We start from the raw sequence: 230,686 nt of genomic DNA, 5'->3' as shown, positions 1-230,686 counted from the left end.
TGAACTTCTATCAGCACTTGAGTTGGGGTATCGTTCAATCGATGCAGCCATCATGTATCGAAACGAAGAACTTGTCGGAAGAGTTTTAGCAGAAAGCACAGTGCCTCGGGAAGAGTTATTTATTACGACAAAAGTTCCAGCCAATGAAGAATATATTTCTTCGAAGGAAGCTACCCGGGCAGCCATCGATAACAGTCTACAAAATTTTCAAACAGACTATCTGGATCTACTTCTTATTCACTTTCCTATCGAAGACAAAGGTCAACTTCAAAACACGTGGGAAGTCTTTGAAGAATACTACGAAGCGGGCAAACTAAAAGCAATCGGCGTTTCAAACTTTAAAAAAGAGCATCTAGAGGAATTGAAAGAATTCGCTAAAGTGAAGCCAGCCGTTAATCAAATTCAAATTAACCTAAAAGAACCTAACAAAGATCTCCTTGAAGTTTTAAAAGAAGAGGGCATTACACCCGTTGCATGGGGACCTATGAAAGCAGAAGCCCAGCAAAAAGAAGTGTTGGATGAAATCGGGGAGTCCTATAAAAAATCTGGCGCACAAGTACTATTAAAATACCAAATCCAACGTGGTGTGATCGTGATCCCTAAATCTCACAACCGTGAAAATCAAGCATCTAATCTAGATCTTTTTGATTTCGAATTGTCTGAAGAAGATATGAAGAGAATTGAAAACTTATAATTCGTTTGTTCTTGATCCTAGTGATATTGATCGTATCGCTAGGATTTTGATTTGTTAAAAGTAATGAGATTGAAGTAGTACCGATATTTGTAAAAACATTCTTCTTTTAGAGGGAGGTGAAGTTAATGAATATTAGGCTTGCTGTAGAAAAAGACATTACTCAATTAATAAAAATGAGATGGGATAATACCATTGAATTTGATAAGAGCAAAAAAAACGAGTCCTATGAAGAGTTTGAAAGGGAATGTCGTACATTTTTAGAAAGTGCCATAAAAAGTAACCAATGGTTTATTTGGGTTGCTGAGGATAAAGGGCAAATTGTTTCTCATATATACATAGAATTAATACATAAAGTACCCAGGCTAGGGAGAGTCACTCATCCATTTGCATATATGACCAACGTGTACACTATTCAAGAGTACCGAAATAGGGGTGTTGGTAGTAAAGTATTAAGGACAATAAACATCTGGGTGAAAGAGAATAAATATGAATTTGTAATTGTGTGGCCGAGTGATGAAGCGGTTCATTATTACAAGAAAAATGGTTACGTTCATTGTACTGAGCCAATGGAGTACTTTCCTTCTTGAGCGAGGGTAAAAACTCTTTTTGTTCAAGTAAAGAGCAGGTTTGAGGAATCAAACATTATAAATAAGGAATTTGAAGTTCTGAACTTTTATGAAGGAGCTGTAAAATGAAAGGACTAATCATAAAATCTCCCTGGATTGAACTTATATTGGAAGGGAAAAAGACATGGGAAATCAGGGGTTCCAATACAAAAATACGAGGACCTATCGCTCTTATAAAGAGTGGTTCAGGTATGGTTTACGGTGAAGTGAATGTAAGTGATAGTAAAGAGTTGACCTTAAAAGATTACCAAGAAAGCAACGAATTTCATCGTGTTCAAAGTGAGAGCTTACAAGCATTACCTTATAAGAAGACGTATGCTTGGGTCCTTGAAAAACCTCGAATGTATATAGAGCCGATACCTTATAAGCATCCTATGGGGGCAGTTATCTGGGTTAACCTGAAAGAAAGGAATTTGTATGATGAAAAATAGGGAAAACAGAAAGCGTAATATTCAGTGGATTGCTTATGCAATTGTAATGCTTACTCTTCTAATTAAAATAGTATTATTTATTTTAGGAGTATCCCAGAGGTTAGCGGACAGTAGACTTGATTTAATATCTTGCACAGGACTTGGCTTAGGAGTTATCTTATTACTAATTTCGTTCTTGTTACCAAAGAACGCCTAATAATCATCACGCATAGTTTAATTAAAAATGGCTTTCCTCCATTGGTATTAAGGTAAAGGGGCAGAATACTTGAATAGAAGGGAGGTTTATTTATGTTTTCAGTTGATAATTATATTGGTTCAATTAAATCTAACATTGAAAAACAATCGGATTTGTTAGTAAGAAATCTAGAAAAAATCATTGCATACAATTTCTCTTCTTATATAGATTTGTTAGATTTCTCCACATTCATCGAACATACAAGATTCGAATTATCAATAAGAATGTTCGCAATGGATAAAGAAGCTAACGAAGTTTTCTATGAAGGAAATGACACAACAGTTTTTGCAGGTAGTGTGGAGGTAATTCCAGATGTAAAATATTATCAGTTAAACGACAACATATTAGATGATTTTATTGATAACTTTTACGAAAAAAACTATCCGGAAATAGAACAACTAGAACAAAAAGTGTTTACAGATTGGTTTAGTCAATGTTGGAAAAAAGCAGGTGGAGATACACTGGATTTACCATCGTACTTTGTTTTCCACGATGATTATAAATCATTTGATTTAAAGAAAAACCAATGGATTGACGATGAAGAAAAATGGTCATAAGTATTAACAATGTTAATGATTACCATCTTCAACTAACGGGGGCAATAACTGAAGATCAGCTAGTTGATCACCGGCTAGTGCCTTATTCAATTATACGGCAGGTTAAAAGAAGAAGTTATCAGGTTCCACTCAATAAAATTACATCAGTTAAACTAATTAATTTATAAAACATTATGTAAATAAGTGGGTGCACTAATGTCAGAAATTGAAAAAGTAGATCAGCTGTTACAACAATTTATTAAAGAAGTTCCAACTTTGGATAATGGATTTAGTATGATTGAGAAGTATACAAAAAGTGTAGACGTATCCGTGGAATTAAGATCCTTTAGAAACCTCTTAACTGATGGCTATAAAGAATTTGAGGTATGGCTTAACGGTTTGTTTGAAAAAGAGAATGTACCAGATGAAATTATTGCCCTTAATTTCGGTCTATTTGAAAGGGAAGACGGTATTCAACTTTATATTACAGGTTCGAGTGAATGGGAAATAGATGATGAAGATTGGGCAAGTAATAATGATTATTTTCCTGAAGGAAGATACCCTAGTATTAAATTGTATAACGAATTGTATAATCTCTATGAAGATAATTTCTCTTTAAGATTATTTACAACAATTTCATCAACTATCATTCTTGCAAATAACTATTTGCTTTCGCACCCTGAAAGATTACCTAAAGATGTGGTGTTTGCAACAGGATTTGACGATGGCGTTTTATATCTTTTTGCTAGAAAAACGGAGGACAACGTAACAAGTTTATTCTATTAATGGGGCAGTTTAGTGGAACAAATAAAGCTGATTTTTTGCTACAGTAAAATCATATTTTTTAAAAGGACGAGGTAAATGAATGAGATAAGCTTTGAAAGTGATACTCTATATTCCCAATTAGCTGTATTTCAGTTTGGATTAGAAAACCCGTTTAACGATTGGAGTGAGACCCATTTTAATCAGGGCTTCTCTTGGAGAGAAGGTTCTGTATCTTTTGGAACTATTTCTGAAAATGAAAAATGCAATATCACTGTAAGAGTTACGGATAACCTAGAAGTTAATCGCAATGTTATTAGGGCAATTACAGTTCCTTTTACTATCAATTGTAAAGGCATTGAGGTTGGCAATGTAATGGAGACAAAAGCTATTGATATTGAAGAAGGAATGTTTGAACTGCTTTTTACTATCCAAGTAGAAAATAGAATGGAACATTACATATTTAATTACATATTTAATTTCTTAAGAAATAATAATCCCAAAGCAAACATTATTATAGCAGATGAAGAATTAAAACCATCGACCACGTTATTGATGAAAGCTGAACCAGCAATATAAGATAAAGTCATCTTTAACTAACGGGGGCAACACCTAAAGATCAGCTAACGTTCCCCTGCTAATGTCCTGGAGTTATTCGAGAAAGAAAAATCACTGAATGAAGAGGCATAACCATAAGCAGGGTTATGCCTCTTAAAATGGAATAGATAGATATGGAGTGAATTCTTAGAAAAATAGAAATGAGTGAAAAAGTTGACTGTAGAAGCTGAACAAAGATCATTTCAAGATCTCACTAAATACACGGAAGAAATAAAAGAGAAGATGCACGCTTCTGGAGCAGCGTTAGTCATTATGAAGGATAACGAGGTCGTACACGAATGGTATTCCGGTACCCATCATTTTGAATCTGGCGCAAGGAAAATAGATCACCATTCACAATTTAATGTGTATTCAACCAGGGTTACCTATGTTGGTTTAGCAGCAGCACTGGCGATCTATGAAGGTTACTTCAATCTTGATGATAAGCTCAGTGACTATTTTAAACAATTTGATAAAAGAATCTTGGGTGAGACGACTGTAAGACATTTGGTTACAAGGTGCACTGGATTAAAGATTAAGAACGATTCAGTCCAAAGGGTTTTCGATTCAGCAACCAGCATTGAAGGAAAGCGTCCTGATTTATTAGCTGAAATTGTCGGGCAAGCTACTGGAAGAACGGTTAACGAAATACTTTCCGAGAGGGTATTTGAACCCCTAGGTTTGAAAAGTACAGAATGGGCGACAGAGGGGAAAAGCACATTAGTATGTGACATCGACTCTCCAGAAAGTCATCCTTCTATAAGGATAGGGTCGAATATAGGGGATGAAAGAAACCTATTTGTTAGTAGTAGAGAGTTGGCACTATGGGGTAGCCTACATTTGAATAAAGGTTTAATGGATGGAAAACAAATCTTGCCAGAAGGTGTATTTAATCTTGCTACAAGCATACAAAGTCCCAAATGGCTTGACCAAACTCTGCCTAGATTCGGATTCTTCTGGTGGTTAAAAGATCATCAAGTGTCGTGGGAATATAATGAATTAGGAACAGAATTACCTGAAGGGAGTTACCAAATTCTCGGGGCATCAGGTTGTTCTTGTCTGGTCATTCCCCGATATAACGCTGTTGCTGTGAGGATGTACAATAGTTTATATACATATGAGAATAAGAATTTCGATTATATACAGGATATACAAACATTTGGAAATCTGGTTGTGAAAGAGCTCAATTTGAATTGACGAAAGAATAATAGGATTGGAGGTAAAAAAGGTGTGAAAGGGTTTAGGTTAATTTATCTATAACTCACCCTATTTTTTGTCTTATGTGGTTGCCAACAACAACAAGTGTTGAACGATAAGGAAGAGCAATACGTGAAGGAAACAAAGAGTGATCTAACCCAGGCATTAGATGTCAGGGAGGCTGTTTGGGAGCAACTTACAGAAAAGCAAAAAGAACATATCGCAGGATCTTGGAAGGATGCAAGTGTTCAAAAAATAACACTTCGGGAGTCGATGGGGCAAATTAAAGATAAAACGTTTATTGGAAAAGAAGTTTATCTTGTGGATTATCCTTCAGAGGATAATCCATCATTAGGTGGGATTGGGGTATATGCAGATATAAAATCCCATCGTATAGTTGGATTTGGTTACAGAGATTAAACAAGTAACTAATTCCAAAGGAAATAAAAAAGGGAACTTTCAGATAAACAAACGCCTCGTGTTTAGGTCACGGGACGTTTTTTTGTATGGAAATTATTGAAGTGAAGAACCAGACTATACCTCAATTAATACGTTCCATTTCACCGGTAAATGATTTCATACCTTCTACGCTTTTCACATGTCCCATCTGTAAACAAAAGTTGATATTAAGTTTATCTTGGGGTTTTACAATGAATAGCGAAGACTAGAAGGAGGTTACATGATGAAAAAATGGTTGTATCCCATTACAGACTAGGTATCGACAAAGAGGGGGATGTGGATAAAACCGATTCATGCACACATTTTGCTGGTCGGCTGGCTTTCCGTTTTCGCCTGGGGAATTTTCTACAAGGTCTATACGATTAAATACAAAAAGCTGGTCGCGATTCATAGTATTTTCGGGATGGCGGGAGCGCTGGGGCTGACAGTAGGCATGTGGATGTACAACTTGAATCCATTTCAACTGAATGAATCCTTCGTCACCGTGTTTTTTATCGTGGGGGGAACCCTACTGCTGCTGGCATTTTTATTGTTTGTGGTTATTACGTTCATGGTAGAAAGAAGGACAGCATAGGGTTTCTTTCCTCTAGGGGGATGGGCTGGCAATCTGACGATTGCAGAGAATCACTCTTAAACATTTGTGGGACCGAGTATGGACAATAATACATACTCGGTTTTTTCTTTTTCAAGTTAAATCGTACACATGAACCTCAAGTTTCCTTAATATGATACGTAGTAAATACGTCTCAGAGGAGGTCCCATGGAGAGCACGATCATCAGAAACGTCAGAGTATTTATCGCAAGCCCCTTCTTCAGCGAGGAACAAGTCGACCGGGTACAAAGGCTGGAACAATCACTCATGCAGAATCCGTATGTGTCGGAAATCTTCTCCGCACGGTTTCATCAATACGAGCATCTTGAATTTGGGTCAAAAGAGTGGAGGCGGAAAGTGTTCCGCAATGACTTGAGAAACTTAAGACGTTCAGATGTGCTGGTGGGCATCCGTGATTATGAAGGCAAGTATGTGGACAGCGGAACCGCATTTGAAATCGGGTACGCAAACTCAATGCGGAAGCCCATTCTGTTAATCAATGAGAAAAATTCAGTCATGAATCTCATGATGGCTGAAAGCTTGCACGCCTACTTCACGAAAGTGGAAGAACTGGCGACGTACGATTTTCACCGGATGCCGAAAGCTCCGTATGAGGGGCCGGTGATATGATGGCTGAATGGCAAGTTGCCGGACAGAGGAATACAAAAGATATCGCCTTCTTTCATTTTTGAAAGGAGGCGATTTATTATTTTGTTGGGTATTCCGTTATAGGACCCGTTTTTAATAGAAGGTTTACCCGCAAAGAATAATCCCTCCTCTTAAAATCACAAACTTTTTCTCTACTCATATACTAGTTAGTAGTGGTGGTATTTTAAGGAGGAGTACGATGAGAAAGAATAGGAAGAAGCACGTCCATCATAAAAAGCTTTTTGCTTACGTAACGAACTTTGGGGAAGATACAATTTCGATGATAGATACCAAAAACGATAAAGTGACGAGTACGATTCCTGCTGGAAGTCAACCAGATGGGATTACGATTTCCCCTCTAGTTAAACATGCATATGTGTCCAATACTGAGAATAACTCTGTTTCCGTTATAGATCTTTCCAGACATAAAGTGGTCAATGAAATCCCCGTAGGTGAGGGGCCGGTTGGCCTAGCTGCGACACCTGATGAAAGAAAAGTGTATGTAGCGAATTTCGGTGGTACAACCGTCTCCATCATTGATGTCTGTAAGGAAACTGTGAAACATATAGAAGTAGGAGATAACCCATTTGATGTGGCCTTTAGTCCAGATGGAAGAAAGGCATATGTTGCTGTAACTATAAGTAACTTCATTGCCGTCATCGATACAAAAAAAGAATCAGTGATCGATAGGATCCCTATTACAAATGGAGAATTCCCACGAGATCTTGCGGTAACTCCAGATGGAAAAAAGCTATACGTGGCCAATCGTGGGAGAGGTGAGCCCAGCACAGTTTCTGTTATTGATCTAAAGGAAAATGTCGTAACGAATGCGGTCAATGTAGGGATTAGACCGAATGGTGTAGCCATTACTCCAGATGGGAAGAAGGTTTATATCACGAATATTAGTAGTGACGATGTAACAGTCGTGAATGTATGGGATGATTCCATTATTACAACGATACCTGTTGGAGATGGTCCAACGGATGTTTGTATTACCCCCGATGGGAAAAAGGCTTATGTCACTAACTATAATGCAGGGACAGTTTCGGTTATTTGTATTAAAAATGATATAGTCATGACTACGATTACGACAGGAAAGCAAACAAGCGATTGTGCTATTGGTCCTTCATGTTATCCTCTCTGAGCCATGGGGACAGGTCCATTGGCTCTTTAAAGGAGAAGAGGTGCCTGTCCATGTTGTGCTTTTGCCACTTACGTATAAAGAAAATTCGACACCTTGGCATGATTATCGTCATTCTCGCATGAATCTTCTATATATATCTTTTCAAATGTATTGAATAAGAATTTTTATAGGAAAAACTTTCAAAAAGCGTCCCTTGGTCCGGCCACGTGACGCTTTTTTATTTTGCACTATACCTTTTTTAAGTTATTGATAAGGCTGGGTAAGACAAAACCTAATAAACTAACCCCATAGACAAGTAATATACTCAATACGATGGACAATAACGAAGGAGCGTCCGTAATATAATATGTTATGCCATATAGCGGTCCTATATAGATAATAAAGAATAATATGGTTGGGAACAGGAGCTCAAGTAAATATCCTATTACACAGGCAGCTAACCCTATTCCAAAATAACCGCTAATGAAGGGGAGAAATTGCTTTTCTTTTTTAAACCCCATAAATACACCTAGAAAACCCCAAAGCGCTAATAATAAGATGGATAATAATGTCTTAAAATGAGTTGGAGGAAAACTTTTCAAAAACTCCGAAAAACCTACGAAATTAATGGTAATGGAAATAACAATAATAATAATAAAGGGCTTAATCATTTTCATAAAGAAACCACCGTTTGTTAGTGTAATTTTACACTAAAAGTTACATTATGGATATAGGGTTGTTGTATTATCCTTCAGTAAATTCATTTTAGAAATAACCTTCCCCATCAAGATATGAAACTGACAAGAAAACACTTCTTACAATGAAAGTGAAGTATTGCTCAGAATCACAAAATTTGAAATAATTGGCATTAGGAGTTGCGAAAGGATTGAGAGCTATTAACCAACTAATCAAAATCAACGACCATAAAGTGGAAGTTCTTCTTAAAGGGAATAAAGGTCCGCTGGTAATTATCCTTACAGGGATGGGCTGCTCATTTGAGGAGTGGTATGAGGTAACACAAACGTTAAGTAAAACGTGTAGAGTCCTAACGTTTCACCGGCAGGGACTGGGGCAAAGTGAGATCGGGAGTGGTGTTCAAAATACAGCATCCACCGTTCGTGATTTAGAAGAAATACTCCATCACCTTCAAATCGACGAGCCATTTTATTTAATGGGACACTCGTATGGCGGCCTATGTGTTCAACACTTCGCTAAAGTTCATCCTGAAATGGTGGCCGGAGTGATATTAGTAGATTCGACTTCTGTTGACTTAAAAGAATTAGAAAAGCTTGATCTACCTGTTTTAAATCAAGACTCAGATCAATCGTGGATTAAAAAAAGCTTGGAGTATTCAAACAAAGGTGAGCGTGAACTAATGGACATACTGAAGCCTTCACTTAATGAAAAGCAAAGTCAATTTCCAAAGACTATTCAGCAAAAACTATTGGTTTTTCAGGTGAAGCCATTACTCTATAAAGCGATGGCTTCAGAGATAAAGGAATGGACGAAAGATGCAGAAGTTATTAAAAGTTTAGGAGATTTTCCTGATGTTCCATTGATTGTAATTGGACGGGACAAGGAATACACGATTGAATCTGAATTGGACAATGGCATACCCCAATGGGAGTTGCGAGTATTTGAAGAGAAATGGGAAGAGCTTATCATCAACCAGAGTAAATTGTCATCGCAGGGTGAATTAGTGTTTGCGGGCCATTCGGGGCATTCTGTGTTTCTCGATCGACCGGATCTGATTATTGAGAGTGTACATAAAATGGTACAACGTGTGAATAGAGGATGAAGTGTGTCGAACCTACGCTTATTCAAGGGGGAAAATAATGAAAAATGCACTACTAGTTATAGACGTTCAGAATGGGATGTTTCAGGAAGGTAATGTTGTGTACAAAGGAGAAAGATTACTTCAAACTTTGAAAAATTTAATAGAAAAAGCACGCTCAAACGAGGCAGCGATATTCTTTATACAACATAATGCTCCTGCTGGAAAACCATTAGAGTATGGTACAAAGGGTTGGGAGATTCATCCTGAAATCACTCTAGCTCCTCAAGATATCAACATTCAAAAAACGACTCCAGATTCATTTTATAATACTTTTTTAGATGATGAACTGAAAAAACAAGGGATTGAACATTTGATCATTGCGGGAATTCAAACAGAAGCATGTGTGGATACAACGTGTAGAAGAGCCTTTAGTTTGGATTACAAGGTCACTTTAGTTTCAGATGCACACAGCACTTGGGATTCGCAAGATATCACGGCCCAACAAATTATTAACCATCATAATGGAGTGTTGCGTTGGTTTGCAGATGTCTACCCAAGTAACGATATTACGTTTGATAGTTGATTGTAGAACTATACATATTGTTTAAACAATAAAGGACGGTGGCTTCCATGAATAACTTAAACCCAGGTGACAAAGTGGGGATCTTCACTCCATCCTCACCAGCAACAGTTACAGCAAGGAAACGATATGAAAGGGCAAAATCTTTCCTGGAAAGCAAAGGTTTATGCATAGTCGAAGGGAACTTGACAGGAAAGGCTGAAGGGTATCGCTCAGGTACCCCTAAAGAGCGCGCAAATGAATTAAATGAGTTATTGCGAGATCCAGAAATAAAAATGGTGATGTCCACGATAGGCGGTACCAACTCTAATAGCCTTTTACCTTACATAGATTACGAAGCGTTCATAAGAAATCCGAAGATCGTAGTAGGTTACTCAGATGCAACGGCTATCCTTCTTGCTCTTTATCATAAGACAAATATCACTACTTATTATGGTCCCGCATTCATTCCTTCCTTTGGTGAATTTGAACCATTAGTGAATGATACGTACCAATACTTTGTTAACTACTTTATGACAGAAAGCAGTCTTCCTTATGAAGTTCCCATGCCTACATATTGGTCTGATGAACCTGTAAATTGGTTAGACAAAACAAAAGAAAAAACTTTATATCGAAATGAATGGATAACAAGAAACACCGGAGTCGCGGAAGGTCGATTAATAGGTGGAAATGTAAATACGATGTATGGTTTTATTGGTACGGACTATTTCCCTCCTATAAAAAAGGGGGATGTCTTGCTGATAGAGGATTGTGCGAAAGATGCGTCGATAGTGGAAAAGAACTTTGCTATGTTAAAACTGCACGGAATCTTTGAAAAGGTGTCAGGAATCATTTTGGGGAAACATGAGGGATATGATGATTTAGGAACGGGCAAGAAGCCAATCGATATTCTTATGGAACAACTAGACGACAAAGAGATTCCTATTTTAGCTGAGTTTGATACATGCCATACTCATCCCATGCACCCTTTGGCTATAGGAAAGAAAGTGAAAGTAGATACAAAGACAAAGTCAGTCCATTGTATTGAAGCGTGGATCTAGATTATCTCGATTCATAAACTTTAATTCGTTATCTGGAATTCAAGTTATCATCGGAGGACTTATCCTGAATAAGGATGAGCTCCTTTTTTATTGAAAAATTTTCTTGAGTAAGATGCTTGGATTTGAAATAATTGGAATTGGGTTTAAGTGATAATATACCGTAGGAAAATCATTCTCTAGGAACGATAAGTATTTATATTATTAATTTCAAATTAGATTACAACTATAGCGAGGGATTCAAATATGTTTTTCATTCAGATGTCCGGTTTTCCAGGCTCAGGAAAGTCTACACTTTCTAGACAAATTGCCAAGCGCACAGGAGCTGTACTCATTGATCACGATATTGTTAAATCAGCTTTATTAGAATCCATTGAAGCCGAAATCGATAACAGCTTAGCTGGGAAAATTTCTTACAATATTGATTGGTCATTAATTGAGTTTCATTTATCCCAAGGTCACAATGTCATTTTTGATAGTCCTTGCTTATATGATGAATTAGTTCGTAAGGGCACGAACTTATCTGCTAAATATAATGCTACGTACAAATATGTTGAATGTTATATCGATGATGTAAAGGAAGTTAATTTTCGATTAAAAAATCGAGATAGGATGACTAGTCAAATAAAAGAAATCACTTCAGAAGAAGCATTTAGATATACCATCAATAACAGTAAAAAACCAACCGATATCAAATGCCTGTTAGTAGATACAAGTAAACCTCTGGAAAGCTATGTTGAGGATGTTTTAGAGTATGTGAAGGAGTGAGTTTTCTTACTGTAATTAAATAACTAAAGGTCCGTTAACCGATCTGACAATAGAAGAGGCTTATCCGTAAAAGGATTAGCCTTTTTCTAGTTTCAATTTTTTCTTGAGAATGCCTCTTTATTTTGAAATAATTGGTATAAAGATGAAAGTACAGGTTAATGGGAAGGGGTGACGCGAAGATGATGAAAAAAGCTTTTAGCCCAGATTTAATGGCAAGAATAAAAATGATAAAAGGAGAAAACTTTGTAACGGTTGAAAATACAAAAAATCTGACGAACCACGAACTAATCCAACTCATCCCATATTTATTGAGGAATTCATCTATTAAAACTTGCAAAAATGTAAATATCCTCGTGGATAGTCAATGTAGCAAAGAGGTTGTCTCCCTTTTGAAAGAGTATGAGTTTACGCTACATGACGAAACCGTTACTGTTCAAAAAGTACTTGATGAATCATCCAACATGCAAGGTGGCTTCACATTAAAGGACTTACACGAACTTCCGACAGCTGAGTTTAAAAAGGTCTGGGAAGCTTCGATGGAGGGATCACTAAATTCACCATCTTCATTAAATATCGATGAACAAATGCGAAGCGTAGAGGTGGAACTGGGTCCTAACTATAAGAAGTCTTGTATGGTTGCTTATGAAAATGGAACTCCAATCGGAGTCACGATGCCTCATATAGAACCTGGAACGTTAGAAGAGGGAAGGATTTTTTATTTCGGGATCCTTCCAAGCGAAAGAGGGAAAGGGAAAAGCAAACTTCTCCACCAACAATCGCTAGAAATCTTAAAAAAAGACTTTAACGCTTCTTATTACATTGGCTCAACTGGACACAACAACCTCCCGATGCTTAAGACATTCCAGAATAACGGTTGTACGGTGTTAGAACGGAATAAAGTGTTTAAAAGGAAGAATTGAAACATAGTGTTGAGTAGTTCTTAATGTAGCGGGGACAAATACATAAGGTGAGCTTCAATCAAGTATTGTCTTGTATTGGGGAGGTTAATGAAAAAAGGAGAATAGTAGATGAGCTTAATGGAGTCGTTCTCAGCTGAAGTTGAAAGTATTATTGCAAGTATACAAGAAGAACTTACTACTATATTAAACGATAACCTTGCTGGATTGTATATTCACGGTTCCTTAGCAATGGGGGGATTTAATCCAGACAAAAGCGATATTGATTTATTAGTCGTCACGAAAAAATCTATTACAGTTGAAACGAAAAGGAAGTTGGCTAAATTCTTTTTGACTTGTTCCAATTCCCCATACCCAGTCGAAATCAGTTTTATTAATACAAAACAATTAAAAGATTGGCAGCACCCTTGTCCATTTGATTTCCATTATAGTGAGTTCTGGAGAGAGCGGTATGAACATGATTTAGTAAGGAACACACACGAGTTTTTAAGTGAAGGTAGTAGCACTGATCCGGATTTAGCAGCCCATATCACAATTTTACATAATAGGGGGATTTGTGTGACAGGTAAACCTATTGCAGAAATCTTTCCCATAGTTCCGCGTTCAGATTATCTATCGTCAATAGTCGGAGATTTTCAAGAATGTCTAGATCGCATTCAAGAAGACCCCGTTTATTGCACGCTAAATATGATTAGAGTGTTCTGGTATGTAAAAGAGGGAGTCATCTCTTCAAAGGAAGAAGCTGGATGTTGGGGGTTAGCGAACTTGCCGAAAGAATTGAGTAGCCCCGTTAATAAAATAATTGAATGTTATTCGAGTGAAAAAGATGATTGCGAATTTGAGAATGATGAACTATTAAGGTTTAGGAATTATGTTGCTAATAATGTTCAGATCATTTTAAGCTAAGCCTTTAATGACTTAGGATCAGCTAATTGCCCCGTTACTTCGAATTGAGATACCGATTTTGAAAGCACATAGAACAATGATTTTCTTACTTAAACAGGAGGCTTTATGACTTATAAATTTAATGTTATGACACAAGAACAGGCAGAAAATATTGCATTTAAATGGCACTATGATGGCGATTATTCATTTTACGATATGGAAGCGGATGCAGAAGACTTAGATGAATTTCTAATACCGGAAGAACGAGGGAATACAACGTTTGCTGTTTCAAAAGATAAGGAACTGGTTGCCTTCTTCAGTGTTAGTAAAATAGCTGACAGAATTTTTGATATTGGGTTAGGGATGAGACCGGATTTAACTGGAAAAGGCAATGGGATCGAATTTCTAAAGGCAGGTATGAACTATGTACAATCAGAATTTAAATCTGAAAAAATCACATTATCAGTAGCAACCTTTAATCAAAGAGCGATAAAACTATACAGAAAAGTTGGATTTAAAGATGTAGAGACTTTTATGCAAGATACAAATGGTAGCACATTTGAGTTTCTGAAGATGGAATATACATGTTATTAACTCTTCATAATGTAACTGGGGAGAGGGCTGAAGATGATTTTTTGTTGCTTCCTTTTTAACGAAAAGGAAGCACAAGAACCGTCCCTGTGCTTCCCTAGCTAACAGTGAAGGTGGATGAATAATAGTATAAACAATGATGATTAAGAGGCGATTAAAATGAGAATAGTTAAGATTATTTTTGGGACTATTGGAAGTGTAATCTTAGGCTTCCTATTTATGGGGGGATTAGACTTAGACGATATAAAATTTCAAAAGAATATACGGAAGTTAAAAAAAGAGGGGTGGTTCAAGGAGCTTAGTGATAATGGTATGTATTATGAACGGATATTTCATAATGAATCAGTGCGAGAATACTTACTTCAGGAAAATATTGTTGTAAAACTAAAGAATGATGAGGAAGAAAGATATAAGTTAATATCGCTAATCAAGTCATCATCCTGAATTAATTAGTTGAACATTCAAACCTCGGGATGCTTGGTGCTTCCTTATAATCATAAGGAAGCACAAGAACCGTCCCTGTGCTTCCCCTATGCTTCCTGGTGGACTATGCTAGAAACTCAAGAACCCGCTTGATCACTAACTTCGTCGCATCGGTATCGTATGTAGGTATACTGCTGTCAGTAAAGAGGTGTTCCTTGCCCTCATACAGAAAAAGCTCAGCGTGATTTGCAGATTTCACAAGTTCCCTTGCTGCATCGATGTCGCCGTCTTCAACGAAGAAAGGATCTTCATTCATGGCATGAATTTGCACGGGCAAGTCGACTGGCCATGGAGATTCGAACTCGGAGGTCGGTAGGCAGGCATGAAAAAACAGTGCGCCTTTTGATCCTTCACGTGTTTGAGCGAGCTGCTGTGCTGCCGGGACACCTAGTGAAAATCCAGCATAGACGACGTCTTGAGAAAGGTCGTCGGCTGCCCGAATGCCACGCGCAGTCACTTCTCCAAATCCTATTTCCTTCACAAATCCTAAGCCCTCCTCCAGTGAGGAAAACGTGCGGCCATCAAATAAATCCGGTACATGTACAATATGCCCCGCATCTCTCAATTGATCGGCGAATGCTTCAATTCCCTTTGTTTTGCCTAAAACATGGTGGAACAATAAAACTTCTGCCATCATTTTCTCCCCCATTCAAATATGTCTTCAGTATAAATTTCGACAAAGATACTGTTTGACCTGCCAGAACCTTACTTTCTTACATAAGGTCTAGCTTTGAAAAGAATTGTTAAAATTTTCTTGCTTTATATCAGCCTCATTTGAAATAATTGGGATTGAAGGTTTCGACTATATTAAACGAAGTTATGCCGAACAAGAATATTAGGAGGCGCAATCATGAAAGGAAAAGAATTAGTAGAGGCGGTAGACTTTAAAAAACTGACGATCGTAGAATTACAAATTAAATTCGAGGAACTAAAAGATAAATACCCAGAAAAGAAGATGATCTTTCTTACCCAATCTGCCACCATCGAGGCTGATTTCCAGATGCAGCTAGCAGATCATGTAGAAGAGGAACCTATACTAGGTCGAGCTCTGCAAGAATATGAGCTTAGTCCAGAAATAGACATTACAGACAAAACAATCGTAAATTCTTCTGCTTGTATTTATTTAACGGATGTGAAGCTAACTCCTTTAGCATCACCGAATTCACCTATTTATCTAGAAGAGTTTATTTTGTTTTCAGACCATTTATTAGGGTTAACAACTACATAAGTTGTTCTATTGAAGGCGCCTACCAAACCTGGAGAATATATTTGTGAAAGGAGGCTTTAAATTGGGCGTTAAGAATTATCTAATTGAAGGGGTTTCTTGCACCGGTAAAACTACCGTCTGCAATGAATTGCAGCGGCGGGGGTATCAAGCCATTCATGGTGACCGGGAATTGGCTTATCAGGGCAATCCTGAAACGGGTGAAAAGACCGATACTGCCTCTCACGAGAACCATATATGGGATGTGGATAAGGTAAAAGAATTGGTCGATAACAAGAATGAGCCAGTAACATTTTTCTGCGGCGGGTCCCGTAACTTCTCGAAATTTATTGATCTATTTGATGGGGTGTTTGTTCTCGAAGTAGATAGTGAAACATTACGGCGACGACTGGACGAGCGACCAGAGAATGAATTTGGAGGGAAGAAGTCGGAACGGGAGCTCATAGTTCGTTTACATAAGACGAAAGAAGACATTCCAAGAACTGGGATGATCATTGACGCAACTAAACCAATTGAACACATAGTCGATGAGATCGTTCTTCATAGCGAAGGAAATTAGCTAAGGTAAAGCATTGCTAAACCAACTGAATGGTGGTCAATTTATCTCAGGCGATGTTGATCAAATTAGAAAGAAATAATCTTCTTTCAATAGAATGTCTGTAACAAGGAATGAGTATGGAATAGGTCCAAGCTGGGGGCAGAAAATTTGAATGTAGCAGTACATAAAACAGTAGAACAACTGATTAAGAAAAATAAAAGAAAAGGCACAGAAATAGAGATAAAGAATTTACAAACAAATAATGATGGGTTTAATAATAACATTGCAATGTTTCATCTTACTTATTTCCATGATGAGGGGGTATTTAGTGAGGGTGTTGTCCTAAAAGAATTTAGCGAAATTCGGAAGCTTACTAAAGAATTAAAACTTCTTAGGAGTAATTCTGTAAATTCCTTTATCAGTACTCCAACTGTCTATTTTGTAGATATTGAAAAGGGAATAATGCTGATGGAATTCGTTGAAGGGGATACTTTGGACAGATATATCACATCCGATTCAGCAGATAAGGAATTAGCGTTTGGGAAATTTGGTGCAACCCTTGCACAAATTCATTCCATTTGCACTGAAGAGGTTCATAACGATATCGATTTCCGACAAAAAAAGGATATCCACTTTTATATAGAAAGTTTAAAAAATAGAGTCTCAAAGTTTGAAAACTCTATTTACGTTAATTCCCTTCAAAACATATCGAAGCAGTTTAGGGATGTTGCATTTACTGAAGCCTTAAATCACGGAGATTATCACTTTGGGAATACCATCCTAACGAATGAAAATATATTATATATTTTAGATTGGGAAAAAGCTTTTATAGGAGATCCTCGTTTCGATATAGCGAAAAGCCTTACATTCGGATATTCGTGGTATGGAGTGTGCTTCAAAGAAATGATACTAGATGCTTATCAGAGCATCATTAATAAGAAAATTGAACATTTGGAGTGCTTTGAAGCTTTATCAAGTTTTGACTCATTTACTAAAGTGGTGCCCCTAATACAAGGTGCAGATGACTCGCATATTCGTGACAGGTCTTTTGAGTGGTTAAAGCGACGTTATGAATTGTTTGTAAAACATAACGGAACAAGAATCAAAGAAGCGGAAGAATACTTACTATCTAAAGGTTTATCATCGAGTATTTTGTAATATCTAACGGGGGCAATCACTGAAGAACAGCTAATTGATCCGGCTATTGCCATAATCGCAGGATAGATAAAAATTGAATTTGTTTTTAGGGGGATTATTTTGTGTTTGTAGTCAATGTAGAAGGTGCTATTCACCGAGATGGAAAGTGGCTATTAATTCTTAGAAGTGAAAAGGAGGAACACGCTGGAGGCACTCTTTCACTCGTAGGCGGGAAATGTGAAGTTGAAGGAGTTTCATCAGATATTCTAGAAAGAACTTTGATCCGAGAGATTTTTGAGGAAGTAGGTTGCGAGGTTACAGGGCTTAAATATGTAAATAGTTCTTCCTTTGATACTGACTCAGGGATCCATGTAATTGATATCGTTTTTCTGTGTCATCACAAAACTGGAGAACCTTTCGCTAAAAGTACTGAAGAAGTTGATGATGTCATTTGGATGACGACCTTAGAAATTCTTGCCCTTCCGGAACTACCTGTATATCTAAAGGAGAATATTAAACTGGCGGACAAGATGCTATAAGATCATTTGTATGTTAATTGTTAGCAATGCATAAGAACATAGGAGGACTAACATGAAAATCAACAGAATGGATCATATCAGTATCAACGTAAACGACCTTTCAAAGGCTAAAGAGTTCTTTGTTGATTTAGGACTTGAGGTTAAAGCCGAATGGGAGATGGATGGAGAGCTGCTAGACACGGTCGTCGGCATGAAAGGTGTGAAAACGTCATGCGTAGGAATGGGATTACCGGACGGTCTCACATGGTTAGAGCTCGTCAAGTATCTTACACCGTCAGATGAAAAAGGTATTCAGCAAACCTTCCCCAACACATTAGGTATCCGGCATATTTGCTTTGCTGTTGAGGATCTTGAAACCATGGTTGCCCATCTGAAAAGAAAGGGTACGGAAACCTTTAGTGAGATCCAGCAATATGAAGAACGTTATAGACTGTGCTACGTACGTGGTCCGGAGGGGATTATTTTAGAGCTGGCGGAGGAAATCAAATAATAGAGGGATGTAGAAATGGAAAAGAGTATAGCACAATCGATGAAAATAAGTGCAGAGGCACTAGTTGAGACTGAAGATGTAAAGGACATTTTTCTTATAGAAAACGGAAAAGAAAAAAAGGTTGGTTCCACCACGGAGAAGGTAAAGTTTGTTCGTATCAACGGCCGGGAAGCAATTGAGAGAGTGCAAACATTGAATTCCGGCATTATAGGCAATAGAAAAAGTATCACTGTAATGGAAAAAGCAACGTGTAAACCTATTTCATTCACTGATTACGTAAATGGCAGTCAACTTGTAAAAGCCGAATATAGTGATGGAGAAGTACATATCGCAATTAAAGATAATGAAAAAACCATCAAGCTAAATGAATACTATGTTGACACATTTTCTGTGGAGCTTATATTGCGTGTGCTTCCTTTGAAGCCTGGTTTCTCCCTGCAAATGAATGGTTTCAATGCAATTCTTGAGTCAGAAGTTGATATTCACATTCAAGTAGTCGAGGAAGAGTATATCAAAAGAGGGTTTGAGGAATTTGTTGATGCTTGGAAGGTGAAAACGTATTTTGGAGAGATCTTTCAATACTATTGGATTGATCCAGTCAACAAGGAGCTGCTGAAACAGTCTTCTCAGATTGGAGATGGACTTATATTGGAATTCCGCAGAGAATGACGACAGAGGTGAATAAAAATGAAAAGAAAGCTCCAGCCAACACAAGACATATTAAAAGAATGGATAAAGGCATATGTACCAGATAAAGACCTCTTTTTCCTCCCAGAGACCAACCTTGCCAGTTTTAAAGAATATCTAAGTAATATCTTAGTGGTGCCCCACGAAGAGTTCAAAAACCATTCCACTTATAAACAGGTTCAACTTGCAAACAGCTATGAATATTGGAATCTATCAACGGAAGTTAAGTATGTACTGGTGACACCTCCAGGTTGGATGAATCATCTACCAGCTGAGAAGATAAACGAACTCTTTCAGATTCAAGTGGAAGTGAACAGGGGATTGATTCATCCGATCTCTGACTTCTCTGTAGACACATCATCCATTGGTAACAATGTTGTTGAAGTGAATGGAGAGAAGTATCTAGTCCTTCATAAAGCGATGTGGGAAGAACTCTCTTATGGTTATAAAGAAGAACTCATAACAGATATTGCCCAAGAATGGGGGGAATGGACTTGCTATGATGTTCCGACCAAAACGCCTCCACACTTAATTAAGTTTGCGAACACCTTCCCATCCACAGCAGGTAGTAATTGTTTATCGGCCACACTCTTCGCTATCACTAAACAGGAATGGATCATACATGAATGGGTCCATCCTCAAACGTTTCTTCAAAGCTTGGAAAATGAGGATTATCACTTAATCTCTTCTGAAGGTAGTAGAGCAGGTGATGTGCTTACATGGGAGAATTCAGACGGAATCATACAGCACGCCTCTTACTGCATAGACGGACATTTCTTCTTTAACAAAAGTGGACAGACCTTTTTTAATGCCTGGAGTATTGTGCATTTTGATGATCTTAAAGAAGATTGGGGTCACTATCATATGAAGATCTTCCGGAACCATTCATAGGGAGGAGCGTACCATGAATACATTCAAAGAACTGTCCTCAAGTTTTTTACTGATCATTAGCTGGTTTCTGTTTGCCATAAGTGCGTATCTCCTTTATTGGACGGTCATAATGCCTGAATATGTCATCATTCCGTTCCTTCTTTTTGTAGCTGCTGGTCTGCTGTGTTTTTACAGTTCAAGAAAGCTTGATGGTAGAAAGAAAGTTCATAATTAAATTTATATAAATCTTCTTGGATTCCAACGGTTAGGAAGGAAGTGAAGGGGAAAATGGAAGTATTTAAAAAGATCGTCAATCTCCTTAATCGATTGAAGCAAGTATTTTACTCCTATGATGATGAAGGTTTCTCGACTGCTGAAAAAGAATACATTGATCGTATCAAGAATGCCAATCCCTATGGCATTTTTGTCCTGATTTTTGGTGGGATCTCCTTCGCATTCGGACCCCAATATGTCATTTTCCCGATCATCACTTTGACGGTAGCCTTCTTTACAATCTGGACCTTTGATAAAGAAACAGAGGACAACCCGTGGACATTTCTTCTGGGGACCGTTCTATCTCTCACAGGATTGTATATGCATATGGTGGGAGCGGTTCATGTTCTCATTCTTTAAGGGGGGAAGGGGCGATGGAAATCATTAATCGCATTCAAGAAATTGTATCAATGGGACTTGCATTTGTTGTTTATCTTGCCATACCGGCGTTTATTATCATTAGAGCCATCCGAAAAAAGAAACTGCCCAACAATCAATACACTCCCCTGGACGATATCCTGGACGGGAAAGTGAGAGATCCTGAGGAAGAGAATGATGGCGCAAAGAATGGACTAAGAAATGAATGATATGGAATTTTATAGAAAATTAGAGGAGAAGGGAATACAGAAAGCGAACTACTTGATAGATCAGTATAAAGGAGAGAAGGATTTGAATAAATCATTCATTGAACAAGTGCATTATATTAGAATCCCCGTCAAGAATGTCGAGCAGTCAGCACATTGGTACAGAGATATGTTGGGTCTAGAGCTATTAAACGTTAACGAGGAACTGGCCGCCATTAAGGTAAATGAAGGACCGTTCTTACTGATCCTCATCCCAACAGAAGATGAAACGTTTGCCCATTTTACAGTGAATCAGGAACAGGAATTCAGCATTGGCTTTACAAGCCCGAAGCTGGGTGAATTTCATCAACACTTAACGGATCACGGGGTAAAGGTCGATGAGATAAAAGAAGATAGCGGTCATGCCTTTTTCAATTTTTACGATCCAGATGGCAATAAGCTGCAAGCCCACTGGTAAGATCAAGCCGATTTCCGAACGTAGCGGAAATCGGCTTTTTTTAATGGAATTTCAAAAATATGGTTGACTATTCAGTTGAACTGTATTATCTTGTTAGTAAGCTGAACTATATAGTTGAACTGAATAAAAGGGTGAGAACATGAAACATAAATTATTGCCATTATCAGAAACGATGCATTACATTTTATTAGCTCTCCGTGAGCCACTGCACGGTTATGCAGCCATGCAGAAAATCGAAGAAATGAGTAATGGGACCGTTGTGTTAGCGGCCGGTACATTATACGGTGCGATTGAGAACCTGAATAAACACGGTTGGATCGAACCTGTTGGACATTCAGGCAGGAGAAAGATTTACAGTATAACTTCAGAAGGAAGCGCCATTTTGAAAATGGAGCAAGAAAGGCTCCTGCACATTGTATCCTTGTATGAAGGAAGTGAAGCGATTGAAGAAGTTTAAATGGTTCATCAATATTGAAAAGGAAGAACGCTGGCTGAATGAACAGTTGCAAAAAGGCTATCGGTGCACGAACATCAGTGGACTGGGAGTCTACACCTTTGAAAAAACCGATAAGAGCTATGTGATGAGACTGGACTATCAGGATTATTTATCCAAGAAAAAGCTGGAGGAATATAGAGCGATCTATGAGGATTTCGGTTGGAGCTACCTGAAGGGGTACTGGCTGAGTGGGATACGGTATTGGCAGAAAGAAAGCGATGATCAAAATGAAATCTTCTCAGACCGAGAATCAAAGAGTCAATACTATAAACGGCTCATGGGCTATTCCTTTTGGTTTGGCATGATCTTTCTCATCTATTCGTTTGGCTATTACAAGGATCCGGAAATATATCATGAAGGTCTTTGGAATATGGAAAATGATTTGTTTTGGAAAGCGTTTCTCTTTGAAACGCCATTTGCCCTGTTGAAACTGTTTCCTGCTTTTATGGTGGTTTTATTGGCAGGGAGTTATTATAAGGCTTATCGGAAGTATACAGTGTTAAAAGAACAATAGATGGAACAGGGCTTATCCGGGGAGGATAAGCCCTTTTTATTGAAGTTTTCCTTGAGTAAGCTGTGCGATTTTGGAATAATTGGTAGTAAGTTACATAATTTCATCTTAACTTTTCTGTCACTCATTGTACCTTGTCGTTCCTAATTAGTGGGGGAATGAGATGGTAGTGATGAATAGAATACAAGAAGTACTAACGAGTGTGAAGGATCACTTCTTTGGGAGGACAAATAAGTATGTCAGATAAAAAGTATCATAGAGCTTTCGGTGTATATGGCATCTATATAGAAAATGGCAAACTCTTAGTAATACATAAAGGTGGGGGCCCTTATATTAATCGGTTTGACTTACCTGGAGGTAGTTTGGAAGAAGGTGAGAGTTTAGCTGAAGCGATGAGGAGAGAGTTTCTAGAAGAAACAGGCATAGAAATTGAAATTGGGGAACAAATCGGGGTTTGTGATTTCAAATTTCCCTCAGTGTGGAGAGATTTTACCAATGTTCATCATATTGCCGTCTATTATTCTGTAAGAAAAATCGGTGGGGAAATAAGCATACCGGAACAGTTTGAAGGACAAGATTCATTAGGAGCTGTGTGGGTATCCGAACATGAGGTAACTCCGGAAAACGCATCCCCTTTAGTGATAAAAGCTTTTGAGTGGTTAAAAACCAATGAGCTGGGGCTAAACGCAGAGGTTTATGAAGAGTGGGAAGTTTTGAAATGACGGGTTTTCATAATAAAAATACTGAAGCACTGTTAGAATTTTTAAATGAAAGACAAATCAAGAGCTGATTTGTTTTTCGTTATAGGGGGCAAACCAAACCAATGAACATTGAAGCCGTTTTCGTTGACCGTGATGGAACGATTGGTGGTACCGGACACTTTATTCATCCGAATGATTTCTCCCCATATTCTTTCAGTCTAGATGCATTGCAATTGTTAAAGGATCATTCTATTAAAACCTTTGCCTGTACGAATCAGCATAGAATTAGCAGAGGTGAAGCTACTTTCGATGATTTCTATAAGGAATTTCAATCATATGGATTCGATGATGCCTTTATTTGTCCTCATCGGTCAGGTGATGACTGCCATTGTCATAAGCCAAAACCGGGAATGCTTTTAGAAGCATCACAAAAATACAACCTGGATTTAACCAGAACCGTATTGATCGGAGACGTTGGTTCAACGGATATGTTGGCAGCTCATTCTGTTGGAACTATGAAGGTCTTAGTGCTTACGGGATGGGGACAAGGTTCTTTAAATCAATACAGGGACAGCTGGGCAGAAGTTGAAGCGGATTATGTAGCTGAAAACCTTTTAGATGCTGTGCAATGGGTCATAAGTAAGAGTAAAGAATAATATATGAATGCACATTAGGGGAGAATATCTGGTTGATCCCCTTTTCACCCTTCAGCGGGCAAACAGGAGTTGTTTGTAATTTGAGTTTCAAGATGATCTTTTTATACCTCTAATCGTTTATTGGATTGTACGTTGGCTTTATCCTGTTGGTTCCCCTTGCAGAAATCTACGACATCTCATACTTGTATGTTGTAAATGTAAAAGAGGAAGGCGTAGATGTTTTTTCAACAATAAACCTTTTCATTATAATGTTCCTATATGTATTGGGCTCTCATAAATTGATTTCTAGAATGAAAAGGAAAGCTTGAAAATCGTAATTTTTTAAACGTTGACGGAAGGGGAAAGATACTATGAATTCCGCCAAGCAAGATAAAAATCAGCGGCTTCGAATTGCGCAGAGTATATATAGAAAAAAGAAGCATAGAAATATTAAATATAAAGAAAGTAAATTGTGGTCAGCGGTTCTTATTATCTTTGTCATGCTGGCACTTTGTATACTTATTATTACTGAGTCGTACTATATTGATAGTGGTGGATCATTGCCTGGGTTTTTGAAGCGGATGGCTGAAGCATTCAACCTTATTGTCTGATAGATATCATGAACCCACATAACCAGATTGAAATTCTTTACCCCATTTCTACTCCCCTTAGTGTAGGTGTTTCCAGTAAATGAGAGAAAAAAGAATATCATCAATCAAAGGTTCACTACATCATTGATAATATAAGAAACCGAGTCTGAAATTAGATTAGACTCGATTTTTTTGTGTGAATTTTTAAGTTAGTTAGGCGATTTACCAAAGTATTTGGATGTGAGCTTGTAACTAGGGATGTTTCTTCCATTAAAGGGCCATTTAATGGAATAAAGGATTGTGTAAATTTGAATGTTTTGAAATAATTGGTATTAGGTGGAAGGTGCATACAAAAATAATTATTTCATAGTGAGTAAATAGTGGTAGGAGTCTTAGTTTTTCATTAAAACTATAAAATTATAAACGTATATAAAGGAGATTGTTATGAATATTAGAATTGCTACCTTAGATGATGTTAAATCAATAGCTAAAGTACATGTTGATAGTTGGAGGACAACATATAGAAAAACTTTTCCGGAAGCGTATTTAAAAAGCTTATCCTATAAGAAAAGGGAGCAACTTTGGGAAAAAGTAATACCTAAGGGTGGGGTCTATTTAGCAGAAAATGAACTTGGCGAAGTAATTGGTTTTGCTTCTGGGGGGCTTGAGAGAACAGAAAGCTATGATAAATATCAGGGGGAATTATATGCAATTTATATACTTGAAAATTATCAGAAACAAGGAACAGGAAAAGAATTGGTAAACACAATATTGCAATACCTAAAGAGAAAACAAATAAATTCAATGCTCGTTTGGGTAATTGAAAAAAATAACTCATGTATGTTTTATGAATCGCTTGGTGGAGGATTAATTGATAAAACTGAAGTAGAAATTGATGGTCGCAAATATATTGAAGTTGCTTATGGTTGGGATAACTTGAGTGCAGATTAATTTTCATGAAAACTGGAAATCGAAGGTAGGTGTGATTTATCCAGGTATGCCATTAAAGGGCATGTTTATGGAATAGGAGTATTACTACGATTATAGAGGATGTGTAAACATGACAGTTGTAGGTATTTTAGGAATGACCCATGATGAAGAAATGCAAAAGCAGTATGATTTTCCGTTGTCACGATTGGAAGAATTAATAGAAGAATTTAATCCTGATGTCATTTGTGGAGAGGTTCACCCTTTAAGCTGGGAGCTCTACTTAAATGAAGGTGAACCATTCGGTATCCTGGATGAGACGCAAAATGAGTATCCTCATTTGATCTTCCCTTTATGTCATGAAAAGGGTATTACGTTTGTTCCAGTGAATTGGTTTGAAGAGGATGTATTTGAGGGAGGTCCTTTTGATAAATATGACGCAGAAACGAGAAGTAGGTTAGAGCAGGAGTTAGAGAGTTGGAATGATAAAAAACTTTCAGCATGGAACGAAGGGGCGATCCCATTTAATTCATTCGAATACGATGCGATTACAAATGAAATGTATGATTGGTTACATTCAGTTAATCCTGACGTTCAAAATATTGTATGGAATACCCGACACTATATTATGGCGGCACGGGTGAAAAATGCTGCGAAGAAGTACCCGAATAAACGAATCCTTTGCATCCATGGAGCGGACCATAATTACTGGTATCATCAATCGCTAAAGGCGGAGGAAGGTATAGAGTTGGTATATCCTTTAAAATAAAACTATTCAACAAAGTGGGTAATACCTAGAGGTCAGCTAATTGATCGGGGCTATTGCCCTTATTCAATTAAAGGGCAGTATAGTTGAACAAGGATTGGTGTTAAAATAAGTTAAAAATGGATTGGTATGGGGGAGAGTAAATGTCAATAAATAAAGCAGTGGAAATTATAGAAGCTAACCAAGAAGAAGCCGATTTTATTGGTGAAATTGATGAACAAACAATAATTGATGCAGAAAATAAATTAAATGTGAAACTTCCTAAAAGTTATAGGGTGTTTTTAAAGAATTATGGTTTGGGAGATATTTTCGGACAAGAAATTTATGGTCTAGGGACAGATGAAACAGGAATTCCGAATATGATTTGGATTACCAAAGAATTAAGGGAATTAGATGGTTTGCCTAATAATCTAATTTGCTTTCATTTCGTGGATGATGGCGAGTATTTCTGCTTGGATTGTTCCAAAGTACAAAATAATAATGATGACAATGCACCCGTTGTTTCGTTTATCAGTGGACTTCCGCTAAAGGAACAATCATTTGAAATGATTGCAGAGAATTTTGGAGACTTTTTATCAGAGTTATTAAATAATTCTCTAGAAGATTAACTGCTGAGTTCTCCAAAGCTTTATTCAAAAGTGCTTTGCTTCAACAGGGAAGCAAGGCATTTTTCTTATCCAAGTAAAGGCGGCAATAACTAAAGATCAGTGAATTGATCCAGCTATTGTCCTTATTCAATTATCGGGCAGTTTAATTGAATGGAAACGATTTTTCTGTTTCTTTTTACCATATAATCTAATTGAGAGGAGGATAATATGAAGAAAATTTTCATTGTATTCTTTGTTTTAATGATTGGGGCTTGTTCCAATCATAAGGCTTATGAATTACCAATAAAAGAGTATCCTCAATCATTCCACCAAGAAGTCAGCAAGTTGCCAAAAGATATTCAAGATAAGACAAAAGTACCAACGGAGTTTCCTTTTGAGGTCGAGTTTTTTAGATTTTCGACTACGCCTGAAGTAAAGAATATTGTTTATACATCAGTAGAGTATGAACCTGTAGATAGTGAACTAAGTAATAAGTTAAATCTTAGTTTTACCACATATTATAATGACAAAGTGGAGTCGTCAAATAGTTATGAATCCATCAAGTTAAATAATGGGGAAAAAGCAATTCTGAAAAAAGATGAAGAGGAATTAAAAGTCTTAGAATGGACAGACAGTAATGGAGATGTCCAAGAATTGGCAGTAATGTTCAGTGATACCCAAATTACTAATGAAGACCTTAAAATGATGGCTGATTCATTGAATTCAATAAAATAAACGTTGTTCCCTTAAAGGGGGAAATAACTGAAAATTAGCTAATTGATCCGGCTATTGCACTTCTTCAATTATCGGAGCAGGTTAATTAAATACAACTCTGATGCAATTTGTGTAATTCATTATAAACAAAATAAAGAAGCACTCTAAGATTCGGCCTTTAACTTTATCAAGTACGAATAATCTTGTAATGAAGCCAGTTCCCAAAACTATGTTAGGATGATTAAATGAAAAATTTAATAATTATGGGATTTCTTTTTATTGGTTCACTGTTGTTAATGGGGTGCGGTAACCAATTTGAGGATCCAGAAGAAGTGACTTTATCTTTTCTTAAGGAAAACTTTGTATTAAGAAATTTTGAAGAAGCTCAAAAGTATACAGATGTGAAAAAAGAAACAAATATTAATGAGGCAAAAAAGATCAATAATGAACTTAGAAAGAATAACATGAATAAACTCACTGTCTTTTATTCAGAAAAAGATTCAACTAATGACAAGAAAGAATATCAGGTGTTTATTCCAGAATTCACGGAATCAATTGATTTCACTTTAGAACAAGAGAGTGGTGAGTGGAAAATCACTGACTACAAGACTAAAATCTTCATGGATCCTGAAGAAACTGTAGATTTTGTAAACTCAAAGGACTGGGAAGAAAAGTTTATTTATGGAAAAGAAAAGGAGTAAGAGCATAGATGCTTGTTTTTTACTTTTTTCCGTATCCCTTTACTATTTACTATTCCACCTCAACTATAGGATGCGTTTATTGCACAAGCAGCAGTCATTATTCAATTGAACGGGGCAGGATAGTTGAATAAATCGAAACTTAAATAATTCGGCTTCGTCTAATTAGTAAAGGGTTATTTTAAGAAAAAGGCAAGAGGTGGGATTTAATGAGTGTCTTGAGAGTAGGAATAAATATACTAATTCCTTTTCTAATACTATTCTTGGTTTTTGCTACTTGGATGGGTTATATCGCTGAAAATATTAGGGATTATTATAATTTTAAATGGGGTGCAATTTTACTACTGTTAGCAGGATATATTCTTCAATTATATAAGAAAACAATAGGGCTTATTCTTGTAGGGTTAAGTATTGTAAGTTGGTTCTTGTTTTAAACCAAGAGTAATTTTCTTCTATTAAAGGGGGTTTATCAGTAGCAAGGATAAGTGCCTTTTATTTTGTAAAAGGATTGATTCTCTAGGTGCATTTTGAAATGATTGGTAGGAATAAGCTAAAAAGGGAGAATCTATGTGAAAAAGATTGAAGCAGTGTTTATAGACCGAGATGGAACCATTGGTGGTGATGATATTGTCCATTATCCAGGGGAATTTGAACTTTTTTCTTATACAGCTACCGAAATGAATAGATTAAAAAATGATGGAATAAGGATTTTTTCTTTTACAAATCAGCCGGGAATCTCTAGAGGGTTAGCTAAAGCGAAAGACTTTGAAGAGGAGTTACTGGCATTTGGATTTGATGGTGTCTATTTGTGTCCACATGATCATAATGAGGGGTGCTCGTGTAGGAAACCCAATACGGGTATGCTAACTAAAGCGCAGAAAGATCATGAGTTACATCTTGAGAACTGTGTTGTGATAGGAGACCGTTGGAGTGATATGGTTGCCGCTGCAAGAGTCGGAAGCATAAATATCTTAGTTAGAACCGGAGCTGGTGAATCCACTCTTTCTGCACACTCCGATAAAATACAAGATGTAAAAGTAGATTACATAGCAAATAATCTTCTAGATGCAATAGATTGGTTGTATGAAGAAGATTTAATCAGGAGTAATACTTAGTCTTTATCCCTGATAACGGGGCATTAGCTAAAGATCAGGCAGCAGATCGCCGGATTTTTTCTTTCTTCCGTTATCGGGCAAGTTAGTTGAAGAGTAAAGAGAAAATATATTCAGTATGAGGTGGTTATAATTGGTGAGTTAACCCAAAAACAATTGACTGATTGCTTGAAATCTGAACTTAAAAAGCAGGGTTTTAATAATAGCAAAACAACTTGGCGGAAAACAACAGATGATTTGATATATGTCCTTAATATTCAGGGTTCACAGTGGAGTGAACGGGACTATTATATAAATGTAGGGGTGTATATAAAGGATCTTGGAGAAGAAGTAAATCCACCTGAATTTCGTTGTCATATTAGAAGTCGGATTGAGAAAGAGATAAACGTGTGTTCTTCAATTTGCGAAGAAGTTTGGTATTGGTTTGCAAAGTATGGTGACATTGAAAGGCTTAGAATACTTTGGAAAAGAAGTGAATTACCCATAATGGTTACTGTTGAAGCTCAGAATTATCTTAATGCAAGAAACCAATAAGAGCGCCAACCAAAACTCAGTTAAATGATTTGTGGCACATCTTTATTCCATAATAGGAAGCTTATCCGGAACAGGATGAGCTTCTTTTTTGTTTGAAGTTTTTCTTGAGTAAGCTCCTTGATTTTGAAATAATTGGTATTAAGTTATAGTCTACATGTTAATAAACTACTCACTGGATAGTTTATTAATGGACGAAAATAATTTATGGGGGAAGTATAAATGAAAACGAACCTTTTAAAGATACTTGAAATAATTAAACTGGGAGAAAAATTAAAATCTGAGATGAGGCACAGTTGGCTATCTAACGGTAGACAAGAAAGTGTAGCGGAGCATACCTGGAGGGTCACCTTAATGGCTATATTAATAGAACCATATTTAAAACAGAAGGTAGATACCTCCAAATTACTAAAAATGATTACTATCCACGATTTGGTTGAGGCAGAAGCCGGGGACATTCCTGCATTTCATACGATGGATAATCATGCAGTTAAGGAACAAAAAGCATCAAATGAGATTAAATCAATAGAAAGGATAAGGGATACTTTAGGAAATTCATTAGGGAACGATTTATATGATCTATGGTTCGAGTTTGAAAATAAAGAGACATACGAAGCAAAAGTGGCAAATGCTTTAGATAAATTAGAAGCGCAAATTCAACATAATGAAGCTGATTTATCAACATGGTTAGAAATTGAGCACAGTATGAGCTTTATGATGGGAAAGCATGTAGAGTTTGACCAAACTCTACAACTATTAAAGGATTTAATTGAAAGTGAAGCTGAAATGAAATTAAAAAAAGCTGGAATAGATACGGAAATCATTAAAGATACTGTCCTGACTATATAGTATTTTTTAGGACTCCTAACTAATTACACCTTGAGGGAATTATGTTTTCTATATTCAACAAACGGGCAGTTTTCTTAAATAATAGAAATAGAATGGAAGTGGGATTAAAAAATGAGGAAATCAGCAGTTGAAGCTGCAAAATGTTTTGTTATAGAAGAATTTCCAAATAGTGATTTTGCTATATTGGCTGGGAGTGCTTCCAGAGGAGAAGAAACGCCTTCTTCTGATTTAGATATAATTATCTTTGATGCAAATTCGGAAAGTTATAGAAAAAGTGTTGTTCTGTATGATTGGAGAATTGAAGCTTTTATCCATAACTATCAGTCTTATTTGATAGAATTCGAACGAGAAAAACAAAAAGGAAGACCTATTTTAGGTAATATGATTTCCGAAGGTAAAATTCTAAAAAATAATAACGAATATTTACAAGTCAAAGACAATGCTTTTCAACACGTATCAAGTGGACCCGTTCCCTTAACCGAAGAATATATAAAAGCATCAAGGTACTTCATTGGAGACTTATTAGATGATTTTATAGATGCGAAAAGCAATGAAGAAGCTCTGATAACGTTAAATAACCTTTCATTGGAAATTCCAAATTTTATTTTAAGGTTGAACAAACAATGGTCTGGAAGAGGGAAAGGATTAACTAGGGCTTTACGCTCTTTTGATGAAGGTATTTATGATGAATTTTTCAATTCTCTAAACAAGTTCTATATAGGTAACAATAAACAACCATTTGTCGATTTTGTAAATAGAGTTTACAAACCACTTGGAGGATTATTGTTTGAAGGTTTCTCCACTAAAAAGTAGCGTTAGTTATTTGCAGTATTCAACAATCGGGGGCAATAACTGAAGTTCAGAATCAATGATCCTGCTTTTGCCCTTCTTCAATTAAAGGGCAGGATAATGGAATAACTAATGTCTTTACCAAATGAATCTCTTTGAAAAAAACTTGGGGGATTAAAATGATAAAAAATTTAAAACCATTAAATATTATATTCGGCTATATAGTTGCTTTTATTGCTTTTGCGCAAGCATATAATAGTTGGATAGAGGGAAGAGAGTTGTCTTATTATATCTATATAATTGGAGGGTGTTTACTCCTAATCTTATACACCGCTTCTTTAATAATCATTATCAGGAATGAAAGGAAAAATAAGAATTTAAATCCTTCCTCTAATAATTAACCAATTTCATCTTCAATAAAAGGGCAGAATACAATAAAAAGAAGTGAAAGAACGGGGGATAAAATGACTGAGTTGACATTTTATAAGGATTACAAAAATGATGAGGAATTAAGAAATAGCTTTAATGAACTGGCCACTTTAGTTTTTGGTGTTAATTTTGAGGACTGGTATCAGAAGGGGTATTGGAAGAACCATTATATTCCCTTTTCTTATGTTGAAGGGAGTAAAGTTATAGCAAATGTTTCGGTTAACTTATTGGATTTTATAATAAATGGTGAGAAAAAGAGAGCTATACAAATAGGAACAGTTATGACACACCCTGAACATCGAAATCGAGGACTTTCTAAAAGTTTAATGAACAAGGTGCTAGAAGAATACGAAAATAAATATGATTTTATGTACTTGTTTGCTAATCAGAACGTGCTAGATTTTTATCCTAAATTCGGATTTAAATCGGTCAACGAATATCAATATTCAATGGAGTATGTAGCAGGTCAAACAGAAGAAAATGAAATCCGGAAATTAGACGGTAATAATGTTGAAGACCTTCATTTCATTTACAAGTTTGCATTAGAAAGGGTCCCAGTTTCGAACCGTTTCGGTACAGTCAACACTCAAGAACTTCTTATGTTTTATTGTATATATGTTTTTAACAATAATATTTACTACATTCAAGATGAAGAAGCAATTGTAATCTTTGAGCAAGAGGACAAGAAATTAGATGTTTTTGATATTGTAAGTAAAAAAGAGGTTAATATTAATAAAATTCTCTCAAAGATTTCTAATCAAAATACCAAACAAATTGTCTTCCATTTCACCCAAGATTATCGAGACGTTAATATTCAAGAAGATATTTTTAAAGGGGACGATGTGTTATTTGTAAAAACTAGTGGAAATAATGAATTTCCATCACAAGTTAAACATCCTCTTACCTCTCAAGCCTAAATGATGGTTGTAAGTGGTTTTTTACTTAAAGTAACGGGGGCGTTTGCTGAACAGGCAGCCGCCCCTTTGTTTAAGTAATGGGCCGGTTAACGGAATAAGCGAAACTAAAAATTCTAGGTCATCGTCAAATTAATTAAGAAGAAACTGGTGCAGTTTAGAGAGGGGGTAGTTTATAATGAAATTCTTAAAATTAGTTGCATATTGTGTAACGGCACTCTTTTTATTCACAGGATGCCAATCAAGTGATAATGCTGAAATAAAAGTAAAAATGAAGAATAATGAACAATTGAAAGAAATTGCCGATACTTACACTTACGAGGATTATAAAAGGGTGCTTGAAGAGGCTGTGGCTGGAGCAGATAAGTTTGAGAAAGATGGGAAATTAAACAAATGGATAATAAGGACTCTAGCCCAAGAAAAATTAAACTATGAAACCGATTTAACAGATGACGAAGTTTTAAAATTAGCAGAAAAATCTCTGGAAGAAGATAAAGTGTGGAAGTCACTTGCAGAAGATAAATACGACGTTACTGTTACTGAAGATGAAGTAGATGAGTATATCAAGGAAGGTCCTGATACTTCTGATTTACCCCAAATGCAAGCATATGCTGATGCTTTAGGCTTATCTCTAGAAGAACTTAACCACAACTTTGACAGGGACATTTATGAAAAGAATGTTATGTGGTTAAAACTCAAACCAGAGCTAGAAAAGAAATACGGCATCACAGATAATAATAAACAAGTTGAAAAATATGAAGAGGAAGTTGAAAAACAATTTTAGTACCCCTTGTTCCACTAAAGGGGGCAATAACTGAAGATCAGCTAATTGATCACCGTCGATTGCCCTTCTTCAATTAAGGGGGAGTTTTACTAAAGACCTAGCTGATAATCTCCGCATATAGATTTCTCAACAATAACAAACTTATTTCTCTTATACCGGCGTAATAATGCTACGGGACCCGGCCACATGGTTCATTCAGATGCATTTTTTTGAAAATTAGGAAATCAACTCTTGTTACTACATGGGATTTCGTGTTAAAATACATTAATTTGTGTATCGTGCGATGAATTGCACGACCATACATATTAGGATTTTCACCAGAAATAAATAAAAAAGTAGTAGATTGGGAGATGTTTCGATGGAATTCAGAGGATCTAGTGTTTATGATCAAACGGATTTTTTTTCAAATTATATGAAAAGAAGAAATAGACAAGACAGTCCAAACAATGCCATTGAAGGTCCTATTATGTATGAATTAATGGGAAACATTCAAAATAATAGTATCTTAGATTTAGGGTGTGGTGATGCCTCGTTCGGAAAAGAACTCATTCATAAAGGGGCAAAACACTATACAGGAGTAGAAGGTTCAAAACAAATGGTAGAAGCGGCTCGGTCTAACTTACTTGAACAAAACGGAACAATATACAACGAAACAATGGAATCGTATGATTATCCGAAAGAGACATTTGATCTAGTAACATCTCGATTCGCTATCCATTACGTTTCTGACATTAACCCCCTGTTCCAAAATGTTAGCAAAACGCTTAAAGAAGGCGGCAGATTTGTTTTTAGTATCCAGCATCCCCTTACCACTTCGTCATTTGCGAGTAAGCAATCCGGAGATAAACGTGGTAATTGGATTGTCGATGATTATTTCCATGCTGGTGAAAGAAAAGAGCCCTGGATTGATCAAGTAGTGGTTAAGTATCACCGGACCATTGAACAATATTTTCTGGCACTTCGACAAGCTGGTTTTACCATATTGGATTTGCGTGAAGGTACACCTAAACGTGAACATTTTAGTAGCGAAGAAGAATTTGTTAGAAGGCAACGGATTCCAGTCGTACTGGCTTTTTCTTGTGTGAAGTAAGTGAATTTTAAAGATCATTTTTAGTATAAGTTGGCTTATCCAGAATAGGGTAAGCTTTTTAAATAGCAGAGGTGAATCTCATGAATATTAAAGGAATTAATCATTTTCTCTTCTCTGTTTCAGACCTGGAACGCTCCATCCGTTTTTACCAGCAAGTGTTCAATGCAAAGTTACTCGTAAAAGGGAAAACAACAGCCTACTTTGATCTTCATGGCTATTGGCTTGCCTTGAATGAGGAAAAGGATATCCCTAGGAATGAAATCTCACAATCTTATACTCACATAGCCTTTTCGATTGAAGAAGAAGATTTTGAGCAGGCGTATAAAGAGTTAACGGATTTGAAGGTAAACATTCTGCCAGGTCGAAAGCGAGACAGTCGTGATAAGAAATCAATTTATTTCACAGATCCCGATGGTCACACATTTGAGTTTCATAGTGGCACGTTGCAAGATCGAATCGATTATTATAAGGAAGCTAAGCCTTATATGGAATTTTATGAATAGGGGGGAAGCTATGCCGCTGATTAAACACGACTTGATCCTTGATCACAAAGACAATCCAATTTTCACACCAGTAGTTGACCACGTAAAATCAACTTTTAATAATGTCATCTGTTCAGGAGCCTCCACTCTTATCATTCATCAAGATTCCATTGCGTTAGAGCGGTACATAGGGAAGCAGTCAGGGAAAGAAGACGCTAGAACGGTTCAGGCTGATACCCAGTTTCATGTGGCTTCAGTTAGGAAAAGTTACATCGGTTTTGCGGTTTCGTATGCATTGTACTATGGCTGCATAAACAGCATAGATGATCCGGTTTTATCCTATTTGCCTGAACTTGCTGAGAACGTCTGGAAAGGTACAACGATAAGACATTTACTTACTCATACACATGGATTAACTCAAGAAGCAAGTAAAGACATTCGGGAGTTTACTTCAGGCTCAAGCTGGTCTTATAAACAAATTGGGATCGAGGCACTGACTCAGATTATTAAACGGACAACAGGTAAGTCAGTTGCAGATATCCTTCATGAGAGTGTCTTTACTCCCTTAGGCTTCACCGAATCGGATTGGTATTCACAGAAACACGAAAAGCTTGTAGATGTGGTGTTGCGATATGAAGGGGATGAAGACTGGAAGACGAGTGAAAGCACTGAAGGAGACAAAATGAATATGTATGTCTCGACCAGGGAGCTAGCTTACTGGGGGTATTTCCATTTGAAGAAAGGAAAAGTGAATGGAAAGCAAATGGTTCCGAGAGAAATAATAGAGGTAGCTACTTCTCTCCAAACTCCATCCACCCTTCATAAAGACTTACCTCAAAATGGCTTCTTGTGGTTTGTCAAAGATTTACCCGCCAAAAAGACAGAGATTGGTGATCAAGTCCCTAAAGGCTCCTACCAAATACTTGGGTTTACCAATGTAACTCTATTAGTAATTCCTGAAGAGGACATTGTGGCAGTTCGGATGTTTAATAGCTTTGGGTCTCCAGATGGCTATGATTACTTATCCGACGTAAGGTCGTTTGGGGATACGGTTATAGCTTGTGTAAAGAATGAATCCGAAGTGAAAAAATAAGAGAGAGAAAATAAAGAGTTGGCGAGCCAGCTCTATTAATTACCCTCATTATCCAAATAGGAAACAGCAGTCTGAAATGCCTTTATCCTTCTCTCAATATAAGTCCGCTGCCCACTCCCTGGCTTTGTTTTCTCAAGAAAGGAAGGAAGCATCAACAGCAATCCCTTCAGCACCTCTTTTGCCATTAATAACTCATCTTTGCTGACAACCAACTCCTTGTCTTCCCATCGTGCATGGAGAACATCTTCGCCAATCCTTGCTGCTTTCAATCGTTTCTCAAGCAAGTTCGTCTGCTGTGTGCCTGGTTTCATACGAGCAAGGGCATTTTCCGATTTACGAATGATCGAACGAAACGCTTCAATCAATTGCTGCTGTTCTTCTGGTGTGACTTGTTCCATGACCATCACCTCATTTCTCTAAAATTGAACTATATGTAGTGTACCAAAAATCAATTCCCAACACTGACTTTTGATATAATGACGACAAAACCTTATAGAGGAGTGTGACCGATGGAACAGAACGTCTTTGAAGAAATGGCGAAGCGATACGATACAGAAGAACGAAAGGAACTTGCTCAGATTGTCGTGGAGGAAGTGAAAAAAGAACTGCAGGACAGTCAAACGAAATCCTTGATTGATTATGGGAGCGGTACAGGGCTCGTTAGTTTAGAACTGACAGATCTGGTCGCTTCGACATTGTTAATCGATTCATCGGAGCAAATGCTGGAAGTGGCAAAAGCAAAGATCACTCAGAGAGAAATTACCAACGCTGATGTCCTTCATTCCGACTTTACACAGGGTACGCCTGACGTGAAAGCGGACATTGTCCTCATGTCGCTCGTTCTTCTCCACATCCCAGATACCCGAAAGATTTTACAAGAAATGTTCTCGATCCTACATGACGGCGGCAAACTTATCATCGTCGACTTTGACAAAAACGAAGAAATCAGCCACCCCAAGGTACATAACGGATTTGCTCATGAAGAGTTAAAAGAAACACTCTCTGACGTCGGATTTACTTCTACCGGGATTAAGACATTTCATCATGGAAAGCGTGTGTTCATGAAGAAGGATGCTTCAATGTTTATTACGAGCAGTATGAAGTGAAGAAACAGTTATGCTAAAAGAAACCGAGTCTTAAGTCATGACTCGGTTTTTTAGTTCTGTGACTGGAAATCTATTTGTTCATCAAAGGGATTTTGGAAAGATTGAAGAATAAGTAAAACAGGGATGTCATTTATTTTGGAGGCTCAATATGAAGATAAGACCTGTAAAAAAAGAAGAATATCGTTTCATTGAAGACTTTGTCTATGAGATATTCAGGAACACCACTTTTTCAGATGGAGTCATTGAAAAAGCCTTGGTAAGGGAGATCCGGGAAAAAGCCTATTATATTCCGCAGCTTGATCTGATCGTGGAGGAAGAAGGGAAAATCATCGGTCACTTTATTCTTTCAAAGCTCCCCATTAGTCATAAGAATGAACAAGAAATCTTGATGTTATCCCCTGTATCTGTCGCCATGAATAAACAACAACAGGGCGTTGGCACGTTTATGTTAGAGGAGGGAATCACTTTAGCGGCTGAAATGGGGTTCAAAGGAATCATTGTTGAAGGAGCTCCCCGGTACTATCACCGTTTTGGATTTATGACATCTACTGCATTCGGAGTCTACGCGTCGGAGAAAAACCTCCCACCTTCTGAAGAGAATTTAATGGCCATGGAATTGAGTGAAAAGGGGCTCGAGAATATCTCAGGTGAAGTGGATTATTCAATTTATCGTGCGTTGAGACATTAATATTGACTACTCCAAAGGAAAAGGGCTATACATTCCCTTCCCTTTTCCATTGGAAACGAATTATTTTTCAGGAAAATTCACTATTAATTAGTTGGATGAAATATTCTCTCTCAGTTGGACTGTTTCACGCTAAGTACGGTGATCGTCACCAGGATGACCGCCATTCCCACCATTTGAATGAGGTTCAAGTGATCCCCGATTACCAGAACACCAAATAATGAAGCTGTCACCGGCTCTATCATAGCGACCATCGAAGCATTTGCCGGAGTAGTCCTTCGAATTCCAATCACATACACTAAAAAGGACATTCCAGCACCCAGAATCCCTAATAGTAAAAACAGCCCTAAATCCTTAGACGCCAGTACAGCTGTTGATTCCCCTTTGTCCGTAAAGAAAAAAAGGATGAGACAAAATGAAAAGAAAGCAATGGTTAACGTGGTAGGTGGTTTTCCATGAGAAGATGCATTTTTAAACCCGAATATAAATAAAGCATAGGAAAGGCCAGCAGCAAGCCCGGCTGCCACTCCTAACAAACTCACTGAAATCGATTCAATATGATAGGCACCTGTAAGCAGGATAATCCCGAAAAGAACACCGGTAATGCAACCCCATTTAAACCAAGTAGAATGTTCCATTCGTAATAAAAAGGAGATTAATAGGACGAATACAGGTGCGGTATACATTAAAGTAGCGGCAATGGCAATACTCGAGGCTTGGATACTTAGAAAATAAAAGGTGAAGTTACCAGCAACGCCCACACCCGCTAAAAGAGACCATATCCAATTACGGGGAGAGATCCCTCGATTTTGTCTAAAACGAAGGAGAAACCATATGAAAAACCAGATAAACCCAACGACCCCTCGGTAGAGTGAAATCACTATTGGATCCCAGCCCTTATTCATTAAAATATCGGCAATTCCCCCACTAATGCCCCAACATATAGCGGCAACAATAACTAATCCTAACCCTATGAACTTCATCGTGTGCCTCCTAAAGGTGATATTTGGTACGAAAAACTTGAGCAAGATTCATAAAGTTGTTAACGGTGATTCCTTTAATCTACCTTGCCTAAACATAAGAAAGGATGATTTTTCAAAAATGGGAAAAAAGGAACAAAAAGTAAAGGGGTGAGGGGGATCGTGATGAGAAGACTATTGTTTTTGGTACTGGTCCTATCTGTTATGGGTGCTTGTAGCCAACAAGAAACAAAAGAAAACCCGACTGAAATGAAGAAATTTACGTTGAAAGAAGTAGAAACTGTCATAACGGAGCAAGGAATTAAATTAGATTACGAGACTGATCTGCCAAGCGAGAACGTCTTTATACAAGAATTAAACGGAATGACTCCCGAAGTATATAAAGTAAAAAGTCATACATTATCGGTTTATGTTTTTTCTTCTGCGAGTGATAGAGAAAAAGGATTACAAAGGTTTGACGAGAAAACAGCAACAGCGGAAGTAGTGGAACATCAAGCATATGAACTGAATAACATTCTGGTGTTTTATGTAAGTGATGATGAAGATATGCAGAATAGATTGTTTGAGGCATTAGAGAAATTGGATGCTCCGGAGTGAAATTACCCTGTTGCTTTCTTTGATGGAAAATGAAATGGTATTTTTAATAAGAAAAGTGAGGATTCATATGACACAATTAACATTCCATGAGTTACAGAGCTACCTGGCACTAAAATACAAAGAAGGTCGCAATTCGTCTGCTTTGTTTATGAAGCTAGTAGAAGAAATTGGCGAGGTTGCTGAAGTACTGAACCAGTTAGAAGGCAGAAAAGAAAATACAGGGAATCCTTCCTTGGAAAAAGAGTTAGTGGATGTTATTCACTACGCAGTCGCCATTGCGAGTATAAATGAGATTGATTTAACATCGGCCATACTGAAAAAGGATAAACAAGCTGCTATGAAATATAATCAATCTCCAAACTTAGAAGAATATTTAGTCGTACATAATAAAGAGGATCAAATAAAAGATAGTTTTGCAGAATAAGAAGTAAAGAAGGGGGTTTCTATGGAAATTATTTTTATCAGGCATGGACAAGGAGAACACACAGTGGATTTACCAGGGAGTTTGCAAATTCAAGATCCTTCTTTAACCCAAGAGGGAGTGAATCAAGCTGAAACACTTCAATCCCGGTTCACACTAACGGAAAGAGATCTTGTTGTCATCAGTCCAGTCAGAAGAACGTTAGAAACGGCAAAGATTTTAACGAAAGATATAAGCTGTAGAAAGATCGTGAGCCCTTTCGTATCTCCAAGAATGTTTCCGCAAAAGTGTGAGTGGAAAACCCTTCCCTGCGATAGGATGTTAGATAAGGAAATAATAAAAAAAGAGTTTCCAAGCTTTACGATTGATGAGGCACTTTCAGAAGAGCTATGGACATCTGGTATCAATACAATGCCGGAGCAAGAATTTAGTAGAGTAGCAGAAACGTTTCTAACATGGTGCAAAAGCCAAGGTGTTGAACATATATACATAGTTTCACATGATGGGACAATCAATTCGTATAGGGAGTTTATGGGAGGCGAAAAACTGACGAGAAAAGACTTTTTAACAGATGCTGGGTGGATGATGCAAAGTTACTAATCTATAGAAAAACCAGCTCATTTAGAATGTGCTGGTTTCCCATATCATTGTTAGTCCTCTATTTCCCACTCTGGATTCCATACAACTTCCCATAGATGACCGTCTAAATCGAGGAAGTGACCAGAATATCCTCCCCAGAATGTATCCTTGGCCGGATCTGTGATTTTTGCCCCGGCTGTTTCTGCTTCCAGCATCACCTGATCCACTTCTGCTTTACTGCTAACATTGTGACCGATTGTGAATTCAGAGGGGCTTCTGGGGGAGAGGGGGACATTCGCTTCTTTCGCTAGGCTTTTTCGTTCCCAGATGGCTAGCTTCAATCCATTTTTTAAATCGAAGAAAGCAACGGCACCATTCTCAAATTCCTGCCCTATGATCCCTTCAGTTGGGAGGTGCAGACCGTTTTGATAAAATTCCAGTGATCTTTCCAGGTCATCTACTCCGAGGGTCAGTACGGTGATTCTTGGTTTCATTGATCGTTCCTCCTTTGTTGATGACTTATTATAGTCTTATGTCGGTTTGGAGATCAGTTTGAGCTTGAGAGCTGATCGATAGACGGAAGAACTCCGCCTATTTACTCCAATTGTTCCAATGATAGGAGATTTTCCTATGCATAAGCGGAAAACCTCCGCTTATTTAACCCAACAACATGCTACATTTTAAATGTAACCGGAAAATCTCCGCTTATTAAGTATTCCTAAGATTATGAAACTACACGGGTTCTTCTTTTCTACATGATGCCAAAAGCTCTATTCAACTTTACGGCTGACTCGGAACTTTAATTGCTTTGATCATTTGTCGTATGGATCCGAGATGGTAGGCGGAGTGTGCGATCGCTCCAAGCATTCCCGTAATTTTCTGTTCATCTAAGGAGTCAAGTGAATCAATCGTTGTAAGGAGTGAGGTGTATTCTTGTTGAAGGTCAGAGGTGAATTGTGTCCATGTGTTGGTGTCTACGCTCGTGATTTTCCAGGATGCTTCCCAGTCCTTGTCGGGTTCTTCTCCATTCAAATAGGACCTAGCGACCCACACATAATAGCGGGTATGATCGGTTTGGGCGGCGATGGTCGTGCCGTTGACCGGTATCGAAGCGTCTTCTGCCGATAATCCTTCTAGCGTCCCAAATAAACCACTTCCAGGCTTCGATTCTGTGTACCAGCTTCCGTTTCCTTCAGGCCCTTCAAATGTTTCCTTCAACAAGGTCTTAACAGCTGCCAACATTAAATTCCCCATCATAGTACCTCCTGAAATTGTATTTAACCATCTAAAACAGTTTAGCTGGTTATAAGTTTACTCCGGTTGTTTCTAACTGTCAATATGTATTATGATGGTTAGAGTAAAGGAGTCATGATTATGTCAGAAACAAACCCTTATATGATGGTCGGAGAACGACTATGTATGGATTTCATCAATACCGTCAGCTGGCGGGAAAGTACGGAGAAAAGGCGGGACTGGTTTACGAGTTACACCAAATTGGTCGACTGGTCCCTACATGCTGAAGTGTTGACAATTCAACAGGCACAAGATCTTCTTAGTGAAGCAGAGGAAAACCCCTCAAAAGCAGAAGATGTCCTGAAGCAGGCGATCGAACTGCGTGAAGTCATGTATCGAATGTTCAAAAGCATTTCAAAGAAAACCCCGCCCCCCGAGCAGGATCTGGCATGCTTCAATGAATCCATGAGCCACTTCTATCGTTCATTGCAAGTCATACACGAGAACGGCGAATATACTTTGAAGTTCAAACAAACAGATAATCCCCTGGACACCATGCTGCCACCCATTCTACAATCAGCTGTCGATTTACTCACTTCAAAAAATGAGTTGGAGAGGGTCAAACAGTGTGAGGGAGACCCTTGCGGATGGTTATTTTTCGATACGAGCCGGAATAAAAGTCGCCGATGGTGTTCCATGGCAGATTGTGGGAACCGTGCGAAGGTGCGGAGGTTTTATGAGAAAGGGAAGTGACGATACTCGGTCACTTTCCTCATTATCTAGTCATCAACCAAATAGGATAAGTATGTCAGAAAGATTGACGTACTTTTTTTCAATAGGGAGTTCAAAAATCGAAGGGACGAATGCAATTGAAACGACTATGGGTCATAATGGTCATCCTTCTCTTGGCAGGGTGTAATGCCGCTGAACAAGGAGAGAAATCTTCTAATGAAGTAGAAAAACCTCCTTCAACAGAAACAAAGACAATTGGAAATCTTAAAGAGGGTTACACTTTCGAAGAGTTCATGGAAGATCATGAGGTCTCGTTGAAGGGGACTGACATTCCTTACAGGGTGGAAGAAGAGTTTACAGATCAATCAATTGCACTTGAAGGAAAGGCACAGCTCGGCAGGTATTATAATTATGGCTTCAATGAGCTAGAAGGCAGTCACTTTGTCATCAAGGTGACGAAAAAAGATGAGTTGGATTGGTATGTTTATTTACCAAGGGAAGGGTACCCGGATCTGTTTAAGGCGTTAAAGAAAGGACCGGTGGATGTGTACGCGATCGTTTCCATCCCGAAAGAGTATTTCGAAACGGGGCAGGGTCACCTTTCAATCGTTGAGGAGATCTTATATAAACAAAGCGGTGTAGAAGAAGAGCCGCTGGATGATGAACTGGCTGACTATATGAAGGAGCACTCCGTTGAGCTTACAGCAAGGGATATTCTGTACGACTTAAAGGGGATGTCAGATCGGCCATTTGCCCTCAGTGGGAACGCGCAGCTCGTGACCTATGCTTATGCCAGTGCATACAAGGACTTGGAGCCGACCCATTTCGTATTAAGTGTGCGGGACACCGTAAACAGTGAGGAGCAGCTTTGGAGGATCGTCTTCGACCGGGTGAAGTACAAGGAATTATATGAACAGGCGCTTGGGGGAATGGTCCATGTCAATGTCACCGCGATGGTGGAGGATGATCGTTTTACCGAATATTCCGGAACAAATGCTATGGGTCAGGATGTGGAGTTTGAACCGCTGGAACGCTATGCTGATACGTCGATGGAGGGGCAGGTCTATATGGAGGAAAACGGATTATCAGTCATCGGAAGGGAAGTATTGTATGATCCGATTTCCTATATCGAGGTACCTTTCTTTGTAGAAGGAACGGCCGAGATGGACCCTTATGCCACTGCCAGCGGAGAGTATGAAAATCTGCAGGACACCCATTTTCGGATAGATATCGTCGAAGATCCTTACGGTGAACAGTATGTCGATTATCCCCGTGCGCTGGAAGGGTGGTCGCTCTATCTTGACCGGCAGAAATATCGCCATATCTATGAGAAACTCAGCCAGGAAAAGTACCTTGATGTCATGGTAACTGCACGCATTCCCCGGGACAGATATAAGATGGGGCAAGGCGGGACGGCGTTGGTTGACAATGTGGTTATCAAGTAGTTTCTTTCCATTTTAAATTACCAGACAGGTTAAATTTACAAAAGTATTCAATTATACCTATGATGAGAATTGTTTCGCATTAGTAGTAAAGGGAAATATCACTGGAGCGTGAACCGATGCCCCCAATAAAAAAAGCATACGCCTACGTCACTAGAGTAAGAGATAGAAGGCTGCAAGTATTGGTATTTCAACACAAGGATATTCCTGAGGCAGGTATCCAGATACCAAAAGGGACAGTAAAAGAAGAGGAAGACACGTATAACGCAGTAATAAGAGAAGTTAGAGAGGAAACTGGAATACAAAAATTCGAAGTGCAAAAATTGATAGCAGCCGACTATTGGGAAAATGATGACGGTGCTATGCATAATAGGTATTTTTATAAGATCGTTTGTCATGAAATGGCTGACGAGTGGGAGTACAACCCAACAGGTGGAGGAGAAGAAGAAGGACTTACCTTTCAATTTTTTTGGATCTCATCCGAAGAAGAATTTGAACTAATAAGAGGTCACTCTGACTATTTGAAGCTGGTTTTTGATGAATAAGAAGAGAATCATATTATTGCAGAGGGCTTATCCAAAACAGGGTAAGTCCTTTTTTATATTTTAGAAAAAAAGGGGTTATTAGGGAAGAGGTATGAGGAATTGAGGTTCTTTTTTCTGAAAATTCAAATCCGTAATTGCTAAAAAAAACCAGTTTGTTATAATTGAATATGAATGGAATTTGATTTGTGAAGGAGGTTGTAAATCGTGCACTCAATGAACTTCATACCAGAACCATTACATGTACGATGTCCAAACCTTCTTATCGCATATAGTTAGTTAATCCTGAGATTTCTTAATCTTATTAGTATGTGGGGACTATCGTTTGTTGATAGTCTCTTTTTTTTATCAGAAGAGAGCAATTGATTCATGAGGAGGAAAAATAGATGGTGGATTTTCGATCAACCGAGTTTGTAATGGAAGAACATGAACTGAAAAAGTACTTACAAGAATATAAGAATGGACAAAAGCCGTGGGACGTAAAAAATCATGTTGGTCTTGTAAAGTCCATGATGAATTTCATCGGATCTACGGATAGTGAGCTTAGGGACAAATTGATTTACAGCACCTTTTTTCACTTAGCCATAGACAACCAGTTGGAGCATGATTTATTGAGTGATCTGCTGGATTACAGTTTAAGTGATGACATGTTATTCAAAGGGATTGGCGAAAACGGTACGGATACCGTGTTTACAAGGGCGTTTAGTTCACTTGTCATCGCCGTTATTTTATACAAGGATAATAAGGATGATTTTCTCTCCAGGGACGCTGTCTATAAAACAAAAGATCACTTAATCAACTACATCAACTCTGAAAAGGACCTGAGGGGCTTTGTCCCCGTGAAAGGCTGGGCACATAGTATAGCCCACGTGGCAGACGCGTTTGACGAATTGATACTCAATAAAAAAATGGAGCAGAAAGATCTTTTTGACATGTTACCTCCACTTTGGGAGAAGATCCTTGTATCTGAAAGTGTCTATGTTCATTCTGAAGACGAAAGAATGATCACACCGATCCTTGCCATGTTAGAAAAGGGATTGGACATAGTGGAAATAGAACACTTACTAAAAGGAATACCAGCCGAACTGAAACGTCGGAAAGAACATGTAAAGGAAGAAAATTATTGGTTTTTAGAAGCGAACTGTAAAACATTTTTAAAAAGCTTTTATGTAAAGATAAGTTCCCGTGAAGAGTTGATTTCTCTTCGTCGGGATATTGAGTTGTGTTTATCTGAATTATAGAGGAGGAAAGGGATGAAAAAGAATAAAATAGTCCGAGCATTCGTTGACCCCGAACACAAAGTAGAAGAGGGATATGAAGACATTCTAGAATTATCACGGGTGTGTAAGTATTCGAACTGCACACATATAACCGAGGAAGACTGCGCGGTTCAAAAAGCCATCCATGAAGGCACTCTTTCAGAAGAAAGATTTAACGCCTTTTATAAAGATAAAAACGAAGCAGAATATGTTTCCAAACAAAAGAATAAAACCAAGGCCATCGAGTATATGAAGCAAAGGGATCTATTTAAAAGATCTTAAATCGAAGTTGCCTTAAAATAAAGGGGTCAAAAATATGAATAAGCATGAACCTATCGAAATAGAAGGCGGATTAAGGTTGGTTTATCAAGAACCGAAGGAGTACACCCACTATTATTCCATTTACCATGGACAGAAATATGCAGATTCCTATTTTAGAAGGTCCTCAGATACGTTAGTGGAAGTGGCAACCATTTTTGACTGCGGATATTTCATCATGGAAGGCGAAACGATCATTGGTGGTGTACTTCTGAAACCTCATTTCATCTCGGATTTATTTGTAGTACCGCCCTATAAGGACTACGAAGGGTTGGCCAGCAAGCTATTAAACTATGTAAAAAAGATATCTGCGATTGAAGAAAACATTATTGTAAGAGAAGTGGTAGAAGAACATGTGGCAACGTATGAACAACTTGGATGCACGATTCAGGAAGTGAATGTATGGATGATTCGTCCGACGGAGCCAATGAAGACCACTCTTCCTGAAGGGTATAGTTCGAGGGCTGTAACAAGTGAAGATGCGGAGGATATCGCATGTTTACTTATGAAATCCTATAGTGCCAATCCGGCGTATAAGCAAATCGGCACGAAAGAAGATTATCTCCTTCACGTAAATGAATTTAACGATGTACACAAACGCAATAAGATTATGGATGAGTGTTCAAGAGTTGTGATCGATGCTCACTCGAACAACATTGTGGGTGTCTGTCTGCACATGGAATTTGAAGAATATCCACTTATCATGAGTTTAGTCGTGGATCCTGATCATCAGAAGAGGGGACTAGGACGTTACTTGTTAACCCACTCAATTAATCGGTCGAGTGCAGGATACCCGGCCACACGCTTATCTGTGATTGAGGATAATGCAGCGATAAAGCTTTATGAAGACCTTGGATTTCTTAGAAGTAAAACGATCAGTGATATGTATTTAGCATGAAAAAGGGAGTAGAAGCTATGATGAAGAAGCCAGAAACAAACGAATATCCCCCATATTATAAAGAGTATGTAAACAATGTACGAGATGGAGAACTGCTCCAGATACTCGAAGATCAACAAAAGGAGACCAAGAAACTGTTGATGGACTTAAGTGAGGAAAAGGCAGAATACCAGTATGCTCCAGGAAAATGGACCATCAAGGAAGTCATCGGCCACATAACCGACACGGAGCGAATCATGTGCTACCGCCTTCTCAGTATTGCCAGGGGAGAAAAGGGAATGCTGCCTGGATATCATGATGATGAGTATGTGAGGAGAGGGAATTTCAATCGGTTCTCACTATCCGACCTTCTCCATCATCAAGCCATCGTCCGCCAACACACCCTTCTTCTTCTAAGCAGCATGGATGAAGAAGCGTTGCGCCAGCGTGGGAACGCAAACGGCTCCGAAGTGACGGCACGTGCGATTGCCTACATTATTGCAGGGCATGAAATTCACCATCGAAGGTTGATCAAGGAGCGGTACTTGAATGACACTGTGACAAATAATAATAGTCAGTAGAAAGGATGAAGCCGGATGATTTCAGAGCTTGTTCCGACTGGATTTTATAAATGCAAGAAATTATTAGAGCACGATGGACCCTTGGAATCTAAAGCTGCCATTGAAGGTACGCAATCCGACCGCATATTTGTGGATGACCCTATGTCTCCTGCCTCTGGATTTATATGGCTGGGAAGTAATAATGGTTTTATCTTTATTGGAAACGAAGAAAACGCAGGATTTAATAGCCAGCTAAACCATCACTTCAATACAGTCATCAAACCAGACGCCAACAGAATGGGTTTAACAAGTTTTGAAGCGATAGGTGATCATCCAAAGTGGAATAAGACGATCAAAAACGTATTTGGTGAGAATCTGAAAGGGTACAATCAAAAAGTATTTGAATTACAAAAGGATCATTATATCAAGGAACATGAACCTCCTTTAGAACCAGGATATGAAACTGTTAAAATCACAAAAAGTGTTGTGGAAAACAACGGTTCCGAAATATATAGAAACATTGAATTTTTACAATCGAAAGTATTACAGTTTTGGCCGTTATTTGAAAGGTTCTTCCGTCAGGGTGTCGGGTATATGGTGGTTTATAAAAATGAAATTGTAAGCATTTGTTTCTCAGGAGTTGTAGCGGGATATGTGCACGGCATTGACATTGAGACGTTACCACATCATCAAGGGAAAAAGCTTGCACAGAGAGTCGCTCATGCTTTTGTTCAAGACTGTTTAGAAAATGGAATTACACCGTATTGGGATTGTATGGAGATCAATGAACCATCTGTATCAGTTGCGGAAAAGTTAGGTTTTCGGAATAAGCATAATTATATGTGGTATAGTGTCCCGTTTGGATGATTTCCTTTATGGAGGATCCTTTCCTATTTGCTGTTTATGTTCAATTCCTTAGGAAAAAGAAGTATTTTTACTTCGATTTTTTCAGAGTGGGTAACCGGGAGGAGAAAGAAATGAAGGGGGAATATTATGAATGAATATATGCAAAAATGGGAGAAAACGAGGAAAGGAGAGCTTAAATATATCCTATTTCAGTCATTGATGACAGGCGGCGCTTGTTTTCTGACTTTCATGTTGTTTAAGGTGGTCTTTAATACCGCATCACCAATAGGCGTATTGATTTATCAATCTATTATAATCGGCTTAGTAATATCGATTCTTTCCTGGATAGTAAATGAGAAAAGGTATAAAAAGTATCTATAGAAGTAGTAGAAGCGGTAAAGATTAGCTAGATAAGCTTAACTCGAAAGGAGGAGCTGTCCATGTGGTGGCAGTACTATGGCGATGCAGTGATTGCAGTATCAGGGCTGTCAGCAATATTGCTTCTGAGTTCGATTCATTTCTTCAGCGTGAAAAGTAAAAGAGGATTCATCATTCCATTAACCATATCCACTATAGGCTACATATCCTTTGTAATAGGTATCGTCTTGATACGAGGATTTGAAGGATTAGGATTTATGGTCTATGGTTTCATCATTATGGGGATAGGTCTCTTATATTACCTTGGAGTGGGGGTCTATAGGAAGATTAGATACTAATGACAATATGAGGTATAGCTGAATCGCTTAACAAGCATCAGCCCTCATGATAAAAAGGGGTGAAACCATTGTTGTCCACAGAAAGATGCGAGTTACATAGATTAAAAAAAAGTGATTCTCACCATATAAAAAAATTATACGACAACGAGCAGGTACGAAAATATTTAGGTGGCACCGTCAATGAAGAATCATTTAAACAGAGATTTCATGACATGATTCATTCACCCAATAAGGAATATCATTGGACTATTTTCAATAAAAGTTCCCAGGAATTTGTCGGGATGGTATTCCTAGACACCTATCATGACGGAATTCACACTGAAATCGGCTATCAATTTTTACCGGAATTTTGGGGGAGAGGCATCGCCAGAGAAGTCATTAATAAGGTATTGCATTATGGGATTCATACTATGCAATTAGACAGGGTCATGGCCGAAACACAGTCACAAAATCAGCCATCTTGCAGACTATTATTATCAGTAGGGATGAGGTTGGAGAAGAAAATTCAACGCTTTGGAAATGAACAATCGGTTTTTGCCTTTTCTGGTTCTTGAAGAGTCTTTATATTAAATGCAGAGTTATAATCAAATGGCCAGTTTATCATTGAAATACATATGAATTGAAAAAAATAGTAGGTGAATGTATGAGTTCATTAAAAGGTAAAAAGATCCTGATCACAAGCGGAGGTACGCTTGAGAAATGGGATACGGTCAGGGGACATACTAATTTAGCAAAAGGGACGATGGGGTGTTATCTAGCGGAAGAAGCGTTAAGCCATGAAGCAGAGGTCATTTATTTACACGGCTATTTTGCAAAGCTTCCTGAAAGTCATGGAAAGATGCGCTTGATACAATTTGAGGGGATAGAAGATTTGGGTGAGAAAATCAAATCGATTGTACAATCTGAACCTGTCGATGTGGTGATCATGGCAGCTGCCGGGTCAGATTGGGTTGTAGATAAAGTACTAGACCAACAAGGGAATCCTATTTTGGAAACAGGAAAAATGACGAGTGATGAACCCCCGATCATTCATTTTAAAAAAGCACCTAAAGTATTATCAGAAATAAAAAGATGGAATCCAAACGTCTTGCTTGTCGGATTCAAGTTAGAGCATACAGATGATCATGAGTACTTGTTCGAAAGAGCGAACATTCGAATGGATTCTTCCGGGGCAGATTTCATGGTGGCGAATAAAACAGGGTCTCTTTATGGTGAAAATGAAGAGCATTATATTGTTTCAAAGCTTCACCTTCCTCAAACGTACATAAGTAAGAAAGATACAGCAGAGGGGTTAATAGAGTTACTTGCAGAGCATGTAAACTAAATGATTGCGCCTTTGTTATGAATAAAATACTTCCAATTATGAAATGAGGTAGTGGAAATTTATGAAGAAGCCAAGGGCTTTACAAAAAGGTGATAAGGTCGCGATAATTGCCCCTGCTGGAGCCCCAGACAAAGAGCACCTGTTGCAAGGGAAACGTGTTCTTGAAGAGATGGGGGTTGAAGTCGTCCTTGGACGATATGTGTTCGATATGGAGGAGGATATTGCGGCACTGGATCAAAAGCGGCTGAGTGATTTGCACGAAGCCTTTACGGATCCTGCGATACATGGAATCTTTTGTGCTAGCGGAGGAGTTGGCACTGCTAGATTGGCTCCAAAGATTGATTATGAAATGATAAATAGAAATCCCAAAATCTTTTGGGGATACAGTGATATTACCTACCTGCTAAATGCCATTCAAAACTTCAGTAATTTGATTACTTTCCACGGACCGATGGTGGCATCCGACTTGAATGACGAAGTAAGGGAAAAAGAGACGGAAGCTTCCATTTTATCCTTGTTCACGGGTGAGTCTTTTACCTATGATTCTAGTGATTCGCCCCTCGCAATCCTGTTTGGTGGCAAAGGAGAGGGACGTTTGGTGGGAGGGAATCTAACTTTACTGACCAATGGGCTGGGGACGCCCTATCAAGTGAATGCGGATGGTGCGATCTTACTCATTGAGGATGTTGAAGAACCCGCATTCAAGATCAATTTGATGCTTACTCATCTCGAACAAGCAGGTGTGTTTGATTCGGTTGCAGGTGTAATCCTTGGTCAATTTCAATCGGAACCAGAAGAGCAAAAGAGAATCCAAAAAGTGTTACAAGATTTCTTTACCGGATCCTCATTCCCAGTTGTTGAGAATTTTTTCATCGGTCATTGCCAACCGAATTATGGAGTTCCTATGGGAGTGAACGCAAAACTTACTACATCACCACCTCGATTGGTGATTGATTCAGGCGTAGAAGTCATTTAGTACGTGTCGGCTCCTGTTATTCATTAGAAGGTGCCAAAGTCAAAAGCTACTTTTCTTTGCTCATTGAAGCAATCTTATCTTTACTTCAAATAATGTGACGTTCAAAAGAAAATGAATATTGCCAGAAGTGAAAAGGTTTGAAATAATGGGTATTTGTGGCAGGTGATTCTTTACTGAAAGGGCGGATACGATGAAACAACTATCTACCAATATATCTCTCATTATTTTAGCGCTATGTATTTTAGCTGGTGCATGGATGATTTCGAATGCCATACAAACCAGCGACTCTCAAAATGCGGATGAACAAGTTACGGTGAATATGAATTCAACAGAGGAACATCAATTGATGAGTTCTACTGAATTAAAAGATTACTTAGGCATTACCGACGAGCAATTAGAATCGATATACCCGAGAAAACAAGATGACGTTGTTATTAGTGAAATTCCATATATAAAAATGGGATATGAATACTACTTTCCTGTTAAAGCGATCGATCGATGGTTAGAGGAGACGGAAGGTAAATCTTTTCAGTGATAGGTAAACACTAGACTCATTAAACAGCTGAAGGCCATATCAAAGACCTTCAGCTGTTTACATTTTTTAAAGGGGGGATGAGACTTTGCAACACTGCAAGAACTGTCATACCCAATTCCAATGGAAAAAGGTCTACCGGTATTTGTGGGGCCCAATCATAAAACCGTTCAGATGTCATGCATGCAAACAAGAGCACTTGATAACGATGAAGGGGAGGGTCATGCTTAGTCTGTTGTATTTACCGGCGACACTCTTTATCCTGTTCCTTACTCCTTTCCAAAGCATAGTATTGAATCTTGGAATTGGGATGCTATTCATACTTATTGGCTCACTGCTGAGTCCATTCATAGTGAGGTTCAAACTTGAGCAAACCTACCAATCATAAATTTGACGTGGAAATCTCAATGAAAGGATGTTTACTATTAAAAAAGTTATTTTGTTACCTATATTCACCCTCATCACTATATTGGCCGCGTGTTCTAATCAAACCACATTTGAAGAATTTTTCCATAAAGAAATGAAGGAAAATGCAAAGGAATATGATAAGAAAGTGAATTATTCCTATTCCCTCATTCACAAAGAGGAAGAGGTCATCGAACCAAACGATGCAATCGCCGTATTTACAGAACATAATCCCCGGGGAGAACAAGTCTTTATCGCCTATTTCAAACAAGAAGGCGGTCAGTGGGAATGGAAGCAAACAAGGGGAGCGGAATGGGATACGCCTGTAAAGTGGTCGGCCATGCATCAGGAACCGTATATCTATTCCGGTGCAATCAGTGACTCTTCCATAAAGCAAGTATTTGCAGGGAGAGAGAAAGCCAATATCATCGAGGTGGAAGGCGATAAACGGTTTTGGTATGCAGTCAGTGATACTAAGGATGCAGAAGTGAAGGTCGTTAAGGAAGACGGAACGCAAGAAGTTATTGAGGAATTAGATGATAAAGAGCTAGAGGAATCGTCTGAGCAGTTTCATAATAGGTGAAAGATTGGTAGAGGAGGCATTCTATGAATCTTAGAATATATCGGATCATTCATCTCATCATAACCGGTATCATCACGATACCTATTACACTTTTTTTAGCAAGTGGAGGATTAGGGGAGAATTATACAGGGCACACATTTGTTTACCCTGACTTCCTTTCCATTATAGGAGTATGGCTTATCGGTTCTGTGCTCTCATTTATTAGAAAATCAGCAGTATTCGGCTTAGTCATCAGTGCACTACCGGCATTGTTTTTCATGTTAAATGTTCTCATTACATTCATCACATAAGTAAGCAGGATGATGATAGTAAAACTAAACCAAGGATGGGTGTAATGGTGGAAATACGGTTAGAAAAAGCAATAGTAAAAGATGCACCATCTATTTATGATCTTCAAGTTAAGTCATTTATGCCGCTATTGGAAAGATACAAAGATTATGAAACCAATCCAGCGAATGAGGACATTGAAAAAGTTCAGGAGAGAATCATTAGACCTGACGGTGGTTTTTATAAGATTTTGATGGAAGATAGACTCGTAGGTGCTATATGTGTTTATTGGAAGGAAGATGTGCAGTTCAGGATTAGCCCAATGTTTATTTTACCTTCTTATCAAGGGAAAGGGATCGCACAGAAGACGATCCTCTTAGTGGAAGAAATGTTCCCCCTGGCACATACCTGGGAATTAGCTACACTATTAGAAGAAAAGAGAAACTGTTACCTTTATGAAAAAATGGGTTATACCCAAACGGGAATCCGTAAGAAATTAAACGAAGATGCAACGCTCATCTTCTATAAAAAAGTCGTTAGCCATGGGGCAATTTAAAGACAAGTTCACTAAAGTAAGTAACCTACAAAGAACATCCTGGAGGAAATACGATGCAAACATATATCCGAGAAGCCACCAAAAACGATTACGATGCAGTTCATCGAATCCAAAGACAAGTGCACGAAATGCATACAAAGGAAAGACCAGACCATTACAAGATGGCAGATACCACGTTAGACCAGGACTATTTTAACAACTTAGTAGATGGAGAAAACACGAAGGTATTTCTATTAGAAGAAGTCCAGCCCATCGCCTATACCATTCTTACAATCAAGAATGCAGCAGAACGGCCGATCCTCATTCCTAAGAAAGTGGTTTATATGGATGACTTTGGTGTGGATCAGACGTTCAGAGGAAAGGGCTTGGGAAAAAGATTCTTTGGGGAAGTAGTGGAGTACGCCAAGACGATTGGTGCAGATTCACTGGAGTTAGGCGTATGGGAGTTTAACGAAAATGCGATTAAATTCTATGAATCCATGAATTTAAAGAATAAATCAAGGATGATGGAAATCCGTTTATAAGATTCTCTCAAGCTTTCAGAATTAGGGGAGGGACTTCAAATTGAAGGAAATAAGAGAAATCAATCATTCTGCATACGCATCATTTTGTTCACTTGCCAATGGGGCATTCCCTGGTTTACATGCCGATCAGTGGCTGCAGGGGCATATCGAAGAGACACCGAGCGAAAGCTTATATGGATTGTTCAAGGGGAATGATTTAGTGGCTGGCATGAGGACATTTCTGTTTGAAATGAACCTGAACCAAACCACCATCCCTGTTGGTGGAGTCGGGATGCTTGCCGTTGATTTGTTACATAAAAAAGAGGGGAATGCGTATCAACTAATCAAGTATTTTTATGAGCTTAATAAAGCCAAAGGTCATCATCTTGTGATGCTATATCCGTTCAACGTTTCCTTTTATAAGAGAATGGGATTTGGAATGGGGACACAAGTCTATCAATATTATGTCAGCCCATCCTCTTTTCAGAATGGTTCACGTAAAGAGCATCTTGAACACTTAGGCTATGAAGACAGAGAACTCATTCTGGATTGTTACAACCGTGTTTTTCAAAAAACGCATGGGATGACGAAACGATTTCCGACAGAGCGGGAATTGAATCGACCATTTAATTTTGGAAAAGTGGTTGGTTTTAAACAGGATGGTCAAGTACTTGGTTACGTATTGTATGAAGGTAAGGGGAAGGATCTTTACATACATGAGTTATTCTTCGAAACAAGGGAAGCGATTGAAGAACTATCTACTTTTTTACATCAACAGGCTGATCAATTTAAACGAATCATCATAAATGCTAACCGTGATGACCTCATTCACTTTCTTAGTTCACCTGAAAGTGGGATGGACACCATGCTTGATACAGCGCCTTCTGTTGACAATAAGCATATGGTGAACCTTGGGGTTGGTGTGATGTACAGGGCCCTTGATTGTAAAGGGTTATTGATGGAGCTGTACGAGAAGAAGCACCGATTTGGCCGTGCTTCATTAACGATAGGTTTTGAGATACAGGACGATCTGCAAGGTGACGAGTCAAAGAACTTCAACGTGACGTTTTCACACGGGGAGATTCAACATTTTCATGAACAGACAGTCGACACTATCGTGCGAATAGATATCTCCGAGTTTTCTTCGATGATCATGGGGGCCGTGACTTTTCGCTCGTTATATAAATGGGGCAAAGCAGAATTATCGAACCCAGCATATGTGAATCAAATCCATGACCTTTTCCACACGCATGAAAGGCCGGTATGTACGAAAGCATTTTAAGGTATTCAAGATGAAGGGGTATTTGAATGAATAAGAGTGATACATATTTAAGTATTGAAGAGCTTCTTTCCATACCTGCCATAACAGACTTACACATGAGTGAGGACGGACAACGTGTAGCATTTGTCAAAAACACGGCTGACTGGGAAGAGAATATATATAGGAATTCCATCGTGATATATGAAAAAGACAAGGGGGAATGCACCCCATTCACAGAGGGGACATCCCCACTATGGTCGCCGGATTCCACACGTTTAGGCTATCTTTCAGCTGGTGAGGGAGGTATGAAGAATCAAATCTTTGTGGAGTCAATTAATGGTGATGGCAGAGTTCGAATTACGAATGAAAAAGAAGGGGTCATTCAATTCAAGTGGGATCCTTCTGGCAAGGGGATTTACTATGTTACACCGTCACCGGAATCTGAGGAAATCAAGAAACGCAGGGAGAAGTATGGGGACTTTCACCATGTAGGCAAGGATTACCGGAACCATTGTTTATGGTACGTGGAAGTAAAGGATTTTACTAAACCTGATAAAAATGTTCCCTATCAACTGACGGATGGCAGGGATTTTCACATCCAAGAATTCGAAGTTTCAGCCGATGGGGAAAAGGTGGTGTTCATGGCTACGCCAAGCCCGGATGGGGAGGATGGTCAGAACGGAGAAATTCACCTGCTTGATCGCCCATCTGGAGATTTGCGGGAGCTGGAGGGAGATAAGGTAGTCGGAGGTAACGTATGCTTTTCTCCTCAAACTACGAAAGTGTGTTATACAGCGAGCTTACGTGAGAAGGGTTACTATAAGACTCATATCATGGACAGTACACTCGAAATCTATGATCTTACGAGTGGTCAGCGAATTCAACCATTGTTAGATTTTGACCATGCGGTTGTTCCCATACGCTGGACAGCTAAAGGGATTCTACTGATGTGGCAGGACAAAACGAATTATCGGATCGGGTTATTGTCTGGAGATGGGAAGTTGGACATGATAAGCGGAAAATCGGATGGCTGCATTATGGAAGCTTCAACAACAGAAGATGGAAAACATCTGGCCTATCGTAAGGCTGCACCGAATGAAACATTCGAAGTCTATGCAGATGGTGAAAAAATAACCAATGAGAATGCTCTGCTCCGGGGTAGTCTTACAAGTAACAGGGAAATCATCTCATGGAACAGCCGTGATGGTCTTGAAATTGAAGGGGTATTAACAACCCCGAAAGACATGGATTGGAATAAAAAACACCCTTTACTGGTCTTCATCCATGGCGGTCCGGACTGGGCTTCTTTCCCCATCCATTCAAGCTGCTTCAATGAAAAATATCCAGTTGAGTCGTTTATTGAGAAGGACTTCATCGTTTTGGAACCAAACTACAGAGGTAGTTCAGGATATGGGAATGGATTCTTAAAGGCAAACTACCGTAACCTTGGCATCGGTGACTACGAGGATGTGATATCCGGTGTTGATGCACTTGTGGACCGGGGGATTGCAGATGAAGATCGAGTCGGGGTGATGGGCTGGAGCCAAGGCGGCTTCATCTCAGCGTTCTGCTCTAACTACAGTGATCGATTCAAGGCTGCCTCGGTTGGAGGCGGCATAAGCAACTGGGTCACGAATTACGTGAATACAGATCTTCCTTCCTTTATCAGGATGCATGTAGGGGATACACCGTGGAATGACCCTGAGATTTATGCGAAAGCCTCACCCACGACCTACATTCAATCAGCCTCTACGCCAACCCTGATCCAACATGGGGAGAAGGATGCAAGAGTCCCCATTCCCAATGCTTATGAGCTCTATAAAGGACTCAAGGATATGGGAGTGGAGACAGAATTAGTTGTATTTGATGGCATGGGATATAGCTCTGACCAACCAGGGATACACCGGGCCATTATGGAGCAGAATTTGAGTTGGTTTTTACGGTGGTTGGTTGATTAGGGTTAACTAGGGACGGTTCCCGATTAACTTTTCACTAAAAAAGGGAATGGGGCAGGTACGCTGTGAACCAACATACCTGCCCCATGGCCATCTTTTTCTTAAAATCGAGCTATCGAGATGATGATTTAACCCCACATACAGCGACCGTATGATACCCCCGCGACACGGGTCCTTCCAATACGCGAAGGTCCGTAAACTTCAATTGTTCCATGATCGGGAGCAATTCACCTTGGATCATCTTCTTGATTGTAGTCCAGTCTTCGCCGTCTTTCCCATCGCAAAGCGTGATCAGGGCGGTTCCTCCAGGAGACAGCACCCTTTCAATTTCCTTAAATGATTTGGACAGGTCCTCCCAGAAGTAAACAGAATGGATGCTGAACACGGCTGTGAATTCTTCATCAGGGAAAGGCATTTCTTCAACGCTTCCGTGAACCAGTGCCATCTGCTTTTGTCTGATGGCTTTTTTATTACGCACAGCCGCTGATTGGAGAAGGGTTTCTGACACATCCAATCCGGTGAGATTGTGACTTACATTCGACGAAGCAATCTGTTTCATCGCAAATCCTGACCCGCATCCAATCTCAAGGATCCGTTCGTTTACCTGAAGCTGGAGATTTTCAATGGTCCACAGGGTTTCAGGCTTATGCTGACGGATCATTTTCTCTCCGATGAACCATCCAAGAACCCCTGTGGGCCGGCTATACTGGGTGTCCATGAGGTTCTGTAATTTTGCTTTCACATTCATAAAACGCCCTCCTTTTATTCATAGTGTATTTACACTATAATTTTCTTATAACTATTAAACAATCCTATATTACTTATAGTTACTATTAACTATTTTTATAGTTGGAGGTGTCAGGATGGAAATCAATCAGCTGATTGCATTTGAGCTTGTGTCGAGGCTAGGTTCATACAGCAGAGCTTCTAGATACCTGGATGTATCGCAGCCTACTGTCAGTTTGCGGATTAAAGAGCTAGAGAAAGATGTTGGGGGATATCTTTTTGTCAGGGCGGGGAAACAGATGGAGCTGACGGATTTGGGTAAAGGGTTCCTTCCCTATGCCAGGCAGGCTCTCGAAGTGTTACATAAAGGGAAAGAAAGGGCCCTGTCGATAATGGAAGGGAAAAGAGGGGAAATCACGATTGGAACCCTTCCGACATTTACATCTGGACATTTTACGTCGATCATCAAGGAAATGTACACTGCATTTCCCGATATCCAGATCGCCATCCACACCGGCCATAACCAACAAATCATCGACATGCTTTATGATGGAAGCATTAGAATGGGGATGATCACTTCTCCATTTTTCAATAAAGATCTGAAAAAGCTTTATAGTATTAAAGAACCTCTGATCTTCGTTGCCCGCCGTGATCAGCTATTAAGCGGGATGGAGGTTGGGAGTTATAGGGTAGAAGACATTTTTGAAACAAGCAAACCATACATCTTGACGGATTGGAGCGAGGAGAGCAAGCACTGGCAACGAACCCATATGTCATTCGGGAGTGACACCATCGAATTGCCTCCTGCTACAGCACTGGAGTTTGTCCAGAACTACAGTGGAACAGCGCTCCTTACAGAGTCCATGGTATCCGAGCCTATAGAAAAAGGAACATTGGTGAAGCTGGAACCAAATGATATGCCTGCTCTCTACAGGGAAGTCGCTTTAGTGAGCCTGGGTAGCGAACAGTCCCTGCCTCCTGCTGCCCGGCGCTTTTTAGAAACAGTAAGGTCCGGTTCATGGGGACAGGTATAGAGCGGGTGCCATCCCCGCTCTGCCGTTATGCATCTAATTCCTCAAACAACCCAACTGAATTACCATATGGATCGCTAAACGTACACCAGGCTGCAGGTACTCCTTCCCGGGTTTGAACTTCCTCTATTGTTATATTCAATGATTCTATTAATCTCTTACGTTCAGAATAGATATCGTGCACACCTAAACGCAGCGGACCATTCCCGATTGCCGGTTCTCCTTTTGCCACCTGCAACCAGGTATCTTTTACGATTTCCCACTCGGCAAAATCTTCATGTGGTATGAAGTCGGGGGCGCGGTTGAAAAGTGTTTTGTACCAACTAAGCCCCGCTTCGTAATCTGTTACTCGAACTTGAAAGGTGACTCCTGTATAGTTCTTCATTCTTTTTCCTCCTTTTTTGTGATTACATCTTAATGGTATCGGAGTGATGAAAGACCGTATTGTAAAAATCGGACACTTGAAGTTTAGACGGACTTTTTCCCGTTCTTTTCTTGAAATCCTTAATGGAGTGGGATTGATCAAAGTATCCATCGACAAGATCCGTTCTGTTAGGATGGCGCACCCACTCTTTTAAGATTGATTGAAATCGGATGATTTGGCTGAACTTCTTGGGGCTCAATCCAATGCGTTCTGCAAACAAGCGATTCATCGTTCTGGTACTGATCACTTCTTTTCGTGCGATTTCCTCGACGGTCAATGTCCCACATCCTGATACAATAGTAGAAAGAATAGCAGGAAGCGAGGCATCCTGTCTGAATGACAAAGAATCTTTCAACGCTTCAGAGAATATGACATCACAACACGGAATCATCTCGGTTACATGATTTGTCTGTAGCAATTGGTCTTTAAGTTTCCCCATCAAAGATTGGTTTAAGTGATTCAAATCAGTCATCGAACGAGCGGTATCCTTCGCCTTCTCCCTTATAAAGTAAGCAGAGCTCCCCGGATAAAAACGAATGCCAAAAGTGATTTTATGAGGATGATGTTGTTCAGTCGAGTGAAAATATTCATCAAACATTCCGTAGTACGTTACCGAACTGGTTTGGCTCAGACAATCGTATTCAAATAGGATATCGGTACAGCCATCCGGAATGATGTCGTACGAATAACGGGGGATCTGCATTTTATAGGGGGAAGCCAGCCAGTAGCAGCAAATGTAAGGGCGGAGAAACGGTGCCGGTTGGAATTCCTTATATTTCGTATAGGGGCTCGGCATAATCGTTGGCCGAAAAAAATCAAAACGTGTCATCGCTTTCCCTTCTTCCTTTCCATTCGTCTACTAGAGTACATTCAAGTAAACGCTCCATTCTCCTGCCATATCTTTCACACATCATGGCATCTTTCCACCCCGTTAAGAATAAAGTGGAAACAAAAAGGGTGGTCTGGTTTATGAACAATGTTCACGAGTTGTGCACGGAATTCGGTAAGATTCTGAATGGGAAAGCAAAGCTGAAGAATGGTGTATGTTCCGTATCCATCGATAGAAATCTGTATGTGACGATTCAAGGACGGCTAAGCAGAGGGGAGCTAAAGGCGGGGTTCTCATTCGAGTCACTGGATCAAGAAGGCCGTGCATTAAATCTTGGGGAGGTTGTCCTGTTGGAAGAAGAGATTCAGTCATTCTCGAAAGTGCTGATCAAAAGAGGATTGCTCGTCAGCGCTCTACATAATCATTGGCTCTTCACCCATCCTGATATTATGTACATCCATTTTCAATCCGTTGAGCCTCCTCTACAGTTTGCCCATAAAGCGGCCGAGGCACTTTCCGTTCTGGAAAATTGAAGCGTTCTCCCCGCCATTTCTCTTCCATTCCAATTTACTCCTAATATTTCGAAACTTTTTTCGTTCTTAAGACGTATAAATGACTAGAACAACCGTTTGATGAGCCGGCTCACAACGGTGTGGCATAGGGTCTGGAGTAGATGACGATCTGCCATAAATGGATTCTATGAAAATAAAAGGAAAGTTAACAGAATAATTGAAACTATTCTGATTCGGCATCCGTCTAATGAATAGTGTATAAGATAAAATACCCAAATTAACGATACAGACAAATCAGACTGGGGGAAATAGGAATGTGGGAACAAAAGCTGATCCAAACAAACCGGGGGATTTTTGAAATCTTTGAAGCAGGTAACGGGGAACCGTTATGCGTGACGCACCTTTATAGTGAATTTAACGAGAGCGGGTATCATTTCGCTGATCGATTTGTCGAGGACTTTAAAGTGTACTTGGTGAATCTGAAAGAAACAGGGAATTCCACTGAAGTGACACATGAAGACGAGCTGAGCATGAGTGAGACAAGCAAAGATTTAGAAGCGATCCGCCAAGTTCTCGGATATGAACACTGGAACTTTGCCGGACATTCAACCGGTGGGATGCTCGGGCTGCACTATGCCGCTCATCATCCGGAGTCTGTCAAACGATTGGTTGTAGGTGGAGCTTCCGCAACAAATGAATATATGGAGCATCAGGACAGTATATACTGCGACAAGAATCCGGAAAATGACCGTTTGAAGGAAATCGTTTCCGTCTTTTATTCTGAAGAGGCAACGAAAGAAGAGCGCCGGCAGGCAGGAAAGGCGTGGACGGAAATGTCCTTGTATGATCCGGAAAGATACGATGAATACTTCGGCAAGCCAAGCAGTGGAAAAGTGGTTAAAAAACGCCTGGACTATTATTCTAAGACGGAACTTCCTGAGTATGATATTCGAGAAACCATTTCGGAAATTACCACTCCGACAATCATATTCTGCGGGAGGCACGATGCGCAATGCCCGTTTGTGTTTTCTGAAGAAATCTTTCATTTAGTACCAAATTCAACCTTTTATATTTTCGAAAATAGCAATCATTCTCCTCATGTCGAGGAACAAGAGAAATTCAATGACATGGTGAAGGATTTCAGCTGTTTGGTGTAGTTCTCCATATGAGCACACAAGAGGTTTCAAATGGATAAGCGGGTTCAATTTGACTTTGAAATCGATTTTACCAATGGCGGTGGTATTCAAGGACAGGAGTTCCGTCTTGATATTGACGGGGATGACATCTCTGATCAATAACTGGCCAAGTACATCGGGGAAGATATGAGATAACTGATATTGGGAGAAGTAAGAATACTAAATAAGAAGATCATCCAAGAGAGGCATAAACGGATGGTTAAAAAGAGAATGGGATAAATTAGAAGAGGTGCATTTCTTACCGGAAATGCACCTTTCCTATTTTAAATAAAGGGGAACATGGTATTTAAGTAGAATGTCATTAACTTAGAATGATATATCTGTATAAGCAAGGAAAGATTGTTTATCATCTCTGTGAAAGAGGGGAATTGTATGCTGGAAATTTATTTAACCCGTCACGGTGCAACGGAATGGAATGTAGAAAATCGTCTGCAGGGCTCTCTTAATTCCGACTTAACTGAAAGGGGAGTCAGAAGCGCGGCCGCTTTGGGAAGGCGTCTGTCAGACATTGAATTCACCGGAATATACGTAAGCCCAAGTAAGCGGGCGTTAGAGACAACAAAATTGATAGTATCCGATGAATCCTCATTCACGATTATAGACGATTTGAATGAAATATCATTTGGAGACTGGGAAGGAAAAACCAGGGAAGAAATAGAGTTGAAAGGAAAGGAGGAATACGATAACTTCTGGAACCGGCCACACAAATATAATCATCTGCACCACAACGGAGAGTCATTGGCGGCTTTTAAACAACGGGTAGCAGTCGCCATGGGACGAATTCTTTCAGAAAATCCAGAAGGACGTATACTGATTGTGACACATGGTGTTGTCATCCGTGCGCTCATGGCATTCTTCTGGAATATCCCTCCTGAGAAAATGTGGGATCCGCCCATTATTCACGGTACAAGTCTGTCCATCGTTCGCTTTGACGGTAACCATTTTGAGAAGGTGATGTTAGGGGATACGATCCACATGAAGTGAACAGGATTGTCAATGGAGAAAGGTTCATTTTTAGGTTAAAAGGACTATTAAATTTACTTTAGTAGACGTTTGAACAGACAACTTCTCCCCCTTCTTAATATGATGATAAAGATCATATCATTTAAAGGAGGTTTTTTCTGTGGCATTTCCCAGTAATTCACAGTATACCCCTGTTTTAGTGGGAGGGACGCCCGTATTCGATGTCTTAGGAGATGAAAGTCCGGTTTCAACAGACATTGTAGGGAATTCAACTTTTCCTGCAGGTTTCTTTGCGTACGACGGAACGAATGTATATTTCCGATTAAGACTGAACGGGGATCCCCGGAATAATCAATTAACAGGTTTCAGAAATTTCGCATGGGGGGTTTTGATTAATACAACCGGTGTCGCCGGGACATACGATTGGCTTTTTAACGTGGATGGATTGAATAACCGAGTGAGTCTGATTCAAAACACGGTGAAACTGGTCAATTCGTGGAATGACCCTGCTGAGGGGACGGGCGGAGGGAACCCAAACTTTTCCCAAGCAATCACCAACTTTGACTATGCAAGGGTTACGCTGGCAGATTCGAGTATTGGAGGCAATCAGGATTATTTCCTTGATTGGTTCTTGCCGGCAAACACTGTTTTTTCTTTTCTAGGTATAAATGAAGCATCTCCTTTGCGAGCCATTTACTTCACTTCTGCCAATGCAAATAATTATAACAAGGATTCACTACGGGAAGACGAAGAATTTTCGTTTGCGAATGCCTTAAGTGACCCGGTCACGCCAAGTCAGGCCGACATCAGGGCGAGGCTTTCGACCAACAAGGTAAGGAATTCCGGACCACAGTCAGTTCTCCTTGGTCAGCAGGCAACATGGACAGGTACCGTAACTGTGACGAATACGGGCCTTTCACAGGCCACCACGATCTTTCTCGATGACATCATCGGTCCGGATCAGGTTACCGGATTTGTCGTGAATTCCACATCACAAGGGCTCACTACGTATAACTCAGCTACTAAATTACTGACCTGGAACGTCGGAAACCTGAATCCAGGTGCCACCGCTACTCTAACATTCTCTCTGAGCGGTGCCTATACAACCAGCGGATCGAGAAACTTAGATAGGGTACAGGCATCAGGTGTGGATTCATCGACGGGTAAACCCATTCAATCCAACACTTCCGTGGTGACGATCACCGTACAACAAAGTGCTACGGTTAATGGGACCATCACGGATCAAACAACCGGGTTGGTACTTCCGAACGCTACCGTTTCCCTTCTGCAGGGAATGAGCGTCATTGCCACCACACAAACGAATACAAGCGGTTTTTATTCGTTTACAAATGTCGTGCCTGGAAACTATACGGTTCAGGCTTCATTAACGAATTACGTGACGGGAAGCGTGAATGTGACGGCAGCGGCAGGGGCTTCGACAACGGGCAATATTGCCCTCGTACCTCAGCCAAGTACCATAACAGGAAACGTTTCGAATGGTGGTGCCATTAATAATGCGACCGTTCAGCTTCTGAATAATTCCGGTACGGTGGTGGATACCACGACCACCAACATAGCCGGTAATTATTCCTTCACTAATGTGACACCTGGACTCTATAACGTTTCTGTTGTGGCCGCAGGGTTTCAATCTCAGACAAAAGCGGTGATGACAGAACCGAATCAGGCGTCTGTAGTCAATTTCACGCTTGTTGCGAATCCCGGTGCAATATCCGGTACAGTCCGTGATGCCTCCACTACTAATGCAATCCCATTTGCCAATTTAGAGCTCCTGGACTCCAATGGGGTGCTCATTGCTTCCACCACGGCTGACGGAAGTGGTCAATATACCTTCAATAATTTAGCACCTGGAACGTATCAGGTCAGGTCCTTTGCTGCTAACTATAGTTCCACGACGGTCTCTTCGATTGTAACCGCCGGAAATACAACCATTACGAACCTCTTCCTCGACCCCAATCCAGGATCCATACAAGGGACGGTCATTGACGCTGACACCATGACGGCTATTTCTGGCGCATCCGTTCAGGCTATCAATAGTCAAAATGTGGTTGTAGCGAGTACCACAACGAATGGAAGTGGGCAATATTCCTTCACGAGTCTCACTCCCGGTTCGTATTCTCTCTTATTTATAGCAAGTGGCTATGCGACTCAAACACTCGGTGCTGTCGTCATATCAAGCACTGTCACCATTGTAGATGCTGCATTATCAAGGCTCGCTGGTGCGTTAACTGGTACCGTTCAGGATCCTAATGCTGTAGCAATTCCCGGGGCAACAGTAACAGTCTTCCAGAACAATATCCCGATAAGTTCGGTGGTAACAGATGCAAATGGGCAGTATATGGTGTCCGGACTCCCTCCTGGAAGTTACACCCTTGTCGTAAGTGCACCGAATTATACGACGGAAACGGTTGCGGCGATGATTGAAAATGGTCAGACCACTACAGTGAATGTTACCTTAAATGTAGATCCCGGTACATTGACCGGATTTGTAAGAGATTCCAATAATAATCCGATTGCAGGTGGAAGTGTCACTGTGGAGATCAGTACAGGAACAGGCATCATCGTTGCCACCACTGTGACCGCACCTGATGGCTCTTATACGGTTCCGAACCTTGCCCCTGGGAATTATACAGTAGTAGCGGCAGCAACCAATTATCAAACAGCCGCTCAGGGCGTCACGATTTCATCCAATGCCACTAGCATTGTCAACTTTAATCTAGCATCCAACCCCGGTTCTATTGCAGGGAATGTAACCAATGCCCAAACCGGAACACCGATCATAGGTGCCAACGTACAGGTGCGGGTGGTGGATTCCAGTGGGGCGATTATCGCAACGGTCCTAACCGACAATAACGGTCAATATGTGGTGAATGGGCTGGCACCTGGAATATATACAGTGGTTGTATCCGCAATGAACTTCCAGACCAACGCTGCATCTGTGCAGGTATCGTCCAACCAAACCGCTGATGGTAGTGTTGCCCTGGAGCCTGATCCCGGAAGGATTACAGGAACCGTTGTGGACAGTCCGGGAGGCAACCCTATTGCAGGAGCAAGCGTGAATATTATCAACAGCTCTGGAAATTTGATTACGACCGTACTGACAGATTCAAATGGGGTTTTCATGGTAGAAGGGCTGGCACCGGATAACTATACAGTGAACGTATTTGCTGCCAATTATCAGAACGGTACAGTCGGCGCACTCGTTTCTTCAGGTCAAACAACACCTGTTTCTGTGTCATTGCTTCCAAACCCGGGTTCCATTACCGGAACGGTTACTCCTCTCGTACCAGATACCGTTATTCAATTAAGAGATGTAAACAACGTCCTGATCGATTCTGTCGTCGCTAATCAAGATGGGACGTTCTCGTTCAATAACTTGACTCCAGGCACATACACAGTGTCAGCCTCAGCGCCAAACTACTCCATAGCTCAGGCAGGGGTGTCGGTTTTGGCAAACCAAACATCTACCGTCGCTTTAGCACTCACACCAAACCCTGGTTCTATATCCGGACTCGTGACTGATAATGTAGGAACTCCAATCGGGAATGCTGTCGTTCAAGTGTTTGATCAAAATAATATCCTGATTGGTACTGGTTTTACTGACGCATCTGGTCACTATGTCATAGGAAATCTTCCGAGCGGGTCTTTCACTGTGGTGGCCAATGCACCTGGGTTTGGTCAGGTGATCACCGGAGTCAGTCTGGGAGTGGGGGAAGATTTAACCGGCGTCAATATTTCATTGATTCCGAATCCCGGAAGTATCAATGGCCAGATTACCAATGTGACGACTGGCGATGCCATTCCTGGTGCAACGGTAGTCATTATCGACGGGATCTCCCAAATCCCTGTAGCAACGACAACGACATCCGTTTTCGGAAACTATTCTGTCAGTGGGCTGGCTCCGGGATCTTATATCGTCTCGGCCTCGAAAGTGGATTTCACGACAGAGCAGATCGGTGCCATCGTCCAAAGTGACTCATCGACGATAGCGAATCTGGCTTTAAATGAGAATCCTGGTACGCTTACAGGGAATGTGGAAGATACAAACGGAAATCCAATTACAGGTAATAACATTCAAATCTCTGTATTTAATGAAAATAATGTGCTGGTTGTCAGTTTCTTTGCGAACTCTGATGGGACATATTCAGTGCCTTCACTTGCACCAGGGACGTATTTCGTTACAGCTACAGCACCAAACTATTCGTCATCCACCGTATCGGCGATCATTCAATCCAATCAAACCACAACCGTTACCAACGTGTTAGCTGCAAATCCTGTGACCCTTTCAGTGCAGGTATTGATTCAGAATACCTCGACTCCCATAGAAGGATCGACCGTCACCATTCGGCATTCCAACAACATCACGATTGCCACCGGTATTACGGATGCGAACGGAAATGTCACCTTCACCTCATTGCCGGTAGGTACACTGAATATTACAGCGGATGCAGCCACATTCGGGACAGATACGAAGTCTGTTATCGGGGGACCTGGAGACATTCTCTTTGCTGAACTCAATCTTTCTCCAAATCCTGGACAGATTCAAGGTTTCATTACCAATCTTGCAAATGGAAACCCCATCCCCAACGCCGTCATCCAACTTTACGATGTCACGAATGTACTCGTCCAAACTACATTATCCAATCAAAATGGGGAGTACACGTTTGCCGGAGTCACCCCTGGAGTATATACTGTCGTGGCCAATGCTGCCGAATTTGGTCCGGAGACAGCGGGAGCGATCGTTACATCTGATCAAACCAGCTTCTTGAGTTTTGCCTTACGTCCAAACCCGGGAATCGTCCAAGGTTTCGTAAGGGACTCGGTTACGCTTGCTCCAATAGCCGGAGCCACTGTAGTCGTCCGTGAACTTTCCGGAACCGGTCCGATCATTTTCACCACCATCACCGATTCAAACGGATTCTTCCAGACGACCACTCTTTCTCCTTTGGTGTATGTACTGGTGGGAAGCAGTCCGAGTTACGGGGCTTCTGCTGTTTCGGCGGAAGTCATGAGCGGAGGAGTCACCAATGTAGAAATTCTTCTCACACCGAATCCAGGTTCATTAACAGGAACGGTCAGAGATGCGCAAACCCTACAACCTTTATCTGATACCCTGGTCAGGGTCATTGACAGTCAGGGTACCGTTATCGCCACCGTACAGACAGATGTAAACGGGGAGTATATCATACCAGGACTTGCAGAGGGAAGCTATACCGTTGCGGCGATCAATACGGGTTATCAGGCATTGCTCCAGCAGGTCAATATCCAACCCAACACCACCACCGTACTGGACTTTAAGCTCCTGGCTAACCCTGCCATCCTCAGTGGAAATGTAGTGGATGCGGTTACAGGTTCTCCTTTGACAGGAGTCATCATTGAAGTTTATGCAAGTGGCACAGGTGTATTAGTGAGGAGGGTCCTTACGGATGAAAACGGTAATTATTTGATAGAAGGTTTACCTCAGGGAGCGTTTGATGTCATTGCCCAACTTGAAGGATACGCCATCAATGTAAATAATGTCTTCATAGCACCTGGTCAAGTTGAGGTACTTGATATTGCCCTTACGCCGTTTCCTGCAACGATTCAAGGGACGATACTAGATGCCGTTACTATGAATCCGATCAGCGGAGCACTTGTCAAAGTGGTGATACCAAATACAGATATTGTTGTTGCAAGCGCCCTGACATCGAGCGATGGAACGTATTTCATCGGTAACTTGCCAACCGGCAGCTACAATGTGGTCATTTCTGCCGACGGCTATGGAACAGTAATCACCCCCGTCATCCTTATCCCGAATGGGACAGAAACGGTCAATGCAGCCTTAGAAGCAAATCCTGCTGGAATGACAGGTACTGTCTTCAATGCACAAACTGCGACTGGAATTCAAGGGGCACTTGTAAGGATCTTTAACTCAGACGGTGTGTTTATTACCAGCACCCTGACAGATGAAAATGGAGCCTATGTGATTACCGGGTTAGCAGAGGGTCAATATACGGCCGTAGCAAGCGCAGATGGGTTTGGAGACCAAATAGCGGTTGTGACGTTGTCACCAGGTGAAACGGAAATTGTTAACTTCAGTCTTTCGAACCTACAAGCGGTTCTTAAGGGAACCGTTCGGGATAGAGCCAACAATCAACCTATTCAAGCAGCACTTGTTCAAGTATTCAGGGTAGGGACGACACTGCCGGTAGCTTCTGTCCTCACCGATAGCTCTGGGAATTACTTGATTACGGGCCTTGAGCCCCGTGAGTATCGGGTGGTGTTCTCTGCAGAGGGTTATACGAGTGAAGTATTCAGGATTTTCCTGACGAATGGAGAAACGAGGACTCTCGATGTAGAACTTGGACGCCAGCCTGCCACGTTGACGGGCACGGTTACGGATGCCGGGACGGGAACGCCAATTCTCGGTGCCGCTGTCGTAACTGTCATCAGTGGATCAGGAATTGTTGTGGCATCAACATTAACCGATCAAGAGGGAAGGTATATTCTGACCGGGCTTCCTGCAGGTGATTACAATGTCATATTCTCCGCAGAGGAATATGTAAGCCAGACAATCCCTATCACCCTTCGTCCAGGGGAAACGGCGGTTCTTAATGCAGCACTAGAATCAAACCCAGCCACGATAACAGGAAATGTCAGGGATGCACGAACGCTTGGGGCCATTGAAAATGCCCTTATCCAAGCCTTTACAACCGATGGAAGATTACTGGGTGTGACACTTACGGATATGGATGGGAACTATACGCTTTCAGGGCTGCCTGGTGGAGAGGTGGTCATCGTTGTGAGAGCGAGAGGCTATCAAAGTCAGTTCCAAACGGTCACGCTCATCAGGGGAACCACAAGGACCCTCAACTTCCTGCTGGAAGACAATCCTGCAAGCGTCAGGGGATATGTAACAGATATCCAAACGGGGGAACCGATTTCTCAGGTGCTGGTTCAAATCTTTCCGATTGGATCCCAGGTGCCCATTCGCTCAACGTTAACCGATCCCAACGGATTCTATATCTTGTTAGGACTGCCTCCTGGGAATTTCATCATCAGGTTTACGGCACCGGGATACCCGGTGAAAGAGGTGCGCATCAATCTACAAGAAGGGGAGGATCGGGTGCTGAATGTTCAGTTAGGAGAAGTACTCCCTCCACCATCAAATTTGAGACCTGAATGCATCGCAGTAGAAAAAGTATATGATTGGGTCATTGCTACCCATAACGCAACGCAACCTATTTGGTTATCCGAAGGTTGTAGTGAGCTGGTCGATGAACTCCTGAATAGGGGAGAAGGTATACAGGTATCATGTCAGTTAACCCCTGCCGGATGTTCGGTCATCGGGTTTGAAAGAGGGACACCGGGATATGTGGAGGTGCGTGGCCAAGCAACACTTCAATTGACCATCCAATCCAGAGTAATTGAAGCAGAAACCTGCACGATGGAAATACCGGTCTTCTTTGATAAAAAGATCGCATGTTGTTTACCTGAAGGAATCGATCCTGAGAATGTGAAATGCTCCATCATCGATATCAAATGTGGGGAAAAACAAGGAACCCTCACCCAGGAACAGGTCAACATTCAATTCATCGCATGCCTGGAAATTGAAATTCTTCACCCGGTTATACTGGAAGTACTTGGTTCATTCTGTAGTCCAAGAACAACGGTGGAAGTGGTAGAAGAAGAGGATGACATGTGTTACTAAGAAAAAGAGGTGTTCTCCGAGAGAGAGCACCTCTTTTTATATTTGTTTTATTCGAAACCAGGGTCAAATGGATAAACTTTGATGCTCGTCCATTTTCTATTAAGGCTAGAGAACGAACTTCCAATACGCAAAGCAAATAAATGTACAAATCCACGAAACAAACCCAAAAGCGGTCACAATGGTCGTTTCACCCCAGCCGTATTTTAAGCCGTAGTGGTAATGAATCGGAGTCATCCTGAAGATTCGTTTCCCTCTCGATTTAAATGAAGCCACCTGTAGAATGACGGAAAGTTGTTCAGCAAAGTAGATAAAGAATAGCAGGGGAATGAGAATCTCCACTTTTTCAATAACGGCAAGAAATGAAAGGGAGCCCCCGATCGCCAATGATCCTGTATCCCCCATAAAAGCCCGGGCAGGAAAGATATTATAAATGAGAAACCCGAGTAAGCAGCCAATCATCACTAAACAAAAAAGCTGTACCTCACTACTGTCCGAAATCATAAAAAAGAAAAAATAGGTAGGGATCGCGACCACCCCTAAAAGGCCGTCCAATCCGTCTGTAAAATTAATGGCATTGGCAGAACCCACGACAAATAAGGTAATCACAATGAGATACAAGGCCATCGGAAGATCAATAGAGAAATCTTGATAGATGCCAATGGTCGTATCTATTCCTTGTTCTTTCATCAAGTAGTAAAGCAGGGTACCCGTAAATAGAAATTGGAAGATAAGCTTCGTTCTACTTGAAACACCGCCGGGATCTTGCCGGGACGCTTTCCAAAAATCATCCAAAAAGCCGATGAAGCTGAATAAAATGTAGGTAATGGCCAAGAAAAACATCAGGGGCGTAGGTGAAAAAAATAAGGAGACGATAATTCCGATAAAGAGAATGATTCCAAACATGAGCGGTGTACCCTTTTTAATCTGATGATTGGAAGGAAGCTCTTTTCGTATCGGTTGCAGGAGTTTTAATTTTCTTAAGAGTGCAATGAACAGAGGGGATAAAGCTGCGACTAAAACAAACGCAATAATGGCCGGGATTAATTGATCTCTCACTTTGTATCTTCTCCTATTCTATTTAATCGTCTATACAATAGTTCTATGAAGAGTGTGGATATCCTTTAATCGATTACAGAATTAGGTACTCAATCGAATGTTGCTTGCAAAAAAAGTGGATAGTAGGCAGGATATGACATAAACTGCAGCGAATATAATTAGGTAAAAAGTGGAATGTAGGTGGATGTGCTGAGTAAGATCATTGAGTATTACAATCAATTTGATGAATGGGGAAGACTTGAACGTGAACCTGTTGAATTTCAGGTGAATTGGCATTACATGAAAAAATATATGCCTCGTACAGGATCTGTTCTTGATAATGGAGCGGGGCCGGGAAAATATTCAATGGAACTTGCCAAAGCTGGGTTTAGGGTGACATTGATCGATTTGACCCCTCGATTAGTTGATGTGGCGAAAGGTAAAGCAAAGGAACTTCATTTAGAAGAACAGTTTGAAGGGTTTCATACAGCAGATGCCAGGGACCTTCACATGATTGAAGATGAACAGTTCGACTCTTCCCTCATGCTTGGTCCCATGTACCATCTGCAGGAAGAAAACGACCGTATAAGAGCAGTGAAAGAATTAAATCGAGTGACGAAAAAAGATGGATTGGTCTTTGTTGCGTTTATGCCGAGGATCAGACACATCCTCACATCGCTCCTATCCCCTGACCATTGGAGGCCTCATGATGAGATGGATAATATACTGCAATTTTCCCAATCAGGATGCTTTCATCACGCAGATGAAGGGCGATTTACAGGAGCCTATTATTTCGAAATAGAAGACATCAATCCTTTTATGGAAGAGAACGGGTTTGAAACAATCGACCTGATTGGTTCCAATTCAGGCACTGTTTTGAATCAAGGCAATTGGAATTACTGGAGAGAAAAAGGAGAAGAGGAAGTAAGGAAAATCATTGATTTGATTATCGAAAGAGCAACAGATCCTTATATCCTTGGCATTTCTTCTCACTTGCTTTATATCGGCCGGAAAAAATAAAATGGAGGGATTTTAGATGAACGAAAAATTGTTAAGGGTCGGAACTACCTATATTCCAGTGGCTGACGTGGAACGTTCTTCGGAATGGTACGTAACCAAATTGGAGGCAGAATTAAATTACAAGGATGAAGATAAGGCTATATTGAATCTTGCCAACCAAAGTATCTTTCTTGTGAAATCAAAAGAAAACGAGAGTGCTAACTTTATAGATGTCCATGGCAAGGAACGCTTTTCTTTGACGTTTGAAGTGGACGGCTTAGAAGCTTTAGAAAACATGCGCGGGGATTTTATTCGTCGTGGGATGAAGGTTGGAGAGATTGAGGACAGGGGTCACACGGGAAGGAATTTTGTTTTTTATGATGTGGATGGTAATACGTTCGATGTGTGGAGTGAACTTAGTCCGACGTTTAAGGAGAAGTATTTGATTTCGGAATCAAAGTGATATAGATAGGTGGGTCACATCTGATGGGTGTGGCTTTTTTTATGGTTGAGGTTTGCGGGTTCAGCTGCTGAATATTCGGCAAGAATCAGCAGTTGAATATTCCAATTAACTCAGCAGCTGATTAACAGAGGTTATTCAGCCGCTGAATGCACCACGGTTCTAGGTTAAGATCGAAATTACTTTAACCTAACAAAAAAGGTGCTTATCCAGAACAGGATAAGCACCTTTTTAAAATTATTGTGCTACTTTCTCCTCACCCTCCAACTGCTGAGCACGTTGTCGCTTCGACTTCCTGAAATACAGCAACTCATAAAACACAGGAACGACCACAAGCGTCAGCACCGTGGCACCGGCAAGACCTCCGATGACGACAACGGCAAGTGATTTCGACACGAGACTTCCATCTTCCGTGTGACCGAAGAGAAGGGGAAGCATGGCACAAATGGTCGCAATTGCTGTCATGACGACCGGACGTAGACGAGTACCGCACGCTTCAAGGATCGAGTCACGAATGATCATCGTTTCCTCATTCTGCTTGACGCGGTCAATCAAGACAATGGCGTTTGTCACAACAATACCGATCAGCATCAACGCTCCAATGAGAGCCGTTGCGTCTGCAGGGACGCGTGCAATCAGCAGTCCGAGAACGGCCCCGATTGAGGCGAGTGGCAGCGTGATCAGAATCGCGAGTGGTGCTTTCAACGTCTTAAAGGTCAGGACCATGATCAGGTAGACGATCATGATGGAAGCAAGCATCGTCATGCCAAGGTCCTTAAAGTCGTCGGCCTGCTGGGCAGCGGCGCCGCCGGTATCAAGGGAAACGCCTTTTGGCAGGTCTATCTCCTTGATTTCGGTATCGATATTCTTTGAAATGACCGAAAGCTCTTCAGGCTTTACTTCTGCCGTGATTCGGACATATAAGTCACCATCTTTATGCAGGACGGTACTTGGCTTTTCTTCTTCCGTTATGGAAGCCACTTCTATAAGAGGCTGGATGCCTGAGTTTGTGGCAATCGTCAAGTCTTTCAAATCTGACTTTGATTCAGGATTGACGCCTGCGTCCAGGAATACAGGTGTTGTTACATCATCCAGGTTGATGGCTCCGATTGGCTGCGGATTCAGTAATGAACGGATTTGCATGGCCGTTTGCTGGGCATTCGCTTTCTCCGTGTTGACGTTTACGGTGAAGACAGGTGACGTTTTCTCCTGGTTGCTTGAGACTTTCTTCACTCCGTCCACATCTTTGATCTTATCCATGATGGTTTTGGATGTGGTCAGAAGTTCATTTGAGTCATTTCCGACGACGTCATAAGTAATACTTGAGTTGGATGAGCCTCCGAAGATGGAGGAAGGTGATGCCGTGATCGTCACACCTTTTTCATCCTTTTTTGTTTCATTAACTTTTTTGATAAAGGATTCTGCATCGGATCCTTCTTTCATGATGACGGTATACACCGCTGTGTTTGGATCACTCACGGCTCCGTATTCGGCGTTTTCTTCACTTGCACCATACTGGGTGATCAAGTAATCGTATCCTTCAAAATCTGATAATGTGTCTTCGAACTCTGTCGTGCGCTCTTTGATCGTGTCTTCCGGTGTATCACTCGGGAACTCCATGGTGACCGCTACGAAAGAGGCGTCATTCGCACTTGTTGCTGCTTTGGGTAACGTGATATAAAGAGCGATGGATCCCCCGAATACAAGAATGGCCAACAGGATGGGAATCCATTTGTGATTGAGTGACCAACGCAGCACATTCACATAGCGATGCGGCGTGTTGTGTTTTGGTAATGTGGTGTTTTTCAACATCCCACGGCTTAACAATGGCACGACCGTAACGGCAACAAGCAGTGATGCAAGCAATGAATACGTAACGGTCAAACCGAACGGAAGCAGGAATGCTTTCAACGATCCGTTGACGAGTCCCATCGGCAGGAATACGGCCACTGTAATGAGAGTGGACGACGTAATCGCACGGGAAACTTCTTTTGTCGCGAGCAGGACATTCTGTTTGGTCAGCTTCTCATTTTGGCTACGCCTAAAAATATTTTCGACGACGACGATGCTGTCATCGACCAGTCGACCGACGGCCACCGCGACTCCTCCCAGTGTAAGGATGTTCAGGGTGACTCCGGATAACCAGAGCAGGAATAGTGTGATACAGAGTGACAATGGAATGGAAACGACGGTAATCAGGGTTGGCTTGAATTTTCTTAGGAACAACAGAATGACAAGCGTTGCGAACAGAGCACCAAGTGCTACTTCGCGAACCATGCTGTTCACCGAATTCTCTACCATATCCCCGGTGGTAAATAGTGCGGTTGCTTCCACACCTTTATAGTCCTTGTTGATTTGATCGACCGTATCTTTTACATCTTCACCAGCGGTAACGGCACTTGCATCGCTCTCTTTGAACAGGACGAATGCCAAGGCTTCTTTTCCATTCACACGTGTGATGGTGTTTTCGGGTTTCACTTTTTCAACGGTGGCGATGTCTTTCAGTTGAACGACAGGAGCATTCGGGACTTGCAGTGGTACCGGCAAGTTCTTCAAAGCGTCAACGGAAGTCAGATTGTCCGTGACGTTGATCGTACTTTTCTGACCGTCAATCGTCGTGCTTCCGGCAGAGGCGGAAACATCCTGCCCTTGCAGTACGCCCATCACTGCGTTAACCGGGATATGTAACTTCTCCAGTTTGTCGTGATCCAGATTGATTTGGACCCGCGGGCTGTTTTCTCCGGCAATGCTTACCTGAGACAGTGAGCCCTTATTTTCAAAAAGAGGCTTGAATTCATCGTTGACGAGATCAAGGTTCTTTTTCGTCAATCCATCATCAAATGTCACAGACACCTGACTGATCGGGATCATCGAGGTGTTCAGCTGAGAGATTTGCGGCTGTCCGACTCCTTCCGGAAGTTGGATTCCTTTGATGGCCTCTTCGACCTTGTTCTTGGCTTCCTTCATGTCGCTTTTTGAATCGAAGTTGATGGTCACCTGGGAATATCCTTCCCCGGTAGTGGACAGGATCGATGTTTTTCCTGAAATCGATGTCACGGCCTGTTCCACGGGTTCTGTGATGTTCGTTGTCATGGAGCCGGCGTCATAGCCTTGCCCCAGGGTGACGACTGTCACTTGTGGATTATCCGCTTCAGGCAGGAATTCCATAGGCAGACGGAAATAACTTATGATGCCGAGAAGCAATGTGATGATGATAAATAGTGTCATGGCTGCCTTATTGCGGAATACCCAATTGGTTAAAGCTTGCATGTGTTTCCCCCCTAATACTGATTTGGTTTTTAATCTTCTTTTTAAAGATACTGTAATGCGAACGGCATCACAGCCACCTCCAGGCTAATATTCGCCTAGGTCTTGAGGCGGATTTCCTCTAGTCACAAAAATCATTTTACTGCAGAGCAGTCCCTGTTATTCTTAAAAACTTGTAAAAATTTTATGTAAGGACATCCTCTGTGTAAAAATATTCCTGTCACAATATTGTATTATAGTACGAATGGTAAGAAGTGGGAATAGGGTATTTCAAGTAAGCAAAAGTTTTATAATCCGATTGTTTATTTGAAGATTATTTGGAATAATTGGAATTGAATGGATTAAAGGAATAAGAAAAAAGTTTTAAATGAAGCCGACATATGTAGAGGGGGATTGATATGAAAGATTTAAAAACTTCTATATGGATTAACCTCCTTGTTGGGATTGGTATCGTGATCAGTTTATTGGTGTATGAGCCTTACACACATGTGCGAATTGTATTATTAATTTTCGCATTTACTGAACCAATGCTTTTGTTCTTTCAAAACAGGATGAAACGTAAAAAACTTTGGTTCTGTGCATATTGCATTGTTGTCCTGTCCAGTGTTTTTCTGGCTTATTCTTTAGATGAGCCTCATATGATCACATCTAAACTATTTTACTTCCTTCTCTTTACTGTGGTGTTGCTAACGGCAACATATAAAGGATTACCTCAATCAACTAAACAAAGTCAAAGCTAATGGTGATTGCACGATTTACATAATAATAAGAAAAGAGACAACAATCTATGAATATCTCAAATAAATTAATTGATTATTCCATCGTCTATGATGCGAGGAAAGAAGTGAACTCAGGAAAGTATGATCATAAAAAAGTGATCATTGATGAGGCAGTAAAGGAATTTAAAACAGAGGTCGAAAATCGTAATGGGAAGGAGGTCATCGTCGTCTACGATTGGCGTAAGACACATAGTGGAATGGAAATCGTTATGTATGCATATGAGAAATAATCGTTTTCTTATAGAGGAGAAGTGTGAGAATGAAGAGGATCATAGTCTTAGCCGCTTTAGTGCTCTCGTTATTAACCGCATGCAGTTCATCAAAGGATTCGTCAACACTAAGCTTCAGTAAAGTGAAAACTGTCCCAGCTGATGTACAAAATAAAATCGAACCGGAATACACACTCCAGCTGATGGATGAAGGAAAAAAGGGTTCATATATCGTATTTCAATTAAGTGGGGAAATAGAAACAGATGTGCAGTCAAAAGATGATACGGTGACGATCAAGTTCAACACCTCCGAGTCAAAAGAGAATGTTGTGGAGCAACATGTCTATTATTTAACAAGAGATCAAGGGCAAGACGTCATTCATGTTTTAGTGGATGGGGAGCCTGCCGTTTTTGATAATGTTACTGGGTTGTGAGGAGAACGATCTTGCACGATGACGAAGAGAAAGGAACGTCGATAATGACGCAATCACAGATTTTCGATATGGATGGTACACTCTTTCAAACAGACAAAATATTAGAAGTCTCTCTAGATGATGCCTTTGAACGATTACGGTCAGAAGGCAAGTGGGATGAGGAAACCCCGATTGAGAAATACCGGGAGATTATGGGTGTTCCTCTGCCAAAGGTATGGGAGGTACTGCTGCCTGATCATTCTCTTAAAGAAAGAGAGCGGACGGATGCCTTTTTCCTTGAGAGATTAATTCAGAATATAAGGAATGGAAAAGGGGCCCTATATCCTAATGTTCAGGAGGTTTTCAGTCATTTAAAAGAAAATGGATTCAGCCTTTACATAGCCAGTAACGGATTAATTGAATACTTAAACGCTATTGTTGATTATTATGACCTGGACCAATGGATAACGGAGGCATTCAGTATTCAGCATATTGAATCTCTGAATAAATCAGATTTAGTCCGGCATATTGTGGATAAATACGAGATTACGAGTGGAGTTGTGGTAGGGGACCGGTTATCGGATATTCATGCGGCGAAGGACAATGGGTTGATTTCCATTGGCTGTCGTTTTGATTTTGCCCGGGAAGAGGAGCTTGCTCAGGCTGATGTGATCATTGAGGATTTACTGGAATTAAAAATGCTGTTTCCTGCAAAAAAGCAAGGTATTAAATGAAATCGTTCATTTGAAAAGGGGTATCCAAGTGATCCAACATAAATCGATCCATATCCTAAATGGAACAGAGATGTACAAACGTTTCAAAGAGACTGGGTTTCTTAAATCAGAAGAGATGATTTCATTTAACGAAGCCATGTGTTGGGGAGAGACGTGCGAAAACATATTTTCAGATGAGTTTATTGAGATGCGTTCGAAGGTTCATCATGTAACGAGGAATCAATATACTGACATCACCCTGAACCCGTTGGAGCCACTCTTTCATGAGAGTGTGGACACTATTGCCTTGTGGTTTGATGAAGATATGTTCTGTCAAATGAATGTACTGACGATACTCGCATGGCTGGATCAGAGGGAGTATAGAGGATCGATTGAGCTGCATCTTGTAGATCATCAGTATATGCCAGTGAAAAAGTATAGCTTAGAGGCGAAGGGGTATGCGGCCATTTACGAAAAAGTGATGATTCATCGAACGGTGCCTGAGGACATTGTGCTAGAGCCTTTAAAAAAGGGAGTTGAGCTCTATTTAAACTACCAGGAGAAGGATAGTGAACTGATGGTGTATATCCAGAAGCATCCGGATGTTCCGGTAGAGAAGCTGGTATCGCTTCTGATTGAGAAATTTAGAGCGTATGGGTTAGGGGATACGCAGTATTTTGAGATGATTGAGGAAAGTCGGCAGAGAAAGTGATTTATTCAGGACAGGTGAGTGAGGCGGAAAATGAATCAAGTAGCATTGGTGTGTAGCGTGCTTTTAGTAGCTGGAGCAGTTGAATGGGTTGGAACGGAAATTCTGAAACGTATACATAAACGAAAGACGCTAATATTCTCCTTTAGTGTGTGGGGGAGTCTTATGATTATCTTTAGTGTAATCTGGTTCTTGGAAAAGTAAAGGATAATTCTGTGATTTTTGAGAGGAAGAGTGATTACAAGTGCCAATTTATAATCAAATAGGAAAAACCTACAACACTACCAGAAAAGCAGATCCGCGAATTACTCAAATGATCTTGCAACAACTCAAACTGGAACCCTCTGCAACCATCTTAGACATTGGAGCAGGAACCGGAAATTATAGCTATGAACTATCTAAAGAGGGATACCGTGTCATTGCTCTTGAACCCTCAGAAATCATGAGGAACCAGGGCAGGCAGCATAGGAATCTGACTTGGAAAGAGGGAACTGCAGAGGAAATTCCATTAGAAGATGCGTCCATTGACGGAATCATCTGCACACTCGCCTCTCATCATTTTCATGATTTATCCGTTAGTTTTCAGGAAATGAGAAGGGTCTTAAAGGAAGGTGGCAAGATTGTCATCTTCACCTTGGATCCAAGATTATGCGAAGAGGAGTGCTGGCTGTTTGACTATTTCGGACCAGTCTTAGATGGTGCTTATAGGATTCATCCGCCAGTGAAGGAACTGTCCCAATTACTTGAGAAACAGACCGAGCGTCCGGTTACCATGGTTCCTTTTCCATTACCTTATGATTTGACGGATCAATTTTTCTTTACGGGATGGAGGACACCGGAGCTTTATTTAGACAGGGATTTTCAAAGGGGGACTTCTCCGCTTGCCAAGGGGGAGGAAGTGAACCAGTGCCTTGAACATTTGCAGAGGGATCTGGAGAATGGATATTGGCATGATAAGTATCAACAGGTCATCCATTTAAATGAGTATGAGTGTGGGCATTTCTTTTTAGTCGTTTAAAACTACGAGGTGATTTAATGGGAGTTTATTATTTTGCTATTCTATTTATAGGGGTTTTTCTCATTTTCCGTGCTGGTTTGCAGGCGTCTAAGCAGGGTTCATTCCTAAAGCCAAGAGTGTTTGTCTACGGTGTTATGGGGGCTGTGTTGATTGGCCTCTCTATTTTCATGTTTACCCCGGGAAGTGCTGATATTGTGGCTGACCTATTAGGGATGACTAACTAGCGAAGTAAATGTTGTGTGAATTTAAAAGAGCGATTGGATATAATGATAAATGTTGAATGATACTTAAGAAAATAGATGAAAAGGAGAAGATCCACTATGAACAAGGTTACACCATTCTTAATGTTCCAAAACCGGGATGCCGAGGAAGCAATGAACTTTTACACCTCTCTGATTGAGGATTCTTCCATTACTAACATAGCTCGCTATGGTGCAAATGATAGTGGAGATGAAGGGACGGTCATGCAGGCGACGTTCACGTTGAAGGGACAAGAGTTTATGTGCATTGACAGCAATGTGAAGCATCAGTTTGACTTCACACCTTCTTTCTCCATCTTCCTTACATGCGATACGGAAGAAGAACTTGAGACGATCTATGAGAAGCTGAGTGAAGGTGGTCAAGCACTTATGCCACTGGGAGATTACGGCTTTAGTAAGAAATTTGGCTGGCTGAATGACCGTTTTGGCGTTTCGTGGCAGCTGAATTTGCCTAAATGATTTTATGCTTAAAAGAAAATACGGAAACCGTGCTGATTGGAAGAGAATAGATCAAAGGAAATACGCTCAAACCCATCTTCACACGAAGGAGTTCCAAGGATATATCACACTGTTGAACACAGTGAAAGTGAAGGAACCTTTAATCACCCAATACGGGGACAAAGAAGTATGCATCGTTGATAACGGATATATGTGGCTCCAGCACTTTCCTTTCGGTAAAAATCATTCCGTCACGACCATGTTTGATGCAAATGGAGAGATCGTTCAGTGGTACATAGATATATGCCTGGAAAATGGAGTGGAGGACGGTGTTCCGTGGATGGGTGATCTCTTCTTGGATATTGTGGTGCTGCCATCAGGTGAGATCCTTCTCTTGGATGAGGATGATCTGGAACAGGCGTATAAAAATGGAACGATCTCTAAGGAGAAATATGATATAGCACTCAATGAAGTGAAAGAAATTATGAGACAGCTTCAAAATGATGAATTTATGATAATAAAACTGGCTCAAGAACATAAAAGAATGTTGGACCTCGAACTTACATAAACAGAGTCAAGGTGTCTGGCCCTCAACACATCGAGCCAGACACCCTTTTTATGTTATAAATTCATTCCGAAATACCTTGATTTATACTTCAATGCCTCCATTAAACGTCCTCTCAAGCTCACTAACCATTCCGGTTCATGGTTCCACTGATCTTCTGTTGATTTTAAAATACGTACATACCCGTATAAATCGGCAAACCTTCTGAAAGCCGGAAGTAATGCCATCATCTCATCCTGGATTTCAAATTCGGTTCGATACCCATCCAGGAAGCATTCTTTTTTCTCTTGATACTTCTCAGGTGGAATACAATCTTGCAAACTATCAAGGGTCTGTTCAATGTCCATCACATACCAATGATAGATCGCATCGTCAAAATCTATGACATAACAAGATTGAGATTGTGCATCATAAAACACATTGTCGTATTCAAAGTCATAATGAATCAATCCAAAATTGCTCTTTGATCTAGGAATGGACTTAAAATACTCTTGTAATAACTTTGTCTCTTTTAACGCTAATGTTTCATGAGGAAGGTCCATCAGAATCGTCTCAATGGAAGTGAGGATATCGCAATAGGACCACCTGTCGGATTGAAGAGGATGATACTCACTGGACAATCGATGAAGTTTTCCTAATGATTTTCCATAAGTGAAGATAATATGATTATTCAGATCAGTCTCGCTAATGGGTACACCTGGTACCTGTTTGAACACGGAAGCATAATAGTCCCCCCATGGTGTTTGAACTTCAACCAACTTCTCTCCGCTTTTTGATTCCACAGCTTCTAATACGCCATACTCCTTTGAACGAAGATAAGAAATAAAATCAAGTTCCGCGAGAAGATTTTCCAAGTACTTCTCTGATGTTGGGGCAAATCTGAGAAACTGCGTCTTGCCATTCAATTGAAAAGAATAAGTAGCATTCGATGAGATCCTGTAGGTTGTGAACACGTCAGGTGATTGTCCATCACATTCCCAATTCATTACCAGCATTTCTGCCAGGTCTTCGTTGTTAAAAAGATGTTTCAGCTTCAACATAAAACAGTCAACTCCTCAATTTGTTTAGTCATGCATTTGAGAAGAATAACTGGAGAAGATATTTGCTAGTGAGATACGAAAATAGTAAAAGCCACAGGGTATAAAACATAACCCTGTGGCTAAAATTTCGTTCTTCATCATAAGCAGATGTTGCCATACTCATTCTATTTTCACATTGTATCCGTATGAGTGAGAGGGCAATCCGTACCATTCTCCAAGGTTATCTTCATGAAATTAGTCATTGCGTCATCTCACTCCCTTCGTTATCGGTATGAAAATTATACCATTTGTAAGATTGGCAAATCAAGGGATTTCGAATGGGTGTGTATGAGGTATAATGAGTGGTAAATAAAATGAAAGCGGGTGGATGATCCACGAATAATATTACTAATATGAAAATTCAAAAGCCGGCACATGAAATCTTCGAGGCATTTGTTGATCCCGAAAAAATAGGAGGGTTCTGGTTTTCTTCAAGCTCTGAAAGGTGGGAGGAAGGAAAGACGGTTACGTTGAGATATGAAGAGTATGACGCTCAGGGTGATATACATATAGTAGAAATCCAAGAAGAAAAGAAGATTGTCTTCGAGTGGGCAGGAAACCACAAAGTAACCATATCTTTTACTGAAGAAACAGGCAGCACAATCGTAGGGGTTAAAGAAGAAGGGTTCGATAAGGACAATGAGCATGTTATCAACGAATTAGTAGACAATAAAGAAGGCTGGGTATATATGCTAACATGCTTGAAGGGGTACATGGAGTATGGTGTGAACCTTAGGGCATCGCTTGTTAAATAAATCTGAATGATAGCCCATTTAACAAAAATCATCCTGTCACTGAAGGATGATTTTTATATAAACGAATACCTTGCATTATTAGGTAATATATTATATAAATATGTAAGGGGGTGTAAAATTTGGAAATTAATAAAGAGGTCTTAAAAGGTCATATCGATACATTGATTCTCTCGCTTCTGAATAGCCGGGATATGTATGGCTATGAGCTGGCAAAAACGGTCCGTGAAAAAAGCGAAGATCAATTTGAATTAAAAGAAGGTACGCTTTATTTATCATTAAAAAGGCTAGAAAAAAACCAATGGATCTCTTCTTACTGGGGTGATGAGCAGGGTCCGGGCGGAAGAAGGAAGTATTATACGCTTACCCCCATAGGCCAAGAGGGGTTTGAGGAAAAGCGCAAAGAGTGGCAATTTGTAAAGAAAATCATTGATACCTTTATCGAAGGGGGAGAGAACCTTGAGACAGATTGATGCATATGTAGATTCTGTTTATCAACATATCGGGGGTAATCGAAAAGAAATTCAGGAATTGAAGGCTGAGATGAAAAGTCACTTACTGGAGGCTGTTCATGAACTAAGAGCAGAAGGAATGGGCGAGCAAGAAGCCGTTGATGTGGCCATTGAACGTTTTGGGGGAGAACAGGAAATGCGTTCGATTGTAGGACAGCTCTTCAAGGCTCAAAAATCGTTCGCTAAATGGGTCCTTTACCTTGCACTGGCTGTCCTTCTTTTTACCGTGTCTGCATTCGGATATTTATGGTCACTTGAAGAAGAAAATGCAAATGAAAATTCTGAAGTAGCTACACAAGTTTCAACTATCCTAAAGGATAAAACCAGCGTTTCTGATGACATGAAAAATAAAATAAATAGCTTAATAGAAGGTACGGATCAAATCGCGAATGTTGAAATTTACGATGTAAGCAGTGTTAAGAATACTAATATGGTATTTGATTATGTCAGGGATGCAAAGCCGGAATACCGTTACGAACAAAAAGTGTGGAGTCCAAAATGGCTACAGGCTGATTTCTTCCCATATGGAAACGGAGATGGAAAGCAGTGGTATGTGGAAATGGAAACGAGGCATATCAGTGATTTGATGTCGATCATTTTGTTCTCGGGAATGGCGATTTATATCACATTGTTTACGATTTGGGCAACGATTAATGCTTATCATCATAGACGATTAAATATTGGGTGGATAGTGGTGTTTGCTTTGTTTAATGTCTTGGGGTATTTGGTTTATTACGTTGTGGGAAGAAAGAAGCTTAAAACGAGAGTTAAAGAAGCATAACACGTTTAGCTGAATGACCAATATGAAGTTGTATTTAAAGAAGCTCAGAGCTATGATCTCTGAGCTTTTATCATCTTTATTCGTAGGTTTTCTACAAACTAAACGTCTCTTCCTACTTCTATTATACCACGCTAAAAAAATTCATTATAGACTGTTTCTTCCCATGCACTACTGCTAAAATCAAATAACATTGATGGATAAGGGGAGTGGCAGGATGAATTCATTGGTTCTCAGCTTTCAGGAAATGGAACAATCGGAGCTTTCACTTGTAGGTGGAAAAGGCTTAAATCTAGGGTTGTTATCAAAGATTCAAGGGATACAGGTGCCGGATGGTTTCAGTGTGACGACGGTTGGATTTAGGAGAGCGGTTGAACAGAATGAGATGTATCACACATTGCTGGCGAGGTTATCCAAGCTCAAACCGGAAGATCGGAATCAAATAGGAGAAGTCAGCAAGGAGATTCGGAAATTCCTCCTGAATGTAACGATTCCTTCAGATGTAGTGGAAGCCGTTACGCACTATCACTCCCGGTTTGGAGAGGAACATGCCTATGCTGTCCGTTCAAGTGCCACGGCGGAAGATTTGCCTCATGCCTCCTTTGCCGGGCAGCAGGATTCATACCTTCATGTGATCGGCAAGGATTCCATCCTGGAGCATATCCGCAAGTGTTGGGCATCCCTTTTCACGGATCGCGCCATCATTTATCGTATGCAAAATGGGTTTGATCACAGTGAGGTTCACATTTCTGTTATCGTTCAGAAAATGGTATTCCCGCAGGTTTCAGGGATTCTTTTTACGGCTGACCCCGTGAGTTCCAATCGGAAAGTGGTATCCATCGACGCAGGGTTTGGTCTTGGAGAAGCTTTGGTGTCCGGCCTGGTTTCACCAGATTCCTACAAAGTACAGGACGGCATGATCATAGATAAGAAGATTGCAACTAAGGAACTGGCTATCTATGGGGTGAACGGTGGAGGGGCGGAGACGCTGCCTATCCCTCCAGATCAGCAGCAGGCAGCGGCCCTTACGGATGAACAGGTTATACAGCTCTCCCGAATCGGCAGGGGAATCGAAGCGCGTTTTGACTGTCCTCAAGATATAGAGTGGTGCTTGGAGGATGGCATATTCTACATTGTCCAAAGTCGGCCGATAACGACTCTATACCCGATTCCGGAAGCGGATGATGGGGAGAATCGAGTGTATCTTTCCGTCGGTCACCAGCAAATGATGACGGATGCCATGAAGCCTCTCGGGTTGTCCTTTTTCCTATTAACGACACCTGCACCGATGAAAGTCGCCGGTGGAAGATTGTTTGTGGATTGCACACCTCGGTTAGCATCACCTGCAAGCAGACAATCGTTCATTGAATTAATGGGCAAATCCGAACCACTTACCAAAGATGCTCTCACAACGATTATAGAAAGAAAAGACTTCATCAAAACGGTTGAGGATGTAGCTGAGCCTGCTTCAAGGAAAGGTGAAGTCGCTCCAATCGACCCGAATCCTGCCATCGTTGCAGAACTAATAAAGAAAAGTGAAGCCTCAATCGAACAGTTGAAACAAACCATCCATTCGAAAACGGGATCCGAGTTGATGGATTACATCTTAGAAGATATGAAGGAATTAAAGAGGATTCTATTTGATCCGCAAAGTTCCCGGGTGATCATGGCTGCAATGGATGCTTTATTCTGGATCAATGACCATATGTACGAGTGGTTGGGAGAAAAAAATGTGGCAGATACGCTGTCTCAATCTGTGCCGAATAATATCACTTCTGAAATGGGCTTGGCATTGATGGAGGTAGCTGATGTGATTCGTCCACACCAGGCGGTAATCGATTATTTGCGCCAGGAAAAAGAGGACCATTTCCTGGATGAATTGGTGAAAGTCGATGGTGGACAGGAAGCCAGGGTAGCCATCGAAGACTTTCTCTCGAAATATGGGATGAGATGCAGCGGAGAAATCGATATTTCGAGAGTACGCTGGAGTGAAAAGCCAACAATCATTGTCCCGATGATTCTCAGGACCATCCAACAGTTCGAGCCGCAGGAAAACAAGCGTAAATTTGAGAAAGGGCGCCTGGAAGCGATAGAAAAAGAACGAGAATTACTGGAGCGATTAAGCTCATTACCAGATGGCGAACAAAAGGTAAAAGAGACGAAAAGAAGGATCGATATCATCCGGCACTTCACCGGTTACCGGGAATATCCGAAATACGGCATGATCCATCGCTACTTCGTTTATAAGCAGGCATTATTAAAAGAAGCTGAACGGTTAGTCGACCAAAATGTTCTTCAAGAAAAAGAGGACATTTTCTATCTTACATTCGAAGAATTACAGTACTTGGTGAAAACCAATAAGTCGAAGGATGGTCTCATCTCTAAGCGAAAAGAAGAGTACGACTTTAATGAAAAACTGACGCCGCCAAGAGTAATCACGTCGGACGGGGAAATCATCACCGGTGAATACAAGTCGGAAGATATTCCCGAAGGTGCTATTCCCGGTCTGGCTGTTTCATCAGGAGTGATAGAAGGGCGGGCACGGGTGATTCTCAATATGGAAGACGCGGATTTGGAAGAAGGAGATATCCTGGTCACCCCTTATACCGACCCGAGCTGGACACCGTTATTTGTCTCCATCAAAGGGTTAGTCACAGAAGTGGGTGGACTGATGACCCATGGAGCCGTGATTGCACGGGAATATGGACTGCCGGCTGTCGTCGGCATCGAACGTGCGACCGAGCGGATACAAGATGGACAGACGATTAGGGTGCATGGTACAGAAGGGTATGTTGAACTACTATAAGAGGATCATCGTCTCACTTTAGGCAGAGAAAATCATCCAGGTCGGTTATCGATCTGGATGATTTTTTTGATTTATTTACTTTTATTGGGAGTGAAAGAGGTATAATGGGAGTTAACTAAACTGGTTAAGTTAGAGGGTGAATTAGATATGCAGGGTTGGCGTAGGAAGTGGGTGATGGTTATGCTATGTGTCCTTCCAATGATAGCTGGCTGCCGTGTGATTGTGGTTGATGAAAGTAAAGAGAAGAGTGAAGTGAAACAGGTCGTACAGAAGCCTACTGAAGCATTGAAGTTGGACGCAAAGGTGCAGGTATTCAAAAAATCTCTCCTCATACGCAGTGAGACCACCTTACCCAAAGGAGCAATCGTGGATGTACAATTAAAACCCTATCCCGATGATGCGACCTCCCTTCAAATCATTCGAACCGCTGTCGAACCACTGGATACTGTCGCCTCTTCAGGCACGGTCAAAGTGAAGAAGGATGGGATAATTGAGTCGATTACGATACCAAGACCAGATGAAAACAAACGATATAGACTGGAAATTTTAGTGGACCCGAGAAAACAGAATGAAGACGTACAAGAAGCCCTCGGTCCCCTTGGTGAAAACCTATCCAACAGTGAAGGGAATGTTTCCATCACAGAAAAATCCCAAGACATCACCTTCCTGAAAAAATACGCCAACATCATGAAAAGAGAAGAACCCGATGGCTTCATGGCAAAACTCGACCTCGTCGCCTTGGACGAACAATAAGAGGGACGGACCTTGCAATGCAAGGTCCGTCCCTCTCTCTTATAGTGGTGGAAGGTCAAATTTCCCTTCCTCAAACAGTTGTTTGAGCATGTGTTTCGTGTAGCCGGCAGCTTGGGAGAATTGGATTTTGGCCGGCATTGGTGCTTCGTCGGCGTCGACTACGACGTCGATGATGCATGGTTTCTTTTGTTGGATCGCCTTTTGGAGTGAAGGCAGGATGTCCTCTGGACGTTCGACGCGGTAACCGACTCCGCCGCATGCTTCGGCGTATTTAGCGAAGTCAGGGTTCTGGAGGTTGGTGCCGAATTCGATATTCCCCATCACTTCCTGTTCGAATTTGATCATGGCGATCTTATGGTTGTTTAGGATCACGACGATGATGGGTAAGTCATATTTGACTGCCGTGACGAAGTCCGCCATCGTCATGGCGAATCCGCCGTCGCCGCATATCGCGAATACCTGACGATCCGGATAGGCGATTTGACCGGCAATGGCACCGGGAAGACCGCAGCCTAGGGTGGCGAGCCAGCTAGAAATAACAAAAGACTGATTGGTGATTGGGAAATGTCGGGCCATCCACACCGTTACGTTTCCGACGTCAACGGACAGGATGGCGTCGTCGGACGCGACTTCCTTAAGGGCATGAATCAGTCGCTGCGGTTTGAGCGGGACCGATCCATCCTCTTCTTGTGATTCTAAGTTATCCCACCATTTGACCGTACGTTCCTGATTCTTCTCCAGGAATGTTCGATCTTCTTTCCTTGAGACATGTTCGGTTAGCCACTTAAGAGAAGTGCCGGCATCTCCGGCAAGACCGACATCTACCGGGTAGCGCTTCCCGATTTGGGACGGGTCAATGTCAATATGAATCGTTTTGGCATTGTCTGGCAGAAATCCGGTAAACGGGAATGAGGTTCCGATCATCATGAGCATATCGGCTTCCTGCATCGCTTCATACGATGGCTTTGTCCCGATTAGGCCGAGGCCTCCCAAGCAATACGGATGCTTATCAGGGATGACCCCTTTGCCGGGCAGGGTCAACACGATGGGTGCCCCGACTTTTTCAGCAAAAGACAATAGTGTTTCGCGGTGCCCGTGAACGCCTTTTCCAGCAAGGATGATTGGTCGTTCCGCACCCTCGATGAGTTCTTTTGCTCTTTGCAAATCTTCAGGAAGAGGCGCAATGTTCTGCTTTACTGAAAAATGGGACGTCACACGTGCTTCTTTCCCCACTTCAAAGCGGGGGATGTCATCCGGGATGGTCAGGACGGACACCCCTTTTTTCGCATAGGCGGTCCGGATTGCCTGATTGACGACGGCAGGAAGCTGATCAGCGGACATGATGCGCTGATTATACACGGCAACATCGTCGAACATCCGCTCAAGATTCACTTCTTGAAAAGAGTCCGTCCCTAAAAGGTCCGTTTCCACTTGACCTGTGATGGCCAACACCGGAGCTTTATCAAGCTTTGCATCGTACAATCCGTTCAGAAGGTGGATCGCTCCTGGACCGGCAATTGCCGTGCATACTCCAAGTTTTCCCGTTAATTTCGCATATGCGGCAGCGGCAAGTGCCCCTGCTTCCTCATGTCTGACTTGAATGAACTTGATTTTGTCCTGTTTCTTTCGAAGTGGTTCTATAATGGAATTGATGGAGTCCCCGGGCATCCCATAAATATGGTCGACTCCCCATTCAATCAAGAGATCAATTAATTTTTCTCCAGCGTTTTGTTTGAACATTACATCGTCTCCTCTCGAAATTGGTTATTCCTATTTTGGTACAATACTTCCTAAATTACTCAATATTTCTATTCCGAGATGCACATACTTTAAAAAAAGATCTGGAGTGATGAACATGAAGAAGCTTGTGTTCCTTCGACACGGCGAGAGCCTCTATAATCTAGAAAACAGGTTCACTGGTTGGAGGGATGTGGATTTAACCGATGACGGCTATTCAGAAGCAAGAAAAGCAGGGGCGGTCCTGAAGAAACACGGGTTCATTTTCGATGTGGCCCATACATCTGTTTTGAAAAGGGCGATCCGGACGTTATGGATCGCTCTGCACGAAATGGATCTGGTCTGGATTCCCGTGTATAAATCATGGAGATTAAATGAGCGGCATTATGGGGGTCTGCAGGGACTGGATAAAGATGAAGTGACGGAGCAATTCGGGGAAGAGCAGGTTCATGAATGGAGAAGGTCGGCCGATGTCCGGCCACCAGCGATTTCTGAAGAGGGGCATCGCGGCAACCTCTCCGATCCGAAATACGCCACGGTTGGCAAGGAGAATATGCCATTATCGGAAAGTCTCCTTGATACGGAAAAGAGGGCACTCGTCTATTGGCATGAGGTGATCGTCCCGAGCATTCGGGACAATAAACGTGTCATCATTTCAGCACACGGAAACACGCTCCGGGCACTTGTGAAATTCCTTGACCATATTCCGGATGACGGGGTTGTCAGTCTCAACATCCCTAATGGCATCCCTCTCGTGTATGAACTGGATGACGACTTGAAACCAATCAGGCATTATTATTTGGATGACGAGGGAGAGGTGCCGCATGATCGAATTCCGCGGCATATGGATATAGAGGATAGGAATAATTGGGATTGGATGGGGTGAATGTAATTAAGGAGTACTAGTGGCTAAAAGTACTTTTATTGAAGTGACACTTCAAGGGTTCATTATTCGTGGTAGAAAATCAATGTAATTTAAAAAAGATATGGTCCGTAACGGTGAGACGGACCATATCTTTTTTGATGATTTCATTTTCCTTAAAGCCCCATTTAACGGAATAACTTATTTGCTTTTATCTAAAGGTCCATTAACCCCTTCAAAATGTTTGTATAACTCATTTTTAGTATAACCTGAAATACCACCTTGATTAATTATCTTGTTATCATATTGATAATAATAAATGGCATTTGGTTCATCATTAAATACGACTGATATACTCCAGGGCTCATAGGAAAGCAGAAAAGCTTGCACTGAATGCTCAACTTCAATTTTTGTTATTTCACTTTCTTTGTAGCCTTTGTCTTCTGTCAAATACCTAAATACTTCATCTTTTCGTTTTTTTTCACCTGCATCTGCATAGATGAGATATGAAATATAAGCAAGTAAAATTATAGCAAATGGAATTGCGAGTATTACTTTTTTGTTTTTGATAATAGTAGACAAAACCTTTCCCCCTTTGTGTAAACAAAAACCCTTTTGGTGTAATTATACACTAAAAGGGTTTATTTATAATTAAATTATCAGTTTATTTAAGGGCTGAGATGAGGTGTATTCCATTAAATTGCCCATTAATAGAAGATCACCTATACATATTAAATCCTTCTTTTTTACATCATTACGACGGTCCTAAAATCTCAGAATCAAGCTTGTCCAGCCAATTATGTACCAATGAATTGAACAAATCCTCCTGCTCAATCTGCACATTATGCCCCCCCATATCAAGCACGGCAATGGTAGCTCTTGGATAATTCTCGATTAATCGCCACGCATCCTGATACCCCACTACATGATCTTGCCGTCCGGTGACAATCAGCGTTGGACAGTCAAGTGTATGTGAAAGCTCGAAGGTGAAGCCATAGCCATTTTCCCGGATGCTGTTTGCGAATTCCTCATTCGTTTGAGTAGAAGGAAGCAGGATGTCATCACGGAACCTTTCCCATTCCCTCTGACCTTGCACGACTCCCATCGCTGAAAAAGCCTCTGCTTCCAGTGAGGAAAGATTCGATAGTAAGTCAGGGTCCTTTTTCAATACGATTTGCTGCGGCAGTTCTCTTTTATCCGTATCGGGTATCACCATTGGTGCCAGAAGCATTAAGCCCCGAACTCTATCTTGTCGAGCCTCTACGATTCCCCTCGCCATATAGCCCCCATACGAATATCCGCACACGATGAAGGGTTGATCAGGAATCAACTCGTCCACTAGTGCCAGCACAGCTCCCAACATATCGTCGGAATTCTTGATGGAAGATTGTGCTTCCGATTTACCCATTCCAGGCAGATCTATGTAAATCCGTTTCCATCCGGTGCGGTTCTCGAAGTTCGGTTCCATTGCATGCATCATGGCCTGATGATCCAGCGTCCACCCATGCACCATTAAGATGGGAAACCCTTCTCCGATGATATTATGGTAAATAGCCACGTAATTCCCCTCCTTTTAATCTATTAAAAGTATATGTTATTTTCTGGATTAATCAAAGGAAACTTCTCCATGCGTATTGAATGCAGTTAAAGGAAGTTTATTAAAAAAATGAAACCAAACAAAGTGTGATTCGTCTTAGCGATATAAGGGAATGAGGTGAGGAACGTGTGAGAAAGGTGAAGAACGACGATCATTCAGAGAGCCGAGATGCCTGGCTGGAAAGAATCATGGATGAGTACGGCGAACGTCTGACGAAATTGGCTTATAACTATGTGAAGGACTGGGGTATGGCTGAGGACATTGTTCAGGATGTCTTTATCACATGTTTCAGGCATTTTGAAAAAATAGATGAGATTCTATCATTCAAGGCATGGATTTATTGCCTGGTGATCAATCGATCAAAGGATGTTCTGAAGAGTTCTGCGTTTAAGAGAGTTGTGATGAATTCAAGCCTTTACTCCATTTTTACATCAAAGGAACCGTTGCCTGACATGAGATTGGTGAAGAGAAGCGAGGAAGAGATTCTTTCAAGGAGCGTTCTTGATTTACCCGTAAAATATCGGGAAGTCATCATTCTTTATTATTATGAAGAATGTTCCATTGAGGAAATCAAAGGATTGTTAGGTCTGAACGGCAATACGATTAAAACCAGGTTGAATCGAGGCAGGACGAAGCTGAAAAGTAGCTTGGAAAGGTGGGAGCGTGATGGAGAATAAGCTTAATGAGTTGAAGGAAGCGATGGATACTACCACTCATAAAGGCAGACACTTCACAGAATTTCAGAAAAATAAAATTCGCAGTGCCGTTCATCGTCCAGTGGAAACAAAAAGCCCTAATCCATTCATGGTTTTCATCATGACGACTGTAGCCCTTTGTTTAATAGGCTTCTTTGTTTCAACTGAGATGATGGTAAAGAAAAATGAAACGAATAATGGGAGTCCAAATATTGTGCAAGAAGGGAGTGCCATCATTCTACCTGGAGATATACCGACCTTTGTTCAAGAGAGTGACCTTGATACTATCAACTGGGATCGGAAGGCGACGACCTTTGGAATGAATATGACCGGGAATGAAGGTAAGTCGGGTATCATCGGTGCTGACATGCCAAGCTTGAACGGGCAAAAGTGGATGTGGCATCTATGGGATACGGACGCCTCTGATTTAACAGTGGTTGCTTATCAAAGAGATTCAGGAACCGTGCAGCCTGTATTGGATAACGGTGAAAGCTGGACGATCCCTCTTGGCGGGGAGAACAATGGTGCGGATGTTCATGCACCATCGTCCGTTACCATTCCGGAACGTGGTGAGTGGGCGTTTGTGCTTTATACGGATGGGGAGTTGTTTGATGTGGTTGTGATGGAGATAGATGAGTGACTTTATTGAACGGAAAAACCGGGATTTAGTCCGGATTTCATAGGTTGTTTTATTCTTTTCACATTGTGAAATGCAGATGATTACACTGTTTGTTCTTCAAATGTAGTGCGAGATCTAGAAGCTATTAAGGTGCAAAAACAAAGGAGCGAAGGGAATTATGTATGATAAAATACAAAAACAGAACCTTTAATAAAAAAGAGGTGATATCAATTGGAGGCATTAGGGGTAATTGTCGTCATCATTTTATCTTTATGGTCGATTACTAAGACTTTAGAAAAAATCTCAGACAAGATTTTAATAAATCAAAACAAGCAGACTGAGTTATTAGAACAAATAAAAGAAAGACTTAATGACAATGTTAAATAAATAAGGGTCTTCATCTAAATGGATTAAATGAATAAATCTCATAAAAAAGTCGGTCAGAGGCACTCAGCCACTGACCATTTTTCATGAAAATCAATCAAAGAAGCCAACATTATTCTTCAAAAAATACAATCTCCTCAATATCCCTAACCCACTCCATAGCATCAGTCCCATCCGCATTTCCAATCCACAGATCCCTTTTTGTATCAGTGAGGGATTTCCCCCTTAACCAAACGAGTTTTTCAATGGATGGAATATATTGAGGAGCATAGTCCCCATACCCTTTTGGAGGGCTCGTTATCTTCGTTTGTTTCGTCGAATCGATATTCAAGGTGTAAAGGGCGGGCAGCGGATGCTTGCTAAAGTCGTTCGTCCACTCTTGTTCCTTGATCCTCGACACGACCAGTGAGTTGTCAGTCATCCAATCAAAATCAAGGTCAGCGTAATCTGCAGGTGTATAAGTCCCTGACGCAGGCATTTCTTTTACCTTTAAGTCCTTATTTTTGAAGCCGAACACGATTCTTCCGCCGCCTGCGATATAGGCTAATGTGTCGGTTGAAGGTGACCACTTGGGCTGTCCTACCTGCAAAATCATTTCGTCCAAGACCTCGAAATTCTTCCCGAGACTATCAATGACACAGACCATATCGCTGTCCATGGACCAGGAAGCGGTGGGAGATACGACAAATGAAATCCATTTGCCGCTCGGGGAATAGGTCAGCTCTTCTGCATTGACGGCAATCAGTTTGTTTTGTTCATTTGTCCCGATTTCTTTAGGTAGTGTAAAAAACGGCTCCACGCCTCCGAATAAAACAATATCCTCATAATTATCGCCGACTTTTTTAGTAAACAAAGAGGCACTTGACCATCCATCCGGGTTGAGGTTCCCAGATGAAGACAGAAGGAATCCACTTCCGTCCGGGAGCCACGTGAAATCACTGACCCCGGTTGCGATGTTGTAGAAACGGTTGAGGTCAGAGATATCTAAGATTCCATTATTAATATAGGCAAGATGGTTTTTATGGGGAGCCCATTTTGGTACATGGCCATTATATGAAATTTTCTTCTTTTCACGAGTGGCGAAATTGTATATCCACAGCTCAGACTGCCCACCGGTTGATGATTCCGCTTGATATGCAAGTAGCCTTCCGTCGGTTGACCATTTTGGTTCGGAGTGGATATTGCCCGTGTTCGTGACTTGAGTTTCCTTTCCATCTGCTAAGGTCCACACGTTTCCTTCCCTGATAAAAGCAGCTTTCACTCTATTATTAATCGATGCAGAGGGCGTCGATGGGAAAATAAGTACAAATATAATGGTTAGCAGGATGGCTGGTTTCATAGGGAAGTCTCCTTTTTTGGTGGTGTATTTACTATTTTCTTGAAACGGATTAATTATGTAGGGGTCAGTTATTGACTCCAATGCTAATTTGAAAATAAACGAAAAAAGGATTTTTTGGTAATTTATGCAACCATTCAATTTAAGCATCGTCTAAAGGTTGAAAGGTAGTACATGAGGATAGGGGATTAGAAGTTGTTTATGGAGCAAAATGAAATGAGCAGAGAAGAGACGGTTGAATGGTTAATGGATGAGTATGGGAAGAAGGTTGTGCGACTTGCTTATACCTATTTGAAACAAGAGCAGCTTGCAGAGGATGTAGCACAGGAAGTGTTTATCAGGTGTTATCAAAAGTTTGATACGTTTCGTCAAGAATCATCCTATCAAACATGGATTTACACCATAACAGTAAATCTGTGTAAGGATCGGTTGAAAAGTTGGAGTTTTAGGAATCTCGTGTTTAGTGATTTCTTTTCTTCTAAGGGGATTAGTCATCACACCCCAGAGAGCAGTGTTCTTCACCTCGAAGCAAAAACAGAACTATCCCAAAGTGTATTGGGTCTTCCCATCAAATATCGTGAAATCATGATTTTGTTTTACTACGAAGAGTTTACCTATAAGGAGATTGAAGAATTGTTGGGGGTCAGCAGCCAAACGATCAAGTCCAGATTACATAGAGGAAGAAACATGTTACGGAAGAAGCTTAAAGGAGGGGAGGGAAATGAGTGATATGTTGGAAAAATTGAAAGAAGAATTGGATGAACAGGTACTGAAAGATTTAGATTTCAGGGAGAAAAACAAATCGGTGGTAAGAAACCACTTTAAGAGTAATCTTGAGCCGAGTAGAGTAAAGAAGCACTTTGGAATAGGGTTAATTTTAAGCTTCTGTTTTACAGCCTTATTTTTGGGAGTCGCCTGCTTTTTTATCTTGAATCATTTGGGTATAACACAAGACGAAAGCCTTTCTCAAAAGAATGAAAAAACGAATGAGATTCAAGAACATAAAGAGCTTACTCATCCACAGCCAAAAGAGAACGATGAGGTTATGACAAAAGAGGAAGTTCTCCATAAACTATTTAATTCAGTCGATTACTTTGAGACAGCGGCCGGCGAATTCGAATCATACTATTTAAGCAAATCATCGGTTGAGTATAAGGTGAGTAATAAAGGTGTGATTGGTGGATACGAAAAGGTTATCGATTATCCAGATCCGAAAAATCCCCAAACGAAAGAAAGGGTAAGTAAAACGTATTATAACAAAAATCATGTTTGGCATCTTGACTTGAACTCAATGGAATCTGTGAAATTTGACATAATGCCGGAAAAGAAAAGACCAGTCGTAAAGGCAGATGACATTTTCAAACTGGACCCAGATGATATACTTGAATACGATACAATGAACATTTTCAGAGAAACTCCTCCAAGCATGTATGCGGGAATATCACTTTATGCTGATACATTCATAGCCAAATACTTAAGACCTGAAAATGAATGGTCAATTGAAAAGCAAAATGAGAAACTATTGGGACACAATACGCTGGTTATTACAGGTACACTGGACGATAGCCTGGTCGATACCATGCAACCAGATGAAAAAGAATTTAGGATATGGGTGGATAAAGATACTGGAATCATGGTGAAAAATGAGGTCTATAGTAATACCGGGGAACTAGTCAGTTATTTACATCCAAAAAGCTTGGAGATTAATAAAACATTCCATGAAAATGAGTTCGAGCCTGATCTTGACGGATTTCACTCTTTTAGGGATGAGAGGGATAGGGAACTCGAAGTCATTGAACATGCTGATACAAAACGGAGTGAAGTAGAAGAAGTAATGGCCATTCAAAGGGAGACCATGCCTTTGTTTTATGAGTTTAACGATCCGAAACTCTCCCCTTTTTCCGCCAGTATTGAAAAATACCGCAAGGATCTTCACTCTTATGTCGTCTACAGTTATGACAAGCCTGTAAATGAAGTGGGGTCCGGTTCTCGTTTGCTTTACACAAGGATACATCCTAAGGACACATACCTCAGAAAAACAGGCGATTTTGTAAGGCCACTAGGCGAAGAAATTGATTCAATGCAAATGAACGGAATTCAATGGCATATGTTCAAAGTGGAAGACACAGATGAAGTTTTTGTAAAAGGAGAGAGCGGTGACTATATGATTGAAATTGTCACGCAAAAAGTATCCGGCAGTGAATTGAAAAGGTTGTTGGGCACATATAAAAAAATAGAATAGGTTTACTGGCGCATATCAGGAGTTAAGATATGCGCCTTTTCTATATGTTTCAATTTATCATGACACATTGGATTAACTGAAGAGAGAGTGGAATAAGAATCCTGGTTTGTTGGAGAAGAGTTTTCTATTTTGTGTTTTTAAAAGGAATTATCCAATCTTTGATGAAATACTAAGAAGATAGATTAATTTGTATGAGGAAAGAGAAAATGAATCGAACAGATCTACTCTTAAGAATGCTCGACACCACTTACGACCAGGAAAGTTGGTATGCGCCCCTAAAACCGGCAATAGAAGGACTCACTGCTGAACAGGCTTGTTGGAGACCGGATGGAGAAGCGGCGAAAACCATATGGGAAAATGTGAATCACCTTACTTATTACAAAGAAAGATTGACGGCACAATTAGAAGGGCGTGAATGGAACCAAACTCTCGATGGTAATGATACTTTCTATCTAACGGAACAAATAAAGGATGACAAGGAATGGGGAGCAGTCGTTGAGCGTATTGAATCGGCCCATGGTCGCTTAAGGGAAGCACTTAGTAAAGCAACGGCTGAAATGCTTGAAGAACATTCTCTTGAAGAGAAATTATTGGACATCATGATGCATGATGCTTACCATACGGGTCAGATCATGCAATTGAGGAAGATGCAGGGGGCGTGGCCGTCGCAGAGGTGAATGGTGGAGAGTGAAAAGCTGGGATCATAAATGATCTCCAGCTTTTTTCTGCTTTATTCCTTACTCCGACATATCACTAAAATAATCTACCTCTTCCAAATAATTCACCAACTCATTCAACGTCCCCAACGACTTCAATCCCTTATTCATCTGCTCTCTCATATCCACGATCCGACCTTGAAGGATGGGAAGGATATCTCGGTAGTTTTTCCTCTCAATCCCTTTAAGAACCTCCCTGCATTGATCGAATCCCATACCGGATAAACGCAGTAGTTTAATGATAAATAGTTTGTTCATCAATGCCCCATTGAAGTAGCGATAGTTATTCTCTCCTCTGCTGGCTTCAAATAGTTCTTGCTGCTCCCACACTCTCAAAGTAGAAATCGGCAGGCTCAATCGCTTGGATACCTCTTTGTAGGTGACGGGTCGTTCAACTTGAACCTTTGGGGAAATTTCCTGATTGCTTAACGTTGATTGCAATTGCTCGATGACCAATGTGCTTTCTTTGTAGTTATTAACCAGTACGGCCTGAAATTCCACTGCCAAAATAATAGCCGCTTCCCGTTCTTTTTTCACAAGATGTCTCATCATTTTGGCCACTTCTGTCCATGAATATCCAGCCATCATATGACGGGATGCTTCGAAAAATCTCTTATGTATCTCGCTATATTGCCGATAGTTGTTTTTCCCTCGAGGGGCATGAGGGATGAATCCCCATGTTTCATATTTTCTGAGCAGGTCGGCACTTAAGTTAAATGGCCGTGTGATTTCGATTCCTCTATAAACACGCAAATTCATCATATCCCCCCCCTCAAAACATTGAAGTAAAACATGAAAGTCTCATTCCGACTTTTTTATGTATTTTAAATGATCATTCCACGTCTATTTTGCTAAACCCTCGAACCTTGCAACAGAGTGCTACGATTAAAGTATAGGTAAAGTATTTGGGATTTTCAACCAAAAAAGGAGAGGTTATATGATGCAGGTTCAGAATTTAGGGAAGACCTATGAAGTCCCTGTCAGGGAATCGGGTCTCAAAGGAGCTCTATCAAGTTTTATGAAACGGGAGAAAAGGGAGATATGTGCTGTGACGGATCTTTCTTTTGACATTCAGAGAGGGGAGATGGTCGGGTTTATCGGGTCGAACGGAGCGGGAAAGAGTACCACCTTGAAGATGCTTAGCGGCATACTGCATCCTTCGAAAGGAGAAGTGACGGTGCTTGGATTTACGCCTCATCAACGTCAACATGAGTATCTGAAGAGGATTGCATTGATCCGAGGAAGCAAGCCTCTCTTTGCACCGGCTGATTTGACGGCACTGGACGCACTTCATATGCAGAGGATCATTTATGATCTCGATTTTAAGGAGTTCTCTAAGGATTTAAATAGAATCGTGGATTGGCTGCAAATTGAACCCTATTTTAAAAAGCCTCTTCGAACACTTTCTTTAGGAGAGAGAATGCGTTGTGGATTTGCCTGTTCTTTGGTGTATAACCCCGAAGTCCTTTTTCTCGATGAACCGACGATCGGTCTTGATTCCAATGCACAGCAACGGATCCGGCATTTCTTGAAAGAATATAATCGCGAAACCGATGCGACGATCCTGTTGACCTCTCATTACATGGAGGATGTGACCCAGCTGTGCAAGAGAGTGATGGTCATTGATAAAGGCCGGTTGCGATTCGATGGAGAGATCGATCACTTGGTCGAACGGTTGACTCCATATAAATTTATTGTGTTTACCCTTGAGCATTCAAGCGTGTTGCCTCCTGACTTATCCGGAATGGTTGAAGAGGGACAGGGTGGGAAGTACACCATGCGTGTTCCGAACGCACAAGTTCCTTCCGTGACCGCACGCTTACTATCGGAGTATTCCATTCTTGACTTAACCGTCGAACATCCAGTATTTGAAAACACGATCCAACAATTATATACAACGGAGGTGGTGTGATAGATGAGTAGAATCGCTGTTCTCAATTCCTTTCGTCTGCTTAAGGGCTATACGGTGTGGAAGACGATGGATGTGTTTAGCTGGAGGTCATTCGTTTACCTGCTCGTCTTTTCTCATTTGATCACACCATTAATTTCGTTATTTGTTTGGCAAACGGTTACGGCAGAAGGGCAGGTTGTTGGAGGATGGGAATCCAGTCAGTTTATGGTCTATTATTTAGCGATTGTTATGGTGCGACAGCTGACGGTCTCGTATGAACACCATATGCTGGGCATGCAGATTTATAATGGAGAACTAACGAATCTATTATTGAAGCCTCATCATCTGCTATATGCCGTGATAGGAGAAAACCTCGCTGTGAAAATAGTATCCTACACAGTTTCGATTCCCCTGGTCATTGTTCTTTGGTTATGGCTAAGCCCGGAAACTGCACCGTCTCTCACACGCATTTCTCTCTTTATCCTTACTGTCATCAACGCCTGTATCCTTCGCTTTCTGTGGCTTTACTTGCTGACCCTTGCTGCCTTCTGGACAGAAAAAACGCAATCATTGGTCAACGCTGGTGAAGTGGCCATCTTTTTTATCGGGGGAGAAGTGGCCCCTCTGTTTCTTATAAACGGAGCGTTCAGTGACTGGCTATACTACGCCCCTTTTTACGGGATGTTAGGTTTCCCGGCTGAAGTCCTGACCGGGACCAGAGGTGTCTCTCTTACTCACGGATCGCTTCTGCAGGGTGGATGGATCGTCATTCTGACACTCTTATGTACCTTGGTGTATAGAAAAGGCATTAAAAGATATTCTGCTTTAGGAGGTTGAAATCAATGAGAAAAAAGTTTGCTTTAGTATTCCTGTTCTTTAGAACGTCGCTTATGACCCAGCTGCCTTACCGGGTGAATTTTCTTACTCAGGCTCTTTCTTCACTATTCTATTTTGCAAGCGGGGTATTCGGCCTCCGGATTGTGTTTCAGTTTACAGAATCCCTGGCAGGATGGACGTTTGTTGAAATCATCACGTTATTAGGAGTCTATCAATTGGTGGCAGGTGTCCTTTCGCTTTTTGTCACGGGGAACATTGAAGCACTTCCAGATAAGGTAGTTGACGGTCATTTAGATGAAACGCTCTTACTTCCGGAGAATGCCCAGTTCCTATCGAGCTTCGGGAGCTGTAATGTATGGGCACTCACTGACACCATCCTTGGGGTGACCGTCATAACGGGGGCTGTCTTTTTCCATTTCGAAGAGGTCGTGCTTCTTCATTTCATTCAGTTTGTCCTTTTATTATCGTGCTCTCTCATCATCAGTTACTCCTTCAGAATGTGGATCGGCACGCTGTCATTTTGGCTCGGAAGAACAGGCGGCGGCTTCGTCCTGTTTTCGAGTATATGGACGATGGGGAAGTATCCGGTTGATCTGTATCCTCCGATGATCAAGTGGCTTCTTTATACCCTGGTTCCTGTTGGGATTGTGGCTGCAGTTCCGACTTATGCCCTTTTTTATGGAATATCATTGGTTCAGTTGATGGGATTGTTGTTGTTAACCTGTATCATTTCGGTTTTTACGAAGTTTTTGTGGATGAAGGGATTGGGAAGGTATTCGAGTGCTACGTCTTGAAGTTACTATTGTTAGGAATTAGAAATTAATGGATAATAGTTTCAGAGTATATTGAGCACAAGTTTAAGGAGTGGATCGATATCATTATTCGTCCAATAGAATTTCATATTCGTAATCTACCTTATATCATAAGGTCAGCAAGAGAAGAAGATGCTCAGAACCTGTCAGAAGTAAGGCTCCAGGTCGATGGAGAGACAGAAAACATGGATAGGGAAAAAGGTGAAGCGTACATAGATGAGGCGGGTTTTAAACAAATAATCATTGAAGATACAGCGAGTCCTCAGAATCTCTTTTTGGTTTGTGAAGTGGGGGAAAGGATTGCCGGCTTCTCCAGATGTGAAGGGAAATCATTAAAGCGGATTGCTCACAAGGTAGAGTTTGGTGTAGGAGTATTAAAGGAATTCTGGGGATACGGCATCGGGAAAAATCTATTAAAAGAGAGCACACGTTGGGCAGATGATAACGGCATTAAGAAGATCACTTTGAATGTCCTCGAAACCAATGAAAAAGCCATCATGCTCTATAAGAATAACGGGTTTGAAGTTGAAGGAGTATTGAAGAGTGATAAATTATTATCGGATGGACGTTACTACGATACTGTGGTGATGGGACGGTTACATCCGTAAGGAGTGGTTCCTATGAATCTGACAGATAAGCCAATGAAAAAGTATAGCCTTCTTTTATTTGACCTGGATGACACGCTTCTTGAAAATTCCTCATGGTTTGACGATGGGCTGGTTCAGACGCTTGCCGAACATCTTTTGACAAAGGAAATGGATGAACAACAATTTTTGAAGAAAATAAAACAACCTCCAAGATCTCTAATCGATAAACTTGTAAGTGGTGAACTAACTACATTTGAATTTAAAAGAGAAAGATGGAAGAGGGCTCTTGATTCCTTTGAAGTGAAAGCAGAGATTGAAGAAATTGATCAGCTTGTATCACTCTTTGTTAACAGGAGTATGAATTTTATTACTGCCGATGAATCCGTATTACATTTAATGAATGAACTGAATAAGCAATTTGAAGTTGGAATTGTTACAAACGGACTTTATGACCCTCAACAAAAGATAATCAATATGGGGTTAGGGGATATATTCAGTCAAGATAAGATCATCCATGCAGAACCATTAGGTATTAGAAAGCCCGATTCTAGAATCTATACTATTGCTCTAGAAGCATTTAATAAAAAACCTGAAGAGACGATATTCATAGGCGACTCGTGGACGCATGATGTAGTTGGCCCCATGGAAGCAGGAATGGAAGCGATATGGGTTAATTTCAGAGGGGAAGAAAAGCCAACGGATTATACTCCGTATGCAATCGTTTCTTCTATTGTGGAAATAAGAGATATTTTGGTGAGTGGCAGTGGTGAATAGCTCAGTGGGCATTCGAATAACGGCTAAAAACAGCATGGATAATGAGATTCGGGTTAGAACAGAATTGGAATTTTTAATAAGAAAGTATAATATAAAGAATTATTTCTTTACAGATGCTGTAATCATTAACGAATCAGCTGAAAATCCTCATAGCCACCCGGTATTAACTTTAAATACCAGACATTCAGGAGATATTTTGCTTTCTACATTTATACACGAACAAATCCATTGGTATGCCGTTCAGCATTTTCCAAGAATGCAGGCCGCAGTACAAGAATTGAAAATCATCTATCCTACAGTTCCGGTAGGCTACCCTAATGGTGCAAGGGATGAGTTTTCTACATATCTTCACATCATCATCAATTGGCTCGAGCTTGATGCAATTTCTGTATTGTTGGAGAAGAGCGAATACGAAGAAGTAGTGGATTTTTTGAAGAAAGATCATTATAGATGGATCTATAACATGGTTATTTCGGATTATGACGTTATTAAGAAGATATTAGATAAGTATGAGATTCAATTAGGGAAGTCGAAAGGAGGAATGGAGAGTGATAAATGAAGACATAAAAAAGAAACTACATCAGCTGGAATCAAATCTATTAAAACCAGAAATTCGTTCATCCAAAACAGAGCTCACCCGGATTCTAGCAGAAGGATTTTTTGAGATTGGGAGTTCGGGTAAGTTTCTTTATCAAAATGAGGAGATCAGCGAAGAAGGTATTGGTGAAGTGAAGATGACAATGGATCACTTTGAAGTCCATCCATTATCTGATGAAATCGTATTGACTACATATAGTTAAGAAGTTCGATTTGGAAATGGGCAGATGAAAGGTGGCAAATGGTGTTTCATCAAGGTACCAGGGTTAGTTAGGATACCAATTTTTTCTTAGGGGTGAAGATATGCAAAGTGCAAAGCCTAGATTGGTTTTAACGGTGGATGATCTTGAACGATCTCTTTCATTCTATCGTCATTTGCTTGGTTGGAGTGAGGAGTGGAGAAAAGATACGATTGCACAATGGAAGCTTCCTAGTGGCGGGGCTGTTTTATTCACGGAAGGAAACCAAGAGGATTTCAAGGAGTATACCGATGTCGCTTTTGTCAAACCTGATCCCGGTCAGCGGTTTTATATTATGGGAGAGAAAATTGAAAAACTAAAGCGAAAGTTTGAGGAAGAACAAGTTGATTTTGAACTGGAAGTAGATCCTGGGTTTGGTCAATTAATCATGGTAAAGGATCCGGATGGCTATATCGTTTCACATTGGGAAGAGTTGTTTATGTCAGACGAAGAGATACTATCACTTTATAAACGCGGGATTGATCGAATCGATACCGTGCTAAAGGGGTTATCGAACGATGATTTGGACTTGGTTAGAGCTGAAGGGAAATGGTCCATTCGGCAAACTGTGCTGCATTTCATTGATTCGGACTTGACTATGTTCCATCGTATTAAGTTTGCGCTAGCTGAAGACGGTAGAAATTATAAGAATAATCCTTACGACCCCAATCTATGGGAAACGGGAACGAATTACAAAGGTCGATCAATCGAAACCGAGGTATCCCTTTTTAAATTGATACGGGAACACGTACTCAATCTTTGTGAGAGCTTACCAGATTCCCTCGATAGAAAAATTCAAACGGAAGACCAGGGTGAACTGACCGTCAGGAGAATGATCAAAATGGTGGCAGGTCATGCTAAAGGGCATCTTGAACAGATTGAAGAAACAAGAGACATTCATCACGTGTGAGGCGGGAAGCTTATCAATTTCAAATGATAAGCTTCTTTTTTATCACTATATATTGAGTTGTTGTCAGTAAACTGGAATAATTGGAATTGTCAGTAATAAAGCTATTGTATCAGGGGGGGAACTTCATTTGAAAAAAATAAGCATTTTTATTATTAATATTCTAGTTGTCCTTTCCCCCCTGTTCGGCTGTGGAAATGATGGAATCAGCAGCGAGGAAGCGGAGAACATTGCAATGGAACAATTTGAAAAGGATGTAAAGGAACACAATGAAACTGCCGTCAAAAAAATCAATCTAAACGATGTGGAACTCCTTTCTAAAGAAACCAATTTTAGCAGCTCTTCTAAGGCTTGGGAGATTACATTAAATTATAAAGATTGGTTTAAGAGAGAAGATGAGGTGACGAATTCGATTGCTCAATATAGTGTGAATCTTGATGGTGAGATCATTCGAAATTCGAATTCATTTTAAGAACTGTAGACGCATTAATCAAATGTTAGGAGTGTATCCCTATGTTTAGAAAATTCGTCATACTAATAGGAACGATTCTTCTGTTAACTGCCTGCAACACCAAAGATTTCTCCTTCTCGGGTGAATCCGATCACTGGCATGCTGACCTAAACGTCAACCAGTCCAGTGATTTTGAAAAACAGGATTTTGTCTTGAAGTACAAAGGGGATAACGTTGATTCTGTTGGTGACGTTGCCTATACGGTCAAAGGACGTGGCGAATATGGAAGAAAAGGAGAGCCCCTTGAAGAAAATGGAGTCATCCGGCACAGCAGTGAATCAAATCCCACGAATCCCAAAATGAGTGAAGATACTGAGGTTAAGGTAACGGTGAAGTGGGATGATCAAGAGGAAACATTTACTCTAGAAAAAAATTAAAAAAGGATGGATTCTATGTCAGAGAAAACGTTTCAAGTGGGGTTGTGGTTGACAGCCGTGCTGGGATCGCTTGCCCTGTTTGTTGCGACAAGATTCATCTGGAAAGAAGCGAAAGATGTACTTTTACTGGTTTATATAGTAGTTGGGTTTCTGATGAATTTTATTGTTTCGAAAATCAGAAGTATTAAGACTGAAGAAGCAAGACATAAAGGGTGATGTTCTTGAATCAGGTTGAATGATCGTTATGGTACATGGCACAAGGAGGAAAATAATGAACTACGTCAAAGATCTGCGTAAACTCGTTGGCACCAGACCCCTCATTCTCCCCGGGGCTGTCGTCATCATCTTAAACGACCAACAGGAAGTCCTTCTCCAACACCGGACAGACGGTGGCTGGGGGCTTCCGGGAGGATTGATGGAACTGGGTGAAAGTTTAGAGGAGACGGCAAGGAGAGAAGTGAAGGAAGAAACCGGTCTTGAGATTGGGGAACTGACCCTTGTAAATATCTTCTCCGGTAAGGACTATTATTTCAAAGTATCGAATGGGGATGAACTATATTCCGTCACGGCTGTTTATGTCACAAAGGATGTGAGGGGAAAAATGGACATCGATGAAACCGAATCGGTTGAAGTCCAATTTTTCAAACTGTATGAACTGCCGGGTGGATTAACGGATGAATATAAAAGCTATATTATGCCATACATAGATCAAGTAAAGAAGGTGCAAGTATGAACGCTTCAGAAAGCATATTGAAAACATGGACAAAATTTAATGATTTTCCCATGGAAACGTTAACGAAAGTCTGGTTTTATCATCAGGGGAGTGTAAAGAAGCAGCGGGATGTCTCCCTTATGCGTGAACATCGGGAACAATTCTGCATGTCGGGGAATTGTTTCGATCTCGGACTCTGGTTACTGGATGAATTTAAAAGAGATGGCGTCGAGGCGTATCCCGTCGGTCATAATTTGAATTCGGAAGAGGCTCATGCGGCCGTCATTGCTCTGAATGAAAAAGGGGAACGATTCCTTTGTGACCTTGGCGATCAATGGTTGAATCCGATATTAATAGATACTCAAAGTCCCGATTATACCAACGAAAAATTAGATGGTTTTTTTCCTGCTGCAAAGGTGCAGGTTCAAGCTCATCCATCATGTACTGAAATCCTCTATCATAGACCGAATGGAAAAGTATCGAAACAAGTTTTCCAGACTGAACGTATTGAGATGGATACATTCTTAAAGGCTGCTGAGCATTCTCAACATATGATAAAGAACCATCCATTACTTGAGTGCAGAATACCGTATCAATCCGAAACGGCGCATTGGGAGTTTTATAATTGGGAGAGCTTTCTGAGTACGACAGAAGGATTAATAAAAGATTCGAAGCTTGAGACGGTGTCTGAATGGGCTGAAAGGATTCATGGGAAAACGAGCTACAACAAAGCAATTCTAACCGAGATATTAGAGCATTATAAAAGCATACAAGTTTGAAAGGAATCATGACTATGAAAACAACCGCATACGTGACACTAAGGGAATTGACGCTTGACGATGCAGAAGACCGCTATCATTGGTGCCTGGACCAAGAAGTGACCAAACACTTAAACATGCCAGAAAAATATCCTCCCTTCAGCCTGGAAGAAACCCGTGCCTGGATCGACATGTGCATCAGCAAAACGAATGGATATGAACAAAAGGCGATCATGACGGGAGAAGGCAAACACATCGGCTGGATCGATTTGAAAAATATTGACCGGTTAAATAAACATGCAGAACTTGGAATCGCGATTGGGGATAAAACATACTGGGGAAAAGGCTACGGGTTAGCAGCCATGCGCGAGATGCTTCAATGGGGTTTCAAGGAACTCGGGTTGAACAAGATTTGGCTCAGGGTAGAGATAGATAATGAGAAAGCCATTAAATCGTACAGAAAAATGGGATATGTGGAAGAAGGCATTTTAAGACAGGATCGATTGAGAAACGGTGAGTTTGTCGATCGACTGCGGATGAGTATTCTCTGGGAGGAATTTGTCTATGAGCCAAAAGTTTTATGAATTTATTGAGATTGCCAGGAAACTAAATGGGATTGGAATTACGCCACTGCTAATGGGTTCGGTGGGATTGGAAGTGGTCACCGGCAGAAGCTGGGACGCACAGGATCTGGACATCCATGTGCCTGGTGATAAGCGGGGATGGGAAGTCCCTGCAGAAACATCCATACATAACTGGAGTGAAATTGTAGAGCACATGAATTCCATGGGCTATGCGCTGATCGATTTGCATGAACATGAATTTTCGAAAGATGGACTATCCGTGGAGTTTGGGATCATCGATACCCTGCCGGAATTTGCTGGAGTTCGGATGGAAGATTTAGAGATTCATCGAAAGGGAGAGGTGACCTATTATTTGTTAAATCCGGAACAGTACTTACGTGTGTATGAAGCTTCCTCCAAGGATAGCTACCGGGCAGACCAGAATAATCATAAGGACTTGGGGAAGATCGAGTATTTGAAACATGTAAACTCTCATAAAGAAGAAAACGTATAAACCATATATGTTACAGTGAATATAAACCAAATTCTGGAGGTGTGGAAGCATGTATTTCTTGATCTTTCTAGGAATCGTCGTCTTATATTTTGCCATCCGTATTTTCATCGGTTCAAGGAAAATGAAGTTTTATGGAAACAGCATTAAAAAGAATTCCTCAAATCACAGAGACGAAGCTTATCAAAAGTCAGCACAGCATTCCCAACAAGCTTCGAATGCGAATAATCAAACAGGTGGTGGGGGTGGACCTTCTGCATGAATCTGTTGAAGTATCTCACTTTCTTCTTGGCATTGGTGATTACTGGCTGTAGTATCAATGATGTCGAGCGTAATGAAACATTCGAGAACGATCTATCTTCCACGGTGAAAAATCAACAAAACAAGGAAATCGAGATTCACTCCATAGCAGACTTCAAGTGGGACAAAGCGTATTTGTTTCCACCCTATACTCCTCAAATGAGTATAGAAAGAAAGCTCGGGATTGAATACGATGACCCCAGCAACATCAGCAACAGGGATGAAATCTACTTATTCGTTTTTCTCCATGAAGGTAGAGTGGTGCAGTATGCGGAAATAAAGCGTCATAAAGCTGATTTTACAATGGATGGAAAAGAGTATCTGACTCCTTCTGAGGATGTATTGAAGGTGGAAAGATATTAATTTAGCAGGTTCTAATGATTTTATTAAATAAACAAATGGGAACTTCTTTGATTAGAAGTTCCCATGGAGATATCCAAGAGAGTTTACTGATTCATTTTTTCCAGTAATCCACCAACATCCATATTTCGAATGGAGACAATCTTCCCGTCTTCATTTAAATTTATTCTTGCCGCGACGATTGCCATGCTCGATTCACCATTCTTACTGTATTCCACATCCACCTTACAATCATAAGCAAGGTCTGAATCCTTAATAATTTCAATATTTGTTGGCTTCATCAGATAGCCATTTTCAAAAGAAACGCGCTGATAAAACAAGATAAGATTCTTATTCACCATGTCTTCCCAATCCATTAAAAGAGGCTCATAGTTCTTTTCTACATACTCCTTCAGCTCAGGTGGGAAGACGCCATCTTGTTTAAAAGCCGCCGTGAGTTCTTCATTTGGTCCGGTGAATTCGTTTTTGATAATGGTCCGGATAGTTTCTATATTCTTATCACTTTCTTTGGATATGTTGCAAGCTGTTGCTAAGATCATGACTGAGGCTAACAAAAATAATTTTACAGCAAGTTTCTTCATATTAAACTCCCCCTTATTTATCTTTACGGATAGATATGGGAAATGTTTCAATTTTATGAAGCTGAAAATCGTAAAAAGGATTTTCAGCTTCTTTTCTATTGTTATGAAAGTAATGGGCCCTATTTCCCCTTTTTATTTCATTGTCGAAAAATTACAAATAATTTACTTTTCATTAAACATTTTCCGTTATGATAAACGTGTCTAATGCTGATGGATTTTAGCGAATACGAGATTGGGAGGTATATTGATGAGGAGTTTGAAGAAGAAGGCTTGGCCAGTAGTGTTATCCATTGCAGTCGCTGGAAGCATGGTTTTACCGAATTTTGCAGAAGCTTTGGGTGAGTTTGATCTTGATTCCTCAGTAGTGCAGGTTCCTATTAATGAGTACCGTGCTGATCTTGCCCCAGGTATCATGGAGAAGCATTACAGCTTTGAAAGCAGTGATGGTAAGAAAATTGAGAGTTTCGTAGTTGATGTGGATGTACAGAATCCGAGTGTCACGATTGAAGCGGGAACTCCGAATGACGGGACGGCGTTTGGACTGCAGCCTGTCAGGCAGCAGGCAAGTGCCGCCGATGGGGAGAACCATAAAGTGGTGGCTGCCGTGAATGCCGATTTCTATAACATGGCGACAGGGGAACCCACAGGGATTGTGTTCAAGGATGGAAATGCTATCAAAGCTCAGCTTCGTCAGGGGTGGGGATTCTTTGGTGTGAAAAAGTCCGGTGAAGCTGTCATCGGAAGCACGGCCGAGTATGATGGGGTCAAGGATGATTTGCAGGAAGCCCTCGGTGGGAATGCGATTCTCGTCAAGAACGGTCAAGTCTACCAAACTCCCCAAACGGGAGCGGATAAAGAGCCTCGGACAGCTGTCGGAATCAAGTCTGATGGAGATGTATTCTTCGCAGTGATTGACGGCAGGCAGGAGCCGTATTCAAGCGGCATCTCCATGCCTGATCTAGCTCAACTGATGATTGATTTAGGGGCGGTTTCGGCCCTTAACCTGGATGGTGGCGGATCTTCTACTTTTACCACCCGTACACTCGGAGGGGATGATCTCGAGGTTGATAATATGCCTTCTGACCGCGGTGAGAGAAGTGTGGCCAACTCATGGCTGATAGTGTCAAAGGAGCCTTCGGATCATCTCTTTGATTCAGCCTACGTCTCCCCTTATGATACATCCTTTACGCCTGGATCTACCGTCCAATTCAGTGCAAAAGGCAGAGATATGGCGATGGCCTCTGCTCCTCTGCCAGACTCTGAGTTGACGTGGGAACTATCAGATCCGTCATTTGGGACCATTGATGAAAATGGGGTCTTCCAATCAAACGGAACAACAGGTCAGTTGCACGTCGTGTTGAAGCATCAAGGGAAAGAGGTCGGTAAAAGCATCATCGAAATTGAGACACCTGATGCCATTACTTTTTCTTCACCGGAATTGACAGCAGCCAGAAACAGTGAGATTCCATTGGGACTGATCACCACATTTGAAAAGCGGGTAGTCGATTGGAACCTTGAGGACATTGAATTTGAGATTCCGGAAGGACTGGGTACGATTGATGAGGAAGGTGTGCTTCATACAAATGATAAAAGTGTAAAAGGGACGATTACAGCCCGACTGAAAAATACCGACCTGACAGCTCAGGTGAAAATTTCAGTAGGAACTCTTCCAAAAGTGTTGTTTGACTTTGAGAGCGATTTAGGAACGTGGAAAACAGCTACGGCGAACCGGGGAGAGAAAGGGACATTGAATCAATCAACCTATCCTGGTCCAGTCCGATTTGGGGATCATTCCTTAAGCCTTGACTTTGATTTCACCGATGCTCAAACCGGAACCACCCTTGGAGTGTATGCCGGGCCGGGAGTGAATACGGAGATTGAAGGAGATCCACAGAGCATTGGAATGTGGGTGTATGGAACACCTGAAGCCAAGGGGTACTGGCTTAGAATGATGATTGTGGATGGGAACAATAAGAATCAAACGATTAACCTGACCGGCGAGAAGCCGGGGATCGATTGGACCGGATGGAAATACATCGAAGCCGATATCCCGGACTCTTTTACAGGGCCTTTTAAACTATCAGGCACGCAGACAATCCGAATGATGTCCACGAAGTCCGGCATAACAGGCCCTATGACAAAAGGATCTCTTTATGTGGATAATATCCGTGCGGTTTACGGAGAAAAAGTCGATGATTTATATCCACCGGTTATCGAGTCCGTTAATGCAGAAGAGAAGGAATATACAACGAGCTCAGTGAATTTAAAAGCAAACGTGCATGAGTATGAAGATGATCCATTCAAAACAGGAATCGATTGGGATAGAATTAAATGGTTTGTGGATGGTAAGGATTACTCGAAGAGAGAGGGCCATTTCTCTTATGACATGGACGGCTCTGTGTCCCTGAGCGGATTACAGTGGGCAGATGGTACCCATCAATATACCCTGATGGTGCCTGATAAATTCGGGAACCAGTCGGTGAAGACGGGCTACTTTACCGTGAATACTGGAGCTGCCAAGATTGAGATCATGCAGGATCAAGAAAAAGCACTCTTAGGGGATGCATTCGAACTGACGGTAAAAGCGACCAATCCAGCTGATATCTCTGAATCTACGCTGACACTGCAAGTGGATAAAACGTTCCCAGTGGCTGACGTTACTTTCGGAGAAGGATTCACAGGAAGTACATCCAACTATGACAGTGAATCGGGACTCCTTACCATCGATCTGGTGAACAGTGGGGAATCGGAAAATACAGCCGATGCAGCAAAAATTCACATGACCATTCCACCATCAACAGCTGAAGGCAGCAAACTGAAAGTAAAAATGACAAAAGGTGAAATCGTCTACGCTAAGCCTGTTGAAGAGACGTTCATCTCCACCTATTCAATGAAGCCTTTAAGTGTTGAAGTGGACGCAGCGTTAGAAGTGGAAGCAGATCCAATATTATTAGGTAAACCTACAACGATGAAGGTAATGGATCAGGAGGGGAATCCTGTAAGCGGGGCAGAAATCTTCGCCTCTACCGGAGATGAGCCTCTCTCGCTTGGGAAAACGGGGGAAGACGGATCACTCGTTGTGGATTCCATTACAAATGATATAAGTGACATCACCCTTTACTCTGTAAAGGACGGTCACTATTCATTCAAGCTTGATACACAATCCTATCCGGCACTCGTGGAAGAAGCAGAGCTGAAAAATATCATCTCGCCAACAACAGATGATCCTTATAAAGACAAGACGTTCACTTGGATGTCCAGTCCTCTGGGCAAAGAAGAAGCTCCTATCATCCAATATGCCAGGAAAAAGGATTACGACAAAAAGGGCAACAAGAGCCTAAAAACGGAAAACGGCACATGGAGCGATGAAGTGTTCAGCGGAGAACTGGACATTACGAAGAATGGTATCGTAAGGGTCAACCAGGTCACACTGGAAAAACTCAAACAGGACACGACATATGTGTACCGGGTAGGAAACGGAGAAACCTGGAGTGACCTGGAGGAATTCACCACATTAAAACGAAGCCATTCCTTCGAATTTGCCGTGCTCGGTGACACACAATCGCCGTCGGACTTGAGCTTGTTTGATCAAATCCTATCGAAGGTTAACGACCAGGACCCTGCGTTCATGATCCACGTCGGCGACATCATAGATGAAGCGTCTAAATTCAATCAATGGGATGATACATTAGGGATCATGAGCCAGTATGAAAACATCCGAACCACAAATCTCATCGCGGCTCTCGGGAATCATGAATACATGGGAGACAATGACGCGAGTCTGGCCAAAGCGATTCTTGGCTCACCAGACAATGGTCCTGATACAGACAAAGGCGGTACGTATTCGGTTGAATACCAAAACATGCACATCAGTGTGCTTGGGTTTACCAGTGACACCGGAGTACTGGATCAACAACTTGAATGGCTGAAGAAAGACATGAAGAGCTCAGATAAACCATGGAAAATCCTTGTGACCCATAAACCTCCTTACTACACCAATCCATTTGGAGGAAACGAAATCATGAAGGAAAAGCTGCCTCCAGTGGCCGATGAACTCGGAATCGACATCGTCTTCTCCGGACACGACCATGCATACGGTCGGACGAAGAAACTTAAAGATGGCAAAGAAGATGAAAATGGAACCGTCTATGTAGTGGCAGGCACCACCGGCAGAAAGCACTATGATGCAGTGGCAGACGAGAAATTTGAATACGTCAATATGGAAAACATCGCCGTCTATATGAGTGCGAAGGTAGAGAAGGATACCATCACATTTACGACCCGCACATCTGATGGTGATGTGATTGATGAATTTTCGGTTGTGAATGAGGAGTACTAAGATTTAGGACGAAGAGGTGTTATGCGAAGAATGCATAACACCTCTTTTTACCTGAATCGGATCTAACCGGCAGTCTAATGGGGCACTGATAGAATCAACATCTTCGCTTCATGTCTAACTCAATGTACGAAACTGATGAGCGCTACAATTAGACTTTAACCGTTAAAATTCCATATTGATCTTTACGCACACCAATGGAAAATGTTTCAATTGAATGAGAAGTATTTGTCTCTAGCTCGGAATACAGAAAGGGGGGATCCCCATGACCAGCATCATCATCCTAAACGGAGGCTCAAGCTCCGGCAAAACGACGCTCGCAAATTGCCTCCAACATTCATTTTCAGAGCCATGGCTGAGATTCAGCATAGATGACCTGATTGAGTCTATGCCTGATGCCATGCTCAAGAAAGACAGCGGAATTAAATTGAATGAAGACGGGTCGGTAAGCCCAGGTACGGAATTTCGGGAACTGGAAGCGGCATGGATGCACGGTATTGGAGAGATGGCAAGAAGAGGGGCCAAAATCATCATCGACGATGTTTTTCTTAGTGGGTTGGAAGGTCGTCAAAAATGGGAGACTGCCTTGGAAGGACTGCAGGTGCTGTGGGTTGGCGTCTTCTGTGATTCGAGCGTAGCGGCTGCCCGTGAGAAAGAAAGAGGAGATCGCATCGAAGGGATGGCTGTATCACAGGCTACCATCGTGCACAAAGGTATGAATTATGATGTAACAGTGGATACATCGAAGTCATCGGCTGAGGAATGTATTCGATTGATTAAACAACAAATGTAAGTTTAGTATATTATTTTTTCCTGGAGGAAGATTCATGAATCATGTAACAAAAGGTATCGTATTTGTATTAGCAGGAGTTTTACTCTTATTATTATCATTTATTCTCCCGCTACCAACCCCGTTGTGGGCTGTCATCCTTAGTGCGAGTATTATCCTAAACTGCGCAGGAACTGCGTTTCTTATAAGATTTATTCAGGAATCTGATCAGAAGAAGAAAGAGTTGGAATAAAAAGTCTATGAAAAACGGCAGAAGTTATGTGGCATTCTTTCTGTTTTAGAGAACAAAAAAATAGCTTACCAACAACACTGGTAAGCCGCTACAAATAAGGAATTTTTCGATTTACAATAAGGGGTCCTGCCTTAAACCACTATCTTCAAGATGAAGAATAATTTCAGTATACTATTATTTTTAGGTTAGTAAAGGTGATATGCCTAGATGAATATTTTTTTCTTAATGTGTTGTTCAGAATAAGTTATGCTTGAAAATCTTTAGGGATTCAGTGGAGGTAGACAATGATCATCAGAAAACGAAACAAGGATGAAGAACTTCCTATGGAGCTACTTCTTCTGGCAGATCCTTCAGAGACAATTGTGAAGGACTATACCACCAGAGGAGAATGCTTTGTAGCGGAGCTCGAAAAGAAAATCGTTGGCGTATACGTCTTACTGCCAACAAGACCGGAAACAATCGAGCTAGTGAACGTGGCGGTGGCAGAACTACTGCATGGGAGAGGGATCGGTAAACAGCTAGTGATGGATGCCGTAAAGGTGGCCAAAGGGAAAGGCTACAAGACCATTGAAGTCGGGACCGGGAATTCAGGCGTCGGCCAATTGGCCCTTTATCAAAAATGTGGTTTCAGGATCGTCGGGGTGGATTTGGACTTCTTCGTCAGACATTATCCTGAAGAAATTTATGAAAATGGAATTCAGTGCAGGGATATGATTCGGTTGACGCAGGATTTATAAGAAGAGACCCTTCCGAGTTGGAAAGGGTCTCTTTCAATTTATTTAAGGAATCAATAAAATCTTCCCTGTGCTTTTCCTGCTTTCTAAATACTCATGAGCTTTTGCGCCTTCGCTTAAAGGAAAGACCGTTGGTTCAGAAACCTTCAATTTTCCTTCCTGAATCCAGCCGAATAACTCATGTGAGCGTTTCACCCGTTCTTCGTGAGAAGTCAATACATTCCATAAATCGCCGCCGGTCAGGGTTTTCGACGTGTCCATCAGCATCCGGGGATCAACTGAAACAGGATCGCCTCCCGCCATACCGAAGAAGACGACCGTCCCTCCGATGCGAGTGGCTTCAAAACTGTCCATCAACGTTGAACCAACTGATTCATAAACGACGTCCACGCCGTTACCACCTGTCACATCCTGGACTTGTTGTTTCCAGTCTTCACTGTATAAAAACATGTGATCGGCCCCAACCGCAAGCGCCGCCTGCCTTTTTTCTTCCGAAGACGTTAATCCGATGACTGTGCCACCTAATATCTTAATGATTTGAACGAGGAGTTGTCCTACTCCGCCGGCTGCAGCATGGACTAAAACGGTATCCCCACTCTTGATACTATAGCTGTCTTTCGTTAAGTAATGAGCTGTAAGTCCTTGTAACAAAAGGGATGCAGCCGTTTCATACGATATTTCATCTGGCAATGGGATGGCTTTATCCTTTGGCACGGCCACAAGTTCCGCATTCGCATAAGGTACATCGGCAAACGCGATGCGGTCCCCAACAGCCATTCCTTGCACGTTGGCCCCAATCTCTTTGACGACGCCTACTCCTTCATACCCACAAATATATGGTGGCTCTCCTGCTAAGTGATAATTTCCTTTTCTTCTATATACATCAGCGAAATTCAGGCCGATTGCCTTCATTTCTAATAAGATTTCATCCGTTCCTATGGTGGCATCTTCAATCTCACGGTAATGCAAGACATCCGGTCCGCCGAACTTTTCAAATACAAGTGCTTTCATTATGTACTCTCCTCTTTAACATCAGTCTCTTTTAGTGTAACCAGTTGTTTGGTTTTTGACTAGGGAAGAGCTTATCTTTCATGCTCGTAGGGTACTTCCAGGTGCCTATGCCACTTCAAAGTGCGTTCTTCCCAAAAAGTTAGCTATCCTTCATAATTCATTTTAGCTTTTCAAACAGTACCTGCCTATTTTCATTGAAGAGGTTTGAAAGGTATATAGGCACTTAGGAGTCCCTAGGTTACAAAAAAGTACCTACATGACTTTAAAGTGCGTACTTCTCATAAATAGTTGTACCCATTAACATAATGTGTGTACAGAGAAACGGAAGGCGCCTTCGTTTCTCATTTCATTTAAACTTTAAGGAGGAAGTTACGTTATGAGTTCAACTTCAGCTACTATACATCAGTCAAAAACGAAAGGCGGCACGCCGGCGTTACTTGCCCTTGCCATCAGTGCCTTTGGAATAGGAACGACAGAGTTTGTTCCCGTTGGATTATTATCATCGATTGCCGATGATTTATCGATATCGATCACACTCGCAGGGTTATTGATTTCAGGTTATGCCATTGGAGTCGCCATTGGGGCACCGGTATTAACCGCATTAACAAGTAAGATGAGTCGAAAATCGCTGCTTATGTCCTTGATGCTCTTATTCATCGTAGGTAACTCGGTTGCGGCCATGTCCACAAGTTTTGGACTATTGCTTGTAGCCCGTTTTATCACGGCATTTTCACACGGGATTTTCTTCTCGATCGGATCGACGATTGCGGCCGATCTTGTGCCTGCCCATAAGCGGGCCAGTGCCATTGCCTTTATGTTCACAGGATTGACGGTGGCGACCGTTACAGGAGTACCACTTGGAACATTCATCGGGCAGGCATTTGGATGGAGAGCCACATTCTGGGGAGTTGCACTTCTTGGTATTGTCGGAATCATTGCCAGTTCCATTCTTGTACCGAAAAATTTGAAAGAAGCACCACCAGCCAAGTTCAGTGAACAATTGAAGATTCTAACAAACGGTCGATTGTTATTAGCCTTTGCCATTACAGCCCTTGGGTATGGCGGAACGTTCGTCGCGTTCACTTATTTAACACCTTTATTGCAAGACGTAACAGGATTCAGCGCGAAATGGGTGAGTATCATCCTTCTTGTATACGGAATTGCCGTTGCGATCGGAAATGTCGTTGGAGGGAAAGCATCTGACAAGAGCCCGTTAAAAGCATTATTCTGGATGTTTGTTATGCAAGCCATCATTCTAGTAGCTCTTACATTCGCAGCACCATTTAAAGTGGCGGGTCTCATCGCAATCTTCCTAATGGGATTATTCGCATTCATGAACGTGCCGGGGCTGCAGATCCTTGTGGTGAACCTGGCTGAAAAATATGTCCCTTCAGCGGTCAATGTGGCATCTGCACTGAACATCGCCGCATTCAACGTCGGGATTGCCATCGGTTCCTTCGTCGGTGGACTTATCGTTGATGGAATAGGCTTGATTCATACGCCTTGGATCGGTGCCATCATGGTGGCAGGAGCGGTTCTGTTAACAGCGTGGCTCAGCGGTATCGAACGAAAGTCAGCCTAGAATGGTTGAAATATGGAAGGAACGAGTGGCTCAACGGCAGAAACGCATTGCAATTGAAAAGAGAATTGTCATAACCATCATGACTGGGGCGGCACTTTTCGCCGCCTCCCGTCAGATGAAGAAAGGGAGAGGGAAAGATGAATCCATTTGCACATCACAAAGCTTATAACCGCATGTACAAAGAGGGAGAATTGACGCTGGGCCTTCACATCCCCCTTGAAAATTATCATTTCGACACCCCGACGATGGAGAAGCAGGCGGAACTTGCCCAATTGTCAGAGAAACTTGGTTTCACGAGCCTGTGGTTAAGGGATGTTCTCCTCGAGGATCCGAACTTCGGAGATCCTGCCGTCGGCCAGATCTATGATATGATGATTTACTTGACCTACCTTGCCGGACAGACCAAGGATATTGCCCTTGGAACGGCTGCTGCGGTACTGCCGCTTCGTCATCCGCTTCGGGTGGCAAAGGAGATCGCCACGATTGATCAGCTGTTTCCGGGCAGGGTCCTTCTTGGAGTCTCATCCGGGGACCGCCGGGCAGACTTTGCCGCACTAGGGGCATCCCATCCTGACCGGGGAGAAGCGTTCGTGGAAGCTTATCATTATCTGAAGGAAGCCCTGTACAAGGAGTTCCCTCATATAGAGTCGTCCAGAGGAAATATCCGTGGAGCTAACCTTGTGCCAAAACCGATCACGCGCATACCTACCTTTATCACAGGGTATGCACAGCAGGACATGCAGTGGTTTGCTGAACATGGGGATGGTTGGATGTACTATCCACGCAGTCCACATGATCAGGAAGTGACGATCCAGCGCTGGAGAAGCCTGGTAGCAGAGTACCATCCCGGCGTCTTCAAGCCATTCAGCCAGCCGATGCATCTTGACCTTGCCGAAGATCCGAATGAAATCCCAAGACCGATCCGCCTTGGATTTAGAATCGGCCGAAACTATCTGATTGAATTACTGAATATCTACAAACAGGCCGGAGTCAATCATCTCTTCTTTGCCCTCTTTGACAGTCAGCGACCTGCTGATGAGGTCATACAGGAGCTTGGGGAGGAAGTGGTTCCTTATTTTCCAGCAGTTCAGGAATGAGTGATCTACTTGAAGCCACAAGTCATTGAATTCAATGACTTGTGGCTTTTGTTGTTCATATGTAAAGTGAGCTTTCTTCTGAATTCATCTGGTTTTATCGGAAATTCCCCAGTAGTATTAAAAACATAGTATTTATAATGGCATTGGTATGAAGCCTATAGAAAGTAAATTTAAAGGAACATTTCAAAAATACGAAATGTTCCTTTTTTAAAATGCTATAATAGGATTGGATAAAAAAGGGAGTTGTCATCGTGGAATTTTTATCGTTACCAGTACTCTTTATTGCATTATTCATTTTAATCATACATAGCATTGAAACACTTGCTTATGCGGTCAGGTTATCCGGGGCAAGGGTGAAGTTGATTGCGTCAGGTCTTTCCCTGTTTAATATGATGGTCATTGTGTCACGGATGTCAAATATGATGCAGCAGCCTTTTACAGGAGGACTCACTGATGCTGCACCTGAGGGCCGAAAATTAGAAGTGGTGGAAGAGCAGTTCAGGGTGCTGATCGGTGCCTCGACTTTAGGTACTCTCCTTGGAATCGTGTTATTGCCTACGTTTGTTGCTTTGTTTTCAAGGGGGATTATCCACCTATCAGAGCAGGGAGGTTCTGTGCCAAGGTTAATCAAGCTTGGGTTTAAGAATGATCTATATAAAAGAGGAATGAACCATTTTGCTAAACCAGGTAGAAGATATTTGACGGGAATCAATTTCAGAGCCATTCCAAAAAGGTTGTTTTTCATCAATATGGTCATTACAGCAGTGTACACGATTGGCGTTCTTTCAGCGCTTTATGCTGCGCTCATCGTACCAGATAGATCAGGCAGTGCGACTATGGCTTCAGGCTTGATCAATGGCATTGCAACGATTTTATTGACACTATTTATTGATCCTAAGATTTCCGTTCTGGCCGACGATGTGGCAAATGGGAAGGGGAATTACCAAGAGCTAAAAGGCCTTTCTATCATGATGGTCATCTCCAGGCTGTTCGGGACTCTGCTCGCTCAACTGATCTTTATCCCGGGTTCATATTATATTGCCTGGATGTCTCAGTTTTTTGTTTAATAGCAAACCGTTTAAAGCAGGAAACTGTATGTAAGTCAATATTAGAAAATATAGGAGGGATTCAATGCAACATTCAAAATGGTTATGGGTACTTGCCATCATCTTGGTCTTTCTCACAGCATGCAATGAATCCAATCAGACCGCAGAACCTACCGCAAAACTTACTGAAGAAAACGATTCTGAACTGAATGCGGATGTAGTGAACATGCATGGTGGGATTTCAGGATTGGATAAAATGGAGAACTATTTTCAGCAGGTAAAGAAGCAGAAAAAAGGAGATTTGAGAGTTGTATCCTACACAATCGAGGGAGATCCCATACTCACGGATTTAGCTTACGATGGGAAACAAATCGATGTGACATTCGATTACACTAGAGACCAATATGGCGATGGCGAGGTGGAGTCCTTTCAATGCGGAAAGCTGAAACGGGAAGAGAATCCTACCAATCTGTCTTATTATCTGACAGGTTGTGAGGGTGTTACGGGTGAAACCTGGGGTGTTCTCGAGACTTCTTATGACGTCAATCGCCAGGATGTTTTTGAAGTGGAGTTAAGGTACGGTCCCAAAGAAGGAGAAAAACAAACGATTCAAGTGAATGATGAGGATAAGCAGGAGGTCTATAAGCAGTTGGTGTTGGCGAATTATCTAGACTCCAAGCCTACGAGTGATGAGTGCCCTAAAGGAAAACAAGCGGACAACTATCTGATGAAAGTGAAGATAAATGGAGGGGGCCGAACGCTTAACTGGAATGCCTGCGGTTCTTATGAAAGCTCTAAACCCTTCACTGATATTGCTGAGTACATTATTTATGCATCCAAACATCCCACAAAAACCAGTGAAAATGTCGTCTACGGTTACATCTTGGAGGTGAAGGAAAATCAGATTCTGATTGGAGAAGATTTGACCGCCGCCGATTTAGTATCTCTGGAAAAGGTAAAAGGGGAAGATTTAGCGAATATGAATATTACCCTTTTGTATGTAGAAACGGAAGACGCCGAAGAATTTTCAAAGGGAGACAAAATTGTCATGAAAGTCGATGAGGTGTTGGAGGAAGGTTCTCCCGGCAGGGTCAGGGCAAGTGATATTCAGACGATAACGGAATAGATATGATTAATGATTGAACTTTCAATGAAACTCGAGAAGGAGTGTACTTGATGGTACATACAGTTACGAAAGGGGATTTGCATGGGACGGCTTCTGGTGTTTTATTCATGGCGTTTTTCGGTACCTTGTGGTCGTATACAGGTGTCATGGGGCTGCAAGGTTGGGGAAGCCCGTGGTTGTTAATCGCTGCTTTAGCAATCGGAATGGTGTTAGTCATCGGGGGCTTCTCATTGATTTCGGCGTCGAATGGGTTTCCCCAAGGGACCTCCATCCACAGCGGGAATGATGGAAGGAAAATGAGGATGTGGTTTAACATCATTTTCGCCGGGGAGGGGATAGCGATCGGGATTGCCATTGCAGTGTGCAATGCTTTTGGACACACAGAAAATATCCCAATCGTCATTGCCATCATCGTCGGACTTCATTTTCTGCCGTTGGCCCGGCTATTCCGGGTTAGGATTTATTATTACACCGGTCTTTTACTATGTGTGGTTCCTATTGTCACCTGGCTTTTCGTACCTGAGATAATGTCATTGAGTGGTCATCAGCTCAATGCCTACATGTCTGTTGTCGGCCTGGGATCTGCGTTGATTCTGTGGGTGACGAGCTTTGCCATTTGGATGATAGGGAGAAGATTGATGGGGCTTGCCTCTGATCAGTTGTCCAATGATTTAACACACTAAAGTCAAACATCCCTGCTTGCAGAAAAGCCGATCTGCATGCAGGGGTGTTTATTTTTTAAGGTTGAAGATTCGGAAAATTTATGAAATAATTACCAATACTAGTATCAGAAAGGAAAGAGTCTATGATTCTCATACGCTTTCAAAATCCATTCGATCATTAGAACTCATTCATTGTGTGGAAACCGCCTTAAGGTTAGCGAATGACCACGTGTTATTTGCTGATGATTAAAGGAGGATTTTCATATATGAATAAACCATTAATGATTCTGTTGACAGGCAGGATCATCACCAATTTTGCTGACAGCTTTTACATGATTGCGACGATCTGGTACGTGAAAACGACGACGTCTTCTCCTTTGTTAATCGGCTTGACAAGTGCAGTGGCCATTCTGCCCGTCACCATTCAATTTCTATACGGTCCCATCATTGACCGATTTTCAAAGAAGAAGATTCTTTATGTCGCCATGCTCGGGCAGGGGGTGCTGGTCAGCGCCATTTCTGTCTTGTATTATACGAATCTCTTATGGATGCCACTGTTATTCACATTGATGTTTGTGGCCCTTTCGTTATCGGAATGCACGTACCCTACTGAAAGTGCCCTCATTGAGAGCCTGACTCCCCGTGAACAGCTTACAAAAGTAAACTCGATTTTCGCCTTTTCTTATCAAACACTCGATATCATATGTGATGCTGTATCGGGGATCTTGATCACATTTGTTGGGTTGGGTTTGATTTATGTGACGAATAGCGTTTTATTGATCGGGACAGGAATGCTGTTTTTATTCTATTTAAGCGTCCCGAGGTCGAAAAAGGAAACGGAAGTACGAACCGTTCACTTTATCAGGCAGTACAAGGAAGATTTCAAAGAGGGATTTCTGGTGGTGAGAAAACGTCAGACGCTTCTAACCATGGTATTCGGCATCATCGTCATGAATGTGATGGCGACGATGGGGATGGCTATGCTTCCGGTCATTTCGGATTCTTCTGCGGAATACGGATTCTGGTTGACGTCCATGTCATTAGGCACTCTGACAGGGACCGCCTTATCCAGTAAGGTAGAGAAAATAGCGCTAAATCGTATTCTACCGCTACTGTCGCTTTGGTCCGGCTTGTGTTGGATGCTGGCGTTTACCCTGAAGGACTTGTCGATCATGCCTTATCTATTGTTTTCTTTATCATGGATGGGGATCGGCATCATCGGGATTTATGTACAAACGTTGATTCAGGTCAATCTTCCAAAAGGATATATAGGAATCGGTTTTGCCTTCATTTCGTCGCTACTCGGGTCACTGAGTCCTTTAGGGTTTCTGCTCGGCGGTGTGATCGGAGAGTTCACTTCGGGAAGATTCCTATTAGTATTATCAGGGGTCGGTTACCTGGCTTTTGCTCTGTACTTCTGGGTGAATCCCAGGTTGAAGAATTTGAACAAACCTTTAAGCGTCCGGTTTAAAGAATCGTGAATCATCAGGTTTCCCATTTCGGGAAGCCTTTTTTAAAAGTGGAAAAGGGGTGAAAGGATACCGGATTCGAGACTGGTCATCTTCGAGAGGAGTAATCATTACCCGTTCCTTGAGGAAGCAGACCGGTTTAGGGATGAGTATGAATGGTTTTTGAATGAAAAGAAGTAGGGGGAGCAAATATGGTTTCAGCTTATGAAAAAAGAATAAGAGAGGTGTACCCGGAGTTAACGATCACCCACAGCGAAATGAATGAAATCGGTCAGAATAATGATGTCCTTATAATTAATGACTCTCTTGTTTTCAGATTCCCGAAGTATGTGGAAGGAATCAGTAAATTGAAGAAAGAAACGAGTGTGTTGGAAGGGATAAAGGGGAACATTCCATTAGCGGTACCTTATCCTATTTATCAATCCTTGGAACCAGAGGAAGTGGGAATGGTATTTACAGGATATAAGCTGGTTAAAGGCAGTCCACTGTGGCCAGGCGTATTTATAGAAAATAAAGAGCATCGTAAAAAAATCGCTTCCCAATTGGTGGATTTTTTGACTGCTTTTCACTCACATTCTTTGGAATCTATGAGCATCGAGAAAAAGAGTATAGGAGAGATACGACGTTCGATTGAAGACCTATACGATCGGTTCAAGGAGAAACTTTTTCCCCATATGAATGAACGAGCAAAGGTGGAAGTCAGCCACCATTTCGATTCGTTTTTATCAAAGAATGAACTTCTGGATTTCCAACCGGCCCTCACTCACGGTGACTTTGGGGCATCCAATATCCTGTGGGATCCAGAACGTCATGAAGTCTCCGGGATTATCGACTTTGGAGAAGCCGAAGTGGGGGACCCTGCTTATGACTTTGCCGGATTATTATCCAGTTACGGTGAATGCTTCGTCCGCAGGTGTCTGGAAATGTATCCGAACGGGGATCGAATTTTCGACAGAATGAATTTTTACCGTGGTACATTTGCGTTGCAGGAAGCACTTCATGGTATTGAGAATGATGATCCGGTAGCATTTGAGAATGGGATGAAGGGGTATAGATGATACCGGGTTGGAAATGAGGGACGCTTATGGAAGAAATCACAACGAAGTCCATTCACCCGGATATTAGAAAATTATTATCCTTTGCAACTTCTGTAGAAAAAGTGGAAGAGGAATATGATCTGTACATCCATTCCACCGAACGGAAATTATATGGGTTTACGGCTGGAGATGAAATGATCGGATGTATAGGAGTTGAATTCCTGGATGAGGGAGAGTGTGAAATAAAGCATATAGCCGTGATGCCTAATCACCGGGGTAAGGGGCTAGGTCATAAGATGATCGATCACATCGCCAATTGCACTAGAATTACTGCTGAAACAGATCGGGATGCAGTATTGTTTTATAAGAAACTTGGGTTTGAGATTACGAATTTGGGTGAGAAATATCCTGGGGTGGAGCGGTTTAGGTGTGTGCTGGAAAGGCTTTAGTCAGATTGTAAATAGAAAGTGTGACCATCTGGTAAGATCACACTTTTATAGAGAATTAATTCCCCTATTAAAGTCGTTCAACTCCAATTGGGGAATGGGAATTATTTTTCTAAATCAATGACGATCGGTTCAAGTTCAATTTCTGTATGACCTTTCCCCGACCCGAGACTGGCAATTTCAATGGGTTCGATGATGAGTTGGCTGGCTTCTTTCTGGATGGTTCCAAACTCCGTTGTCCCTTCGTATGTTTTTCCGTTATCGGTTGAAAAACCGCCACCGCCCGTTCCGTCCATATATACATGACCCAGGTCATCCGTCACTTTGAAGATAGGTGATACCTCCGGCCACTCCTCGAGAAGGTCGTCCGCTGCCACTTGCTTATAAGCAATGACGGTTGATACATCGGTAAACTCAATAGATTTCAACGTGAAGGTTACATCTTTACTCTGAACCGTTTCATTGGTAAGCTGCAGGTCGCCTTCCAGCCGTTTTAATGAGAAGGCGAATGACCAGTCACCTTTAACTTCTGTATCATTGGTCGTGCTATAAAGAGTCTCTGGTTCCCACGTGATTTCCACCTTTTCCGGAAAGTCCCCGCCTTTAAAGCTCGGGGTGATGGAGGATAGTCCGACATAGCGGGTTGGGCTGATTTTGGTGAGTTGACTGCTCCCGCCGCTTCCATTCGCACCCTTGATGTCAAACCATTGTCCACCGCTGTGGATGTCTTCACCGAAATCTTTGTCCGTTTCGATGGCATAGGATATTTTAATATTCGTGCCGTCATAAACAGCGTTATCAATCAAGATGGTCACACCATTGCTTGTCTGGGTAAGACCGATATCAGTCGAGTAGTCTTCAAACTCTTTGTATGGCTCATCAGTAAAATAGCGTATGACATCGTCCATGAATGGGAGCTGTGTGGCAAAAGAGGGATACGCAAAGCTTGCCGCTGTGGAGACGCCGATCAGCATAACGGATGCGACGGCCAGATTCCTCCAAATGTTTGTCTTTTTCCGTTTATTTAGAACATGTTGTTTAACGCGCTTTTTTTCCAATTCGGTCACTTTTTCTAGTTCAAGTGAGTCGATATCTAATTCCATCCATTCCTTCATGCTCATACCAGTCGCTCCTTTAATGTTACATTTGACGCTAATTTTTTCTTCCCGCGATACAAGCGGTTATCCACCGCCGCTTTCGAAAGGGTTAATTGATCAGCAATTTCTATATTGGTTAAGTCCAGGTAATACTTCATTATGAAGATGTCACGGTCCAGCTCTTCCAAGTGACTGATCGCTGCTAGTAATTCATTTTTTTCTTCCCGTCGCAATATGGATATATCTGTCCCGGGAGTACTTGATTTTTCAAAGAGAGATTCGTCCTGATGTTCTCGGGCGTTCCGTTTTTCAGCCTGACGGTATCGGTCGATTGCCTTGTATTTTGTGATCATTCCAATCCACTTCCTGAAGTCTTCAGGCTCTCCTTTAAACTGATGTGCGTTTTGCCAGACGGTCAGGAATACATCATTGATACATTCATCGACGTCCAGACGATTTTGATTGTGTAGGATTTTTGTAGCGATCGTTTTCACAAGCGGCATGTAAGCATCAATGATATACTCCAATGCATCCTCTTTTTTCTTTTTTAACCTTTTGATGAAATTGGTCGGTGAACTTTTCATTTCATTCGCTCCTTATATGATTGAAAGGCCTTTACACTATGTACAACGAATGGATGGGGAAATGATTCTCATGAATAATGGAATTTTTTTGAGTGATTCATTCTAGTATACAATGAAGGTTGAATATGTGTTGGGTTTTGGATAATTATGTAAAAATATGCAATTGTCAACGGAAATGGCGCAATCGAGGTCACTTTTGACACAATTATCTAAGTAATGACGCAATAAATTTAATTATGACGCAATCACTTTGGAAAATGACGCAATCACCACACGAAGGAAGGATGAAGCCCATCCAAAAGCCCCTCAGCAAGACGGAATGAACCCAAATCTCTATAAATGCACAAAAAAGAACCCGCCACCCGACAGGTTCACCCAACAAGTCTAATCATCCTCATACTTCAACTCCAACGTAATTTGCGTAGTTGTATAAAAGTACATTTCTTTCACTTTCAGCCGGAAATTCTTATCATTCAGCTTGACGGTTTTATTCTCAATGATTTTCTTGATGAGCTCTTTATTCCCATACACCGTTTCCAGATCCTTGGTCAAAAGGCTCCGCAAATCTTCGCTCAGTTTGTCCTCGGTTTGATGAATGCTCAGCAGCTCCACTTTTGTCTTGGTCGTGTTGATGATCTTTATTTTGACTTCCTGGATGACCAGTTCATTTTCGTTTTCCTGATTCAGTTGCTTGTATTCTTCTTGTAAGTAGGTCAGTGTATGCTTGAGTTTGCTGATGTCGTTTTTTTGTTCTTCTATTTTAAGAGCCTGTTTTTCATGCATGGTACCGAACATGAAGAGGAAGATCATCCAGCTGATGATGCCCCCCACGACCATTCCGGCGAAGAACCGCTGCCAGGAGGGGAGTCGGTAGAAAGGGGGGATCCTCATGACGGCATATGTTCCTGGGTGAGCCACGTGATGATCATGGCAGCCGTGTTGGCTCCTCCAAGTGCAGACAGGATCCACAGGAATTGTTTGAAGAGTTCTTTTGTTTCCCCGTTCAGGAAACCTTTTTCAAAGCTGTACACTGTATCGAATGTACCGCCGATCGCTGCGATGATGGCCCAGATCCGCAGGAAATCGGATAGTCGTCTCATTTCAATGAACAGGGGCTGCCCCATGGCAAACGAGGCCAGTCCGCCGAGCAGTGAACCGCCGAGCAGTACCCCCATAGCGATAAAGAAGCTTTTGAATAATTCCGGAAAGAAAGCTTCCGCCATTTCATCATCTCCATCTATTACGTGTCTTTACGATAACTATATGGGATTCGGGGACAAGATATGAGGGAGAACATATTTTCTTTTTTTCGGTTTCTTTCCTATAATAAAAGTATATTGAGAAAAAGGTTGTGCATAACATGTCATTTGTTCATTTACAAATAGCGAGTGCCTATAGTCTCTTGTCTAGCACGATATCGATAAATGGACTTGTACATAAAGCGAAGGAATCAGGGTACAGGGCGCTTGCCATGACCGATAAAAATATGATGTATGCCGCGATCCCTTTTTATAAGGCGTGTGTAAAAGAAAACATCAAACCGATCATCGGATTGACCGCAGATATTGCCTCGGAGGAAGGTTCCCACCCCCTCGTTCTCCTCGTGAAAGATCAAAGTGGCTATCAGAACCTATTAAAAATCTCGAGTGCCATCGGAGCAAAGTCGAAAGAAGGATTACCGCTGAAGTGGCTCTCTTCCTACAGTAAGGGATTGATCGCCATCACTCCAGGCGTCAAGGGTGAGATAGAGAACCTGTTATTGAATGATGAAAAAGAAAAAGCTAAGGAATGTATCCGCACCTATCAACAGATGTTCGGTCGGGATTCCTTTTACTTAAGCATTCAAAAGCACGGCATTGCCTCTGAGGATTCGCTTATTCCTTTACTGCAGAAGATAGCGGAAGAGACCGGTTCGGAAATGGTCGCTACCAATGATGTACAGTACCTCGAGCAGGAAGATCATTTTGCCCATGAGTGTATGGCGGCGATCCGGGACGGGGTGAAACTGTCTGAGGATGACCGGGACGTCCTGGAATCACAGGAGTATTACTTCAAGAACAAGGATCAGATGGTGGAACTATTCTCTGATCATGTTGAGGCATTGGAAAATACAATGAAGATTGCCGACCGCTGCCATCTGACCATTCCTTTTCATCAACAGCTCCTTCCGAAATATCCTCTGCCTGAAGGAGTCACCGCCCTCGAGGAATTGACGCATCTTTGTGAAAAAGGGTTAAGCGAGCGGGTCGAAACGGTAACTGATGAGTATATCGAGCGGTTGGATTATGAGCTTGAAGTCATCGGCAGGATGGGGTTCAGCGACTACTTCCTGATTGTGTGGGATTTCATGAAATACGCGAAGGACAAAAAGATCCTGACCGGACCGGGACGTGGGTCGGCCGCAGGTTCCCTCGTATCCTACGCCCTCAGGATTACGGACGTGGATCCTTTGGAGCATCATCTGCTGTTTGAACGATTCCTGAATCCAGAACGGGTGACCATGCCGGATATCGACATAGATTTCCCTGATCACCGGCGCGACGAAGTGATCGAGTATGTGGAAGGGAAGTACGGCAGCCTTCATGTCGCCCAGATCATCACGTTCGGGACGTTTGCAGCGAAAGCGGCTCTCCGTGATACGGGTCGTGTGTTTGGACTCAATATGAAGGAGCAGGAGCAGGTGTCGAAGCTCGTGCCGAACCAGCTCGGAATCACTTTGAAAGAAGCCTATGAAAAGTCGAAGGGGTTTCGCGACTTTGTGACGGGCTCTGATCATTATAAAAAATTGTTCCAGACTGCTCTCAAGCTTGAAGGACTACCGAGGCACACCTCCACCCACGCGGCGGGAGTCGTGATGAGTGAAGCACCTTTAGTACAGTGGGTACCGATCCAGGGGAGTTCATCGGGGATTCACCTGACACAGTACTCTATGGATATTTTAGAAGAAATTGGGTTGTTGAAGATGGATTTCCTTGGGCTTCGCAATCTGAGTATATTGGAAAGAATCGTGAAGAATGTTGAAATCGGGACGGGAAAACCGTTTGCCATCGAGTCAATCCCGATGAATGATGCCAAAACGTTCGATCTGCTCACTAAAGGGCAGACGAATGGGATCTTCCAGCTGGAATCGGATGGGATGCGGAATGTGTTAAAAAGGCTGAAACCCAATTCCTTTGAAGACATCGTGGCGGTGAACGCCTTGTACCGTCCGGGTCCGATGGAGAACATCCCGATGTATATCAACCGGAAACATGGGAAAGAGCAGGTGGAATATCCTCATCCCGATTTGAAACCGATCCTTGAAATGACGTATGGGGTCATTGTGTATCAGGAGCAGATCATGCAGATCGCTTCGAAAATGGCCGGGTTCTCCCTCGGGGAAGCGGATCTCCTCAGGCGAGCCGTTTCCAAGAAGAAAAAGGATGTCCTCGATCAGGAACGGGAGCATTTTGTTTCCGGTTCGATACGGAAAGGCTACAGGGAAGAGGTCGCCCATACAATTTATGATTTGATCGTCCGCTTCGCAGATTATGGATTCAACCGGTCACATGCCGTTGCATACAGCATGATCGCCTATCAACTGGCTTACCTGAAAGCCCATTATCCTGCGTTCTTCTTATCGTCACTCCTGACATCTGTCGTAGGAAATGAAACGAAGGTGGCTCAGTATATACGGGAAGCCACACAGTATGACATTGGAATCCTGCCTCCTTCCATCAATCGCAGTCAGTTTGTTTTTACAGTCGAAGGAAAGAATGTGATCCGCTACAGCATAGGGGCGATTAAAGGAATTGGGGCCGCGGCTCTTAAGGAAATCATCCGTGCGAGAAAAGAAAAGCCGTTTCAGGATCTCTTCGATTTCTGCATGAGGGTGTCCTCGAAGACGATCAACCGGAAGATCTTAGAGAATCTTGTGCTCTCCGGGGCGTTTGATGAATTCGGGATCGACCGCGCAACCTTGCTTGCTAGCCTGGATGTGGCAGCGCAACATGCAGAGCTTGTGAACCCTGATGACGATCTTGACCTGTTCCATGAAGAAGAGGCGTTTATGTTAAAGCCCAAATATGTGGAAGTGGATGACATGACGATCGATACGAAGCTTCAGTTTGAAAAACAGGTACTTGGACTCTACTTATCGGATCACCCGGTTTCTTCTTACCGGCCTTTATTCGAAGGAATGGGATTGCAGCAGATAGCCGATCTTCAAAAAGGATCGAAAATCTCACTCGGCGGTTATATTACCGGGATGAAATCGATCCGGACCAAGAAAGGGGAAGTGATGGCTTTCCTTGAAATCGGGGACGAGAGCGGAGAGATGGAAGCCGTTGTGTTTCCGAATGTGTACAAACATAATATGCCGTTGCTCAAAGAAGGGAATATTCTCCTATTCGGGGGCAATGTGGAAGACCGCAACGATAAGCTTCAGTTCATCGTGAATCAGTTGGAAACGATGGAAGACGTTCAGGAAAGGGTGAAAGAGAGCAGCCAGAAGCTATATTTGAAAATCGCCGCGGGTCAGGATGAAGAGGCCTGTATGGAGGGGATCCATCGAGCCATTAACCGGTTCAAAGGGAAGAATCCGGTCATCGTCTACAACGAGCAGGCCAAAAAGAGTATAAGGCTTCCGGATCATCTGCGCATCAGTCCTTCACAAGAGGCTCTTAGGGAATTGTACCGAATTCTTGGGGAGTCAAACGTGATATTGCAATAACATACTTTACTAAAACCATAATTTATATTATTGTTTAATAGAAAAAGGTGGTCTGACCACCTCTGAACTTATTATTTTATTATCCAATTTTACATTTAGAAGAGTCGTTTTTAGCGATTCGATCCATAGCATGTAAAAGAATCAGAAGGAGTGAGTCAATTTGTCATTACGCGAAGAAGCTCTGCATATGCATCGAGTGAATAAAGGGAAATTAGAGTCTAAATCCAAGGTGGAAGTCCGAAATGCGGATGACTTGAGCTTAGCTTACTCCCCCGGGGTGGCGGAACCCTGCAAGGTGATCTATGACAAGCCTGAAACGGTCTATGATTACACGATGAAAGGGAATATGGTCGCGGTTGTTTCCGATGGTACGGCGGTACTCGGTCTTGGGAATATCGGACCTGAAGCGGCTCTTCCCGTCATGGAAGGAAAAGCGGTACTATTCAAGAGTTTTGCAGGAGTCGACGCATTCCCGATCTGTTTGAACACAACGGATGTGGACAAGATCGTTGAAACCGTCAAGCTCCTTGAGCCGACGTTCGGAGGCGTGAACCTTGAAGATATCGCCGCTCCGAATTGCTTTGAAATTGAAGAGCGCCTGAAGAAAGAAACGAATATTCCTGTTTTCCATGATGATCAGCATGGTACGGCAATCGTCACCGTGGCTGGACTTGTGAACGCTCTCAAAATAGTCGGAAAGAAAATGTCCGAAATCAAAGTCGTGGCAAATGGTGCCGGTGCTGCCGGTATGGCCATCATTAAGCTTCTTTACCGTTATGGGGTAAGGGACATCATCATGTGTGATTCCAAGGGTGCGATTTATGAAGGGCGTCCTGAAGGGATGAACAGTACGAAAGATGAAGTCGCGAAGTTTACGAACCGTGACCATATCAAAGGCGGCTTAGGTGAAGTATTGAAGGATGCCGACGTATTCATCGGTGTATCTGTTGCCGGTGCCCTGACGGAAGAGATGGTTTCTTCCATGAAGCAGGATCCAATCATCTTCGCCATGGCGAACCCGGTTCCTGAAATCATGCCGGAGCTTGCGAAAGCGGCGGGAGCCAAAGTCATTGGTACAGGCCGATCTGATTTCCCGAACCAGGTGAACAATGTCCTTGCCTTCCCTGGAATCTTCAGGGGTGCACTGGACGTACGCGCAACCCACATCAATGAAAAAATGAAGCAGGCTGCCGTTGAAGCGATCGCTTCTTTGATCACGGAAGACGAACTGAACGCAGACTATGTCATTCCTGCGCCATTCGATAAGCGTGTCGCTCCAGCCGTTGCTGCTGCCGTGGCGAAAACAGCGATGGAAACAGGGGTTGCCCGCTTAAAGGTGGACCCGGAAGAAATCCGTAAGAAAACGGAAGATTTAGCCGTCATCGGGAAGAGTGAATGATGACAGAAGTGAACTCTCTCCAAACTCACGCTAAAGTATATATTGGAATTGTTCACCAGCTGAGAGAAATGATATCAAAGGACTGTCTGAAGCCGGGAGATAAGATCCCGTCCGAGAGAGAGCTGTCCGAGCGCCTGAATGTCGGGCGATCCTCTGTCAGGGAAGCACTCCGGGCCCTTGAACTGTTGGGACTGATTGAAACCCGCAGAGGCGAAGGTACCTTCTTGCGGGACTTCAGGGATCATCATCTGATCGATCTTCTAGGCATGTTCATCCTCCAGGACGACATGGCTCAGGAAGACATTCTTCAGACGAAGATGATGATTGAAAAAGAAGCATTGAAGGCTTTGTATATAGATAAAAGGAATACAGATTCCCTGCATGTGAGCGTTTCTGAATGCGAGAACCTGGACGACGTGTTCAGGGAGATCGTCATGATGAGTTCGAATTACTTATCCCAACGGATCTGGAATATCCTGAATGATTTCGAGACGTTGATCTGTGGTGAGAAAAAACTCACAGAAGCGATGAGGGAAGAGTTGATCACCATGCTCAGTGGCATCGATCACCAGGAGAAAGAGACTGTGCAAGAGACGTATAGAAGGGTTAGGAAAATTGTCGATGAAGACGCGACAATTTCCAACATCTTTTTTTAAACACTTCCATTAAACTGATAGTCAAGCAGTTAATGCACTTACTATAGAGAAGCGAATGGGCAGCTGTCATGTAAGGGAATATTTCCCCGCTAAAAGCAAGCTAGTGTCATTCGGTAAGGAGGTTTCACCTTGCTAAAGGAACTTTTTAACAAATCAAAAAAGGAAAAGAAAAAATATGCAACGATTCCTTCTGAAGCGGCCAAACATGACGTTCCGGAAGGCATCATGACGAAATGTCCTGATTGCAAAAAAATCATGTACACGAAAGAACTTCAAAAAAACCTAAAGGTGTGTATCCATTGTGGATACCATCATGGCATGAGTTCACCAGAGAGAGTCGATAGTTTTATAGATGAGGGCACGTTCAAGGAGCTTGATCATGACCTGACTTCGGGTAACCCCCTAAACTTTCCTGATTATGAAAGTAAAGTCGAAAAGGACCGTAAGAAGACGGGCATGAACGAAGCTGTTCTGACGGGTTCAGGAAAGGTTAATGGTGTGGAAGTTGTGACAGCCATCATGGATTCCCGTTTCCGGATGGGAAGCATGGGATCGGTGGTCGGTGAAAAAATTACGAGAGCCATCGAAGAAGCCGATAAACGGAAGGTACCGTTCATCATCTTCACGGCTTCAGGCGGGGCCAGGATGCAAGAAGGTGTCCTTTCCTTGATGCAGATGGCAAAGACCAGTGTAGCGCTGAAACGTCTGAGCGATAACGGAGGGCTTTTCATCTCGATCATGACCCATCCGACGACAGGCGGAGTATCCGCAAGTTTCGCATCCGTCGGGGATTATAACTTTGCTGAGCCGGGAGCACTGATTGGATTCGCAGGCAGAAGAATCATCGAGCAGACGATCCGTGAAGACCTGCCGGAAGACTTCCAGACATCCGAATTTTTATTAAAACATGGACAACTTGACGGAGTCATTTCGAGACTCGAGTTGAAAGAGAAAATCGGGACAATACTTGATATACATCAGTGGGACGGTGATCTGCCATGGTAAATGAGATGGAATTTGAAAAGCCTGTATACGAGCTCAAGAAGAAAATTGCCGAACTGAAGGAGTTCACCCAGAATTCGGACGTCGATTTATCGAAGGAAATCGAGAAGCTTGAGCACCGTCTCACAAAGCTTCAAAATGATATCTACGAAAACATGAAGCCGTGGGAAAGGGTCCAGGTGGCCCGTCATCCAGAGCGTCCGACGACTCTGGATTACATCAAGTACCTCTTTACGGACTTCATTGAAATGCACGGAGACCGCCTGTATGGGGATGACGAAGCGATTGTGTCAGGCGTCGGGAAGTTTCACGATGTCCCTGTGACGATCATCGGTCACCAAAGAGGGAAAGATACGAAAGAAAACATCCGCCGGAACTTCGGGATGCCTCATCCGGAAGGATACCGAAAAGCACTGCGCTTGATGAAACAGGCGGACAAGTTCAATCGTCCGATCATCTGCTTTATCGATACAAAAGGTGCGTATCCCGGAAAAGCGGCAGAGGAACGCGGACAGAGTGAAGCCATTGCACGGAATCTTGTGGAGATGGCCGGCCTCAGGGTTCCCGTCATCTGCATCGTCATCGGTGAAGGCGGTAGTGGTGGAGCCCTTGCACTTGGAGTGGGAAATCATATTCATATGCTTGAAAACTCCACCTACTCCGTCATCTCACCTGAAGGGGCAGCGGCCATCCTCTGGAAGGATTCCACCCAGGCGAAACGCGCGGCTGAATCCATGAAGATTACGGCTCCCGACCTTAAGGAGCTTGGGATCATCGATGACATCATCACGGAAGTAAAAGGCGGAGCCCATAAAGATGTCGAGGAACAAGCGAAGTATATCAACGACGTCCTTATGAGCTCACTGAAAGAGTTGGTTCCGATGAAAAAGGACGAACTCATCCAACATCGCTATGAAAAATTCAAGGCGATGGGTGAATATTCGGTTTTAAATGATCTTATCGGGGTAAAATCATAACAAACGATGGACTGACAAATAGGAGATACCATTTGTCAGTCTTTTTCATTCAATCTTAATAATTCCTACCCGGAAAAAGGGCTTTGTGACGATATTTTGAAGGTTTTAACAATTTAAACGCTTCCATTTAATAGATTATTTCGTCTTTTGCTATTCCTCCTAGTAACTTGTTGAGAACCTTGAACCTTCGTGTTATTTTAGAAATAATCCAAAGTCTATTGGTCCATAATAATGTAATGAATGAAAACTGGAATTTTCCTTTTCTTTGATTTATGTGAAACGATTAACAATACCATTCAATTACATATAAAGGCATATTTCTTAATGAGGTGATCGTAGTGAAAAAGATTGGTGTATTGACAAGTGGTGGAGATTCACCCGGTATGAATGCAGCAGTCCGTGCAGTTGTGCGTAAAGCCATCTTCATGGATATAGAGGTATATGGTATTTATCAAGGGTATAATGGATTAATCAACGGGAACATCAAGAAGCTTGAGCTTGGTTCTGTCGGTGATATCATCCATCGTGGCGGAACGATGCTTTATACAGCCCGCTGTGAAGAATTCAAAACAAAAGAAGGACAGAAAAAAGGGATCGAGCAACTAGAAAAACACGGCATCGAAGGACTTGTTGTCATTGGTGGGGACGGTTCTTACCAAGGGGCAAAAGCCTTGACGGAATGGGGATACCCATGTGTCGGTGTACCGGGGACGATCGATAATGATATCCCTGGGACTGAATATACGATCGGTTTTGATACAGCGCTGAACACGGTCATCGATGCGATCGATAAAATCCGTGATACGGCTACATCCCATGAGCGGACGTTCATCATTGAAGTAATGGGACGCAACGCGGGGGATATCGCTCTTTGGGCAGGTCTTGCCGGCGGAGCGGAAACGGTCCTGATCCCTGAGGAGAAATTCGATCTTGACGACGTAGTCGGCCGTTTGAAAAAAGGACAGGAACGCGGAAAGAAACATAGTATCATCATTGTTGCAGAAGGTGTCATGTCTGCCAATGAATTTGCGAACCGCTTCACAGAAGCAACAGGAATGGATACGCGAGTCTCCGTCCTTGGTCATATCCAGCGCGGTGGAACGCCGACAGCTGCAGACCGTGTCCTTGCCAGCCGTTTAGGGGCTCATGCCGTTGAGCTATTGGCCCAGGGTAAAGGCGGAAGAGCGGTAGGAATTGAGAAAAATCAACTTGTTGATTACGATATTATTGAAGCACTTGCCAAGCCACATCAAATTGATTTGAACATGTACAGACTTTCCAAAGAGCTTTCAATCTAAATTGTTGTAAGATTTCAGGAGGTAAAAGAAAATGAGAAAAACGAAAATAGTATGTACGATCGGTCCTGCCAGTGAAAGTGTAGAGAAGTTATCACAACTGATTGAAGCAGGAATGAACGTTTCCCGCTTGAACTTTTCACATGGTGACCACGATGAGCACGGACAGCGCATCATCAATATCCGCGAAGCAGCAGAAAAAGCCGGTAAAACAGTCGGGATCCTGCTTGATACTAAAGGTCCGGAAATCCGCACGAACAATATGCAGGACGGAGCTATTGAATTAACACAAGGATCCAACATCATCGTTTCCATGAAAGAAGTACTGGGAACAACTGAAAAATTCTCCGTTACATACGAAGGATTGATCGATGATGTTCATGTCGGTTCCAAGATTCTTCTTGATGACGGATTAATCGAGTTGGACGTGACCGAAATCGACAAAGCGAACGGTGAAATCCATACACATGTTGCCAACAGCGGTACACTTAAAAATAAAAAAGGTGTAAACGTACCGGGCGTTTCTGTGAACCTTCCGGGAATCACGGAGAAAGATGCCAGCGATATCGTATTCGGTATCGGACAAGGTGTTGACTTTATCGCAGCATCATTCGTACGTCGTGCATCTGATGTACTTGAAATCCGTCAATTACTGGAAGAACACAACGCGTCTCATATCCAAATCATCCCTAAGATCGAAAACCAAGAGGGTGTAGACAACATCGATGAAATCCTTGAAGTATCTGACGGATTGATGGTTGCACGTGGAGACCTTGGTGTGGAAATCCCTGCTGAGGAAGTACCACTTGTTCAGAAGATGCTGATCAAGAAATGTAATTCACTTGGTAAGCCTGTCATCACAGCGACTCAAATGCTTGATTCTATGCAGCGCAACCCAAGACCGACAAGAGCGGAAGCAAGTGACGTAGCGAACGCCATCTTTGATGGGACAGATGCGATCATGCTTTCTGGTGAAACGGCAGCAGGTTCTTACCCTGTAGAAGCGGTTCAAACGATGCATAATATCGCTTCAAGAGCAGAAACGGCACTTGATTACGATGCCATCCTTTCTTCACGCAGCAAAGACAGCGAGCACAATATGACGGATGCCATCGGTCAATCCGTTGCCTATACAGCTCTTAATCTTGATGTGAATGCCATTGTCGCTCCGACTGAGAGTGGCCACACGGCACGCATGATCTCTAAATACCGTCCGAAAGCACCAATCGTAGCCGTGACTGGTACAGACTCTGTATCACGCCGCCTGGCACTTGTATGGGGCGTCTACCCTACAGTCGGCCGCAAAGTGACGACAACCGATGAAATGCTTGATATGGCAGTAGAAGAGAGCGTCAACTCAGGTATGACGAAGCACGGAGACCGCATCGTCATCACAGCGGGTGTTCCGATCGGTGAATCCGGAACGACGAACCTGATGAAAATTCACGTAGTGGGCGATGTGGTTGCAAAAGGTCAAGGAATCGGACGTAAATCTGCATACGGTAAAGCAGTCGTGGCAACAACAGCTGAAGAAGCCGTAAAGAACATGACTGATGGTGGCGTCCTTGTCACAATCGGCACGGACAAAGAAATGATGCCTGCCCTTGAAAAATGTTCAGCACTGATCGTCGAAGAAGGCGGCCTGACAAGTCATGCAGCCGTAGTCGGTATCAATCTTGGAATTCCTGTTGTGGTCGGAGTCGACCATGCCACTTCATTATTCAAGAGTGGCCAGGAAATCACGGTGGATGCGACTCATGGCGTGATTTATAATGGGTATGCGAGTGTATTGTAAGTAGATAGTTATGGGAAAACCAGAGTCTTTTTTGTGGGCTCTGGTTTTTTTATTTGGATGGAGTGTTGTGTGAGCCCCCTTCAAAGCACTGCAACAAGGATAACCCTCAACATAAAACACATTTTCTCTAATATGCTATAATAAATACTAAGCAAGTATTAAACCAAATGGAGGAATCCATCATGAGATATATGCTTTTACTATTGATTATCATACCGGCACTTGAAATTGGCTTATTGGTCCTTTCCGGACAGGCCATTGGTCTCGTCCCGACCGTGTTATTGATTATTACGACAGGGATCCTTGGAGCGTACCTTGCGAAGAAGCAGGGGATCGAAACGATAAGGAAAGCCCAGAGGGACATGCAGTATGGCCAGATGCCCGGGGAGGCCATCATGGATGGTCTATGTATACTGGTGGGCGGAATCGTCCTGCTGACACCGGGATTCATTACGGATGCTCTTGGATTTCTCTTATTGCTCCCGGCCACGAGGAGAATATTCAAGCCATTCTTCTATCGGTTATTCAAACGCTTGATCAACAAAGGGAACGTCATCATATACAGATAACGGAAAACGCACTGCTCACCGATGGAGCAGTGCGTTTTCTTATTTCACACCCATGATGAATTTCCACGTATCTTCAAATACCCCAGCTCTTTTTAAAGTAGATAATATCACCAGTACAACAGGACCAACGATCAGTCCGAGAAAACCGATGAGTTTAAACCCGACAAATAAAGCAATAAGGGTGGCCAAGGGATCGAGTCCGATGCTTGAAGATAGCACTTTCGGCTCCATGATCTGCCGCTGGACGACTACGACCAGGTACAGGACCGAAAGCCCGATCCCCAAACCTGTATTGCCCGTAATGAATTCATAGATGATCCACGGCACGAATACTGCCCCTGTCCCGAGATATGGGAGGATATCCACGAGACCTGTCACGAGTGCGATGGTGATTGCGTAATCTACTCTCAGGATGATCAACCCGATCAGAACGATGATCGCTGTGATGGAAATGAGAGTGAATTGAGCACGGATGAAGCCGAACAGTGCCCGTTTTAAGTCGAAGAACACCTTTCTCCCACTGCTCATCGCCTTACCCGGAATGATTTTCTCCGCTTTGGCGGATAATGTATACCAATCCTTGCTGATGAAGAATGTGGCGAGCGCCGCAAAGATCAGGACTGACGCAGCATTTGGGATCCATGAGATCAGCTGGGGCAGTTTGGTGAAAAAGTTTTGCAGAAAATCACCAGCCGACGTCGCGATTTTCGTTCCGGCTGTCTGGACATTTTCGAGGATCGTATCCTGCTGCCCGGCTTCAAGATTTTTGAATAATCCTGCGAGCTGATTGTACAGGGGGATGACCTGTCCGACAATGATATCCTCTGCATATGTAACAAGGGTTTGAACATGCTTAGGCAGTTCTTCTGCCAAGTAATTTGCTCCGGAGACTATTTCGGCAATCAATAATGTGATGAGACCTGCGAAAATGGCGACAATCAAGATGAGGGATACGGTGACGGCCCATATCCTTGGGAGCCATTTCTCCAGCCCGTTCACCAGGGGATTGATCAACAAGGCGATGGCAACGGCGATGATGAATGGGTATGCAAGCTTCCATATGTAATAGAGTGAAATCAATGAGAGAATGATGATCGCGAGAACGATCAGAAAGCGAATCGTTCGATAAACATAATCTAAATTCAAGGGTTTCCCTCCTACCGGGTCTAGTACTTCTATTTTATAGGAGACAGGAAATGAAAGGAAGATATATTTGCAGTGGCAGGAGCATTTTATGAAAGATATGAAAAGTTGATATGGTAGGATAATGATTGGAGTACATATAGGAGAGGCAGGGGAATGATATGACTCAGCCATTCATGTTTTTATTGCTTTTATTGGGAATCGGGCTGATGGCGAAAAATCAATCTATCATTATAGCCGTAGCATTTCTACTTGTATTAAAGCTGCTCGGGCTGGATGAGAAGATTTTTTCGACGATTCAGTCGAAAGGCATTAACTGGGGTGTGACGATCATTACGATTGCCGTCCTTGCACCGATTGCGACAGGGGAAATCGGCTTTAAGGATCTCGTTGATTCGTTGAAGTCCCCATATGCGTGGATTGCACTCGCCTCTGGGATGGCAGTGGCATTGATTGCGAAGAATGGGTTGATTCTATTGGAAGATGACCCCCACCTGACAACGGCCCTCGTCCTTGGCACAGTGTTAGCCGTCGCTCTCTTTAAAGGGGTTGCCGTCGGGCCTTTGATCGGAGCCGGGATCGCCTATCTTGCTATGAAATTGTACGAATTATTTCTGTGAATATGCATGGGTGATCCCCCGGTTCGATCCTCTTTTTATCCCTGGTTTATTTTTCTAGAAAAATAATTTTTATAGAAATTGATGCGTTTTCATTCACAAAAGTCAGATAATTGTTTATAATAGGAAATGTAAGCGCATCCCAAGCTCTCATGTTATCATAGAAGAGCCGGGAATCATTTTTTGTATAGGAATTGAGCAATCGCTCAACGTGTTTCTTTACGTTCTATTTAAACAAGCCTACTAGATTTAATAGATCGTTTTGTAGGGTTTTATACTCATATGAAAATGGGTAAAGATTAACAAAAGGAGAGGTTTATTATGACAGCAACTCGCGGATTAGAAGGAGTTGTAGCAACGACATCGTCCATCAGCTCCATCATTGACGATACTCTTACATATGTTGGCTACAACATTGATGATTTAGCAAACAATGCAAGCTTCGAAGAGGTTATCTACTTATTGTGGCACCTGAAGCTTCCTACTGCCTCTGAACTTCAAGAATTTACTGAACTGTTGGCTGCTAACGCTGAATTGCCGAAAGAAGTCATCGAACATTTCAAAATGTATGACATCAAAAAGGTTCACCCGATGGCCGCTTTACGTTCTGCTGTATCTTTACTGGGACTATATGATGACAAAGCAGATGTGATGGAAGAGAAGGAAAACTATCTGAAAGCCGTTCGCCTTCAAGCGAAGATCCCGACGATCGTCACGAGCTTTGCACGTATCCGCAACGGTCAGGAACCGATTGCACCACGTCAGGATTTAGGTTTTGCCGCTAACTTCCTATACATGCTGACAGGAAAAGATCCTGAGCCTGTTGAAGTTGAAGCATTTAATAAAGCACTTGTCCTTCATGCGGACCATGAGTTAAACGCTTCCACGTTCACAGCACGTGTATGTGTGGCAACTCTATCAGATGTCTACTCAGGTGTTACCGCTGCAATCGGAGCTTTAAAAGGTCCGCTTCACGGTGGTGCGAATGAGCAGGTTATGAAGATGCTTACTGAAATCGGTTCTGTTGATAAAGCAGAAGAATATATCCTGGACAAGTTAGAGAAGAAAGAAAAAATCATGGGCTTCGGTCACCGTGTTTACCGTCAAGGGGATCCACGTGCGAAGCATTTGAAAGAAATGTCCAAAAAATTAACTGAATTAACAGGACAAAGCGAATACTACGAAATGTCCGTTAAGGTAGAAGACGTATTTACGTCAAACAAAGGCTTGCCGCCAAATGTTGATTTCTACTCAGCATCTGTGTATCACAGCTTAGGCATCGATCATGATCTATTCACTCCGATCTTTGCGGTAAGCCGTGTATCCGGCTGGTTGGCGCATATCCTTGAACAATATTCCAACAACCGCCTGATCCGCCCTCGTGCTGATTATGTAGGGCCTGGCAAGCAGGAATATGTACCTGTTGATCAAAGAGGTTAATCATCGATATTTACAAATAGTAAAAATATTGGTGTAATAATAAGAGAAGGGGAATGACTCAATATGCTTCTAATGGGTCATCCCCTTTGATAATGAAAAAATGGAGGTTACATAATGACACAAGGTGAAAAAATTACAAACCAGAATGGCCAACTTAATGTGCCTAACAATCCAATCGTCCCATTCATTGAAGGTGACGGAACGGGTCCAGATATTTGGGCAGCAGCTCAACGTGTCCTCGATGCTTCTGTAGAGAAAGCATACAAAGGCGAACGCAAGATTTCCTGGAAAGAAGTATATGCTGGGGAAAAAGCATTCAACAAAACGGGTGAATGGCTTCCAAACGATACACTAGAAGCAATCCGTGAATATTTCATCGCGATCAAAGGTCCACTTACAACTCCTGTAGGCGGCGGAATCCGTTCATTGAACGTTGCGCTTCGCCAGGAATTGGATCTATTCACATGCCTGCGTCCAGTACGCTACTTCGAAGGTGTTCCTTCACCGGTTAAGCGTCCTGAAGATACTGATATGGTCATCTTCCGTGAAAACACTGAAGATATCTATGCAGGTATCGAGTACGCTAAAGGTTCTGATGAAGTGAAGAAATTAATCAGCTTCCTTCAAGACGAAATGGGCGTTAACAAAATCCGTTTCCCTGAAACATCAGGTATCGGAATCAAGCCTGTGTCTGAAGAAGGGACAAGCCGTTTAGTCCGTGCAGCAATCAACTATGCAATCACTGAAGGCCGTAAATCAGTGACTCTAGTTCACAAAGGAAACATCATGAAGTTCACTGAAGGAGCTTTCAAAAACTGGGGTTACGAGCTTGCTGAGAAAGAATTCGGCGATAAAGTATTCACTTGGGCTCAATATGACAAGATCAAAGAAGCTGACGGATTGGAAGCAGCTAATAAAGCTCAATCTGATGCTGAAGCAGCTGGTAAGATCATCGTGAAGGATTCAATCGCTGATATCTTCTTACAGCAAATCCTTACTCGTCCAGCTGAGTTCGATGTTGTCGCAACAATGAACTTAAACGGAGATTACATCTCTGATGCATTAGCTGCTCAAGTAGGTGGAATCGGTATTGCTCCAGGAGCAAACATCAACTACGAATCAGGACATGCAATCTTTGAGGCAACTCACGGAACGGCTCCTAAATATGCAGGTATGGATAAAGTGAATCCTTCATCTGTCATCCTTTCAGGTGTGCTTATGCTTGAACACCTTGGTTGGACAGAAGCTGCTAACCTGATCACAAAATCAATGGAAAAAACAATCGCTTCTAAAGTGGTAACATATGACTTCGCCCGTCTGATGGATGGCGCTACAGAAGTGAAATGCTCTGAGTTCGGTTCAGCTTTAATCGATAACATGGAAGCATAATAATGTGACATAAGGGTGGGGTGCTTCGTATTGGAGCACTCCTTCCTTTACATAATGAGACGAATAGGAGGAATCATGATGGCAATTAAACGTAGAAAAGTATCTGTAATCGGTGGAGGTTTCACCGGGGCGACAACGGCATTGATGCTCGCCCAGAAAGAGCTTGGAGATGTTGTATTGGTTGATATTCCGCAAAACGAGGATCCAACGAAAGGGAAAGCACTGGATATGCTTGAGGCAAGTCCTGTACAGGGCTTTGATTCAACCATCATCGGTACGTCCAATTATGAAGATACAAAGGATTCGGATATCGTTGTCATCACTGCCGGGATTGCCCGTAAACCGGGTATGAGCCGTGATGATCTGGTTCAGACCAATCAAAAGGTCATGAAATCAGTGACTCAGCAAATCGTGAAGCATTCACCTGACTGTTACATCATCGTTCTGACCAATCCAGTGGATGCCATGACCTATACAGTCTTCAAGGAATCCGGTTTCCCGAAAGAGCGCGTAATCGGACAATCAGGAGTCCTGGATACAGCCCGCTTCCGCACCTTTGTCGCACAGGAATTAAACCTGTCCGTGAAGGATATTACAGGATTCGTCCTCGGCGGCCACGGTGATGACATGGTTCCTCTTATTCGTTACTCATACGCTGGAGGCATCCCTCTGGAGACACTGATCCCGAAAGACCGCTTGGACGCCATCGTTGAGCGCACCCGTAAAGGCGGAGGAGAAATCGTGGGACTTCTCGGTAACGGAAGTGCCTACTACGCACCGGCCGCATCCCTCGTCCAAATGGTCGAAGCCATCCTTAAAGACCAGCGCCGCGTCATCCCGGCCATTGCCTACCTTGAAGGTGAGTACGGATTCGAAGGCATCTACCTCGGCGTCCCGACCATCCTAGGTGGTAACGGTCTCGAGAAAATAATCGAACTCGAACTAACAGAAGACGAAAAAGCCGCACTAGCCAACTCAGCCGACGCAGTGAAAAACGTCATGTCTTCATTGGCTTAACCACATAACCAAAGCTGACTTCCGTAATAGGGGTCAGTTTTTTTGTTTTAACCCTTTTAATGACTGCGTCTATCTTTAGAATTTTTAAAAGTGGATTCAATTATAATTGATTTTTAAGTAGTATTAATATACACCCCGATAGTTGATTGTAGCGGAAGGTGCTCGACTCCTGCGGGAAACGCGGGAAAGTTGAGACCCCGCAGTGCGAAGCACGAGGAGGCTCAACTCACGCCCCGCGGAAAGCGAGCACCTGCAGCGGAAATCAACCAGCACTCTCTCATCTGTTTTTCGCCTTCAATCAACACCAATGAGAAGAGGAAATGATCAATCCACGCGTAAAAACTCTTTGTATGGTAACCCTAAAAATGATAAAATACTAATAGACAGACAATAAAAACAATTTTTATTATTTAAAATTGTAATCGTTTACATACTTGGAGGTGCTTCTTATGCTATTAGGGAAAAAGAGAAAACTGGGAAGAAAAATCGAAGAAATGACCGTAGGTGAAAAACTGACCCTCACAGAAAAAATTGAAGACAATGAACTTCTGCTATACCTTGGGCTCACAAATGATGCCAATCCATTATATATCCAGCACGATTATGCGTCACAGACACCTTTTAAAAAGCCGATCGTTCCATCAATCATGCTGACGGGGATCATCACGTCCGCTGTATCCAAATATCTGCCGGGACCGGGCTCCCATATCGTGGAGCAAAACATTGAATTTCCAAAGCCGGTCTATCATTATGCAACGGTTCAATTCCTCTTTGAAGTGACAGAAGTCAATCCACATAACCATCTGGTTACCATCCAGGTATCGGCTACGAACGAGGAAGATGAAAAGGTGATCAACGGAACCATCAAGGTGTGTCCGCCTCATCACCTGGAAAAAATGAATAGTCATGCATTGGAAAACTTCTAATGCCGGGAGGGAGCTATGTCATCATAGCTCTTTCTTTATGTATAAAAATGATAAAGAAAAAGCTTGAGGTGCATCCTATCATAAAGGGCAGTAAAAAACTAAAAAGGATTAAATGATGGTAAGCCCGGAGAATTATATTATAATGAAAGTACAATTACATAAACAGTTTGGATGTTGGGGTTAATTTTCTTTGGTATGGAGGCACAACACATGAGCAAAAAAATCTTGGTAGTCGATGATGAACAATCCATTGCAACACTCTTAAAGTACAATCTGGAGCAATCTGGTTATTCAGTGACAACAGCACATGACGGCGCGGAAGGAAGGGATCTTGCGATTGAACAGTCCCCGGACTTGATCGTCCTTGACCTGATGCTTCCGTCCATGGATGGAATCGAGGTATGTAAAGAATTGCGGCAGCGCAAGATCAATATCCCGATTCTGATGTTAACGGCGAAGGATGATGAATTCGATAAAGTCCTCGGTTTGGAGCTTGGCGCAGATGATTATATGACAAAACCGTTCAGCCCCCGTGAAGTGGTTGCGAGGGTGAAGGCGATCCTAAGGCGAAGCCAGGCCATTCGGGAAACGGAACCGGCTGCCGAAGAACCGACTGATTATAAGGAAGTCGGGGAACTAAAAGTATATCCTGAACAATATGAGGCGTATTTCCAAGGAGAATTACTTGAACTGACACCAAAGGAATTCGAGCTTTTATTATATTTGGTGGATAACAAAGGAAGGGTCCTTACGAGAGATCAACTGCTGAGTGCGGTATGGAACTACGACTTTGCCGGGGATACGAGAATTGTAGATGTGCATATCAGCCATCTACGGGAAAAAATCGAGTCCAATACGAAAAAACCAACCTATATCAAAACGATCCGTGGTCTCGGGTATAAATTGGAGGAGCCTAAAAATCGATGACCAAATTTAGAACAAAGCTCCTATTTGCTCTCATTACGTTGATCATCGCTGTCTTAATAGGGCTTGGTCTGCTTTTGGGCCAGATTTTCAAGAACTTCTATTTGGATACCTTTAACTCTAGGATTCAAAAGGAGACCAGGTTACTGGCAAGCTCCATTGAGGAGAACGGGGCACCAAAAGAAATCGATCCTGAAATGATCAAAGGGTTGAGCGACATATTGGATGTCCGGATCACAGTGCTCGATAAATCCGGGGATGTGGTCCACGATACGGATACGGCAGATTCACTGGTTGGTCCACAGCAGAAGAAAATCGTACAGGAAATCCAGAAAAATTGGGATGTGAAACAGAAGCATAAAAAACTCGTCACATCTGGAAATGAATATCGGTATTACTGGTATCCATTAAAAAATGCCAACGGTGAAAAGATGGGACTTCTCATTATGAGCGCAGAGGTGGATGCCCTGGAAAGAGGCACTCAGCAAATTTGGTTCGTACTGTCCATTTCCTTAGGCCTTGCCCTGGTACTCATCATCATTCTTGGCTCAAGGATTACGGTGAGGTATACAAAGCCCATTGAATCAGCGACCAATGTGGCCATGGAGCTTGCCAAGGGGAATTACCGTGCCAGGACTTACGAGGACCGGCTGGATGAAACGAGTATGCTCAGCACCTCCATCAATATTCTGGCGAGAAACCTTCAGGAAATGGTGAATTCCCAGGAAATGCAGCAAGACCGCTTAACGACATTGATTGAAAATATGGGGAGCGCTCTCCTATTGATCGATCACCGGGGGTTTGTCGTCTTAACGAACAGGACGTTCAGGGAATTCTTTAACCTGGAAGAGAGCCAACTGAAGAAAGTACGATACCATGAGGTGATTCACTATTCTGAAGTGAATAAGCTTGTGGAGGAAATCTTTATGACGGAGGAGCGATTGAGAAAGCAGATTCTCCTTCCGTACAAGCTTGATCGAAAGCACTATGAAGTGTACGGAGCCCCCATTATCGGAAACAATGACGTATGGAAAGGGATTGTCGTCGTATTCCATGACATCACCGAGCTTAAAAAGCTTGAACAGATGCGCAAAGATTTTGTGGCGAATGTTTCACACGAACTGAAGACGCCGATCACCTCGATCAAAGGATTCTCAGAAACGCTACTTGACGGGGCAATGGATGATCCTGAAACGCTGAAATCCTTCTTAGACATCATTCTAAAGGAAAGTGACCGGCTGCAGTCCCTCATTCAGGATCTGCTGGAGTTATCTAAAATTGAGAAGCAGGGTTTCCAGCTATTCGTCGAGGAAGTGGAAGTGGCAGGGCTGATAGAAGATGTAATCCCGATTTTAAAAGAAAAAGCAAAACCGAAGGACATTTCCCTTCAAGCCGATTTCGAATCAAGGGGAACGGCAGAAGTGGATTCCTACCGGTTAAAACAGGTGTTCATCAACCTGATCAGCAATGCGATCGCATACACTCCGAAAGGCGGAAATGTTTCGGTCACGGTGCAGGACGATCAGGATAAGGTGTATGTGAAAGTGAAGGATAACGGGATGGGAATCAGCCAGGAAGAGCTCCCCCGCATCTTTGAACGGTTTTACCGGGTGGATAAAGCAAGAAGCCGGAATTCAGGTGGAACCGGTTTGGGCTTGGCGATTGTCAAGCATATCATTGAAGCCCATGAAGGTGATATTGAAGTGGAAAGTGAACTTGAAAAAGGAACGACTTTCACTGTCACATTGAATAAACGTGCTTCATCCATCTCTCATGGTGGAAATCAAGGAAAACCTTAGTTGTATTTCACCTTATTTACATTGTTTTTACAATCGCTTTAAATTCAATTAACAATGGGGTGTTACGATACTAAGTGAAACCCCTTCATCCAAGGTGTTAAGAAAAGACGAGAACCAACCCCGTTCTCGTCTTTTCGCTTTTTATTTTTGATAACGCTTTCGCAACTCCTCTTGTCATCTTTCCTTAATATTATTGAAACCTTTTTGTCTTACGTCCGTATATCTTAGTAAGCAGAAAATAAGATATAGAGATGGAAAAGGGAGGGTGCATATGAGCTTGAAGCGTGTTTATACTCTGGCAGGAATGGTGCTCGCAGCCATAATTCTAATTGTTGTCCTACTGACATCCTGGTATACCGTCGACGAATCAGAACAGGCACTGGTGTTGACGTTCGGGGATGCAGGCGAACCGGTTGTGGAGCCTGGACTGCATTTCAAGATGCCGTGGCCGGTGCAGTCAGTGGAAGTGCTGTCGAAAGAAACCTTCAGTCTTCAATTTGGATATGAAGAAAAAGACGGGAAAATCAAGGACTTTCCTAAAGAAACAAAAATGATCACGGGGGATGAATACATTGTGCTTGCGGATCTTGTGGTTCAATGGAAAATCACCGATCCTGAGGCCTATTTATTCAACTCGGATAAACCGAAAGAAATCCTGTACGATGCGACTTCTTCTTCATTAAGAAGCATTATCGGAAGCTCATTGATTGACGATGCCTTAACATCTGGGAAAGCCGAAATCGAGGCAGATGTAAGGGATTTATTGACGGAGTTGATCGATGATTATGATATCGGGATCTCCATTCTTGCGGTGAAGCTGCAGGATGTTGAGCTGCCGAATGCAGAGGTCCGCTCGGCGTTTACGGCGGTCACGGATGCAAGGGAAACGATGAATACGAAAATCAATGAAGCCAAGAAATATCGAAACCAGCGGACCAACGAAGCCAAAGGGGAAAAGGATGCCATCATGTCCCGGGCCAAAGGGGATAAAATCGCACGTGTGGAGCAGGCGCGTGGAGATGTAGCGGTATTTGACAAGTTATACAATGAGTATAAATCGAATCCTGACATTACAAGAAAGCGTCTCGTGCTGGAAACGTTGGAAAATGTCCTGCCGGATGCAGAAATTTATATCATGAAGGATAGTGGAGAAACCCTGAAATACTTCCCTATCCGTCAAATGGAGAATCAGAATCCTCCGGTGAAGCAGGAAGGAAGTGATGAGAATGAGTGATCAAAACGTATTTGATATCAATACAAAGAAGAAAGAACCGATCGAGTGGAAGCGCTATACAAAATTAGGAATCTTTTTCGTGATCCTCATCGCTGTCATCCTTCTCCTCTTCACAAGTCTCTTTATTGTCAAAGAAGGAGAATACAAAGTCGTCCGTCAATTTGGGGAAGTGGTACGAATCGATAAGGAGCCTGGTATGAAATATAAGATTCCGTTCATCCAATCCGTCACTACCTTACCGAAGCACCAAATGACCTATGACGTGACAGAAGCAGAGATCAACACCAAAGATAAAAAGCGGATGCTCATCGACAATTATGCCGTGTGGCGCATTGAAGACCCCCTCAAAATGATCAAAAATGCCAGAACGGTGATCAATGCCGAGACCAAGATGGAAGAATTCATCTATTCCGTCGTCCGCTCAGAGCTCGGTCGATTGGAATATGATGAAATCATCAATGATGAGAAGTCTTCAAGGGGTAGCCTAAATGATAAAGTAACAGATAAGGTGAATGAGCTGTTGCAGCGGGATAACTATGGAATCGTCGTTCAGGATGTTCGCATGAAGCGCACCGACCTGCCTGAAGCGAATGAAAACTCCGTCTATACCCGAATGATCTCGGAACGGGACTCCAAAGCACAGGAATATCTGTCCATGGGGGATGCCGAGAAACAACGGGTGACGGCTGAAACCGATCGTGAAGTGAAAGAGCTCCTTGCAAAAGCAGGGGCAGATGCCAATGTGATCCGGGCCGAAGGGGAAGCCGAAGCCGCACAAATTTACAACAAATCCTTCTCGAAGGACCCGAGCTTCTATGACCTCTATAAAACGCTCGAAACGTATAAGAAGACCGTGGATGATAAAACCGTCATCATCTTACCGTCCGATTCGCCGTATGCGAGGCTGTTGATGGGGTATACGGAGTAATAGGAAGGGACTCTTTGAAAAATGGAATGATCCATTTTCGAAGAGTTTTTTCTTTTATAAGGAGGGGAATGTCAAGAATCACAGTCCCATTCCATAAATAAGGTCCCCGTTTTTCCTTTCATTCCCCAACATGATAGAATGAATATATAGAAACAGAAGCCTTTACAGGAGGTACTTATATGTCCAAAAAATTAGTCCTGATTGACGGTAACAGCATTGCTTACCGTGCATTCTTTGCCCTTCCACTATTGAATAACGACAAGGGTGTACATACAAACGCAGTTTACGGGTTTACCACCATGCTGCAGAAAATACTGGAAGATGAAAAGCCGTCTCATATCCTCGTGGCCTTTGATGCGGGGAAAACAACGTTCCGTCATAAGACATTCACGGAGTACAAGGGCGGCAGGCAGAAGACCCCGCCTGAATTGTCCGAGCAATTCCCATATATCCGGGAGCTGCTGGATGCTTACGGAATCAAACGGTATGAAAAAGAAAACTATGAAGCCGATGATATCATCGGGACCCTCTCCCTGCAGGCAGAGTCAGACGGGTTTGAAGTGAAAGTGTACTCAGGGGATAAGGATTTAACCCAGCTGAGCTCCAAAGATACGACGGTGTGCATCACAAGAAAAGGAATCACGGATATCGAGGTGTATACACCTCAGCACATCAAAGAAAAATGGGAGATCACCCCTGACCGGATCATTGATATGAAAGGGTTGATGGGGGATAGCTCTGATAATATCCCTGGTGTACCCGGTGTCGGTGAGAAAACGGCGATCAAGCTCCTGAAGGAATTCGATTCTCTTGAGAAGCTGCTGGAGTCCATCGATAAAGTGAGCGGAAAGAAACTGAAAGAGAAGCTTGAAGAAAATAAAGACCAGGCGATCATGAGTAAAGAACTGGCCACGATCCTCAGGGAAGCTCCCATAGAAGTCACGGTTGAGGAATTGAATTACGAGGGCTGGGATGAAGTGAAACTGAAGGAAGTGTACCGGGACCTTGGCTTCAACTCCCTTCTTGAGAAAATGGGTGAATCCGTTCAAGAAGAGCCCCAGGAGCTGGATGATATCTCCTTTGAAGTGGTGGAAACCATTACAGACGAACACTTGACAAGTGAGAGCTTCCTATACATCGAAATGCTTGAAGAGAATTATCATCTTGGTGAAGTGATCGGCATGAGCCTTCATAACGAAAATGGGACGATTTTCTTTACCCTTGAAACGGCACTGAATTCAGAAGCCTTTAAAAAATGGGCAGAAGACGGATCGAAGTCGAAGAACGTTTACAACTCGAAAGAGACCGTCGTTGCCCTGAAGCGACAAGGGATCGACATCAAAGGGATCGGGTTCGATCTGCTGCTTGCTTCTTACATCATCAATCCTTCTGAATCGAGTGAAGATTTCGCCTCAATCGCAAAAGGTCATGGTCAGCCATCCATCGAATCGGACGAAGCGGTGTATGGAAAAGGGGCCAAGCAGAAGGTCCCTGCCACTGAAGTATTATCCGAACATCTGGCCCGGAAGGCATTCATCCTTCAAGACTTGAAGGAAACATGCATAAAAGAGCTTGAAGAAAATGATCTTTATGAATTATACATGGAGCTGGAATTGCCTCTTGCCCTTATCCTGGCTGAGATGGAATTCACAGGTGTGAAAGTGGATCAGGATCGTTTGATGACCATGAAGGAAGAGCTTGCCCTCCGACTGGAAGAATTGGAAAAGAACATTCATGAACTGGCAGGGGAGAACTTCAATATCAATTCTCCTAAGCAGCTCGGTGTGATCCTTTTTGAAAAATTGGGGCTGCCGGTTGTGAAGAAAACAAAGACTGGTTACTCCACTTCCGCAGACGTATTGGAAAAACTGCAGTCTAAGCATGAAATCATTGATCATATCCTTCACTACCGTCAGTTAGGAAAGCTGCAATCCACCTATCTGGAAGGATTATTGAAGGTGGTTCATAAAGATTCCAGCAAGATCCATACACGGTTCAACCAGGCCCTCACTCAAACCGGCCGCCTGAGCTCAACGGATCCGAACCTTCAAAACATTCCGATCCGCTTGGAAGAAGGCAGGAAGATCCGTCAGGCGTTCATTCCTTCTGAAAAGGGATGGGTCATGTTCGCTGCCGATTATTCACAAATCGAACTGCGGGTGCTTGCCCATATAGCGGGGGATGAGAAATTGGTGGAAGCCTTCCGTAATGATATGGACATCCATACGAAAACGGCCATGGACGTGTTTGGAGTGGAGAAGGAAGAGGTCACATCCAATATGAGAAGGCATGCGAAAGCCGTTAACTTCGGAATCGTCTATGGAATCAGTGACTACGGACTGTCACAAAGTCTTGATATAACACGAAAAGAAGCAGGGGAGTTCATTAAGAAATATTTAGAAAGTTTCCCCGGCGTGAAAGAATATATGGATGATATCGTACAGGATGCGAAACAGAAGGGGTATGTGACGACCCTCATGAATCGACGCCGATACCTTCCTGAAATTACGAGTCGTAATTTCAATTTACGGAGCTTTGCTGAACGTACAGCGATGAATACACCGATCCAGGGAAGTGCAGCAGATATCATCAAGAAAGCCATGATTGATATGGCGGCCCGTTTGAAGGAAGAGAAACTTCAAACACGGATGCTTTTACAGGTGCATGATGAATTGATCTTCGAAGCCCCTGAGGATGAAATCGAAACATTGAAGAAAATAGTTCCTGAAGTGATGGAAAACGCAATGGAGCTCGAGGTTCCATTAAAGGTTGATTACTCGTACGGACAAACATGGTACGACGCGAAGTAGTTTTATTGAGAAGGAGGTGGCACTATGCCCGAGCTGCCTGAAGTAGAAACGGTCAGAAGGACATTGGAGCTCCTTGTATCAGGGAAGAAAATAAAGGATGTCAGTGTCTTTTGGCCAAAAATGATCAAGAACCCACCTGAAACGGATGAATTCATCCATAGCTTGAGAGGTCAGGAAATTCATGAAATGAGAAGAAGAGGGAAGTTCTTGATCTTCTCTTGTGACGATGTTGCCCTCGTTTCTCATTTAAGAATGGAAGGAAAGTATAATCTGGCTGATCATGAGGATCCCATTGAAAAACACACTCATGTCATCTTCCACTTTACGGATGGAACGGAACTCAGATACCGTGATGTCCGGAAGTTTGGGACGATGCATCTCTTTAAAAAGGGGGAAGAACTCCTTCACCTACCCCTCCTCCAGTTGGGGCCGGAGCCGTTTCTGGCGGAGTTTACCCCAGACTATCTGGCTGAAAAGCTAGGCAGGACGGAAAGAATCGTGAAGGCCACCTTATTGGATCAAACGGTGTTGGTGGGCCTTGGAAACATCTATGTGGATGAAGCCCTTTTCCGTGCAGGCATTCATCCCGACCGGAAATCAAAGTCCCTGTCACGGGAAGAAATTGAACGGCTCCATCGAGAAATCATCCACACGTTGACAGAAGCAGTGGAAATGGGTGGAAGCACGATCCGGTCTTACGTGAATTCCCAGGGACAGATGGGGATGTTTCAACAAAACCTTTATGTTTACAGCAGAAAAGAAGAGCCGTGCCGGAACTGCGGTACAGCGATCGAGAAGAAAGTTTCGGCTGGGCGGGGGACCCATTACTGCCCCAGCTGCCAGCAGTAAAAAGAACGTTTAACATTTGATAAGCCCTTACCATATAGTATTGTAATGATTTTCGGGAGGGCTATTAGATGAGTGAAACAATCTCCTTATTACTGCTGGCGTTCGCTGTAAGTCTCGATAGTTTTAGCACCGGTTTAACTTATGGATTGCGAAAAGTGAAAATCCCTACAAAATCAATCAGCATCATATCGATCTGTTCAGCGAGCTCTTTATTGCTGGCGATGTTACTCGGTCAAACCATCGGGTCCATCATCACCCCGGTCTGGGCGGGAAGAATCGGCGGAATGATTCTTGTCGTGATCGGCGCTGCTGTTCTCTACCAGTTCTTCAGACCGGAAAAAGAGACGGTACTGTCACATGAAAAAACATTGATCAATTTTGAAATTAAATCCATAGGTTTAGTGATTCAAATATTAAGAAGACCGCTCACGGCGGACTTTGATAAATCAGGTACGATTACCGGAATCGAGGCATTCATGCTTGGGATCGCCTTGTCACTGGATGCCTTCGGTGCCGGGATCGGTGCCGCGTTATTACATTTCTCGCCACTACTACTAACCCTGGCGATTTTTGCGATGAGCTTCGCGTTCTTATTTTCAGGATTGAAGATGGGGGAATTCTTCTCTCACCTGCGCTGGATTCACCGCGTTTCATTCCTTCCGGGCGTTCTGCTCATCCTGATCGGGATCCTGAGGTTCTAGTGACCGGCGAGTATTGGAAAGGACACGATCATGGCACGTATTATAGGATTAACAGGTGGAATTGCAAGTGGTAAAAGTACAATCTCCACCATGTTACAAGAAAAAGGATATACCATAATCGACGCAGACCTCGCAGCCCGTATGGTGGTCGAGGTGGGGCAGCCTGCCTATCTGGCGATTGTCGAAGAATTTGGTGAAGGCATCCTTCACGAAACCGATTCGACCATCAACCGTGAAAAACTCGGTGGAATCATTTTTAACTCTGAAGAAAAAAGAAAAATGCTGAACAGCATCGTGCACCCTGCCGTCAGAAGCATGATGCTCCAGCATAAAGACGAAGCCATCGCGTCCGGCAAGAACACCATATTCATGGATATCCCCTTGCTATTCGAAAGCGACCTCACGTGGATGGTCGAACGCACCCTCGTCATTTACGTAAACGAAGAAACACAACTTTCACGCTTAATGGAACGCAATCACTTAAACCGTCAAGACGCACAAGCACGGATCGCATCCCAATTCCCACTCAAGGACAAAGTCAACCTTGCCGACGCAGTCATCGACAACAACGGAACCCTGAGTGAAACAAAACAGCAGCTTGAAGTTCTATTAACAGAATGGGACTTACAACCATAACATCACAAATCACCGACAAGAAACCCTTGTCGGTTTTTTTATAGGGTAATAAATGTATTAATGATTATTAAATCTTTTTTCTATGATTCAATACCTAAAAAGAAATTAACTGTTGTTTTTGATAGAAATAAAGAGTGGATTGGAGCGGAAGGCACTTCACTCCTGCGGGAAATGAGGAAAAGTCGAGACCCCGCAGGGCAAAGCCCGAGGAGGCTCGACTTCCTCCCCGCGGAAAGGAAGTGCCTGGAGCGAAAAGGAACGGTCTCCAATTCACACCCTATCCCATCTATAATTAAAATTCATGACATGAAATGTTAGGGATGGTTACAAATCAAGTATGATTCCAAACCACAAAAATATACATACAATAAGCCTATTTGTCAGAATAATAAAACATTAAAAAATCCGCAAAATACTTATTAACTAATTCTCCAAATATGTTATACTATTTTTAGTAAATAAACATATAAGTATAACATTAATATAGAGGGGAGCCGGATTTATGAAGGCGAAAATTGCAATCAATGGTTTTGGACGTATTGGAAGAATGGTTTTCAGAAAAGCAATATTAGAGGAAAACTTAGAGGTTGTAGCCATTAACGCAAGCTACCCGGCTGAAACGTTAGCTCATTTAATAAAGTATGACACAAATCATGGTACATTCAAGGCAGATGTAGTGGTGGAAGATCATGCACTCATCGTCAACGGAAAACGTGTTTTACTATTAAGCAATCGTGATCCTAAAGCATTACCATGGAATGAACTGAACATCGATATCGTCATCGAAGCGACGGGAAAATTTAATTCAAAAGACAAAGCGAGCCTTCACTTGGAAGCAGGAGCGAAAAAAGTCATCCTGACGGCCCCGGGTAAAAATGAAGACGTTACCATTGTGATGGGTGTAAATGAAAGCGCATTAAATATAGAAGAACACAGCGTCATCTCCAATGCTTCCTGCACGACGAACTGTCTGGCTCCTGTAGCGAAAGTGCTGGATGAGCAGTTTGGAATTGAAAACGGTCTCATGACGACGGTGCATGCTTACACGAATGATCAAAAGAATATTGATAATCCACATAAAGATCTTAGAAGAGCAAGAGCATGCGGCCAATCGATCATCCCGACGACAACGGGTGCTGCGAAAGCATTATCACTAGTGCTTCCTCAACTAAACGGGAAGCTTCATGGCATGGCGCTGCGAGTTCCGACTCCGAACGTTTCATTAGTGGACCTGGTCGTGGATGTAAAAAGGGACGTAACCGTTGATGAAATCAACGAAGCATTCGTCACGGCATCCCTTGGTTCCCTGCACGGTGTACTGGAATATACAACAGAACCACTCGTCTCAATCGATTTTAATACAAACCCACATTCCGCCATCATCGACGGCTTGTCCACAATGGTCATGGGCAGTCGTAAAGTAAAAGTCCTTGCCTGGTACGACAACGAATGGGGCTACTCATGCCGCGTCGTCGACCTGGCCAAATTTGTCGCCACCAAAATGAACGCCAAACAAGAAGTCAACGTTTGAAAGAACCAACATAAATCATAAAGCAAAACCCTAGAACGTACCTTTTTCAGGTGCGTTCTTTTCTTTTATTAATTTATTACTCTTTTTATAAATGGGTAAACGAAAGTTCTCTAAAAGTGTATGAATTTAGTTGCTACCATGAAAAGTCTTTTTAGACAAATTGTTCTTTCAAAAAACTATGTGTTTACGCGTTTAACTAATGTAGTACCACAGAGTGGATTGTAGCGGAAGGCACTTGACTCCTGCGGGAATAGCGGGAAAGTTGAGACCCCATAGGGCAAAGCCCGAGGAGGCTCAACTCACGCCCCGCCGGAAAGCAAGTGCCTGCAGCGAAAAGGAACGGTCAAAGAAGAAAACGGGATCTACTAGGCACTTTATTAAAAGGTGAAAATGATTTTGGTTTTCCTGGTTAAAAAACTTTATAAAAATTTATTGCAAAAGAGTTTTAAACAAAGTATACTATTTTTCGTGAACTTCTTATTAGCAAATGAATACTGATTTAACTACTTAAAGGGTTAGGACCTCTTCGGACTAACTTTCCCCCGTGGTAGTTAAGATTTTGCCAAAGGATTCGTTCATTTTGACGAAAAAAATCATGTCAAAGGGGGAAATACAAAATGGAAACAATGGGACGTCATGTAATCTCTGAATTATGGGGTTGCGATTTTGAAAAATTAAACGATGTAGTAGGAATTGAGAAAACATTCGTAGATGCTGCGCTTAAGTCAGGTGCAGAAGTGCGTGAGGTGGCTTTTCATAAATTTGCTCCTCAAGGTGTTAGTGGAGTCGTGATCATTTCTGAATCACACTTAACGATCCACAGTTTTCCTGAACATGGTTATGCCAGTATTGACGTATATACGTGCGGCGATTTAGATCCTAATATCGCAGCTGAATATATAGCAGATGCTCTTGGTGCTGACACACGTGAAACGATTGAATTGCCACGTGGAATGGGTCCTGTACAAGTGAAGAAGTCCCAGGCTCAAGCCCTTTAATCGATAATAACTCAGAAGAGATGCGTGATTCATGCATCTCTTTTTTTATGCACCCGTTCGTACGTGCACTTATGGGTTTTTCAATCTTGCCTTTTCGTGTAAAATAAGGGTAACTAAAGGGAGGAACTTGATATGAGTGGAATACGTACCCTGTTAAAGCGATTTCAATCGGAGTGTGAAACGTCCGATCAGCATGAAGATAAGGAACTGCAATCACGCTATTATAAATCCATGCACCAAGGTGCATTTAATGCCGTGCTGGGATTATTCTCATCGTCAGAATATGAGGTGATCTCCCAGTCCAAGGACAGAGGGGAAATCACCGTCCGGAAAAACGGAACGCCTCAATTATTTATCGTGGCCACGGTCATTACCGTGCGGCCCCTTGAAACAGCAGTCGATTTCAAGGTCAGTGCGGATAAAGGGAAGATCTTTGGTACATATACCGTTTTAAAAGCGCAAATCAACCATTATTATCACCAGCTTGATGGCGAATTGAAAAAAGTGAAATAACGGTAAATCCTATAGAAGCTTGTGTAAGTTGCAGCTTTTTTATATGATGAAGGTAATAGTATGTAATAACGGAGCTGATATTATGAAATGCCCGTCTTGCCAGCATAATGGTACCCGAGTGGTGGACTCACGACCTGCTGATGAAGGACGCTCTATCAGGAGAAGAAGAGAATGTGAAGAATGTACATTTCGCTTCACGACCTTTGAGAAGGTTGAAGAGCTTCCTTTAATTGTGGTGAAAAAAGAAGGGGTAAGAGAAGAGTTTAGTCGAGAAAAGATTTTGAGGGGATTGATCAAGGCCTGTGAGAAGCGCCCGGTACCTCTTGAAAGATTAGAAAAGATCTCAACAGATATCGAAAAGGACCTGCGGAATCAAGGTGCTTCCGAAGTAGAATCTGTGAAGATCGGTGAGATGGTCATGGATCACCTTGCGAAAGTTGATGAAGTGGCATATGTCCGTTTTGCATCCGTATATCGACAATTTAAGGATATTAATGTATTTATAGACGAATTAAAAGAATTAATAAAAAAAGAGTAGAAGAATGAGCTGAAGATGGAATTCTTTGGCTCTTTTCTCTTTATTTATTGAAAGGTAGAATCCAACTATGATGAAGAAGCATTGGAATGAAATACAGCCAATCGATCACTACACCGTAGGGACACATGGGATGCTTCAGGAATATGACCGGAAAATCATTACGTTTTTGTACCAGCCTCTGATCGGTACAGTTTGCTACAGCCTCTACATGAGTCTATGGGGGGAAGTGGAAGAGAATCGTCTCTGGTCCACTGATTCCACCCATTATCACTTGATGAACGTCCTGTCCGTCAATCTTCAGGACGTCTACGAAGCAAGGATGAAGCTCGAGGGAATCGGTTTGCTGAAGGTGTATGAAAAAAGGGATGATGAAGACCGCCGTTTTCTATATGAACTGCAGCCGCCCCTCTCGCCTCAGGAATTCTTTCATGATGGCATGCTGAATGTGTATTTGTACCGTAAGATCGGCCGGACCCACTATTTGCGTTTGAAGAAATTTTTCACAGATGCGTCAGCTGATAAAAATCAGTACTCAGACATTACCCGATCTTTCCAGGATGTCTTCACATCTGAACCGATTAATTTCCTTCACCATGATGCGAATGTGGATTCGGAAACCGGGTCAGGTGAACAATATATGAAATACGGCAAGAATGATGGACTTGCCCTGGATGAAATCGAATTTGATTTTCAGCTGCTGCTGGCCGGGTTATCGGAATCCATGGTCCCGCGCAAAGCCTTTACGCCGAAAGTGAAGGAAACGGTATTAAAGCTGAGCTATCTGTACGGGATTGATCCTCTTCAGATGAAGAATATCGTCTTAAGCTCCCTGGATGCGGATGATACGATTGATATCGAATTGCTCCGTAAAACGGCCCGTGACTGGTATGGTATGCAAACGGGTGATCAACTGCCTGATTTGACGACGAGAGTGGAAACGAAGAAAGCCGTAGAACGGGATCAACCGCTTTCCCAGGAGGAAGAGCTCATCGACTACCTGGAAACCACTTCACCGAAGGACGTATTATCGGACATCTCGAACGGCGGGTCGCCTTCCAAGGCTGATCTTCAAGCCGTTGAGGAAGTGCTCATGTCCCAGAAGCTGCCGATCGGCGTGATGAATGTTTTGATTCAATACGTGTTATTAAAAACAGACATGAAGTTGACAAAAGGATATATGGAGAAGATCGCTTCCCATTGGTCCAGGAAAAAGGTGACGTCGGCAAGTGAAGCGATGATTCTTGCGAAAAGTGAACATAAGCAGTATCTCGAATGGGCAGAAGGTAAAAAGGAAACGAAGTCGAACAGGCGGAGAAAGCCGATCCGCACCGAGAAGCTTCCGGACTGGTTTAAGGAAGATGAAACGGCGGAAGAATCCGAGTCGACTGTAGAAGGATACGACTTCGAAGCAGAAAAGAAAAAACTCGAAGAAGAGCTTAAAAATTTTCGGAAGTAGGTGAACAAAACGATGGAGAAAATCAATAACACCTTAAAAAGGCTGGCGACTTCCGGGTCATTTCAACAGCGATATGAACAAATGAAAAAAGAGATATTAGAAAATAATGATGTAAAAGATTTTATCCGCAGGAATGAAGGCCGGGTAACGGCTGAAATGGTCAATGAAAGCCTGATGAAACTATATGAGTACATCTCTCAAAGCAAGGAATGCCGGTACTGTCCTTCTTTGCAGGAATGCAAGAACATGATGGAAGGGTATGACCCTCATCTGGTGATCAGGGGAAACACCATCGACATCGATTATCATCGCTGCCCGCGGAAAGTCATCCATGATGAAAGAACGAGTGCCCAGCGTCTGATTAAAAGTCTTTACGTACCTAAGGATATCTTGCAGGCCTCCTTCCAGACCCTCGATCTTGATTCGAAAAGCCGTCTGGAAGCGGTGCGCCTTGCGAAGAATTTCGTAGAGACGTATACAGAAGGGACGAAAATGAAGGGTCTCTATTTTTACGGGAAGTTCGGAGTGGGCAAGTCCTATCTGCTAGGCGCCATGGCCAATGAACTTGCTGAGAAAAAGATCGGATCTTTGATTGTATATGTTCCTGAGTTCTTCAGGGAAATCAAGTCTTCACTCGGTGATAATACGGTGAATGAAAAGCTAGAGATGGTAAAATCAGCACCGATCCTCATGCTTGACGACATCGGAGCGGAAACGATGTCCAGCTGGGGAAGGGATGAAATCCTCGGCACCATCCTCCAGTACAGGATGCTTGAGAATCTGCCGACATTCTTCACTTCCAACTTCAACTTCAGCGAGCTGACCCATCACCTGACCTACAGTCAGCGCGGGGAAGAAGAGAAATTGAAGGCTGCGCGGATCATGGAGCGGATTAAATATTTATCTAAGCCTGTGTTGATTGACGGGCGGAATCGAAGGGAATAGTTTGAAGGAAAGGGAGTCGCGTATGCGGTTCCCTTTCCTTTTTTTATCAGCCAAAAGAATTTCCCTCCTCAACTTCTAATTTATACAAGCCTCCCATATATATAAATCAGGGAATTGGGTTTAAGGAGGCGAGAAAGTTTGATTGAATTTATTTTCAAGCAAAAAAGTGATGCGGTAAAGCTTCAAGAATACCTCAATAAAGAATTCATCCAATCATGGTTTCATGAAACGCTCTTTCAACATACAACTCACTATAATCTGACGATAGAGGTTTCGCCCTTCTTCAAGGAGCGGGAAAAGCTTTTCAAAGGTGTTTCCAAATTCGTCATGAATGATAAATGCATGGACTGGTCCGAATCAGCCTTGAGAGAAAATTATTTGTATGAAGACAGTGATGAAATCAATCAAATATTAGAAATCGTGTCAGAGATGAGGATGGGTGAACGTCCGGAATTGATGGAGCTGATCGATGAATGGGACGAGGCTGACTACGTCCATGAGAGCCTTGAACTTCTATTGGAAGGAAAGGCCCCCATCTCATTCGACTCCTTCAGCAAGTTCAGGTTGAAAAAGCTTCAGGAGAGGTTACTGCTGATGCTGGATCTCGCCATAGACGAATATAAGATGGAGCAGGAATATCAGATGTTCGTTCATATGCTGCGGGAATATCTCTCGTCAAGGGAGCAGAAAATGCGCACGGTCCATCTTTACTCGACGGGGTATGGATTTCGTTTCTTTGATGAGGACATGAAAGAAGTGACACGGCAGGAGCTGACGAAGGCGATCGATAAACGGCTGCTCACCAATCACCCCTTATATGTAGATTCATTCACCATTGCCCCTTTATTGTCCCTTGCACCTGAGAAGATACACGTTTATGGAAATGGGGATCATCAATTGATCCGGACGCTACAGAATATTTTTGAAGAACGGATCGATCTTCTGCCGTTAAGTTATTTTCCCGAGACACTTCTTTATCCTTCGTGGGATATTGCGAATGAATAGGCTTGCTTTTCAAAACATAACCGATTATAATACCTACATAATAAGTCAATAAATAAAGGTTATGATGAGGACAACAATATTCCTATTCATTCACAGAGAGGGAAGTCTCCAGGCTGCAAGCTTCCTAATTCGGTAGTGATATTTACCACCTCGGAACTTCAATCATGAACGGAACCTGATCCGGTTCACAGTAATGATTGACGGCTAAATGTCGTTATTCTTTTTCAATGAAGTCATTGTCTTTAAACCAGGACAGTGAGAAGTTGGGTGGAACCACGAGTTTATTTATTAACCTCGTCCCTTCAAACGTGAAGGGGCGGGGTTTTTTATGTTGTATAAAGATATTTTAAGGAGTGAAACCACATGTCAGAAGTAGTAAAAATGCAGTTCCCGGATGGTAATGTTAAGGAGTTTCCCAAGGGTACGACAACAGAAGAGATTGCTGCGTCCATCAGTCCGGGACTGAAGAAGAAGGCGCTCGCTGGAAAAATAAATGGTGAAATGATCGACCTGCGCACAGGAATTCAGGAAGATGGAGCGATTGAAATCGTGACTGCTCCTTCATCGGATGCCCTTGAAGTCCTTCGTCACAGTACGGCCCATTTGATGGCACAGGCAATCAAACGTTTATACCCTGAAACGAAGCTGGGGATCGGTCCGGTCATTGAAGGCGGATTTTATTACGATATCGATTCAGAGCATACGTTTACGCCGGAAGATCTTCCCGTGATCGAGAAGGAAATGAAGAAGATCACAGGTGAAAACCTGGAAGTCGTACGTAAAGAAGTCAGCCGAGACGAAGCGCAGAAAATGTACGAAGAAATCGGTGACGAGTACAAGCTTGAACTGCTTGAAGCCATTCCTGCAGGCGAGCAGGTTTCCATTTACGAGCAAGGTGAATTCTTCGACCTTTGCCGTGGGGTCCACGTCCCATCAACGAATAAAATCAAGGAATTCAAGCTGTTAAGCATTGCCGGTGCCTACTGGCGTGGGAATAGTGATAATCAAATGCTTCAACGGATTTACGGGACTGCGTTCTTCAAGAAAGAAGATCTTGAGGAGCATTTACGCCTTTTAGAAGAAGCGAAAGAGCGTGACCACCGTAAAATCGGGAAAGAATTGAACCTGTTTATGAACTCACAAAAAGTGGGACAAGGACTGCCGATGTGGCTTCCTAAAGGTGCGACGATCCGCCGCATCATCGAGCGTTACATCGTCGATAAAGAAGAGCGTCTGGGTTACGACCACGTTTACACTCCTATCATGGGAAGCGTGGAATTGTACAAAACAAGCGGTCACTGGGATCACTACCAGGAAAACATGTTTCCGGTCATGGAAATGGACAATGAAGATCTTGTCCTTCGCCCGATGAACTGTCCGCACCATATGATGATTTACAAAAACGGCATCCACAGCTACCGTGAGCTTCCGATCCGTATCGCCGAGCTTGGTACGATGCACCGTTACGAATTATCCGGTGCCCTGTCAGGACTTCAGCGTGTACGGGGAATGACTCTGAATGATGCCCATATCTTCGTACGTCCGGATCAAATCAAGGAAGAATTCAAGCGCGTCGTACGCCTCGTTCAGGAAGTGTACAAAGACTTTGATCTGAATGATTATTCGTTCCGTCTTTCATATCGTGATCCTAAAGATACAGAAAAGTACTTCGATGACGATGAAATGTGGAACCGCGCACAAGGCATGATCAAGGAAGCGATGGATGAACTGGATGTCGATTACTTCGAAGCAGAAGGGGAAGCGGCATTCTACGGCCCTAAACTGGATGTACAGGTGAAGACGGCACTGGGTAAAGAAGAAACGTTATCCACTGTTCAACTGGACTTCTTACTGCCTGAGCGCTTTGACTTAACATACGTAGGTGAGGACGGCAAGCAGCATCGCCCTGTCGTGATCCACCGTGGAGTTGTATCCACTATGGAACGCTTCGTTGCCTTCCTGATCGAGGAATACAAAGGTGCATTCCCGACATGGCTTGCTCCAACACAGGTTCAGGTGATCCCGGTTTCTCCGGATGTTCACTTCGACTACGCGAAAGAAGTGAAAGAAAAGCTTCAGGCTGAAGGACTTCGTGTAGAGATCGATGACCGTAATGAAAAAATCGGCTACAAGATCCGCGAATCACAGATGAGCAAAGTTCCTTACATGCTCGTCGTGGGAGACAATGAAATCAAGGAAACGTCCGTCAACGTCCGTAAATACGGAGAGCAGAAATCCGAAACGATTTCCCTTGACGAATTCATCGCTCAAATTACAAAAGAAGCGAATCGCTAAAATTGGAAGAGGGACGGACCTCCAAATGGTCATTGTGGTTTACCATAATGTTTCTGTTGGAGGTCCGTCCCTTCCCGATAAATTTCAAAAAAACTATTGCACTCTCCTTAGATGTCTGATATTATGAAATACGTTGTGATATTAAATGATTATTTGACAGCGGTATTGTCATGTGATATAGTATCTAAGGTGAATTGAATACAGTTTGGTACAAGCAGAAGCTACCCGCTTCTCACCTGAATAACGCGTTAAAGCTGTTTACAGGTATGTGATTGACTATTAAAGCCATTTATATATGCTTAATAATCAGGTGCGGGTGTTTCGACACTCGCATCTTTTTTTGTGTGTTGCACTCAAAAAGAGAAGCGAGTACGTCAACCAAAGCCGTGTATTCTTTTAATAAACCTTGGAGGTGGCTAATTATTAGCAAAGACATGATCTTAAACGAAACGATTCGTGCCCGTGAAGTACGTCTTATCGATCAAAACGGTGAGCAACTTGGAATCAAATCCAAGAATGAAGCTCTTGAAATTGCTGAACGTGTAAACCTTGATCTTGTTCTTGTTGCTCCAAATGCAAAACCACCCGTTGCTCGTATCATGGACTACGGTAAGTTTAAATTTGAACAACAGAAGAAAGAAAAAGAAGCACGTAAGAATCAGAAGATCATCAATCTTAAAGAGGTGCGTTTAAGCCCGACGATTGATGAACATGATTTCAACACAAAGCTTCGTAACGCTCGTAAGTTCCTTGAAAAAGGAGACAAAGTTAAAGCGTCAATCCGATTTAAAGGTCGTGCGATTACGCACAAAGAAATTGGTCAACGCGTTCTGGATCGCTTCAGTGATGAGTGTAAAGATGTAGCAACCGTTGAATCAAAACCGAAAATGGATGGTCGTAGTATGTTCTTGGTGCTTGCACCAGTCAACGAAAAATAAAGGACCCGAGGAGGAAAAGCATCATGCCAAAAATGAAAACTCACCGCGGCTCAGCTAAGCGTTTCAAGAAAACAGGTTCTGGTAAACTTAAACGTTCACACGCTTACACAAGCCACTTATTCGCAAACAAATCTACTAAAGCAAAGCGTAAGCTACGTAAAGCGGCTGTTGTCTCTAAAGGAGATTTCAAACGCATTCGTCATATGCTTGACAACCTAAAATAAGAAGTATTAGAAACAGGAGGGAATTATTATGCCACGCGTAAAAGGCGGAACAGTAACACGCAGACGTCGTAAAAAAGTTCTTAAATTAGCCAAAGGTTATTTCGGTTCAAAACATACTTTATATAAAGTAGCAAATCAACAAGTCATGAAATCATACATGTATGCTTATCGTGACCGTCGCCAAAAGAAACGTGACTTCCGTAAACTATGGATCACACGTATCAATGCGGCTGCACGTATGAACGGTCTTTCTTACAGCCGTTTAATGCACGGATTAAAGCTTGCTGGTATCGAAGTAAACCGCAAAATGCTTGCTGAGCTTGCGATTTCTGACGAAAAAGCATTCAACCAATTAGCTGACGCTGCTAAAGCTCAACTAAACAAATAAGTAACTGCTGACGAAATCAGCAGACAAAAAGGACTGGCCCCTGGCCGGTCCTTTCTTATATCAATCACTTTAGAAAGCAGGTAGAAATCATGGATGCATTAACAGGGATTCTTTATCTATATGCCGTCATCATCAATATCATCGGCTTTACGGTCATGGGGAGAGATAAACGGAAAGCAGAGCGGCATGAATACCGCATCAGCGAGCGGGTGCTGTGGCAGGTCGCCATTGTGGGAGGCAGTGTCGGAGCGTATATGGGGATGAAGGTGTTCAGGCATAAAACGAAGCACAAAGCGTTTGCCATCGGCTTCCCATTGCTTGTCATCGTCCACTGTGTGCTGTTCATCTGGCTGAACGCGAATCTGTGACGTCAAAGTTTTCATTCTTTAACCCGTCTCTCATACATACTATATAAAGAGGGTTTGTAGAAACAGCTTAGAATAGCAGAAGGAGGTCGCATAAGCCATGGACGAACGATTGGTTGCTGCATTCGCCCTGATGGAGGCAAGCGGGTATATGGCTCCTGTTCTGTTTATCTTATTTCATATCCTGAGGCAGTTTCTGTTCATCCCCGTCGCCCTTGTCTGTATGGCGGGAGGGGTTCTGTTCGGGAGTCTCTTCGGAACACTGTACTCGTTGATCGGATTAACGCTCTTATCTGTCACTTTTTATTTTGTCATCAAAAGTTTCAAATCGTTTTATGAAAAACTCCTGAGGCTGAAAGTAAAGTGGTTCGGCCGGAATGCCACCCTCACCACGGGTCAGATTGCGGTTCTCAGGCTGATTCCCTTTGTCCATTACCAGCTCTTGAATCTTTGCCTGCTCGAGCGGAAGAAGGAGCTCAAGCCCTTCGTACGCGCCTCTGTCCTTTCCAATATTCCCCTGGCGTTTTTCTATACGGTGTTCGGCCAATACATCAAACAATTTTCCCCACCCATTCTCGTCATGATCTTCATCGCACTCATCGTCCTATTTTACCTCCTGAGAGAAAAAGTCAGAGTCATTCAATGGAGAGAGTTTTTCCCGGGTAAATAAAAATGAAAAACGACCAGCTCTGCTAGTCGTTTTTTTGTTGTGATTTTTGAAGGAATTCGTGGATCGGACTTTTCCAGTCGAGTTTGGCATTCGGGTATCTTTCTTTGATTTCGTTCTGGAGATATTCGAAATCCTCCCGGGTAAGGCCCTTTAATGAGGAAACATGTTTGGTCCATACGAATATGGAAACCACATCGAATGCCTTCTCGGTTGCACCGAGATATTTTTCCCCTTCAAATCGTACACCCTTGTACGTTATGTGAAAATTCTTCCGGACATTTTCCTGATCATCGAGAAAATAGAAACGTTTCTGCTCCTGGGCAAGCTCCAGTTTTCGCTTTGGGTTGATAATGTATTTCACGCTGCTGTATAAAAGATAAAGAATAAGGATCAAAAGCACTAACCGAATAAGCCAAAGCATAACCATTACCTCCATAGGCATATTTCTTCCACTATTATTTACGGTTAAATCAGAAAAAGGTTTCATATTATTATAAATTTGTTTAAAAATTTGTCATACTAAGAGGGTGTGTAAGAAATAAAGGCATCGAAGGGGAGATATCACAATGAATATTGAAACATTATTGGACATGCAGAAGAAGCTTGATCAGCATATCGAAGAGGAACACGGCCTGGAACAAGAAGATCTGATCGACAAAAAAATCCTGGCCCTCCTGGTTGAGGTAGGGGAACTGGCCAATGAAACGAGAAGCTTCAAGTTCTGGAGTACGAAACCTTCGTCAGCAAAGGATGTGATTCTTGAAGAATTTGTGGACGGGGTCCATTTCATCCTGTCATTGGGAATCGAAATCGGCATTCAACAATTTGATATAGGGGAGACGAATTATGTGAATGAAGATGTGACAAAGCAATTCATGGAAGTATTCAAATATGCCAACCACTTTGCTGAAGAACGTTCCGTTGAACATTTCCAGGAGTTATTCAGGCACTACGTGTACCTTGGCGAACTGCTTGGCTTCACCCATGAAGAAGTGTTCGATGCGTATGTGAAGAAAAATGAAGTGAATTATAATCGTCAAAAAGAAGGATATTAATCCATGATAGTAAAGAAGATTCAGGAAATTTTGATGAATCGCACAGGTTTTAGTATAATGAAAAGGTAAAACAATATTTAGGGGGTCGAAACAATGGCGAAATTAGATGAAACATTGACAATGCTCAAAGATTTAACCGATGCCAAAGGTGTACCGGGTAATGAGAGAGAAGTACGGGAAGTCATGAAAAAATACATAGAGCCATTTGCAGATGAAGTGACGACAGATAACCTCGGTAGCCTGATCGCGAAAAAAGTGGGCGATGAAAACGGTCCTAAGATCATGGTGGCGGGACATCTTGATGAAGTCGGATTCATGATCACCCAGATCGACAGCAAAGGGTTCCTGCGCTTTCAAACCGTAGGAGGCTGGTGGTCTCAAGTCATGCTTGCCCAACGTGTGACGATCGTGACGAGTCAAGGGGAAGTGACGGGTGTGATCGGTTCCAAGCCGCCGCATATCCTGCCTCCGGAAGCACGCAAAAAACCGGTGGACATCAAAGATATGTTCATTGATATCGGTGCCTCAAGCCGTGAAGAAGTACTGGAATGGGGAGTGAAACCGGGAGATATGGTGGTCCCTCATTTCGAATTCACGGTGATGAACAACGAGAAGATGCTACTGGCGAAAGCATGGGATAACCGCATTGGATGTGCGATTGCCATCGATGTACTAAGAAACCTGAAGGATGCGAGTCACCCGAACGTCGTATATGGAGTCGGTACCGTACAGGAAGAGGTCGGCCTGCGTGGCGCGAGAACGGCTGCTGCCAAGATTCAGCCTGATATCGGCTTCGGTGTGGATGTTGGAATCGCCGGGGATACACCTGGAGTTTCTGATAAAGAAGCGTCGAGTAAAATGGGTGAAGGTCCACAGATCATTTTATATGATGCGTCCATGGTTTCCCACAAGGGACTTCGCGACTTCGTGACAGATACTGCGGATGAGCATAACATTCCGTATCAATTCGATGCCATCGCAGGCGGAGGAACGGATTCAGGTGCGATCCATTTGACAGCCAATGGAGTTCCTGCCTTATCCATCACCATTGCGACACGTTATATCCACTCACATGCAGCGATGTTGCATCGTGATGATTACGAGAACGCAGTTAAATTGATTACAGAAGTGATCAAGAAGCTAGACAGCGACACCGTGGCGAAGATTACGTTTGATTGATTGCAATGAGAGAGACCCTTTTAGATCAGGGTCTCTTTATTTTGTCTTTATTCAAATGTCATTTCTTTCGAAGAGGTCATATCGGCGTCAATCGTCTTCTTGATGATGCGGATCGCGCTTTCATTGTCCTCCTCGGTTTCAGATGCCATGCAGTCCTTTGGTATCGACATGTCATATTCCCTCATATAGGCGTCATTGGCGGTATACAGCACACAGATGTCACCTGCAATCCCTGTTAGAATCAGATGCTTCACATCCAGCTGATGAAGCAGGATATCAAGCTGAGTCCCGAAAAAACAGGAATGTTTCGGTTTGATGATAAAATAATCGTCTGTATCGGGATGGAGTTTTTCAATCACGTCTTTGCCTTTCCCTTTTTTGCATTCCTCGATGATATCATTCATATTGTCCTGCCAAAGGCCGTAGTTGTCATTCACATAGATGACAGGCAGCCCGGATTCCTTCGCTTTCTCCTTCAAATCGCGGATGTTTCCGACGATGTTCATTGTGTTTTCATGTAATTTTTCTCCACCTTGGAAGTCAAACGTATTAATCATGTCGATGATCAATAAGGCGCTTTTCTTTTGACTCATCCCTTTTTCTCCCCCTTCGTTTTCTTATGTATGTTGTATTACCACTGAAGGAGTGAGGCTAAAACCATTCAAGGGAAAAAAACAAGGGCAACCCCGATTCAGGATTGCCCATGCCTTTATTGCATTTGTTGCTGCTGCAATGATTCCTCTAATGTTTCAAGGACCATTTTCTGTTCCTCTGGATCGGCGTTTTGCCAGAAGACTTCAAGGAGTACACCGAGACCTGGGAGGGTTTTTTCTTCTCCCCCCTGGATGGCATCCACGATGGTGTCTCTCAATTCGTCCTGGTTGTTACCAGATACATTGTGTATGATCGCTTTTCGTAAGTTAAGATTCATCACGCATTTCTCCTTTTTGCTAGGATGAGGAATTCATTGTTATCTTGTCTCAAATTGAATTTATTATGTATGGAAGTTAAGGTATAATGAGACCTTGAATAGTAATCAAAAGGAGCGGATACGATTGAAGTATATTCAATCCTCGAAAAATCCTGTTGTGAAGCAGTGGAAGAAATTATTGACGAAAAAAGAACGGGATCTCACCCGCACATATATCATTGAAGGATTTCACCTTGTGGAAGAAGCATTAAAGCAGGAGGATACGGTCCTTGAGTTGATCCTCGTGGAAGGAATCGATCTTCCCCAGAAATGGACGGTGGACTCGGTATCTGTCACCATGGTATCGGATGAAGTCGGGAAAATCCTCTCTGATACCGAGACCTCTCAAGGGATCTTTGCGATATGCAGGCAAAGAGAAGATGAGTATGACCCCGATCAGGCATCCACATTCATGCTTCTCGACGGCCTTCAGGATCCTGGCAATATCGGCACCATCATCCGTACAGCCGATGCGGCGGGAATCGATATGGTCGTGTTGGGAAAAGGGACGGTGGACCCTTATAATCCGAAAGTGTTGCGCTCGGCACAAGGAAGTCATTTTCATATTCCGATCGTCAGAAAAGAACTGCCTGAAACCATTTCAGCCCTGAAAGAGCGCGGCATCCCCGTGTATGGGACGGCACTTGAAAACGGAGTGGAGTACACGTCGATCAGCCCGCAATCTTCCTATGCCCTCATCGTAGGGAATGAGGGGAACGGCATGTCGAAGGACCTGTTAAAGGAAACGGACCGGAACCTCTACATCCCTATTTACGGTAAGAGTGAATCCTTGAATGTGGCCATTGCGGCAGGCATTTTATTGTACTATTTTAAAAATGGGCAGTGAATTTCGTGAAAAGGTTTGAATTATGCCGTGAAATTCACTATAATAATGCACATATAACTTTAAAAACGTTGAAAGAGGAAAGTAACACATGACCTTCTTCAAGGGAGAGAATGCCCTGGACTGTAAGCATTCTTAAGAAAACATGATGTGAACATTTCACCTCTTGAGTTGGCATCGGGACCATTCCAATGTGAATGTAAAGATGCTCCGGCATAAGCCGTTATCCGAATGAAGTGAGCAGATCCCCCTGTGGATATGCTTATAAGGGTGGTACCGCGATATAAACCTCGTCCCTTTTTGGGATGGGGTTTTTTTATTTGTTTAAAAACCAATCCAACGAAACATTCGGACGATATACATTAAAGGAGGAAGAACAATGGAGGACAAATTACGATCCCTTCAACAAGAAGCCATCGAAAAAGTGAACGAAGCACAAGATCTGAAAGAACTGAACAATATCCGCGTTGCTTATTTAGGCAAAAAAGGACCTGTCACCGAAGCCTTAAAAGGAATGGGTAAACTCTCAGCGGAAGAGCGTCCTAAAATGGGGGCACTTGCCAATGAAGTTCGTGGAGCGATCACCGAAACCATCGAAGCAAAGCAGGCTGTTCTTGAAAAAGAAGCGGTCGAAAAGAAGCTTCAATCTGAAACGATCGATGTCACGTTACCCGGTCGCCCTGTGAAAAAAGGGAATCACCATCCCCTGACGATGATCGTGGAAGAAATCGAAGACCTCTTCATCGGCATGGGCTATACGGTTGCTGAAGGACCGGAAGTCGAGAAGGACTATTATAACTTCGAAGCCCTGAACCTCCCTAAAGGACATCCGGCACGTGATATGCAGGATTCTTTCTATATTACGGAAGAAACCCTTTTGCGTACCCACACGTCACCGGTTCAGGCAAGGACGATGGAACTGGCCAAAGGAAAGGGACCCATCAAGATCATCTGTCCCGGGAAAGTGTACCGACGTGATACAGATGACGCGACACATTCCCATCAATTCACCCAGATCGAGGGCCTTGTCATCGACGAAAACATCCGCATGAGTGACCTGAAAGGAACGCTGAATGTATTTGCTAAGAAAATGTTCGGTGAAGACCGTGAAATCCGCTTGCGCCCGAGCTTTTTCCCATTCACAGAGCCATCTGTCGAGATGGATATCTCATGTAAGATCTGTGGAGGAAAAGGCTGCCGCGTATGTAAAGGCACAGGCTGGATCGAAATCCTTGGAGCAGGGATGGTTCATCCGAATGTCCTTGAAATGGCTGGATTTGATTCGAAGAAATATACAGGTTTCGCGTTTGGTATGGGACCAGAGCGTATTGCCATGCTAAAATATGGCATCGATGATATCCGTCATTTCTACACAAACGATACTCGCTTTGTGACACAGTTCGGAACACAAGAGTAAAGAAAACGATAGGGAGGTACTAACACATGTTTGTTTCATATAAATGGTTAGAAAATTATGTAGACTTATCAGGCACAACTCCTGAAGAGTTGGCAGAGAAGATTACAAGAAGCGGGATCGAAGTCGAAGGTGTCGAACGGATCGGCGAAGAGATCAAAAATGTGGTCGTCGGGCATGTCTTGCAATGTGAGCCGCATCCCGATGCGGATAAGTTAAATAAATGCCTTGTGGACGTAGGGGAAGAAGAGCCTGTCCAAATTATTTGCGGGGCACCGAACGTAGCAAAGGGCCAAAAAGTGGCTGTCGCGAAAGTAGGGGCGGTCCTTCCTGGTAACTTCAAAATCAAAAAAGCCAAACTTCGCGGCGAAGCATCCCACGGGATGATCTGTTCCCTGCAAGAGCTTGGAGTCGAAGGAAAGCTCGTACCGAAAGAGCATGCAGAGGGAATCTACGTATTCAGTGATGAGGTCGAAGTCGGTCGCAATGCCGTTGAATTATTGAACCTGGATGATGCGATCCTCGAATTAGGATTGACACCCAATCGTTCTGATTGCTTAAGCATGCTTGGAGTGGCGTATGAAGTCGCAGCCATCCTGGACCGTGACGTAAAGCTTCCGACAGCCGAGGTATCAGAAGGCAACGAAAAAGCTTCGGATTATGTATCGGTAAAAGTAGAAGCAAAAGAAGATAATCCTCTTTACGGGGCTAAAATCATCAAAAATGTCAAAATCGGTCCATCTCCACTTTGGATGCAAAATGCACTGATTTCTGCAGGAATCCGTCCCCACAACAACGTAGTGGATATAACGAACTACGTACTGTTGGAATATGGTCAACCGCTCCATGCTTTCGACTACGACCGTCTCGGTTCAAAGGAAATCCTTGTGCGCCGGGCAAACGACGGCGAAACATTCGTGACCCTGGATGATGCGGAAAGAACGCTATCAAGCAGCCAGCTTGTGATTACGAACGGGACTGAACCCGTTGCCCTTGCCGGAGTGATGGGTGGAGCCAATTCAGAAGTCCAGAACGATACGACGACGGTCCTTCTTGAAGCAGCTTACTTCACCGGTGCCATTGTCAGAGGTGCATCGAAAGACCACGGACTCAGAAGCGAAGCCAGCACCCGTTATGAAAAGGGTGTGGATCCGAATCGTGTCCTGAAAGCCGGGGAAAGAGCGGCTGAACTGATGGCTGAATATGCAGGAGGGGAAGTTCTCGAAGGTACTGTTTTATTCAATGAATTGGACGTAGAGCCAGTAAAAGTAGAGATTACGCTAGAAAAAATCAATTCTTCACTTGGAACAGCCATTTCCGTTGAAACAGTGGAAGATATTTTCCGCCGACTTCAATTTGATGCAGAAGTAAACGGCGGAACATTCGTCGTAACGGCTCCTACAAGAAGAGGGGATATCACCATCCCTGAAGATTTACTGGAAGAAGTGGCCCGCCTTTACGGTTATGACAATCTTCCGATGACACTTCCAGAAGGAGAGGCAACACCTGGTGGCCTTTCGAATCACCAACTGAAGCGCCGTACGGTCCGCCGATACCTGGAAGGAGCGGGACTCCTGCAAGCGATCACGTATTCATTGACAAACGACAAGAAAGCAAGCCAATATGCGCTGGACGTAAGGGAGCCTGTCCGCTTATTGATGCCGATGAGTGAAGAACGCAGCAACCTTCGTTTAAGCATCATTCCGCAGCTGCTTGAAGTGGTTTCATATAACAAGGCCCGTCAAAATGATTCTCTAGCCTTTTATGAAGTGGGATCCGTATTCTTAACGGAAACAGGCGAAGAACTTCCTCAGGAAGAAGAGCATATTGCAGGAGCGCTGACCGGCCTGTGGCACCAGCACCCTTGGCAAGGCGAGAAAAAGCCAGTCGACTTCTATGTGGCCAAAGGGATCCTGGAGGGAATGTTCGAAGAAATCGGTGTATCAGAAGCCATCTCATTCCGTCAGGCAACCGTAGACGGCATGCACCCTGGACGTACGGCCGAGATCTTACTTGACAACGAAGTGATCGGTTTCGTCGGAGCAATCCATCCGGAAGCGGAAAAAGAACTGGATCTCAACGAAACGTATGTGTTCGAACTGAAGGCATCACCTGTCTTCCATTATGAAAAGCCAGGCCTAAGCTACACGCCGATCCCGCGCCATCCATCGATCACAAGGGATATCGCCCTTGTAGTGAACACGGATGTGAAAGCCGGGGACCTGGCATCCATCATCAAAGAAGCAGGAGGAAAACTTCTGAAAGAAGTGTCCGTCTTCGACCTGTATGAAGGCGAGCATATGGAAGCAGGCAAGAAATCACTTGCATTCTCCTTGAAATACTTCGATCCGGCAAAAACATTGACCGATGAAGAAGTGGTGAAAGTGCATGATGGAGTACTCGCAACCGTAAAAGAAAAAGCAGGAGCCGAATTGAGAGGATAATTCGACTTTTGGAGAGAGGTGTCAGACATTGGTCTGGCATCTTTTTTTGTATGTGGTGTGGGATTGTTTGCCTGTTGAAATAGGAGGGGATTTTGACAGGAGAAATAATGGTGGAATTCAGCAGGTGAAATATGACGTATATTCAACAGGAGAAAAAACGGGGAAATTCTCCTGCTGAAATATCCCCAACATTCAACAGCTAAAAAAACACCAAACTTCACCTGCTGAAAAACAAAGAAAAATCAGTAGCTGAATACCAACCAAAATTATCCTGCTGAACACCAACCCCACCACCCCAAAAAACCCAAACAAAAAAACCCCACCAGCGACACCAGTGGGGCCATCATCCTCATTTCCTCGCCAACCTCATCGCCTTTTCACTATTGGCGAAATGCCATTTCGTCATGGACTGTAATTCTTCGATCCCTTTTCGTTTGATGATCTTCGCGGCTGCCACATCTACGTGTTTACCGGCGCCTTTCGGTATTTCTACACCTGCTTTGGCACTCAGCTTGTCCATTTCTTTTAAGAATGCGTAGCGCGCGATGATCGATGCCGCTGCGACTGCCAGATGGATGCTTTCACCTTTTGTGCTGAAGTATACGCGTTCCCGCTGGATTTTCGATTGGGCAGCGATGTGTTTGAAATATGTATTCTTTTCGACGAACTGATCGATCAAGATGCCTTCTGGTTGTTCCGGAGCCATCTTTTCCAGCAGGTTCAGTATGGCTTTGTTATGAAGGAGTGCTTTCATCTTCCCCTGGGTCATTCCTTTTGCCTGCATCTCATTGTATTTCGGGTTGTGGAGAATGAGCAGTGAATAGGGAATGGTGGAAATCAGGTCCCTGGCAATACTGATGATTTGAGGGTCGGATAGGTTTTTGGAATCTTTGACCCCGAGCTCTTTCATGAGTGGGATCTGCTCTTTTTTTACGTAAGCGCTCACCACGGTGATCGGGCCGAAGAAGTCTCCTGTCCCCACTTCATCAGAACCGATGACGGACCAATTTGCGAAATTTTCGGGGAGGCTGGCAGTCCCTTTGGAAGGGGATTTCACCTTGGCTGGTGCGCTGCTTCCCCACCGGCTTGCCTCACCTTCACCGTTTGCCCCTTGAAACATTACTTTACCCGATTTATAAGCGGTGATCGTACAGCCTGAGGGTTTTGCGACAAAGACTGCCCCCGGCGGCAGTTTTTCGATTAATGCATGTTTGTAATGACTTTTCATTTTCTCGATTGTCTCTTTCGTTGTTTGTATGACGGTATTGGCCATGCTTCTCTCTCCTTATGACAATGTTCTTGATTTTAATAAAAAATGTGAGTGTATATGACAAATTCCTTCCATAATCAAAAGACTTCATGGTATGATTATGTGTAGGATTCTTATGAATGGGGGGCTTTCAGGTTGTCAGAAGAACAAAAAAATCGCACCACGGTGGACATATATGGTCAACAGTATACGATTGTTGGGACTGAATCAACAAGTCAAATCCGATACGTTTGTTCTAAAGTGGATGACAAAATGAGAGAAATCAACTCCATGAATCCATCTCTCGACACAAGCAGGCTTGCGGTCTTGACAGCTGTCAATGCCGTGAACGATTATCTCAAACTTCAGGAAAAGTTTGAAGAGCTTGAACGGGAAATTAAACGATTAAAGGATTGAATAAAGATGTTGGACTTAGCTTTGTTGGTCATCCTGGTGATAGGGTTTTTAATAGGTTTAAAACGTGGATTCATTCTGCAGGTCATCCACATTTTCGGATTTATCGTTTCTTTCATTGTAGCATACATATACTATGATCAGCTTGCACCCAAGCTGACATTATGGATTCCTTATCCTGTATTGGACGAGCAATCCACGTTAAATATGATCTTTGAATCGACCCATCTGGATCAGGCATATTACCGTGTAATCGCGTTTGCGATGATTTTCTTCGCAGTGCGCATCATTCTTCAAATCATCGGATCGATGCTTGACTTTGTCGCCCATCTTCCACTATTGAAGCAGCTGAATGTTCTTGGCGGTGGGATACTCGGTTTTGTTGAATCCTATTTAATGATATTCATACTCTTGTATATTGCGGTATTATTGCCGATCGAGTCGGTTCAAACATTCATCAATAACTCATTCATTGCACAAGCGATGGTGAAACATACTCCTGTTTTCTCCGATATGGTGAAATCCTGGTGGATTGAATATGTAGCCTGAAAAAGGGCTGACTATAAGTATGCAACTTACATTCGTTAGGAAAGCCATTAACGATTTGTTCATCTTATAAGTCAGTCTTTTTTCTTTTTCTACCAGTTTTGCTACTATATAATTGGAGACGTTCTGGATATTTGAATGAACATGGTTCCTGATCGTTAATTCTATGATTGTAGGTGATTCCTTTGAATAAAAAAGATATTATAAAATTATTAGAAAACATTGCGATATATATGGAATTGAAAGGCGAGAATTCGTTTAAAACATCCGCCTACCGAAAAGCGGCAGCGGCCCTTGAAAATGATGACCGGAGCCTGCAGGAAATCAGCGACTTCACAAAGCTCGCCGGGATCGGCAAAGGCACGGCCTCCGTTATTGAAGAGTACATAAATGAAGGAACCTCCTCTGTTCTTGAAGGGCTGAAGGAAGAAGTGCCGAAGGGGTTGATCCCTCTTTTGCAATTGCCGGGTCTTGGGGGGAAGAAAATCGCGAAGCTATACAGTGAGCTGGGAGTCGAAAGCATAGAGGACCTGGAAGAAGCGTGTAAAGAGAACAGAGTACAGGCACTTGCAGGCTTCGGAAAAAAGACCGAAGAAAAGATCCTTGCTTCCATTGAGCAGGTTGGGAAAAGACCGGACCGGCTTCCAATCGGCTTTATGATGGGCATCGCGGAAGAAATAGAAGGCTATCTTTCTGAAATCGACAGCATCGGAACGTATTCGAGAGCCGGCAGCTTAAGAAGGATGAGAGAAACCATTAAAGATCTGGATTTCATCATCTCGACCGAGCATCCGGAAAAAGTGAAGGAAGGGCTTCTGAAGTTGCCGAATATCGTTGAGACGATTGCAGCCGGGGACACTAAGGTGTCACTGACCCTCCAGTATCATTGGGATGTGAGCATCGATTTTCGCATCGTGAAGCCTGAGGAATTTGCCACGACCCTGCATCATTTCACGGGATCGAAGGATCATAACGTCCGTATGCGCCAGCTTGCCAAAGAACGCGGAGAGAAGATCAGTGAATATGGCGTTGAGAATAGTGAAACAGGTGACGTGAAAACATTCGATTCCGAAGAAGCATTTTATCATCACTTCGACCTTCCCTGGATCCCGCCTGAGCTACGGGAAGATGGAAAGGAAGTGGAGGCGTTCAAGGGGGATTACCCGCTCCTTACCCTGAATGATATAAAGGGCGATCTTCACATGCACTCCACATGGTCCGACGGTGCCTATTCCATTGAAGAGATGGTAGAGGCATGCCGTGCCAAGGGGTATCATTATATGGCGATCACAGACCATTCCCAGTATTTACGGGTGGCTAACGGCCTCACTCCCGAACGGTTGGTGAAGCAAATCGATGAAATAAAGGAACTGAATAAAAAGTATGATGATATAGAAATCCTTTCGGGAATCGAGATGGATATCCTTCCTGACGGTACCCTTGACTATGATGATGACCTTTTGAAGAGAGTGGATCTCGTCATTGCTTCCATTCATTCAAGCTTTTCGCAGCCCCGTGAAAAAATCATGGAGAGATTGAAGACGGCATTGGAAAGTGCCCATGTGGATATCATCGCCCATCCTACTGGCAGGATCATCGGCAGGCGGGAAGGATATGACGTCGATATGGATCTTCTTATCCAATTGGCGAAAGAAACCGGTACAGCTCTTGAACTGAATGCCAATCCGAATCGTCTGGATCTGTCTGCTGAAAACATCCGGAAAGCACAGGAGCAGGGTGTGAAGCTTGTTATCAACACGGACGCCCACAGTATCGATCATCTGGAATTTATGGAAGTGGGTGTCGGTACGGCACGTAAAGGATGGATCAAGAAAGACACGGTCATCAATACATGGGACAAAAATGAGTTCATACAATACATTAAGCGAAACTGATAAAAGGTGGAATACATTCCGTGAATTCTAAAGTATTGAAAACGTTAGAGTTTGATAAAATCAAAGAATTATTAAAGCAATTTGCAGCATCTGCCCTTGGTCATGCAAGGGTTTCCTCCCTCATGCCGTCGGTCGATTATGAAGAGATCACCGCTCTTCATGAAGAGACGGATGAAGCCATGACGATTCTCAGATTGAAAGGTCATGCCCCGCTTGGCGGGATTTTTGATATACGCCCTAATGTGAAGCGTGCCCAAATCGGCGGTATGCTTTCTCCGTCTGAATTCGTCCAGGTGGCAAGTACAATCCGGGCAAGCCGGAAGCTGACCCTTTTTGTAGAAGAGCTCTTGGAGGAAGAGGTGGATATTCCCCTCTTACAAGGCAAGATGGGGACGGTCATCCCGCTTCCTCATTTAGAGCAGGATATACGTAAAGTGGTGGATGACAATGGTGAAATATTGGATACGGCGAGTGAAACCCTCCGTACGATCCGGACCCAGCTGCGTGCCAACGAAGGGCGGATACGGGAGAAGCTGGAGCGGATGATCCGTTCATCCAACGCACAGAAGATGCTTTCCGATGCGATCATCACCATCCGGAATGATCGATACGTCATCCCGGTCAAACAGGAATACAGGGGGCAATATGGCGGGATCATCCATGATCAATCTTCTTCCGGGCAGACGTTATTCATCGAGCCTGAAGCGATTGTTCAGCTGAATAACCAGCTCCGTGAGCTTCGTTTGAAAGAGCAGACGGAAATCGAGAAGATTCTTCAGGAACTGTCTGAAAGTGTACAAGAATCGGGAGAAGAACTGCTTCTGATCGTCAACGTCCTGTCAGACGTGGATTTCATGTTTACCAAGGCGAAATTCGGACGATCAATCAAAGGGTCAAAGCCGACGATCAATAATGAACGCCGGGTGAAGCTGAATAAAGCACGTCATCCCCTCTTGCCCATCGATGAGGCAGTGGCGAATGATATCGAACTTGGGAATGAATTTTCTTCCATCGTCATCACCGGACCGAATACCGGGGGTAAAACCGTCACGTTGAAAACACTGGGCTTAACAAGCTTGATGGCACAGGCCGGTCTTCCGATTCCGGCACTTGATGGTTCCGAGGTCGGTGTATTCCGCACGATTTACGCTGACATAGGGGATGAGCAATCGATTGAACAAAGTTTGAGTACCTTCTCCTCCCATATGGTGAACATCGTCGACATTTTGAAAAAGGTCGATCATGAGAGTCTGGTGCTGTTCGATGAGCTTGGTGCCGGTACCGATCCTCAGGAAGGGGCGGCATTAGCGATTTCCATCCTTGATGAAGTTCATGGAAAAGGGGCAAGGGTTGTGGCGACCACTCACTATCCAGAGTTGAAGGCGTATGGGTATAATCGTGAAGGAGTCGTGAATGCCAGTGTGGAATTTAATGTAGAGACATTAAGCCCCACGTATAAGCTATTGCTTGGGGTCCCGGGAAGAAGTAATGCCTTTGACATTTCCAAACGTCTGGGATTGTCAGATGGTGTCATTCAACGGGCGAAGTCCCATATCGGTACCGATAGCAAAGAAGTCGAGAATATGATCGCTTCCCTTGAAGACAGCAGGCGCCAGGGTGAACGGGAGCTCGAGGAAGCCCATGAGCTGTTGAGACAGGCTGAGAAGATGCATAAAGACATGCAGAAGCAAATGATGGAGTATTACGAGAAGAAGGATACCCTTTACGAAAAAGCACAGCAAAAAGCCAGTGAGGTCGTTGAAAAAGCGAAGGCGGAAGCCGAGCAGGTCATCAAGGATCTGCGGAAAATGCAGCAGGAGAAGTCGGCCCAGATCAAAGAACATGAATTGATCCAGGCGAAAAAACAGCTTGAAGATGCGACTCCTAAGCTGAAAACGGGTCAAAAGAAGAAAGCGACTGGATCCCAGCATGAATTGAAGGCCGGGGACGAAGTCAAAGTACTGAGCTTCGATCAAAAGGGTCATTTGGTCGAGCGGGTATCGGCGAAGGAATGGCAGGTCCAGATGGGCATCATGAAGATGAAAGTGAAGGAATCGGATCTTGAATTCATTCAATCCCAACAAAAGGTCGAAACGAAACCCCTCGCTACGGTGAAAGGGAAAGATTTTCATGTCAGCCTCGAACTTGACTTGCGCGGAGAACGTTTTGAAAATGCCTTATCGAGGGTGGAGAAGTACATTGATGACGCTCTGCTTGCAGGCTACCCACGCGTTTCCATCATCCACGGAAAAGGAACGGGGGCTTTGAGACAGGGAGTGCAGGAGTACTTGAAGAATCACCGGTCGGTCAAGAGTATCCGTTTCGGGGATGCAGGTGAAGGTGGAACGGGTGTAACGGTCGTTCAATTTAAATAACAAGGTAAAGGGAGCTTTACGATGGAGAACTTTTGGGAAAATGAATTTGTTCAGACGGCGGGGAATTACAGTGTAGTCATCCTTTGTCTCGTGTTGTTCTTAGCGGTCTTTGAACTGGTGACAAAATATCGGAACTGGGAAGAAATCAAAAAAGGGAATATGGCCGTGGCCATGGCAACGGGAGGGAAAATATTCGGGATCGCGAATATTTTCCGGCATTCCATCAGTCATAACGATACCATCCTCACGACGATCGGGTGGGGTGTGTTTGGCTTTTTCCTGCTGTTGATCGGGTATTTCATTTATGAGTTCCTGACTCCGAAATTCAGGATCGATGAGGAAATTGAAAATGATAACCGGGCGGTAGGCTTCATTTCACTGGTCATTTCAGTCGGATTATCCTATGTCATAGGAGCCGGTATATCGTAAGGAGAGGGAATATGGAAACATTGGCGAAAGTTCTGCTCACCCTGTGCGGCGGCTTTATAGTCGTCGGCATCATCTATATGTTGTTCTTTACTTGACTCAGGGCACTCAGGGGAAAAACACAATCCCAAAATAATAATATTGTACAAACAGACTGTCATATGGTGGAATAGGCAGTCTGTTTTCTTTTGAAAAAAGTTCTGTAAGGAAGGTCAAGCTTCATGGATAGGAAGAAAGTATGTCGGCATTTATTTCAAATTGTAACTGAAGTCCCCTTATATTATAATAATGAATAGAATAAATTTTCTAACTATTCAGAAGGAGGGATTACAATGAACCAACCATGGCTTGCTGAATACCCGGCGGAAATACCAAAGGAGCTCAACCTAGTTGAAAAACCTTTGCAGTCCTATTTGACCGAAGCCGCTTCTCTGTACGGAGATAAAGCAGCGATTCATTTCATGGGCAAAGAGATAGGATACAAGGAACTATACGAATCGGCTCTTACATTCGCCGGATACCTTAAAACACTTGGGATCAACAAGGGCGATCGGGTAGCGATCATGCTTCCCAATACCCCCCAATCCGTTATCGCCTATTACGGCATCCTTTATGCAGGCGGAGTGGTGGTACAAACCAATCCATTATATATGGAAAGGGAAATCGAATATCAAATGAAAGACTCCGGAGCCAAGGTGATCCTTACATTGGACATTCTGTATCCAAGAGTATCGAAAGTGATGAAAAACACCGACCTTGAGCACATCATTGTAACCGCTATCAAAGACTATCTTCCTTTCCCTAAGAATCTCATTTACCCATTCATCCAGAAGAAACAATATGGTATCGTCGTGAAGGTGGACCATAGAGGGCAGAATCATTTATTCACGGAAATCATGAAATCGGCGGTGGCTGAAGCGATATCCCAGGAAGAATTCGATTTTGAAAATGATCTTGCCCTGCTTCAATACACAGGCGGTACGACAGGTTTCCCCAAAGGCGTCATGCTGACCCATAAGAATCTGGTGGCCAATGCCTCCATGTGCGATGCCTGGCTGTATAAGTGTACAAAAGGGGAAGAAAAGATGCTTGGGATCCTGCCATTCTTTCATGTGTATGGCATGACTGCCGTGCTGATTCTTTCCGTCATGCAGGGATATAAGATGATCCTGCTTCCTAAGTTTGATGCAGAAACAACATTGAAGACGATTCAGAAACTGAAGCCTACCCTGTTTCCAGGAGCCCCGACCATCTATATCGGACTCTTGAATCACCCGGATTTAAAGAAATATGACTTATCATCCATCGATTCATGTCTCAGTGGAAGTGCGCCATTACCGGTTGAGGTGCAGCAGCAATTCGAGGAAGTCACGGGTGGGAAGCTCGTCGAAGGATACGGATTGACCGAATCATCCCCAGTCACTCATTCCAATTTCCTTTGGGATAAAGCGAGGATAAAGGGAAGCATCGGTGTTCCATGGCCGGGTACGGACAGTGCCGTGTTCTCAATGGAAACGGGAGAACCCCTGCCGCCGAATGAGATGGGTGAAATCGTCGTCAAGGGTCCGCAGGTGATGAAAGGATACTGGAACCGGCCTGAGGAAACGGAACAAACGTTAAAGGACGGATGGCTGTTGACGGGAGATATAGGCTATATGGATGAAAAGGGCTATTTTTACGTAGTGGATCGTAAGAAGGATATGATCATTGCCGGCGGCTTTAATATCTATCCCCGGGAAATCGAAGAAGTCCTCTACGAACATCCAGCGATTCAGGAAGTTGTCGCAGCAGGGGTCCCGGATCCGTATAGAGGGGAAACCGTCAAGGCATACGTTGTCCTGAAGGAAGGAGAGTCCCTGACGGAGGAGGAACTGAATGAATATTCCCGTAAATACCTGGCTGCCTATAAAGTGCCGAGGATTTATGAATTCAGGAAGGAACTGCCTAAAACAGCTGTCGGGAAAATCCTGAGAAGGGCCCTCGTGGATGAGGAACGGCAAAAGATAGAGGATGAGCAGAAAACAAGTTAGGCTGTCACCCACTTGAGCTTTTTCTTTTTGATTGGAAGTGGGACAAGGATCCCTTCTTGACAATCAATGAGAAACCTTTTATTATGGAAATATGAATGAATGGTCATTCATATTTTGTTAAGGCAGGTCAAAACTTATGAAACGAAATAAACCAAAATACATGCAAATTATCGATGCTGCTGTTATTGTAATAGCAGAAAATGGGTACCATCAGGCACAGGTGTCAAAGATTGCAAAGCAGGCAGGGGTGGCTGACGGAACCATCTATCTTTATTTTAAAAACAAAGAAGATATCCTGATTTCGTTGTTTAAAGAAAAAATGGTTCTCTTTGTCGAAAAAATCGAAGAAGTTATTGCAGGAAAACAGACAGTTTCAGAGAAATTATTAGTGATGATTGAAAATCATTGTAGGATACTGTCGGATGATCATCATCTCGCCATCGTCACACAATTGGAGCTTAGACAATCGAATAAAGATATACGATTGAAAATCAATGATGTGTTAAAGGGCTATCTGGAATTAGTCGATAAGATCCTGATCAGCGGGATCGAATCTGGCGAGTTCTCAAGTGATCTGAATGTTCGCCTCGCCCGCCAAATGATCTTTGGCACTCTGGATGAAATGGCGACAACATGGGTGATGAACGATCAGAAATACGACTTAGTCGAACAAGTCCCTGCTATTCATAAGCTATTGCTTCATGGATGCAGAGGCAGGAACTAAACTAGTTTAGGGGGATTAGAGATGGAAAGTTTATCATGGGTCTTAGAGGGACAGGTCGCAACCGTCCTGATTCAAAGACCTCCCGCAAATGCACTAGCAAGTGGACTCATCAAGGAAATCGACGCGGTTCTTGATGAACTTGAAACCAATTCGGATGTCCGGGTGATCTTACTGAAAGGTGAGGGACGCTTCTTCTCGGCTGGTGCCGATATCAAGGAATTCACGACGATCGAAAGTGGTGAAGAATTCTCCAAGCTTGCGAAAAAAGGCCAGGACGTCTTTGAACGGATGGAGAACTTCCCGAAACCGATCATTGCAGCCATTCATGGTGCCGCATTAGGTGGCGGACTGGAACTCGCCATGGGCTGTCATATCCGATTGGTGAGTGAAAATGCCAAACTCGGCTTACCGGAGCTTCAACTCGGGCTGGTTCCAGGATTTGCAGGATCACAGCGCCTTCCAAAACTGGTTGGACGGGCGAAAGCAGCAGAAATGCTGTTGACGAGTGACCCGATCAGCGGAACAGAAGCGGTTCAGTGGGGGCTTGCCAATAAGGCATATCCGGAGGACGAGCTTTTCGATAAGGCGAAGGAAATGGCCGATAAGATTGCGAAGAAGAGTCCGGGAGCCATGAAGGCTGCCATCGAACTACTTAGTTATACGAAAGATGACCGGTTCTATGAAGGTGTGATGAGAGAATCGGATCTGTTTGGTGAAGTATTTGTGTCCGCGGATGCCAAAGAGGGTATTTCAGCCTTCGTTGAAAAGAGAGAACCACACTTTAAAGGCTAGAATACATTCTAGTAATATAGTAAACTCTTATTGAGGGGCAGTGTTGCATGTCAATGCTGCCCATTCAAAGGGGTTAAATTGTCGAAATCTTTTTAAGGGAAAGAATGTTTACATTATTAGGAGGGACTTACGAATGAACATCTATGTACTTTTGAAAAGAACGTTTGATACTGAGGAGAAAATTTCGATCCAAAACGGTCAAATTGCCGAAGACGGAGCTGAATTTATCATAAATCCTTACGATGAATATGCAGTCGAAGAAGCCATTCAAGTCCGTGATGCACATGGCGGCGAAGTGACAGTGGTAACGGTCGGCGGGGAAGAAAGCGAAAAGCAATTGAGAACGGCTCTAGCAATGGGTGCTGACAAAGCAGTACTGATCAATACAGAAGATGATCTTGATCATGGAGATCAATTCACGACAGCCAAAATTCTTGCTCACTATTTAAAAGAACAGGAAGTTGATTTGATCCTTGCAGGTAATGTTGCTATTGACGGTGGATCTGGACAAGTTGGACCACGTGTGGCAGAACAGCTTGATATTCCTTATGTAACGACGATCACGAAACTCGAAATCGATGGTGAAACCGTAACGGTCACGCGTGACGTAGAAGGGGATTCAGAAGTCATCGAAACGTCTCTTCCATTATTAGTGACTGCTCAACAAGGATTGAACGAACCTCGTTATCCATCCCTTCCAGGAATCATGAAGGCAAAGAAGAAGCCTTTGGATGAAGTGGAATTGGACGATATCGATTTAGACGAAGATGATGTAGAAGCGAAGACCAAGACAATTGAAATCTACCTTCCACCGAAGAAGGAAGCCGGTAAAGTATTAGAAGGCGAATTGGACGCTCAAGTATCAGAGCTTGTTTCCCTTCTTCGCAATGAAGCGAAAGTTATATAAGCGAGAGTCACAGGAATAACTAACATTCAGGGGGTATTTTAACATGGCGAGAAAAGTATTAGTACTTGGAGAAGTTCGGGACGGATCATTACGTAATGTTTCCTTTGAAGCGATTGCGGCAGGGAAAACAGTATCTGAAGGCGGAGAAGTCGTAGGAGTTCTAGTTGGCAAGAGTGTAAGCGCTTTAGGAGAAGAAATGATTCAATATGGTGCGGACAAAGTGGTAGTCGTTGAAAACGATAAACTGGAACAGTATACGTCAGACGGGTATTCACAAGCCATCCTTTCAGTCATTGAGGAAGAAAAGCCTGAAGGCATCATTTTCGGTCATACGGCACTTGGGAAAGACCTTTCCCCTAAAGTGGCAAGCAAGCTCAGCACAGGATTGATTTCCGATGCAACGGATCTTGAAGAAGCAGGCGGTAACCTTGTCTTTACAAGACCGATCTATTCAGGGAAAGCATTTGAAAAGAAAATCGTGACTGACGGTGTGATCTTTGCGACGATCCGTCCAAACAACATCGAGCCGTTGGCGAAGGATGAGTCACGTAGTGGAGAGGTTACATCCCTTTCTGTCGATATTAAAGACCTGCGTACCATCATTAAAGAAGTCGTCCGGAAAGCGAGCGAAGGGGTGGATCTTTCTGAAGCGAAAGTCATCATCGCCGGCGGACGCGGTGTGAAGAGTGAAGATGGATTCAATCCTCTTCAGGAACTTGCCGACGTGCTTGGTGGAGCTGTGGGAGCTTCCCGTGGAGCGTGTGACGCTGACTACTGCGATTACTCACTGCAAATTGGTCAAACAGGTAAAGTCGTAACGCCTGATCTATATATTGCATGTGGTATTTCAGGAGCTATCCAGCATTTAGCAGGTATGTCCAACTCCAAGGTCATCGTTGCGATCAATAAAGATCCTGAAGCGAATATCTTTAACGTAGCGGATTACGGAATCGTTGGAGACCTGTTCGAAGTGGTACCGATGTTAACGGAAGAATTCAAGAAATTAAAAGTATCTTCTTCTTAATCCGTTCATACGTTTACAGGAACGAATAAGGGGTATGAGAATAATATGAATACAAATAAGGACGTAGCTGAATCACGGGCTGCGCCTTATTTTTTCTCCCGGGGTATATTCCATATTCAAACGGGAATATTACCTACGAGCAGAAAGATAGCATCCAAAAAAAAACGGTGATATACTTACGTTACATTAAAAGATTTTAGGAGGCGCATATATATGGCTATTACACATGCTACTGATCAATCATTCACAACTGATACAAACTCTGGACTGGTACTTGCGGATTTCTGGGCTCCTTGGTGTGGACCTTGTAAAATGATCGCTCCTGTACTGGAAGAGCTTGATAGCGAAATGGGCGACAAAGTGAAAATCGTCAAAGTCGACGTTGATGAAAACCAGGAAACAGCAGGTAAATACGGAGTAATGAGTATCCCTACTTTGGTTGTCCTTAAAGACGGCGAAGTAGTAGACAAAGTAATCGGTTTCCAACCTAAGGAAGCACTTGCTGAATTATTAAACAAACACGTATAAGAAATATTGATGGGAAACCGGGGCTGAACTTCAGCTCCGGTTTTTTTGTTGTGTCCAGAGTTCTCCTCCACAAATTTTCAAAAACTCGTTGACTATGAGAATCGTTCTCGATATAATTTAAATGGAATTGAAAATCATTATCATTTAAACAGTCGGAGGTCTATACATATGAGAAAGAGAGATTTAACGAAGATTTTTGCAGCATTCTTATTAACAGGTTCTGTTTTGGCGGGTTGTGGAACAGATGAGAAGAGCAGTGAAGACAAAACGTCTGCTTCAAATGATTCAAAACAGGTTGAAAAAGAAGATGAAACTGAACAAGCGGACATTGATTTCTCTGCCTCATTCGAAGAAGCGAAGGCTGAACTTTCAAAAGCGAAAGAAGACAAAGAAGTCGATTATGATAAAGTGACGTCCATTTATAAGGATGACTTACAGGAGCTTGTGCAAAAACGTGACCAGGAAACAGAAGGTAAAGTGGATGAACATATTTCCACAGCCCTTGAAGCAGGTAAGGATGGTTCCCTCGATCAAGTGGTGGTAGCACAGATTTTTGATAAATTAATGCAAAAAGTATTCTATACATCGATGAAGCATGAATTTACGGAAATAGCGGAAAACTGGGGTAATACAGAAGAAGTCAATGAAGAAATAGAAGAAGCGAAAGAGTTCTATGCCATCTTAGAGCCGACTGTTCAAAAGCGTGACCAGGCTTATGACACGAAAATGGTTGATGCAATAAATGGTGGTTTCAGTGAAATGGAGAAGGCGGTTGAAGAGGATAATGAGCTCGGTTTCCAATTGGGGAAACAAGTCGTGGATAAGACGCTCATGAAGACATTTTATCTTGCTGCAGGTGCCCTTCCGAACGGTTATGCCATGAAGGCGTCTGAAGAAGCGAAGGAAAATGCCGAAGCTGCAAAAGCCGAGCAGGCAGAAGGGTGGGCATTCTATCAATCTCTTGATAGTTATTTATCAGGGAATGCCCCGGAAGAAGCAGAGATGATCAACAAACAATTCGATCTGCAAACGGATGTGACATCCATTGACCCTGAAGCAGTGAATCATGCATTTGTCCGCGGTTTCTCTAAAATCGCCATACACGAATATGAGGAAAGTGGAGAGAACTGGGGCGAAGATAAGGCGGCAATCACAGCCTTGGAAGGTGCACTGTTCATTGATCTGATCTCATCAGATCTAAAGAGCCTTATGGGTGAAGAAGAATATCAATCTCTATCAAGCGATGCTCAAAGCTACTTAGAAGCTGTTAAGTCACAGGATAAAGAGAAAGCAGAAACGCTCAGAACGAACATTCAGAACGTATTGAATGATGTGGTGGCGAAAGCGAATAAATAGTTTATTGGGTTGACCCGTGCGTAAAGTCCATCCTTCAAGTGCTGCTTGGGGGATGGTGCTTTTATGCACATGGGGGTCAACCCTTTTTCACTTTCTCACTCAGGTGAGGTACAATATAGAAATGATTAAATCGTAATGTACGAGGTGTAAGGAATTGAAGATTATAGTTACGGGAGGGGCCGGGTTCATTGGATCCCATCTATCGAGGAAGCTCATTGAAGAGAAACACGAGCTGTTGATCGTAGACAGCTTTCATCCCTATTATTCACCTGAAAGAAAAAAGAGGCAGTTGTCCTTTGTGAGGGAAATGGGTTCATTCCGCTTCGTCCAAAAGGATTTACTACTGGATGAAAAGGAGTTACAAGAAGTATTCCATGATTTTAAAGCCGATTGCGTCGTTCACTTGGCGGCGATTCCGGGCGTTTCCCATTCCTTGCGTGTACCGAATGAATATGTCGATTATGATATCAAAGCGACGATCAACACGCTGCGGATGGCGGGGGAGAGCGGAATAAAGAAATTTGTCTTTGCTTCTTCTTCATCCGTTTATGGAAATACCGATCACAAACCATCCAAAGAAGATGACGCGACGGGTGAGGTGGTGTCTCCATATGCCGCTGCCAAGTACAGTGCCGAATCGTTTTGTAAAGCCTATGCGTCCATTTATGGAATGGACTTGACGATCCTTCGTTTCTTTACGGTCTATGGGCCATGGGGCAGACCCGACATGGCGATCTATTCTTTCATCAAAAAGCTTATGAATGGTGGGGAAATTCCGATTTATGGACTTGAGAATAAGAGGGATTATACGTACATAGATGATATCGTGGATGGTACATATAAGGCGATCAGAAGTGAAGAGTCGGGAACGTTTAATCTCGGGAATGGTTCGCCGATTTCAATGGAGGGACTGGTAAGTGAACTGAGAAAACACTTCCCTTCCCTCAAGCTCCACGTCACGGATAGAAGAGCAGGGGATGTGACATCTACCTATGCAGATAGTAGGAAGGCAAAAGAGATCCTCGGCTATTCTCCTTCCGTCTCCTTTGAAGAAGGAATAAAAAGAACGGTTCAATGGATGAAAGAACATGAACAAAACGGTCTATAAGTTCGCAAAGAATGCTGTTAGATTGATATTATTAGGTCTGTTCTTCTTCTTGGTCGGCTTCTATTTTGACAAAGAGTTTATGGTGGAAGCCATCGGGCAGATGCTAGAGCATCCTTTTATCCTATTCAGTGTGTTAGGAATCTATTTTTTATCCTTTTTACTAAAAGGGATGGCGTGGAAAATCTACCTGAATGAACATGTTCGATTATCAAGCTGTTTAATCGGTTTGTTTTACAGTTTGTTGTTTAATCATCTGTTTCCATTGAAGGTAGGAGACGGGCTGCGGGTCATGGTGATGAATCAGCGTGAAAAGCAAATCAGTGTTGCACGCTCGTTTCATTCTGTATTCGTCTTGAGAGTGATGGACATTTTATTTCTCATGATTCTGGCAGGAATCGGTCTGCTATTTATTCCGCTGCCACTAAAGCTGCCTGGTCTATACTCGATAGGATTGGTCGGATGTGCCGTGTTGATCGGGTTACTCCTCTTCCGGTACGTCGCTTCCGACTTTCTCTCAGGACAGCTCAAACTGCTGAAAACTGCCTTATCAGGCGGTAGGGGACTCATAGTCATCACCCTCGTATTCTTGAGTTGGATATTGGAAGGGGCCATTCTTTACGGTGTTTCCATGATCATGCTGGAACCCCTATCCATGGGGGAAGCGGTTTGGGTCAACAGTGTGACGATCATCGGCCAGTTATTTCAATTTGCCCCTGGAGGAATTGGTACGTATGAATCGGTCATGAGCTATACATTGCTTTCTGCCGGTATCCCACTTGGCATTGGTCTTTCCATGGCGATCGTGAGTCATGGGTTAAAGTTTATATTCTCCTTTATAGCAGGAGGAATCGTAATCGCTGTATCCCCCGTTTCCATTAAAAATGTGAAACGGTGGAGCAGGATGAAAGGATGAATAAAATTGAAGAGCGCATCAAAATTTGAAAAAACGGCGGCCAGATGCTGGAACCTGCTGAATGAAGGGAAACCATTCACCCCTATTTTCGTCATAGGGACCATGACACTCTTTCATTTACAGGGGTTGCTGCAAGGGGAATGGTTTCCGTTCCTCATAAGCTTGCTGTTTACCCTCCCACTATTTATTTTGTATTTCTATTATGATTTTCCGTTGTTCCTGAGGAACTATTTATGGATCCCGATCATCGGCTATCTGTTATTCTTTGAATCACCCAATTTAGCCCTGTGGGGATTCGGGATTGGTCTTTATTTCTTTTTCACCGTCTTTTTCTGGGGAACATTTTATTACCATCTCCGGATCGGGACGGATTGGCTGAATTTCACCCGGTTTTGGAAACTGGTGTTGAAGAACAGTGACTCAACCAGCGGAAATGCCCAGGAGCAGCTGCCGAAATTCCTGCTCCTGTTAGCGGTATGGGATGGAATGATGACGAATCTTGCCACCGGAGAACTTCTTCCTGCCACCCATTATTTCGTATTTTGCGGTGCTATATTCGCTTTAGCGTTCATTCTGCATCATTTCCTTTTTGACTGGAAGCCGAAGCAGTATGACTCCTTTACAACCGGTGAAGCGATGGATGAGGAGATGACGAATGAAAAAGTGGTGGTCATCGTGATCGACGGGATGAGAAAAGAACGCTTCTATGAAGCGAATACTCCATATCTTGATTCTTTGATGGAACAGGGGACCGAGTATTTGAATATGGAAACCGTCTATCCTGCTAGAACGGTTGTCTGCTTTTCCTCCATGTTCACAGGTACGTATCCGAAGGAACACGGCATGAAATCCAATATGGTCTGGAAGCTTGGGATCAAGGTGGAAAGCATCTTTGATTCTCTGCGGAAAGTAGGGAAAAAAGGGAAGATGCTGGGGATTGCCCACCTGGTGGATTCCTTCGGTAAAGATGTCGAAACCGTGACGGCCGTGATGCATAAAGACAAAGCAGATCGAAATATTATCAATAAAGCGAAAGTCATCATGGAAGAACAGGACCCTGATCTATTCATTGTCCAATTGATCGGTACAGATCAAATCGGGCACAGCAGGGGAGTCTTATATGATGAATACATCGAAAAGATTGAAGAGGCAGATCGCCTGATACAAGAATACGTCGAGTGGCTGGAAGCAGAAGGAAAGATGGAGAACACGACCCTTATGATATGTGCAGATCATGGACAGGCAGATGGAATCGGGGGACATGGTCATCTTGATGAAGGGGAAAGATACGTTCCATTCTTTATGGTCGGCCCCGGGGTCAAACAGGGAGAGAAGATCCAGGAGAAACACAGTCTTGTTTCCATGGCCCCTACCATCGCCCATTTATTAGGGGCGCCATTTCCAAGTAACAGCAGGGGACCTGTCCTCAACGAGGCGTTAAAGGAGCGTTGGAAACAACATGAATAAGCAGAAAGTCATCGTATTTATGCCGGCCCATAATGAAGAAGAATCGATCGGGGAGGTCATTAAACGGGTGCCCCGTTCCTTCCACCCATCCATAGATGTAGAGGTATTGGTCATCAATGATGGATCAACGGATCGAACGGTTGAAGTGGCTGAAAGGGCAGGTGCCGATCATATCATTACATTTGAGAAAAATCGTGGACTGGGTGCTGCGGTACGAGAAGGACTGCGGGCCTCCTTCAACCTTCATGCTCAAATCGGGGTCATGATTGATGCGGATGGAGAATACCCGCCAGAACAAATACCTGAGCTATTGGAGCCGATTTTCAAAGGGGAAGCGGATTATACCATGGGCTCGAGATTCTTGGGAACCATCAATGGAATGAAGCTTCACCGCCGATTGGGGAACTATTGTTTCACCCTTCTTCAATGCGTCCTCCTGAGAAAGTGGATCTATGACGGGCAGTCCGGTATGAGGGCGTTCTCGAGACAGGCCATGGAACATGCCGAAATCATACATGATTACAACTACGCTCAAGTGCTGACCTTGAACCTTGTCCGTAAAGGGTTTCGGGTGAAGGAAATCCCGATTTTGTATTATGTGAGGACGACGGGGCGATCCTTCATCAAGTTCAAGTCCTATATGTCATCTGTTCTTCCCGCCATTATTCAGGAGATGAAGAAACCGGTGGAGAAAGTATATGTGGAAGAGCAGGCCCATTACATCCCTTCAGATGAAGGAACGAATCATTTTGCAAAATGACAACATAAAACCACACCATTCGTAAAAAATAAGTACTCCGGCTTCTATGCTTGAGTACTTATTTTTTATTGACAATACGAATGATAATCATTATCATTGAAAACAGGAGGGAATCATACATGAAAAAATCGTTCATAACCACGGTACTATTGTTTTTATTAGGTAATATCCTGCTGTCTTCACAGGCATCCGCCTATTCATACGGCGATCCGAGTGAGGAGAAAATAGCAGAAGCGTATAAAGAAATCATGATCAAGCTAGATGAAGACCCTCCGAATTATTCAGAGTCCAAAAAGATATATGAAACGGTTCAAGAAGAAGTGGATCAGCATATGGGTGAAGAACCTTCAAAGATCATCCTTCAGAACCTTGATAACAAAGAAAAGCGAGAGGCCATTGAAAACCTGGATGAACTCCTTGTCCTCAATATTGCCAGAAGACTTGAAAGCATTGATAAAAACTTCTCGGAATATGATACGAGTAAGCGATTGCTCGCAAAAGGATTTGCTACATATAAAACGTTATCCCCGAAAGTAGAAGGGGAAAACCCTGAATTGGATCAAAAGATCAGGACTGAATTCGATCAAGCGCTGGAATCCCTCGGAAACCCGGGATTGTTCGGAGTCGGAACAAAGGAATCCGATCAGGACGCGTTTAAAGAAAGTAAAACGTTCATAGTGGATTCGCTTCAAAAAGAATTCGACATTAAGAGTCTAGAAGTCGGACACTTTTCTGAAAGTGCCACTGAGGAATCAAGCGGGAAACAGGAATGGACGGATATGTCCAACCTGAAGAACTGGTTACCCATCATCATTATCGTCGGGGTGCTGGCTGCAGCGATTGTATATGCCGTCAGAAAACGTAAATAAGGTCACTATAGAAATAGTCTTTAAGCAAGTAAGGGGGAACTATTGTGGAATTACAAGCTTTATTGATCACCTTTCGTGAAGTCCTGGAAGCGTTACTGATCATCGGGATCATCACTACCTATCTGAAGAAAACGAATCATGGCCGGTTTACAAAGTTTGTCTGGCTTGGTGCCGGATTAGCGATCATCGCCAGTGTCGGCGTAGCGATGCTCTTTCAGGTCGTCTTTACGGGATTTGCTGCCATGGGAAGCGAGATCTATCTGAAGATCGGCATCATGCTGGTCTCCTCCGTCCTTCTGACGCAGATGGTCTTCTGGATGGCGAAGCACAGCCGCGACCTTAAAGGAAACATGGAAGGGAAAATGAAGCATTTCATTTCGACTGGCAACATTGTCGGAATGGTGATCCACTCGTTCCTCGTTGTTCTCCGCGAGGGTGTGGAGACCGTATTCTTCTTCGCCGCCATTACAGGCGGGGATATCGGAGCGGCCATGCAGGGCTGGGGAGCGATTACGGGAGTCGTCATCGGGTGTGTCGTAGCTTATTTCTTCTTTAAAGGCACAATGAGAATTTCATTGAAGAGCTTCTTTAAAGTGACCGGCGCATTCATTATCCTCATATCTGCAGGACTTCTTGTACAGGCGATTTCCATGATGCAGGATATAGGATTGATCGGCAGTGTAATTCCACACCTTTACGATCTGACCTGGCTACTGCCTGAGCATCCCATCGATTATGCCCATTTCCTCCGTGATACAGGAACTGCCCCGTTGTTATCCGGTGATGTAGGCATTTTCCTTAAGGCGTTGTTCGGATATTCCTCCATGCCGTCCATCGAAGAAGTGATTTCGTATATCGGCTATTTCGTAGCGATTTACTTCCTGACTGCACCGAAGCGGGAGTCGGTGAAAGCAAAGGAAGAGGTCAAAGGCGGAGTGAAGGATTTGAGCCCACAAGCTAAATAAATTGTATCAGTACCAAACCTCATTGCCTTTAAAGATTGAACACCGTTTTCGAAAGGTGTACACTCTTTAAAGGAATGTATGTTTGGTACTTTTTTTAATCATTGAGAGTCTAACAAAGTATGAGGGTGAAGTCGTTGAGAATGAAGAGTGGAAAGTATATGAGTCGGCCGAATGTGGCGGGTGCATTGGCTGTGGCGGCTTTGTTTGTTCTTCAGCTGATGTGGATCCCTTCCTACGCGGCTACTTGGGATATGGTTGATTTTGCACTGGGTGTCCTGCATTTTGATATGTATCAGATGCAGCCCCACTTTCCCGGTTATCCTTATTTCGTCCTGGGAGGGAAAGTCCTTCATCTGATGGTGGCGGACCCCGTCCAAGCCCTGACTCTTTTTAATATCCTTCTGTATGGAAGTGCCATCATCCCTCTTTTTCTGTTAATGAACCGAATCGTGCTTACGACATATGCAGGGATAGCGACAGCCATCGTTTATACGAGCAGCTTTACGGTCCTGATGGTGAATCAGCCGATGTCCGAGGGAGCAGCAGTCGGGATGATGTGGTGGTATATATGGAGCTTGGTTTTGGCCAATGAGAGACATCATAAAGGATTCCTCATTCTCCCACTGCTCCTATTCAGTCTGCTTCTTGGAATCAGGTTATCTTATCTGGTTCTTGGGATTGGGGTCCTGATGCTGCTGTACAGAAAATGGAAGAGTGGCATGATAACACTTCTGGATACGTTCGTTTACCTGCTCATTGCAGTCCTGTTCCAGCTCCTCTGGGTATCGGGGATCAGCATGTCGGAAGGGGGATATGAAAGCTTTCTCCGACTGGCCCTTTCCTTCACGAACGGACATTTCCAAGAATGGGGGGGAACGATCGGTGCCTCAGATCTCAGTCTCTGGGACAGAGTCGTGAAGCTGATTTTTGTGAACACGATATGGGTGGGGGGTGTCGCTGAGTTCCTCCCCCTTCTCATTCTATTGGTTGTCGGTTTGGCTGCAGCAAGGAAGGACTTACAAGGGAATCGTTATATGACAAGCTTGATGCTCGTGCTATTGGGCAGTTATTTCCTTTGGGCCCTTTTTGCCCAGAATGTAATGAAGCCCCGTCACGCTTTGCCTTTGATCGGCATCGCCTTGTTCCTTGGAGCGGGAAGACTGCTTTCACAACGACTGTCACGGACAGGTTCCATTCTTGTCCTTTCGTTCCTTCTGCTTCAGGTTTACCATACAAGTGCGTTATTATATAAACATGCATCGGACATCCCGACCGTTTATCAAATGGCCGATTATTTAGAGAGCGAAGAGGAAAAACAGCCTCTCGTCGTATATACCTGGGAAGAGTCCAGGGTACTTGAGTATCTTGATGTCCCTTTTATTCATAAGAAAGTACAAACGTATGAAGTGTTTACCACTGACGCACGATATTACCCTGAGCGGGATATTTATCTGACGGATAAAGTGGTCGAAGGGTTTAAAAAGCAGGGGGTCCAGATGGATGATTTCATTAAAGTAGAAAAGCATTTCCATTCCAGTGAGCTCATCGACCCGATCTATCACGACCTGACATTATATAAATGGAAGAAACAGAGGGGGGAGGAAGAAGGATGAATCAGAATATCACGAATAAATTAGCGCTGCTTCCCGACCAACCGGGCTGTTATTTAATGAAGGACAGGCAGGGTACGATCATCTATGTGGGAAAGGCCAAAGTATTGAAGAACCGGGTGCGTTCCTATTTCACAGGCTCCCATGATGCAAAAACCCAGCGGCTGGTAGGGGAGATCGAGGACTTCGAATACATCATGACCTCATCTGACCTGGAAGCCCTTGTCCTCGAAATGAATTTGATCAAGAAGTACGACCCTAAATACAATGTCATGCTTAAGGATGATAAAAGCTATCCGTTCATCAAGTTAACGAATGAGCGGCACCCGAGACTCATTACCACACGAAAGGTCCAGCGGGGAAAAGGAAAGTATTTCGGTCCTTATCCGAATGTCGGAGCGGCAAATGAAACGAAAAAACTTCTCGACCGCTTGTATCCTTTACGGAAGTGCTCGACGCTTCCTGACCGAGCCTGCCTTTACTATCATATGGGCCAATGTCTCGCTCCCTGCATTAAAGAAGTGAGCAAAGACACGTACCGTGACATGACAGATGAAATAGCCAGATTCCTCAATGGGGGATACAAGGAAATCAAGAAACAGCTGACTTTGAAAATGAATGAAGCCTCGGAAAATCTGGAGTTTGAAAGAGCGAAGGAATTCCGGGATCAGATTCTCCATATCGAAGCGACCATGGAAAAACAGAAGATGACGATGACCGATTTCACCGACCGTGATGTATTCGGATATTCCGTTGATAAAGGCTGGATGTGTGTGCAGGTATTCTTCGTCCGGCAAGGGAAGCTCATTGAGCGCGATGTATCTTTATTCCCTCTCTATAATGAACCAGAGGATGAGTTCCTGACGTTCCTGGGTCAGTTCTACTCTAAATCTAACCACTTTAAGCCGAAGGAGATCTTTTTGCCTGAAGAGATCGATATCGAGCTGGCGGAGAAACTTCTTGAGGTTAAAATGACCCAACCAAAACGGGGGAAAAAGAAAGAGCTTGTGAAGCTTGCCGAAAAAAATGCCCAACAGGCACTTGGGGAGAAGTTCGCCCTGATTGAAAGAGATGAAGAGCGGACGATCAAAGCCATTGAAAGGCTCGGGGATCATATGGGCATTTATACGCCTTTCCGGATTGAAGCCTTTGATAACTCCAATATTCAAGGTAGTGATCCCGTATCGGCCATGATCGTCTTTTTAGACGGGAAACCGGCAAAGAAAGAATATCGTAAATATAAGATCAAAACCGTCAAGGGTCCCGATGATTATGATTCCATGAGGGAGGTGGTCCGGAGAAGGTATACGAGAGTGCTGAAAGATGGACTTCCTTTACCGGACCTGATCATCATCGACGGAGGAAAAGGTCAGATCGAAGCGGCAAGGGACGTGATCGAGAATGAATTGGGTCTCGACATCCCGATCGGGGGTCTTGCAAAAGACGATAAGCATCAGACATCGGAACTGCTGTACGGCAACCCGCTGCAAATCGTCCCCCTTGAAAAGCGCAGCCAGGAATTCTATCTCCTCCAGCGCATCCAGGATGAAGTCCACCGGTTCGCCATCACCTTCCACCGTCAGCTGAGAGGCAAAAGTGCCTTCCAATCCACCCTCGACGACATCGACGGCATCGGTCCAAAACGAAAGAAACAGCTTCTTAAACACTTTGGATCCATGAAGAAAATGAAAGAAGCGACCGTGGAGGAGTTTATAGAGATTGGGATACCTGAAGCTGTGGCGAAGGTATTGGTGGAGAAATTGAAGTAGCGGCTGTAATGAATTCAATTTTTTTAAAAATTGTGCATTGAATCACAATTTTTTATGTGCTATAATAAACAAAAATTTATAACATTATCACTTTTTAAGTGGTGATAGAGGTGCGAACTTCAAGAGTACAGGTAGAGAGGGGTATGAGTCCCGCCGACATGCCTGGAAAGGGGAGAATCGCCGAAGTGGTTATAGTCTCATACTATATCCGCTGGTCCTGCGTTTAAGAAATGCAGGATTGTCAAGATGATTCAATCTTGGAGAGCTATCTCACAATGCCGATGAACCTATTTGTATGTTCTGCTGTATGTTCATAAAGCAATGAGATATTATTCTCATTGCTTTTTTTATTATCAGCGCAGGATTTGGTACCAACGATCCTGTCCTATGGACGTGTAGGATGATTGTGATTGTACTCTTCATCATCAACAAGAGCGGAGACGCTCAGAAAGAGGGAGAAGTCGTGAGTATTATTGTTCAAAAATTCGGTGGGACTTCAGTAGGGTCTGTGGAAAGAATTCAAAATGTTGCGTCAAGGATCATTGAAGAAAAAGAAAGAGGGAATGATGTGGTGGTTGTCGTATCTGCCATGGGGAAAACGACGGATACACTCGTGGGTCTTGCAAGGGAAATCACGTCTCAACCGAGCAAAAGAGAAATGGATATGCTGCTCTCAACCGGGGAACAAGTCACCATTTCACTCTTGACCATGGCCCTGATCCAATCGGGGCATGATGCCATTTCATTCACGGGATGGCAGGCCGGAATCGAGACGGAATCCGTCCATAGTAATGCAAGGATCACCAATATTCATACCGATAAAATGGCAGCTCACCTTCAGGAAGGAAGAGTGGTCATCGTCGCGGGGTTCCAGGGCATGACAGAAACCGGTGAAATCACAACACTCGGACGGGGTGGGTCGGATACGACGGCCGTTGCAATCGCGGCTGCCCTGAAAGCGGAGCGCTGTGATATATATACGGACGTAGACGGGGTTTACACGACAGACCCCCGCTATATAAAAGGAGCAAGGAAGTTACCGTCAATTTCTTATGATGAAATGCTCGAACTTGCAAACCTCGGGGCCGGGGTACTCCATCCAAGGGCGGTGGAATTTGCCAAGAATTATCAAATCCCATTGGAAGTCAGATCCAGCATCGAAAGAGTGGAAGGTACGTATATTGAGGAGGAAGCAAGCATGGAACAGAACTTGATTGTAAGAGGAGTAGCATTTGAGAATGAGATTACGAGGGTCACGGTATTCGGACTGGGAAATGCATTAACGGGACTATCATCCGTGTTCACGACGTTGGCTGAAAATCATTTGAACGTAGACATCATCATCCAGACCCAGACGGATCAGAATACGACCAATCTATCTTTCTCCATCAAGGAGCACGATCTCGAGGAAACCCTTGCTGTTCTTGAACGAAATAAAGAGCAGTTGAATTTCACACACGTCGAGCACGAAAGTGGGCTTGCGAAAGTCTCCATTGTCGGTTCGGGGATGATTTCAAACCCGGGTGTGGCCGCGGAAATGTTTGAAGTGCTTGCTCAAAATGACATCGTCGTGAAAATGGTCAGCACTTCTGAAATTAAAGTGTCTACAGTAGTGGATGGGGAGAATATGCAAAAGGCAGCAGGCGTCTTACATACGGCCTTTCATCTCGATGCCGTGAAGATGGAAGAAATCACGCTGTAGGATCAACATGGAAAAGGGTTGCCTGGATGATTCCAGGCAACCCTTTATTGAGAGCTTGATTACTCGATCCGGTCTTTGTCGTCCCATCTTACCATGACTTTGACCGATTGGCTCCGTTTATGTAATTCGTCAGCAGCTTCTGCCACACATTTTCTTTGAAGCTGAATCTGTTCGGCAATAAAGCCCGTTTCCAGTTTGAAGTTCACATCCGTTTTAAGTGACAGACGCCGTTCGATCACAGGTCCGCTCAATTCAAATGTCATTTCATTTCTTTTTTGTTCCAGAAGTGTAAGGGTGCCCCATCCAGCTTCATCGAAAAAGGAAGATATTTCTTCCGTTGACTGAAGGGGGAACTTCCTTGAGAGCTGCTTTCCTCCCCAGTATAGGATATCGGGTGTGTGTTTTCCCAGTATGTCTGGAATTAAGATGTCGCGTAACATTTCATATCCGAAGATTGGAACGGACGGCTGATGTACTTCTTCTTTTTTCTGTTCCAAGTAAATCCCCTCTTTCTATAAAACTATTATATACATGAAAGAGGTAATTATCATCCCATACCTTGAAAAAATGACCTTGGGATATTTTGGTGCTATAATATTTATTATAAATTTATTAGAATTTTCGAACATTTAGTTGTGTAAAACCTCATGTTTTCTGTTGTTGTTCTATTGAAAATATTTTTGCGGTATTGTCGAATTTATGTATACGTTTTCTTGACGCTTCCACTCCTTGGGAGTAAAATGAACATGTCACATTATTGTTACAATATAAAATATGTATCGTCGTCTAATAGGTAAAGAAAGGCATTAGAAAACGAATTCATATTTTATCATTAAGGGGGGTAAATCATGGCTGGAAATCGAGAATTTAATTATCGCAGGCTTCATTCATTGCTAGGTGTTATTCCAGTTGGATTATTTTTAACACAACATTTAGTCGTGAACCATTTTGCCACTGGTGGGGAAGAATCATTTAACCAGGCGGCGCATTTTATGGAAAGTCTTCCTTTCCGTTATTTCCTTGAAATCTTTATCATCTTCCTTCCATTGTACTTCCATGCGATTTACGGAATTTACATTGCATTCACTTCCAAGAATAATGCAAGCAAGTTTGGTTATTTCCGTAACTGGATGTTTTTACTTCAACGTGTTTCTGGAGTGATCACATTCATTTTCGTCACATGGCATATCTGGGAAACAAGGGTCGCTGCGGCGTTTGGAGCTGAAGTGAACTTTCAGATGATGGAAAACATTCTATCCAATCCGTTGATGTTAGGATTCTATGTGCTTGGTGTATTATCAACGATTTTCCACTTTGCTAATGGATTATGGTCATTCTGCGTAAGCTGGGGACTAACGGTTACACCTCGTTCTCAATTAATAGCTACATATGTTACGATCGGGATTTTTGTCGCGTTATCGATTGTCGGTATGCGTGCAATCTTTGCCTTCGTATAAGTAGAAAATTATACGAGTCTGATAGATAAGCAGTGCTCTCGAAGTATGGTAGGAAAAGGAGTGAGTCACGATGAGTAAAGGTAAAATCATCGTTGTCGGTGGCGGTTTAGCCGGCCTGATGGCCACAATTAAAGCAGCAGAAAAAGGAACACAAGTCGATTTATTCTCACTGGTACCCGTTAAGCGTTCTCACTCTGTATGTGCACAGGGTGGAATTAACGGAGCCGTTAATACAAAGGGAGAAGGGGATTCTCCTTGGGAACATTTTGATGATACGGTTTATGGTGGGGATTTCTTAGCGAATCAACCGCCTGTTAAAGCAATGACAGAAGCAGCACCTGGGATCATTCACTTACTCGATCGTATGGGTGTTATGTTTAACCGTACACCTGAAGGGTTACTGGATTTCCGTCGCTTCGGTGGGACGCAGCATCACAGAACCGCTTTCGCTGGTGCTACGACTGGTCAGCAGCTATTATATGCTTTGGACGAGCAGGTTCGCCGTCATGAAGTGGCTGGGTTAGTCAGCAAGTTCGAAGGCTGGGAATTCCTTGGAGTCGTTATTGATGACGAGGGAGTCGCAAGAGGGATCGTTGCCCAGAACCTTCAAACGATGGAAATCAAATCATTTGCAGCAGATGCCGTGATCATGGCGTCAGGTGGACCGGGGATCATCTTCGGTAAGTCTACAAACTCTGTCATCAATACAGGTTCAGCTGCTTCCATCGTTTATCAACAAGGTGCTTACTATGCAAATGGTGAGTTCATCCAAATTCACCCGACAGCCATTCCAGGGGACGATAAGCTTCGCCTCATGAGTGAATCGGCACGTGGTGAAGGTGGACGTGTCTGGACGTACAAAGATGGTAAGCCTTGGTACTTCCTTGAAGAGAAGTATCCTGCATACGGAAATCTTGTACCCCGTGATATCGCCACACGTGAAATCTTTGATGTGTGCGTAAACCAAAAGCTTGGTATCAATGGTGAGAACATGGTTTACCTCGATCTGTCTCATAAAGATTCAAAAGAGCTTGATATCAAGCTTGGCGGAATCATTGAAATCTATGAGAAGTTCATGGGTGATGACCCGCGTAAAGTACCAATGAAAATCTTCCCTGCCGTTCACTATTCAATGGGTGGACTATGGGTCGATTATGATCAAATGACAAATATTCCTGGATTATTCGCAGCTGGTGAATGTGATTATTCTCAGCACGGTGGTAACCGCTTAGGGGCTAACTCATTGCTATCCGCTATCTATGGCGGTATGGTGGCAGGTCCTAATGCGATTAAGTATATTGAAGGACTTGAGAAAACAGTAGAATCTGTCCCATCTTCACTATTCGAACGCTATGTGAAACAGGAAGAAGAAAAATGGAACAACATCATGTCCCTGAATGGCACTGAGAACGCTTATGTCATCCATAAAGAGCTTGGGGAATGGATGACGGATAACGTAACGGTTGTACGTCATAATGACAAGCTTCAACAAACGGATGAAAAGATCCAGGAATTGATGGAACGTTACCAAAATATCAATATCAACGACACGGCTAAATGGAGCAACCAAGGGGCGACATTCACCCGTCAATTGTGGAACATGCTTCAGCTTGCACGTGTTATTACCATCGGTGCATTAAATCGTAATGAGAGCCGTGGAGCCCATTACAAACCTGATTTCCCTGAACGTAATGACGAAGAATTCCTGAAGACGACGATGGCGAAATACAATGCCGCAACGAATACTCCTGAATTCCATTACGAGGAAGTAGATACTTCACTGATCGCACCACGTAAGCGTGACTATTCTAAGAGTAAAGGGGGAAGTAAATGATGAGTGAAAATAAAAAAGTCCGTTTTATCATTACTCGTCAAGAAAGCCCGGAATCAGCCCCTTTCCAAGAAGAGTTCGAACTTGATTACAGACCGAATATGAACGTCATTTCCGCCTTGATGGAAATCCGTCGTAATCCGGTCAATGCAAAAGGGGAACACACCACTCCGATCAACTGGGACATGAACTGTCTGGAAGAAGTTTGTGGAGCCTGTTCAATGGTGATCAACGGTAAGCCTAGACAGTCTTGTACGGCTTTGGTCGATCAACTCGAACAGCCGATCCGTCTTGAGCCTATGCGCACATTCCCTGTCGTCCGTGACCTGCAGGTAGACCGCAGCCGCATGTTCGACAGCTTGAAGAAAGTGAAAGCATGGATTCCGATTGATGGGACATATGATTTGGGTCCTGGACCACGTATGCCTGAGAAAAAGCGTCAGTGGGCATATGAATTATCAAAATGTATGACATGTGGTGTATGTCTGGAAGCATGTCCGAACGTGAACAGTAAGTCCGATTTCATCGGGCCTGCTCCGCTATCTCAAGTACGCTTGTTCAATGCGCACCCAACTGGTGCCATGAATCAGGATGAGCGCCTTGAGTCCATCATGGGCGACGGTGGACTTGCCAACTGCGGTAACTCACAAAACTGTGTTCAATCTTGTCCAAAAGGAATTCCTTTAACGACTTCCATTGCGGCACTGAACCGTGAAACCACTTTCCAAATGTTCAAGAACTTCTTCGGAAGCGACCATATGGTTGATTAATATGTTCTAATGAAAAGCACTTTCCTTCGGGGGAGTGCTTTTTTTGGTGTTTCCGCAAACGATCATTTGATGAGTGGCCATTTGAATAATAGACCGTTCCTTTCCGCTCCAGGCATTTGCTTTCCGCGGGGAGGAAGTCGAGCCTCCTCGGGCGTTGCCCTGCGGGGTCTCGACCTTTCCTCAATTCCCGCAGGAGTCAAATGCCTTCCGCTTCAATCCACTCTGTGCTTTTTCAAAAGCCTGTCAAAGTTAGCTCTCCCTTTTCTATTTTGTAAGGGTTCAAGTGACTTACTAAATAATGGGAGAAGAAATAAAAAAATAGGCTTTTGTACATAGTAGACACATATATGGATCTAGAAGAAACTGGAGTGATGAAGGTGAAGTGGACTGGATTTTTACTAGTGATTTTATTGTTTACACAGCCCGTCATTGATTTTGAAAAAGCCGAGGCAAAGGAGAAGGTGGAGCCTTTCCGTCTGACGATTCTGCATACGAATGATGTTCACTCCCATTTGGAAAACGTTCCGTATTTGCACACTGCGATTAAAGAAGAGCGGAAAAAGGATGGGGATGCCCTTCTTTTGGACGCGGGGGATGTGTTTTCGGGGACATTGTTTTTTAATGAATATCTGGGACAGGCGGATGCTGCATTCATGAATGAAATTGGCTATGACGCCATGACGCTGGGAAATCATGAATTCGATATGGGAAGTGAGGTGCTCGCGGACTTTATTAGGAAACTTTCCTTTCCGGTGGTGAGCGGCAATGTGGATGTCCGGCTTGATCCTCGCCTTGCCCCTATCATGAAAAGTGAAATTCCGGAACAGGCAGAGAGTGGAAACATATACCCTTCTATTATTCAAACAGTAAAGGGGGTCAAGATCGGCATCATCGGACTCACAACCGAAGATACGGCTTTCCTTTCTGCTCCGGATAAGAAGATAGTCTTTCAGGATGCCGAAAAGAAAGTGCTTGAAGAGATGACAAAACTACAGGCAAAGGGAGTGAATCATATCATCCTGCTGTCTCATCTGGGATTACGGCAGGACAAAATGCTGGCTCAAAAGGTGGAAGGGATCGATATTATCGTCGGCGGGCATTCCCATACAAGATTGGAATCCCCGCTTGTGTACAATATGAAATCAGAACCGACACTGATCGTCCAGGCGGATGAGTATGGGAAGTCACTTGGTAAATTAACGGCTGTATTTTCCGAAAGAGGAATACTGACGGGGTGGAATGGTGAGCTGTTGGATGTGTTGGCCAAAGACCAAATAGGAAATGATGTGTATCCACCTGATCCATGGGCAGTTAATAGATTGGAGCAATTACGGGGACCCATTGAAAAGGTAAAAAGCATGGATATTGGTACAAGCAACATTTCATTAAATGGAGATCGTCGGGACGTTCGGACGAAAGAGACCAACTTAGGCAACCTCATTACAGATGCCATGCTGGAAAAAGCAAATCAATTTAACCCGACTCAAATCGCCTTTCAAAATGGTGGTGGAATCAGGAATTCCATCAGTGCGGGGACCATTACCCTGGGAGATGTGTTGGAGGTGCTGCCTTTCGGGAATACCCTTGTCACATTGAATCTGACGGGGGAGGAGATCCTTCTTGCATTGGAACATAGTGTGGCGAATGTGGACGGAGAAGCAGGTCAGTTCCTCCAGGTTTCCGGCATGACATATCGCTTTGATCCCTCAAAGTCCATTGGCAATAGAATAATGGAAGTGAAAATACAAGGAGCACCCCTTGACCGTTCCAAGATGTATGGGGTGGCCGTCAACGCATTCCTTGCAGGAGGAGGGGATGGTTTTACCGTATTGAGAAATGCAAAAGATAACGGCAGGATATCCGAACTGCACCTCAATCTGTATGAGGTGATGAGTGAGTACCTCACCACTCATTCCCCCGTGTCCCCGCAAGTGGAGGGAAGGATTGTGAAAGAAAAAGAATAAGAAGAAATGAGCCGGTTTTTCCTGCCGGCTCCATTTTATGCATATAGGTTTCATATTTTTCAGAATAGGGGTATAATAAAATGAATCATCATTCATTTTTCATTTACTAAAAGGAGGATCCAATTTGAAACATTTTACATACATTGAAGATATAGAAACATGGCAACAAGAATTTTCATTTTCAATCCATATAAAGGTCCGGTTTTCTGAGACTGATATGTTTGGACATATGAATAACACCGTTCCATTTACGTATTTTGAAGAAGCCAGGATCGAATATTTAAAGCACATTGGATTTATGCAAAACTGGGTGAAACCTGAGCATGATACAATCCCTGTCGTTGCAGATTTACAATGTGATTTTGTAAAACAAGTATTCTTCGACGAGACGTTGAAGGTATATGTGAAGGCAGATCGCGTTGGTCGTTCTTCAGTAGATTTACATTACATGGGTCTGAATGAAGAAGAACAGGTTTGCTTTACTGGTAGAGGAACCATGGTGCAAATATCGAAGGAAACTGGAAAAGGTGTCCCTTTGACGGAAGAAATGAAGGCGAAGCTCCATAGCGAAAAGGTGGTCTCGAGCCCGGTTTAGGACGTGAAAGAAACCGCTGCCTATTTTTCATTTAACTTCCTTCTCTATGTCACTCTAAACCCTACCTTCACATATGATATTCTGACGACCAACAATACCCATCCCCGCGGTTTAAAGCTGGCGAAGGCAAGGAGGGTTACCATAATTGAAGGACAATGATTTTACACACAAACCGTTGCTCACCAAAAGAGAAAAAGAAGTATTCGAACTGTTGGTTCAAGACAAAACAACTAAAGAAATTGCTAGTGATCTATTTATTAGCGAGAAAACAGTTCGAAATCATATTTCCAACGCCATGCAAAAGCTTGGAGTGAAGGGGCGATCTCAAGCTGTTGTAGAGCTTCTTCGCATGGGGGAACTCAAGCTTTAAATGTAAGGGACTGATTCTGATGCCGAACAATTAACAGGTTTCTATACATGATACCTATTAATGTTTGAATGAGAGTCAGTCTCTTTTAGTTCTGTTCCTTCCGAGAACTTGTCTTGAATTTTTTCGTGAAAAAGGTGAAAATGCTAGTAAGGGGAATCAATGCTTGACCTATAATAGATAAAGAAGCTAAAACGGGAAGGCTGATGCGTTCCGGTTTTTCATAAGGAATAAATGTCCGGTTTCTGAATGTAAAAGGAGAGAAATAATGACGAATTCTAAAGAGCAAACCATTGAAAATATACAAGTTGTGGCAGATATCGAGAAAGACCTTCGATACATATCATCGATCATTAAGCAAAAAGGAAGAGAAATATTAAGTCAGTATACCATCACGCCTCCACAGTTCATTGCGCTGCAATGGTTATTCGAGTATGGGGATATGACAATCGGAGATCTTTCAAATAAAATGTACCTTGCCTGCAGTACGACGACGGATCTTGTTGATCGAATGGAGAAAAACCAGTTAGTCGAGCGGGTCAAGGATGAGAATGATCGTCGCGTCGTACGCATTCATATGTTAAAAGAGGGCGAAAGAATTATTGAAGAAGTGATTAAGAAAAGGCAGAATTACTTACAGAGTGCCTTAACGGACTTCTCTGCCCAGGAAGTGCTATTATTAAAAGATCATTTAGCAAAACTCCATCAAGAAATTAAACCAGAATGAGGGAATAATGTGATTCAACCAATCGGCATCATTGATTCTGGGGTAGGGGGGCTCACTGTCGCTAGAGAAGTGATGCGTCAGCTGCCGAAGGAGACCATCTATTACTTAGGTGATACAGCCCGTTGCCCCTACGGACCCAGATCAGCTCAAGAAGTAAAAGCGTTCACGTGGGAAATGACTCAATATCTCATGCAATATGATATCAAAATGCTGATCATTGCCTGCAATACAGCCACTGCGGTGGTACTGGATGAAATACAGACCCATTTGGATATACCGGTGATTGGGGTCATTCATCCTGGTGCCCGGGCAGCGATCAAGCATACTTATAATAAGAGGATCGGTGTCCTTGGAACCGTGGGGACGGTCAATAGCGGCGCCTATGAGGATGCCCTTCACTCCCTTCACGGAAGTCTGGACGTCACGTCCCTTGCCTGCCCGAAATTTGTTCCGCTTGTGGAAAGTGGAGAGTATGACAGCTCTATGGCGACTGATATAGTAAGGGAGACGCTCCATCCTCTTAAAGAGTCCGGGATCGATACGTTGATCCTGGGATGTACCCATTATCCGTTGCTCCAGCCGAAGATACAGGCTTATATGGGCCCTGAGATCAGTGTCATAAGTTCCGGGGACGAAACCGCCCGAGAAGTCAGTACGATCCTTGATTATTATAATCTTCTGTACAGGGGAGTCCTACAGCCTGAACACCGCTTTTTCAACACAGGGTCTTCGGCAATCTTTTCCCGGATCGCATCCGATTGGCTGACAGTCGGGGAAGTAACAGCAGAAACCATCCGATTACAAGACTAGAATCTTGTGGTCGGGTGGTTTTTTATTTTGTTGTTTTTATTGTGAAAAGTTTCGGTCTATTTTGTGGAGGGGGCTCGTATATATGTTAGTACAAACTGTCTTTTAGGAGGTTTCCCAATGGCAAAAAAAGCAAAGGTGTCAATTGCTGTAACGGTTTTAGCTTCTTCTGTATATCTTTCCGGTTGTGGATTACTCAGTTTCGGTGATGACAAGGAGAAGATCGATCCTCCTCAAGACTTATCCTACTTGAAAGAAGGGGAAAAAGTCGATACCGCCAAGAAAGAGGATTCAAATAAAAAGGTGAGCAAAGAAGAAGCGGGTGCTGAGACCGTCATGACGGAATTGTATTTAATCGATAAAAACGGCTATGTCGTTTCCCAGTCGATCCCTCTTCCAAATCAGGAAAGTGTGGCCAAACAAGCAGTTGAATACTTAGTGAAAAATGGTCCTGTTGAAAACATCCTGCCAAACGGATTCAGGGCTGTACTGCCGGCAGATACACAAGTGACGGTCGATATTAAAGACGGAAAGGCGATCGCCGATTTTTCTCCGGAATTCAATAATTATCAGCCTGAAGATGAACAGAAGATCTTGCAGTCCGTGACATGGACATTGACTCAGTTCGATTCGGTTGAGAAAGTAGAACTACGGGTTAACGGTTATCCATTAACGGAAATGCCGGTGAATGGTACGCCGATCGACGAAAATGGATTAACGAGAAAAGTAGGGATCAACGTGGATACTACAGGCGTTGTGGATCCGACGAGCACCAAACCGCTTACAGTATATTATGTAGCCCAGTCCGATGATAAGACCTATTATGTTCCAGTGACGAAACGCGTCAGTTCCAAATCCGCGGATGAAGTAAAGGCAGTGGTGAATGAACTGATCGAAGGACCGGGTTATTCTTCTTCCCTGGCAAGTGACTTTACGGGAGCGAAGCTGTTGGATGATCCAAAGCTTGAGGATGGAACCGTGACGCTGAACTTCAATGAAGCGGTGTATGGAAGCCTTGAAGAGAAAATGGTTTCTGAGCATATGCTTAATTCCCTCGTTCTCTCCTTGACTGAGCAAAAGGGCATCAAAGGGGTCTCGGTACTCGTGAATGGTGAAGCGACCACCGTCTCAAAAGATGGGGAAACGGTGACTGAACCGGTGACAAGACCAGAAAATGTGAATGCAATTAGTTTTTAAATCGCGATTTTTTGATATACTATGAATAGAATCACCTGATAAGAGGTTGGCAGATTGCCGCCTCTTCTATTTTTGATTAGGCAATTTTTTACATAACGTACGAACAAACAGGAGGGAATTATATGAGAACAGACGGCAGAGAAAAGAATCAATTGCGTCCTATCGAAATCGAGACAGGATACGTCAAGCATCCGGAAGGTTCTGTATTGATAACGGTTGGTGAAACGAAGGTCATTTGTAATGCCAGTATCGAAGAAAGAGTGCCTCCGTTTATGAGGAACAGTGGAAAAGGGTGGATTACGGCGGAATATTCCATGCTTCCGAGAGCGACGGAAACGAGAAATATCCGTGAATCGTCCAAAGGGAAAATTTCCGGCAGGACGATGGAAATTCAACGTCTGATTGGACGTGCCCTGCGTGCGGTCGTTGATTTGGATGCGTTGGGAGAGCGTACGATCTGGATCGATTGTGATGTCATTCAAGCAGATGGCGGGACAAGAACGGCTTCCATCACCGGGGCATTCGTTGCCATGGCAATCGCCCTTGCCAAACTCCAGGACAGTAAAAAGATTTCTTCATTCCCACTTAAGAGCTTTCTGGCGGCGACAAGTGTCGGGATTGTGGAAGAACACGGAGCGGTCCTTGATTTAAATTATATTGAAGATAGCAGCGCATTGGTGGATATGAACATCATCATGACGGGTGAGGGTGAATTTGTGGAGCTTCAGGGAACCGGTGAAGAAGCCACCTTTACAATGGATCAACTGCATCAATTACTGAAGCTTGGTCAAGAAGGGATTCATGAATTATTCCAAATCCAGCAGCAATCATTAGGTGATATCGTAAAAAGATTTCAATAAAGGGATGAGAGAGCCGATGACAAAACGAGTGATTATAGCCACAAAGAACAGGGGAAAAGCAAAAGAATTCCAACATATGTTTGCGCCCTACGGGTATGAGGTACAAACATTACTAGACCTTCCTCATATTGAGGATGTGGAAGAAACAGGCGTAACCTTTGAAGAGAATGCGATTCTAAAAGCGGAAACCGTAGCCGGGGAATTGGGGGCACTTGTGATTGCCGATGATTCAGGGCTCGCCATCGATGCCCTTGAAGGTCGTCCAGGCGTGTATTCTGCGCGCTATGCCGGGGAAGAAAAAAGCGACGAAGCGAATATGGCGAAAGTATTGGATGAGCTTGAGTCAGTGGAAGAATCCGACCGAACGGCCCGTTTTCACTGTGTGTTGGCCATTGCCGGCCCTGACATGGAAACGAAGACGGTGACAGGAAGTTGTGAAGGGATGATCCTGCGTGAGAAGAGAGGGACGAACGGGTTCGGCTACGATCCGATCTTCTTCGTGCCTTCCCTCGGAAAGACCATGGCCGAATTGACACAAGATGAAAAGAGTCAGATCAGTCATCGCGGTCACGCACTAGAAAAGCTAGGAAATATGATTTCAGACTTAGTTTAAAGGGTGAATCTGAATGAGATTATTAGTTGTAAGTGACAGTCACGGATCCAAAGATGAATTGTTGGATCTCTCAGAGAAGTACAAGTCGAGTGTAGACGCCATGATCCACTGTGGTGACTCGGAGTTGAGTGCAGATGATCCTGCTTTGTCATCTTATCTCATTGTCCGGGGGAACTGTGACATGGATGCACGACTGCCTGACGACTTGGTAGAGAAGGTAGACGACCACACCATCATGGTGACGCACGGGCATCACTATGGAATCAAGATGTCATTGATGAAACTCCGATACAGAGCGGAAGAGGTCGGGGCGCAGTTTGTGTTCTTTGGTCACTCCCACACTCTGGGGGCTGAATGGATTAACGGTACATTATTCCTGAACCCTGGAAGCATCCTGCTGCCACGTGGAAGAAATGAACGTACCTACGCATTGGTAGATACGGCAGATCAAGAAATCAACGTTACATTCCTGACCCACGATCATGTGGTGCTGGAGGAATTGACGCAAACATTCAGCTTGTAAAATATAGTGTGGGAACCCGTCACGTGCGGGTTCCCATCATGTTTTGTCGTATAAAAAGCAAAGCTGAAAAATAAAATAAAATTTTTTTTGAAAATCTGTTGACTTATTTATGCTATGTGAATATAATAAATATTGTCCTTGAAAAACAAATAACGAAAAACACACACGTCCCAGTAGCTCAGCTGGATAGAGCAACGCCCTTCTAAGGCGTCGGTCGGGAGTTCGAATCTCTCCTGGGACGCCATAATCATTACATACGAACCTTGAGATCAGGGTTTTGACTAACAAGGGGTACTGACACAGTAACTGTGAGGTATCTCTTTTTTTATCCGATACATGGTCTGATGCTTTTTGTGTCATCTTACTCTATTGAATGTGTCCCAGTAGCTCAGCAGGATAGAGCAACAGTTTCCTAAACTGTAGGTCGGGAGTTCGAATCTCTTCTGGGACGCCATAAATCCTACATACGCAAAGCTTACCCCTATGAGGTAGGCTTTTTTTTGTTATCCAAATGATATCGTGCTAAACTAATACAAACTAAACAGTATAGGCGGGTACGTTTTATGAATAAGGGAAACCAAGAAGGAAAAGGAAAGATTGTACAGTTCCCAGGATTGAAGGACCGGCTGCTGGAAAAAGGGGTGCAGGCCCTGGAAAAAGGGGAAGTCCATGAATCCTCCCAGCTCCTCGCACAAGCCTATGAATTGGAACCGGATAACCCGGACATCAATACGGCACTCGTATTATCACTCTATGAAAGCAAACAATACGATCAGGCCGGATCCATATGTAAAGAGATGCTCCTCGAAGGAATCGGTGACTATTTCGAGGTCGTGGATATGTACTTAATGATTCTTATACAGCTTCATAAGCACACTGAAGTGATCGATACAATCAATGCCCTCTTTGATGAAAGGGAAGTACCCTTTGAAAAGGAAGAACACTTCAGGAAGCTTCTCCATTTCAGTGAAAAGGTAGTGAACGGGAAAGCGGCTGTTCCTGAGAAGGAAGTACAGAATGAAGATCAACCGTCAATCTTGACGGGAAAAAGCCTCGAGGAACAGACGTTGATCGTGGCACAGCTCGTTCATCGTAATATTCACCCGTTCATCGGGGAACTGCAGGGGGTTTTACAGGATCCCGATGCCCATCCATTTTTACAAACAATGATATTAAATGTTTTAAAAGAGCATGGAATGGATAAAGAAGTAGTTGTGGTGAAGCTAGGGATGGAAGAGCGGGTTCATCCCGCAGCGTTGGAAGACGTTTTCGAGTCGGATTTCTTCACAGGGGTCACGCATGCCCTGGATGAGCTTCTGGCACAAACGAATCCCACTCTATTTCAGCACGCTCAGGAATTACTGAAACGTCACGCCTTTCTGCTCTATCCTTTTACACTTAAAGAAGAAACGGAAGAAATCGCTGCGGTATATGCATATTACACCGCCGGGATGTTTGCCGATGCGATTCTTGAAGAAGAGTTAAAAGAGCGGGTTGAAAACAGTCAAGCGAAAGGGATTTTATCAAGGCTTACGGAACTAGAGGAAATTTCCTCTCCGAATATTTAAACCCCCTCTGTTGAAAGACAGTGGCTGTATGTTATAATGTAATGGTTGTAATGTAAAAGTTTTTCATATATTTACGATGATAGTGCTAGATTCACACGGGACTATCTACTACTATGCGTAAAAAAATTAAGATCAACTATAGATTTGTTGGAGGGAACAGTATGTCTGCAAAATGGGAAAAGCAAGAAGGAAACCAAGGAGTACTTACAATTGAAGTAGAAGCTGCAAAAGTAAACGAAGGTTTGGACGCAGCATTCAAAAAAGTTGTGAAACAAGTGAACGTACCAGGATTCCGTAAAGGGAAAATGCCTCGCGGAATGTTCGAAAAACGTTTTGGTGTAGAATCACTTTACCAAGATGCATTAGATTTCATCTTACCTGAAGCATATGCAAAAGCAATCGAAGAAACAGGAATCGATCCAATCGACCGTCCTGAAATCGATGTCGAGCAAATGGAAAAAGGAAAAGACCTGATCTTCACTGCGAAAGTACAAGTGAAACCTGAAGTGAAACTTGGCGAATACAAAGGTCTTGAAGTTGAAAAAATGGAAACAGAAGTAACAGCTGAGGACGTTGAAGCAGAACTTACTTCACTTCAAGAAAAACAAGCTGAGCTTGCTGTCAAAGAAGATGGGAAAGCTGAAGAAGGCGACACAGTGACAATGGATTTCGAAGGATTCGTTGACGGTGAAGCATTCGAAGGCGGCCAAGCTGAGAACTACTCACTTGAATTAGGTTCTGGTCAGTTCATCCCAGGATTTGAAGAGCAACTGGTTGGTGTTGCAGCAGGAGAAGAGAAAGAAGTAGAAGTAAACTTCCCTGAGGAATACCATGCAGCTGAACTTGCTGGCAAGCCTGCTACATTCAAAGTAAAAGTTCACGAAATCAAAGCGAAAGAACTTCCGGCACTTGATGATGAGTTCGCAAAAGACGCTGACGAAGAAGTTGAAACGCTTGCTGAACTAAAAGAAAAAATCGAAAAACGCCTTCAAGAGTCTAAAAAGAACGAAGCTGAAACAGCGGTTCGTGAAACTCTTGTAAATAAAGCTTCTGACAACGCTGAAGTTGAAATCCCAGAAGTAATGGTAACAGCTGAAGTGGACCGCATGATGCAGGAATTCGGTCAACGCCTTCAAATGCAAGGTATGAACCTTGACCTTTACTTCCAATTCTCTGGTCAAACAGAAGAAGATCTTCGCAGTCAAATGACAGAAGACGCTGGCAAACGCGTTCGCACAAACTTAACACTTGAAGCAATCGCAGCAGCGGAAAACCTTGAAGTGACAGACGAAGAAGCAGAAGAAGAAGTAAACAAAATGGCTGAACAATACAACATGTCTGCTGACAACATCAAACAAGCACTAGGCGGCCTTGACACACTAAAAGCTGACCTTAAAGTTCGTAAAGCAGTAGAATTCCTTGTTGAAAACAGCAAAACTGTAGCATAATAAAAATAGCAAACAAGGCGCGAATCATTCGTGCCTTGTTTTGTACAATGAAGTAAAGAAACTCCATGGTTTTGGCTCATTCGTGAGAAACGGATGTTTCACACGCTTTTCAGCGCAGCTGAAAAGCAGCCATCATCATCAAAAGCGAAAGAGCAAACGAGCGTTTGCTCCATCGCTTTTGATGATGATGGCGTAAATGAGCCAAAACCACCATTACACCAAGCTTCATTCCAATATTTTTACGAGCTCAAGAGTTTGCTCCAGACGTTTTTTGTTTCTGTGGCAAAATGAGCCAAAATACTATACTCTGTTGATTAAGAAACTTTCTCCATCAATTAAGAATAAGAACCACTATTTTTGGAAAAAGCTTATGAGACGGGGTTGCATTACTTTTCACCATGAACATACATAATCAGATTCCTTACATCACCTGACTTCAATTGGACAAAATAAACATTGGCAATGTAAAAGATTTGCTAAAATGCACAATACATAATAAGATGATTCTTAAGAATCGTATCAATTTCTTTACGAACATATAATATGATAAAATGCAGTACATAACTTTAGGTAATAGGGATGTAAGGAATCGTTCGTTTGATGAAACAGAGCACGATTTTATGAAGTTTTAACGAAGGGGTGAAAATCATTGTTTAAATTTAATGATGAAAAAGGGCAATTAAAATGTTCTTTTTGCGGAAAAACTCAAGATCAAGTTCGTAAACTAGTCGCTGGACCAGGTGTGTATATTTGTGATGAGTGCATCGAGCTTTGCACAGAAATCGTAGAAGAAGAGTTGGGTACAGAAGAAGAAGTAGAATTTAAAGACGTACCGAAACCACGTGAAATCCGTGAAATTCTCGATGAATACGTCATCGGACAGGACCAGGCGAAGAAATCACTTGCAGTAGCGGTTTATAACCATTACAAACGTATCAACTCCAGCAGTAAAGTCGATGACGTTGAATTGTCTAAGAGTAATATTGCCATGATTGGACCGACTGGTAGCGGGAAAACCCTCCTCGCCCAAACTCTGGCTCGTATTCTTAACGTTCCTTTCGCCATCGCAGACGCGACTTCTTTAACAGAAGCCGGTTACGTTGGGGAAGATGTAGAGAATATTCTATTGAAACTGATCCAGGCAGCTGACTACGATGTGGAAAAAGCTGAAAAAGGGATCATCTACATCGATGAAATCGATAAAGTGGCAAGAAAATCCGAGAATCCATCCATCACGAGAGATGTATCAGGTGAAGGGGTGCAACAAGCCCTCTTGAAAATTCTTGAAGGTACGGTAGCAAGCGTTCCACCACAAGGCGGACGCAAGCATCCTCACCAGGAATTCATTCAGATCGATACGTCCAATGTCCTATTCATTTGTGGTGGAGCATTCGACGGAATTGAACAAATCATCAAGCGCCGTTTAGGTCAAAAGGTAATCGGATTCGGTTCTGATCCTAAAAACGCTGATGTGAAAGAAGATAAGTCCCTACTTTCTAAAGTTGTTCCTGAAGACTTATTGAGATTCGGATTGATTCCGGAATTCATCGGTCGTTTACCGGTCATTTCAAGCCTTGAGCCTCTTGATGAAGAAGCACTGGTTGAAATCCTGACTAAACCTAAAAACGCATTGGTCAAACAATACCAAAAAATGCTTGAACTGGATGATGTCGAGCTTGAGTTCACAGAAGATGCCCTGCTTGAAATCTCTAAAAAAGCAATTGAGCGTAAAACAGGTGCACGTGGACTGCGTTCCATCATCGAAACCATGATGCTCGATGTGATGTTCGATCTTCCTTCACGTGATGATATTAAAAAATGTATCATTACGAAAGAGACGATCCTTGAAGATGCAGCCCCTCACTTAATGCTTGAGGATGGCACCATGATCGATCCGAACGAAGAAAAGACATCAGCTTAATAGCTTAACGTAAAGCCGGGAATGATCCTTCATTCCCGGCTTTTTTTACGACTGAAGTGATAGAAAGGAGACGGGACGGTTGGACAATAAGAAAACCAAGGTGGCCATTAGCTGGAGTGGCGGGAAAGACGGGTGTCTGGCTTTGTATCGTACGTTAAAAGCCGGCAAAAAAGTAGAGTGTCTTGTTTCTATGGTTTCAGAAAAATATGAACGGAATCATGCTCACGGTCTCAAATTGGATATTCTCGAGCATCAGGCAAAAGCCGTGGGTATTCCGCTGGTACTTGTGAATTCCGGAGATGATTATGAGCGTTCCCTCATCGGGGCATTATCAGATTTAAAGCAGGATAGGGGTGTGGATGAAATCGTCTTTGGAAGCTTATATGCAGAAGAAGATCGAAAGTGGAATGAAGAAGTGGCAATGAATGCGGGTTTGAAACCCTCATTTCCCGTATGGATTTCGAAGGGAGAAAGCAGTCAACTACTGAAAGAATTCATCACACTTGGATTCTCTGCAGTCATATGCAGGGCTTCCGCCAACGTATTCGATCCATCATGGGCCGGCAGAATGCTCGATTGGGAATTTTTCGAAAGCATTCACAACAAGCAAGACTGCTGCGTCATGGGAGAAGCGGGTGAATATCACACCTTCGTCCTGGACGGTCCAATCTTCTCAAAAAAAATTCACCTAGTAAAATCAGGAGTAGTCTTAAACTCAGGACTCTGGTCTCTTGATATAGAAGATTGTCAATTATTAGAGAAAAAAGGTGGAATTGACTGTATTAGTTAATGAAATATCCCTTTTTGAACCATCTCATCACCGAATTTTTTTTGTTTATTCCCACAAGGTCAAGGAGATACTAACCGATAACAACTTGTATCTACTTGGAGGGAGACGAATGAGCTTTACAAGCATCGCTTTATTCATCCAATTATTCTTCGGAATCATCATTGGACTGTACTTCTGGAATCTGTTGAAAAACCAGCGAACGCAAAAAGTTTCCATTGACCGTGAATCAAAAAAGGAGATGGAAGAACTCCGAAAGATGAGGTCCATTTCACTGACTGAACCCCTTGCCGAAAAGGTAAGACCCTCAAGCTTTGAAGATATTGTCGGACAGGAAGATGGCATCAAAGCATTAAAAGCAGCGATATGCAGTCCGAATCCACAGCATGTCATCATTTACGGACCGCCCGGTGTCGGAAAAACGGCAGCAGCCCGTTTGGTCCTGGAAGAAGCAAAGAAAAATATGAAATCCCCATTCAGATCTTCTGCCGTTTTTGTTGAATTGGATGCCACCACGGCACGATTCGATGAACGGGGGATTGCCGATCCGCTGATTGGTTCCGTCCATGATCCCATCTATCAAGGGGCAGGAGCCATGGGACAAGCCGGGATCCCGCAACCTAAACAAGGGGCTGTGACGAATGCCCATGGAGGCGTATTGTTCATTGATGAAATCGGGGAATTGCACCCCATTCAATTGAATAAGCTCTTAAAAGTGTTAGAAGATCGCAGGGTGTTCCTTGAGAGTGCCTATTACAATGAAGAAAATCATCAAATTCCCACCCATATACATGATATTTTCAAAAACGGCCTTCCGGCTGATTTCCGCTTGATCGGTGCCACGACCCGTACACCGAATGAATTGCCTCCGGCGATCCGCTCCAGATGCATGGAAGTTTTCTTCAGGGAGCTTGAGCATGATGAAGTGAAGAAGGTAGCGGCAGGAGCCGTTGAGAAAGTAGAAATGACGATCAGTGACAAAGGTCTCGAAACCCTCGCATCTTACGCGCGCAACGGACGTGAAGCAGTCAATATGGTCCAGATAGCCGCTGGGGTTGCCATCACAGAAAATAGAAAAGAAATTTATGATCATGAGCTCGAATGGATCATTCAATCCAGTCAGCTTTCCCCTCGCTATCAGAAAAAAATCAATGAAGAGGCAACGATTGGTCTGGTCAATGGGTTAGCCGTGACAGGACCGAATACGGGTTCTCTACTTGAAATTGAAGTAAATGTGATTCCGGCAGTCGATAAGGGCACCATCAATGTGACGGGAATCGTGGAAGAAGAGAGCATCGGTGATCGGAGTAAATCCATCAGAAGAAAAAGTATGGCGAAAGGATCGATCGAGAATGTGATCACCGTCCTTCGTTCCATGGGAGTACCTGCCGATCAGTATGATATCCATGTGAACTTTCCAGGCGGGGTGCCGGTCGACGGTCCTTCTGCAGGGATTGCCATGGCTCTTGGGATCTATTCGGCCATTTACCGGATTCCCATCAAGCATACGATTGCCGTCACAGGTGAAATCAGTATACATGGATCTGTTAAGCCTGTCGGTGGGGTATATCCTAAGGTGAAAGGTGCGAAGCTAGCCGGTGCGACCATGGCCATCATTCCTTACGACAACCAGCAGGCGATGTTAAAAGAGATAGAAGGAATCGAAGTGGTCCCAGTCAAACAGCTCAAGGAAGTTCTTGATCTCGCCTTGATGAAGGATCACGTATCGTCACCCGATCTCGCACCTGAACAAAATAAGAAAAGTGTATAGACTGTTGACCGATTCGGGTCTATCCGAATCGGTTTGTTTTTGAATGGGGAGAACAGGAATAAGAGCAGCATGCCTTGAATAAAGTTGTAAATACCTATTTAATAGACACTCCCTAGTAAATAAGTTAGAATTGTACAAAGACTAGAGAAGCATAATTCGGAGGTGTTATATGTGGCAAAACAAAATAATTTAACGGTTCCCCTCCTTCCATTAAGAGGCTTACTTGTGTATCCAACAATGGTCTTGCATTTAGATGTTGGACGTGAGCGCTCCGTTCAAGCTTTAGAAAAAGCGATGATGGATGATCATTTAATTTTCTTAACGACTCAAAGAGATATGAATATAGATGAGCCAACACAGGAAGATTTTTACGAAATGGGAACATTGACAAAGGTTAAGCAAATGCTTAAACTGCCAAACGGGACCATCAGGGTGTTGGTTGAGGGAATGAATCGGGCGTCCATCACTTCATTCACTGAGCAAAAAGATTTCTACGAAGTTACGGTGAAGGAATTTCATGATTCTGAAGGGAAGGAATCGGAAACAGACGCCTTGATGAGGACGTTACTCAATTATTTCGAACAATACATAAAGCTATCAAAGAAAGTATCAGCCGAAACGTATTCAACCGTTTCAGATATTGAAGAACCGGGAAGGCTTGCGGATATCGTCGCATCCCATCTGCCCCTCAAGATGAAGGAAAAACAAAACGTCCTGGAAACACTCGATATTAAGAAGCGGCTTCAAATGGTGATCGAAACGATCAACAATGAAAAAGAAGTGCTGAGCTTAGAGAAAAAAATCGGGCAGCGTGTCAAACGTTCGATGGAAAGAACCCAGAAAGAGTATTATCTTCGGGAGCAAATGAAAGCCATTCAAAAAGAGTTGGGTGACAAAGAAGGTAAAACGGGTGAAATTGAAGATTTAACTTCAAAGATAGAACAGGCCAATATGCCTGAAGAAGTGGAACTTACGGCATTAAAGGAGCTCGCACGCTATGAGAAAGTGCCTTCAAGCTCTGCTGAAAGCTCTGTGATTCGAAATTACATCGAGTGGCTTGTTTCTTTACCATGGTCCACCGAAACAGAAGATCAATTGGACATCAAGCGTTCCGAACAGATATTAAACCGGGATCATTACGGTCTTGAAAAGGTCAAGGAAAGGGTTCTTGAATATCTTGCCGTTCAGCAGCTGACTCAATCCCTGAAAGGACCCATTCTGTGTTTGGCCGGACCTCCAGGTGTCGGGAAAACGAGCTTGGCCCGTTCCGTGGCTGAATCACTGGGGCGGAATTTTGTACGCATCTCCCTTGGGGGCGTCCGTGATGAATCCGAAATCAGGGGGCACAGACGTACGTATGTTGGCGCCATGCCCGGCAGGATCATCCGCGGGATGAAAAAGGCAGGTACGATCAATCCTGTGTTCCTTCTCGATGAAATCGATAAAATGTCCAGTGATTTCAGGGGAGATCCTTCTTCTGCAATGCTTGAGGTACTGGATCCCGAACAAAATTCAAACTTCAGTGATCACTATATTGAAGAGACATACGACTTGTCAAAAGTGATGTTCATTGCAACGGCAAATGACCTTTCAACCATTCCGGGACCACTCCGGGACAGGATGGAAATCATTACGATTGCCGGTTATACGGAGCTTGAAAAGTTAAACATTGCGAAGCATCATTTACTGGAAAAGCAAATCAAAGACCATGGATTGACCAAATCCAAGCTTCAAGTGAGAGATGAAGCAATCGTTGATATCGTCCGTTATTATACCAGGGAAGCCGGTGTAAGGAGCCTGGAGAGACAATTGGCCGCTCTTTGCAGAAAAACGGCGAAGATCATCGTTTCAGGTGATAAGAAGAGAGTCGTGATCACTTCAAGCAATATAGAAGAGTTCCTCGGAAAGAGGAAATTCCGTTACGGCCAGGCAGAAATAGAAAATCAGATCGGTGTATCAACTGGCCTTGCCTATACGACGGTCGGCGGGGATACCCTTCAAATCGAAGTATCCCTTGCACCGGGTAAAGGGAAGCTTGTTCTGACCGGGAAACTGGGAGACGTCATGAAGGAGTCTGCTCAAACAGCTTTCAGCTACGTACGTTCGAAGGCGGGGGAACTTGGGATCGATGAGAATTTCCACGAGAAACACGATATTCATATCCACGTTCCCGAAGGAGCAGTCCCGAAAGACGGTCCTTCAGCCGGAATCACGATCACGACGGCACTCGTATCTGCCCTGACAGGGAAATACGTGAACCGTGAAGTGGGGATGACAGGAGAAATGACCCTGAGAGGAAGAGTCCTTCCAATCGGCGGAGTGAAAGAAAAAACATTAAGTGCTCATCGTGCTGGAATTAAAACGATTATCCTTCCGAAAGATAATGAAAAGGATATAGATGATATTCCTGAAAGTGTGAGGGGAGAATTAACGTTCATCCTTGTATCCCACATCGATGAAGTCTTAGAGAAAGCATTAGTAGGTGAAAAGAAGTGAAAGTAAATCAAGTTGAGCTAGTCATCAGTGCGGTCAGGCCTGAACAATATCCTGGCGATATCCTTCCTGAGTTTGCCTTAGCGGGGCGCTCGAACGTAGGGAAATCCTCATTCATCAATAAAATGATCGGCAGGAAGAGCATGGCGAGGATTTCATCCAAGCCTGGTAAAACCCAGACGCTGAACTTTTATAAAATAGAAGAAACCCTCTATTATGTAGATGTTCCCGGTTACGGTTTTGCCAAAGTATCCAAAACGGAGCGGGAAGCTTGGGGAAAGATGATTGAAACCTACATCACTTCCCGTGAGCAGCTAAGGGCGGTCATCCTGATCGTGGACCTTCGTCATGCCCCGACCAAAGATGATGTGATGATGTATGATTTCCTCAAGCATCACGGGCTTCCATGTATCGTCATTGCCACTAAAGCGGACAAGATCCCGAAAGGAAAATGGCAGAAGCACCTGAAAGTCACAAGAGAAACCCTGAACATGGACAGCGAAGACGATCTTATCATGTTCTCTTCTGAAACAGGCCTTGGAAAAGACAAAGCCTGGGACGCCATCAAATCGTATTATAAATGATCTTGTAAAGAACCGATTTCCATTTATGGAGGTCGGTTCTTTTTTTACTGAAAAGTAGTCATAAAGAAGGTCTACCGAAGTCCGTATAAGGTTTTTTGGCCTATAGGATGAAAGGATATGAAAGGAAATGAAAGGATAGGGACGCATATGTATCCATATCAAAGCTGAATGGAGTTCATCCACCAAAATGGATAATTATAAGCTGTGGAAGCTATATTTGAATTTTGAGAATTTTCTCTTTTGTTGATAAAATTATGAAAGATTAAAAATATTACAAGCTACATAAGGGGGACTCTAGACAGTGAAGAATTTGAAAAGCCTGGTCTTATTAGTACTTGCTGCACTTCTTCTATCCGCTTGCGGAGACAAAGCTACTACAGAGAGTGGTGCGAAGTTAGTGGAGGAAGGCAAATTCGTTTATGCAGCTTCCGGTGAATTCAAGCCATTCAGTGTGACGAATGACGATGGAACCATGTCAGGTTTCGATATTGAAGTGGCAGAAGCCGTTGCGAAAGAAATGGGTCTTGAACCCGAGCAGAAGAAATTTAAATTTGCAGGAATTGTAGAAGGGGTCAAATCCGGACGTTTCGACGCGGCGGTAGCCAGTCATACGATCACGGAAGATCGTTTGAAGGAAGTAGACTTCTCAACTCCTTATTATTATTCAGGTCCACAGATTTTCGTCCGTAAAGACAGTGATGTTGAAACCCTGGATGATTTGAAGGACAAGGAAATTGCTGTATCAAAGGGATCGACGTACTCAGATACTGCAAAGGAAGTAACGGACAAAATTCAGGCATATGATAGTGACGTTGTGGCACTTGAAGCGTTAAACAAAGGAAAACATGATGCCGTCATCACAGACTTCATTACAGGTAAAGAAGCGATTGCTTCTGGCCTCAACATCGAAGCACGTGAACTGATCGGACGCAGTGAGCAGGCGATTGCCGTCAGTAAAGACAATGAAAAGCTATTGAAGGAAGTCAATCAAGCTCTTGAAGCATTAAGAGAAGACGGTACATTGAAGAAAATCAGTGAAAAATATTTCAAAACAGATATTACATCAGATCCCGAGAAAGAGTAAGAGCAGCATGACACAGAGCGAATGTGCTTCTATGCGCATTCGCTTTTTGTCTTAAAGTGGAAAAAATCGAACGGAGGGAAGTCCATGCACTTTTTAGAAACCTTTGCAGGTACATATGATGTTTTTCTGAAAGGGATGCTGTTAACATTCCAGTTAACCTTTGTTTCTGTCCTGATTGCGATTGTGATCGGTCTGTTTTTCGCTTTCCTGAAGATTTCAGGGATCAAGCCTTTGTCCCTGATTGCGGATTTATACATTTTCGTTGTAAGGGGTACACCATTAATCGTTCAAATCTTCATTTTCTATTTCGGTTTGACCTCATTGAATATTTCAGGCTTCTGGTCGGTCGTTATGGGTCTTGCTTTCCATAACGGGGCTTATATCGCAGAGATCTTCCGGGGAGCCATTCAGTCCATCGACAAAGGGCAAATGGAAGCCGGGCGTTCCCTTGGGATGTCCCTTGGATTGTCCATGAGAAGGATCATCCTTCCACAGGCATTCAGGCGTGCCCTGCCGCCCCTGGGTAATCAATTCATCATTGCATTGAAGGACTCATCCCTTGCTTCATTCATCGGGATGTTCGAATTGTTCAGCGTGGCAACGACACTCGGATCGAATAATTTTGATTATATGACCTATTTGCTCGTCGTAGCAATCTATTACCTGGTTCTTGTCTTACTATTCTCAACGATTGTCAATGTAATTGAAAAACGTATGTCCATCAGTGATTAAGAATGACGCAGGAGGGATGAGTATGAGTCAGGAAATGATTAAAGTAGAAAAATTAAATAAATCCTTTGGTGATTTGCATGTATTAAAGGACATTGATATCAGCGTAAGGGAAAGTGACGTGGTTTGTCTCATTGGCGCCAGTGGATCTGGGAAGAGTACACTGCTTCGCTGCTTGAACTTCCTTGAGCTGAAAGATAATGGGAAGGTTGTCATCGAAGGCGATGAAGTCAACCAGGATACCCATGATTTGAATAAAATCCGTCAAAAGGTAGGGATGGTGTTCCAGCATTTCTATCTTTTCCCCCACAAAACCGTATTGGAAAATGTGATGGAGGCACCGGTGTACGTAAAGGGTGTCTCTAAGGCGGAAGCAAGGAAGGATGCCAAAGAGCTGTTAAAGAAGGTCGGGCTTGGGGATAAAGAAGATGTCTACCCGTCCAAGCTTTCCGGGGGACAGAAGCAGCGTGTCGCCATCGCCAGGGCACTTGCGATGAAGCCGGATATCATGCTGTTCGATGAGCCCACCTCTGCACTTGATCCGGAATTGGTCGGTGAGGTACTCGCTACCATGAAGGAGCTTGCTTTAGAAGGGATGACGATGGTCGTCGTGACACATGAAATGGGATTTGCCCGTGAAGTGGCCGACTGGGTCGTCTATATGCATGATGGACGCATCGTCGAAGTGGGACCCCCTCAGGAATTATTCCATTCTCCAAAAGAACAGAGGACGAGAGAATTTTTGGACTCGGTTCTTTAATAAATGAAAAAAAGCCCGGATGCGATTCCGGGCTTTTTCACGTTTTGCCTACTTTTTTCTTACAAATAATAAATAGACACCGATACCGATAATGATAATGGGCCAGAATTCCCACGCGCTTCCCACGCTTCCTTCAATGAAACCGAACCATCGCACCACTTTATCAGAGAATAGGAGAATGATAGAGAGTGTCAGAAAGAGCACTCCTTGAAATAAGCCGGCGCGTGTCTTCTGATATCTGAGAAGAAAACCGAGGGCGATGATGAGGATGAAGGTCCCCATATGATCCGGCCAAATGTCAAGCTTGTTGACCACATGGAAATGCAGGCCGAATCCGACCAGGATCGTACCGGGAAGGATGGCTTCATAATCCCTTCCCCCGTATCCCTGACCGAGAAACGCGAGTCCGACAATGATAAGCAAAGTGGGCCACGTGAAAAATTCCTGAAATAATACAATGTTCGCTTGTTGTAAGTAAAAGTAAGCTCCAAAGCCAATTAAGATGATTCCGGGGAATATTCGCTGCTGTTTCATTCTTTTCCTCCTGAAAATTAGTGAAATTTCGGATTTAATTCCTATTTTTTAAGGGAAAATGACACATAATATGAAAAATCGATCCCTTTGTTCCGATGAATCGTGAGAAAGCTTTCCATTACTTGATTCTTTAGGCTTGTTTTGGTACCCTACATTAGTAGGCAAATGTCGAAATATAAAAGATTTAAGAAGAATTGAAAATGCTTTCAAGCTTCTTTCTTTCTTCTACTTAAATGTAATGATGAAAGTGATGTTTCGCAAGTCCCGGAAGAATCATTCGATTCTACCCCCTTAACTGTAGCACAGGTTTCAATTTCTGTTCACATTTCAGGGCCTGAGGACTTATTTGGACATGTTATAATAACAGTAATGATTTTACTTGGGGGTGTAGTGCATAGCATGTATACAATAGTCGTTGGTTTAAATTATAAAACGGCCCCTGTAGAGATTCGTGAGCGTTTATCTTTCAATGAAACTGATCTTCCTTTAGCCATGAAAACATTAAAGGAAAAGAAAAGCATCCTTGAAAATGTGATTGTTTCTACATGTAATAGAACGGAAGTTTATGCGGTAGTGGATCAGCTTCATACAGGTCGTTATTATATTAAAGAATTTTTATCTCAATGGTTTGAGATAGATAAAGAGGAGTTCACACCTTATCTGTTCATTTATGAACAAGAAGGAGCGGTCGAACACCTGTTTAAGGTTGCCTGTGGATTGAACTCCATGGTCCTCGGGGAAACTCAGATTCTTGGTCAAATCCGTTCAAGCTTCCTGAATGCCCAGGAGTCGGGAGCGACGGGTACCGTATTTAATCATCTGTTCAAGCAGGCGGTGACGGTTGCGAAAAAGGGTCACTCGGAAACAGAGATTGGTTCCAATGCGGTATCAGTCAGCTATGCAGCCGTTGAATTGGCTAAAAAGGTATTCGGCAGCCTGGAGGGTAAGCATGTCCTCATACTTGGTGCAGGGAAGATGGGGGAGCTTGCCATCAAAAACCTTCATGGCAGTGGAGCCACCAAGGTGACCGTGATCAACCGTACGTATGAGAAGGCCCAAACCCTGGCAGAGCGTTTCAGCGGTAATGCGAAGACGATGCAGGAGCTTCAATGCGCCCTTGTAGAAGCGGATATCATGATCAGTTCTACAGGAGCAAAGGATTTTGTCATCACGAAAGAAATGATGTCCCATGTGGAAAGCATGAGGAAGGGCCGTCCCCTATTCTTGGTGGACATTGCCGTACCGAGGGATTTAGACCCTGCGATCGGTCAGCTCGAGAGCGTATTCCTTTATGATATCGATGATCTGGAAGGCATCGTCCAGGCAAACCTTGCTGAACGCAAAAAAGCTGCTGAGCAAATTGAAATCATGATTGAAGCGGAAATCGTGGCGTTCAAAGAATGGTTGAATATGCTCGGTGTGGTTCCGGTCATCTCTGCCCTTAGGCAGAAGGCACTCTCCATCCAGGCAGATACGATGGAAAGCATCGAACGTAAAATGCCTGATTTAACCGATCGTGAACGTAAAGTTTTGAATAAGCACACGAAGAGTATCATCAATCAGTTATTAAAAGATCCGATCCTCCAGGCAAAGGAATTTGCCGGGCTGCCGGATGCTGAAGATAAGCTGGATTTATTCATCAACATTTTTAACATTGAACAAGAAGTGATAGAGCAGAAACAAGTGAAAGCAGCCAACGAAAAGACTGAGAGCAATCATGGCTTTACACCACAACCCTCTTTTCAAGCATAAGTGAGGTTAATGTCGATGTTTGAACAAACGATGACTAGGCTGCACGAACTTATGATTGTTCTGTATGCTATTAGTATTCTCTTTTATTTTATAGATTTCTTAAACAAAAACCGGAAGGCGAACCTGTTTGCCTTCTGGTTACTTGCGATTGTTTGGGTCCTTCAAACAATCTTTTTATTTCTATACATGATGAATACAGGCAGGTTTCCGGTCCTCACCATCTTTGAGGGACTTTATTTTTATGCCTGGGTGCTCATCACCCTGTCCCTGATCATCAACCGATTGCTAAGGGTGGATTTTACTGTCTTCTTTACAAATGTACTCGGTTTCATCATCATGGCGATCCATACCTTCGCTCCCGTTCAGGTGGAGTCCCAAGCGATGGCAGAACAGATGGTATCGGAGTTACTGCTGATTCACATTACGATGGCCATCCTGTCATATGGGGCCTTCAGTCTTTCCTTTGTGTTTTCTCTTCTTTATCTCCTCCAGTTTAAATTATTAAAGGAGAAAAAGTGGGGGCAGAGGTTATGGAGAATCAGTGATTTGTCCAAGCTTGAGAAGATATCTTATATCTCTAATTCCATCGGGGTGGCGATGCTTCTGTTGAGCCTGATATTGGGGCTGCAATGGGCATACATCAAACTCCCGGAATTTCTATGGTATGATCCAAAGATCGTGGGATCATTCATTCTATTAATTTTATATAGCATGTATTTATACCTTCGCATTAAAAAGAATGTCTTTGGTAAATCATTAGCGTTTCTTAATGTTGCAGCCTTCTTGATTATATTAATCAACTTTTTCCTAGCTAGTCGGTTGTCTTCATTTCATTTCTGGTATTCATAAGTTTTCAGGAGGTCATTATGAGAAAAATCATTGTTGGTTCAAGACGAAGTAAATTAGCCCTTACCCAAACCAATTGGGTGATCGATCAGTTGAAGGCAATCGACCCTTCTTACGATTTCGAAGTAAAGGAGATTGTGACGAAAGGGGATCAGATTCTGGATGTCACCTTATCCAAAGTCGGCGGTAAAGGATTATTTGTAAAAGAAATCGAGCAGGCGATGCTGGATAAAGAAATCGACATGGCCGTTCACAGTATGAAAGATATGCCGGCTGTTTTGCCAGAAGGACTGACCATTGGAAGCATCCCGGTTCGTGAGGATCACCGTGACGCGTTTATCAGTAAGAATCATGTTGCCCTCAAAGACCTCCCTGGCGGAGCGATCGTCGGAACGAGCAGTCTTAGGAGAGGGGCTCAGATCCTTTCTGTGAGACCGGATCTTGAGATCAAGTGGATCCGCGGCAACATCGATACACGCCTTTCCAAACTTCAGAATGAAGATTACGATGCCATCATCCTGGCAGCGGCGGGACTATCGCGCATGGGATGGACGTCGGATGTCGTAACGGAATTCCTTGATCCGGACCTTTGCTTGCCGGCAGTCGGTCAAGGGGCCCTTTCGATCGAGTGCAGAAATGATGACGATGAAGTTCTTGAACTGCTAGAGAAGTTCGCGTGCGAAGAGACAACGAGTACCGTGACGGCTGAACGAGCTTTCCTGCATAAAATGGAAGGTGGCTGTCAGGTGCCGATTGCGGGATTTGCCGAGCTGAAGGACAATGGAGATGTTGCATTGACCGGACTTGTCGCTTCTCCGGACGGACAGACGATCTACAAAGAATACATGACGGGTCAGGATCCGAAGGAAGTTGGAGAAAAAGTGGCTGAAAGTTTAACAAAACAAGGGGCGAAAGCCTTGATCGATCAGGTGAAAGAGGAGCTGGATCAATAATGAAGGGTAAGAGGCCTTTAGAACAAATAAAGGTTTTGATTACTCGTGGCAGTGAGGGATCCAGTGAAACCGGGTCGCTCATTGAAAACGAGGGAGGGGTGCCCATCTTGGTACCGCTCCTTCATTTTCACCCCCACATAGATCCGTTGGAATTATCGCTTCACACCACCTTACATACATACGAATGGATTATCTTCACCAGTAAAAATGGGGTGAAGTTCTTCTTGGAAGCATTAGAAAGAAGGGGGATCCCTTTATCCTCTTATACGGGGAAATTCGCGGCCGTCGGGACCAAGACGGAGCAGTACTGTCATAAATTCGGCATACCGATTTCATTTGTCCCGGAAA

The 230,686-nt window shown here is 42.8% G+C and carries 246 protein-coding genes, 2 tRNA genes, 1 pseudogene, 1 riboswitch and 3 other annotated features (2 of these 253 cut by a window edge); of the genes and pseudogenes, 219 read left to right on the top strand and 30 right to left on the bottom strand.

Translation table 11 applies throughout. The features are described from left to right. From P8596_RS18000 to P8596_RS17950, 11 genes are all read left to right on the top strand, one after another. On the top strand, window positions 1-694 hold the 3' portion of the coding sequence (locus P8596_RS18000; RefSeq protein WP_279724528.1) for an aldo/keto reductase. Its footprint begins 113 nt before the window's first position; only the last 694 of its 807 coding nucleotides appear in the window; its start codon lies beyond the left edge, outside the window; the stop codon is at window positions 692-694. Between the two features lie 125 nt (window positions 695-819). Then, window positions 820-1,281 (top strand): GNAT family N-acetyltransferase, encoded by a 462-nt coding sequence (locus P8596_RS17995; protein ID WP_279724527.1) that lies wholly within the window; start codon window positions 820-822, stop codon window positions 1,279-1,281. A gap of 104 nt (window positions 1,282-1,385) precedes the next feature. Further along, window positions 1,386-1,751: an ASCH domain-containing protein gene (locus P8596_RS17990; protein WP_061809461.1), complete on the top strand. Its 366-nt coding sequence runs from the start codon at window positions 1,386-1,388 to the stop codon at window positions 1,749-1,751. Window positions 1,752-2,039: 288 nt separating this feature from the next. Continuing rightward, window positions 2,040-2,543 (top strand): hypothetical protein, encoded by a 504-nt coding sequence (locus tag P8596_RS17985; protein ID WP_061809459.1) that lies wholly within the window; start codon window positions 2,040-2,042, stop codon window positions 2,541-2,543. Between the two features lie 195 nt (window positions 2,544-2,738). Further along, on the top strand, window positions 2,739-3,308 hold the full coding sequence (locus tag P8596_RS17980; RefSeq protein ID WP_061809458.1) for a hypothetical protein: 570 nt from the start codon (window positions 2,739-2,741) through the stop codon (window positions 3,306-3,308). A gap of 75 nt (window positions 3,309-3,383) precedes the next feature. Next, the gene (comJ, locus tag P8596_RS17975) at window positions 3,384-3,863 is read left to right on the top strand and encodes a competence protein ComJ (RefSeq protein ID WP_159362467.1); all 480 of its coding nucleotides are present in this window, start codon (window positions 3,384-3,386) and stop codon (window positions 3,861-3,863) included. Between the two features lie 192 nt (window positions 3,864-4,055). Continuing rightward, window positions 4,056-5,078: a serine hydrolase domain-containing protein gene (locus P8596_RS17970; RefSeq protein ID WP_159362466.1), complete on the top strand. Its 1,023-nt coding sequence runs from the start codon at window positions 4,056-4,058 to the stop codon at window positions 5,076-5,078. A 132-nt stretch (window positions 5,079-5,210) separates the two neighbouring features. Then, window positions 5,211-5,498, top strand: a complete 288-nt coding sequence (locus P8596_RS17965; protein WP_159362465.1) for a hypothetical protein — start codon at window positions 5,211-5,213, stop codon at window positions 5,496-5,498. A 313-nt stretch (window positions 5,499-5,811) separates the two neighbouring features. After that, window positions 5,812-6,111 (top strand): hypothetical protein, encoded by a 300-nt coding sequence (locus P8596_RS17960; protein WP_279724526.1) that lies wholly within the window; start codon window positions 5,812-5,814, stop codon window positions 6,109-6,111. Between the two features lie 186 nt (window positions 6,112-6,297). Continuing rightward, a complete protein-coding gene (locus P8596_RS17955) occupies window positions 6,298-6,759 on the top strand; it encodes a nucleoside 2-deoxyribosyltransferase (protein ID WP_159362464.1) in 462 nt (153 codons plus the stop codon). Window positions 6,760-6,976: 217 nt separating this feature from the next. After that, window positions 6,977-7,921 (top strand): beta-propeller fold lactonase family protein, encoded by a 945-nt coding sequence (locus P8596_RS17950; RefSeq protein WP_279724525.1) that lies wholly within the window; start codon window positions 6,977-6,979, stop codon window positions 7,919-7,921. 227 nt (window positions 7,922-8,148) lie between these two features. On the opposite strand, the gene P8596_RS17945 is transcribed toward P8596_RS17950, so the two are convergent. Further along, the gene (locus P8596_RS17945; protein WP_159362462.1) at window positions 8,149-8,577 is read right to left on the bottom strand and encodes a hypothetical protein; all 429 of its coding nucleotides are present in this window, start codon (window positions 8,575-8,577) and stop codon (window positions 8,149-8,151) included. Between the two features lie 209 nt (window positions 8,578-8,786). Here P8596_RS17945 and P8596_RS17940 point away from each other — a divergent pair, with 209 nt between their 5' ends. The 8 genes from P8596_RS17940 (at window position 8,787) to P8596_RS17905 (ending at window position 14,899) form a co-directional block, all read left to right on the top strand. Further along, window positions 8,787-9,698, top strand: coding sequence for an alpha/beta hydrolase (locus P8596_RS17940; RefSeq protein ID WP_252189210.1), 912 nt, complete (start codon window positions 8,787-8,789; stop codon window positions 9,696-9,698). Window positions 9,699-9,735: 37 nt separating this feature from the next. Then, window positions 9,736-10,260: a cysteine hydrolase family protein gene (locus P8596_RS17935; protein WP_201449558.1), complete on the top strand. Its 525-nt coding sequence runs from the start codon at window positions 9,736-9,738 to the stop codon at window positions 10,258-10,260. A gap of 47 nt (window positions 10,261-10,307) precedes the next feature. Next, the gene (locus tag P8596_RS17930; protein WP_159362461.1) at window positions 10,308-11,297 is read left to right on the top strand and encodes a S66 family peptidase; all 990 of its coding nucleotides are present in this window, start codon (window positions 10,308-10,310) and stop codon (window positions 11,295-11,297) included. 243 nt (window positions 11,298-11,540) lie between these two features. Next, entirely contained in the window at window positions 11,541-12,062 is a 522-nt protein-coding gene (locus tag P8596_RS17925) for a P-loop nucleotide/nucleoside kinase family protein (protein WP_159362460.1), read from the top strand. 179 nt (window positions 12,063-12,241) lie between these two features. Then, complete coding sequence (locus tag P8596_RS17920; protein ID WP_279724524.1) at window positions 12,242-12,982, top strand: GNAT family N-acetyltransferase; 741 nt, start codon at window positions 12,242-12,244, stop codon at window positions 12,980-12,982. Between the two features lie 108 nt (window positions 12,983-13,090). Continuing rightward, window positions 13,091-13,885: an aminoglycoside adenylyltransferase domain-containing protein gene (locus P8596_RS17915; protein ID WP_159362458.1), complete on the top strand. Its 795-nt coding sequence runs from the start codon at window positions 13,091-13,093 to the stop codon at window positions 13,883-13,885. 105 nt (window positions 13,886-13,990) lie between these two features. Further along, window positions 13,991-14,458, top strand: a complete 468-nt coding sequence (locus P8596_RS17910; RefSeq protein ID WP_159362457.1) for a GNAT family N-acetyltransferase — start codon at window positions 13,991-13,993, stop codon at window positions 14,456-14,458. A 156-nt stretch (window positions 14,459-14,614) separates the two neighbouring features. Next, on the top strand, window positions 14,615-14,899 hold the full coding sequence (locus P8596_RS17905; RefSeq protein ID WP_279724523.1) for a hypothetical protein: 285 nt from the start codon (window positions 14,615-14,617) through the stop codon (window positions 14,897-14,899). Window positions 14,900-15,002: 103 nt separating this feature from the next. Here the strand turns inward: P8596_RS17905 and P8596_RS17900 are convergent, their stop codons facing one another. After that, a complete protein-coding gene (locus P8596_RS17900; protein ID WP_279724522.1) occupies window positions 15,003-15,575 on the bottom strand; it encodes a dienelactone hydrolase family protein in 573 nt (190 codons plus the stop codon). Window positions 15,576-15,788: 213 nt separating this feature from the next. Between P8596_RS17900 and P8596_RS17895 the strand changes: the two genes are divergently transcribed. From P8596_RS17895 to P8596_RS17750, 31 genes are all read left to right on the top strand, one after another. Then, complete coding sequence (locus P8596_RS17895; protein WP_159362456.1) at window positions 15,789-16,166, top strand: hypothetical protein; 378 nt, start codon at window positions 15,789-15,791, stop codon at window positions 16,164-16,166. Between the two features lie 61 nt (window positions 16,167-16,227). Beyond that, a complete protein-coding gene (locus P8596_RS17890) occupies window positions 16,228-16,722 on the top strand; it encodes an AAA family ATPase (RefSeq protein ID WP_159362455.1) in 495 nt (164 codons plus the stop codon). A gap of 147 nt (window positions 16,723-16,869) precedes the next feature. Further along, on the top strand, window positions 16,870-17,859 hold the full coding sequence (locus P8596_RS17885) for a phosphotransferase family protein (protein ID WP_159362454.1): 990 nt from the start codon (window positions 16,870-16,872) through the stop codon (window positions 17,857-17,859). A 101-nt stretch (window positions 17,860-17,960) separates the two neighbouring features. Continuing rightward, window positions 17,961-18,377, top strand: a complete 417-nt coding sequence (locus tag P8596_RS17880; protein ID WP_061809440.1) for an NUDIX hydrolase — start codon at window positions 17,961-17,963, stop codon at window positions 18,375-18,377. 52 nt (window positions 18,378-18,429) lie between these two features. Then, a complete protein-coding gene (locus P8596_RS17875; RefSeq protein ID WP_279724521.1) occupies window positions 18,430-18,867 on the top strand; it encodes a VOC family protein in 438 nt (145 codons plus the stop codon). A gap of 15 nt (window positions 18,868-18,882) precedes the next feature. Next, a complete protein-coding gene (locus tag P8596_RS17870) occupies window positions 18,883-19,536 on the top strand; it encodes a DUF3108 domain-containing protein (protein ID WP_279724520.1) in 654 nt (217 codons plus the stop codon). A gap of 18 nt (window positions 19,537-19,554) precedes the next feature. After that, window positions 19,555-20,445 (top strand): hypothetical protein, encoded by an 891-nt coding sequence (locus tag P8596_RS17865; protein ID WP_279724519.1) that lies wholly within the window; start codon window positions 19,555-19,557, stop codon window positions 20,443-20,445. A 13-nt stretch (window positions 20,446-20,458) separates the two neighbouring features. After that, window positions 20,459-20,659, top strand: coding sequence for a hypothetical protein (locus tag P8596_RS17860; RefSeq protein ID WP_279724518.1), 201 nt, complete (start codon window positions 20,459-20,461; stop codon window positions 20,657-20,659). A gap of 53 nt (window positions 20,660-20,712) precedes the next feature. Next, window positions 20,713-21,057 carry a hypothetical protein gene (locus P8596_RS17855; RefSeq protein ID WP_061809436.1) on the top strand — a complete coding sequence of 115 codons (345 nt, stop codon included), beginning with the start codon at window positions 20,713-20,715 and terminating at the stop codon, window positions 21,055-21,057. A gap of 14 nt (window positions 21,058-21,071) precedes the next feature. Continuing rightward, window positions 21,072-21,284, top strand: a complete 213-nt coding sequence (locus P8596_RS17850; protein WP_279724517.1) for a DUF3951 domain-containing protein — start codon at window positions 21,072-21,074, stop codon at window positions 21,282-21,284. Between the two features lie 82 nt (window positions 21,285-21,366). Next, complete coding sequence (locus P8596_RS17845) at window positions 21,367-21,738, top strand: VOC family protein (protein WP_279724516.1); 372 nt, start codon at window positions 21,367-21,369, stop codon at window positions 21,736-21,738. Between the two features lie 139 nt (window positions 21,739-21,877). Next, window positions 21,878-22,195, top strand: a complete 318-nt coding sequence (locus P8596_RS17840; protein ID WP_061809434.1) for a PadR family transcriptional regulator — start codon at window positions 21,878-21,880, stop codon at window positions 22,193-22,195. Beyond that, on the top strand, window positions 22,182-22,748 hold the full coding sequence (locus P8596_RS17835) for a DUF2812 domain-containing protein (RefSeq protein WP_279724515.1): 567 nt from the start codon (window positions 22,182-22,184) through the stop codon (window positions 22,746-22,748). Before P8596_RS17840 ends, P8596_RS17835 begins: the two co-directional genes overlap by 14 nt. A 233-nt stretch (window positions 22,749-22,981) precedes the next feature. Then, window positions 22,982-23,467 carry an NUDIX hydrolase gene (locus P8596_RS17830; RefSeq protein WP_279724514.1) on the top strand — a complete coding sequence of 162 codons (486 nt, stop codon included), beginning with the start codon at window positions 22,982-22,984 and terminating at the stop codon, window positions 23,465-23,467. A gap of 101 nt (window positions 23,468-23,568) precedes the next feature. Next, window positions 23,569-24,102 (top strand): HAD-IIIA family hydrolase, encoded by a 534-nt coding sequence (locus P8596_RS17825; RefSeq protein WP_279724513.1) that lies wholly within the window; start codon window positions 23,569-23,571, stop codon window positions 24,100-24,102. A gap of 350 nt (window positions 24,103-24,452) precedes the next feature. Then, on the top strand, window positions 24,453-24,692 hold the full coding sequence (locus tag P8596_RS17820) for a hypothetical protein (RefSeq protein ID WP_279724512.1): 240 nt from the start codon (window positions 24,453-24,455) through the stop codon (window positions 24,690-24,692). Between the two features lie 423 nt (window positions 24,693-25,115). Beyond that, complete coding sequence (locus P8596_RS17815) at window positions 25,116-25,622, top strand: GNAT family N-acetyltransferase (RefSeq protein WP_279724511.1); 507 nt, start codon at window positions 25,116-25,118, stop codon at window positions 25,620-25,622. 109 nt (window positions 25,623-25,731) lie between these two features. Next, on the top strand, window positions 25,732-26,367 hold the full coding sequence (locus P8596_RS17810; RefSeq protein WP_279724510.1) for a hypothetical protein: 636 nt from the start codon (window positions 25,732-25,734) through the stop codon (window positions 26,365-26,367). A 140-nt stretch (window positions 26,368-26,507) separates the two neighbouring features. Next, complete coding sequence (locus tag P8596_RS17805) at window positions 26,508-26,972, top strand: SMI1/KNR4 family protein (protein WP_279724509.1); 465 nt, start codon at window positions 26,508-26,510, stop codon at window positions 26,970-26,972. Between the two features lie 207 nt (window positions 26,973-27,179). Then, the gene (locus P8596_RS17800) at window positions 27,180-27,686 is read left to right on the top strand and encodes a hypothetical protein (RefSeq protein ID WP_279724508.1); all 507 of its coding nucleotides are present in this window, start codon (window positions 27,180-27,182) and stop codon (window positions 27,684-27,686) included. 224 nt (window positions 27,687-27,910) lie between these two features. Next, entirely contained in the window at window positions 27,911-28,366 is a 456-nt protein-coding gene (locus P8596_RS17795; RefSeq protein WP_279724507.1) for a hypothetical protein, read from the top strand. Between the two features lie 206 nt (window positions 28,367-28,572). Next, window positions 28,573-28,797, top strand: coding sequence for a hypothetical protein (locus P8596_RS17790; protein ID WP_279724506.1), 225 nt, complete (start codon window positions 28,573-28,575; stop codon window positions 28,795-28,797). Window positions 28,798-28,932: 135 nt separating this feature from the next. Continuing rightward, a complete protein-coding gene (locus P8596_RS17785) occupies window positions 28,933-29,478 on the top strand; it encodes an HAD-IIIA family hydrolase (protein WP_279724505.1) in 546 nt (181 codons plus the stop codon). Between the two features lie 120 nt (window positions 29,479-29,598). Continuing rightward, window positions 29,599-30,009: a DUF4304 domain-containing protein gene (locus tag P8596_RS23920; RefSeq protein WP_481900302.1), complete on the top strand. Its 411-nt coding sequence runs from the start codon at window positions 29,599-29,601 to the stop codon at window positions 30,007-30,009. Window positions 30,010-30,228: 219 nt separating this feature from the next. Next, complete coding sequence (locus P8596_RS17780) at window positions 30,229-30,855, top strand: HD domain-containing protein (protein ID WP_279724504.1); 627 nt, start codon at window positions 30,229-30,231, stop codon at window positions 30,853-30,855. Window positions 30,856-30,966: 111 nt separating this feature from the next. After that, window positions 30,967-31,668: a nucleotidyltransferase domain-containing protein gene (locus P8596_RS17775; RefSeq protein ID WP_279724503.1), complete on the top strand. Its 702-nt coding sequence runs from the start codon at window positions 30,967-30,969 to the stop codon at window positions 31,666-31,668. A gap of 440 nt (window positions 31,669-32,108) precedes the next feature. After that, window positions 32,109-32,990: a GNAT family N-acetyltransferase gene (locus tag P8596_RS17770; RefSeq protein ID WP_279724502.1), complete on the top strand. Its 882-nt coding sequence runs from the start codon at window positions 32,109-32,111 to the stop codon at window positions 32,988-32,990. 175 nt (window positions 32,991-33,165) lie between these two features. Further along, window positions 33,166-33,771 carry a hypothetical protein gene (locus P8596_RS17765; protein WP_279724501.1) on the top strand — a complete coding sequence of 202 codons (606 nt, stop codon included), beginning with the start codon at window positions 33,166-33,168 and terminating at the stop codon, window positions 33,769-33,771. A 358-nt stretch (window positions 33,772-34,129) separates the two neighbouring features. Continuing rightward, window positions 34,130-34,861, top strand: a complete 732-nt coding sequence (locus tag P8596_RS17760; protein ID WP_279724500.1) for a class I SAM-dependent methyltransferase — start codon at window positions 34,130-34,132, stop codon at window positions 34,859-34,861. 80 nt (window positions 34,862-34,941) lie between these two features. After that, the gene (fosM, locus tag P8596_RS17755; RefSeq protein WP_279724499.1) at window positions 34,942-35,364 is read left to right on the top strand and encodes a FosM family fosfomycin resistance protein; all 423 of its coding nucleotides are present in this window, start codon (window positions 34,942-34,944) and stop codon (window positions 35,362-35,364) included. A 10-nt stretch (window positions 35,365-35,374) separates the two neighbouring features. Further along, on the top strand, window positions 35,375-36,436 hold the full coding sequence (locus P8596_RS17750; protein ID WP_279724498.1) for a serine hydrolase domain-containing protein: 1,062 nt from the start codon (window positions 35,375-35,377) through the stop codon (window positions 36,434-36,436). Window positions 36,437-36,471: 35 nt separating this feature from the next. Here P8596_RS17750 and P8596_RS17745 read toward each other — a convergent pair whose 3' ends face one another. Further along, window positions 36,472-36,834 (bottom strand): antibiotic biosynthesis monooxygenase family protein, encoded by a 363-nt coding sequence (locus P8596_RS17745; RefSeq protein WP_279724497.1) that lies wholly within the window; start codon window positions 36,832-36,834, stop codon window positions 36,472-36,474. Window positions 36,835-36,945: 111 nt separating this feature from the next. On the opposite strand from P8596_RS17745, the gene P8596_RS17740 reads away from it, so the two are divergent. Both P8596_RS17740 and P8596_RS17735 read left to right on the top strand, forming a co-directional pair. Further along, on the top strand, window positions 36,946-37,542 hold the full coding sequence (locus P8596_RS17740; protein WP_279724496.1) for a class I SAM-dependent methyltransferase: 597 nt from the start codon (window positions 36,946-36,948) through the stop codon (window positions 37,540-37,542). Window positions 37,543-37,690: 148 nt separating this feature from the next. Beyond that, window positions 37,691-38,230: a GNAT family N-acetyltransferase gene (locus P8596_RS17735; RefSeq protein ID WP_279724495.1), complete on the top strand. Its 540-nt coding sequence runs from the start codon at window positions 37,691-37,693 to the stop codon at window positions 38,228-38,230. 110 nt (window positions 38,231-38,340) lie between these two features. Here the strand turns inward: P8596_RS17735 and P8596_RS17730 are convergent, their stop codons facing one another. Then, a complete protein-coding gene (locus P8596_RS17730) occupies window positions 38,341-39,210 on the bottom strand; it encodes a DMT family transporter (RefSeq protein ID WP_279724494.1) in 870 nt (289 codons plus the stop codon). Window positions 39,211-39,372: 162 nt separating this feature from the next. On the opposite strand from P8596_RS17730, the gene P8596_RS17725 reads away from it, so the two are divergent. The 3 genes from P8596_RS17725 to P8596_RS17715 all read left to right on the top strand — a co-directional run bounded on the left by P8596_RS17725 (window position 39,373) and on the right by P8596_RS17715 (window position 40,825). Next, the gene (locus P8596_RS17725) at window positions 39,373-39,804 is read left to right on the top strand and encodes a hypothetical protein (protein ID WP_279724493.1); all 432 of its coding nucleotides are present in this window, start codon (window positions 39,373-39,375) and stop codon (window positions 39,802-39,804) included. A gap of 67 nt (window positions 39,805-39,871) precedes the next feature. Continuing rightward, window positions 39,872-40,228: a MazG nucleotide pyrophosphohydrolase domain-containing protein gene (locus P8596_RS17720; RefSeq protein ID WP_279724492.1), complete on the top strand. Its 357-nt coding sequence runs from the start codon at window positions 39,872-39,874 to the stop codon at window positions 40,226-40,228. Window positions 40,229-40,249: 21 nt separating this feature from the next. Continuing rightward, window positions 40,250-40,825 carry a histidine phosphatase family protein gene (locus P8596_RS17715; protein ID WP_279724491.1) on the top strand — a complete coding sequence of 192 codons (576 nt, stop codon included), beginning with the start codon at window positions 40,250-40,252 and terminating at the stop codon, window positions 40,823-40,825. A 50-nt stretch (window positions 40,826-40,875) separates the two neighbouring features. Here the strand turns inward: P8596_RS17715 and P8596_RS17710 are convergent, their stop codons facing one another. Together P8596_RS17710 and P8596_RS17705 are read right to left on the bottom strand one after the other, a co-directional pair. Continuing rightward, the gene (locus P8596_RS17710) at window positions 40,876-41,298 is read right to left on the bottom strand and encodes a VOC family protein (RefSeq protein WP_279724490.1); all 423 of its coding nucleotides are present in this window, start codon (window positions 41,296-41,298) and stop codon (window positions 40,876-40,878) included. Window positions 41,299-41,584: 286 nt separating this feature from the next. Then, window positions 41,585-42,061: a hypothetical protein gene (locus P8596_RS17705; protein WP_279724489.1), complete on the bottom strand. Its 477-nt coding sequence runs from the start codon at window positions 42,059-42,061 to the stop codon at window positions 41,585-41,587. Between the two features lie 117 nt (window positions 42,062-42,178). Here P8596_RS17705 and P8596_RS17700 point away from each other — a divergent pair, with 117 nt between their 5' ends. From P8596_RS17700 to P8596_RS17610, 20 genes are all read left to right on the top strand, one after another. Beyond that, on the top strand, window positions 42,179-42,790 hold the full coding sequence (locus P8596_RS17700) for a CGNR zinc finger domain-containing protein (RefSeq protein WP_279724488.1): 612 nt from the start codon (window positions 42,179-42,181) through the stop codon (window positions 42,788-42,790). Between the two features lie 116 nt (window positions 42,791-42,906). After that, entirely contained in the window at window positions 42,907-44,214 is a 1,308-nt protein-coding gene (locus tag P8596_RS17695; RefSeq protein ID WP_279724487.1) for a hypothetical protein, read from the top strand. Window positions 44,215-44,330: 116 nt separating this feature from the next. Beyond that, a complete protein-coding gene (locus tag P8596_RS17690; RefSeq protein ID WP_279724486.1) occupies window positions 44,331-44,756 on the top strand; it encodes an NUDIX hydrolase in 426 nt (141 codons plus the stop codon). Window positions 44,757-45,139: 383 nt separating this feature from the next. Then, complete coding sequence (locus tag P8596_RS17685) at window positions 45,140-45,994, top strand: DUF2785 domain-containing protein (protein ID WP_279724485.1); 855 nt, start codon at window positions 45,140-45,142, stop codon at window positions 45,992-45,994. Between the two features lie 12 nt (window positions 45,995-46,006). After that, window positions 46,007-46,294 carry a ribosome small subunit-dependent GTPase A gene (locus P8596_RS17680; RefSeq protein ID WP_224519276.1) on the top strand — a complete coding sequence of 96 codons (288 nt, stop codon included), beginning with the start codon at window positions 46,007-46,009 and terminating at the stop codon, window positions 46,292-46,294. A gap of 34 nt (window positions 46,295-46,328) precedes the next feature. Continuing rightward, window positions 46,329-47,228, top strand: a complete 900-nt coding sequence (locus P8596_RS17675) for a GNAT family N-acetyltransferase (protein ID WP_224519277.1) — start codon at window positions 46,329-46,331, stop codon at window positions 47,226-47,228. A 17-nt stretch (window positions 47,229-47,245) separates the two neighbouring features. Then, window positions 47,246-47,788: a DinB family protein gene (locus P8596_RS17670; protein WP_224519278.1), complete on the top strand. Its 543-nt coding sequence runs from the start codon at window positions 47,246-47,248 to the stop codon at window positions 47,786-47,788. Window positions 47,789-47,803: 15 nt separating this feature from the next. Then, entirely contained in the window at window positions 47,804-48,634 is an 831-nt protein-coding gene (locus tag P8596_RS17665; RefSeq protein WP_279724484.1) for a GNAT family N-acetyltransferase, read from the top strand. A gap of 419 nt (window positions 48,635-49,053) precedes the next feature. Continuing rightward, window positions 49,054-49,329 carry a hypothetical protein gene (locus P8596_RS17660; RefSeq protein ID WP_224519280.1) on the top strand — a complete coding sequence of 92 codons (276 nt, stop codon included), beginning with the start codon at window positions 49,054-49,056 and terminating at the stop codon, window positions 49,327-49,329. A gap of 68 nt (window positions 49,330-49,397) precedes the next feature. Then, on the top strand, window positions 49,398-49,883 hold the full coding sequence (locus P8596_RS17655; RefSeq protein ID WP_279724483.1) for a GNAT family N-acetyltransferase: 486 nt from the start codon (window positions 49,398-49,400) through the stop codon (window positions 49,881-49,883). Between the two features lie 89 nt (window positions 49,884-49,972). Next, window positions 49,973-50,653, top strand: a complete 681-nt coding sequence (locus P8596_RS17650) for a phosphopantothenoylcysteine decarboxylase domain-containing protein (protein WP_279724482.1) — start codon at window positions 49,973-49,975, stop codon at window positions 50,651-50,653. Window positions 50,654-50,714: 61 nt separating this feature from the next. Further along, window positions 50,715-51,629, top strand: a complete 915-nt coding sequence (locus tag P8596_RS17645; RefSeq protein ID WP_279724481.1) for a S66 peptidase family protein — start codon at window positions 50,715-50,717, stop codon at window positions 51,627-51,629. 190 nt (window positions 51,630-51,819) lie between these two features. Then, the gene (locus P8596_RS17640) at window positions 51,820-52,164 is read left to right on the top strand and encodes a hypothetical protein (RefSeq protein WP_279724480.1); all 345 of its coding nucleotides are present in this window, start codon (window positions 51,820-51,822) and stop codon (window positions 52,162-52,164) included. Window positions 52,165-52,249: 85 nt separating this feature from the next. Then, complete coding sequence (locus P8596_RS23915) at window positions 52,250-52,549, top strand: TIGR04104 family putative zinc finger protein (RefSeq protein WP_224519285.1); 300 nt, start codon at window positions 52,250-52,252, stop codon at window positions 52,547-52,549. 132 nt (window positions 52,550-52,681) lie between these two features. Next, window positions 52,682-53,149: a hypothetical protein gene (locus tag P8596_RS17635; protein ID WP_224519286.1), complete on the top strand. Its 468-nt coding sequence runs from the start codon at window positions 52,682-52,684 to the stop codon at window positions 53,147-53,149. A 23-nt stretch (window positions 53,150-53,172) separates the two neighbouring features. Continuing rightward, entirely contained in the window at window positions 53,173-53,439 is a 267-nt protein-coding gene (locus P8596_RS17630) for a hypothetical protein (RefSeq protein WP_224519287.1), read from the top strand. Window positions 53,440-53,486: 47 nt separating this feature from the next. Further along, window positions 53,487-53,972, top strand: a complete 486-nt coding sequence (locus tag P8596_RS17625) for a GNAT family N-acetyltransferase (protein ID WP_224521036.1) — start codon at window positions 53,487-53,489, stop codon at window positions 53,970-53,972. Window positions 53,973-54,025: 53 nt separating this feature from the next. Continuing rightward, window positions 54,026-54,496, top strand: a complete 471-nt coding sequence (locus tag P8596_RS17620; RefSeq protein ID WP_224519288.1) for a GNAT family N-acetyltransferase — start codon at window positions 54,026-54,028, stop codon at window positions 54,494-54,496. A 40-nt stretch (window positions 54,497-54,536) separates the two neighbouring features. Beyond that, window positions 54,537-55,757, top strand: coding sequence for a GNAT family N-acetyltransferase (locus tag P8596_RS17615; RefSeq protein ID WP_279724479.1), 1,221 nt, complete (start codon window positions 54,537-54,539; stop codon window positions 55,755-55,757). 26 nt (window positions 55,758-55,783) lie between these two features. Then, on the top strand, window positions 55,784-57,694 hold the full coding sequence (locus P8596_RS17610) for a S9 family peptidase (RefSeq protein WP_279724478.1): 1,911 nt from the start codon (window positions 55,784-55,786) through the stop codon (window positions 57,692-57,694). A 109-nt stretch (window positions 57,695-57,803) separates the two neighbouring features. Here the strand turns inward: P8596_RS17610 and P8596_RS17605 are convergent, their stop codons facing one another. Continuing rightward, a complete protein-coding gene (locus tag P8596_RS17605) occupies window positions 57,804-58,439 on the bottom strand; it encodes a class I SAM-dependent methyltransferase (RefSeq protein WP_279724477.1) in 636 nt (211 codons plus the stop codon). A 115-nt stretch (window positions 58,440-58,554) separates the two neighbouring features. Between P8596_RS17605 and P8596_RS17600 the strand changes: the two genes are divergently transcribed. Then, the gene (locus P8596_RS17600) at window positions 58,555-59,451 is read left to right on the top strand and encodes a LysR family transcriptional regulator (protein WP_279724476.1); all 897 of its coding nucleotides are present in this window, start codon (window positions 58,555-58,557) and stop codon (window positions 59,449-59,451) included. A gap of 25 nt (window positions 59,452-59,476) precedes the next feature. Here P8596_RS17600 and P8596_RS17595 read toward each other — a convergent pair whose 3' ends face one another. Both P8596_RS17595 and P8596_RS17590 read right to left on the bottom strand, forming a co-directional pair. Beyond that, window positions 59,477-59,833, bottom strand: coding sequence for a VOC family protein (locus P8596_RS17595; protein WP_279724475.1), 357 nt, complete (start codon window positions 59,831-59,833; stop codon window positions 59,477-59,479). A 22-nt stretch (window positions 59,834-59,855) separates the two neighbouring features. Continuing rightward, complete coding sequence (locus P8596_RS17590) at window positions 59,856-60,701, bottom strand: helix-turn-helix domain-containing protein (RefSeq protein WP_279724474.1); 846 nt, start codon at window positions 60,699-60,701, stop codon at window positions 59,856-59,858. Between the two features lie 140 nt (window positions 60,702-60,841). Between P8596_RS17590 and P8596_RS17585 the strand changes: the two genes are divergently transcribed. From P8596_RS17585 to P8596_RS17570, 5 genes and pseudogenes are all read left to right on the top strand, one after another. Next, window positions 60,842-61,234: a DUF1259 domain-containing protein gene (locus P8596_RS17585; protein WP_224519295.1), complete on the top strand. Its 393-nt coding sequence runs from the start codon at window positions 60,842-60,844 to the stop codon at window positions 61,232-61,234. A 293-nt stretch (window positions 61,235-61,527) separates the two neighbouring features. After that, the gene (locus P8596_RS17580; protein WP_224519296.1) at window positions 61,528-62,370 is read left to right on the top strand and encodes an alpha/beta fold hydrolase; all 843 of its coding nucleotides are present in this window, start codon (window positions 61,528-61,530) and stop codon (window positions 62,368-62,370) included. Window positions 62,371-62,400: 30 nt separating this feature from the next. Further along, window positions 62,401-62,628, top strand: a pseudogene (locus P8596_RS23850) (cyclase). A 153-nt stretch (window positions 62,629-62,781) separates the two neighbouring features. Beyond that, entirely contained in the window at window positions 62,782-63,393 is a 612-nt protein-coding gene (locus tag P8596_RS17575; RefSeq protein WP_254651985.1) for a histidine phosphatase family protein, read from the top strand. 139 nt (window positions 63,394-63,532) lie between these two features. Further along, entirely contained in the window at window positions 63,533-71,080 is a 7,548-nt protein-coding gene (locus P8596_RS17570; RefSeq protein WP_279724473.1) for a carboxypeptidase regulatory-like domain-containing protein, read from the top strand. Between the two features lie 105 nt (window positions 71,081-71,185). Here P8596_RS17570 and mraY read toward each other — a convergent pair whose 3' ends face one another. Then, window positions 71,186-72,136 (bottom strand): phospho-N-acetylmuramoyl-pentapeptide-transferase, encoded by a 951-nt coding sequence (mraY, locus tag P8596_RS17565; protein WP_224519299.1) that lies wholly within the window; start codon window positions 72,134-72,136, stop codon window positions 71,186-71,188. A 189-nt stretch (window positions 72,137-72,325) separates the two neighbouring features. Between mraY and P8596_RS17560 the strand changes: the two genes are divergently transcribed. Together P8596_RS17560 and P8596_RS17555 are read left to right on the top strand one after the other, a co-directional pair. Further along, on the top strand, window positions 72,326-73,135 hold the full coding sequence (locus tag P8596_RS17560; protein ID WP_224521037.1) for a class I SAM-dependent methyltransferase: 810 nt from the start codon (window positions 72,326-72,328) through the stop codon (window positions 73,133-73,135). A 16-nt stretch (window positions 73,136-73,151) separates the two neighbouring features. Then, window positions 73,152-73,577: a VOC family protein gene (locus P8596_RS17555; protein WP_279724472.1), complete on the top strand. Its 426-nt coding sequence runs from the start codon at window positions 73,152-73,154 to the stop codon at window positions 73,575-73,577. A gap of 234 nt (window positions 73,578-73,811) precedes the next feature. Here the strand turns inward: P8596_RS17555 and P8596_RS17550 are convergent, their stop codons facing one another. Next, window positions 73,812-76,844 carry an efflux RND transporter permease subunit gene (locus P8596_RS17550; protein ID WP_279724471.1) on the bottom strand — a complete coding sequence of 1,011 codons (3,033 nt, stop codon included), beginning with the start codon at window positions 76,842-76,844 and terminating at the stop codon, window positions 73,812-73,814. Window positions 76,845-77,239: 395 nt separating this feature from the next. Here P8596_RS17550 and P8596_RS17545 point away from each other — a divergent pair, with 395 nt between their 5' ends. The 8 genes from P8596_RS17545 to P8596_RS17510 all read left to right on the top strand — a co-directional run bounded on the left by P8596_RS17545 (window position 77,240) and on the right by P8596_RS17510 (window position 81,948). Next, window positions 77,240-77,581: a hypothetical protein gene (locus tag P8596_RS17545; protein ID WP_279724470.1), complete on the top strand. Its 342-nt coding sequence runs from the start codon at window positions 77,240-77,242 to the stop codon at window positions 77,579-77,581. A 47-nt stretch (window positions 77,582-77,628) separates the two neighbouring features. Beyond that, window positions 77,629-77,850, top strand: coding sequence for a hypothetical protein (locus P8596_RS17540; protein WP_224519303.1), 222 nt, complete (start codon window positions 77,629-77,631; stop codon window positions 77,848-77,850). A gap of 29 nt (window positions 77,851-77,879) precedes the next feature. Continuing rightward, window positions 77,880-78,263, top strand: a complete 384-nt coding sequence (locus P8596_RS17535) for a hypothetical protein (protein WP_279724469.1) — start codon at window positions 77,880-77,882, stop codon at window positions 78,261-78,263. Window positions 78,264-78,307: 44 nt separating this feature from the next. Then, entirely contained in the window at window positions 78,308-78,976 is a 669-nt protein-coding gene (locus tag P8596_RS17530) for an HAD family hydrolase (RefSeq protein ID WP_347815216.1), read from the top strand. 28 nt (window positions 78,977-79,004) lie between these two features. Continuing rightward, window positions 79,005-79,667 carry an AraC family transcriptional regulator gene (locus tag P8596_RS17525; protein WP_279724467.1) on the top strand — a complete coding sequence of 221 codons (663 nt, stop codon included), beginning with the start codon at window positions 79,005-79,007 and terminating at the stop codon, window positions 79,665-79,667. A gap of 241 nt (window positions 79,668-79,908) precedes the next feature. Further along, window positions 79,909-80,682 (top strand): class I SAM-dependent methyltransferase, encoded by a 774-nt coding sequence (locus tag P8596_RS17520; RefSeq protein WP_279724466.1) that lies wholly within the window; start codon window positions 79,909-79,911, stop codon window positions 80,680-80,682. Between the two features lie 320 nt (window positions 80,683-81,002). Then, the gene (locus P8596_RS17515; protein ID WP_279724465.1) at window positions 81,003-81,401 is read left to right on the top strand and encodes a VOC family protein; all 399 of its coding nucleotides are present in this window, start codon (window positions 81,003-81,005) and stop codon (window positions 81,399-81,401) included. A gap of 121 nt (window positions 81,402-81,522) precedes the next feature. Beyond that, window positions 81,523-81,948 carry a ribonuclease FAU-1 family protein gene (locus P8596_RS17510; RefSeq protein ID WP_279727024.1) on the top strand — a complete coding sequence of 142 codons (426 nt, stop codon included), beginning with the start codon at window positions 81,523-81,525 and terminating at the stop codon, window positions 81,946-81,948. A 53-nt stretch (window positions 81,949-82,001) separates the two neighbouring features. On the opposite strand, the gene P8596_RS17505 is transcribed toward P8596_RS17510, so the two are convergent. Further along, window positions 82,002-82,985 (bottom strand): phosphotransferase enzyme family protein, encoded by a 984-nt coding sequence (locus P8596_RS17505; protein WP_279724464.1) that lies wholly within the window; start codon window positions 82,983-82,985, stop codon window positions 82,002-82,004. A 392-nt stretch (window positions 82,986-83,377) separates the two neighbouring features. Here P8596_RS17505 and P8596_RS17500 point away from each other — a divergent pair, with 392 nt between their 5' ends. The 5 genes from P8596_RS17500 (at window position 83,378) to P8596_RS17480 (ending at window position 88,625) form a co-directional block, all read left to right on the top strand. After that, complete coding sequence (locus P8596_RS17500) at window positions 83,378-83,779, top strand: SRPBCC domain-containing protein (RefSeq protein WP_279724463.1); 402 nt, start codon at window positions 83,378-83,380, stop codon at window positions 83,777-83,779. A gap of 119 nt (window positions 83,780-83,898) precedes the next feature. Then, the gene (locus P8596_RS17495) at window positions 83,899-84,249 is read left to right on the top strand and encodes a PadR family transcriptional regulator (RefSeq protein WP_034756814.1); all 351 of its coding nucleotides are present in this window, start codon (window positions 83,899-83,901) and stop codon (window positions 84,247-84,249) included. Beyond that, window positions 84,236-85,069: a permease prefix domain 1-containing protein gene (locus P8596_RS17490; protein ID WP_279724462.1), complete on the top strand. Its 834-nt coding sequence runs from the start codon at window positions 84,236-84,238 to the stop codon at window positions 85,067-85,069. The genes P8596_RS17495 and P8596_RS17490 overlap by 14 nt, the downstream gene beginning before the upstream one ends. Window positions 85,070-85,283: 214 nt before the next feature. Continuing rightward, a complete protein-coding gene (gene ppsA / locus P8596_RS17485; RefSeq protein WP_279724461.1) occupies window positions 85,284-87,872 on the top strand; it encodes a phosphoenolpyruvate synthase in 2,589 nt (862 codons plus the stop codon). A 147-nt stretch (window positions 87,873-88,019) separates the two neighbouring features. Beyond that, window positions 88,020-88,625: a hypothetical protein gene (locus P8596_RS17480; RefSeq protein ID WP_279724460.1), complete on the top strand. Its 606-nt coding sequence runs from the start codon at window positions 88,020-88,022 to the stop codon at window positions 88,623-88,625. Between the two features lie 39 nt (window positions 88,626-88,664). Here the strand turns inward: P8596_RS17480 and P8596_RS17475 are convergent, their stop codons facing one another. Continuing rightward, window positions 88,665-90,365 carry a pyruvate oxidase gene (locus P8596_RS17475; RefSeq protein ID WP_224519315.1) on the bottom strand — a complete coding sequence of 567 codons (1,701 nt, stop codon included), beginning with the start codon at window positions 90,363-90,365 and terminating at the stop codon, window positions 88,665-88,667. Between the two features lie 115 nt (window positions 90,366-90,480). Here P8596_RS17475 and gpmA point away from each other — a divergent pair, with 115 nt between their 5' ends. Further along, entirely contained in the window at window positions 90,481-91,248 is a 768-nt protein-coding gene (gpmA, locus tag P8596_RS17470; protein ID WP_279724459.1) for a 2,3-diphosphoglycerate-dependent phosphoglycerate mutase, read from the top strand. Between the two features lie 177 nt (window positions 91,249-91,425). Here the strand turns inward: gpmA and P8596_RS17465 are convergent, their stop codons facing one another. Next, window positions 91,426-91,806, bottom strand: a complete 381-nt coding sequence (locus P8596_RS17465) for a DUF3139 domain-containing protein (RefSeq protein ID WP_279724458.1) — start codon at window positions 91,804-91,806, stop codon at window positions 91,426-91,428. Between the two features lie 172 nt (window positions 91,807-91,978). Then, complete coding sequence (locus tag P8596_RS17460) at window positions 91,979-92,782, bottom strand: alpha/beta fold hydrolase (RefSeq protein ID WP_279724457.1); 804 nt, start codon at window positions 92,780-92,782, stop codon at window positions 91,979-91,981. Window positions 92,783-92,949: 167 nt separating this feature from the next. On the opposite strand from P8596_RS17460, the gene P8596_RS17455 reads away from it, so the two are divergent. Both P8596_RS17455 and P8596_RS17450 read left to right on the top strand, forming a co-directional pair. Further along, entirely contained in the window at window positions 92,950-93,498 is a 549-nt protein-coding gene (locus P8596_RS17455) for a sigma-70 family RNA polymerase sigma factor (protein WP_279724456.1), read from the top strand. Continuing rightward, the gene (locus P8596_RS17450; RefSeq protein WP_279724455.1) at window positions 93,488-94,156 is read left to right on the top strand and encodes a DUF4871 domain-containing protein; all 669 of its coding nucleotides are present in this window, start codon (window positions 93,488-93,490) and stop codon (window positions 94,154-94,156) included. The genes P8596_RS17455 and P8596_RS17450 overlap by 11 nt, the downstream gene beginning before the upstream one ends. A gap of 475 nt (window positions 94,157-94,631) precedes the next feature. Here the strand turns inward: P8596_RS17450 and P8596_RS17445 are convergent, their stop codons facing one another. Further along, window positions 94,632-95,858: a TolB family protein gene (locus P8596_RS17445; RefSeq protein WP_279724454.1), complete on the bottom strand. Its 1,227-nt coding sequence runs from the start codon at window positions 95,856-95,858 to the stop codon at window positions 94,632-94,634. Between the two features lie 213 nt (window positions 95,859-96,071). Between P8596_RS17445 and P8596_RS17440 the strand changes: the two genes are divergently transcribed. From P8596_RS17440 to P8596_RS17430, 3 genes are all read left to right on the top strand, one after another. After that, the gene (locus P8596_RS17440; RefSeq protein ID WP_279724453.1) at window positions 96,072-96,584 is read left to right on the top strand and encodes a sigma-70 family RNA polymerase sigma factor; all 513 of its coding nucleotides are present in this window, start codon (window positions 96,072-96,074) and stop codon (window positions 96,582-96,584) included. Further along, window positions 96,577-98,097 carry a hypothetical protein gene (locus P8596_RS17435; RefSeq protein WP_279724452.1) on the top strand — a complete coding sequence of 507 codons (1,521 nt, stop codon included), beginning with the start codon at window positions 96,577-96,579 and terminating at the stop codon, window positions 98,095-98,097. Before P8596_RS17440 ends, P8596_RS17435 begins: the two co-directional genes overlap by 8 nt. 206 nt (window positions 98,098-98,303) lie before the next feature. Beyond that, on the top strand, window positions 98,304-98,774 hold the full coding sequence (locus tag P8596_RS17430; protein WP_279724451.1) for a DinB family protein: 471 nt from the start codon (window positions 98,304-98,306) through the stop codon (window positions 98,772-98,774). Window positions 98,775-98,834: 60 nt separating this feature from the next. On the opposite strand, the gene P8596_RS17425 is transcribed toward P8596_RS17430, so the two are convergent. Then, window positions 98,835-99,575, bottom strand: coding sequence for a MerR family transcriptional regulator (locus P8596_RS17425; RefSeq protein WP_279724450.1), 741 nt, complete (start codon window positions 99,573-99,575; stop codon window positions 98,835-98,837). Between the two features lie 175 nt (window positions 99,576-99,750). Between P8596_RS17425 and P8596_RS17420 the strand changes: the two genes are divergently transcribed. From P8596_RS17420 to P8596_RS17340, 17 genes are all read left to right on the top strand, one after another. Then, a complete protein-coding gene (locus P8596_RS17420; RefSeq protein WP_279724449.1) occupies window positions 99,751-100,725 on the top strand; it encodes an ABC transporter ATP-binding protein in 975 nt (324 codons plus the stop codon). A 3-nt stretch (window positions 100,726-100,728) separates the two neighbouring features. Then, window positions 100,729-101,541 (top strand): ABC transporter permease, encoded by an 813-nt coding sequence (locus tag P8596_RS17415; protein ID WP_279724448.1) that lies wholly within the window; start codon window positions 100,729-100,731, stop codon window positions 101,539-101,541. A gap of 5 nt (window positions 101,542-101,546) precedes the next feature. Next, complete coding sequence (locus P8596_RS17410; protein ID WP_279724447.1) at window positions 101,547-102,335, top strand: ABC transporter permease; 789 nt, start codon at window positions 101,547-101,549, stop codon at window positions 102,333-102,335. Window positions 102,336-102,415: 80 nt separating this feature from the next. Beyond that, on the top strand, window positions 102,416-102,961 hold the full coding sequence (locus tag P8596_RS17405; protein ID WP_279727023.1) for a GNAT family N-acetyltransferase: 546 nt from the start codon (window positions 102,416-102,418) through the stop codon (window positions 102,959-102,961). Between the two features lie 12 nt (window positions 102,962-102,973). Next, the gene (locus tag P8596_RS17400; RefSeq protein WP_279724446.1) at window positions 102,974-103,714 is read left to right on the top strand and encodes an HAD family hydrolase; all 741 of its coding nucleotides are present in this window, start codon (window positions 102,974-102,976) and stop codon (window positions 103,712-103,714) included. Beyond that, complete coding sequence (locus tag P8596_RS17395) at window positions 103,698-104,273, top strand: hypothetical protein (protein WP_224519329.1); 576 nt, start codon at window positions 103,698-103,700, stop codon at window positions 104,271-104,273. The genes P8596_RS17400 and P8596_RS17395 overlap by 17 nt, the downstream gene beginning before the upstream one ends. Then, window positions 104,263-104,514: a DUF4440 domain-containing protein gene (locus P8596_RS17390; RefSeq protein WP_397545300.1), complete on the top strand. Its 252-nt coding sequence runs from the start codon at window positions 104,263-104,265 to the stop codon at window positions 104,512-104,514. The genes P8596_RS17395 and P8596_RS17390 overlap by 11 nt, the downstream gene beginning before the upstream one ends. A 100-nt stretch (window positions 104,515-104,614) precedes the next feature. Continuing rightward, window positions 104,615-105,460, top strand: a complete 846-nt coding sequence (locus P8596_RS17385) for a DinB family protein (protein WP_224519330.1) — start codon at window positions 104,615-104,617, stop codon at window positions 105,458-105,460. A gap of 127 nt (window positions 105,461-105,587) precedes the next feature. After that, the gene (locus P8596_RS17380) at window positions 105,588-105,929 is read left to right on the top strand and encodes a hypothetical protein (RefSeq protein WP_279724445.1); all 342 of its coding nucleotides are present in this window, start codon (window positions 105,588-105,590) and stop codon (window positions 105,927-105,929) included. 41 nt (window positions 105,930-105,970) lie between these two features. Continuing rightward, the gene (locus P8596_RS17375) at window positions 105,971-106,345 is read left to right on the top strand and encodes a hypothetical protein (protein ID WP_279724444.1); all 375 of its coding nucleotides are present in this window, start codon (window positions 105,971-105,973) and stop codon (window positions 106,343-106,345) included. Window positions 106,346-106,360: 15 nt separating this feature from the next. Beyond that, window positions 106,361-106,561 (top strand): hypothetical protein, encoded by a 201-nt coding sequence (locus P8596_RS17370; protein ID WP_279724443.1) that lies wholly within the window; start codon window positions 106,361-106,363, stop codon window positions 106,559-106,561. A 55-nt stretch (window positions 106,562-106,616) separates the two neighbouring features. Further along, on the top strand, window positions 106,617-107,078 hold the full coding sequence (locus tag P8596_RS17365; protein WP_279724442.1) for an NUDIX hydrolase: 462 nt from the start codon (window positions 106,617-106,619) through the stop codon (window positions 107,076-107,078). Beyond that, the gene (locus P8596_RS17360; protein WP_279724441.1) at window positions 107,075-107,836 is read left to right on the top strand and encodes a hypothetical protein; all 762 of its coding nucleotides are present in this window, start codon (window positions 107,075-107,077) and stop codon (window positions 107,834-107,836) included. The genes P8596_RS17365 and P8596_RS17360 overlap by 4 nt, the downstream gene beginning before the upstream one ends. Window positions 107,837-107,850: 14 nt before the next feature. Further along, window positions 107,851-108,399, top strand: coding sequence for a GNAT family N-acetyltransferase (locus P8596_RS17355; RefSeq protein ID WP_279724440.1), 549 nt, complete (start codon window positions 107,851-107,853; stop codon window positions 108,397-108,399). Further along, the gene (locus tag P8596_RS17350) at window positions 108,380-108,892 is read left to right on the top strand and encodes a phosphoribosylanthranilate isomerase (protein WP_279724439.1); all 513 of its coding nucleotides are present in this window, start codon (window positions 108,380-108,382) and stop codon (window positions 108,890-108,892) included. The genes P8596_RS17355 and P8596_RS17350 overlap by 20 nt, the downstream gene beginning before the upstream one ends. Window positions 108,893-108,941: 49 nt before the next feature. Beyond that, a complete protein-coding gene (locus tag P8596_RS17345; RefSeq protein ID WP_279724438.1) occupies window positions 108,942-109,151 on the top strand; it encodes a hypothetical protein in 210 nt (69 codons plus the stop codon). Further along, a complete protein-coding gene (locus tag P8596_RS17340) occupies window positions 109,148-109,552 on the top strand; it encodes a hypothetical protein (protein ID WP_279724437.1) in 405 nt (134 codons plus the stop codon). Before P8596_RS17345 ends, P8596_RS17340 begins: the two co-directional genes overlap by 4 nt. 83 nt (window positions 109,553-109,635) lie before the next feature. Here P8596_RS17340 and P8596_RS17335 read toward each other — a convergent pair whose 3' ends face one another. Beyond that, a complete protein-coding gene (locus P8596_RS17335; RefSeq protein WP_279724436.1) occupies window positions 109,636-110,130 on the bottom strand; it encodes a hypothetical protein in 495 nt (164 codons plus the stop codon). A gap of 247 nt (window positions 110,131-110,377) precedes the next feature. Between P8596_RS17335 and P8596_RS17330 the strand changes: the two genes are divergently transcribed. From P8596_RS17330 to P8596_RS17315, 4 genes are all read left to right on the top strand, one after another. Further along, the gene (locus tag P8596_RS17330; protein ID WP_279724435.1) at window positions 110,378-114,469 is read left to right on the top strand and encodes a phosphodiester glycosidase family protein; all 4,092 of its coding nucleotides are present in this window, start codon (window positions 110,378-110,380) and stop codon (window positions 114,467-114,469) included. 262 nt (window positions 114,470-114,731) lie between these two features. Then, window positions 114,732-115,259 carry a chloramphenicol phosphotransferase CPT family protein gene (locus P8596_RS17325; protein WP_279724434.1) on the top strand — a complete coding sequence of 176 codons (528 nt, stop codon included), beginning with the start codon at window positions 114,732-114,734 and terminating at the stop codon, window positions 115,257-115,259. Between the two features lie 34 nt (window positions 115,260-115,293). Beyond that, entirely contained in the window at window positions 115,294-115,488 is a 195-nt protein-coding gene (locus tag P8596_RS17320) for a hypothetical protein (protein ID WP_279724433.1), read from the top strand. Between the two features lie 284 nt (window positions 115,489-115,772). Beyond that, complete coding sequence (locus tag P8596_RS17315; RefSeq protein ID WP_279724432.1) at window positions 115,773-116,225, top strand: GNAT family N-acetyltransferase; 453 nt, start codon at window positions 115,773-115,775, stop codon at window positions 116,223-116,225. A gap of 42 nt (window positions 116,226-116,267) precedes the next feature. On the opposite strand, the gene P8596_RS17310 is transcribed toward P8596_RS17315, so the two are convergent. Further along, window positions 116,268-117,233, bottom strand: a complete 966-nt coding sequence (locus P8596_RS17310; RefSeq protein WP_279724431.1) for a quinone oxidoreductase family protein — start codon at window positions 117,231-117,233, stop codon at window positions 116,268-116,270. A gap of 376 nt (window positions 117,234-117,609) precedes the next feature. Here P8596_RS17310 and P8596_RS17305 point away from each other — a divergent pair, with 376 nt between their 5' ends. From P8596_RS17305 to P8596_RS17270, 8 genes are all read left to right on the top strand, one after another. Continuing rightward, window positions 117,610-118,815 carry an MFS transporter gene (locus P8596_RS17305; RefSeq protein ID WP_224519347.1) on the top strand — a complete coding sequence of 402 codons (1,206 nt, stop codon included), beginning with the start codon at window positions 117,610-117,612 and terminating at the stop codon, window positions 118,813-118,815. A gap of 137 nt (window positions 118,816-118,952) precedes the next feature. Continuing rightward, complete coding sequence (locus P8596_RS17300) at window positions 118,953-119,912, top strand: LLM class oxidoreductase (protein WP_224519348.1); 960 nt, start codon at window positions 118,953-118,955, stop codon at window positions 119,910-119,912. Window positions 119,913-120,163: 251 nt separating this feature from the next. Continuing rightward, on the top strand, window positions 120,164-120,979 hold the full coding sequence (locus tag P8596_RS17295) for a lipid II flippase Amj family protein (protein WP_079532800.1): 816 nt from the start codon (window positions 120,164-120,166) through the stop codon (window positions 120,977-120,979). 64 nt (window positions 120,980-121,043) lie between these two features. Beyond that, entirely contained in the window at window positions 121,044-122,084 is a 1,041-nt protein-coding gene (locus P8596_RS17290; protein ID WP_279724430.1) for a DUF4362 domain-containing protein, read from the top strand. A gap of 50 nt (window positions 122,085-122,134) precedes the next feature. Then, entirely contained in the window at window positions 122,135-122,767 is a 633-nt protein-coding gene (locus P8596_RS17285) for a hypothetical protein (RefSeq protein WP_279724429.1), read from the top strand. A gap of 245 nt (window positions 122,768-123,012) precedes the next feature. After that, the gene (locus tag P8596_RS17280) at window positions 123,013-124,227 is read left to right on the top strand and encodes an MFS transporter (protein WP_279724428.1); all 1,215 of its coding nucleotides are present in this window, start codon (window positions 123,013-123,015) and stop codon (window positions 124,225-124,227) included. Window positions 124,228-124,406: 179 nt separating this feature from the next. Next, the gene (locus P8596_RS17275) at window positions 124,407-125,273 is read left to right on the top strand and encodes a phosphotransferase family protein (RefSeq protein ID WP_279724427.1); all 867 of its coding nucleotides are present in this window, start codon (window positions 124,407-124,409) and stop codon (window positions 125,271-125,273) included. 26 nt (window positions 125,274-125,299) lie between these two features. After that, window positions 125,300-125,701, top strand: coding sequence for a GNAT family N-acetyltransferase (locus tag P8596_RS17270; RefSeq protein ID WP_279724426.1), 402 nt, complete (start codon window positions 125,300-125,302; stop codon window positions 125,699-125,701). A gap of 101 nt (window positions 125,702-125,802) precedes the next feature. Here P8596_RS17270 and P8596_RS17265 read toward each other — a convergent pair whose 3' ends face one another. The 4 genes from P8596_RS17265 to ytrH all read right to left on the bottom strand — a co-directional run bounded on the left by P8596_RS17265 (window position 125,803) and on the right by ytrH (window position 128,602). Next, the gene (locus P8596_RS17265; protein ID WP_279724425.1) at window positions 125,803-126,819 is read right to left on the bottom strand and encodes a DUF4179 domain-containing protein; all 1,017 of its coding nucleotides are present in this window, start codon (window positions 126,817-126,819) and stop codon (window positions 125,803-125,805) included. Beyond that, a complete protein-coding gene (locus P8596_RS17260; protein WP_061809333.1) occupies window positions 126,816-127,379 on the bottom strand; it encodes a sigma-70 family RNA polymerase sigma factor in 564 nt (187 codons plus the stop codon). Before P8596_RS17260 ends, P8596_RS17265 begins: the two co-directional genes overlap by 4 nt. Window positions 127,380-127,763: 384 nt before the next feature. Further along, complete coding sequence (gene ytrI, locus P8596_RS17255) at window positions 127,764-128,270, bottom strand: sporulation membrane protein YtrI (RefSeq protein ID WP_224519358.1); 507 nt, start codon at window positions 128,268-128,270, stop codon at window positions 127,764-127,766. Beyond that, complete coding sequence (gene ytrH / locus P8596_RS17250) at window positions 128,267-128,602, bottom strand: sporulation membrane protein YtrH (RefSeq protein ID WP_034756917.1); 336 nt, start codon at window positions 128,600-128,602, stop codon at window positions 128,267-128,269. Before ytrH ends, ytrI begins: the two co-directional genes overlap by 4 nt. Before the next feature lie 137 nt (window positions 128,603-128,739). Here ytrH and dnaE point away from each other — a divergent pair, with 137 nt between their 5' ends. The 8 genes from dnaE to P8596_RS17210 all read left to right on the top strand — a co-directional run bounded on the left by dnaE (window position 128,740) and on the right by P8596_RS17210 (window position 139,783). Next, window positions 128,740-132,090 (top strand): DNA polymerase III subunit alpha, encoded by a 3,351-nt coding sequence (gene dnaE / locus P8596_RS17245; protein ID WP_279724424.1) that lies wholly within the window; start codon window positions 128,740-128,742, stop codon window positions 132,088-132,090. A 160-nt stretch (window positions 132,091-132,250) separates the two neighbouring features. Then, window positions 132,251-133,489: an NADP-dependent malic enzyme gene (gene ystJ, locus P8596_RS17240; RefSeq protein WP_079532813.1), complete on the top strand. Its 1,239-nt coding sequence runs from the start codon at window positions 132,251-132,253 to the stop codon at window positions 133,487-133,489. Beyond that, the gene (locus tag P8596_RS17235) at window positions 133,486-134,145 is read left to right on the top strand and encodes a FadR/GntR family transcriptional regulator (protein ID WP_263497462.1); all 660 of its coding nucleotides are present in this window, start codon (window positions 133,486-133,488) and stop codon (window positions 134,143-134,145) included. The genes ystJ and P8596_RS17235 overlap by 4 nt, the downstream gene beginning before the upstream one ends. Window positions 134,146-134,274: 129 nt before the next feature. Further along, on the top strand, window positions 134,275-135,150 hold the full coding sequence (accD, locus tag P8596_RS17230) for an acetyl-CoA carboxylase, carboxyltransferase subunit beta (RefSeq protein WP_034756926.1): 876 nt from the start codon (window positions 134,275-134,277) through the stop codon (window positions 135,148-135,150). Further along, a complete protein-coding gene (accA, locus tag P8596_RS17225; RefSeq protein WP_279724423.1) occupies window positions 135,144-136,124 on the top strand; it encodes an acetyl-CoA carboxylase carboxyl transferase subunit alpha in 981 nt (326 codons plus the stop codon). The genes accD and accA overlap by 7 nt, the downstream gene beginning before the upstream one ends. A gap of 338 nt (window positions 136,125-136,462) precedes the next feature. Then, the gene (gene pfkA, locus P8596_RS17220) at window positions 136,463-137,422 is read left to right on the top strand and encodes a 6-phosphofructokinase (RefSeq protein ID WP_034756932.1); all 960 of its coding nucleotides are present in this window, start codon (window positions 136,463-136,465) and stop codon (window positions 137,420-137,422) included. A 31-nt stretch (window positions 137,423-137,453) separates the two neighbouring features. Continuing rightward, a complete protein-coding gene (gene pyk, locus P8596_RS17215; protein WP_229593900.1) occupies window positions 137,454-139,214 on the top strand; it encodes a pyruvate kinase in 1,761 nt (586 codons plus the stop codon). 182 nt (window positions 139,215-139,396) lie between these two features. Beyond that, window positions 139,397-139,783 carry an FxsA family protein gene (locus tag P8596_RS17210; RefSeq protein WP_279724422.1) on the top strand — a complete coding sequence of 129 codons (387 nt, stop codon included), beginning with the start codon at window positions 139,397-139,399 and terminating at the stop codon, window positions 139,781-139,783. A gap of 39 nt (window positions 139,784-139,822) precedes the next feature. On the opposite strand, the gene ytvI is transcribed toward P8596_RS17210, so the two are convergent. Beyond that, the gene (gene ytvI, locus P8596_RS17205; RefSeq protein ID WP_034756941.1) at window positions 139,823-140,929 is read right to left on the bottom strand and encodes a sporulation integral membrane protein YtvI; all 1,107 of its coding nucleotides are present in this window, start codon (window positions 140,927-140,929) and stop codon (window positions 139,823-139,825) included. A gap of 158 nt (window positions 140,930-141,087) precedes the next feature. On the opposite strand from ytvI, the gene P8596_RS17200 reads away from it, so the two are divergent. From P8596_RS17200 to P8596_RS17075, 26 genes are all read left to right on the top strand, one after another. Further along, window positions 141,088-141,546 (top strand): DUF441 domain-containing protein, encoded by a 459-nt coding sequence (locus tag P8596_RS17200; protein ID WP_034756944.1) that lies wholly within the window; start codon window positions 141,088-141,090, stop codon window positions 141,544-141,546. A 318-nt stretch (window positions 141,547-141,864) separates the two neighbouring features. Then, window positions 141,865-142,983, top strand: coding sequence for a citrate synthase (gene citZ, locus P8596_RS17195; RefSeq protein WP_034756947.1), 1,119 nt, complete (start codon window positions 141,865-141,867; stop codon window positions 142,981-142,983). A 114-nt stretch (window positions 142,984-143,097) separates the two neighbouring features. After that, entirely contained in the window at window positions 143,098-144,372 is a 1,275-nt protein-coding gene (gene icd / locus P8596_RS17190) for an NADP-dependent isocitrate dehydrogenase (RefSeq protein ID WP_034756950.1), read from the top strand. A 78-nt stretch (window positions 144,373-144,450) separates the two neighbouring features. Then, entirely contained in the window at window positions 144,451-145,389 is a 939-nt protein-coding gene (gene mdh / locus P8596_RS17185) for a malate dehydrogenase (RefSeq protein ID WP_279727022.1), read from the top strand. Between the two features lie 449 nt (window positions 145,390-145,838). Further along, the gene (locus P8596_RS17180; RefSeq protein ID WP_061811468.1) at window positions 145,839-146,315 is read left to right on the top strand and encodes a MaoC family dehydratase; all 477 of its coding nucleotides are present in this window, start codon (window positions 145,839-145,841) and stop codon (window positions 146,313-146,315) included. A gap of 210 nt (window positions 146,316-146,525) precedes the next feature. After that, window positions 146,526-147,242, top strand: a complete 717-nt coding sequence (locus P8596_RS17175) for a response regulator transcription factor (RefSeq protein ID WP_034756976.1) — start codon at window positions 146,526-146,528, stop codon at window positions 147,240-147,242. Continuing rightward, window positions 147,239-149,038 (top strand): two-component system histidine kinase PnpS, encoded by a 1,800-nt coding sequence (pnpS, locus tag P8596_RS17170; RefSeq protein ID WP_279724421.1) that lies wholly within the window; start codon window positions 147,239-147,241, stop codon window positions 149,036-149,038. Before P8596_RS17175 ends, pnpS begins: the two co-directional genes overlap by 4 nt. Before the next feature lie 271 nt (window positions 149,039-149,309). After that, window positions 149,310-150,272: an FtsH protease activity modulator HflK gene (hflK, locus tag P8596_RS17165; protein ID WP_224519365.1), complete on the top strand. Its 963-nt coding sequence runs from the start codon at window positions 149,310-149,312 to the stop codon at window positions 150,270-150,272. Next, window positions 150,265-151,200, top strand: a complete 936-nt coding sequence (hflC, locus tag P8596_RS17160) for a protease modulator HflC (protein WP_061811472.1) — start codon at window positions 150,265-150,267, stop codon at window positions 151,198-151,200. The genes hflK and hflC overlap by 8 nt, the downstream gene beginning before the upstream one ends. Window positions 151,201-151,379: 179 nt before the next feature. Next, complete coding sequence (polA, locus tag P8596_RS17155) at window positions 151,380-154,010, top strand: DNA polymerase I (protein ID WP_224519366.1); 2,631 nt, start codon at window positions 151,380-151,382, stop codon at window positions 154,008-154,010. A 24-nt stretch (window positions 154,011-154,034) separates the two neighbouring features. Further along, on the top strand, window positions 154,035-154,859 hold the full coding sequence (mutM, locus tag P8596_RS17150) for a DNA-formamidopyrimidine glycosylase (protein ID WP_224519367.1): 825 nt from the start codon (window positions 154,035-154,037) through the stop codon (window positions 154,857-154,859). A gap of 68 nt (window positions 154,860-154,927) precedes the next feature. Beyond that, window positions 154,928-155,560 (top strand): sporulation membrane protein YtaF, encoded by a 633-nt coding sequence (gene ytaF / locus P8596_RS17145; RefSeq protein ID WP_034756989.1) that lies wholly within the window; start codon window positions 154,928-154,930, stop codon window positions 155,558-155,560. Between the two features lie 30 nt (window positions 155,561-155,590). Next, on the top strand, window positions 155,591-156,196 hold the full coding sequence (coaE, locus tag P8596_RS17140) for a dephospho-CoA kinase (protein ID WP_279724420.1): 606 nt from the start codon (window positions 155,591-155,593) through the stop codon (window positions 156,194-156,196). A 502-nt stretch (window positions 156,197-156,698) separates the two neighbouring features. Then, window positions 156,699-157,727, top strand: coding sequence for a glyceraldehyde-3-phosphate dehydrogenase (locus tag P8596_RS17135; protein ID WP_279724419.1), 1,029 nt, complete (start codon window positions 156,699-156,701; stop codon window positions 157,725-157,727). Between the two features lie 617 nt (window positions 157,728-158,344). Continuing rightward, the gene (speD, locus tag P8596_RS17130) at window positions 158,345-158,725 is read left to right on the top strand and encodes an adenosylmethionine decarboxylase (RefSeq protein WP_034756998.1); all 381 of its coding nucleotides are present in this window, start codon (window positions 158,345-158,347) and stop codon (window positions 158,723-158,725) included. A gap of 132 nt (window positions 158,726-158,857) precedes the next feature. Further along, window positions 158,858-159,238, top strand: coding sequence for a hypothetical protein (locus tag P8596_RS17125; protein WP_051758182.1), 381 nt, complete (start codon window positions 158,858-158,860; stop codon window positions 159,236-159,238). An 82-nt stretch (window positions 159,239-159,320) separates the two neighbouring features. Further along, window positions 159,321-159,776, top strand: a complete 456-nt coding sequence (nrdR, locus tag P8596_RS17120) for a transcriptional regulator NrdR (RefSeq protein WP_034757001.1) — start codon at window positions 159,321-159,323, stop codon at window positions 159,774-159,776. 67 nt (window positions 159,777-159,843) lie between these two features. After that, window positions 159,844-161,232, top strand: coding sequence for a replication initiation and membrane attachment family protein (locus tag P8596_RS17115; protein WP_347815193.1), 1,389 nt, complete (start codon window positions 159,844-159,846; stop codon window positions 161,230-161,232). 12 nt (window positions 161,233-161,244) lie between these two features. Then, window positions 161,245-162,177, top strand: a complete 933-nt coding sequence (gene dnaI, locus P8596_RS17110; protein ID WP_279724418.1) for a primosomal protein DnaI — start codon at window positions 161,245-161,247, stop codon at window positions 162,175-162,177. A gap of 138 nt (window positions 162,178-162,315) precedes the next feature. After that, a complete protein-coding gene (locus tag P8596_RS17105) occupies window positions 162,316-163,182 on the top strand; it encodes a putative sporulation protein YtxC (protein ID WP_279724417.1) in 867 nt (288 codons plus the stop codon). 52 nt (window positions 163,183-163,234) lie between these two features. Then, window positions 163,235-163,487, top strand: a binding site (T-box leader). 58 nt (window positions 163,488-163,545) lie between these two features. After that, entirely contained in the window at window positions 163,546-165,477 is a 1,932-nt protein-coding gene (gene thrS, locus P8596_RS17100; RefSeq protein WP_279724416.1) for a threonine--tRNA ligase, read from the top strand. A gap of 206 nt (window positions 165,478-165,683) precedes the next feature. Then, window positions 165,684-165,823 (top strand) — a sequence feature (ribosomal protein L20 leader region). Between the two features lie 88 nt (window positions 165,824-165,911). Then, window positions 165,912-166,415, top strand: a complete 504-nt coding sequence (gene infC, locus P8596_RS17095) for a translation initiation factor IF-3 (protein ID WP_034757009.1) — start codon at window positions 165,912-165,914, stop codon at window positions 166,413-166,415. A 23-nt stretch (window positions 166,416-166,438) separates the two neighbouring features. After that, window positions 166,439-166,639 (top strand): 50S ribosomal protein L35, encoded by a 201-nt coding sequence (gene rpmI / locus P8596_RS17090; protein WP_032087387.1) that lies wholly within the window; start codon window positions 166,439-166,441, stop codon window positions 166,637-166,639. A gap of 28 nt (window positions 166,640-166,667) precedes the next feature. Then, a complete protein-coding gene (rplT, locus tag P8596_RS17085) occupies window positions 166,668-167,027 on the top strand; it encodes a 50S ribosomal protein L20 (RefSeq protein ID WP_034757014.1) in 360 nt (119 codons plus the stop codon). 89 nt (window positions 167,028-167,116) lie between these two features. Continuing rightward, complete coding sequence (locus tag P8596_RS17080; RefSeq protein WP_034757017.1) at window positions 167,117-167,395, top strand: DUF1294 domain-containing protein; 279 nt, start codon at window positions 167,117-167,119, stop codon at window positions 167,393-167,395. A gap of 97 nt (window positions 167,396-167,492) precedes the next feature. Beyond that, complete coding sequence (locus P8596_RS17075; protein ID WP_279724415.1) at window positions 167,493-168,062, top strand: TVP38/TMEM64 family protein; 570 nt, start codon at window positions 167,493-167,495, stop codon at window positions 168,060-168,062. 22 nt (window positions 168,063-168,084) lie between these two features. Here P8596_RS17075 and P8596_RS17070 read toward each other — a convergent pair whose 3' ends face one another. Beyond that, window positions 168,085-168,483 carry a hypothetical protein gene (locus tag P8596_RS17070; protein WP_034757022.1) on the bottom strand — a complete coding sequence of 133 codons (399 nt, stop codon included), beginning with the start codon at window positions 168,481-168,483 and terminating at the stop codon, window positions 168,085-168,087. A gap of 145 nt (window positions 168,484-168,628) precedes the next feature. On the opposite strand from P8596_RS17070, the gene P8596_RS17065 reads away from it, so the two are divergent. Then, complete coding sequence (locus P8596_RS17065; RefSeq protein ID WP_224519378.1) at window positions 168,629-169,117, top strand: dUTP diphosphatase; 489 nt, start codon at window positions 168,629-168,631, stop codon at window positions 169,115-169,117. A 93-nt stretch (window positions 169,118-169,210) separates the two neighbouring features. Further along, entirely contained in the window at window positions 169,211-170,296 is a 1,086-nt protein-coding gene (locus P8596_RS17060) for a M42 family metallopeptidase (protein ID WP_034757028.1), read from the top strand. Between the two features lie 47 nt (window positions 170,297-170,343). On the opposite strand, the gene P8596_RS17055 is transcribed toward P8596_RS17060, so the two are convergent. Beyond that, window positions 170,344-170,889 (bottom strand): cysteine hydrolase family protein, encoded by a 546-nt coding sequence (locus P8596_RS17055; protein ID WP_279724414.1) that lies wholly within the window; start codon window positions 170,887-170,889, stop codon window positions 170,344-170,346. 116 nt (window positions 170,890-171,005) lie between these two features. Continuing rightward, complete coding sequence (sspI, locus tag P8596_RS17050) at window positions 171,006-171,227, bottom strand: small acid-soluble spore protein SspI (RefSeq protein WP_034757033.1); 222 nt, start codon at window positions 171,225-171,227, stop codon at window positions 171,006-171,008. Between the two features lie 124 nt (window positions 171,228-171,351). Between sspI and P8596_RS17045 the strand changes: the two genes are divergently transcribed. The 3 genes from P8596_RS17045 to pheT all read left to right on the top strand — a co-directional run bounded on the left by P8596_RS17045 (window position 171,352) and on the right by pheT (window position 175,968). Further along, a complete protein-coding gene (locus P8596_RS17045) occupies window positions 171,352-172,113 on the top strand; it encodes a TrmH family RNA methyltransferase (RefSeq protein ID WP_224519380.1) in 762 nt (253 codons plus the stop codon). 59 nt (window positions 172,114-172,172) lie between these two features. Further along, window positions 172,173-172,411, top strand: a binding site (T-box leader). 78 nt (window positions 172,412-172,489) lie between these two features. Then, complete coding sequence (pheS, locus tag P8596_RS17040; RefSeq protein WP_034757039.1) at window positions 172,490-173,527, top strand: phenylalanine--tRNA ligase subunit alpha; 1,038 nt, start codon at window positions 172,490-172,492, stop codon at window positions 173,525-173,527. Between the two features lie 26 nt (window positions 173,528-173,553). Further along, window positions 173,554-175,968 carry a phenylalanine--tRNA ligase subunit beta gene (gene pheT / locus P8596_RS17035; RefSeq protein ID WP_279724413.1) on the top strand — a complete coding sequence of 805 codons (2,415 nt, stop codon included), beginning with the start codon at window positions 173,554-173,556 and terminating at the stop codon, window positions 175,966-175,968. A 349-nt stretch (window positions 175,969-176,317) separates the two neighbouring features. Here the strand turns inward: pheT and rnhC are convergent, their stop codons facing one another. Beyond that, the gene (gene rnhC / locus P8596_RS17030; RefSeq protein WP_224519382.1) at window positions 176,318-177,241 is read right to left on the bottom strand and encodes a ribonuclease HIII; all 924 of its coding nucleotides are present in this window, start codon (window positions 177,239-177,241) and stop codon (window positions 176,318-176,320) included. A 132-nt stretch (window positions 177,242-177,373) separates the two neighbouring features. Between rnhC and zapA the strand changes: the two genes are divergently transcribed. The 21 genes from zapA to P8596_RS16925 all read left to right on the top strand — a co-directional run bounded on the left by zapA (window position 177,374) and on the right by P8596_RS16925 (window position 201,397). Continuing rightward, window positions 177,374-177,634, top strand: a complete 261-nt coding sequence (gene zapA / locus P8596_RS17025; protein ID WP_034757046.1) for a cell division protein ZapA — start codon at window positions 177,374-177,376, stop codon at window positions 177,632-177,634. A 6-nt stretch (window positions 177,635-177,640) separates the two neighbouring features. Beyond that, window positions 177,641-178,180: a CvpA family protein gene (locus P8596_RS17020; RefSeq protein ID WP_034757049.1), complete on the top strand. Its 540-nt coding sequence runs from the start codon at window positions 177,641-177,643 to the stop codon at window positions 178,178-178,180. Window positions 178,181-178,362: 182 nt separating this feature from the next. Beyond that, window positions 178,363-180,072, top strand: a complete 1,710-nt coding sequence (gene polX / locus P8596_RS17015) for a DNA polymerase/3'-5' exonuclease PolX (RefSeq protein ID WP_481900301.1) — start codon at window positions 178,363-178,365, stop codon at window positions 180,070-180,072. 20 nt (window positions 180,073-180,092) lie between these two features. Next, window positions 180,093-182,447: an endonuclease MutS2 gene (locus P8596_RS17010; RefSeq protein WP_279724412.1), complete on the top strand. Its 2,355-nt coding sequence runs from the start codon at window positions 180,093-180,095 to the stop codon at window positions 182,445-182,447. Window positions 182,448-182,468: 21 nt separating this feature from the next. Then, entirely contained in the window at window positions 182,469-182,876 is a 408-nt protein-coding gene (locus tag P8596_RS17005; RefSeq protein ID WP_034757057.1) for a DUF350 domain-containing protein, read from the top strand. Window positions 182,877-183,205: 329 nt separating this feature from the next. Next, the gene (locus P8596_RS17000) at window positions 183,206-184,903 is read left to right on the top strand and encodes an AMP-binding protein (RefSeq protein WP_479565446.1); all 1,698 of its coding nucleotides are present in this window, start codon (window positions 183,206-183,208) and stop codon (window positions 184,901-184,903) included. Between the two features lie 136 nt (window positions 184,904-185,039). Continuing rightward, window positions 185,040-185,627, top strand: coding sequence for a fatty acid metabolism transcriptional regulator FadR (locus tag P8596_RS16995; RefSeq protein WP_034757061.1), 588 nt, complete (start codon window positions 185,040-185,042; stop codon window positions 185,625-185,627). Between the two features lie 21 nt (window positions 185,628-185,648). Beyond that, a complete protein-coding gene (locus P8596_RS16990) occupies window positions 185,649-186,419 on the top strand; it encodes an enoyl-CoA hydratase (protein ID WP_034757064.1) in 771 nt (256 codons plus the stop codon). Between the two features lie 133 nt (window positions 186,420-186,552). Continuing rightward, a complete protein-coding gene (locus P8596_RS16985) occupies window positions 186,553-187,326 on the top strand; it encodes an electron transfer flavoprotein subunit beta/FixA family protein (RefSeq protein ID WP_034757067.1) in 774 nt (257 codons plus the stop codon). 43 nt (window positions 187,327-187,369) lie between these two features. Further along, complete coding sequence (locus P8596_RS16980) at window positions 187,370-188,350, top strand: electron transfer flavoprotein subunit alpha/FixB family protein (RefSeq protein WP_279724411.1); 981 nt, start codon at window positions 187,370-187,372, stop codon at window positions 188,348-188,350. 213 nt (window positions 188,351-188,563) lie between these two features. Continuing rightward, window positions 188,564-188,878: a thioredoxin gene (trxA, locus tag P8596_RS16975; RefSeq protein WP_034757073.1), complete on the top strand. Its 315-nt coding sequence runs from the start codon at window positions 188,564-188,566 to the stop codon at window positions 188,876-188,878. Window positions 188,879-189,046: 168 nt separating this feature from the next. Then, window positions 189,047-190,234: a hypothetical protein gene (locus P8596_RS16970; RefSeq protein ID WP_279724410.1), complete on the top strand. Its 1,188-nt coding sequence runs from the start codon at window positions 189,047-189,049 to the stop codon at window positions 190,232-190,234. Between the two features lie 154 nt (window positions 190,235-190,388). Next, window positions 190,389-191,342, top strand: a complete 954-nt coding sequence (locus P8596_RS16965; protein ID WP_279724409.1) for an NAD-dependent epimerase/dehydratase family protein — start codon at window positions 190,389-190,391, stop codon at window positions 191,340-191,342. Beyond that, window positions 191,323-192,255 carry a lysylphosphatidylglycerol synthase transmembrane domain-containing protein gene (locus tag P8596_RS16960; protein ID WP_279724408.1) on the top strand — a complete coding sequence of 311 codons (933 nt, stop codon included), beginning with the start codon at window positions 191,323-191,325 and terminating at the stop codon, window positions 192,253-192,255. Before P8596_RS16965 ends, P8596_RS16960 begins: the two co-directional genes overlap by 20 nt. Window positions 192,256-192,261: 6 nt before the next feature. After that, window positions 192,262-193,722 carry an alkaline phosphatase family protein gene (locus P8596_RS16955; protein WP_224519388.1) on the top strand — a complete coding sequence of 487 codons (1,461 nt, stop codon included), beginning with the start codon at window positions 192,262-192,264 and terminating at the stop codon, window positions 193,720-193,722. Then, window positions 193,715-194,482, top strand: a complete 768-nt coding sequence (locus P8596_RS16950; RefSeq protein WP_279724407.1) for a glycosyltransferase family 2 protein — start codon at window positions 193,715-193,717, stop codon at window positions 194,480-194,482. The genes P8596_RS16955 and P8596_RS16950 overlap by 8 nt, the downstream gene beginning before the upstream one ends. Window positions 194,483-194,601: 119 nt before the next feature. Further along, window positions 194,602-195,351 carry a hypothetical protein gene (locus tag P8596_RS16945; RefSeq protein WP_279724406.1) on the top strand — a complete coding sequence of 250 codons (750 nt, stop codon included), beginning with the start codon at window positions 194,602-194,604 and terminating at the stop codon, window positions 195,349-195,351. A 44-nt stretch (window positions 195,352-195,395) separates the two neighbouring features. Further along, window positions 195,396-196,316, top strand: a complete 921-nt coding sequence (locus P8596_RS16940) for an FTR1 family iron permease (RefSeq protein ID WP_079532507.1) — start codon at window positions 195,396-195,398, stop codon at window positions 196,314-196,316. A 134-nt stretch (window positions 196,317-196,450) separates the two neighbouring features. After that, window positions 196,451-197,929: a hypothetical protein gene (locus P8596_RS16935; protein ID WP_279724405.1), complete on the top strand. Its 1,479-nt coding sequence runs from the start codon at window positions 196,451-196,453 to the stop codon at window positions 197,927-197,929. Next, window positions 197,926-199,695, top strand: coding sequence for an excinuclease ABC subunit UvrC (gene uvrC, locus P8596_RS16930; RefSeq protein WP_034757094.1), 1,770 nt, complete (start codon window positions 197,926-197,928; stop codon window positions 199,693-199,695). The genes P8596_RS16935 and uvrC overlap by 4 nt, the downstream gene beginning before the upstream one ends. 97 nt (window positions 199,696-199,792) lie before the next feature. Then, window positions 199,793-199,971: riboswitch (Lysine riboswitch) on the top strand. 187 nt (window positions 199,972-200,158) lie between these two features. Then, window positions 200,159-201,397, top strand: coding sequence for an aspartate kinase (locus P8596_RS16925; protein ID WP_254653797.1), 1,239 nt, complete (start codon window positions 200,159-200,161; stop codon window positions 201,395-201,397). Window positions 201,398-201,456: 59 nt separating this feature from the next. Here P8596_RS16925 and P8596_RS16920 read toward each other — a convergent pair whose 3' ends face one another. Next, window positions 201,457-201,894, bottom strand: a complete 438-nt coding sequence (locus P8596_RS16920; protein ID WP_224519393.1) for a YslB family protein — start codon at window positions 201,892-201,894, stop codon at window positions 201,457-201,459. 351 nt (window positions 201,895-202,245) lie between these two features. Here P8596_RS16920 and P8596_RS16915 point away from each other — a divergent pair, with 351 nt between their 5' ends. The 24 genes from P8596_RS16915 (at window position 202,246) to P8596_RS16800 (ending at window position 226,253) form a co-directional block, all read left to right on the top strand. Beyond that, complete coding sequence (locus P8596_RS16915; RefSeq protein ID WP_034757098.1) at window positions 202,246-202,854, top strand: succinate dehydrogenase cytochrome b558 subunit; 609 nt, start codon at window positions 202,246-202,248, stop codon at window positions 202,852-202,854. A 70-nt stretch (window positions 202,855-202,924) separates the two neighbouring features. Next, window positions 202,925-204,688, top strand: a complete 1,764-nt coding sequence (gene sdhA, locus P8596_RS16910; protein ID WP_279724404.1) for a succinate dehydrogenase flavoprotein subunit — start codon at window positions 202,925-202,927, stop codon at window positions 204,686-204,688. Beyond that, window positions 204,688-205,455 carry a succinate dehydrogenase iron-sulfur subunit gene (gene sdhB, locus P8596_RS16905; protein WP_034760486.1) on the top strand — a complete coding sequence of 256 codons (768 nt, stop codon included), beginning with the start codon at window positions 204,688-204,690 and terminating at the stop codon, window positions 205,453-205,455. The genes sdhA and sdhB overlap by 1 nt, the downstream gene beginning before the upstream one ends. Window positions 205,456-205,802: 347 nt before the next feature. Then, complete coding sequence (locus P8596_RS16900; RefSeq protein WP_279724403.1) at window positions 205,803-207,419, top strand: bifunctional metallophosphatase/5'-nucleotidase; 1,617 nt, start codon at window positions 205,803-205,805, stop codon at window positions 207,417-207,419. A gap of 124 nt (window positions 207,420-207,543) precedes the next feature. Beyond that, on the top strand, window positions 207,544-208,014 hold the full coding sequence (locus P8596_RS16895; RefSeq protein ID WP_279724402.1) for an acyl-CoA thioesterase: 471 nt from the start codon (window positions 207,544-207,546) through the stop codon (window positions 208,012-208,014). 145 nt (window positions 208,015-208,159) lie between these two features. Next, window positions 208,160-208,384, top strand: a complete 225-nt coding sequence (locus P8596_RS16890) for a helix-turn-helix domain-containing protein (RefSeq protein ID WP_032087424.1) — start codon at window positions 208,160-208,162, stop codon at window positions 208,382-208,384. A gap of 265 nt (window positions 208,385-208,649) precedes the next feature. Beyond that, window positions 208,650-209,108: a MarR family winged helix-turn-helix transcriptional regulator gene (locus P8596_RS16885; RefSeq protein ID WP_279724401.1), complete on the top strand. Its 459-nt coding sequence runs from the start codon at window positions 208,650-208,652 to the stop codon at window positions 209,106-209,108. A 9-nt stretch (window positions 209,109-209,117) separates the two neighbouring features. After that, complete coding sequence (racE, locus tag P8596_RS16880; RefSeq protein ID WP_034757113.1) at window positions 209,118-209,918, top strand: glutamate racemase; 801 nt, start codon at window positions 209,118-209,120, stop codon at window positions 209,916-209,918. A 117-nt stretch (window positions 209,919-210,035) separates the two neighbouring features. Continuing rightward, window positions 210,036-211,112, top strand: a complete 1,077-nt coding sequence (locus P8596_RS16875) for a GerMN domain-containing protein (protein ID WP_254651910.1) — start codon at window positions 210,036-210,038, stop codon at window positions 211,110-211,112. Window positions 211,113-211,234: 122 nt separating this feature from the next. Continuing rightward, window positions 211,235-211,972, top strand: coding sequence for a ribonuclease PH (rph, locus tag P8596_RS16870; RefSeq protein ID WP_061810230.1), 738 nt, complete (start codon window positions 211,235-211,237; stop codon window positions 211,970-211,972). 16 nt (window positions 211,973-211,988) lie between these two features. Continuing rightward, window positions 211,989-212,585 (top strand): XTP/dITP diphosphatase, encoded by a 597-nt coding sequence (locus P8596_RS16865; RefSeq protein ID WP_229593972.1) that lies wholly within the window; start codon window positions 211,989-211,991, stop codon window positions 212,583-212,585. A gap of 13 nt (window positions 212,586-212,598) precedes the next feature. Continuing rightward, a complete protein-coding gene (locus P8596_RS16860; RefSeq protein ID WP_224519398.1) occupies window positions 212,599-213,108 on the top strand; it encodes a metallophosphoesterase in 510 nt (169 codons plus the stop codon). 167 nt (window positions 213,109-213,275) lie between these two features. Further along, window positions 213,276-213,352 (top strand) — tRNA-Arg (locus P8596_RS16855). A gap of 133 nt (window positions 213,353-213,485) precedes the next feature. Further along, a tRNA-Arg gene (locus tag P8596_RS16850) sits at window positions 213,486-213,562 on the top strand. A gap of 109 nt (window positions 213,563-213,671) precedes the next feature. Beyond that, complete coding sequence (locus P8596_RS16845; RefSeq protein WP_279724400.1) at window positions 213,672-214,676, top strand: tetratricopeptide repeat protein; 1,005 nt, start codon at window positions 213,672-213,674, stop codon at window positions 214,674-214,676. 161 nt (window positions 214,677-214,837) lie between these two features. After that, window positions 214,838-216,124, top strand: coding sequence for a trigger factor (gene tig, locus P8596_RS16840; RefSeq protein WP_224519400.1), 1,287 nt, complete (start codon window positions 214,838-214,840; stop codon window positions 216,122-216,124). Between the two features lie 649 nt (window positions 216,125-216,773). Then, complete coding sequence (clpX, locus tag P8596_RS16835; protein ID WP_034757134.1) at window positions 216,774-218,045, top strand: ATP-dependent protease ATP-binding subunit ClpX; 1,272 nt, start codon at window positions 216,774-216,776, stop codon at window positions 218,043-218,045. Window positions 218,046-218,124: 79 nt separating this feature from the next. Further along, window positions 218,125-218,835 carry a Dph6-related ATP pyrophosphatase gene (locus P8596_RS16830; protein ID WP_279724399.1) on the top strand — a complete coding sequence of 237 codons (711 nt, stop codon included), beginning with the start codon at window positions 218,125-218,127 and terminating at the stop codon, window positions 218,833-218,835. A gap of 109 nt (window positions 218,836-218,944) precedes the next feature. Further along, a complete protein-coding gene (gene lonB / locus P8596_RS16825; RefSeq protein ID WP_034757137.1) occupies window positions 218,945-220,603 on the top strand; it encodes an ATP-dependent protease LonB in 1,659 nt (552 codons plus the stop codon). Between the two features lie 171 nt (window positions 220,604-220,774). Further along, the gene (lon, locus tag P8596_RS16820) at window positions 220,775-223,099 is read left to right on the top strand and encodes an endopeptidase La (protein ID WP_224519402.1); all 2,325 of its coding nucleotides are present in this window, start codon (window positions 220,775-220,777) and stop codon (window positions 223,097-223,099) included. Beyond that, on the top strand, window positions 223,096-223,680 hold the full coding sequence (gene yihA / locus P8596_RS16815) for a ribosome biogenesis GTP-binding protein YihA/YsxC (RefSeq protein WP_224519403.1): 585 nt from the start codon (window positions 223,096-223,098) through the stop codon (window positions 223,678-223,680). The genes lon and yihA overlap by 4 nt, the downstream gene beginning before the upstream one ends. Before the next feature lie 301 nt (window positions 223,681-223,981). Then, a complete protein-coding gene (locus tag P8596_RS16810) occupies window positions 223,982-224,764 on the top strand; it encodes a transporter substrate-binding domain-containing protein (RefSeq protein ID WP_051758187.1) in 783 nt (260 codons plus the stop codon). An 84-nt stretch (window positions 224,765-224,848) separates the two neighbouring features. Further along, complete coding sequence (locus P8596_RS16805) at window positions 224,849-225,496, top strand: amino acid ABC transporter permease (protein ID WP_034757145.1); 648 nt, start codon at window positions 224,849-224,851, stop codon at window positions 225,494-225,496. A gap of 22 nt (window positions 225,497-225,518) precedes the next feature. Further along, on the top strand, window positions 225,519-226,253 hold the full coding sequence (locus P8596_RS16800) for an amino acid ABC transporter ATP-binding protein (RefSeq protein WP_034757147.1): 735 nt from the start codon (window positions 225,519-225,521) through the stop codon (window positions 226,251-226,253). Between the two features lie 48 nt (window positions 226,254-226,301). Here P8596_RS16800 and P8596_RS16795 read toward each other — a convergent pair whose 3' ends face one another. Next, window positions 226,302-226,787, bottom strand: a complete 486-nt coding sequence (locus P8596_RS16795) for a LiaI-LiaF-like domain-containing protein (RefSeq protein ID WP_061810221.1) — start codon at window positions 226,785-226,787, stop codon at window positions 226,302-226,304. A 399-nt stretch (window positions 226,788-227,186) separates the two neighbouring features. Between P8596_RS16795 and hemA the strand changes: the two genes are divergently transcribed. The 4 genes in view from hemA to P8596_RS16775 are tightly spaced (at most 17 nt apart) and all read left to right on the top strand, a layout consistent with a single transcriptional unit that may run on beyond the window. Further along, window positions 227,187-228,539 carry a glutamyl-tRNA reductase gene (gene hemA / locus P8596_RS16790; protein WP_279724398.1) on the top strand — a complete coding sequence of 451 codons (1,353 nt, stop codon included), beginning with the start codon at window positions 227,187-227,189 and terminating at the stop codon, window positions 228,537-228,539. A gap of 15 nt (window positions 228,540-228,554) precedes the next feature. After that, window positions 228,555-229,388 carry a cytochrome c biogenesis protein gene (ccsA, locus tag P8596_RS16785; protein ID WP_034757155.1) on the top strand — a complete coding sequence of 278 codons (834 nt, stop codon included), beginning with the start codon at window positions 228,555-228,557 and terminating at the stop codon, window positions 229,386-229,388. Between the two features lie 17 nt (window positions 229,389-229,405). Further along, window positions 229,406-230,338 carry a hydroxymethylbilane synthase gene (gene hemC / locus P8596_RS16780; protein ID WP_279724397.1) on the top strand — a complete coding sequence of 311 codons (933 nt, stop codon included), beginning with the start codon at window positions 229,406-229,408 and terminating at the stop codon, window positions 230,336-230,338. Beyond that, a protein-coding gene (locus tag P8596_RS16775; protein ID WP_279724396.1) for a uroporphyrinogen-III synthase crosses the window boundary here: on the top strand, window positions 230,338-230,686 show its 5' end (the start). 434 nt of this gene lie beyond the right edge of the window; 349 of the gene's 783 nt are visible here — the first part of the coding sequence; the start codon lies at window positions 230,338-230,340; the stop codon falls past the right edge of the window. Before hemC ends, P8596_RS16775 begins: the two co-directional genes overlap by 1 nt.

The organism is Rossellomorea sp. DA94 (assembly GCF_029834455.1).
Lineage (GTDB): Bacteria > Bacillota > Bacilli > Bacillales > Bacillaceae_B > Rossellomorea > Rossellomorea vietnamensis.
Note: the sequence above shows the minus strand (reverse complement) of the source record. Positions and strands in the feature narration are given on the sequence as shown.

Excerpts from the sequence above, each read along its gene's own strand:
- P8596_RS17995 (WP_279724527.1), top strand. The coding sequence starts at position 820 with ATGAATATTAGGCTTGCTGTAGAAAAAGACATTACTCAATTAATAAAA.
- P8596_RS17990 (WP_061809461.1), top strand. The coding sequence starts at position 1,386 with ATGAAAGGACTAATCATAAAATCTCCCTGGATTGAACTTATATTGGAA.
- P8596_RS17985 (WP_061809459.1), top strand. The coding sequence starts at position 2,040 with ATGTTTTCAGTTGATAATTATATTGGTTCAATTAAATCTAACATTGAA.
- P8596_RS17980 (WP_061809458.1), top strand. The coding sequence starts at position 2,739 with ATGTCAGAAATTGAAAAAGTAGATCAGCTGTTACAACAATTTATTAAA.
- comJ (WP_159362467.1), top strand. The coding sequence starts at position 3,384 with ATGAATGAGATAAGCTTTGAAAGTGATACTCTATATTCCCAATTAGCT.
- P8596_RS17960 (WP_279724526.1), top strand. The coding sequence starts at position 5,812 with ATGTGGATAAAACCGATTCATGCACACATTTTGCTGGTCGGCTGGCTT.
- P8596_RS17955 (WP_159362464.1), top strand. The coding sequence starts at position 6,298 with ATGGAGAGCACGATCATCAGAAACGTCAGAGTATTTATCGCAAGCCCC.
- P8596_RS17950 (WP_279724525.1), top strand. The coding sequence starts at position 6,977 with ATGAGAAAGAATAGGAAGAAGCACGTCCATCATAAAAAGCTTTTTGCT.
- P8596_RS17945 (WP_159362462.1), bottom strand. The coding sequence starts at position 8,577 with ATGAAAATGATTAAGCCCTTTATTATTATTATTGTTATTTCCATTACC.
- P8596_RS17935 (WP_201449558.1), top strand. The coding sequence starts at position 9,736 with ATGAAAAATGCACTACTAGTTATAGACGTTCAGAATGGGATGTTTCAG.
- P8596_RS17930 (WP_159362461.1), top strand. The coding sequence starts at position 10,308 with ATGAATAACTTAAACCCAGGTGACAAAGTGGGGATCTTCACTCCATCC.
- P8596_RS17925 (WP_159362460.1), top strand. The coding sequence starts at position 11,541 with ATGTTTTTCATTCAGATGTCCGGTTTTCCAGGCTCAGGAAAGTCTACA.
- P8596_RS17920 (WP_279724524.1), top strand. The coding sequence starts at position 12,242 with ATGATGAAAAAAGCTTTTAGCCCAGATTTAATGGCAAGAATAAAAATG.
- P8596_RS17915 (WP_159362458.1), top strand. The coding sequence starts at position 13,091 with ATGAGCTTAATGGAGTCGTTCTCAGCTGAAGTTGAAAGTATTATTGCA.
- P8596_RS17910 (WP_159362457.1), top strand. The coding sequence starts at position 13,991 with ATGACTTATAAATTTAATGTTATGACACAAGAACAGGCAGAAAATATT.
- P8596_RS17905 (WP_279724523.1), top strand. The coding sequence starts at position 14,615 with ATGAGAATAGTTAAGATTATTTTTGGGACTATTGGAAGTGTAATCTTA.
- P8596_RS17900 (WP_279724522.1), bottom strand. The coding sequence starts at position 15,575 with ATGATGGCAGAAGTTTTATTGTTCCACCATGTTTTAGGCAAAACAAAG.
- P8596_RS17895 (WP_159362456.1), top strand. The coding sequence starts at position 15,789 with ATGAAAGGAAAAGAATTAGTAGAGGCGGTAGACTTTAAAAAACTGACG.
- P8596_RS17875 (WP_279724521.1), top strand. The coding sequence starts at position 18,430 with ATGAAAATCAACAGAATGGATCATATCAGTATCAACGTAAACGACCTT.
- P8596_RS17870 (WP_279724520.1), top strand. The coding sequence starts at position 18,883 with ATGGAAAAGAGTATAGCACAATCGATGAAAATAAGTGCAGAGGCACTA.
- P8596_RS17865 (WP_279724519.1), top strand. The coding sequence starts at position 19,555 with ATGAAAAGAAAGCTCCAGCCAACACAAGACATATTAAAAGAATGGATA.
- P8596_RS17860 (WP_279724518.1), top strand. The coding sequence starts at position 20,459 with ATGAATACATTCAAAGAACTGTCCTCAAGTTTTTTACTGATCATTAGC.
- P8596_RS17855 (WP_061809436.1), top strand. The coding sequence starts at position 20,713 with ATGGAAGTATTTAAAAAGATCGTCAATCTCCTTAATCGATTGAAGCAA.
- P8596_RS17850 (WP_279724517.1), top strand. The coding sequence starts at position 21,072 with ATGGAAATCATTAATCGCATTCAAGAAATTGTATCAATGGGACTTGCA.
- P8596_RS17840 (WP_061809434.1), top strand. The coding sequence starts at position 21,878 with ATGAAACATAAATTATTGCCATTATCAGAAACGATGCATTACATTTTA.
- P8596_RS17830 (WP_279724514.1), top strand. The coding sequence starts at position 22,982 with ATGTCAGATAAAAAGTATCATAGAGCTTTCGGTGTATATGGCATCTAT.
- P8596_RS17825 (WP_279724513.1), top strand. The coding sequence starts at position 23,569 with ATGAACATTGAAGCCGTTTTCGTTGACCGTGATGGAACGATTGGTGGT.
- P8596_RS17820 (WP_279724512.1), top strand. The coding sequence starts at position 24,453 with ATGAATTCCGCCAAGCAAGATAAAAATCAGCGGCTTCGAATTGCGCAG.
- P8596_RS17815 (WP_279724511.1), top strand. The coding sequence starts at position 25,116 with ATGAATATTAGAATTGCTACCTTAGATGATGTTAAATCAATAGCTAAA.
- P8596_RS17810 (WP_279724510.1), top strand. The coding sequence starts at position 25,732 with ATGACAGTTGTAGGTATTTTAGGAATGACCCATGATGAAGAAATGCAA.
- P8596_RS17805 (WP_279724509.1), top strand. The coding sequence starts at position 26,508 with ATGTCAATAAATAAAGCAGTGGAAATTATAGAAGCTAACCAAGAAGAA.
- P8596_RS17800 (WP_279724508.1), top strand. The coding sequence starts at position 27,180 with ATGAAGAAAATTTTCATTGTATTCTTTGTTTTAATGATTGGGGCTTGT.
- P8596_RS17795 (WP_279724507.1), top strand. The coding sequence starts at position 27,911 with ATGAAAAATTTAATAATTATGGGATTTCTTTTTATTGGTTCACTGTTG.
- P8596_RS17790 (WP_279724506.1), top strand. The coding sequence starts at position 28,573 with ATGAGTGTCTTGAGAGTAGGAATAAATATACTAATTCCTTTTCTAATA.
- P8596_RS17780 (WP_279724504.1), top strand. The coding sequence starts at position 30,229 with ATGAAAACGAACCTTTTAAAGATACTTGAAATAATTAAACTGGGAGAA.
- P8596_RS17775 (WP_279724503.1), top strand. The coding sequence starts at position 30,967 with ATGAGGAAATCAGCAGTTGAAGCTGCAAAATGTTTTGTTATAGAAGAA.
- P8596_RS17770 (WP_279724502.1), top strand. The coding sequence starts at position 32,109 with ATGACTGAGTTGACATTTTATAAGGATTACAAAAATGATGAGGAATTA.
- P8596_RS17765 (WP_279724501.1), top strand. The coding sequence starts at position 33,166 with ATGAAATTCTTAAAATTAGTTGCATATTGTGTAACGGCACTCTTTTTA.
- P8596_RS17760 (WP_279724500.1), top strand. The coding sequence starts at position 34,130 with ATGGAATTCAGAGGATCTAGTGTTTATGATCAAACGGATTTTTTTTCA.
- fosM (WP_279724499.1), top strand. The coding sequence starts at position 34,942 with ATGAATATTAAAGGAATTAATCATTTTCTCTTCTCTGTTTCAGACCTG.
- P8596_RS17750 (WP_279724498.1), top strand. The coding sequence starts at position 35,375 with ATGCCGCTGATTAAACACGACTTGATCCTTGATCACAAAGACAATCCA.
- P8596_RS17745 (WP_279724497.1), bottom strand. The coding sequence starts at position 36,834 with ATGGAACAAGTCACACCAGAAGAACAGCAGCAATTGATTGAAGCGTTT.
- P8596_RS17740 (WP_279724496.1), top strand. The coding sequence starts at position 36,946 with ATGGAACAGAACGTCTTTGAAGAAATGGCGAAGCGATACGATACAGAA.
- P8596_RS17735 (WP_279724495.1), top strand. The coding sequence starts at position 37,691 with ATGAAGATAAGACCTGTAAAAAAAGAAGAATATCGTTTCATTGAAGAC.
- P8596_RS17730 (WP_279724494.1), bottom strand. The coding sequence starts at position 39,210 with ATGAAGTTCATAGGGTTAGGATTAGTTATTGTTGCCGCTATATGTTGG.
- P8596_RS17725 (WP_279724493.1), top strand. The coding sequence starts at position 39,373 with ATGAGAAGACTATTGTTTTTGGTACTGGTCCTATCTGTTATGGGTGCT.
- P8596_RS17720 (WP_279724492.1), top strand. The coding sequence starts at position 39,872 with ATGACACAATTAACATTCCATGAGTTACAGAGCTACCTGGCACTAAAA.
- P8596_RS17715 (WP_279724491.1), top strand. The coding sequence starts at position 40,250 with ATGGAAATTATTTTTATCAGGCATGGACAAGGAGAACACACAGTGGAT.
- P8596_RS17710 (WP_279724490.1), bottom strand. The coding sequence starts at position 41,298 with ATGAAACCAAGAATCACCGTACTGACCCTCGGAGTAGATGACCTGGAA.
- P8596_RS17705 (WP_279724489.1), bottom strand. The coding sequence starts at position 42,061 with ATGATGGGGAATTTAATGTTGGCAGCTGTTAAGACCTTGTTGAAGGAA.
- P8596_RS17700 (WP_279724488.1), top strand. The coding sequence starts at position 42,179 with ATGTCAGAAACAAACCCTTATATGATGGTCGGAGAACGACTATGTATG.
- P8596_RS17690 (WP_279724486.1), top strand. The coding sequence starts at position 44,331 with ATGCCCCCAATAAAAAAAGCATACGCCTACGTCACTAGAGTAAGAGAT.
- P8596_RS17685 (WP_279724485.1), top strand. The coding sequence starts at position 45,140 with ATGGTGGATTTTCGATCAACCGAGTTTGTAATGGAAGAACATGAACTG.
- P8596_RS17680 (WP_224519276.1), top strand. The coding sequence starts at position 46,007 with ATGAAAAAGAATAAAATAGTCCGAGCATTCGTTGACCCCGAACACAAA.
- P8596_RS17675 (WP_224519277.1), top strand. The coding sequence starts at position 46,329 with ATGAATAAGCATGAACCTATCGAAATAGAAGGCGGATTAAGGTTGGTT.
- P8596_RS17670 (WP_224519278.1), top strand. The coding sequence starts at position 47,246 with ATGATGAAGAAGCCAGAAACAAACGAATATCCCCCATATTATAAAGAG.
- P8596_RS17665 (WP_279724484.1), top strand. The coding sequence starts at position 47,804 with ATGATTTCAGAGCTTGTTCCGACTGGATTTTATAAATGCAAGAAATTA.
- P8596_RS17660 (WP_224519280.1), top strand. The coding sequence starts at position 49,054 with ATGTGGTGGCAGTACTATGGCGATGCAGTGATTGCAGTATCAGGGCTG.
- P8596_RS17650 (WP_279724482.1), top strand. The coding sequence starts at position 49,973 with ATGAGTTCATTAAAAGGTAAAAAGATCCTGATCACAAGCGGAGGTACG.
- P8596_RS17645 (WP_279724481.1), top strand. The coding sequence starts at position 50,715 with ATGAAGAAGCCAAGGGCTTTACAAAAAGGTGATAAGGTCGCGATAATT.
- P8596_RS17640 (WP_279724480.1), top strand. The coding sequence starts at position 51,820 with ATGAAACAACTATCTACCAATATATCTCTCATTATTTTAGCGCTATGT.
- P8596_RS17635 (WP_224519286.1), top strand. The coding sequence starts at position 52,682 with ATGAAGGAAAATGCAAAGGAATATGATAAGAAAGTGAATTATTCCTAT.
- P8596_RS17630 (WP_224519287.1), top strand. The coding sequence starts at position 53,173 with ATGAATCTTAGAATATATCGGATCATTCATCTCATCATAACCGGTATC.
- P8596_RS17620 (WP_224519288.1), top strand. The coding sequence starts at position 54,026 with ATGCAAACATATATCCGAGAAGCCACCAAAAACGATTACGATGCAGTT.
- P8596_RS17610 (WP_279724478.1), top strand. The coding sequence starts at position 55,784 with ATGAATAAGAGTGATACATATTTAAGTATTGAAGAGCTTCTTTCCATA.
- P8596_RS17605 (WP_279724477.1), bottom strand. The coding sequence starts at position 58,439 with ATGAATGTGAAAGCAAAATTACAGAACCTCATGGACACCCAGTATAGC.
- P8596_RS17600 (WP_279724476.1), top strand. The coding sequence starts at position 58,555 with ATGGAAATCAATCAGCTGATTGCATTTGAGCTTGTGTCGAGGCTAGGT.
- P8596_RS17595 (WP_279724475.1), bottom strand. The coding sequence starts at position 59,833 with ATGAAGAACTATACAGGAGTCACCTTTCAAGTTCGAGTAACAGATTAC.
- P8596_RS17590 (WP_279724474.1), bottom strand. The coding sequence starts at position 60,701 with ATGACACGTTTTGATTTTTTTCGGCCAACGATTATGCCGAGCCCCTAT.
- P8596_RS17585 (WP_224519295.1), top strand. The coding sequence starts at position 60,842 with ATGAACAATGTTCACGAGTTGTGCACGGAATTCGGTAAGATTCTGAAT.
- P8596_RS17580 (WP_224519296.1), top strand. The coding sequence starts at position 61,528 with ATGTGGGAACAAAAGCTGATCCAAACAAACCGGGGGATTTTTGAAATC.
- P8596_RS17575 (WP_254651985.1), top strand. The coding sequence starts at position 62,782 with ATGCTGGAAATTTATTTAACCCGTCACGGTGCAACGGAATGGAATGTA.
- P8596_RS17555 (WP_279724472.1), top strand. The coding sequence starts at position 73,152 with ATGAACGAAAAATTGTTAAGGGTCGGAACTACCTATATTCCAGTGGCT.
- P8596_RS17550 (WP_279724471.1), bottom strand. The coding sequence starts at position 76,844 with ATGCAAGCTTTAACCAATTGGGTATTCCGCAATAAGGCAGCCATGACA.
- P8596_RS17545 (WP_279724470.1), top strand. The coding sequence starts at position 77,240 with ATGAAAGATTTAAAAACTTCTATATGGATTAACCTCCTTGTTGGGATT.
- P8596_RS17540 (WP_224519303.1), top strand. The coding sequence starts at position 77,629 with ATGAATATCTCAAATAAATTAATTGATTATTCCATCGTCTATGATGCG.
- P8596_RS17535 (WP_279724469.1), top strand. The coding sequence starts at position 77,880 with ATGAAGAGGATCATAGTCTTAGCCGCTTTAGTGCTCTCGTTATTAACC.
- P8596_RS17530 (WP_347815216.1), top strand. The coding sequence starts at position 78,308 with ATGACGCAATCACAGATTTTCGATATGGATGGTACACTCTTTCAAACA.
- P8596_RS17515 (WP_279724465.1), top strand. The coding sequence starts at position 81,003 with ATGAACAAGGTTACACCATTCTTAATGTTCCAAAACCGGGATGCCGAG.
- P8596_RS17505 (WP_279724464.1), bottom strand. The coding sequence starts at position 82,985 with ATGTTGAAGCTGAAACATCTTTTTAACAACGAAGACCTGGCAGAAATG.
- P8596_RS17500 (WP_279724463.1), top strand. The coding sequence starts at position 83,378 with ATGAAAATTCAAAAGCCGGCACATGAAATCTTCGAGGCATTTGTTGAT.
- ppsA (WP_279724461.1), top strand. The coding sequence starts at position 85,284 with ATGAATTCATTGGTTCTCAGCTTTCAGGAAATGGAACAATCGGAGCTT.
- P8596_RS17480 (WP_279724460.1), top strand. The coding sequence starts at position 88,020 with ATGCAGGGTTGGCGTAGGAAGTGGGTGATGGTTATGCTATGTGTCCTT.
- P8596_RS17475 (WP_224519315.1), bottom strand. The coding sequence starts at position 90,365 with ATGTTCAAACAAAACGCTGGAGAAAAATTAATTGATCTCTTGATTGAA.
- gpmA (WP_279724459.1), top strand. The coding sequence starts at position 90,481 with ATGAAGAAGCTTGTGTTCCTTCGACACGGCGAGAGCCTCTATAATCTA.
- P8596_RS17450 (WP_279724455.1), top strand. The coding sequence starts at position 93,488 with ATGGAGAATAAGCTTAATGAGTTGAAGGAAGCGATGGATACTACCACT.
- P8596_RS17445 (WP_279724454.1), bottom strand. The coding sequence starts at position 95,858 with ATGAAACCAGCCATCCTGCTAACCATTATATTTGTACTTATTTTCCCA.
- P8596_RS17440 (WP_279724453.1), top strand. The coding sequence starts at position 96,072 with ATGAGCAGAGAAGAGACGGTTGAATGGTTAATGGATGAGTATGGGAAG.
- P8596_RS17435 (WP_279724452.1), top strand. The coding sequence starts at position 96,577 with ATGAGTGATATGTTGGAAAAATTGAAAGAAGAATTGGATGAACAGGTA.
- P8596_RS17430 (WP_279724451.1), top strand. The coding sequence starts at position 98,304 with ATGAATCGAACAGATCTACTCTTAAGAATGCTCGACACCACTTACGAC.
- P8596_RS17425 (WP_279724450.1), bottom strand. The coding sequence starts at position 99,575 with ATGATGAATTTGCGTGTTTATAGAGGAATCGAAATCACACGGCCATTT.
- P8596_RS17420 (WP_279724449.1), top strand. The coding sequence starts at position 99,751 with ATGATGCAGGTTCAGAATTTAGGGAAGACCTATGAAGTCCCTGTCAGG.
- P8596_RS17415 (WP_279724448.1), top strand. The coding sequence starts at position 100,729 with ATGAGTAGAATCGCTGTTCTCAATTCCTTTCGTCTGCTTAAGGGCTAT.
- P8596_RS17410 (WP_279724447.1), top strand. The coding sequence starts at position 101,547 with ATGAGAAAAAAGTTTGCTTTAGTATTCCTGTTCTTTAGAACGTCGCTT.
- P8596_RS17400 (WP_279724446.1), top strand. The coding sequence starts at position 102,974 with ATGAATCTGACAGATAAGCCAATGAAAAAGTATAGCCTTCTTTTATTT.
- P8596_RS17385 (WP_224519330.1), top strand. The coding sequence starts at position 104,615 with ATGCAAAGTGCAAAGCCTAGATTGGTTTTAACGGTGGATGATCTTGAA.
- P8596_RS17375 (WP_279724444.1), top strand. The coding sequence starts at position 105,971 with ATGTTTAGAAAATTCGTCATACTAATAGGAACGATTCTTCTGTTAACT.
- P8596_RS17370 (WP_279724443.1), top strand. The coding sequence starts at position 106,361 with ATGTCAGAGAAAACGTTTCAAGTGGGGTTGTGGTTGACAGCCGTGCTG.
- P8596_RS17365 (WP_279724442.1), top strand. The coding sequence starts at position 106,617 with ATGAACTACGTCAAAGATCTGCGTAAACTCGTTGGCACCAGACCCCTC.
- P8596_RS17360 (WP_279724441.1), top strand. The coding sequence starts at position 107,075 with ATGAACGCTTCAGAAAGCATATTGAAAACATGGACAAAATTTAATGAT.
- P8596_RS17355 (WP_279724440.1), top strand. The coding sequence starts at position 107,851 with ATGAAAACAACCGCATACGTGACACTAAGGGAATTGACGCTTGACGAT.
- P8596_RS17350 (WP_279724439.1), top strand. The coding sequence starts at position 108,380 with ATGAGCCAAAAGTTTTATGAATTTATTGAGATTGCCAGGAAACTAAAT.
- P8596_RS17345 (WP_279724438.1), top strand. The coding sequence starts at position 108,942 with ATGTATTTCTTGATCTTTCTAGGAATCGTCGTCTTATATTTTGCCATC.
- P8596_RS17340 (WP_279724437.1), top strand. The coding sequence starts at position 109,148 with ATGAATCTGTTGAAGTATCTCACTTTCTTCTTGGCATTGGTGATTACT.
- P8596_RS17335 (WP_279724436.1), bottom strand. The coding sequence starts at position 110,130 with ATGAAGAAACTTGCTGTAAAATTATTTTTGTTAGCCTCAGTCATGATC.
- P8596_RS17330 (WP_279724435.1), top strand. The coding sequence starts at position 110,378 with ATGAGGAGTTTGAAGAAGAAGGCTTGGCCAGTAGTGTTATCCATTGCA.
- P8596_RS17325 (WP_279724434.1), top strand. The coding sequence starts at position 114,732 with ATGACCAGCATCATCATCCTAAACGGAGGCTCAAGCTCCGGCAAAACG.
- P8596_RS17320 (WP_279724433.1), top strand. The coding sequence starts at position 115,294 with ATGAATCATGTAACAAAAGGTATCGTATTTGTATTAGCAGGAGTTTTA.
- P8596_RS17315 (WP_279724432.1), top strand. The coding sequence starts at position 115,773 with ATGATCATCAGAAAACGAAACAAGGATGAAGAACTTCCTATGGAGCTA.
- P8596_RS17310 (WP_279724431.1), bottom strand. The coding sequence starts at position 117,233 with ATGAAAGCACTTGTATTTGAAAAGTTCGGCGGACCGGATGTCTTGCAT.
- P8596_RS17305 (WP_224519347.1), top strand. The coding sequence starts at position 117,610 with ATGAGTTCAACTTCAGCTACTATACATCAGTCAAAAACGAAAGGCGGC.
- P8596_RS17300 (WP_224519348.1), top strand. The coding sequence starts at position 118,953 with ATGAATCCATTTGCACATCACAAAGCTTATAACCGCATGTACAAAGAG.
- P8596_RS17290 (WP_279724430.1), top strand. The coding sequence starts at position 121,044 with ATGCAACATTCAAAATGGTTATGGGTACTTGCCATCATCTTGGTCTTT.
- P8596_RS17285 (WP_279724429.1), top strand. The coding sequence starts at position 122,135 with ATGGTACATACAGTTACGAAAGGGGATTTGCATGGGACGGCTTCTGGT.
- P8596_RS17280 (WP_279724428.1), top strand. The coding sequence starts at position 123,013 with ATGAATAAACCATTAATGATTCTGTTGACAGGCAGGATCATCACCAAT.
- P8596_RS17275 (WP_279724427.1), top strand. The coding sequence starts at position 124,407 with ATGGTTTCAGCTTATGAAAAAAGAATAAGAGAGGTGTACCCGGAGTTA.
- P8596_RS17270 (WP_279724426.1), top strand. The coding sequence starts at position 125,300 with ATGGAAGAAATCACAACGAAGTCCATTCACCCGGATATTAGAAAATTA.
- P8596_RS17265 (WP_279724425.1), bottom strand. The coding sequence starts at position 126,819 with ATGAGCATGAAGGAATGGATGGAATTAGATATCGACTCACTTGAACTA.
- P8596_RS17260 (WP_061809333.1), bottom strand. The coding sequence starts at position 127,379 with ATGAAAAGTTCACCGACCAATTTCATCAAAAGGTTAAAAAAGAAAAAA.
- ytrI (WP_224519358.1), bottom strand. The coding sequence starts at position 128,270 with ATGAGGATCCCCCCTTTCTACCGACTCCCCTCCTGGCAGCGGTTCTTC.
- ytrH (WP_034756917.1), bottom strand. The coding sequence starts at position 128,602 with ATGGCGGAAGCTTTCTTTCCGGAATTATTCAAAAGCTTCTTTATCGCT.
- dnaE (WP_279724424.1), top strand. The coding sequence starts at position 128,740 with ATGTCATTTGTTCATTTACAAATAGCGAGTGCCTATAGTCTCTTGTCT.
- P8596_RS17235 (WP_263497462.1), top strand. The coding sequence starts at position 133,486 with ATGATGACAGAAGTGAACTCTCTCCAAACTCACGCTAAAGTATATATT.
- accA (WP_279724423.1), top strand. The coding sequence starts at position 135,144 with ATGGTAAATGAGATGGAATTTGAAAAGCCTGTATACGAGCTCAAGAAG.
- pyk (WP_229593900.1), top strand. The coding sequence starts at position 137,454 with ATGAGAAAAACGAAAATAGTATGTACGATCGGTCCTGCCAGTGAAAGT.
- P8596_RS17210 (WP_279724422.1), top strand. The coding sequence starts at position 139,397 with ATGAGATATATGCTTTTACTATTGATTATCATACCGGCACTTGAAATT.
- P8596_RS17200 (WP_034756944.1), top strand. The coding sequence starts at position 141,088 with ATGACTCAGCCATTCATGTTTTTATTGCTTTTATTGGGAATCGGGCTG.
- citZ (WP_034756947.1), top strand. The coding sequence starts at position 141,865 with ATGACAGCAACTCGCGGATTAGAAGGAGTTGTAGCAACGACATCGTCC.
- icd (WP_034756950.1), top strand. The coding sequence starts at position 143,098 with ATGACACAAGGTGAAAAAATTACAAACCAGAATGGCCAACTTAATGTG.
- mdh (WP_279727022.1), top strand. The coding sequence starts at position 144,451 with ATGGCAATTAAACGTAGAAAAGTATCTGTAATCGGTGGAGGTTTCACC.
- P8596_RS17180 (WP_061811468.1), top strand. The coding sequence starts at position 145,839 with ATGCTATTAGGGAAAAAGAGAAAACTGGGAAGAAAAATCGAAGAAATG.
- P8596_RS17175 (WP_034756976.1), top strand. The coding sequence starts at position 146,526 with ATGAGCAAAAAAATCTTGGTAGTCGATGATGAACAATCCATTGCAACA.
- pnpS (WP_279724421.1), top strand. The coding sequence starts at position 147,239 with ATGACCAAATTTAGAACAAAGCTCCTATTTGCTCTCATTACGTTGATC.
- hflK (WP_224519365.1), top strand. The coding sequence starts at position 149,310 with ATGAGCTTGAAGCGTGTTTATACTCTGGCAGGAATGGTGCTCGCAGCC.
- hflC (WP_061811472.1), top strand. The coding sequence starts at position 150,265 with ATGAGTGATCAAAACGTATTTGATATCAATACAAAGAAGAAAGAACCG.
- polA (WP_224519366.1), top strand. The coding sequence starts at position 151,380 with ATGTCCAAAAAATTAGTCCTGATTGACGGTAACAGCATTGCTTACCGT.
- mutM (WP_224519367.1), top strand. The coding sequence starts at position 154,035 with ATGCCCGAGCTGCCTGAAGTAGAAACGGTCAGAAGGACATTGGAGCTC.
- ytaF (WP_034756989.1), top strand. The coding sequence starts at position 154,928 with ATGAGTGAAACAATCTCCTTATTACTGCTGGCGTTCGCTGTAAGTCTC.
- coaE (WP_279724420.1), top strand. The coding sequence starts at position 155,591 with ATGGCACGTATTATAGGATTAACAGGTGGAATTGCAAGTGGTAAAAGT.
- P8596_RS17135 (WP_279724419.1), top strand. The coding sequence starts at position 156,699 with ATGAAGGCGAAAATTGCAATCAATGGTTTTGGACGTATTGGAAGAATG.
- speD (WP_034756998.1), top strand. The coding sequence starts at position 158,345 with ATGGAAACAATGGGACGTCATGTAATCTCTGAATTATGGGGTTGCGAT.
- P8596_RS17125 (WP_051758182.1), top strand. The coding sequence starts at position 158,858 with ATGAGTGGAATACGTACCCTGTTAAAGCGATTTCAATCGGAGTGTGAA.
- nrdR (WP_034757001.1), top strand. The coding sequence starts at position 159,321 with ATGAAATGCCCGTCTTGCCAGCATAATGGTACCCGAGTGGTGGACTCA.
- P8596_RS17115 (WP_347815193.1), top strand. The coding sequence starts at position 159,844 with ATGATGAAGAAGCATTGGAATGAAATACAGCCAATCGATCACTACACC.
- dnaI (WP_279724418.1), top strand. The coding sequence starts at position 161,245 with ATGGAGAAAATCAATAACACCTTAAAAAGGCTGGCGACTTCCGGGTCA.
- thrS (WP_279724416.1), top strand. The coding sequence starts at position 163,546 with ATGTCAGAAGTAGTAAAAATGCAGTTCCCGGATGGTAATGTTAAGGAG.
- infC (WP_034757009.1), top strand. The coding sequence starts at position 165,912 with ATGATCTTAAACGAAACGATTCGTGCCCGTGAAGTACGTCTTATCGAT.
- rpmI (WP_032087387.1), top strand. The coding sequence starts at position 166,439 with ATGCCAAAAATGAAAACTCACCGCGGCTCAGCTAAGCGTTTCAAGAAA.
- rplT (WP_034757014.1), top strand. The coding sequence starts at position 166,668 with ATGCCACGCGTAAAAGGCGGAACAGTAACACGCAGACGTCGTAAAAAA.
- P8596_RS17080 (WP_034757017.1), top strand. The coding sequence starts at position 167,117 with ATGGATGCATTAACAGGGATTCTTTATCTATATGCCGTCATCATCAAT.
- P8596_RS17075 (WP_279724415.1), top strand. The coding sequence starts at position 167,493 with ATGGACGAACGATTGGTTGCTGCATTCGCCCTGATGGAGGCAAGCGGG.
- P8596_RS17070 (WP_034757022.1), bottom strand. The coding sequence starts at position 168,483 with ATGCTTTGGCTTATTCGGTTAGTGCTTTTGATCCTTATTCTTTATCTT.
- P8596_RS17065 (WP_224519378.1), top strand. The coding sequence starts at position 168,629 with ATGAATATTGAAACATTATTGGACATGCAGAAGAAGCTTGATCAGCAT.
- P8596_RS17060 (WP_034757028.1), top strand. The coding sequence starts at position 169,211 with ATGGCGAAATTAGATGAAACATTGACAATGCTCAAAGATTTAACCGAT.
- P8596_RS17055 (WP_279724414.1), bottom strand. The coding sequence starts at position 170,889 with ATGAGTCAAAAGAAAAGCGCCTTATTGATCATCGACATGATTAATACG.
- sspI (WP_034757033.1), bottom strand. The coding sequence starts at position 171,227 with ATGAATCTTAACTTACGAAAAGCGATCATACACAATGTATCTGGTAAC.
- pheS (WP_034757039.1), top strand. The coding sequence starts at position 172,490 with ATGGAGGACAAATTACGATCCCTTCAACAAGAAGCCATCGAAAAAGTG.
- pheT (WP_279724413.1), top strand. The coding sequence starts at position 173,554 with ATGTTTGTTTCATATAAATGGTTAGAAAATTATGTAGACTTATCAGGC.
- rnhC (WP_224519382.1), bottom strand. The coding sequence starts at position 177,241 with ATGGCCAATACCGTCATACAAACAACGAAAGAGACAATCGAGAAAATG.
- P8596_RS17020 (WP_034757049.1), top strand. The coding sequence starts at position 177,641 with ATGTTGGACTTAGCTTTGTTGGTCATCCTGGTGATAGGGTTTTTAATA.
- P8596_RS17005 (WP_034757057.1), top strand. The coding sequence starts at position 182,469 with ATGGAGAACTTTTGGGAAAATGAATTTGTTCAGACGGCGGGGAATTAC.
- P8596_RS17000 (WP_479565446.1), top strand. The coding sequence starts at position 183,206 with ATGAACCAACCATGGCTTGCTGAATACCCGGCGGAAATACCAAAGGAG.
- P8596_RS16995 (WP_034757061.1), top strand. The coding sequence starts at position 185,040 with ATGAAACGAAATAAACCAAAATACATGCAAATTATCGATGCTGCTGTT.
- P8596_RS16990 (WP_034757064.1), top strand. The coding sequence starts at position 185,649 with ATGGAAAGTTTATCATGGGTCTTAGAGGGACAGGTCGCAACCGTCCTG.
- P8596_RS16985 (WP_034757067.1), top strand. The coding sequence starts at position 186,553 with ATGAACATCTATGTACTTTTGAAAAGAACGTTTGATACTGAGGAGAAA.
- P8596_RS16980 (WP_279724411.1), top strand. The coding sequence starts at position 187,370 with ATGGCGAGAAAAGTATTAGTACTTGGAGAAGTTCGGGACGGATCATTA.
- trxA (WP_034757073.1), top strand. The coding sequence starts at position 188,564 with ATGGCTATTACACATGCTACTGATCAATCATTCACAACTGATACAAAC.
- P8596_RS16970 (WP_279724410.1), top strand. The coding sequence starts at position 189,047 with ATGAGAAAGAGAGATTTAACGAAGATTTTTGCAGCATTCTTATTAACA.
- P8596_RS16960 (WP_279724408.1), top strand. The coding sequence starts at position 191,323 with ATGAACAAAACGGTCTATAAGTTCGCAAAGAATGCTGTTAGATTGATA.
- P8596_RS16950 (WP_279724407.1), top strand. The coding sequence starts at position 193,715 with ATGAATAAGCAGAAAGTCATCGTATTTATGCCGGCCCATAATGAAGAA.
- P8596_RS16945 (WP_279724406.1), top strand. The coding sequence starts at position 194,602 with ATGAAAAAATCGTTCATAACCACGGTACTATTGTTTTTATTAGGTAAT.
- uvrC (WP_034757094.1), top strand. The coding sequence starts at position 197,926 with ATGAATCAGAATATCACGAATAAATTAGCGCTGCTTCCCGACCAACCG.
- P8596_RS16915 (WP_034757098.1), top strand. The coding sequence starts at position 202,246 with ATGGCTGGAAATCGAGAATTTAATTATCGCAGGCTTCATTCATTGCTA.
- sdhA (WP_279724404.1), top strand. The coding sequence starts at position 202,925 with ATGAGTAAAGGTAAAATCATCGTTGTCGGTGGCGGTTTAGCCGGCCTG.
- sdhB (WP_034760486.1), top strand. The coding sequence starts at position 204,688 with ATGAGTGAAAATAAAAAAGTCCGTTTTATCATTACTCGTCAAGAAAGC.
- P8596_RS16900 (WP_279724403.1), top strand. The coding sequence starts at position 205,803 with ATGGATCTAGAAGAAACTGGAGTGATGAAGGTGAAGTGGACTGGATTT.
- P8596_RS16885 (WP_279724401.1), top strand. The coding sequence starts at position 208,650 with ATGACGAATTCTAAAGAGCAAACCATTGAAAATATACAAGTTGTGGCA.
- P8596_RS16875 (WP_254651910.1), top strand. The coding sequence starts at position 210,036 with ATGGCAAAAAAAGCAAAGGTGTCAATTGCTGTAACGGTTTTAGCTTCT.
- rph (WP_061810230.1), top strand. The coding sequence starts at position 211,235 with ATGAGAACAGACGGCAGAGAAAAGAATCAATTGCGTCCTATCGAAATC.
- P8596_RS16865 (WP_229593972.1), top strand. The coding sequence starts at position 211,989 with ATGACAAAACGAGTGATTATAGCCACAAAGAACAGGGGAAAAGCAAAA.
- P8596_RS16860 (WP_224519398.1), top strand. The coding sequence starts at position 212,599 with ATGAGATTATTAGTTGTAAGTGACAGTCACGGATCCAAAGATGAATTG.
- P8596_RS16845 (WP_279724400.1), top strand. The coding sequence starts at position 213,672 with ATGAATAAGGGAAACCAAGAAGGAAAAGGAAAGATTGTACAGTTCCCA.
- tig (WP_224519400.1), top strand. The coding sequence starts at position 214,838 with ATGTCTGCAAAATGGGAAAAGCAAGAAGGAAACCAAGGAGTACTTACA.
- lonB (WP_034757137.1), top strand. The coding sequence starts at position 218,945 with ATGAGCTTTACAAGCATCGCTTTATTCATCCAATTATTCTTCGGAATC.
- P8596_RS16805 (WP_034757145.1), top strand. The coding sequence starts at position 224,849 with ATGCACTTTTTAGAAACCTTTGCAGGTACATATGATGTTTTTCTGAAA.
- P8596_RS16800 (WP_034757147.1), top strand. The coding sequence starts at position 225,519 with ATGAGTCAGGAAATGATTAAAGTAGAAAAATTAAATAAATCCTTTGGT.
- P8596_RS16795 (WP_061810221.1), bottom strand. The coding sequence starts at position 226,787 with ATGAAACAGCAGCGAATATTCCCCGGAATCATCTTAATTGGCTTTGGA.
- hemA (WP_279724398.1), top strand. The coding sequence starts at position 227,187 with ATGTATACAATAGTCGTTGGTTTAAATTATAAAACGGCCCCTGTAGAG.
- ccsA (WP_034757155.1), top strand. The coding sequence starts at position 228,555 with ATGTTTGAACAAACGATGACTAGGCTGCACGAACTTATGATTGTTCTG.
- hemC (WP_279724397.1), top strand. The coding sequence starts at position 229,406 with ATGAGAAAAATCATTGTTGGTTCAAGACGAAGTAAATTAGCCCTTACC.